The organism is Streptomyces sp. NBC_00464, assembly GCF_036013915.1.
GTDB lineage: Bacteria > Actinomycetota > Actinomycetes > Streptomycetales > Streptomycetaceae > Streptomyces.
The window spans coordinates 5,707,242-5,937,927 of the sequence record NZ_CP107899.1; the positions used below are offsets into that span (position 1 = coordinate 5,707,242).

Below are 230,686 nucleotides of genomic sequence, written 5' to 3' on the forward strand. Positions count from 1 at the left end.
GCTTGGTGAAGCGCGGCACCTTGCCGCCGGTCAGGCCGACCATGTCGGTGTAGACGAGCACCTGCGCGTCGGTGTCGGGACCGGCCCCGATGCCCACGGTCGGGATGTGCAGGGTGCGGGTGACCTCGGCGGCCAGTTCGGACGGTACGAGTTCGAGTACGACGGCGAACGCGCCCGCGTCCTGGACGGCCTTGGCGTCGCGCAGCATCTGCTGGGCTGCTTCCTCGCCGCGGCCCTGTACGCGGTAGCCCATCGCGTTGACGGACTGCGGGGTCAGGCCGATGTGGGCCATGACCGGGATGCCGGCGTCGACCAGGAGCTTGATCTGCTCGTGGCTGCGCTCGCCGCCCTCCAGCTTGACCGCGCCGACGCCGGACTCCTTGATCAGCCGGGTGGCGTTGCGCAGGGCCTGGACGGGGCTCTCCTGGTAGGACCCGAAGGGCAGGTCGGCGACGATCAGGGCGCGCTTGGTGCCCCGGACGACGGCGGCGGACAGGATCGCGATCTCATCCATCGTGACGGGCACGGTGGTCTCGTAGCCGAGGTGACAGTTGCCCATCGAGTCCCCGACGAGCATGACCGGGATGCCGGCCTCGTCGAAGACGGACGCGGTCATCGCGTCGTAGGCGGTGAGCATGGGCCACTTCTCGCCGCGCTCGGTGGCGGCGGCGATGTCGTGGACGGTGACCCGGCGGTTGCTCTTTCCTCCGTACAGCGCCTTGCTGCTGTCGGACGGGGCTCCCGCGGGGGGTGTGGCGGACTGGTTGTGCGCAGCCTGAAGCGACATTGCCAACGGCTCCTTCGTCATCTCGAGGCGCCCTGACGGCGTCCCCGGATCTCTTCCATGGTGGCATCCCGGAGCCGTTCACGGGAAGTGGGCCCGCGCACCGACCTGGCACCGGGTGCCGCGGGCGGCCCCGGTAAAGACTTTCCAATACGAGACGGTCTCGTATCGAAATGGCGTTAGGCTTCTCGCCATGTCCATACCGTCCGGCGCTCCCGCCGCCGTGTCCCAGGTCCCCGAGGCGGTCCACCGCCGCCGCTGGGCGATCCTCGCTGTTTTGATGTTCAGCCTGCTCATCGTGGTGCTGGACAACTCGATCCTGAACGTCGCGGTCAAGACGATCGCCTCGCCCTCGCCCACCGGTCTGGGAGCCACCCAGAGCGAGCTGGAGTGGGCCATCAACTCCTACACGCTCGTGTTCGCCGGACTCCTCTTCACTGCCGGCCTGCTCGGCGACCGCATCGGGCGCAAGAAGGTCCTGCTCTTCGGCATCGTCCTCTTCGGCCTCGGTTCCGCCTTCGCCGCCATGTCGGGATCGCCCGGCGAACTCATCACCTGGCGCGCCGTAATGGGCTTCGGCGCCGCGTTCGTCATGCCGGCCACGCTCGCCGTCCTGATGAACGTCTTCGAGCGCGACGAGCAGCCCAAGGCCATCGGCATCTGGGCCGGCAGTGTCGGCCTCGGCATCGCGATCGGCCCGATCACGGGCGGACTGCTCCTCGAACACTTCTGGTGGGGCTCGATCTTCCTGGTCAACGTGCCCGTCGTGGTCATCGCGGTGATCGCCATGGCCGTGCTCGTACCGGACTCCAGGGACCCGAAGCCGGGACGGCTGGACCCGCTCGGCGTGGCGCTCTCCGTCGTCGGCCTGGTGCTGCTGGTGTACGGCATCATCCGGGGCGGCGAACTCGCCGACTTCACCGACGTCTCCGTGCTCCTGCCGGTCATCGGCGGTCTGGCCGTCCTGGTCGTGTTCGTCCTCCACGAGAAGCGCAGCAGCAGCCCGGCCATCGACATCTCGTACTTCAGGAAGCCGGCCTTCTCCGCCGCCGTCGCCGCCATCGCGCTGGTCTTCTTCGCGCTGATGGGCGTGACGTTCTTCTCCGCCTTCTACATGCAGAGCGTGCGCGGCTGGAGCGCCCTGCAGTCCGGGCTGCTGATCCTGCCGCTGGCCGTCGCGCAGATGGTCTTCGCCCCGCGGGCCCGGCTCGTGGTCAACCGGTTCGGCGCCCGTGCCGTGTGCACCGTGGGCATGCTGCTGGTCGCCGTCGGGCTGGCGGCATTCGCCCTGTTCGACGCCACGACCCCGGTCTGGGTCATGTGTCTGGTCTTCTTCGTCCAGGGCACGGGCATGGCCCATGTGATGCCCCCGGTCACCGTCGCCGTGATGCAGGCGCTGCCCCGGGAGAAGGCCGGATCGGGATCGGCCGTCAACAACGTGTTCCGGCAGGTCGGCGGCGCCCTCGGGATCGCCGTCCTCGGCTCGGTGCTGTCCACGGTCTACCGCGGCGACATCGAGGACCACCTCGGCGCCGTACCGGCCGCGGCCAGGGACGTGGCGGGGGAGTCCATCGAGGCGACGCTCGGTGTCGCGGAGAGGATGGGCCCGGCGGGCGCCCCGCTGGTGAGCGCCGCGCACGACGCGTTCATGGGCGCCATGCACGTCACGGCCATCGGCTCGGCGTGCGTCGCCCTGCTCGGGACGATCGTCGTCGCCCTGTTCCTGCCGGGACGGCCGCGCCCCGAGCCGGCGGTCGCGCAGGACGAGCGGACGGTGCCCGCGGACGCCGGGCGGTGAGTCCGGCGGGCGGCGCGCGGCCCTGACGGGACCGGGCGCCGCCCGCGTCGGCGAGAATCGGGGGCGGTGAAAGGTGGTTCCACGTGCAGGCTCAGGCATCGGACCGGGACACCCGGGTCCCCGGGGAACAGGACCGGCAGGTCCACGACGACGACCGGGGCCGGGAGCCGCAGGTCCACGACGACGACCACGACCCGGACCCGCGGGCCCACGACGGCCAGGGCCGGGAGCCCCACCCCGCGGACGACTCCGAGCCCCGCCGCGGCCGCCCCCGCAGCGCCGCAGCGGAGCGGTCCATCCTGGACGCCGTCGTCGAGCTCCTGGAGGCCGGCGAGCCCCTTGCCGGCCTGTCCATCGAGCGGATCGCCCGCACGGCCGGGGTGGGCAAGGCCACCATCTACCGGCGCTGGGCCGGCAAGGAGGAACTCTTCGTCGACGTCCTCCGCGAGATCGAGCCGCCGGAACCCGATGTCTCCGGTACCGGAGGCCTCGACGACCTGCGCGTCCTGCTGGAGTCCATGCGCACCCGGGGACTCGCCCAGCGCTCCTCGGTGCTGCTGCACAACGTCTTCGCGCAGATGAAGAGCCATCCCAAGCTGTGGACCGAGTACCAGCGCACCGTGATCGCACCCCGCCGGGCCGCGATGCTCGCCGCCGTTGGCCGTGCCGTCGCCGCGGGGGAGCTGCGGGGCGACGCGGACGTCGAGCTGATGGACGACCTGTTCCTCGGCCCCATGCTCGTACGCACCATCCACCGGCCGGAAGCGCCGCTTCCCGAGGACCTCGCCGACCGCATCATCGGCCTGCTCGTCGAGGGCCTCGGGCCGAGGGCCGCCGCCGCCGGATCCGGCGAAGGCGCAGGCCACGGCTGATGCACGGCTGACTCGCCCGGACTCCGGGCGAGTGTGATCGTTCTGTCACAAGGCACCACGGACGCCCTGCGAACGGAACTGGCCGCACCGCCCGCGTCGTCCTCCTGGCAGTGCGGCCGTCGCCGACGGCCGTAAAGGCATCGCGCATCGCCTAGGGTCGTGGGGCGCGGCGATGTGTACGGCAAGGCAGTGAGGACAGCGCAATGGTTCAGGCGTACAGGGCGGACACCGGGAACGGCGGCGCGGGACCGCAGCGCACCGAATCCCGCTTCCGGGACCTGCGCGACAGACTGACCCGGGACCGCGGCATCTGGCGGCGGGGGATCGTCCTGGCCGGCTGCTCCGTCCTGCTGACCCTCGTGATGCTCCTGCACGCCCAGATCCCGAACACCATCGGCAACCTGGGCAGCCTCACCGAGACGTTCCTGCCGTGGTGCGCCGTCTTCGTCCCGCTGCTGCTGATCCTGGGCCTGGTGCGCCGCTCGGCGACCGCGCTGGTCGCCCTGCTGCTGCCGGTCGTGGTCTGGTTCAACCTCTTCGGGGGGCTCCTCACCGACAAGTCGGGCAGCGGCGGCGATCTCACCGTCGCCACCCACAACGTCAACGCGGACAACCCCGACCCCCGGGGCACCGCACAGCAGGTCGCCGGATCTGGCGCCGATGTCATCGCCCTGCAGGAGCTCCCCAGCGGCAAGGTCACGGCGTACGAATCGGCGCTCGCCGGCCGCTACCCGTACCACTCGGTGCAGGGGACCGTCGGCCTGTGGAGCAAGTACCCCCTGAGCGACACCCGTCCGGTGGACATCAAGATGGGCTGGGTCCGCGCCATGCGGACCACCGTCACCACCCCCGAGGGCGCGATCGCCTTCTACGTCGCGCACCTGCCCTCGGTGCGGGTCAAGCTGCACGCCGGATTCACCGCCAGCCAGCGGGACCAGAGCGCGGACGCCCTCGGTGAGGCCATCTCCCACGAACCGCTGGAACGGGTCGCCCTGCTCGGCGACCTCAACGGGACGATGAACGACCGCTCGCTCAACGCGGTCACCGCCCAGATGCGCTCCACCCAGGGCGCGGCCGGTGACGGCTTCGGCTTCAGCTGGCCCGCGTCGTTCCCGATGGCCCGGATCGACCAGATCATGGTGAAGGGCGTCGAGCCGATGTCGTCGTGGACGCTCCCCGCCACGGACAGCGACCATCTCCCGATCGCCGCCCGCGTCAAACTGTGACGCAACGGTCCGTTTACCTCCCGGCACCAAACGTCTGAGAGAATTTGTTCCGAACGGGAACAAGGCCGTCGGCAAGGAAGCCGGTCCGCCACCGTGCGATCCGGTCCTGCCGGAGGCCGCGTTCCCTCCTGCCTCTCCCGCTCCCCGCAGGCCCGTAGGGCCTGTGTGGAGTTGTCCCGCGGCGTCGCGGGGCTGGGCACGCGCGCTCGCGGCGTTGCCGAAACGTCCTGGTAGCTCCGCTACAAGGACGCTCCGGCGCCTTGCGATCACACGCACCCAGCCCCGCTCCTTCCTCCACGGGACAACTCCACACAGGCCCCAGGGCCGCGGCCGGAGCGCACGGGCCCACTTCGGAAAGGTCTCTCTTCATGCCACTGGCTCTGCTCGCACTCGCTGTGAGCGCCTTCGGCATCGGTACTACGGAATTCGTGATGATGGGCCTGCTGCCCAACGTCGCGGACGATCTGGGCACCTCGGTCCCCACCGCGGGCTATCTCGTGTCGGCGTACGCGATCGGCGTGGTGCTCGGCGCCCCGCTGCTCACCGCCGTCGGCTCCCGCATCCCGCGCAAACGGATGCTCCTGCTGCTGATGGCGCTGTTCACCGTCGGCAACCTCGCCTCCGCGCTCGCCCCCGACTTCGGCTGGCTCATCGCCGGACGGCTGCTGGCCGGGCTGCCGCACGGTGCGTTCTTCGGAGTCGGCGCCGTCGTCGCCACCCGGCTGGTCGCCGAGGGGCGCCAGGCACGGGCCGTGGCGACGATGTTCCTCGGCCTGACCGTCGCCAACATCGTCGGAGTCCCGGCCGCCACGCTGCTCGGCCAGCACCTCGGCTGGCGGGCCACCTTCCTCGTGGTCGCGCTCATCGGACTGTGTGCGATGGCCGCGCTCGCCCGCCTCGTCCCGCAGATCCCGGTCGAGGCACACCAGAACGTGCGCCATGAGCTGCGGGCCCTGGGCAACCGCCAGGTCCTGCTCGGACTCCTCACTGCCGTCTTCGGCTTCGCCGGGGTCTTCGCCGTGTACTCCTACCTCTCGGCGATGACGACCGAGGCGATGGGCTTCGGCGAGTCCTCCGTGACGCTGGTGCTGGCACTCTTCGGCATCGGCATGACCCTGGGCGCACTCGCCGCGGGACCGCTCACGGACCGGGCGCTGCGCCCGACGCTGTACGGGTCCCTGAGCGCGCTCGCCGTCGTGCTGGTCGTCTTCCCCTTCGCCGCCCATGTGCAGTGGGCCGCGCTGGTGATGGTCGTGCTGCTGGGCGGGGTCGGCTTCATGACGACCACGCCGCTGCAGATGCTCGTCATGAACAAGGCCAAGGACGCCCCGACCCTGGCATCAGCCTCCAACCACTCCGCGTTCAACCTGGCCAACGCGGGCGGCGCATGGCTGGGCGGCGTGGCCATCGCGGCAGGCTGGGGCTGGACCTCCCCGGCCCTGGTCGGCGCGGCACTGGCCGTGGCGGGCCTCGCGGTCGCGGTCACGGCGGGCGTACTGGACCGCGACCGCACCCCGTCGCGGGTGGTGGCCCGGGCGGCGGCATCCACTCCGCGGAAGTCCGAGGCAGACGTGCACTGATCCCCTCACCGATCAAGCCCGGCCCCCGCACATCAAGTCGGAGCCCGGCCGAATCAAGCCCGTCCGGCGATTGAGGACAAGACCTCGGCCGGGGGTCCCGCATCAAGCCCGACCCCGGCCAAAAACAAGCCCGTCCGGCGATTGAGGACAAAGCCCCGGCCGGACGGGCCCGCAGTCACACCCCACCCCCCGGCGTCAGCCGGACTCGCGCCACCGGTTCGTGATCGGCAACCGCCGGTCCTTGCCGAAGCCCTTGGGCGAGATCTTCGTGCCCGGCGGATACTGCCGCCGCTTGTACTCCGCCGTGTCCACCATCCGCAGCGTCTTCGCCACCAGCGCCGCATCGAACCCGGCCGCGACGATCGCGTCGAGACCCTGGTCCCGGTCCACGTACATCTCCAGGATCCGGTCCAGCACGTCGTAGTCGGGCAGCGAGTCCGTGTCGACCTGACCGGGACGCAGCTCAGCGCTGGGCGGCTTGGTGATGGACGCCTCCGGGATCGGCGGCGTCTGCCCGCGCTCCTCGGCGGCCCGGTTGCGCCACTTCGCCAGCCGGAAGATCGCCGTCTTGTAGACGTCCTTGATCGGCCCGTACGCACCGACGGAGTCGCCGTACAGCGTCGAGTAGCCGACCGCCAGCTCCGACTTGTTGCCCGGGGCCAGGACGATCTGGCCCTCCTGGTTGGAGACGGCCATCAGCATCGTGCCCCGCAGCCGCGACTGCAGGTTCTCCTCGGCGAGGCCGGTGAGCCCCAGCGAGCCCATGTACGCGTCGAACATCGGCTCGATCGGTACGGTCCGGAAGTTCAGCCCGGTACGCCGCGCCAGCTCGGCCGCGTCGCCCTTGGAGTGGTCCGAGGAGTACTTCGACGGCATCGAGATGCCGTACACGTGCTGCGCCCCCAGCGCGTCGCAGGCGATCGCCGCGACCAGCGCCGAGTCGATACCCCCGGAGAGGCCGATCAGCACACTGCTGAAGCCGTTCTTCGCCGCGTACGCCCGCAGGCCCACGACGAGCGCCGAGTACAGCTCCTCGTCGTCGTCGAGCCGGTCGGCATACCCTCCGGCCAGCTCCGCCTCGTACGCCGGCAGCGGCTCCTCGGAGAGGACCACGTGGTCGATCCGCAGCCCGTCGTTCACCACGCCCGACGGCGCCTCGGGGGAGGCGGCCGGCAGGTCGAGGTCCAGGATCACACTGCCCTCGGCGAACTGCGGGGCGCGGGCGATCACTTCGCCGTCCTTGTCGACGACGATCGAGTCGCCGTCGAAGACCAGCTCGTCCTGGCCGCCGATCATCGCGAGGTACGCGGTCGTGCAGCCGGCCTCCTGGGCCCGCTTGCGGACCAGTTCCAGCCGGGTGTCGTCCTTGTCCCGCTCGTACGGAGAGGCGTTGATCGACAGCAGCAGCCCGGCCCCTGCGGCGCGTGCGGCCGGCACCCGGCCGCCGTCCTGCCAGAGGTCCTCGCAGATCGCGAGCGCCACATCGATGCCGTGCACCCGCACCACGGGCATCGAGTCGCCCGGCACGAAGTACCGGAACTCGTCGAACACCCCGTAGTTGGGCAGGTGGTGCTTGGCGAAGTTCAGCGCGATCTGCCCGCGGTGCAGGACCGCGGCGGCGTTCCGCGGCGATCCGGCGGGCTGGCCGTAGCGGGGCGCGGCGGACTCGGAACGGTCGAGGTAGCCGACGACGACCGGGAGCTCCCCGAAGCCCTCCGCGTCCAGACGGGCGGCGAGCGCACGCAGCGCGTTCCGCGACGCCTCGACGAAGGACGACCGCAGGGCCAGGTCCTCGACGGGGTAACCGGTCAGCACCATCTCGGGGAACGCCACCAGGTGGGCGCCCTGTTCGGCGGAGTGCCGGGTCCAGTGGAGGATCGACTCGGTGTTGCCGGCGAGGTCGCCGACGGTCGAGTCGATCTGATTCAGTGCGAGGCGTAGTTGAGGCACGCCGCCCAGTGTAATCGTCTGACTGACGCAATGTCCTGGCGGGCCGCGAGAAAGACGGCATGGCCCGCCAGGAACCCGGTCAGCGCAGGTAGCCGAGGACCGTCATCATGCCCGCCTCGGCGTGGTACAGGTTGTGGCAGTGGAGCATCCACAGCCCCGGGTTGTCCGCGTCGAAGTCGACGGTCAGCGTCTGCCGGGGCAGCACGATCGCGGTGTCCTTGCGGGCCCCGGACGCACCGCCTGCCAGCGCGAAGGTGTGTCCGTGCAGATGGATCGGGTGCCACATCGCCGTCGGGTTGTGGAACTCCATCCGGACCCGCTCCCCGGCCTTCACCGGATGGCGCTGGTCGGCCGTGTACGGCTTTTTGTCGAAGGCCCAGTCGTACGCCTCCATGGAACCCGTCAGCCGCATCCGCACCGTCCGGTCGGGCTTGCGGGCGGACAGCGCCACGGATGCGTCCGGGGACAGCCGGTCGGCCGTCACCAGCTCGCCGTCCAGCTCCTTCGGCCGTACGGACGCGGCGGGCGCCGCGCCGCCGCCGGTCCGCAGCAGCGCCATCGCCGAGGCCTTCTTGCCCTCGGCCAGCGCGGTCAGCGGGAACACCCCGTCGCCGGCGGTGACCAGCACGTCGTACCGCTCGCCCATGCCGATCAGCAGGGCGTCCGTCGTGGTGTGCCGGACCGGGAAGCCGTCGGTGTGCGTCACCGTCATCCGGTGGCCGCCGAGCGCGAGGCGGAAGGCGGTGTCGCCGCCCGCGTTGATGATCCGCAGCCGGATCCGGTCCCCGGGCTTGGCGGTGAAGGCGGACGGGTCCTCGGGTACCCGGCCGTTGACCAGGTAGTACGGATAGTCCACGTCACCGGCGTCGCCGCCCAGCAGCTCACTGGTGGCGCCCATCAGCATCCGCGAGGGCCCGCCGCTCGCGGACGAGTCGGGCGCAGGCATCGCGTGCCCGCTGTGCCCGCTGCCCCCGGTGAGTTCCTGGAGCACCGCGTCGGGGGTGGAGCCGTCCACCCCGTCGACCCAGTCGTCCAGGACGACGACCCACTCCTTGTCGTACGACAGGGGCTCCTTCGGGTCCTCCACGATCAGCGGGGCGTACAGCCCGCGGTCCAGCTGGACGCCCGAGTGCGGGTGCAGCCAGTACGTGCCGGGGTCCGGCACCGCGAACCGGTACGTGAAGTCCGTCGCCGCCCCGACGGCCCGCTGGGTCAGCCCGGGTACCCCGTCCATGTCGTTGCGCAGGGCGAGTCCGTGCCAGTGGAGCGAGGTGGGCTGCGGCAGATGGTTGGCGAGGGTGAGGGCGAGCGTGTCGCCCGCGGTGACCCGGATCTCCTGTCCGGGGAGCCGGTCCCCGTACGCCCATGAGCTGACGGTGTGTCCGCCGCCCAGGTCGAGCCGGGACGGGGTCGCGGTCAGGGCGGCCTTGCGCTCGGGGCCGGCGCCCCGCCGCTTCTCGGCCGCGGCGACCTCCGGCCCGTCGGGGGAGACGTACCCCTCCGGGACGGCGGTGCCGGAGGGTGCCGGATGGTTCATGGCGGAGTGGTCGGCGGTGCCGCCGCTGTCGGCGCAGGCGGTGAGAACTCCCGTACCGGCAAGGGCGAGCGAAGCGCCGAGCACGGCGCGTCGGGTGTGCTGAGCGGGCATGACTGAGTGCACCTCAAGGATGTTGTCGGTGTGCGTGAGGACGGACGGGGGCGCGGGGCGCCTATATCCGAAGCACCGACAGTCCGGTGAGGACGGCCTTGCGCGGCCGGGGCGGGGGAGGTGGAGGCGGCCGGGACAGCAGCGGCGACCAGGGCGGAGCCGACCCCGGCCGAAGGCCGGCGTACCGTCGCACCACCAGCAACAGGGCGACCAGGGCGAGGCCCCAGGTCCCCAGCACGGCCAGGCAGACGGCCATCGGGTCCATGCCGGGCATCGGCGCCGGGGGATCGTGCCGGGCGGCCGCGGGCAGGGGCTGCGTGGCGGGGGCCTGGCGCCCGGCGGCATCGGCCATGACATGCGGGTGGGAGGCGTGCGTGGCGAGCCCCGGGCCGCCGTGCTCCGCCGGGTGTCCGACGGTGTGCATGGTGAAGATCCCGAAGAGCAGCGTGGCGAACAGCAGCAGCTGCCCGCACGTCGATCCCCTCGTTCCGGCCATGCCGGCCACCCTACCCCCACCGGGTATATGACGGCGTCGGCCCGGCGCCGCCCGCGCGGCGCGGGGGCGGCGCCGGGCCGACCGGCCGTACGGGGTTCAGTTGCGGGAGTAGACCTTCTCCGCCCAGCCGGCGATCTGGTCGTCGGAGAGGTGCTGGGCCAGATCGGCCTCGCTGATCATGCCGATCAGCTTCTTGTTCTACCCCGAGCGAACCCATCGTCATGGGCACGTCCGGGGCACGCGACCGCTATCACCCATTCGGGTGTAAGGCGCGGGGGCCCTTGCGGGACGGCGTCAGGACGCCTTCCCGGGCCGGGGCGCGGCTCCCCGTTCCGCCAGCATTCCGGCCATGGCCTCCAGCTCGGACTGCTGGCCCTCGACCATGCCCCGCGCCAGTCGCTTCTCCGCCTTCACGGTGCACAGGTCCGCACATCCGCGGGCCATGTCGATGCCGCCCTTGTGGTGGTCGGTCATCAGCTGGAGGTACAGGACCTCGGCCTGCCTGCCACTGGCCCTGCGGAGCTGCCCGAGCTCGGTACGGGTCGCCATGCCGGGCATCAGGGACCCGTCGTGGGCCTCGTAACCACCGTCCATGCCGGGCATCCCCGACATCCCGGCCATGTCGTGGCCCGCGTGTTGTCCGGCGGCCATCCAGGCCATCGGCTCCTGCCCGACGGCGGCCTTCGGCAGCTCCCACAGATCCAGCCAGCCGAGCAGCATGCCCCGCTGATTGGCCTGCGTGTTGGCGATGTCGTACGCGAAACGGCGCACGTCCTCGTCCTGGGTGCGGTCGCGCACGATGAAGGACATCTCCACCGCCTGCTGGTGGTGGACGGCCATGTCGCGGGCGAACCCGGCGTCCGCGGAATCGGCTGCCGGGGTCTGCGCGGCGGGAGTGGCCGCGTGGTGGTCCGCCCCGTCGTCCCGCGCGGAGGCGACCGTCGCCGCCCCCGCGAACAGCAGCGCGAGCGCGACGGCGGAACCCGCCGCCCACCGGATGCGCCGGGTGCGCTCCGTCACCGTCACGGAGCCGCCCGTCCGCCGGTGCACGCCGCGCCCGGCTCGGGCGTCTGCGGGCCCTGCACGTACTTGGCGAAGAACTGCGCCACCCGGCCGTCATCGGCACTGTCCACCGTGACCTGCTTGCCCCAGGCACTCAGCATGATGGCGCCGGCCTGGTCCTTGTACGGGCTCATCAGCGAGTACGGGGTCGTGGAGACCCGCTCGGCGAGCTTGTCCACGTCGGCGGCCGAGGCCTTGTCCGTGTACGTCACCCACACCGAACCGTGCTCCAGCGCGTGCACGGCGTTCATGTCGGGAATCGCCTTCTTGTATACGTCGCCGTCGCAGTTCATCCAGACGGGGCTGTGGTCACCGCCGACCGGCGGCTTCATCGGGTACGAGACGGTCTCGGTGACGTGGTTGCGGGTCAGCTTCTTCGCGTCCCACGTCTTCTCGTCCTTGATCGGCCCTTCGGCCAGTTTCTTCTTCTCCGCCTCGGACAGCTCGGCGCTCTTGGCGTCCGAGGCCTTCTGGTCGGCCGAGGCCTCGGACTTGTCGAGCAGGGTGTACGTACCGAAGGTGACGAGACCTGCGACAACGACGGCGCTGAGGCTTATGACCAGCACGCGGGTGCGGCGGTCTCGCGCGCGGTCGGCCTTGCGCATCTGCTCTATGCGGGTCCTGCGGTCGAAGCTCATGTCGTAGGTCCTTCTGCGAAGGGGCGATGAGATGACGGGAACGGGTCGGGAACCGGTGTGCGCAGGGCAGTTGCGAGGCCGCCGCACCCCATACACACCGTGGCCGACGATCGTAGTGGGTGGCCGCGTGCTCCATCTCACGTCGGGTGCGTAATCTGGGTGAAATCCGGGGTCGTGATACTGGACTTTCCCCCTTACCCCGGGCGGTGGTGCACGGACCGTCTGAACTGCAAGGATGTGGCTATGGACAAGCAGCAGGAATTCGTCCTCAGGACACTTGAGGAACGCGACATCCGGTTCGTACGGCTGTGGTTCACCGACGTGCTCGGTTACCTCAAGTCAGTGGCCGTGGCCCCTGCTGAGCTGGAGCAGGCGTTCGACGAGGGGATCGGCTTCGACGGCTCGGCCATCGAGGGCTTCGCCCGGGTGTACGAGTCGGACATGATCGCCAAGCCTGACCCGGGCACGTTCCAGATCCTGCCCTGGCGCGCGGAGGCTCCCGGTACGGCCCGGATGTTCTGCGACATCCTGATGCCGGACGGCTCGCCCTCCTTCGCCGACCCGCGCTACGTACTCAAGCGCATCCTGGCCAAGACCTCCGACCTGGGTTTCACCTTCTACACCCACCCGGAGATCGAGTTCTTCCTGCTGAAGAACAAGCCGGTCGACGGCACCCGCCCCACCCCGGCGGACAGCTCCGGCTACTTCGACCACACCCCGCAGAACGTCGGCATGGACTTCCGCCGCCAGGCGATCACCATGCTCGAATCGATGGGCATCTCGGTCGAGTTCAGCCACCACGAGGGCGCCCCCGGCCAGCAGGAGATCGACCTGCGGTACGCGGACGCGCTCTCCACCGCCGACAACATCATGACCTTCCGCCTGGTCATGAAGCAGGTCGCACTGGAGCAGGGCGTGCAGGCGACCTTCATGCCGAAGCCGTTCTCGGAGTACCCCGGCTCCGGCATGCACACCCACCTCTCCCTCTTCGAGGGCGACCGCAACGCGTTCTACGAGTCCGGCGCCGAGTACCAGCTCTCCAAGGTCGGCCGCTCCTTCATCGCGGGCCTGCTCAAGCACGCCGCGGAGATCTCCGCCGTCACCAACCAGTGGGTCAACTCCTACAAGCGCATCTGGGGCGGCTCCTCCCGCGCCGCCGGCGCCGGCGGCGAGGCCCCCTCGTACATCTGCTGGGGTCACAACAACCGCTCTGCGCTGATCCGCGTCCCGATGTACAAGCCCGGCAAGACCGGCTCGGCCCGCGTCGAGGTCCGCTCCATCGACTCCGGAGCCAACCCCTACCTGACGTACGCGGTGCTCCTGGCCGCGGGCCTCAAGGGCATCGAGGAGGGCTACGAACTCCCGGCCGGCGCCGACGACGACGTCTGGGCCCTGTCCGACGCCGAGCGCCGCGCGATGGGCATCGAGCCGCTGCCGCAGAACCTGGGCGAGGCGATCGCGCTGATGGAGAAGAGCGAGCTGGTCGCCGAGACGCTCGGCGAGCACGTCTTCGACTTCTTCCTGCGCAACAAGAAGCAGGAGTGGGAGGAGTACCGCAGCGAGGTCACGGCCTTCGAGCTGAAGGCGCTCCTGCCGGTGCTGTAGGCGCAGGCGGCGCCTGTGCGCCGGCGTGAACTACTTCGGGCCCGACGGCTTCGCACCGTCGGGCCCGAAGCCGTATCGAGCGGGCCGGTCCGGCCGAAGAGGATGACGGCCGGAAGGTGCTGCAGGCGGGTGCGATCCGCAGCTGCACCACTACTGACTATTCGTCAGATCTCTGCGATGCTCCGCGCCATGGCGGACGGACCGGGAACGGGCTCGACGGGACAGGCGCCCCAGGGCGCCCCGGATGTACTGGCACCGGCCCGGCTCGGGCCGCTCAGGCTGCGTAACCGGGTCATCAAGGCCGCGACCTTCGAGGGCGTCACCCCCGACGCGCTGGTCACCCAGGAGCTCATCGACTACCACCTGCGCCCCGCCGCCGGCGGGGTCGCCATGACCACCGTGGCCTACTGCGCGGTGGCGCCGGAGGGGCGCACCGAGCGGCGTCAGCTGTGGATGCGGCCCGAGGCGCTGCCGGGGCTGCGCAGGCTGACGGAGGCGGTGCACGATACCGGCGCCGCCGTCAGCGCACAGCTGGGCCACGCGGGCCCGGTGGCCGACGGCCGGTCCAACGGGCTGTCCTCCCTCGCCCCGATGGCGGGGTTCAACGCGCTGAGCATGCGCCGCAACAAGGCGGCCACGGCCGAGGACATCGACCGGGTCATCAAGGCCCACGCCGAGGCGGCCCTGCTGGCGGCCGAGGCGGGCTTCGACGCCGTGGAGATCCACCTCGGCCACAACTACCTGGCCAGCGCCTTCCTCAGCCCCCGGCTGAACCGCCGCACCGACGCCTTCGGCGGCTCGCTGCGCGCACGTGCCGCCGTGGCGCTGGGTGTCACGCGTGCGGTACGCGATGCGCTGGGTGACCGTATCGCCATCACCGCCAAGCTGAACATGAAGGACGGTGCGCCCGGCGGACTCACCGTGGACGACAGCCTTCAGGTCGCGCGCTGGCTGGAGGAGGACGGCAGTGTCGACGCGCTCGAACTGACGGCAGGCAGCTCGCTGTTGAACCCGATGTACCTGTTCCGCGGCGACGCCCCGGTCGCGGAGTTCGCGGCGAACTTCCCGCTCCCGCAGCGCCTCGGGATCCGGGCGACGGGCCGCGCCTTCTTCCGTACGTACCCGTACCGGCCGCTGTATCTGCTGGAGGCCGCCCGGCAGTTCCGCGACGCGCTCGAACTGCCGTTGATCCTGCTGGGCGGGGTCACCGACCGGCAGGGCATGGACCGTGCCATGGCGGAGGGCTTCGAGTTCGTCGCGATGGCCCGCGCCCTGCTGCGCGAACCCGACCTGCTGCACCGCATCGGGCGCGATGCCGGCACCCGCTCGGAGTGCATCCACTGCAACCGCTGCATGCCCACCATCTACACGGGGACACACTGCCCGCTGATCGGGGAACGGGTGCGCTGAGCGGCTCCAGCGGTGCGGTGTTCCGGACGCCGCCCGGCCGGGTGCGTGTCCCCGGGCCACTTCGGCTGTTAGCGTCCGCCCTCCACCGGATCGGAAGGCTGTGCCGGTGACGCCTCGGCGTCACGGAGAAGGAGTGGTGTCCCCATGCGTGTCCTCCTGGTCGGAGCGGGAGGTGTGGGCACGGCGATCACTCGGATCGCGGCCCGCCGGCCGTTCTTCGAGCACATGACGGTCGCCGACTACGACCTCGGACGGGCCGAGAGCGCCGTCGCGGCCCTGGGGGAGCGGGGGGACCGGTTCGGTGCCGTCCGGCTGGACGCCTCGGACCGGGCGGCGGTGCTGGAAGCGCTCGGTGCCCACCGCTGCGACGTCCTGCTCAACGCCACGGACCCCCGTTTCGTGCTGCCGCTGTTCGAGTCGGCCCTCGCCCATGGCGCGCACTACCTCGACATGGCCATGTCCCTGTCCCGGCCGCACCCGACCCGTCCGTACGAGGAGTGCGGGGTCAAGCTCGGGGACGCGCAGTTCGAACGGGCCGCGGAGTGGGAGGCCGCAGGACGTCTCGCCCTCGTGGGCATGGGCGTGGAGCCCGGCCTGTCCGATGTGTTCGCGCGGTACGCCTCCGACGAACTCTTCGACGAGATCGAGGAGATCGGGATCCGGGACGGGGCGAACCTGACGGTGGACGGCTATGACTTCGCGCCGTCGTTCAGCATCTGGACGACCATCGAGGAGTGCCTGAACCCGCCGGTCGTGTACGAGCAGGAGCGGGGCTGGTACACCACGGCCCCCTTCAGCGAGCCGGAGGTCTTCGACTTCCCCGAAGGCATCGGGCCCGTGGAGTGCGTCAACGTGGAGCACGAGGAGGTGCTGCTCGTCCCGCGGTGGCTGAAGGCCCGGAAGGTCACCTTCAAGTACGGGCTCGGCGACGAGTTCATCGGGGTGCTCAAGACCCTCCACATGCTCGGACTCGACCGGACCGAACCCGTGTCCGTGCGGAGCGGCTCGGGGCAGGCCGCGGTGTCGCCCCGTGACGTGGTCGCCGCCTGTCTGCCCGACCCCGCCGGACTCGGCGAGCGGATGCACGGCAAGACGTGCGCGGGGACCTGGGTGAAGGGCGTCAAGGACGGCCGGCCCCGGGAGGTCTACCTCTACCACGTCGTCGACAACCAGTGGTCGATGCGGGAGTACGGTTCCCAGGCCGTCGTCTGGCAGACCGCGATCAATCCCGTGGCCGCCCTCGAACTCCTCGCGGACGGCGTGTGGGGCGGCAGTGGGGTGCTGGGGCCCGAGGCCCTGCCGCCGCGGCCGTTCCTCGATCTGCTGACCGAGTACGGCGCACCGTGGGGCATGCGCGAGCAGTGACCCGTGGTGCGTACATCCGCTGGGCCGTGTGCGCGGCGGATGTGCGCACCCGGAACCGCCTCCCTAGCATGACAAAAGGCCCATTCCGCTTCCTCCCCGGGCCCGTGAGCGTAGCGAGGGCACATGGCAAAGGAACTTGCCGAACCAGCGCGGCCGGCGACTCTGAAGGCCAACGCGATCGGCTTCGTCGACGCGCTCGTCATCGGACTGAACGCCACCTCCCCGGCCTACTCCGTGGCGGCCGTCATCGGGCCGATCGTCGCGCTCGTCGGCATCTACGCACCCGGAGTGCTCTTCGCCTCCTTCGTGCCGATGCTCTTCATCGCCTCGGCGTTCTACTACCTGAACAAGGTCGACCAGGACTGCGGGACGACGTTCTCCTGGGTGACCCGCGCGATGGGACCGTGGACCGGGTGGCTGGGGGGATGGGCCATCACCATGACCGGTGTGCTTGTCGTGGGGTCCCTCGCGGACGTGGCCGTCAGCTTCGGCCTGCTGGCCGTCGGACTCGACAGCTGGGCCGACAACACCTTCGTGCGCCAGCTGCTCACCGTGATCCTGATCCTGGTGATGACGGGCCTGTGCGTCATCGGTACGGAGCTGTCGGCCAAGGTGCAGAACGTGCTGATCCTGGCGCAGGTGGCGTTCCTCATCGTCTTCGTGATCGTCGCGCTGTACCGCGTCTACGCGGGCACGACATCGTTCGACTCCATCCACCCCTCGGCCGAGTGGCTCAACCCCTTCGGGGCGGGCGGCGCGGCCCTCACCAGCGGCCTGCTGCTGGGCGTGTTCATCTACTGGGGCTGGGAATCCGCCGTCAACCTCACCGAGGAGGTCGAGGACTCCGCGACCGCCCCCGGCAAGGCGGGTGTGTGGTCGACCGTCATCCTGCTGGTGACGTACCTGTCGGTCGGCTTCGCGGTCGTCGCGTTCGCCGGAACGGCGTACCTGGCCGAGAACGCCGACGAGGAGGAGTTCATCTTCGCCCTGCTCGCCCGCGAGGTCATGGGCGGCTGGGACTGGGTCGTACTGCTGGCGGTCGCGACGTCCGCGCTCGCCTCGACCCAGACCACCATCATTCCCGCCTCCCGCACCGCGCTGTCGATGGCCCGCCGGCACGCGCTCCCGGCGCACTTCGCCCGTATCAACCCGCGGTTCAGGACCCCTGACGTGAGCACCTGGTGGGTGGCCGCCATCGCCATCGCCTGGTATCTCGTCGTCAACCGGATCAGCGAGAACGCCCTGTTCGACTCGCTGACGGCGCTGTCCCTGCTGATCGCCTTCTACTACGCGCTGACCGGTGTGGCCTGCGCGGTCTACTACCGGCACCATCTGACCGAGAGCGTACGGAGCTTCCTGCTCATCGGCCTCGCTCCGCTGATCGGATCCGGTCTGCTGACCTGGCTGCTCGTGCGGTCCGTCATCGACATGTCGGACCCGGCGAACTCCTACAGCGGCACATCGTGGTTCGGTCTCGGCCCGCCACTCGTCATCGGCATCTGCATCAGCCTGATCGGTGTGGTGCTCATGGTGGTGTGGCGGTTCCGGTCGCCCCTCTTCTGGGCCGAGCGCCGCGGTGTGGTCGACCCCGGCCTCGTGCACGGCAAGGAGTCCTGACATGTCCGTGGTCCTCGGCTACGACGAGTCACCCGGTGCCGCACGCGCCCTGCGTATCGCGATCGAGGTGGCCGCCGCGTACGGCGAACCGCTGGTCCTGGTCTACGGGGCGGCGCCGCCGGGCCCCGTGGGCGAGGAGTACCGGGCTCACTACGAAGCCGTCCGGCAGGCAGGCCGTTCCGGCCTTGAGCGTGCGGTCGCGGCGGCCGACGAGGCGGGCGTGCCGGCCACCGTCGAAGTGATCGACCGCAGTCCGGCACAGGCCCTGATCGAGGCCGCCGCACGTCACGAGGCCCGAGTCATCGTGGTGGGCAGCTGGGGCGAGAGCCCGATCCGCGGGGCGCTGCTCGGCTCCACCCCGCACAAGCTCCTCCACCTGTCGACCGTGCCGGTGCTCTGTGTGCCGACGGAGGCGGAGGGCTGAGGCGGACGGGCGTGCCCGTCCGACCGACCGCCTCAGCCGAAGCTCCGCCCCATCTCGTCCAGGATCTCGTCGATCACGTCGATGGGCTCCCGGGCCAGATCCTCCTCGATCCACATCCGCATCGCGATCCGCAGCGAGGAGAGGAACGCCGCCGCGAGGACCAAGGGGCGGACCGGGGTCCGGCGGGCGGCCACGGCCTCGGCCAAGTCCCGTTCCATCGCAGCATGGTTGGCGAGCTGGCGGGCCAGCAGAGAGGGGTGGCGCATGGCGAGACGGGTGCGGACGGCCCATTCGCGTTCCGGGGGTGCGACGCGCTCGGCGAACTGCGCCACGGCCGCGCGCAGCGCCGTCCACGCGCCCTCCTCGGCGGGCCGCTCGCGCACGGCCCGGACGAGCTCCCCGATCTGCTGCTCCTCGCCGTACAGAAGGGCATCCTCCTTGCCCGCGAAGTAGTTGGAGAACGTTCTGCGGGAGATCCCGGCCGCATCGGCCACCGCCTCCACCGTCAGCTGGTCGAAGCCGTGCTCGACGGTCAGCCGCAAGGCCGCTTCGTGCACGGCCTGCCGGGTGGCTTCCTTCTTGCGTTCCCGCAGTCCCACAGCGCGCTCCATGAGATCCATTATCCGGGGCCGGAACGTCCGGGCGGGGCCGACTCGGTCCGGGCGATTGCGGTGGACTCCTCCTGGCGGGTCACCGACAATGGCCGTACGGCTGCCGAGTCACCGTCGGCCGTGGACGGGGGATGAGCGATGACCGAAGTCCTTGTGCTGCTCGGACTGCTGTTCTTCACGATCGTTTCTCTGATCGTGAAGCTGACGCTCAAGGAGCGGCGACGCCGTACGGAGAACTTCGACGGCCAGCAGATCGAGCGCCACCACAGCGCGGAGATCCGCAACATCCGGGCGGCCAACACGTCGATCGCCGTCCACAACCGTTTCCTGGACGGCGGCAACGACCACCTGCCCCGGAAGCGCTGAGGCCGGGCGGGAGCGGAGCCGGGCTGAGGTAGTCTTTCGCATCCCCGCACGGGGACGTACCGAAGGAGGTGGGACCCATTACCGCTGTATCAGGCTGGGTGCTCGCCTCACATGATCGCGTGGTCGACCGGACGTAACCGGCCGCGGAGCACCCATCGGCGTTTTTCCGAAAGGCTCCGCTCCATGCCGGTCCCGCTGTCACCGCTTGCTCTCTCCTCCCTCGTCACCACCCTCCGCTCCGCCGGCTGCGTATTCGCCGAGGACGAGGCGGATCTGCTCGCCGCCACCGCGGCCGGGCCCGTCGAACTCGCCGCCATGGTGGAACGGCGCGTCACCGGCCATCCGCTGGAACACGTCCTCGGCTGGGCCGAGTTCAGCGGTCTGCGCATCGCCGTGGACCCCGGGGTCTTCGTGCCCCGCCGCCGCACCGAGTTCCTGATCCGCCACGCCGCGGAACTGGCGCCGAGCCCGGCCGTCGTGGTCGACCTCTGCTGCGGTTCGGGCGCCCTCGGTGCCGCACTCGCCGCCCTGCTGGACGGCGTCGAGCTCCACGCCGCCGACGTGGAACCCGCCGCGGTGCGCTGCGCCCGGCGCAATGTCGGCGGCCTGGGCCGGGTCTACGAGGGCGATCTCTTCGCCCCTCTGCCCGGCTCGCTGCGCGGACGCGTCGACGTGCTCCTCGCCAATGTGCCGTACGTACCGACGGACGATGTCGCCCTGCTGCCCGCCGAGGCGCGCGTCCACGAACCGCTCGTCGCCCTCGACGGAGGCGGCGACGGTCTCGACGTGATGCGCCGGGTGGCCGCCGAGGCGCCGCAGTGGCTGGCCCCCGGCGGCAGCCTGCTGGTCGAGACCAGCGAGCGGCAGGCGGCACGGGCCGAGGAGGCCGTGGGCAGCAGCGGGCTCGTCCCGCGGGTGGTCACCTCCGAGGAGTCCTACGCCACCGTCGTCATCGGGACGCGCCCCGGTCCGGGGCGGGGGGTTCCGTCCTCAATCGCCGGACGGGCTTGAGTGCGGGTCCCCCGCCGGGTGCGCCCCTTGCCCGGTGGGTGGGGGTGGGGGCCCTCCGGGGAGACTCCTCAAAAATGGCGTGTGCACCCGACGACGAACAGGGACCCGGGTCGTACGCCATTTTCTGCGGGGACTCCCCTGCACGCCCCCACCCTGCATCGTGTGCGTCTGCACACCGGCCCTGATGACTGCCGCAGACGCAGGGCGGCCGGGTCCGGGGCCGTGCAGGGGAGTCCCCGCAGGACGACGAACAGGTACCCGGGTCGTTCGCGTACCCGCGGAACGTTCGTCGTTTGAGGAGACGCCCCGGAGGGGCCCCGGACCCCCACCCACCGGGGCACAGCGCCCCGCGGGGCACCCGCACGACCAAGCCCGTCCGGCGATTGAGGACGGAACCCCGCACCAAGGACCGGGTCATGAAACGGGCCGGGCACTCCACGGGAACATCAGGGCCCGGCTAGGCTCGGAAGACTGGAAGGTGATCGGGCGGCGGGCAGGAGCGCGGAATGACGACGTTGCCGGGGCGCAGGAGCAGCACGTTCACCCGACTGCTGCGGCACGGTTTCACCGATCCGTCCTCAGCCGAGCGGCTGCTGGATCTGCCGGAACTGTCCTCCGTACGCACCGACCCCGTCCTCCTCGAAGCCCTCGGGGCCACCGCCGACCCCGATCTGGCGCTGCGCGGACTGGTCCGGCTCGTCGAGGCCGAGGAGGCCGACGAGCGGCAGATCCTGCTGGACACGCTCGTCACCGCCAAGCCCCTGCGGGACCGGCTCCTCGGCGTGCTCGGGGCGTCCGAGGCGCTCGGCGACCACCTGGCCCGGCACCCGCGCGACTGGCAGGCCCTCGTCACGTACGAAGCGGCCGATCTGCACCCCGGAGTGCCCGAGTTCGAGTACGAACTGGCCGGGGCCGACGATCCGGACTCGTTGCGCGTCGGCTACCGCAGGTGCCTGCTGTCGATAGCGGCACGCGACGTATGCGGTACGACGGACGTCGCCGAGACCGCCGCCGAGCTGGCCGACCTGGCCACCGCGACGCTCCGGGCCGCCCTCGCCATCGCGCGCACGGCCACGCCCGCCGACGCCGCGCAGTGCCGGCTCGCCGTCATCGCGATGGGCAAGTGCGGCGGCCACGAACTGAACTACGTCTCCGACGTCGACGTCATCTTCGTGGCGGAGCCCACCGACCAGACCGACGGCGCCGGGGAGAGCGAGGCCATGCGGGCCGCCACCCGGCTGGCCGCGCACATGATGCGGATCTGCTCCGACACGACCGCCGAGGGCACCATCTGGCCCGTCGACGCCAACCTCCGGCCGGAAGGCCGCAACGGGCCCCTCGTGCGCACGCTCAGCTCGCACCTCGCCTACTACCAGCGCTGGGCCAAGACCTGGGAGTTCCAGGCACTCCTCAAGGCCCGGCCGGTGGCCGGAGACCCCGAGCTGGGCGCCGAGTACGTCGAAGCCGTCTCGCCCCTGGTCTGGCAGGCCGCCGACCGCGAGAACTTCGTGCCCGACGTGCAGAAGATGCGCCGCCGCGTCGTCGACACCATCCCCGCCGACCGCGTCGACCGCGAGATCAAGCTGGGCCCCGGCGGACTGCGGGACGTCGAGTTCGCCGTCCAGCTGCTCCAGCTCGTCCACGGCCGCAACGACCCCACCCTGCGCAGCGGATCCACCCTGGAGGCGCTGGGCGCGCTCGCCCGGGGCGGATACGTGGGACGGGTGGACGCCGCCCAGCTGGACGACGCCTACCGCTTCCTGCGCACCATGGAGCACCGCATCCAGCTCTACCGGCTGCGCCGCACCCACCTGGTCCCGGTGGACGAGCCGGACCTGCGGCGGCTCGGGCGCTCCCTCGGCATGCGCACCGACCCCATCGCCGAGCTGAACCAGGCCTGGAAGCGGCATGCGTCCGTGGTGCGGCGGCTGCACGAGAAGCTGTTCTACCGGCCGCTGCTCGACGCCGTCGCCCAGCTCGCGCCCGGCGAGTCCCGGCTCAGCACGAAGGCCGCCGCGCACCGCCTCGAAGCCCTCGGGTACGAGGACCCGGCGGCCGCCCTGCGGCATCTGGAGGCGCTGTCCTCCGGGGTGTCGCGCAAGGCCGCCATCCAGCGCACGCTGCTGCCGGTGCTGCTCGGCTGGTTCGCGGACTCCGCCGACCCGGACGCCGGGCTCCTCGGCTTCCGCAAGGTGTCCGACGCGCTCGGCAAGACCCCGTGGTACCTGCGGCTCCTGCGGGACGAGGGCGCGGCGGCCGAGAACCTCGCCCGGGTCCTGTCCGCCGGCCGGCTCGCCCCCGACCTGCTGCTGCGCGCCCCCGAGGCCGTCGCGATCCTCGGCGACCCGCAGGGGCTGAAGCCACGCAGCCGGGAGGCTCTGGAACAGGAGGTGCTGGCCGCGGTGGGGCGGGCCGAGGACGCCGAATCGGCGGTCGCGGTGGTGCGCGGGGTGCGCCGGCGCGAACTGTTCCGTACGACGTCCGCCGACCTCATCGGCTCGTACGGCACCGAGGACAGCCCGGCCGAGCCCGATCCCGGGGCGCTCGTCGACCGCGTCGGCAGTGCCGTCACCGACCTGAATGCCGTCACGATCGCCGGCGCACTGCGCGCCGCCGTCCGCGCGGAGTGGGGCGACACCCTGCCCACCCGGTTCGCGGTGATCGGCATGGGCCGCTTCGGCGGACACGAGCTTTCGTACGGCTCCGACGCGGACGTCCTGTTCGTGCACGCGCCCCGCGAGGGCGTCGACGAACAGGAGGCGAGCCGGGCCGCGAACCGGGTGGTCGCCGAGATGCGCCGGCTCCTCCAGCTGCCCACCGCCGACCCGCCGCTGCTCATCGACGCGGATCTGCGCCCCGAGGGCAAGAGCGGACCGCTGGTGCGCACGCTGAAGTCGTACGAGGCGTACTACCGGCGCTGGTCGCTGGTCTGGGAGAGCCAGGCCCTGCTGCGGGCCCAGCCGATGGCGGGTGACGTGGACCTGGGCCGCGACTTCATCGAGCTCATCGACCCGCTGCGGTATCCGATGGAGGGACTCGGGGAGGACGCGGTCCGGGAGATCCGCCGGCTGAAGGCCCGGATGGAGTCCGAGCGGCTGCCTCGCGGCGCGGACGCGACCCTCCACACCAAGCTGGGCCGGGGCGGGCTGAGCGACGTGGAGTGGACGGTCCAGCTGATGCAGATGCAGCACGGCTGGGCGGAGCCGGGACTGCGCACCACCCGTACGAGGGAGGCGCTGGCGGCGGCGTGTGCGGCGGAGCTGATCTCCGGGGAGGACGCGCAGACGCTGGACGAGGCCTGGGTGCTGGCGACGCGGGTCCGCAACGCGGTGATGCTGGTGCGGGGGAGGCCCGCGGACACGTTTCCGTCCGGGCCGCGGGAGCTGACCGCGGTGGGGCGGTACCTGGGGTACGAGCCCGGGCACGTCGGGGACATGCTGGACGACTACCGGAGGATCACGCGGAGGGCTCGGGCGGTGGTGGAGGAGCGGTTCTACGGGGCGGCGTGAGGGGGCCCCTAGCGGGGCCGGCTGTGGGCGGTGCGGTTGCGTGGGCGTGTGCGGGTGCGCAGGGGTTTCGGGGCGCTGCCCCGGGCCCCGCTCCTCAATCGCCGGAGGGGCTTGATTCGGCCCACGCTCCTCAGTCGCCGGAGGGGCTCGATACGGCTGTCTTCCGGGCGCGCGGGCGCCTCGTCACCGCGGCCAGGCGGGGGCGGCGGGCGGGCTTCGGGGGGATCAGCTTCGGCAGGTGGTGCGGCAGCGCTCCGTACCAGGCGTACGACACCGCGTAACCGAAGGCCAGGCACGCCATGCCGCCCACCGCGTCCAGCCAGAAGTGGTTCGCGGTCGACACGATCACGATCAGGGTCACCGTCGGATAGAGCAGGCCCAGGATGCGCGCCCACGGGGCGGAGGCCAGCGCGAAGACGGTCAGGCCGCACCACAGCGACCAGCCGATGTGCATCGACGGCATCGCCGCGTACTGGTTCGACATCTGCTTGAAGTTGCCCGAGGCCATCGAACCCCAGGTCTGGTGGACCATGACCGTGTCGATGAAGTTGCCGCCGTTCATCAGCCGGGGCGGGGCCAACGGGTACAGGTAGTAGCCGAGCAGGGCCACCGCCGTGGTCGCGAACAACGCCAGGCGGGCCGGTGCGTAGCGGCCGGGGTGGCGGCGGAACAGCCATACGAGCACACCGATGGTGACGACGAAGTGCAGGGTCGCGTAGTAGTAGTTCATCGACACGATCAGCCATGTCACCGAGTTGACCGCGTGGTTGACCGACTGCTCCACGGCGATGCCCATGAACCGCTCGACCGACCAGAGCCAGTCGGCGTTGGACAGGGCCGCCGCCTTCTGTTCGGGGACGGCGTTGCGCACCAGCGAGTACAGCCAGTAACTGACCGCGATCAGCAGGATTTCGAACCAGAGGCGTGGCCGCCTGGGCGACCGTGGGGCGCGCAGTCCTGCCAGGCCCCGGTCGAGCAGTCTGCCGATCCGGTTCGCGTCGCCGTTCTGCTTCGTATTCGCCTCAGGAGCCGCCTCGTTCACGATGGGTGACGGGGTGGCCGCCTTACGGCCTTCCTGTGGTTTCACGCTCAATTCACCCATAGGCACAGAGTCTGCCAGATTTGCCCCCTCCGCCCGATGATCCTCCGGTGGGGAGCGGGTTGCACGTCCTGCGGGTTACGAACGCGCGTGGGATCCTGGAACAGCCGGGGCAGTGGAGGCCGCGCCGGGGCCGGGTCCTGCCGCTGTCGAGCCGCGTACGACCAGTTCCGGCATGAAGACGAACTCGCTGTGCGGGGCGGGTGTGCCGCCGATCTCCTCCAGGAGCGTGCGCACCGCGGCCTGACCCATCGCCGTCACCGGCTGACGGATCGTGGTCAGCGGCGGGTCGGTGAACGCTATGAGCGGGGAGTCGTCGTAGCCGACCACCGAAAGGTCGCGCGGTACGTCCCGGGAGAGCCGGCGGGCGGCGCGGATCGCACCGAGCGCCATCATGTCGCTCGCGCACACCACCGCCGTGCAGCCCCGCTCCATCAGCGCGGAGGCGGCGGCCTGGCCGCCCTCCAGCGTGTACAGGGAGTGCTGGATCAGCTCTTCCACCTGGTCCGCGGTGAGGTTCAACTGCTCCTGCATCGTGGCGTGGAAGCCCTCGATCTTGCGGAGCACGGGAACGAAGCGCTTCGGGCCGACCGCCAGGCCGATCCGGGTGTGGCCCAGCGACACCAGGTGCGTCACCGCGAGCCGCATCGCGGCCCGGTCGTCCGGTGAGATGAACGGCGCCTGCACCTTGGGGGAGAAGCCGTTGACCAGCACGAAGGGGACGCCCTGGGCGCGCAGTTGTTCGTAGCGCTGCATGTCGGCCGAGGTGTCGGCGTGCAGTCCGGAGACGAAGATGATGCCGGAGACGCCCCGGTCGACCAGCATCTCCGTGAGCTCGTCCTCGGTGGAACCGCCGGGCGTCTGGGTCGCCAGTACCGGGGTGTAGCCCTGTCGCGTCAGCGCCTGGCCGATGACCTGGGCGAGCGCCGGGAAGATGGGGTTCTCCAGCTCGGGCGTGATCAGGCCGACGAGTCCCGCGCTGCGCCTGCGCAGACGTACGGGCCGTTCGTAGCCGAGGACGTCGAGCGCGGCAAGGACGGATTCGCGGGTGGTCGCGGCAACACCGGGCTTGCCGTTCAGTACACGGCTGACCGTCGCTTCGCTGACCCCCGCCTGAGTTGCGATATCGGCAAGCCGTGCGGTCATGGGACTGGACTGTACCGGGCGTGCGTCGGATTGCCCACCATCGCCGGGAATCGGGCGACAGCGCCCGCGCGGGCCCTTGTGCGCACGGGTAGGAGCCGGCGGCCCCCTCGCCCGACAGCAACGTCTTGCAAGGTCTTGCGGGGCGGGATTGCGGGTTGCAGTCAGATCGTCGCACTGCGGAATCGGGCGTGGTCGCCCGCTACTGCCAGGGATCGGGTGCTCCCGTCAAGAGGCTTGACGGCAACCGTGAGGACACGCGAATGTAACGATCGCCGGAGCTTGCAGAAATCTTCCGCAAACTCTTTCGGCCTTCTTTCATCCTTGTTACGTTCACGTCGACCCGGCGCCGCGACGGAGCGGTACGGCAGTTGAAGGAGTTCAGATGCGACGTGGCATAACGGCCACCGCCCTGGTCGCGGCCCTGGCGCTCGCGGCGACCGCCTGCGGCAGCGATGACGACAGTTCCAACGGCACCTCCAAGAGCTCCGGCGAGCTCTCCGGCACCGTGACGTGGTGGGACACCTCCACCGCGGGCAGCGAGGACAAGGTCTTCAAGAAGATCGCCGAGGGCTTCGAGAAGGAGCACCCGAAGGTCGACGTCAAGTACGTCAACGTGCCTTTCGGTGACGCCCAGAACAAGTTCAAGAACGCGGCCCAGTCCGGCTCCGGCGCCCCCGACGTGATCCGCTCCGAGGTCGCCTGGACGCCCGAGTTCGCGGACCTGGGCTACCTCGCCCCGCTGGACGGCACCGCCGCCCTGGTGAAGCAGGACGACTTCCTGAAGCAGGCCGCCGCGTCCACCAAGTACAACGGCAAGACGTACGCGGTGCCGCAGGTCATCGACTCCATGGGCATCTTCTACAACAAGAAGATGTTCAAGGAGGCCGGCGTCGAGGTTCCGAAGTCGATCGACGAGCTGAAGACCGTCTCGAAGAAGATCAAGGCCAAGACCGGCAAGACCGGCTTCTACCTGCGCGGCGACGACGCGTACTGGTTCCTGTCCTTCCTGTACGGCGAGGGCGGCGACATGGTCAACGCCGCCGACAAGTCCGTCACCATCGACAACGCGGCCGGCGTCAAGGCCATGACGGTCGTCAAGGACCTCGTCGACTCCGGTGCCGCGAAGACCGACGCGACGGACGGCTGGGAGAACATGCAGTCGTCCTTCAAGGACGGCGACGTCGCGATGATGATCAACGGCCCGTGGGCCGTCGCCGACACGTACACCGGCAAGGAGTTCAAGGACAAGGCCAACCTGGGTGTCGCCCCGGTCCCGGCCGGCTCCGCCGCGCAGGGTGCCCCGCAGGGCGGTCACAACCTGGCCGTCTACGCCGGTTCCAAGAACCTCGACGCCTCCTACGCCTTCGTCGACTACATGACCTCCGTCAAGACGCAGGCCCAGGTCACCAAGGAGCTCAACCTCCTGCCGACCCGCACCTCGGCCTACGCCGAGGAGGCCGTCGTCGACAACGAGATCGTCGGCTTCTTCAAGCCGGTCGTCGAGAGCGCCGTCGAGCGCCCCTGGATCCCTGAGACCGGCAGCCTCTTCGCGCCGCTCGTCACCGAGTACACGAAGGTCCTCACCGGCCAGACCTCCCCGGAGAAGGCGGTCAAGACGACCGGCGACTCCTACCGCAAGCTCCTCAAGGGCTGGAAGTAACCCAGGAAGGCAGGCCGACTGATGGCTGTCCACACCAGCCAGTCGGTGGCGAAGGCCGCGGGCGACGACGTCGCCCGCGGCCGGAGCCGCGGTACTGGTAACCCCCCGCCCCCGAGCAGGCTCCGGCGGGCTCTGTCGACGCACTGGTACGCATGGACCATGGTCGCGCCCGTCGTGATCGTGATCGGCGTGATCATCGGCTATCCGCTGGTCCGCGGCATCTACCTGTCGCTGACCGACGCCAACGAGCGCAACGTCGCGCGGTCCATCGGTGTCAACCACATGCCCGCCACGTACGAGTTCGTGGGCCTGGACAACTACACCGACGCGCTCACCGGCGACCAGTTCCTCGGCACGCTCGGGTGGACCCTGGTGTGGACGGTCTCCTGCGTGGCCATCACCTTCGCCCTCGGCCTGGTGTTCGCCAACATCCTGAACCGTAAGATCGCCGGACGGTCCGTCTACCGGATGGCGCTCATCCTGCCCTGGGCCATCCCCGGTTTCGTCTCCGTCTTCGCCTGGCGCTTCCTCTACAACGAGGACCGCGGGCTGCTCAACAAGTTCCTCTCCGGCGGCGGCTTCGGCGGCATCGACTGGCTGGGCGATCCCACCTGGGCGAAGATCTCCGTCATCGTCGTCAACGTGTGGCTCGGTGTGCCGTTCATGATGGTCGCCCTCCTCGGCGGGCTCCAGTCCATCCCCAGCGAGCACTACGAGGCCGCGGAGATGGACGGCGCCACCGCCTGGCAGCGCTTCCGCCACATCACGCTGCCCGGACTGCGGCCCGTCTCCACGACGGTGATCCTGCTCTCCACCATCTGGACCTTCAACATGTTCCCGGTGATCTTCCTGCTGACCGGCGGCGGACCCGGCGACGCCACCCAGATCCTGGTGACCCAGGCGTACAAGTTCTCCTTCGAGATCAGCCCGCGCGACTTCGCGCAGTCCTCCACGTGGGGCGTGCTGATCCTCGTACTCCTGATGCTCTTCGCCGCCGTGTACCGGCGAGTCCTCCGCACCCAGGGAGACGACTGGTGACCACCACCGCACCCACCCCCACCGCGCGCCACTCCGCGCCCAAGGTCCGGCTGCGCGGCGAGCGTTCACCGCTGGCCTCCACCGCACTGCACCTGACGCTGATCGTCGCGTCCGTGATCGCGGTCTTCCCCGTGCTCTGGGTCCTGCTCACCTCGCTGAAGCCCGCCGAGCTCGCGACCACCACGGACTTCTTCAAAGAGACGACGTTCGAGAACTACACGAACCTGCTCCAGAACACGAAGTTCCTGACCTGGTTCGGCAACTCGGTCGTCGTCGCGGGGCTCACCACGCTCATCGGCGTGTTCGTCTCCGCCTCCACCGGCTACGCGGTCAGCCGCTTCCGCTTCCCCGGCAAGCGCGGACTGATGTGGACGCTGCTGATCACCCAGATGTTCCCGGTCGCCGTTCTCATCGTGCCGATCTACAACATCATGGCCGGGATGGGGCTGCTCAATAAGCCGGCCGGTCTCGTCATCACCTACCTCACCATCTCGGTGCCGTTCTGCGCCTGGATGATGAAGGGCTTCTTCGACACCATCCCGCGCGAGATCGACGAGTCGGGCCAGGTCGACGGCCTCACCCCGTTCGGCACGTTCTGGCGGCTCATCCTGCCGCTGGCCAAGCCGGGCCTCGCCGTCACCGCGTTCTACTCCTTCATCACCGCCTGGGGCGAGGTGGCGTACGCCTCCGCGTTCATGGTCGGCGAGGACAACCTCACGCTCGCGGGCGGACTGCAGCTGTTCGTCAACCGGTACGGGGCCCAGTGGGGTCCGATGACCGCCGCGTCCGTGCTCATCGCGATACCCGCGGCCCTGGTCTTCCTGTTCGCGCAGAAGCACCTGGTCACCGGCATGTCCGCCGGAGCCGTCAAGGGCTGATTGTCCGCTGCAGCACGGCCGTACGACCCTCACGCACCAGTCACGGTGGCGCCGGCATCCCGACCCGGTCCCGGCGCCACCCCCCACCCAGACACCCCAGGGACGACATGACCCAGCACCTCGCTGCCCCCTCCACCGGCACGTCCGACGACGCCCCGGGCCACCGCACCGGCTGGTGGCAGGACGCGGTGATCTACCAGGTCTATCCGCGCAGTTTCGCCGACGGCAACGGCGACGGCATGGGCGATCTCGCAGGCGTCACCGCCCGGCTCCCGTACCTCAGGGACCTCGGCGTCGACGCGGTGTGGCTCAGCCCCTTCTACGCCTCCCCGCAGGCCGACGCGGGCTACGACGTCGCCGACTACCGGGCCATCGACCCCATGTTCGGCACCCTGCTGGACGCCGACGCCCTGATCCGGGACGCCCATGACCTGGGCCTGCGGATCATCGTCGACCTGGTGCCCAACCACTCCTCCGACCAGCACGAGTGGTTCAAGCGCGCGCTCGCCGAGGGCCCCGGCTCCGCCCTGCGCGAGCGCTACCACTTCCGCCCCGGCAAGGGTGCGAACGGCGAACTCCCGCCCAACGACTGGGAGTCCATCTTCGGCGGCCCGGCCTGGACCCGGACCACCGACGCGGACGGCACGCCCGGCGAGTGGTACCTCCACCTCTTCGCGCCCGAGCAGCCCGACTTCAACTGGGAACACCCGGCCGTCGCCGACGAGTTCCGCTCGATCCTGCGCTTCTGGCTCGACATGGGCGTCGACGGCTTCCGGGTCGACGTCGCGCACGGGCTCGTCAAGGCCGAGGGACTGCCCGACCTGGGCGCGCACGACCAACTGAAGCTGCTCGGAAACGATGTCATGCCGTTCTTCGACCAGGACGGTGTGCACGAGATCTACCGCAGCTGGCGCACCATCCTCGACGAGTACCCCGGCGACCGGATCGCCGTGGCCGAGGCCTGGACCCCGACCGTCGAGCGCACCGCCAACTACGTGCGCCCCGACGAGATGCACCAGGCCTTCAACTTCCAGTACCTGGCCACCGCCTGGGACGCCGCCGAGCTGCGCGCCGTCATCGACACCTCGCTCAACGCCATGCGTCCGGTCGGCGCCCCCACCACCTGGGTGCTCTCCAACCACGACGTCACCCGGCACGCCACCCGCTTCGCCAACCCGGCCGGCCTCGGCACCCAGATCCGTACCGCCGGCGACCGCGAGCTGGGCCTGCGCCGGGCCCGTGCGGCCAGCCTGCTGATGCTGGCGCTGCCCGGCTCCGCGTACGTCTACCAGGGCGAGGAGCTCGGCCTGCCCGACGTCACCGACCTGCCCGACGAGGCCCGCCAGGACCCGTCGTTCTTCCGGGCCGAGGGCCAGGACGGCTTCCGCGACGGCTGCCGCGTGCCGATCCCGTGGACCCGCGAGGGCAGCTCGTACGGCTTCGGAGACGGCGGCAGCTGGCTGCCGCAGCCCGCCGGCTGGGGCGAGCTGAGCATCGAGGCCCAGGCCGGCGTGGCCGGCTCCACCCTGGAGCTGTACCGGGCCGCGATCGCCGCGCGCCGGGTGCACCCGGGACTCGGCGCCGGAACCGAGGTGGAGTGGCTGGACGGCCCCGAGGGCGTACTGGTCTTCGCCCGCCCAGGCTTCGTCTGCACCGTCAACACGACGGGCGCCCCGGTCCGCATCCCCGTGCGCGGCAGCGTCCTGCTGTCCAGCACCCCGGTCCAGGCCGACGGCGCCGAGATCGAGCTGCCGGCGGACACCACGGTGTGGTGGACGGTGTGAGTGTTCCCCTGCCGCGAGGCCCCGGCACGGGCGGCGCGCTGAGACTGTCGGACATCGCCGGCCAGGCGTCCGTCAGTGAGGCGACCGTCAGCCGGGTGCTCAACGGCAAGCCGGGCGTCGCGGACACCACGCGCCAGCGGGTGCTCGCGGCGCTCGACATCCTGGGCTACGAACGGCCGGTACGACTGCGGCAGCGCAGCGCCGGGCTGATCGGACTGGTGACGCCCGAGCTCACCAACCCGATCTTCCCGGCGTTCGCGCAGTCCGTCGAGCAGGTCCTGGCAGGGCACGGCTACACGCCGGTGCTCTGCACCCAGCTGCCCGGCGGCGCCACCGAGGACGAGCTCGTCGAGCAGCTCGTCGAACGCGGCGTCGGCGGCATCGTGTTCCTCTCCGGACTGCACGCCGACACCTCGGCCGACCCGGCGCGCTATGCCGCGCTGACCGACCGCGGTGTGCCGTTCGTCCTGATCAACGGCTACAACGAGCGGATCAGCGCCCCGTTCGTCTCACCCGATGACAACGCTGCCGTACGGATGGCCGTCGGCCATCTCGCCGAACTCGGCCACCGCCGGGTCGGCCTGGCCATCGGTCCGCAGCGCTATGTGCCCTCCCGCCGCAAGCGGGACGGGTTCGTGGACGCCGCGGTCTCCTTGCTGGGCCTGGACCGCTCCGACGCCGAAAACCTGGTCTGTTCCACGCTGTTCAGCGTCGAGGGCGGCCAGGTGGCGGCCGGTGCGCTGCTGGACCAGGGGTGCACGGGCATCGTCTGCGGCAGCGACCTGATGGCGCTGGGCGTGGTGCGCGCCGCCCGGGACCGCGGGCTCGACGTGCCGCGTGACGTGTCCGTGGTGGGCTTCGACGACTCGCAGCTCATCGCGTTCACCGACCCGCCGCTGACCACGGTGCGCCAGCCCGTGCAGGCGATGGCGGCGGCCGCGGTGGGCGCGCTGCTGGAGGAGATCGGCGGCAGCCCCGTACAGCGCACGGAGTACGTGTTCCAGCCGGAGCTGGTGGTACGGGGGTCGACTGCGGCGCTCCGCAGCGCCTGAGGAAGCGCGTGATCGGGGCCGGGTCCGGAGGGGGGACCCGGCCCCGACGCGTGCCCCGGCCCTCAGTCCTGCCCGTCGCCCTCCTTGAAGAGCCGCACCGTGCTGAGGATCTGGCGGATCGTGGTGTCGGACACCTCGTCGGGCACCCCGTGCGCCCCGATGTAGGTCCACGACACGAAGTCGCCCGCCGCGTTCTTGAAGGCGAAGGTCATCGCCTTGCCGTCGCTGTCGCACTTGTTCTTCTTCGGTGTCCCGGACGACGTGACGGTCACGAGGCTGCCCTCGACGCCCGACTTCGTACGGTACGACTCGGGTTCACCGATGCTGAGACGGGTCCTGTCGGGCTGGGTGTAGGCGCCGTAGACCCAGGTCTTCGCGGTGTCCTCGGCGGCCTCGGCGGCGCTCTTCGAACCCTTCTCGCCGGTGGTGCCCGTCGAGGCGAGCGAGGTGTCCTCCTTGTTGCCGTCCTTGTTGTCGTCGGACGTGCACCACTTCTCCTTGAGGACCGCCGGGGCCATCATCGCGACCAGCGGCTTCTCCTCGGGGTCGTCGTCCTCCGCGACGTAGCTCACCCAGCTCGCGGACTGCCGCGCCCAGGAGGCGGGCACGTCGAAGGTGATGCCGCGCTTGGCGTTGACCACGGTGTTCCAGCCGGGGACGAGCGGGCCCGAGCCGGCCTCGGCCGCGGACCGGTCGGAGCCGTCGGAGCTTGCCGGGCCCGTTGCCGCGGGCTTCGCTTCGGCCGGGTCGTTCCCCTTGCCGCCGTCGTTGTCGCGGAGTACGAGGAAGCCGGTCACCCCGCATGCCACGACGACGGCCGTGGCAGCGGCCACGACGGTGATCGTGGTGCGGTTCCCGGGGCGGCGGGGCGGCTCGGGGGTGCCCATGCCGAGTGTGGGTGCGGCGTGCCGGTCCGGGCCCGGCCGGCCGGGCTGCGCGGGAGTCGAACCGGGGTGTTCGTTTCGCGGGTTGGCCCGGTCGGGGGGCGACTGCTCTCCATGCCACATGGAAGATCAGTCTAGTTGGCCCCGGCAGGCCGGTTCGGCGATGCGATTCCTGTCGTGCGGCGGTCCGCCACGCACAGGAGAGGCCCCGAGACCGGCCCGGATGGGCCGGCGGGGAAGCGGCCTCGGGGCCTTTCCGGTGGTGTGACCGGTCCGGCCGGCCGGGCGCGTGGGGCCCGTGGGTGACGGGACCCCCGGCCGACCGGACCGGAGTCGGGAGAAACTTAACAGCGCTGCAATGTCTTGCGTAAGACCTTGCAGGAAGAAATCTCCAGCATTTCGCGGATGTGAGCAGCTCATGTCCAAAGGGTTGACCGGAACCTGACGGGCTCGTACGGTCTCCCCGCGGCAAGGTTTGCATTCTTGCAGCAAGAACATTCAGAAGCCTTGAGGGCAGGGCGCGTTGCCGTATGAGGCTGCACCGTCACCCGCATTTCCCCCACCGCAGGAGGAAACAATGGCCAGCAGACCCTTGTCTGCCGCGCTCGCGCTGATAGCCGGCGCCGCCGCCCTCGTGGTCCCCGCCACGAACGCACAGGCTTCCGCCCCCGGCACCAAGGACGTCACCGCCGTCCTCTTCGAGTGGAAGTTCGACTCCGTCGCCAAGGCGTGCACGGACTCCCTCGGTCCGGCCGGCTACGGCTTCGTACAGGTCTCCCCGCCCCAGGAGCACATCCAGGGCGGGCAGTGGTGGACCTCGTACCAGCCGGTCAGCTACAAGATCGCCGGACGGCTCGGCGACCGCACCTCCTTCGCCAACATGGTCAGCACCTGCCACAGCGCGGGCGTCAAGGTGGTGGCCGACTCGGTCATCAACCACATGTCGGCCGGTTCCGGCACGGGCACGGGCGGGTCCTCGTACAGCAAGTACGACTACCCCGGCCTCTACTCGGTCAACGACATGAACGACTGCCAGTCGAACATCAACAACTACGGCGACCGCGGCAACGTCCAGAACTGCGAACTCGTGGGCCTCGCCGACCTGGACACCGGTGAGGACTACGTCCGCGGCAAGATCGCCGGATACCTCAACGACCTGCTCTCGCTCGGCGTCGACGGCTTCCGCATCGACGCGGCCAAGCACATCCCCGCCGGTGACCTCGCGAACATCAAGTCCCGGCTGAGCAACTCCGGCGTCTACTGGAAGCAGGAGGCGATCTACGGAGCCGGTGAGGCCGTCTCGCCCGACGAGTACGCCGGCACCGGCGACGTCCAGGAGTTCCGCTACGCCCGCAGCCTCAAGCAGGTCTTCAACAACGAGAACCTCGCCAACCTGAAGAACTTCGGCGAGGGCTGGGGCTTCATGTCCTCGTCCAAGGCCGCGGTCTTCGTCGACAACCACGACACCGAGCGCAACGGCGAGACGCTGAACTACAAGGACGGCGCCAACTACACGCTCGCCAGCGTGTTCATGCTGGCCTGGCCCTACGGCTCGCCCGACGTCCACTCCGGCTACGAGTGGTCCGACAAGGACGCCGGCCCGCCGAGCGGCGGCACCGTGAACGCCTGCTTCAGCGACGGATGGAAGTGTCAGCACGCCTGGCGCGAGATCTCCTCCATGGTCGGCTTCCGCAACACCGCGCGCGGTGAGTCCGTCACCAACTGGTGGGACAACGGCGGCGACCAGATCGCCTTCGGCCGCGGCTCCAAGGCGTACGTCGCGATCAACCACGAGGGCTCCTCGCTGACCCGGACGTTCCAGACCGCGCTGCCCGCCGGCGACTACTGCGACATCCAGTCCGGCAACGGCGTCACGGTCAACGGCTCCGGCCAGTTCACCGCCACGCTCGGCGCCAACACCGCCCTCGCCCTCCAGACCGGCGCCCGCACCTGTGCCGGCGGCGGCACCGACCCGACGGACCCGACCGACCCGACCCACCCCGGCACGGGCACCTCCGGCGCCTCCTTCGGCGTCAACGCCACCACCCAGCTCGGCCAGAACATCTACGTCACCGGCAACCAGTCCGCCCTCGGCAGCTGGAACCCGGCGTCCGCGCTGAAGCTGGACCCGGCCACGTACCCCGTCTGGAAGCTCGATGTGAGCCTGCCCGCCGGTACGTCGTTCGAGTACAAGTACGTCCGCAAGGACGCGAGCGGCAACGTCACCTGGGAGAGCGGCGCCAACCGCACAGCCACGGTGCCGTCCTCCGGCAAGGTCACCCTGACCGCGGATGTCTGGCGGGGCTGAGGTCTCTCCGTGGGCCGCGCGGTCTCCGGCCGCGCCGTGTCCCCAATCGCCGGACGGGCTGAACATCGCCCGTCCGGCCCCGTACCCGTACCCCGTCGAGGAGAACCCGAGTGATACGTCCGTCCCCGCGCGTGCCCGCGAGAAGAACGGCCACCGCCGTCGTCGCGGCCGCCCTGTGCGCGGCCCTCGTGCCCGCGCTGCCCGCCGCCGCCGCGGCCAGGCCGCCCGCCGCGCCGTCGGACGCGAAGCTGGCAGCCACGCCCGACCGCCACGACCTGACCCGCGAGCAGTTCTACTTCGTCATGCCCGACCGGTTCGCCAACGGCGACACCGGCAACGACAAGGGCGGGCTGACCGGCTCGCGGCTGGAGACCGGGTACGACCCCACCGACAAGGGGTTCTACCAGGGCGGCGACCTCAAGGGGATGACCAGCCGCCTCGACTACATCAAGGGGCTCGGCACCACCGCCATCTGGCTCGCCCCGATCTTCAAGAACCGCCCCGTCCAGGGCACCGGCAAGGACGCGTCGGCCGGCTACCACGGCTACTGGATCACCGACTTCACCCAGGTCGACCCGCACTTCGGGACCAACGCCGACCTGACGAAGCTGATCGAACAGGCCCACCGCAAGGGCATGAAGGTCTTCTTCGACGTCATCACCAACCACACCGCCGACACCGTCGACTACGCCGAGAAGACCTACGGCTACAAGCCCAAGGGCGCCTACCCGTACCTCGACCGGAACGGCCGGCCCTTCGACGACGCCGCCGGTATGGCGAAGACGGACGCGGACTCGTTCCCGTACAAGCCGGTCACCACCGGCGGCAAGACGCCGTCCTGGCTCAACGACCCCACGATGTACCACAACCGCGGCGACTCGACCTATGCCGGCGAGTCCACCACGTACGGCGACTTCTCGGGGCTCGACGACCTGTGGACCGAGCGTCCCGAGGTCGTCTCCGGCATGGAGAAGATCTACGAGAAGTGGGTCCGCGACTTCGACATCGACGGCTTCCGGATCGACACCGTCAAACACGTCGACATGGACTTCTGGACCCAGTGGGCGACCGCGCTCGACGCCTACGCGGCCGAGCACGGCCGCAAGGACTTCTTCATGTTCGGCGAGGTCTACTCCGCCGACACCGCGATCACCTCGCCCTACGTCACCCAGGGGCGGCTCGACGCGACGCTCGACTTCCCCTTCCAGGAAGCGGCCCGCCAGTACGCCTCGCAGGGCGCCCCGGCCTCGAAGCTCGCCGCCGTCTTCGGCGACGACTACCGGTACACCACCGACAAGGCCAACGCCTACGAGCAGGTGAAGTTCCTCGGCAACCACGACATGGGCCGCATCGGGACCTTCCTCAAGCAGGACAACCCGAAGGCGGATGACGCGGAGCTGGTCAAGCGCGCCGAACTCGCCAACGAGCTGATGTTCCTCAGCCGCGGCAACCCCGTCGTCTACTACGGCGACGAGCAGGGCTTCACGGGTGCTGGCGGCGACAAGGACGCCCGGCAGACGATGTTCGCCTCGAAGACCGCGGACTACCTCGACGACGACGAGCTGGGCACCGCACGCACGCACGCCTCCGACGCGTACGACACAAGTCACCCGCTCTACCGGTCCATCGCCGCGCTCTCCGAGCTGACTGCGAAGAACCCGGCGCTGCGCGACGGCGTCCAGACCGAGCGCTACGCCGAGGGCTCCGTCTACGCCTTCTCCCGTACGGACCCCGAGCGCAGCAACGAGTACGTCGTCGCCACGAACAACGGCACCGAGGCGAAGACCGTCGAGCTGTCCACCGAGTCCGCCGGAATGGACTTCCGCACGCTGTACGGCAGTTCCGGCACCGTCCGCAGCGGCGCCGACAAGAAGATCACCGTCACCGTCCCGGCGCTGTCCAGCATCGTGCTGCGCGCCGCGAAGCAGCTGGGCGCTCCCGCGGCCAAGCCCTCCATCACGCTGAAGGCACCCGCCGCCGGCGCCACCGGCACCGTCGAGCTCAGCGCCGACGTCGACGGCGGCACCCTCGCCCGGGTCGTCTTCGCCGCCCAGACCGGCAACGGCAGGTGGACCACCCTCGGCACCGCCGACCACGCCCCGTACAAGGTCACCCAGACCATCGGCGACACCGTCGCCGCCGGAACACCGCTGCGCTACAAGGCGGTCGTGGTCGACCGCACCGGACGCACCGCGAGCGCGCTCGCCGCGTCGGCCGCCGGACAGGCGCCCGCCCCGGCGAAGCCCGTCGCGGTCGAACGCGACTACGCCGTCGTCCACTACAAGCGCGCCGACGGCGACTACGACGGATGGCAGGCCAGGTCCGGCGGCACCACCGCCGCCTTCACCGGGCGGGACGCCTACGGCGCCTTCGCCTGGATCAAGGTGCCGGAGGGCGCTTCCTCGGTTCCGTACACCGTCGAGAAGGCCGGTACGGCAGATGGAGCGGAGCGCACCGTCGACCTCGCGAAGACCGGACAGGTCTGGATCGAGCAGGGCAAGGACGGCCAGGCCGACACCGCCCCCGACGGCGCCTACCCCGCGCCGGACACCACCAAGGCGGTCCTGCACTACTACCGCGCCGACGGCGACTACGACGGCTGGGGCCTGCACACCTGGACCGGCGCCAAGGAGCCGACCGACTGGTCCAAGCCGCTCCAGCCGGTGAAGAAGGACGCCTCCGGCGTCACCTTCGAGGTCCCGCTCGCCGACGGGGCCACCTCGCTCAGCTACATCCTGCACCGCGGCGACGAGAAGGACCTGCCCAGCGACCAGTCACTCGACATCGCGAGCTACGGCCACGAGGTCTGGATGCTCGGCGGCACGGCCGGCTATCTGCTCCCGCAGACCGGCGGAGTCCCCACCCCCGACCTCACCAAGGCCGAGGCGCAGTGGATCGACTCCGACACCGTCGTCTGGAAGGTGAAGGCCACCGAGGCCACCAGCCAGCAGCTCGTCTACGCATCGAGCGGCGGCATCTCCGTCGTCGACGGCGCACTCTCCGACGAGGGCCGGTGGCTGCGGCTCAGCCCGTCCGCACTGACCGACGCGCAGAAGGCGAAGTACCCGCACCTCAAGGACTACCCGGCCTTCACCGTCGACGCCCGTGACCGGGACAGGGTCCGCGAGGCCCTGCGCGGCCAGCTGATCGCCACCCAGCGCGCCGCCAACGGCGCCCTGCTCGCCGCCACCGGCGTCCAGAGCGCCGGTGTGCTCGACGACCTCTACGGGACGAGGGCGAGCAGCGCCTCGCTCGGCCCGGTCTTCCGGCACGGCACGCCCACGCTGTCCGTCTGGGCGCCCACCGCCCGTACCGTCTCCCTCGAACTCGACGGGAAGACCGTCCCGATGCGGCGCGACGACCGCACCGGCGTCTGGTCCGTCACCGGGAAGCGGAGCTGGAACGGCAAGTCCTACCGGTACGTGGTGAACGTCTGGGCGCCCACCGTCCAGAAGCTCGTCACCAACAAGGTCACCGACCCCTACTCCACCGCGCTGACCACCGACTCCGCCCGGAGCCTCGTGGTCGACCTCGACGACGGCAGGCTCGCGCCCAAGGGCTGGAGCGGGCTGCGCAAGCCCGCCGCCGTGCCGCTGCGCGACGCCCAGATCCAGGAACTCCAGATCCGCGACTTCTCGATCGCGGACCCCACGTCCAAGCACCCCGGTGAGTACCTGGCCTTCACCGACACCCGCTCCGACGGGATGAAGCACCTCAAGGAGCTCGCCGACTCCGGCACCAACTACGTCCACCTGCTGCCCGCCTTCGACATCGGCACCATCCCCGAGAAGAAGAAGGACCAGCAGAAGCCCGCCTGTGACCTGTCCGTCTACGCCCCCGACTCCGAGGAGCAGCAGGCCTGCGTGGCGAAGGCCGCCGCGAAGGACGCCTTCAACTGGGGCTACGACCCGCTGCACTACACCGTCCCCGAGGGCTCCTACGCCTCCGACCCGGACGGTACGAAGCGCACCGTCGAGTTCCGGCAGATGGTGCAGGGCCTCAACGGCGCCGGTCTGCGGACCGTCATGGACGTCGTCTACAACCACACCGTCGCCTCCGGCCAGGACGACAAGTCCGTCCTCGACCGGATCGTGCCCGGCTACTACCAACGGCTTCTGGAGGACGGCACCGTCGCCACCTCCACCTGCTGCGCCAACACCGCGCCCGAGAACGCCATGATGGGCAAGCTCGTCGTCGACTCGGTCGTCACCTGGGCCAAGGAGTACAAGGTCGACGGCTTCCGCTTCGACCTGATGGGCCACCACCCCAAGGCCAACATCCTGGCCGTCCGCAAGGCGCTCGACGCACTGACCGTCGCCGGGGACGGCGTCGACGGGAAGAAGATCATCCTGTACGGGGAGGGCTGGAACTTCGGAGAGATCGCCGACGACGCCCGCTTCGTCCAGGCCACCCAGAAGAACATGGCCGGCACCGGCATCGCCACCTTCTCCGACCGGGCCCGCGACGCCGTGCGCGGCGGCTCCCCGTTCGACGAGGACCCCGGCGTGCAGGGCTTCGCCACGGGCCTCTACACCGACCCCAACACCTCCACCCACAACGGCACCGAGGCCGAGCAGAAGGCCCGGCTGCTCCACTACCAGGACCTGATCAAGGTCGGACTCACCGGCAACCTCGCCGACTACACCTTCACCGACACCACCGGCGCCACGGTCAAGGGCTCGGGCGTCGACTACAACGGAGCCCCGGCCGGATACGCCGCCGCCCCCGGCGACGCCCTCGCCTACTCCGACGCCCACGACAACGAGACGCTGTACGACACCCTCGCCTTCAAGCTCCCGGCGGGCACCTCGGCAGCCGACCGGGCCCGTATGCAGGTCCTCGCCATGGCGACGTCCACCCTCTCCCAGGGCCCCTCGCTCTCCCAGGCCGGCACCGACCTGCTGCGCTCCAAGTCGCTGGACCGCAACTCCTTCGACAGCGGCGACTGGTTCAACGCCCTGCACTGGGACTGCCGCGCGGGCAACGGCTTCGGCCGCGGGCTGCCGCCCGCCGCGGACAACCGGGCCAAGTGGTCCTACGCCAAGCCGCTGCTCGCCAACGCGGCGATCAGCCCCGGCTGCGCACAGGTCGACGGCGCCTCCTCCGCGTACCAGGACCTGCTCACCATCCGTGCCACGGAGAAGGACTTCGACCTCTCCACCGCCGGACAGGTGCAGTCCACGCTCTCCTTCCCGCTCTCGGGCAAGGACGAGACGCCCGGCGTGATCACCATGCGGCTCGGCAAGCTGGTCGTCGTCCTCAACGCGGCACCCGGCACCACCACCCAGAAGGTCACCCCCCTGGCCGGAAAGAACTACGCCCTGCACCCCGTCCAGGCGGCGGGCGCGGATCTTACCGTCAAGCGGTCGACGTACGAGCGGAGTTCGGGCACCTTCACCGTTCCGGGACGCACGGTGGCGGTGTTCTCGCTGCGCTGACCGCATCGGGACTACCGTGGGGGCAGCCGCCGGGGAGAGCCGCAGCACCACACTCCCGGGCGTGCCCCTCCACTCCACCCGGCCGGTCCCGGCCCCCTCCCGTACGCACCGGCGCAGATCGCCTGCCGGTGCCGTACGGGCACGGGGCCGGGACCGGCCGATCCACCTGGTCAGCGACGGTGACGATGGCGAGCAACATTCCCGAGGAGACCACGAGTTTCGTCGGACGCGAGGCGGAACTCGACCGGATCGGACTCTCTCTCGCCACCGGCCGGCTGACCACCCTCACCGGCACCGGCGGAGTCGGCAAGACCCGCTTGGCGGTCCGTGCTGCCGGGCGCGCGGAATCCGGCTACCGCGACGGCGTCCGGTGGGCCGACCTCTCCCCGCTCCACGACGACGAACTGCTCCTGGCCACCGTCTCCGACGCGGTCGGGCTGATCTACCACACCCTGCGGATGCCCACCGACGTGCTGTGCGAGTGGCTCGCCGACAAACAACTCCTGCTCGTCCTGGACTCCTGCGAACACCTGCGCCCCGCCTGCGCGCACCTCCTCGGCGAGATCCTCACCACCTCGCCCGGACTCACCGTCCTCGCCACCAGCAGACAGCCCCTGAACATGAAGGGCGAGCAGACCATCGACGTGGAGCCGCTGCCCGTCGACGGTGCGGCCGACGCCCTCACCCTGTTCCGGGAGCGCGCGGCGGCGGCCGCCCCCGGCAGCCCCCTCGACGAGCCCGCCACCGTCGCTGCCACCGCCGAGATCTGCCGGCGCCTCGACGGCATCCCCCTCGCCATCGAACTCGCCGCCGCGGGCATCGGACGCCAGAGCGCCCAGGAGATCGCCGACCGGCTCGCCTCCCGCCTCGACGTGTTCGCCGACGCCACGCTCAGACCGCCGCGCCACCGCACCCTGCGCACCACCATCGGCTGGTCCCACGAACTGTGCACCCCGCTGGAACGGCTGCTCTGGGCCCGCCTCGCCGTGCTGCGCGGCGACTTCGACGAGGACACGGCCGTCACCGTCTGCGCCGGGGGACCGCTCACCGCGGACGCTGTTCCGGCGGTCCTGCGCGCCCTCGTCGCCAAGTCCGTCGTCGCCCGCGACGGCCAACGCCACCGCATGCTGGACACCCTGCGCGAATACGGCCGGATGTGGCTCGCCGAGCTCGGCGAGGAACGCGCCGCCGCCGACCGGCACGCCGCCCGCTTCCTCCAGCTGGCCCGGGGCGCCCACGCCGGCTGGACCGGCGACGACCAGATCCTCTGGTACCACCGCATCGCCGAATCGCACGCCGACCTGTGCGCCGCCCTGGATCACCTGCTCGCCCACGACCCCGCCGCCGCCCAGGAGATGGCCGGCCGGATCGGCTTCTTCTGGTGCTGCTGCGGCCACCTCCCGCAGAACCGGGGCTACGCCCAGCGCGCCCTGGACGCCGGGCCGGACACCGGCCCCCATCGCACCCGGGTCCTGTGGGTGCTCGGCATCTGCGTCCTGCTCCAGGGCGACTACGCGGCCGCCGAGCGGATCGGCGAGGAGTGCGTACGGGCGGCGGCGGACGACGGCACCGACGAGGGGATCCTCGCAGCCGCCTATCTGCGCGGCCTCACCCATCTGATGACGGGCGAACCGGAGAAGGGGCTGCGCGAGGCCGACCGGGTCCTGCGCGCCACCGGGGCCGGCACTCCGCTGGAAACCGCCTACCGGCTGCGCTGCCACCTGATCACCGTCTTCGCCCTGACCGGCCTCGGCCGGCTGGACGAGGCGGCCGAGGCGGCCGTCGTCCTGCGCGCGGCCTGCGAGGCCAGGGACGAGTGCTGGACCCTGAGCTATGTCGACTACCAACTCGCCCTGATCGCACTGCTCCAGGGCCGCGCCGAAGCGGCAGCCGGGCACGCCCGGTCCATGCTCGCGGGCAAGCACCGGCTCCGCGACAGCTTCGGCATCGCGCTCGGCCTGGACCTCCTGGCCGCAGCGATGGCCGCCCAGGGCGAGGGCGCCCGCGCCGCCCGGGTGTACGGCACGGGACAGGTCTACTGGCGGATGGTCGGCCACCCCCAGCGCGGCACACCGGAGCTGGGCCCGCTGCGCGAGGCCTGCGAACGCCAGGCCCGCGCGGCCGTGGGTGACGCCGCCTATCTGCGCGCCTACGAACGGGGCCGCTCCGACAGCGCGGAGGCGGGGCTGGCCCAGGCGCTCCAAGGCGAGTTGCTCAGATAGTGAATCCGGCTTGTGCGCTCTCCCCGGGCCGGGGAAGGGTGGGGGCAGACCGCAGGGGGATCGTCGTCCGCATCCCCCGTCCCACGCCAGCCAGGAGACCGTCATGCCGCAGATCACCGTCGACTACTCCGCCGAACTCGACGACACCTTCGACCGCGCCGGCTTCGCGGGGGCACTGCACCCGCTGATCGCCGAGACGGTCAGCACGAAGATCGCCGCCTGCAAGACCCGCTTCCGCCGGGTCGACGAGACCGTGGTGGCCGACGCACCCAGCGGCGACGCGGTCGTGCACATCGCCATCACGCTGCTGAGCGGCCGCACCCCCGAGGTCAAGGCCCAGCTCACGGAGTCCGTACTGGAGCTGCTGGCCGGCCACATCCGGCCGGCCGAAGGGCTGACCCTGCACCTCTCGGCCGAGACGCACGACCTCGACCCGTCCTACCGTCGGATCTGACGCATGAGAATCACGTAGTGCTGCAACCTGCCGTTGGGACCAAGGCACTCACCGGGTGAGACCGTCTCCGGAAGGAAACCCTGTGCCGAAGTCCAGCCGTCGTCGTTCACTGCTCCGGGCCGCCGTGGCCACGGCTGCTCTGTCCGTCACTCTGCCCATCTCCTTGCCCGCGTCCGCGCTGGACGGGACCGCCGACCCCGCACGCACCTGGGCGAGCGAGGCGGTGCCGTTCAGCGGCGGCAATCTCGTAGACGTCGTGAACATGGGACGGGGGAAGACCTGGGCGGCCGGATTCACCCTGCACATGGAGGGCAAGGTGACCCGATTCCAGCCGGTGGTCGCCGAACGCTCCGGGCCCGGCGGCGCGTGGGCACCCGTGGCGTCGGCCACCGCGGCCGCGGGAGCGGTCAACAGCCGAATCAACGCCGTGGACGCGAACGGCCCCGGCGATGTGTGGCTCGTGGGCGACGACGCCTCCGCCCTCGACGGCCGGGTTTACACCCAGCACTTCGACGGCACGCGGTGGGAGGTCGTGCCGGCGGATCTGCCGGAGAAGGCGCAGGCGGCGTCCCTGCTGGACGTGGACACACGTCGGGGAGGTGCCTGGGCCGTCGGTTTCGCACAGATCGAGGTGTCGCGCACCTGGAACGAGGAGAAGGGGGGCTGGATCATCGAGTCCCGGCATGCCGGAATCGCCCGGCACTTCGACGGGACCGCGTGGCGCGACGTACCGCTCCCCGAACTGCCCAGCGACTACTGGTACCTGAACACCGTGCAGGCGGTCTCCTCCGATGACGTCTGGGCGGCCGGCTACGACGGCGCCAGTGGCAGCCCGCTGCTGATGCACTACGACGGGTCCTCCTGGGAGCAGGTCGGCGCTCCCGGAGTCACGGACCTGCCCGGTCAGGCGCAGAGCCTCGCCGTGACCGAGGAGGGCGAGGTGTGGCTGGTGGGTGAGGACTGGTCGCCCGAGGACGGATCCACCCGTGCCCTGGTCGCCCGCCGCGACGGCACGCGGTGGCACAAGGTCGCCGTACCGGACGTGCCCGCGCGGCTCTACGGCCTGACCGTGCGGTCGGGAGGCGGGATCGCCGTCGTGGGCCAGACGCTCGGCGCGCAGCGGGAGGCGCTGGCCTGGGCGTGGAGGCCGGACGCCACCGGTACGGCTCGGGGACGCTGGAAGGACCTGGGGCTTGTGCAGCCCACGCCGACGGATTCCTCGGTCCCCACGGAGAATTCGGCGAGCGGGGTCGTCGGCGGGCGGGGCGGACTGACGGTGGTCGGAACCTCGGCCGCCGAAGGCGCGTGGCCTCAGCCGTTCGTGGCCGTGCGCCCCGGCAACCACTGAGGCCCGCAGGGCCTTCGGCGGGGCCGGTCCCGCCCATCTCGGCCGCGTCCTACCGCAGGATCTGATCCCCACCGGGTCGGCTCAGCCGCTGCGAAGGCAGGGCCGGTACGGCGGGCGCCAGTGAGGAGAGCCGCACCAGCAGGTCTCCGAACGGCCCGTCGGCCGGCTCCTGCGCGAGGACGCGCAGCATGACGCCCGCCATCTCCTCGTTGTACGCGGCGCTCACGGCGGCCAGTGCGGCGAAGTCGTGCACCAGCTGCAACTCCAGCTCCGCACGAGGAATCTGCCGCCCGTCCAGCCAGATCAGGGCCGTCGACTCGGCGAGCGAGACCCAGGACCGGACGACCAACTCCAGCCGGGCCGGGGGTTCCTCGACGCCCAGATGGGCCAGGATCTGCTCGCAGGCCGCCTGACGCACCCCGTCGATCATCGCGTTCGCCGTCGAGGAACCCACCGCCGGGCCGCCCCGCATCAGCGCCGCGAACCCGGGGCCGTGGTCGTCGACGAAGTCGAAGAACCGCCCCATCACCCGCAACAGCCTGGCGCCCAGCGGGCCTTCGTGCGGTTCCAGGAACCGGGTCGCCAGCTCGTCGGCCGCCCGCCGCAGCGCCGCCTCGTACAGGCTCTGCTTGCCCGGGAAGTAGTGGTAGACCAGCGGCCGGGAGATCCCGGCGGCAGCGGCGATCTCGTCGATCGACACCTCGTCCGGGGACCGGTGACTGAACAACTCCAGCGCGACACCGATCAACTGCTGTCTGCGCTCCTCGACGCCCATCCTGCGTCGTACCCCGGTCGTCATGGGGAACAGCGTACCGACCGGCATGACCTAGAGATCCAGCACCAGCCGTTTGCCGCGGCACCGCGACACACAGATCAGCATCGAGTCGCTCCGCTCAGCGTCCGTCAGCAGGTCGTCACGGTGCTCGACCTCGCCCTCCAGGACGCGCTGTTGGCACGTACCGCAGAAGCCCTGCTCACAGGAGTACGAGACGTGCGGCAGCTCGGCCCGCACGGCGGCGAGCACCGACTGGCCGGCCGCGACCGGCACGGTGCGGCCCGAGCGGCGCAGCTCCACCTCGAACGGGGCCGACCCGGTGGCGTCCGTGCCCGGCGCGGAGAACCGCTCCAGATGCAGGGTGCGGCCGGCCGGGAGCGCCGCCGCGACCGCGTCCATCAGCGGCCCCGGGCCGCAGCAGTACACGGCGGTGCCCTCGGCCGCGTCCGCGAGAGCCGCGGCGACGTCCGGGTGGCCCGCCTCGTCCTGCGGGACGACGGTGACGCGGTCGCCGTCCGTGCCCAGCTTCTCGACCTCCGCCAGGAACGGCATCGTCGCCCGGCTGCGGCCCCCGTACAACAGCCGCCAGTCGGCACCGGAGGCCGCGAGCTCGCGCAGCATCGGCAGGACCGGCGTGATGCCGATGCCGCCGACGACGAAGAGGTACGAGGGGGCTGCTGCCAGCGGGAAGCGGTTGCGGGGGCCGCGGACCTCGACCTCCTGGCCCTCGTGGAGCAGGGCGTGCACCTCACGGGAACCGCCGCGGCCGTCCTCGGCCAGCCGGACCGCCACGGTGTACGTGCCGCGCTCGGCCGGGTCGCCGCACAGCGAGTACTGACGGACCTGGCCGGACGGCAGCACCAGGTCCAGATGTGCGCCGGGGTGCCAGGGTGGCAGGTCCGGGCCCTCCAGACGGATCTGCACGACACCGTCCGCAGGCATGGTCCGCTCGGTGATCAGCAGCCGCCGGCCGGTGGTGGAACGGCGCTGCGCACGGCCGGATACCGGCTCCTCCAGCGCGGGCAGCGGCCACAACGGGGACTTCTCGATGCGCCGGCGCATCGCCCGCTTGGCGAGCAGCGCTGCGCCCGCCACCACGGCGACGGTACGCAGACGGGGGAGAGGGAGGGGCATCGTCAGCCGGCTTCCGTCGTGCGGGCCTCGGCCGCGACCGCGGCGGGCGAGTGGGCGAGATAGTCGACGGCCTGTGCCGTGCTGCCCTCTTGGGAGGGGTGGTACGTACGGCTCAGATAGCGCGGGATGGACCGCAGCATCGCGGGGGTGCTGGGCAGAGTGCCGTGCCGGCCGCTGCGGTAGAACTGGCCGAACGACGCCTTGCCGTCCAGCAGGGTCGGGTCGTTCTCCATGAAGAACCGGGTGCCGCGCTGCCAGAGGAAGAGCAGAGCGGAGAACCCCGTCGCCCAGGTCCGCACCCGCCGCCGGTATCCGCCGTCGACATGCATGAACACATCGAAGGCGACCGAGCGGTGCTCGACCTCCTCCGCGCCGTGCCAGCGCAGCAGGTCCAGCATCGTGGGATCGGCGCCGCGCCGGTCCAGCTCGTCGGCGTTCAGGATCCAGTCGCCGAGGAACGCGGTGTAGTGCTCGATCGCCGCGATCGTCGCCACCCGCTCCATCAGCCACCACTTGCGGGCCCGGCCCGGCGGCAGCGTCCGGTCGCCGAGCATCTTCTCGAAGAGCCAGTCGACCTGGGCGGTGTACGGGGTCGGGTCGAGGCCGAGCTCCTTCAGATGCGGGAGCACGTCGTCATGGGCCTGGGAGTGCATCGACTCCTGGCCGATGAACCCGATGACGTCCTGGCGAAGCTGCTCGTCATGGATGTACGGGAGCACCTGGCGGTAGACGTGGATGAACCAGCGTTCCCCGGCCGGGAGCAGCAGATGGAGCACGTTGATGGTGTGCGTGGTGAACGGATCGCCCGGCAACCAGTGCAGGGGGGTCCTGTCCCAGGCGAAGGAGACCCGACGGGCCTTGAGCGGGGTTCGCTCCGACGCGACCGCCGCTGGCTGCGTGTGAGACATGTTGTCAATGTACTGAGGGGTAAGCCCGGGGAACAGAGGCATGCCACGAATTCCCGAGCCCACCTCCGGCCGCCGCCCCGGTGCGCTCAGCGCAGCGCCCCGACCTGCCTGCCGTCCACCAGCCGCCCGGTCAGCCGTGCCCGGTCGCCCGCTCCGGCCGGCATCGCGAGCAGCCGCCCCCGCGCCCGCCCGGCCACCCCGCCGGACGCGGTCAGCGACGTGAACTGCTCGCTGCCCGCCGCGAGTACGTACCACCGGCCGCCACGCGACTTCCACAGCACGCCCGCCAGCACCTGCGGGGAGCGCGCCCCGCACTCCGGCGAATCCTCGGCGCGCGCCGCGACCACCCCCGGCGGCCTGCTCCCCGGCGGCCGGCCGGACGGGGCCTGGAACTGGGCGAGGACCCTGCTCCCGGTGCCCCGCCAGGTCTCCGCCCGGGTGCACAGCCACTGGGCCGTGCCGTTCCCCTCGGGCAGCGACTGCGCCGCGTATCCCCAGGAGTTCACCGTGCGCACCCCGTGCGAGCGCACCGCCGACAGCAGACAGGCGGTCCGCGCCCAGCTCGCGTACTCCGCGCGCCCCGAGACATCGTGCGGCCGCGCCGGCGGGCCCGAGGTCAGCCGGGCCGGGGCGAGTTCACCGAGATCCGTCATCAGCCGGACCGCCGCGTCGTCGGCCAGCTCCACGGCGTACCAGGACCGGCAGCCGGGCCGGTCGAGGGGTGCGGTCGCCGGGGCAGCCGCGGTGCCGGGCGCTGGGCCGGCCACCGGGTCGGTCACCCCGTCGGCGGAGCGGTGCAGCGCGCGCGGCGCCCGGCCCGGCGCGAGCAGGTCCCGGACCCGTGCCTGCCGCACCCAGGGCGCCGTCAGATAGCGGACCGCGCCCTCCGCCGCCCGGTCCACGACCAGGGCGCCCGCCGACGTCACGTCCGCCCCGTCGACCCGGGCGAAGTCGAGCGCCGCACCCTTGGACGGATCGGCGTCACGGGGCTCCGCATACCGCACGACACGCAGCCCGTCGTAGAACAGCACCACCGCGGACGCCCCCACCTCGCCCGCGTACAGCAGCTGCGCCGCCCCCATCGGCGGGCCCTGCGGCGTCCGTGGCGTCGCCGACGTCCGCACACCGACGCCCGGCCGCGCCCACACCCGCAGCGCCCGCCGCAACAGCCGGGTGTCCTCGGTGCGGTCGCCGCGGGTGGGCCAGGCGGTGAAGTCGGTACGCGTCGAGCGCTGCCAGAACGTCGTGGGCACCCTCAGCAACGCCCCCGGATCCTGGGCCTCTTCGGCGGCCGGGTTGCGCGCGTACAGCGGCGCGGAAAGGCTGTCGCGGCCCCAGCCCTCGCCCGGCAGACCCAGCAGCGCCCCGCACACCAGCAGAGCGGCGACACCTGCCAGCGCCGCCCGGACATATCTGCGGCGACGCGGCAGATCCGGTGGCCGCGCCAGGAGCGAACAAGGGTCGAACTCGGGCGAAGCCAACAGCGCGTACGCGGCCGACACCCCGTCCGCCTCCATCAGCGCCGCATGCGGATCGGCCACCCCCGCATCGGACAGCACCCGCCGGACCTCGCAGTCCGCCAGCCCTTCAAGGCCGCGCAGCACGAACGCGGCACGCGCCGCGCCGCTGACCGCCGACAGCCGCTGCTCCAGGGCCAGTTCATCGGCTCCGCCGGAGTGCGGGAACAGCCGCAGCCCCCAGGTCAGCGGCAGAGCGGGCGGAAACTGGGCACGACACGGCCGGCGCCGCAGACGCCATGGCCTGCCCGCCGCCAGCGCACCCCGCAGCACCTGCCGTCGGACGTACGCGTATCCCGGATCGGCCTCCTCCGCGCGGCCGGGACGGCGCGCCAGCGGAACGGCACCGGTGCCCGCCGGCCCGGCTCTGCGCGCCGCCTGCAGGGACCGCTGGGCCAGCGCGTGTGCCGTGAGGACGCGTCGGTCGCGGCTGAGCGAGTGCGGCAGGACCAGATAGCCGAGCCGGGTCAGCCGCGGATAGTGCTCGACGAGCGCGGCCTCGGACTGCCCCGCATCGAACCGGGCGGCGGCTGACGGTACCTCTGGCGGTGGGCGCACGTTCAGCAGAACGAGCGAATCATGCGATGGTCACTCCGGGAGGAGCGGAGGCCCCCGCCCGGTCTCTTCCGTTCGCCTGCCAGGACCCGCCACGAGGCGGCACGATGGCCGGATGACGAAGCGGCGCGGGACGCCAGGGGTGCGGGATGCGCGGCGCCCGGCCGTCGTCGTGGCCGGCTCCGCGGCCCTGGCCCTGCTCGCGGCATGCGGCGGCGGCGACGGGACCGGAATCCCGCCGACCGCCACCGGCACACTGGAGGAACTCGCCGCCCAGGCGCACTGCGAGCCGAAGCTCCAGACCGACGCGCAGGAACTGCGGCAGGCCAACTGCGATACGGACGACGGGCGTTATGTACTGGCCACCTTCGCCACCGACCGCGGACAGCGGGAGTGGATCAACGAGGCCAACGACTACGGCGGCTCGTATCTGGTCGGCCGCGGATGGGTGGCCGTCTCGGACGCCACGGTCATCGCAGCACTGCGCGGCCGGCTCGGGGGGACGGTGGAGACCGCCTCTTCGCACCACTCGGGAAGTGGCGGGAGCGGGGCGGGGGACTCCGGTCACCGCGGGAGCTGACCGCGCAGGTGCGCGGGGCGGCGGGCCTCAGCGGCACCTGTGCCCCTCGTTGATGCAGCTCACCACCTTCCGCATCAGCCTGTCGTCGAAGACGTTGATGAAGTCACCGTGATCGGTGACGGGCTTGTGCAGCTGCTCCGGGAAGGAGTCGACGGCGAACCCGGGCCCCGGCGGCACGTCGTACACGATCCGCTGGACCAGCTGCGGAATGGCCCGGAAGCCGTCCGGACACCTCCCGTCGTCCTGCGTGAAGGCCACATGGGTGCGGTGGTTCGCGCTGTCGGTGTTCTGCCCGTCCCAGCAGCTCTGGAAGGCGAAGGAGCGGACGACCTGGCTGCCCTGCGGACAGATCGGGTACGCGTCCCCGAGCTGCCGGTCCTCGAATCCGGTGCAGCTCCAGGAGGCGTTGGCGTTGGCGTCGCCGTTGGTGAACGCCTTGGCGTCACCGGTGATGATGCGCAGGAAGCGAGGCATGGCCGTGACCTTCCCGGTGGGATTCCCGACGAACCTCAGCGTCACCTGGGACGGCGTCCGGATCTCCCCGGTGTTCCGGTCCTTGCCCCCGCCGTCGGCGTCGGCGTCGTTCTCGTCCGTGCCGTTCTGCAGGCGGAGCACCGGCCAGTAGTACGTGGACCGGTCGCCCTGGTTGCGGCAGGTGGTGTCGCCTGCCGCCAGGTCCTCGTCGCCGGAGAAGGCGTCCGTGGCCTGGTTGCCGACGTAGTCGTGCATGTGGTGGGCGCCGTTGCCGACACCGGGGGCGGCGATGACGTTGTCCGGGTTGAACTTCCCGTTCTGGTTGCGCCCGCACTCGGTGGTGAAGGTGCCGCGCGAGGCGCCGCGGAGCCGGGCCGGTTTCTCGACGTCCGGCCGGACGGACCGGATGTCGACGAAGTCGGAGTCCTCGGGGCCGTTGCCGTTCTGTTCCTGGCCGCCTCCGTTGGCTCCGTCGTCGCCGGGGGCGTCGTCCGTGGGCCCGTCCGTGGGCGTGCTCTCCTCGGCGCCCCCTTCGTCGTCCGCGCGCAGACTGCACGGGGCCAGCGAGCCGAGCCCCTCCGGACGCGGCGCCCGCCGCCCGATGGCGGTCGCGATGCGGTCGATGCTGGCGGTGCGCCGGGCCTTCAGCGGGCCGAGCACGGCGTTCTCGGCGAGGTCCGGATCCCGGGCCATGCTGTCCCGGCGGTCGGCGAACTCCCGGTAGGCATCGGTGATCTGGGTGTCCATGGCGGCGAGTTCGCGGTCGACCTCGGACCGGGCAGGACCGGGCACCTCGGGGATCTCGTCGACCACTTCGGGGCAGTCGATGGTGGAGGCCTGGCGGACCGGCTGCCAGTTCCGGCCGTGGGACGAGCCGGACGAGCCCTCGCCCGCCGAGGCGTGGACGTTGACCGCGGCCAGCCCACCCCCGCCCAGGATCAGTGCGGCCGAGGCGATGATCGCCCGGTTGGCCAACGTGGAGCGTTTCTTGCGCGATGTGCGTCCCATGGAACTCCTCGGACTCCTCAGGCTTCGCGGGGGAGAAGCGTGACGTTCCATACGGCGCCGGTGCGCGGCCCGTTCAACGGGCGGAGGGATTCCGGTGACCCAAGTGTCAGGCGAACTGGGCAAGTTGCGGATCGATCGGCGCCGCGGTCATCCGGTTGGCCAGGGTCGACATGGTGTAGGCGCCGATGCCCAGGACCACTTCCAGCGCGTTGCGGGAGGTGTATCCGTGCGCCAGGAACGACTGGAGCGTCTCGTCGTCGACGGCACCGCTCGTCTCGATGGCGGCCAGGGTGAACTGCCGTACCGCCTCCAGTCGTTCGTCCGGCAGAAGGCTGCCGTCCCGCAGCGCGGCAATGACGCCGGCGTCGGCCCCGAGGGCGGTGAGCCTCGCGGTGTGCATGGCCACGCAGATGTGGCAGCCGTTGCGGTCGGCCATGGTCATGATCACGGTCTCCCGCGACAGCGGGTCCAGGGTCGTCGTCTCGAAGAGCGCGCTCATCTTCAGGAAGCCGTTGAGCAGCTCCGGGGACAGGGCGAGCCGGGCGACGGCGGTCGGCAGGTAGCCCTGCTTCCTGGTCACGGCCTCCATGGTGGGGCGGGCCGCGGCGGGGGCGGATTCGAGGGTGTGGTCGGGGAACACGGACGCGGACATGGGTGACCTCTCGCGGTAAACTCGACAACGTGATTGACGAAAAGGTAAACCAGGTTGTCGAGTTTCGCAATGGCTGAGCGTGACGTGGAGGCCGGTGCGGGCTTCGAGCTGCCCGTGCTCCTGTTCGCCGGATTCCGGTCGATCATCGACGAGTTGCATCGCGAGCTGGCCGAGCACGGTCACCCCGAGATGCGTGCCGCGTACGGCTACGCGCTCCAGGCCGTGGGTCGTGACGGGGCGACGGCCAGCGAGATCGGCCGGCGGCTGGGAGTCTCCAAGCAGGCCGCCGGGAAGACCGTCGAGAAGCTCGAAAGCCTCGGATACGTCGAGCGCGCCGACGATCCGCGGGACGGCCGCCGCAAACTGGTCCGGCTGGCCCCGCGCGGGATCGACGTGCTCGTGCGGTCCGCCCAGGGCTTCGACCGGGTGCGGGCCGCATGGGTCCGGGCGCTGGGGGCCGAGCGGGTCCGGGCCATCGAGTCCGACCTGCGCGCCATGGCTCCCGCGGATGCCTTCCGGCTCGACATGGCGGCCTGGTTCAACGGCTGAGCGAGCGGGTGGCTTGGACTTTGCGCACGAGAGATAGGACGTATGTAGCGCGCACCCTTCCCGACTGCCACTTATTGCGGCAGCATGCACGCGTCGGCACCCGAGAGATCCGACCACTCGTGGTCGCGAATGGGAGGGAACCATGGCACGACGCACCCACGTGCTCAGCGCGCTCGCACTGGCGGCCGCCGCCGCGCTCGTCCCCGTACAGGCCACGGCGCAGCAGTCCGCACCCCAGCGGTCCGCCACACCCGCTGCCCCGTGCAGCGCGCCCGTGAGACCCGCGTCGCAGATGACGGTCGAGGCGTGCGACAGCCCCGAGCGGATCATCGAGAAGGCGGCGAACGTGGTCCCCACGACGGGACAGCTGGCCTGGCAGCAGCGGGAGGTCACCGCCTTCACGCACTTCGGGATGAACACCTTCACCGACCGTGAATGGGGTTCCGGCACCGAGGACGAGAAGCTCTTCGCGCCGAAGAGCATCGACGCCGACCAGTGGATGCGCGCCTACAAGGCGGCCGGCGTCGAGCAGGTCATGCTCACCGTCAAGCACCACGACGGCTTCGTCCTGTACCCGAGCCGCTACACCGACCACTCGGTCGCCCTCAGCCCCGGCAGCCCCGATGTCGTCGCCGCCTATGTGAAGGCAGCCCGCAAGGCCGGACTGAAGGTCGGCCTCTACCTCTCGCCCTCCGACGGCGCCGAACTCCCGCACGCCTGGCACGCCGAGTGGGTCGAGAAGATCCGTGCCAAGCAGGCCGAGGGCAAACCGCTGAGCCTGCCCGAGCGGATGGCGCTGGAGGACGGCGACCGCGCCCCGGCCGGCCAGGGCCGCTTCGGCAACGGCAGCGCCGTCACCGCGCGCACGATTCCCACCCTCGTCCCCGGCGACGACCGCGCCGCCCGTGTGAAGAGCGGCAAGCTGCCCACCTTCGAGGTGAAGGCCGACGACTACGACGCGTACTACCTCAACCAGCTGTACGAGATCTTCACCCAGTACGGTCCGGTCGAGGAGCTCTGGCTCGACGGCGCCAACCCGTGGTCGGGCTCCGGCATCACGCAGAAGTACGACGTCAAGCAGTGGTTCGACATGGTCAAGGCGCTCTCGCCGAACACCGTCGTCTTCCAGGGTCCGCAGGGCGTCCGCTGGGTCGGAAACGAGAACGGCACCGCCCGGGAGACCGAGTGGAGCGTCACCCCGCACACCGCCGACCCGTGGACGGGGCTCGGCAGCCTCCCCAACGACTCGACCGACGCCGACATCGGCTCCCGGGCCAAGCTCCTCGGCCCGGACGTCAACTACCTCCAGTGGTACCCGGCCGAGGCGGACGTCTCCAACCGGCCGGGCTGGTTCTACCACGAGGGCGAACAGCCCAAGAACGCCGCACAGTTGATGAACCTGTACGAGAAGAGCGTCGGCCGTAACGCCTCGCTCCTGCTCAACGTGCCGCCCGCACCCGACGGCCGGATCGCCGCGGGGGACGTCGCATCACTGACCGCCTTCGGCAACGACGTGCGCCGGATCTACGGTTCCGACGTACGCAAGCAGGGCCCCGGCCCGTACACCTTCGACCGGGTGGCCGTCCGCGAGGACGTCCGGCACGGCCAGCGGGTCGAGAGGTTCGCCGTGGAGGCCCGGATCGACGGGGCCTGGCAGCGGATCGCCGAGGGCACCACCATCGGCCACGAGCGCATCCTGCCCCTGCCGGAAGCCGTCACCGCCACCGCCGTCCGCGTCAAGGTGCTGGAATCCAGGGCGAAGCCGTACCTGGGCGCCACGACCCTGCACCTGGCCACCGCACCGGCCGGCTCCTGACCGCTCCCGATCCCGCGCATCCCGGCCGGCCCTGACCCGGCCGGGATGCGCGATCCCGCACTTCTCGCCTACCCCTGGTCCAGATACGCGAGCACCGCGAGAACGCGGCGGTTGTCGTCGTCGGAGGGCGGCAGGCCGAGCTTCCCGAAGATGTTCGAGGTGTGCTTGGCCACCGCCCGCTCCGTGATCACCATCTGCGAGGCGATCGCCCCGTTCGAACGGCCCTGGGCCATCAGCTCCATGACCTCCCGCTCCCTCGGCGTCAGCCCGCCCATCGGCTTGTCCTGCGCGCGCCGCGACAGCAACTGCGAGATCACCTGAGGGTCCATGGCCGTGCCGCCCGCCGCGACCCGGCGTACCGCGTCGATGAACTGGTCGGCGTCGAACACCCGGTCCTTGAGCAGATATCCGATCGCCCCGTTGCCGTCAGCCAGCAGCTCGCGCGCGTACAACTGCTCGACGTGCTGGGAGAGTACGAGCACCGGCAGCCCCGGCCTGGCCCGCCGTGCCGCCAGAGCGCACTGCAGCCCCTCGTCCGTGTGGGACGGCGGAAGCCGGACATCGACAACAGCGACATCCGGCTCCAACTCTGCAAGGGCCCGGGTGAGTTCGGGCCCCGTCTCGACGGCGGCCGCGATCTCGAAGTCGTACGCCTCCAGCATGCGCACCAGGCCGTCGCGCAACAGGAAGAGATCTTCGGCTAGGACAACTCGCAAGGGATCTCCATGGTCACCATGGTGGGACCGCCCGCGGGGCTGCTGACGGCCATGATGCCGTCGAATGTACCGAGTCGGCGTTCGATGCCGCTCAGGCCGGAGCCCCCTGCGGCCACCGCGCCGCCCTTCCCGTTGTCCGTGACCGAGATCCTCAGCATGCCGTCGACATGGTGCAGGTCCACCCAGATCCGGTCCGCACCCGAGTGCTTCGCCGCATTCGTCAGGGCCTCGCTGATCGCGAAGTAGGCCGCGGACTCGACCGGGGCCTCGGCCCTGCCGTTCAGCTCCACGTCCACCTCCGACGGGATCGGCAGCCGCAGCGCCAGTGCCCTGACCGCGTCCCCGAGCCCCCGCTCGGCGAGCACCGGCGGGTGGATGCCGCGCACCAGGTCGCGCAGCTCGGTGAGGGCCTCGGCCGACGACGCGCGGGCCGTCGCCAGTAGCTTCTTCGCCTGCGCCGGGTCCTTCTCGATCAAAGCCTCGATGGTGCCGAGGTTCATGCCCATGGCGACCAGCCGCGCCTGCGCCCCGTCGTGCAGGTCCCGCTCGATACGCCGCAGCTCCGACGCGGCGGTGTCGACCGCCTCGTGCCGGGTCTCGGTCAACCGGTCGATGCGCAGCGCCAGTTCCTGCTCATGGGTGGGCGCCAGCACGGAGCGGGCGATCACGAAGTGTGCCCGCAGGAGCCGCTCGCTCAACGCCACACCGACCGCGAAGAACGCCACGCCGACCGCGGCGGCGGCCAGCCCCGTCGCCTGGCTGTCGACGGGGACGAACGCGTACCAGTACCGGTCGTCCGTGAAGACCCGCCACAGACCCGCCGCCAGGACGAACCCCTCCACCGGGTAGATCATCAGCGCCGCCGCCAGGATCGCCACGACGTAGCCGGCCGTCATGTCGACCAGCATCCACTGGATGTCCCGCCAGGTCGCCGGGTCCTTCAGCATCAGCGTGGTCCGCTCCACCTGCCCGGTGAACCCGCTGCGCACATCCTTCGGCAGCGGCCGGTACGGGACCGGGATACGGACGTCCGACCAGGTGACCGCCAGCAGCCGGCGCTGATTGGCATGCTTGCGCACCGCCGTCAGCACGTACGGGGTGGTGACGAGGCCGATCCCCAGCGGGATGAAGGCGATGGAGAGCACCGTCAGCACGAACAGCGTGACCGACCCCACGATCGAGGCGAACGACAGCACCAGCCCGCGCCCCGCCGCCAGCAGTGCGGCCCCTATCCGTCCGGTCGGCCTGTTCATACGGTCCCTCTTCCCTTACCGGGTACTCCTGGCAGCCCCGGTTCCGCACCCAGTCTGACCCGTCCGGCAGCCGCGGTGTCAGCCGTTCCGCCACCCGGTGGGGGTGTACCTACCACCACCCCCGTGACCTCGCCCTACGTCACGGGAAGAGGGGGCCTCGGCGGCTGGGGCGGCAGGCCCGGAATTTCTAGATTCGGAGCTGTCCGGTCCGACGTCTACAACAGGGGGCGAACACGCCATGAGGCGTAATCTCGCGGCACGTATCGGTGTGTGGAGCGCACACCATCGCAAGACGGCCATTCTCGGCTGGCTGCTCTTCGTCGTACTTGCCGCGGGCATCGGCGGTGCGTCGGGCATGGTCGAGATGACGAACGCGGAGAACGGCGCAGGTGACTCGGCCCGCGCCGAGCAGATCCTCTCCGACGCCGGCCTCAGCCACCGGGCGGGCGAACTCGTCATGGTGTCGTCGAAGGAGCCCGACGGCTGGCGGACTGCGGCGAAGGAACTCTCCGCGGCCATCGGCCGGACCGGCGAGGTGACGGACCTCGCGGAGCCCGTCGCCTCCAAGGACGGCAAGGACGCACTGATCACGTTCGGGATGAAGGGCGACGCGGCCACCTCCGCCGACCGGGTGCAGCCCGTGCTGGACGCCGTGGCCGGGGTCCAGAAGGAACGGACGGACGTCACGGTCCACCAGTTCGGCGAGGCCAGCGCCGGGAAGTGGCTCGGCGACCTGCTCTCCGAGGACTTCAAGAAGGCCGAGTTCACCGCCGTACCCCTGGCCCTCGGCATCCTGCTGGTCGCCTTCGGGGCCGTCGTCGCTGCCCTGCTGCCCGTAGGACTCGCGCTGACCGCGTGCATGGCCGCCTTCGGTCTGCTCTCGCTCGCCAGCCACCAGCTGCACCTCTTCCAGACGACGTACTCCGTGATGTTCCTGATGGGCTTCGCCGTCGGCGTCGACTACTGCCTCTTCTACCTGCGGCGCGAACGCGACGAGCGGGCCGCGGGGCGCGACGCCGAGACGGCGCTGCGCATCGCCGCGGCGACCAGCGGCCGGTCAGTGCTCGTGTCGGGGCTGACCGTCATGGTCGCGATGGCCGGCATGTTCCTGTCCGGACTCCTGCTCTTCAAGGGCTTCGCCCTCGCCACGATCATCGTGGTCTTCATCGCCATGATGGGCTCCGTGACGGTCCTGCCCGCACTGCTCTCCTGGCTGGGCGACCGGATCGACGCCGGACGCGTGCCGCTGCTGAACCGCCGCAACAAGCGCGGCAAGAAGGAGAGCGGCAGGATCGCCGGCAAACTGCTGCGGCCCGTCCTGGCCAGGCCGAAGTTCTTCGCCGCCGCCTCGGTCGTCGTGCTGCTGGTGCTTGCCGCGCCCGCCCTCGGCATGAAGACCGAGTCGCTCGGGCTGGAGAAGCAGTTCGGATCGGACTCGCAGCTGTCGGTCGCCTACCGCCACATCAGCGAGACGTTCCCCGGCGGCCCCGCCCCCGCCCAAGTGGTCGTCGAGGCGGACAACATCGAGGCACCTGCCGTACGCAAGGCGCTCGCCGGCTTCGACAAGGTGACCGTCCACCGGGCGCAGAACGTCGCGGAGATCGAGGTACCGCTGCCCGGCGGCAAGGCCGGCCTGTCCGAACTGCGGGAGGACCGGCTGCCGGCCGCGTTCGACGGCACGGGCGCCCACGTCTACGTCACCGGTGAGGTGGCCGGGTCGGTGGACTTCAACGACCAGCTGAAGCGGGGTATCGCGCCCGTCTTCCTCTTCATCACCGCGGTGACCTTCCTGCTGATGCTGTTCTGCTTCCGCAGCTATGTCATCGCCGTGACGTCGATCCTGCTCAACCTGCTCTCGGTGGCCGCCGCCTACGGCGTGATGACCGCCGTGTTCCAGCACGGCTGGGGTGCCTCGCTGATCGGTTCGGAGGGGGTCGGCGCGATCGAGTCCTGGATGCCGCTGTTCGTCCTCGTCGTCCTGTTCGGGCTCTCGATGGACTACCACGTCTTCGTGGTCTCCCGGATCCGTGAGGCCCACAGCCGCGGTCTCTCCACCCCGGCCGCGATCGACGAGGGCATCCGGCGCACGGCCGGCGCGGTGACCGGCGCGGCCGTGATCATGGTGGCGGTGTTCTCGGTCTTCGGGACGCTGTCCATGCAGGACATGCAGCAGATGGGCGTCGGCCTGGCCGTCGCGGTGCTGCTGGACGCCACGATCGTACGGATGGTCCTGCTGCCCTCCGTGATGGCGCTGCTGGGCGAGCGGAACTGGCGCATCCCGCGCGGCCTGCGCCGCCTGCCGGAACCGGACCACGGCGAGCCGGAGCCGGAGCCCGCGCCCGCGGCGGCCCCGGTGATGCACGGCTGATCCCGGAGATACGAAGTGGGCCCCGGCTGCGGTACGTACCGCAGCCGGGGCCCCACTTCGTGTGCGATCAGGGAGCGTACTTGTAGCCGACGCGCCGCACCGTCTGGATCGACCGGCGGTGCTCGGCGCCCAACTTGCGGCGCAGCCGGGCGATGTGGACGTCGACGGTGCGGCCGTCGCCCACGTGCCCGTAACCCCAGACCGTGGTCACCAACTGGTCGCGGGTGTGCACCCGGTGGGGGTGCGCCACCAGATGGGCGAGGAGCTCGAACTCCAGGTAGGTGAGGTCGAGCGTGTTCCCGTTCACCGCGGCGGTGCGCTGGACGGAGTCGATCCGCACCGGCCCGGCTCCCTCGTGCGCCGGCACCTCGGGTACCACGTACTGGGCGGCCGCGGCCGCGATGGCCGGCTGCTGGTCGGCGGGGACGAGCACCAGATATCCGACCATGGGCGGCCGGCCCGGCAGCGCCGGCAGGGTGTGCTGGGGCGCGGGCAGCCAGGTCGCGCCCGGAGTCAGGAACGCGGAGACGTCGGTCTGCCGGACGACCTCGTCCGGAGCCACGGCTCGCAGCCGGTGCCGGTTGGGGGAGGGGGGACGGGCGGAAGCGGTCGCAGCGGTCGCCGACGGCGCTGCGGTGGCAGCGACTGCGGCGGAGAAGGTACGGGTGTTCGCCATGAGGGTCAGCTCTTTCGCGCGAGGGAGTCGTCTGTGGACGGACTTGCTTCGTGCGCGCGGACCGAAGACCGGGGTGAGCGGTGTTAGAGGGCCTGCGCGTTCAACGCGCGGCAACACACCCGGTCGAAGTCGTGATGCTGACGGGAAGGCCAGAACGGTTCGAGGTCGCTGCGACCTGTCGAGGTGTGCTGGATGCTGGCCATGACCCCATTGAACCAGAGAACAGGGCGCGGGAGCAGAGTTCTCTCACCCGTCGATACGGACCCTTTGCTATGGACCGCACCTCGGGCTCAGCCCACCAGCCGTTTCCGCCAGTCCAGGCCCGTCAGTTCGATCGCCCGGTCCGGCGAACCGTCCCACTCCACGGTCAGTCCGGCTTCCCCCAGCACGGCCGCCACCTCCCGGCCCACCGCCGCGGTCGTCTCCGCGGACTCGTCGAACCCGCCGTAGTACAGGGTCAGTCCGTGCCCGGCCGCGGCGCCCTCCGTGCCCTGCATGTGGAAGAAGACGAAGCCCCGGGCGTCGTCCCGCCCCTCCGTGCGGATCTCACCGACTCCGCACGACCGGCAGCACGTGAAGTGCTCCCGGGCGGTGATTCCCCGCCCGTCCAGCACGGCGAAGGCCTGCTCCAGCCGGTCCGGATCGGTCACGTCCGCCCACTGCCGCTGCTCCTCGACACGCTCCAGCCAGAGCCGCTCCACCAGCTGCCGCGCCTGCGCGAGGGTCACCGGATGCACGCCGTCCTTCACCAGGTAGTCCTCGGCCGACTCGGCGAGATCCGCCACGCTGCCGTACCCGCCGCGGAGCAACTCCCGTACGCGCTCCTCCAACTGCTCGCGGATGTCCGCCGCGATCCCGGGTACGGCCTCCGGTTCCGGCAGGCCGGCGCCCTCCCAGCCGATACCCGTGTCCCATCCGGGTTCCCGGCGGGCCCAGCGCGCCATCAACGCGGCGACCTGCTCGGGCGTCTCGACGAGGGCGCGGACATGGGTGGCGGCTCCGCCGGTGCGGTGCTCCACGTCGTACGCGCCGTCGACCTCGTGCCACACCTGGATGAACGTGCCCGGGATGTCCGGTATCCGCTGCACGACCAGGAAGCGGTCACCGGTCATGCCGATTCGGTGCACCAGGTCGCCGAGCTCCTGGTCCGAAACACGGGTGTGTGTCTGCTGGTTCTCGGTCGCGATCTTGATCTCGAGCATGCGACCAGCCTGGCACACCGCACTGACAGCGCCCCGGGCACGCGGAGGGGCGCCCACCGGACTGCCGGTGGGCGCCCCTCGTACGGACGGTTACTGCGGCGGGATCAGACCTGGTCGGCCTTCTCCAGCGCGGTGCAGCAGGTGTCGACGATCAGCCGCGTCACGACGTACGGGTCGACGTTGGCGTTCGGACGGCGGTCCTCGATGTAGCCCTTCTGGTCCTGCTCGACCTGCCACGGGATACGGACCGAGGCGCCGCGGTTGGAGACGCCGTAGCTGTACTCGTTCCACGGGGCGGTCTCGTGCAGACCGGTCAGCCGGTCGTCGATGCCCGCGCCGTAGTTCTTGACGTGGTCCATCGGCTTCGAGCCCTCACCGAGCGACTCGGCCGCGGTGATGATCGCCTCGTAGCCCTCGCGCATCGCCTTCGTGGAGAAGTTGGTGTGCGCGCCCGCGCCGTTCCAGTCGCCCTTGACCGGCTTCGGGTCCAGGGTCGCGGAGACGTTGAAGTCCTCGGCGGTGCGGTACAGCAGCCAGCGCGCGACCCACAGGTGGTCGGAGACCTCCAGCGGGGAGACCGGTCCGACCTGGAACTCCCACTGGCCGGGCATGACCTCGGCGTTGATGCCGGAGATGGCGAGGCCCGCCTTCAGGCAGTTGTCGAGGTGCTTCTCGACGATGTCACGGCCGAAGATCTCGTCCGCGCCGACACCGCAGTAGTACCCGCCCTGAGCGGCAGGGAAGCCGCCCTCGGGGAAGCCGAGCGGCCGGTGGCCGTCGAAGAACGTGTACTCCTGCTCGATGCCGAAGATCGGCTCCTGGCCGGCGAACTGCTCGGCGACCGGCCGCAGCTCGGCCCGCGTGTTGGACTCGTGCGGCGTCATGTCGATGTGGAAGACCTCGCACAGGACCAGGACGTCGTCACCGCCGCGGATCGGGTCCGGGCAGGTGAAGACCGGCTTCAGCACCCGGTCGGAGGCGTGGCCCTCGGCCTGGTTGGTGCTCGACCCGTCGAAGCCCCAGATGGGGAGCTCCGCCACGTCCGACGAGGGGGTACCGGGCATGATCTTGGTCTTGGAACGGAGCTTGGCGGTCGGCTCGGTGCCGTCGATCCAGATGTACTCAGCCTTGAACGTCACGGAAGCCATCCTTTGGGGGTGCTGCGGTCTATGCAGCGCAGCTTCGCAAGGCGCGATTTCCCGACCGTTGCCCTCGTGTGAACCCCGTGTTACCGAGGTTTCCTGCGTAAGACGGCGGCGCCGTGGGGTGCCGTCCACCGGCCGCGGTCCCGGTGCGGCGACCGGAAGCAGACGCCCCGGATTCCGGTCGCCGCAGTGCCCGGCGACAGCCGCCGGAGGCCGGAACCGCCCCCGTCGTATACAGGGCCCGGACGGCTCCTGCCCGTCCCGGAAGGGCCCGTTCTCCCGGGCGGCCGGGCGCACCGGCACACTGGTCGCATGACGACACCCGTGACCCCTGTACGCATCGGCCTGGTCGGCACGGGCCCTTGGGCCCGCAAAACCCAGGCCCCCGCCCTCGCCGCCCACCCGGGCGCCGTGCTGAGCGGGGTGTGGGGGCGGCGTGCCGAGGCCGCCGGGGAGCTGGCGGCCGCGCACGGCACCACGGCGTACACCGGCGACGCGGGACTCGACGAGCTCTTCGCCACGAGTGATGCCGTCGCCTTCGCCCTGCCGCCCGACATCCAGGCCCCGCTGGCGGCCCGCGCCGCGGCGGCCGGCTGCCATCTGCTGATGGACAAGCCGGTGGCCACGACCGTCGAGGGCGCCCGTGAGGTGGCCGAGGCCGTCGAGCAGGCCCGGGTCGCCTCGATCGTCTTCTGCACCCTGCGCTTCGCGCCGGAGACCGCGGCCTGGATCGCCGAACAGGGCGCGGCGGGCGGCTGGTTCACCGCTCACGCCGAGTGGATCGGCGCCCTGTGGGCGCCGGGTGCGGACAGCGAGTTCGCCGCGTCCCCCTGGCGCAAGGAGAAGGGCGGCCTGTGGGACGTCGGCCCGCACGCGCTCTCGGTCCTCATCCCGGTGCTCGGCGACGTCACCGCCCTGACCGCCGCCCGCGGCCCGGCCGGCACCCACCACCTCGTCCTGCGCCACGCCTCCGGCGCCTCCAGCACGGTGACGCTCACCCTGGCCGCGCCGGTGGCGGCGGCCGGGGTGGGGATCGAGCTCAGGGGCGAGCACGGCATCGTCGGACTGCCCCGGTGGGACGGCGCCGTCGGGGCGTTCACGGCGGCGGTGGACGCGCTGATCGAATCGGTGCGAACGGGGGAGCCGCACCCCTGCGACGTACGGTTCGGGCTCCGGCTGACGGAACTGCTCGCGGAAGCCGAGGCGCAGGCGGGCGGCTGAGCCGAAGGGACCCCCCGGGCCCCCGGGACCGGGCCGGCCGCGACACCGCCTCATGGGCGATCCGCGCCGTCGGCCGGGTCCGGCTCCGCCGACACCGCGGCGTGGAAACCGAGCAGAAACCGCCGTACGGCGGCGACCTCGGCCTCGTCGAACTCCCGCAGCAGCGCCTCGGCGCTCCCGATCATCGGTCCGAACGCCGCCCAGCCCAGCTCCACCGCCTGCGGGGTCACGGACAGCAGCACCCGCCGCCGGTCCCGGGCGTCGCGGGTGCGCGTCAGATGGCCGAGGCGCTCCAGCCGGTCGATGAGCGAGGTGGTGCCCGCCGAGTTGAGTCCGAGCTCAGTTGTGCGCGGGCTCGGCGTACCGGCCCTGGTCCTCCTCGCCGGACAGGGGCGGGCCCAGGACGCGACCCGGGTGGCCGCTGCCGTGAACCGGCTGCTGCCGCAGGCCGGGACCGCCGTTCTGCGCGGCGCCTCCCACCACGCACTGCCCTTGTACGGACCGGTGACGGCCGAACTCAACCGCAGAATCGAGGAGTTCCTCGACGCCGCTGCCGGTTAGTCCCGGCGCCCGCGCCCCGTCGCGCGCTCAGCGCCCCATCGCGTCCCGGACCGCCTCGTCCGTGCGCGCGACGACGGCGGTGCCGTCCTGCGCCGTGATGATCGGCCGCTGGATGAGTTTCGGGTGCTCGGCGAGGGCGGTGATCCAGCGCTCCCGCGCGTCCGCCTCGCGCGGCCACTCCTTGAGACCCAGCTCCTTCGCGTCCGCCTCCTGCGTCCGCGTGATGTCCCACGGCTCCAGCCCCAGCCGGTCGAGCACGGCCCGGATCTCGTCCGGCGACGGCACGTCCTCCAGGTACCGGCGGACCGTGTAGTCGGCACCCTCCGCGTCGAGCAGCGTCAGCGCACTGCGGCACTTGGAACAGGCGGGATTGATCCAGATCTCCATGGGGCCAAAGGTACGCGATGGACCCCCGAAAACCCCTCTGGCCAGGGGCGATTGTCAGTGGTGGGCAGTAAAATGGAGGTAGTTCGTGAGGGTTCCACCACCGCGCCAGGAGGTTGCCAATGGCCGTAGCCGCAGTCACGACCAAGCCGCTCCACACACCCCTGAAGAAGAAGCGCCTCCCCGCCGGCCGTCCCCGTGAGTGGTACGTCTCCCACAATCGCCGGCTGAAGGCGATGCGCCTGGCGATCGCGCTGCTCGACGCAGGCGTCTACCACCCGTCGAGCGCGAGCAACGCCCGGATACGCACGGCCGCCGAGCGCCTCGCCATCCACCCGCCGTCCGACACCACCTGCCGCATGGTCCGCGCGCTGATCCGCTACGGCCGCTGACCGCCTGACCGTCCGCCGAGGACCGCGCCCCCGGGAGACCGGGGGCGCGGTCGCGTCTCAGTACCCGTTGCACGCGGCGGTGGCGAAGGCTCCGGAGGCCCTGGCGGTGCGACGGGTGCCGTCGTCCACCGTCACCGAACAGGCCACGTCGCCACCCGACTTCCCGAGGCTGACGACGAACGAACCACCGCTCATGAATCCCTTGGTGTCCAGCTCACCGGTCCACGGCAGACTCCGCAGGGTCAGCCGCCCGGTCGACAGCTCCTCGCCCTTCCAGGTGCTGTAGGTGAGCGTCACGTCCTCGGCGGCGCCGGTGACGTCGTACCGGATGTGTACCGTGCGCGAACCCTCCGCCGAGACCTCACGGGCCAGTACCGCGGAGACCGCGCCGCCGCCGAGGGCGAGCAGCACGAGGATCATCAACAGCACCCACGGCCACAGCCGCCGCCGAGGCGGCGGGGCCGGTGCGCCGGGGCCGGTCTGCTCGCTCATCCCCCCAGCCTGGGCGGTCCGCGCAAGGACCGCGACCCCACCGCCCCCGGCCGCTCACCCGTCCGGCCTACACCGCATGCGCCACCACCTGCCGCCCCCTTGACTTGGGGGCGACGGACGAGTGCTGGGAGGCACGATGACGAGGCGAGGCGTACGGGGCGCGGGCGCGGTACTGGTGGCGATGATCGTGGCGACCACGGCAACGGCATGCTCGGACGACGGGGACAGCGCGTCGAGCACGGCGTCCAAGGCGGCATCGGCGGCTTCCTCGGTCGCCTCCAAGGGCGCCGATGTGGTCGCTTCCGCCACGGCTGCCGCCGGGGACAAGCTGAACGATTTCAAGGACGGTGTGAACGCGAGCGGCGACGTCAAGGCGGGCGCACCCGCCACCGACAAGGACGGCCGTGTCACCTCGAAGATCACGGTGAAGAACAGCACCGACTCCACGCAGTCCTACGGCGTGCAGGTCAACTTCGAGGACGGAGGCGGCAATCTGCTCGACACGGTCGTGGTGACGGTCGACGATGTGGCCTCCAAGGGGACCAAGGACGGCACGGCCCGCAGCAACCGCAAGCTCGACGGGGACGTCAAGGTCGAGGTGGGCAAGGCGCTGCGGCACTGAGCCGCGGCGCTACCGGGCACCCCGCACCGACTCACGGGAGAACACCTCATGAGGATCCATCTGACCAGCGTCTTCGTCGACGACCAGGACAGGGCCCTGCGCTTCTACACGGAGGTGCTGGGCTTCGTGAAGAAGGCCGAGGTCCCGGTGGGCCGGGACCGCTGGCTGACGGTGGTGTCGCCGGAGGACCCCGACGGGACCGAACTCCTGCTGGAGCCCGACGGCCATCCCGCGGTGAAGCCGTACAAGACGGCCCTGGTCAGGGACGGCATCCCGGCCGCCTCCTTCGCCGTGGACGACGTCCCCGCGGAGTTCGACCGGCTGCGCGGACTGGGGGTGCGCTTCACCCAGGAGCCGCTGAAGGCGGGGCCGGTGACCGTCGCGGTGCTGGACGACACCTGCGGCAACCTGATCCAGATCCTGCAGAACACGTGAGGACGGGCAGGAAGCAGTAGGCCCGGACAGGGCCCGGATACGCCGACGAGGGCTCCACCCCGCACCTGCGGGGTGGAGCCCTCGTCGTTCTGCCTGCGTCACATCAGGGCATCGGCCGGACGGCAAGCACCGCCCGGCCCTGCTGCCTAGAGGTCGAAGTAGAGCTCGAACTCGTGCGGGTGCGGGCGCAGCTGGATCGGGGCGATCTCGTTCGTCCGCTTGAAGTCGATCCACGTCTCGATCAGGTCGGACGTGAAGACGCCGCCCGCCAGCAGGTACTCGTGGTCCGCCTCAAGGGCGTCGAGCACGGCCGGGAGGGAGGTCGGGACCTGCTGGACGTTGGCGTGCTCCTCGGGAGCCAGCTCGTACAGGTCCTTGTCGATCGGCTCCGGCGGCTCGATCTTGTTCTTGACGCCGTCCAGGCCGGCCATCAGGAGGGCCGAGAAGGCGAGGTACGGGTTGGACGACGGGTCCGGGGCGCGGAACTCGACGCGCTTGGCCTTCGGGTTGGAGCCCGTGATCGGGATGCGCATCGCGGCGGAGCGGTTGCGCTGCGAGTACACCATGTTGACCGGGGCCTCGAAGCCGGGGACCAGGCGGTGGTAGGAGTTCACCGTCGGGTTGGTGAAGGCCAGCAGCGACGGGGCGTGCTTCAGGATGCCGCCGATGTAGTAGCGCGCCATGTCCGAGAGGCCCGCGTAGCCCTGCTCGTCGTAGAACAGCGGGTCGCCGCCGGCCCACAGGGACTGGTGGACGTGCATGCCCGAGCCGTTGTCACCGAAGATCGGCTTCGGCATGAAGGTCGCGGTCTTGCCGTTGCGCCAGGCGACGTTCTTCACGATGTACTTGAAGAGCATCAGGTCGTCGGCCGCGGCGAGCAGCGTGTTGAACTTGTAGTTGATCTCGGCCTGGCCGGCGGTGCCGACCTCGTGGTGCTGGCGCTCGACCTGGAGGCCGTTCTTGTCCAGCTCCATGGAGATCTCGGCACGCAGGTCGGCGAAGTGGTCCACCGGCGGGGTCGGGAAGTAGCCGCCCTTGTAGCGGACCTTGTAGCCGCGGTTGTTGTCCTCCGACCCGGTGTTCCAGGCGCCGGCCTCGGAGTCGATGTGGTAGAAGGACTCGTTCGCCGAGGTCTGGAAGCGGACGTTGTCGAACACGTAGAACTCGGCCTCGGGGCCGAAGAACGCGGTGTCGGCGATGCCGGTGGAGGCGAGGTACGCCTCGGCCTTCTTGGCCACGTTCCGCGGGTCACGGCTGTACTGCTCGCCCGTGATCGGGTCGTGGATGAAGAAGTTGATGTTGACGGTCTTGTCGCGGCGGAACGGGTCGACACGGGCGGTCGACAGGTCCGCACGGAGCGCCATGTCGGACTCGTGGATGGCCTGGAAGCCGCGGATCGAGGAGCCGTCGAAGGCGAGCTCCTCGTTCGGGTCGAAGACCGCTGCCGGGATGGTGAAGTGCTGCATCACACCGGGCAGGTCGCAGAACCGGACGTCGATGAACTTGACGTCTTCGTCGGCGATGTACTTCTTCACGTCGTCGGCGTTCTGGAACATCCAACTCCTCCTACTCCCGGCCCGGGAGGGACGGGGTTGCAGCTCGTTGTGTGGCCAGTGCGGTGGCACACGCTGGACCCGACCATAGGCAGACCGGATTTCTCAAGCATGACCCATTTGTTTCGCCGAAGTTAACCGGGCCGGGTGTGAGCGGCACCTCGTGTCCGGCGCGACGGCCGGTTCCCGGTGTGTTCCGGGCCGGTTTCGGCACGATGTCCCGGCCGCGGCGGCCCCCCGCCCGGCAGGGGCCGCGGGCGGGCGCAGTACCGTGGTCGGGTGGACAATAGGCAAGCAATCGGATCGTGGCTCTCCGGGCCGCGTGCGGCCGCCGAGGAGATGGGCGCCGACTTCGGGTACCGGGGCAAGCGGCTCGGGCTTCCCGAGCAGGGGCCGGGCGCCATGGCGCCGCTCGGCCGGCGCTTCGGCGCGGTCTTCGTCGACTGGGCCCTGTGCATGCTGATCGCATACGGGCTGTTCGCTCGCGGTGACCAGCAGGCGACCGGGAACTGGGCGCTCGGCATCTTCCTCGTACTGAGTGTGCTCACCGTCGGCACCATCGGCTGTACGCCCGGCAAGCGCCTGCTGGGCATCAAGGTCGTCGCCGAGGACGGCGGGCGCCTGGGGTTCGGGCGGGTGCTGGTGCGCAGCGTGCTGCTGTGCCTGGTGATCCCGGCCCTGGTCTGGGACCGTGACGGCCGCGGACTGCACGACCGGCTGGCCCGCGCCGTTCAGATCCGTATCTGAGGAACGGCTCAGGTCCCGCTCCGAGGGACAGTTCAGGCTCTGAGGGCAGCGCAAGTCCCTCTTCTCAGGAACAGCGCACCGACGAAAGAGGGCGGGGCGCGAACCCGGTGGTTCGCGCCCCGCCCTCTTCGTGCGTTCTCTCAGTCCGCTCAGCGCATCTTTCCGCCGCGCGGCATCCGCATGCCCTTGGGCATGGGGCCCTTCGGCAGCGGCATGTTGCTCATCAGGTCACCCATCGCGCGCAGTCGGTCGTTGGCGGCCGTCACCTGCGGGCCGGTCAGTACGCGCGGCAGCTTCAGCATCTTGGTGCGCACCTTCTTGAGCGGCACCTGACCCTCGTCGTTGCCGACGATGATGTCGTGAACGGGTACGTCGATCACGATGCGGGCCATCTTCTTCTTCTCGGCCGCGAGCAGGCTCTTCACCCGGTTCGGGTTGCCCTCGGCCACCAGCACGATGCCCGCCTTGCCCACGGCACGGTGGACGACGTCCTGGCTGCGGTTCATCGCGACCGCCGGCGTCGTGGTCCAGCCACGGCCCACGCGGTCCAGCACGGCCGCCGCTGCGCCGGGCTGTCCCTCCATCTGCCCGAAGGCAGCACGCTCGGCACGCCGCCCGAAGACGATCGCCATCGCGAGGAGGGCGAGCACGAAGCCCAGGATGCCCACGTAGATCGGGTGGTCGATCAAGAAACCGATCGCGAGGAGGACACCGAAGGTGACGATTCCCACACCCGCGACGACAAGACCGATCTTGGAGTCGGTCCGCCTGGTCATCTTGTAGGTCAGGGCGATCTGCTTGAGCCGCCCCGCGTTCTCGGCGCTGTCCGCGCCTTCAGTGGATTCTGCCTTCCTCGCCATGCAATGAAGTTTACGTGGCCTAGGAACGGTGGTCGGCCACGGCCTCCAGTACGTACTCGGACTCGACCCGGTCCTTGGCCCGGCGGCGGTCTTCGAGGACCGCTGTCCAGGCGTTTCGGCGGGCGGTGCGCTGGCCGCTGCTCAGCAGCAGCGACTCGACGGCGCGGAGGGCATCGGTGACGGACGGAAGGGCGGTGGCGCGTACCGGCACGGCCTGCATCGTGGAAGTCCCCTCGGAACGGATGCGCTCACCGGGCGGTGCCCGGCGGGCGGAGTGTGCTGCGCGGACTGGATACGGGACGCAGGGGCGGCAGCGGCTGCCGGTGCCTCTCCCGGAAGGCTCAGCCCCCGTCGGGGCGAATACTGCCGGTCACGGCGCCGGAACCACTGCGCTGCGTGTTATCCAGGGTCACTGCTTGGTGTTACCAGCGCATGACCGGTCGGTCAAACACCAATGAAACCTTGATATCGGCGCCGCGCACGCCGACGCGGCCCATACGCGCCTCCGACCTGCGAGGAGCGCATGGGCCGCGTCGAATCAGCCGTTACTGCTCAGTAGCTTCTTGTGCTCGGATTCACACGGGCTCTGTTACGCGGTCGGCGCCGGAGCCACCGCGCCACGCCGCTCCATCGCCTGCTGGAACAGCCGGCCCGCACGGTACGAGGAGCGGACCAGCGGCCCGGACATCACACCGGAGTAGCCGATCGCGTCGGCCTCCTCCTTGAGCTCCACGAACTCGTGCGGCTTCACCCAGCGCTCGACCGGGTGGTGGCGCGGGGTCGGCCGCAGGTACTGCGTGATCGTGATGAGCTCGCAACCCGCGTCGTGCAGGTCCCGGAGGGCCTGGCTGACTTCCTCGCGGGTCTCGCCCATGCCGAGGATCAGGTTGGACTTGGTCACCAGACCGGCCTCGCGGGCGCGGGTGATGACCTCCAGGGAACGCTCGTAACGGAAGCCGGGGCGGATCCGCTTGAAGATCCGCGGCACCGTCTCCACGTTGTGGCCCAGCACCTCGGGGCGCGAGGAGAAGACCTCGGCGAGCTGCGCGGGCTCCGCGTTGAAGTCGGGGATCAGCAGCTCGACCTTGGTGTAGCCGCCCTCCCGCTCCGCCGTCTGCGCGTGGATCTGGCGCACGGTCTCGGCGTAGAGCCAGGCGCCGCCGTCCTCCAGGTCGTCGCGCGCGACGCCCGTGATGGTGGCGTAGTTCAGGTCCATCGTGACGACCGACTCGCCGACGCGGCGGGGCTCGTCGCGGTCCAGCTCCTGCGGCTTGCCCGTGTCGATCTGACAGAAGTCACAGCGGCGGGTGCACTGGTCACCGCCGATGAGGAACGTGGCCTCGCGGTCCTCCCAGCACTCGAAGATGTTGGGGCAGCCGGCCTCCTGGCACACCGTGTGCAGACCCTCGCTCTTCACGAGCTTCTGCAGCTGGTTGTACTCGGGGCCCATCTTCGCCCGGGTTTTGATCCACTCGGGCTTGCGCTCGATGGGGGTCTGGCTGTTCCGGACCTCAAGGCGCAGCATCTTGCGCCCGTCGGGTGCGACAGCGGACACTCCGGCACTCCCCTTTGCTTTCGCTGCATTGGATTCTTCGGCGAACACCAGGGTACGCCCGTGGTTCATACGGCTTTACGTCTGCCCAACCTGTGGCCGGCAGGGCCTATTCCCGGAGGGGTGCTCCGAGGGTCAGGCCGTGGCCACGGCATCGTCTTTGCGCTCGACGGTACGCGGCGCGAGCTCGGCGTTCTCCAGGATGTCCCGGAGGTGCTTCTCGGCGACCGGGAGCACATCGGCGATCGTGATCTCGCGGCCGAGTTCGTAACTGAGCGAGGTGACGCCGGCGTCCCGGATGCCGCACGGCACGATCCGGTCGAACCAGGTGGTGTCCGGGTTCACGTTGAAGGAGAAGCCGTGCATGGTGACGCCCTTGGCGACCCGGATGCCGATCGCGGCCAGCTTGCGGTCCTCGCGGCGCTGGCCGGCGTTGGACGGGGCGTACTCGGGGCCGTTCAGCCGGGCGTCGAACTCCTCGTCCTGCAGACGGGGGTCGAAGTCGAGCGAAAGGCCGCCGATCGCCGGGCGCTGTTCGACCGGGTCGCCGAGCACCCAGACGCCGCTGCGGCCCTCGACCCGGCTGGTCTCCACGCCGAACTCGGCCGCCGTACGGATCAGCGCGTCCTCCAGGCGGCGGACATGCGCGACGACGTCCACCGGACGCGGCAGCTTCTGGATCGGATAGCCGACCAGCTGGCCCGGACCGTGCCAGGTGATCTTGCCGCCGCGGTCCACGTCGATGACCGGGGTGCCGTCCAGGGGACGCTCGCTGTCGGCGGTGCGCCGGCCCGCCGTGTAGACGGGCGGGTGCTCCAGCAGCAGGCAGGTGTCGGGGACGGTGTCCTCGAACCGTGCCGCGTGCACCTCGCGCTGCTTCTGCCAGGCCTCCTGGTAGTCGACGGCATCCTCGCCGAATCCCAGACGGACGAACCGAAGTCCAGTCACGAAAGCAGCCTCTCTACTTGCGGTGCCGGGCCCGGAGGATGTCCCCGTCGTCACGTCACCATGCACCGAATCGCGCCTCCGGCCACTGTACGACCGGCGTCGGAGCGGGGGCCCGGCAGGTGGTTCCCGTCAGCGCCGCCCTCAATCCTCACACGATCGGATGAATGTGAAGCGAAGGTGGCCGGGGTTGCCCCGGGGGCCGCTAAATTCGCGCCGTTCCCCGGGGCCTGCCCCGGGGGTGTCTGACAAATGAGTGCGGGAGAAGGAGCGGTGTCCGGTGCGTGCGACCGCAAGGCGCCGGAGCGTCCTCGTGGCGGAGCCACGTGGGCGTTTCGGCAACGCCGCGAGCGTGCGTGCCAGACGCCGCGACGCCGCAGGCATTTGTCAGACACCCCCTAGCGCCGTGACGCCGCGGGGAAACGCCAGAGCAGGCCTCAGGGACTGCTGCCCGCCCGGCCCCGAAGGCAGGAGACCGTACAGCTGATGTCGGAACGACCCCCGCAGCGCACTCCCAACCGCCGACTCGCCTCGCTCATCACCGAGGCCGGGTTCTCCAACGCCGGCCTCGCCCGCCGGGTGGACCAGCTCGGTCTCGAACACGGCCTCGACCTGCGGTACGACAAGACCTCCGTGACCCGTTGGCTGCGCGGGCAGCAGCCACGGGGCACCACACCCGCGCTGATCGCCGAGGTGTTCACCCGGCGGCTCGGCCGCCGGCTCTCCGCGCAGGACCTGGGCCTGGACGCCTGCGCGCCCGTCTACGCCGGTCTGGAGTTCGCGGCCACGCCCGCCGAGGCGGTCGACATCGTCAGCGGACTGTGGCGCAAGGACTCCGGCAGCCATGTGGAGCTGCGGAAGATCGCCTTCACCCCGGCGGGACTTGTCGTCCCCAGCCGGGACTGGCTGATCGGGCGGGCGGACGAGTGGGTGGGACGGGCGGGCGAGGCCGCCGCGGTGACGGGCGGGGCAGGCAGGGCGCACGGGGGCGCCCAGGCGCACGCCGGGCCGCGCAAGGCGCCCGGACCCCAGGCGATGTACGGCAGCGCGGCGAACGGGCAGCACGGCGGCGGGAGCGGCCTCACCGGACCCGGCGGCGGGTTCCTGCCCGGGGTGCCCGGACAGGGCGCAGCGCCCGCGCCCGGCGTCCGGCACGGCCTCCGCGGGCCCACCCCGTCCCGGCCCGCCGGACCGCACGCGCCCGGCGGCGCCCCGGCACCCCTGGCCGGCGGCTCCGGCGTGCCCCGGCAGCGGCAGACCGAGCGGGGTTCCGGGCAGAAGGTCGGCAGCGGTGACGTCGCCGCCCTGCGCTCGGTCGCCGAGCTCTTCCGCACCCTGGACAACGCCTACGGCGGCGGCCACGCCCGGCAGGCCCTCGTCCGGTACCTGGAGCACGAGACGGAGCCGATGCTGCGCGGCACGTACGGGGAGGCCACCGGGCGGCGGCTCTTCGCCGCCGCCGCCGACCTGACCCGGCTGGCCGGCTGGACCTCGTACGACATCGCGGCCCACGGGCTCGCCCAGCGCTACTTCGTCCAGGCGTTACGGCTGGCGCAGGCCGCCGGCGACCGGGCCTACGGCAGCTTCGTCCTGATCACCATGAGCCGGCAGGCCGTCTACCTCGGGCACGGCCGCGAGGCGGTGCAGTTGGCGCGGGTGGCCCAGCAGGGCGTCGGCTCCGCCGCACCGCACGCCGTGCTGGCCCTGCTGCACGCGGTCGAGGCGCGCGGTCACGGCGTTCTCGGCGAGGCCAAGGCGTGCGTGGCCTCGCTCGCGCGGGCGGAACGCGCGCTGGAGGCATCCCGCCCCGGCGACGAGGTGCCGCACTGGGCGCGCTACTTCGACGAGGCCCAGCTCGCCGACGAGTTCGGGCACTGCCACCGCGACCTCCAGCAGTACCGGGCCGCCGCCCAGCACGCGGAGCGCTCGCTCCAGCTGCGCGCTCCCGCGTACGCCCGCAGCCGGCTGTTCTGCCGGGTGGTACTGGCCTCCGCCCGGCTCGGGCTCGGCGAGCTCGACCAGGCCTGCCGGCTGGGCGCGGAAGCCGCGCAGCAGGCCGCGGAGATGCGGTCGGTGCGCGCCACGGAGTACGTACGGGACTTCGAGCGGCGCCTCGAACCCTTCCGTGACGCCGCCGCGGTCCGCGGCTATCGCGAGCGGGTGGCCGCGCTGGGTTGAGGCCGCGCCCGGGGCCGGCCCTCAGGCCGCCTCGGGGAGCGCCGCGGTGTCCCCGGAGGCCGGGCTCACCCCCAGGTCGCCGAGGATCGCCCCGGCGGCGCGACGGCCGGAGGACAGGGCCCCCTGGACCGTGCCGGTGTCGCGGTGGTCGCCGCACACGTACAGGCCCGCGAGCAGCCGGACCGGGCGCTGCGGGTCGTGCGGGGCCACCATCGCGGGCACCGCCTCCGGATCGTGGTGGGTGGCCAGCAGCTCCCAGTCGTCGGTGGGTGTCCCGTAGAGCGCCGCGAGGTGCGCGCGGACCTCGCGGTCCAGATCGGCCGGCGGGGTGCCGAGCACCGTCGAGCTGATCAGGACCCGGCCGTGCGGGGCGCGCGCCGGATCGACCGCGCTCATCACCGCGGTGTGCGTGACCGGTCCCGAGCGGTCGGCGTCCAGGAGCAGCGAGGCGCCGGTCGGCGGGGGAGCGGGGGCGGTGTGGTGGAGCACCGTCACCGGATGGAAGGGGGGCACGTGCAGGCCGGGGAGCAGCTCGGCCGCGGCGCTCGCACCGGTCGCCAGCAGCAGGGAGCGGCAGCCCAGTTCGCCGTGTTCCTTGGTGCGCACCGAGGTGATGTCCGCCGCCGTGACGTGCACACCGGTCCGTACGGTGCCGGGCGGCAGCGTGGCCGCGAGCAGTTCGGGCAGCGTGGCCGAACCTCCCGACGGTACGCAGAGCCTGCCGCTCGCATAGCCGCGGAGCGCGAGATCGGCGCACCGGCTCGACGTGATGAGCGCGGGGTCGCTGAGCAGCGCCGTGAGCAGGGGGCGCACGAAGCCGTTGAGCGTCCGGGAGGACAGGCCCCGGCCGGACAGGGCGTCGAGCGCGGCCCGTTCGGGCCGGGCCAGGATGCGGGACCTGGGTGTGGCCGCGAGCCGGGCCAGCGCCGCGCCGAGCCGGGCCTGGTCGATCGCCCCGCCCATGGCCCCGGTGAGGCTCCCGCCCAGGGGCGCCCGGGGGGCGCTTGCGAGGGCGCGAGCCGCCTTGAATGCGCCCCGCGCGCTGCGTGCGCCCCGGGGGCCGCGTATCTCCCCGGTCCGGTACCGGCGGCCCTCGCTGTGGACGAGTACGCCGGGATCGAAGTTCCGCAGGACGAGTCGGTCGAGTCCGGGCGTCGCGTACAGCTCCGGATACGAGGTGGTGAGAAGCGGGCCGATGTGGTCGAGCCGGAACCCGTCCACCTCGTCGGTCATCATCCGGCCGCCGACCCGGGGGCCGGCCTCCAGGACGCTGACGCTCACTCCCGCACTGGTCAGTCGGTGGGCCGCTGACAGGCCGGCGATCCCGGCCCCGATGATGACGACGTCCGCGTGGTGTGCCGTGCTGAGCACATGCCCCTCCCCGAGTCGGCGCAACTGGTGGGAGGCTCTTGCCCTCAACAGGCCACCGGAATGCGCGAGTTCGGCATGAGGCTAGGAGGGTGGCGGGATTACGCGCAGTCGCGCGCGGGCCGGGGCACCGGTGCACGGGGTCGCACGTCCGTCCGAACGGAGCGACGGAGGAGGGCTCCTGGGGTCCGGGGTCAGCGCAGAGCCGACCGGATGGCGGCGTCGATCCCGGGGAAGGCGAAGGCGAACCCCGAGTCCAGCAGCCGCCCCGGCAGCACCCGCTGACTGCCCAGCACGTCCTCGGCGAAGTCGCCCAGAGCGATCCGCAGCGCGGGCGCGGGAGCGGTGAACAGGGTGGGCCGGCGCAGCACCCGGCCCATCGCCGCCGTCACCTCGCCGTTGGTGACCGGGTCGGGCCCGGTCAGATTCACCGGTCCGGACAGCTCCGGGGTGTCCAGGACGTGCCGCAGCGCCGCGATGTGGTCGTGCAGCGCGATGAAGCTCCAGTACTGCCGCCCGTTGCCGAGCCGGCCGCCGAGCCCCGCGCGGAACAGCGGGAAGAGCCGCCCCCAGGCGCCGCCCTCCCGGGCGACGACCAGTCCGGTGCGGGCGTGCACGGTCCGCACCCCGGCCTCCTCCGCGGCGGCCGTGGCCTCCTCCCACTCCACGCACACCGACGGCAGGAAACCGTCGCCGGGCGGTGCGCCCTCGTCGACCGCACGGTCCCCGGTGTCGCCGTAGAAACCGATCGCGGACCCGGACAGCAGCACCTTCGGCGGTACGTCCAGCGAGGCGACGGCCTCGGCGATCGCGCCCGTGCCCAGCACCCGGCTGTCCCGGATCTCGCGCTTGTACGCCTCGGTCCAGCGGTGGTCGCCGACCCCGGCCCCGGCGAGATGGACGACGGCGTCGCAGCCCACCAGCCCGGCCACGTCCACGTAACCCCGCTCGGGGTCCCACTCCACCTCGTCGCCCGACCGCGCCGGGCGCCGGACCAGCCGGACCACCTCGTGCCCGTCGGCCCGCAGCGAGCGCACCAGCGCCGCTCCGATGAGTCCGGTCGATCCGGTGACAGCGATACGGGAGTGCGGCATGGAGCCCATCCTGCCCCATGGTTCACGAGATACGGGGCGTGGCACAGTGGCGCCCATGGCTGAGCCCTCCACCTTCACCACACTGCCCGTCCGCCCCGCCGTCCCCGACGACGGCCCCGCTCTCGGGGAGCTCGACCGGGGCACCTGGTCGACGCTGCACGAAGTGATGCCCCGTCCGCAGCCGCCGTACCAGCCGTTCTTCGACGACCGGCACCGGCCGCAGGACGTCCTGGTGGCCGAGGCGGTGAACCCGGAGGGCGAGACGGTCATCGCCGGCTACGTCCGCGTGGTGCCGCCCACCCCGCTGGCCTGCAACGCACACGTCCGGCAGATACAGGGCCTCGCCGTGGCCGGCTGGGCGCGGGGCCGCGGCATCGGCCGCGCGCTGATACGGGCCGCGTGCGGCCACGCACGAGCCGAGGGGGCGAACCGGATCACCCTGCGGGTGCTGGGGCACAACAGCCCTGCCCGCGCGCTGTACGCGTCCGAGGGCTTCGCTGTCGAGGGCGTGCTGCGCGGCGAGTTCTTCCTGACCGGCCGTTACGTCGACGACGTGCTGATGGGCCGCCCGCTCAGCCCGTGACCGGGCCGGAGCCTTCGCGTCTCACCCGGCGCCGAACCGCTGCCACAACGCGGGCAGCCGCGCCGCCAGGGCCGCGTCGTCCTCGAAGCCGAACGGGGTGCCCTCCGGCTCGGGGGCCTGGGGCGGCAGCCCGAGATCCGGTGCGACCACCCCGGTGAGCTGCTCGTACGCCTCGTCCGGGGCGTAACCCAGCTCCTCGGCATCCCCGTCCAGCTCCTCGTCGAAGTCGTCGAGGAGCTCGGCCAGGCTGTCCGGATCGTGCACCGCGCCCTCGAAGACCTCCCGGCCCTGGCCGATCAGCCAGCAGCGGAAGTAGTCGAAGGCGTCGTCGCTCGCCCCGCCGAGCAGCACACTGGCGGCGGCCCACAGGTCCCAGCGGTACGCGCGGTTGTAGCGGGCCTCGAAGTGCCGGGCGAAGTCCAGCACGGAATCGGGATCGAGCTGCACCAGCCGTTCGACGAGCAGGTCGGCGTGGTCCTCGGGGTCGCCGTCGGCGGCCTCGCGGGTGCTGTCGACAATCTCCCAGAATTCCGTCTCGTCCATCACGGGTCCAGCATCTGCCCCGGAGACGGCCGATGCACGCCCAGACGCCGAAATGAAGCCTTACGGCCTCACACACCGGCCGGGCTCGAAAGGATGACGAATCCTGCGCCGGGGCAGGGGGCGCGCATGCGGAAGGCGGCGACAGGTTGTCCTGCCGCCGCCTTCCGGGCCGTCAGAGCCCGTAACGCTCGCGGGCTTCCTTGACCGCCGACGCGGGCACTTCGCCGCGGCGGGCCAGCTGGGCCAGGGCCGCGACCGCGATCGACTGGGGGTCGACGCCGAAGTGGCGGCGGGCCGCGTCACGGGTGTCGGAGAGGCCGAAGCCGTCCGTGCCGAGCGAGGTCCAGTCCTGCTCCACCCACTGGCTGATCTGGTCCGGCACCTGGCGCATCCAGTCGCTGACCGCGAGGACCGGGCCCGGTGCGCCTTCCAGCGCCTGGGTCACGTACGGCACCCGCAGCTCACCGCGGAGCAGCGCCTCGTCGCACTCCAGCGCGTCGCGGCGCAGCTCGCCCCACGAGGTGGCGGACCAGACGTCGGCCGTGACACCCCAGTCCGCGGCCAGCAGCTCCTGGGCCTCCAGGGCCCAGTGGATCGCCGTACCGGAGGCCATCAGCTGTACGTGCGGCGCGTCCGCCTTCGCGGGCGTGCCCTCCTTGAACCGGTAGAGGCCCTTGAGGATGCCCTCCTCGACGCCTTCCGGCATCGCGGGCTGCGGCTTCGGCTCGTTGTAGACCGTCAGGTAGTAGAAGACGTTCTCGGCCTCGGGGCCGTACATCCGGCGCAGACCGTCCTGGACGATCACCGCGATCTCGTACGCGAACGCCGGGTCGTAGTTGAGCGACGCCGGGTTCGTGGACGCGATCAGGTGCGAGTGGCCGTCCGCGTGCTGGAGGCCCTCGCCGGTCAGCGTCGTACGGCCCGCCGTGGCGCCGACCACGAAGCCGCGGCCGAGCTGGTCGCCGAGCTGCCAGAACTGGTCACCCGTGCGCTGCCAGCCGAACATCGAGTAGAAGATGTAGAACGGGATCATCGGCTCGCCGTGCGTCGCGTACGACGTGGAGGCGGCGATGAAGTCGGCCATGGCGCCGGCCTCGGTGATGCCCTCGTTGAGGACCTGGCCGTCCTTGGCTTCCTTGTAGTACATCAGCTGGTCGCGGTCGACCGGGTCGTACGTCTGACCCAGCGGCGAGTAGATGCCGGCCGACGGGAACAGCGCCTCCATGCCGAAGGTGCGGGCCTCGTCGGGGACGATCGGAACCCAGCGCTTGCCGGTCTCCTTGTCCCGCATCAGGTCCTTGGCCAGGCGGACGAAGGCCATCGTGGTGGCCAGCTCCTGCTTGCCGGAGCCCTTCTTCAGCGCGGCGAACGCGCGCTCCTCGGGGGCGGGCAGCGCCACCGCGTGCACCCGGCGGGCCGGGGCGGGGCCGCCGAGGGCGGCACGGCGCTCCTGGAGGTAGCGGACCTCGGGGGAGTCGGCACCCGGGTGGCCGTACGGCACCAGGCCCTCGTCCAGTTTCGAGTCCGGGATCGGCAGCTCCAGCAGGTCGCGCATGGCGCGGAACTGCTTGCCGTCCAGCTTCTTCATCTGGTGGTTGGCGTTGCGCGACTCGAAGCCCGGGCCGAGCGTGTAGCCCTTCACCGTCTGCGCCAGGATCACCGTCGGCGCACCCTTGTGCGCCAGCGCCGCCCGGTAGGCCGCGTACACCTTGCGGGCCTCGTGGCCGCCGCGCGAGGTGTGGAAACACTCGGCGATCTTCGCGTCGGTCAGCAGCTTCGCCAGCTCGGCGAGCGCGGGCTCGGTGCCGAAGAAGTGCTGGCGGATGTAGGCGACGTCGCGGGTGGCGTACGTCTGGAACTGCGCGTCCGGGACCTCACGGAGCCGGCGCACCAGTGCACCCGTGGTGTCGAGCTGGAAGAGCTCGTCCCAGGCGGTGCCCCAGAGCGTCTTGACGACGTTCCAGCCGGCGCCGCGGAAGGCGCCCTCCAGCTCCTGGACGACACGGAAGTTGGCGCGGACCGGACCGTCGAGGCGCTGCAGGTTGCAGTTGATGACGAAGGTCAGGTTGTCGAGCTGCTCACGCGCCGCGAGGGCGAGGGCGGCGGTCGACTCGGGCTCGTCCATCTCGCCGTCGCCCAGGAAGGCCCAGACGTGCGAGTTCGACGTGTCCTTGATGTTGCGGTTGGCCAGGTAGCGGTTGAAGCGCGCCTGGTAGATCGCCGAGAGCGGGCCGAGGCCCATCGACACGGTGGGGAACTCCCACAGCCAGGGCAGTCGCCGCGGGTGCGGGTAGGACGGCAGACCGTCGCCGCCCGCCTCCTGGCGGAAGTTGTCGAGCTGCTGCTCGCTCAGCCGGCCGTCGAGGAAGGCGCGGGCGTAGATGCCGGGGGAGGCGTGGCCCTGGATGTAGAGCTGGTCGCCGGAGCCGTCCCCCTCCTTGCCGCGGAAGAAGTGGTTGAAGCCGGTCTCGTACAGCCAGGCCGCCGAGGCGAACGTGGCGATGTGGCCGCCGACGCCGAAGCGGGAGCCACGGGTCACCATCGCGGCCGCGTTCCAGCGGTTCCACGCGGTGATCTTCGATTCCATCTCCAGGTCACCGTCGAAGGCGGGCTCCGCGGCGGTGGGGATGGAGTTGACGTAATCGGTCTCCAGCAGCTTGGGCAGCGCGAGACCGGCGCCCTCGGCGTGCTGGAGCGAGCGGCGCATCAGATACGCGGCACGGTGCGGGCCCGCGGCCTTGGTGACGGCATCCAGGGAGGCCGCCCATTCAGCGGTCTCCTCCGGGTCGCGGTCCGGGAGCTGGTCGAGCTCGCTCGGAAGCTTTCCTACGGGGTCGGTCATGATCGCCGCCTTCCGGTGAGGAGGGGGGTGGAGAAGTCCCTGACTGGCAGGACAGGGCGATGGGGCCGGTGGGCCCGCGGAGTGAACTGTAAGGCTCCGATCGATGATCGATCAAAGGATGAAAGGCAAAACTTCTTGATATGAAGAAAGTGGCATGGGGTGCCGCGAAACGGGGCACGGAGTGACGGGATTTAACAGGCAAAAGGGGCGCTCGCCTGCACAGGCGAGCGCCCCTCGCGACAAATGCGCACCACGGTGCGCTCCGGCCTCAGGCGCGCGGCGCGCAGCCGAGCACATGGGCCTTGACCAGCACCCCGATGTCCGGGTCCTTGCGCAGGAACGCCTCGATCAGCGCCTCGTGCTCCTCGGCGTACGACTTCTGCACCGTGCCCAGCCAGCGGATCGAGAGCGCCGTGAACACCTCGATGCCCAGCCCCTCCCAGGTGTGCAGCAGGACCGCGTTGCCGGCCGCCCGGACCATCTCCCGGTGGAACCCGACGGTGTGGCGCACCTGTGCCTCGCCGTCGGCCAGCCGGTCCGCCTCGTACAGGGCCGTCACGTGCGGGGCGAGCAGCGAGCAGTCCTCGCCGAGCCCGGGGGCCGCCAGCTCGGCGGCGATCTGCTCCAGGCCGGCCCGGACCGGGTAGCTCTCCTCCAGATCGGCCGCGGTGAGGTTGCGGACCCGGACGCCCTTGTTGGGCGCCGACTCGATCAGCCGGAGCGTCTCCAGCTCCCGCAGCGCCTCGCGTACGGGCGTCTGGCTGACCTCCAGCTCGGTGGCGATGCGCCGCTCGACGATCCGCTCACCCGGCTTCCAGCGCCCGCTGACGATCCCGTCCACGATGTGCTCGCGGATCTGTTCGCGCAGCGAGTGGACGACGGGCGGGGTCATGAGGGGCTCCTTCGGGGCAAACCGGTGCTGCCTGCACCAACTCGGCGGCCGGAGCGACCGGTCGTGCCTAGACAATACGGCGGCGCCCCCGCCCGGGAGTGTTCCGGACGGGGGCGCCGCTGGTGAGGCTGGTTACAACTGCGGTGCTCAGAGGCCGAGCTCGACCTCGAACTCACCGGCCTCCAGGATCGCCTTGACCGCGGTCAGGTAGCGGGCGGCGTCCGCGCCGTCCACCAGACGGTGGTCGTAGGAGAGCGAGAGGTACGTCATGTCGCGGACACCGATGACGGTGCCCTCCTCGGTCTCGATGACCGCGGGACGCTTGACGGTGGCGCCGATGCCCAGGATGGCTGCCTGGTTCGGCGGCACGATGACGGTGTCGAACAGCGCACCGCGCGAGCCGGTGTTGCTGATGGTGAAGGTGGCACCGGACATGTCGTCCGGCGTCAGGCCGCCACCGCGGGCCTTGCCGGCCAGCTCGGCGGTCTTCTTCGAGATACCGGCGATGTTGAGGTCGCCCGCGCCCTTGATGACCGGGGTCATCAGGCCCTTCTCGGCGTCCACGGCGATGCCGATGTTCTCCGAGTCGAAGTACGTGATCGTGCCTTCGTCCTCGTTGATCCGGGCGTTGACGACCGGGTGGGCCTTCAGCGCCTGGGCGGCGGCCTTGACGTAGAACGGCATCGGGGAGAGCTTGACGCCCTCACGGGCCGCGAAGCCGTCCTTCGCCTTGTTGCGCAGCTTCATCAGCTTGGTGACGTCGACCTCGACGACCGAGGTCAGCTGGGCCTGCGAGTGCAGCGCCTTCATCATGTTGTCGCCGATGACCTTGCGCATGCGGGTCATCTTGACCGTCTGACCGCGCAGCGGGGACACCTCCAGCTTCGGCGCCTTGGAAGCGGTCGGAGCAGCGGCGGCAGCGGGGGCCGGGGCGGCAGCGGCGGCCTTGGCGGCCTCCGCGGCGGCGACGACATCCTGCTTGCGGATACGGCCACCGACGCCGGTGCCCTTGACCGCGCCCAGGTCGACGCCGTTCTCGGCGGCGAGCTTGCGGACCAGCGGCGTGACGTACGCGCCGTCGTCACCGGAGGTCGCAGCCGGAGCGGCCGGGGCCACCGGGGTGACCGGAGCCGGAGCAGCGGCGACGGGCGCCGGAGCGGCCGGGGCCGGAGCGGCGACGGGCGCGGCGGGAGCCACCGGAGCCGGGGCGGGAGCCGCCGGTGCGGGGGCGGCCGGGGCCGGAGCCGCGACGGGGGCCGGAGCAGCGGCCGGAGCAGCGGCCGGGGCGGCACCGGGAGCACCGATGACGGCGAGCTTGGCGCCGACCTCGGCGGTCTCGTCCTCGGCGACGACGATCTCCAGCAGCACGCCGGAGACCGGGGCCGGGATCTCGGTGTCGACCTTGTCCGTGGAGACCTCGAGGAGGGGCTCGTCCTCCGTGACCTCCTCGCCGACCTCCTTCAGCCAGCGGGTGACGGTGCCCTCGGTGACGCTCTCGCCGAGCGCCGGGAGGGTGACGTCGGTGCCGGAGGCACCGCCGGCCGGGGCGGCGGCAGGAGCCTCGGCCGCGGGGGCCGGAGCTGCGGGGGCCTCGGCGGCAGGCGCCGGGGCCGGGGCGGCCTCGGGCTCGGCGGCCGGAGCCGCGGCGGGTGCCGGGGCACCCGTGCCGTCGTCGATGATGGCCAGCTCGGCGCCGACCTCGACGGTCTCGTCCTCGGCGACCTTGATGGAGGCCAGGATGCCGGAGGCGGGGGCCGGGATCTCGGTGTCGACCTTGTCGGTCGACACCTCGAGCAGCGGCTCGTCGGCCTCGACGCGCTCGCCCTCGGCCTTCAGCCAGCGGGTGACAGTGCCCTCGGTGACGCTCTCGCCGAGCGCCGGAAGGGTTACGGAAACCGACATGGTTTCAGTTGCTCCTAACGAAAATGCGGAAGTGGTCGGTCGTCGCGCCCGGTCGACTGATCAGTCGTGGGAGTGCAGGGGCTTGCCGGCGAGGGCCAGGTGGGCCTCGCCCATCGCCTCGTTCTGCGTCGGGTGGGCGTGGATGAGCTGCGCGACCTCGGCCGGCAGCGCCTCCCAGTTGTAGATCAGCTGGGCTTCGCCGACCTGCTCGCCCATACGGTCACCCACCATGTGGACGCCGACCACGGCACCGTCCTTGACCTGGACGAGCTTGATCTCGCCCGCGGTCTTGAGGATCTTGCTCTTGCCGTTGCCCGCGAGGTTGTACTTCAGCGCGACGACCTTGTCCGCGCCGTAGAGCTCCTTGGCCTTGGCCTCGGTGATGCCCACGGAGGCGACCTCGGGGTGGCAGTACGTCACCTTCGGGACACCGTCGTAGTCGATCGGGACGGTCTTCATGCCGGCCAGACGCTCCGCCACGAGGATGCCCTCGGCGAAGCCGACGTGCGCCAGCTGAAGCGTCGGGGCCAGGTCGCCCACGGCCGAGATCGTCGGAACGTTCGTCTGCATGTACTCGTCGACGAGGACGTAGCCGCGGTCCATCGCGACGCCCGCCTCCTCGTAACCGAGGCCCTGCGAGACCGGGCCGCGGCCGATCGCGACGAGCAGCAGCTCCGCCTCGAAGGTCTTGCCGTCGGCGAGGGTCACCCGGACGCCGTCCTGGGTGTACTCGACACCCTGGAAGAACGTACCGAGGTTGAACTTGATGCCGCGCTTGCGGAACGCGCGCTCAAGAAGCTTCGAGCTGTTCTCGTCCTCGACCGGGACCAGGTGCTTCAGGCCCTCGACGATGGTGACGTCGGTGCCGAAGGACTTCCACGCCGAGGCGAACTCGACGCCGATGACGCCGCCGCCCAGCACGATCGCGGACTTCGGGACCCGGTCCAGCTTCAGTGCGTGGTCCGAGGAGATGACGCGGTTGCCGTCGATCTCCAGGCCCGGGAGCGACTTCGGCACGGAGCCGGTCGCCAGGAGCACGTGGCGGCCCTGGATGCGCTGGCCGTTCACATCCACCGAGGTGGGGGAGGAGAGCCGCCCCTCACCCTCGATGTAGTGCACCTTGCGGGAGGCGATGAGACCCTGCAGGCCCTTGTACAGGCCCGAGATCACGTCGTCCTTGTACTTGTGGACGGCCGCCATGTCGATGCCCTCGAAGGTGGCCTTGACACCGAACTGGTCGGCCTCGCGCGCCTGGTCCGCGATCTCGCCGGCGTGCAGCAGGGCCTTCGTGGGGATACAGCCGTTGTGCAGGCAGGTGCCGCCGACCTTGCCCTTCTCGATCAGAGCGACGTCCAGGCCCAGCTGCGCTCCGCGCAGGGCCGCGGCATAACCGCCGCTACCACCGCCGAGGATCACTAGGTCGAAAACGGTGCTGGCGTCGTTCGCCACGTCACGTCCTCCATGCATGTGCGCCGGATGCCGGGCCCCGTCATCGGGGTGTGACCGGCCGGTCGGCTGGTGTTCGGCCGCTTTTGTCATTCGGCCCTGTGGTGGGGGCCCTGTCCTGCCGAGAACCCATCTTCGCACTTGTTGACGGTGGGCGGGACGCGGGGCCCGTGTCTGAGACGGATGATCGTCCGTCTCAGCGGGTTACCGCTGCGTACGGGCGTCCGGATTTCGTCGAGAGCGAAACCCGTCCGGCCCCTGCCGCAGTGGCGTGGTTGCAACGCGTACGGCCCCGGACGTATGCCCGGGGCCGTACATCATTGGCAGGTCCAGAGGCAGCCGCTCAGCCGAGGTCTCCGGCCGCGGTGCGCTCCGCCAGCTTCACCAGGGTGCGGACCGCGGATCCGGTGCCGCCCTTCGGCGTGTAGCCGTACGGGGCGCCCTCGTGGAAGGCCGGGCCCGCGATGTCCAGGTGCGCCCAGGCGATGCCCTCGCCCACGAACTCCTGCAGGAACAGACCGGCCACCAGGCCGCCGCCCATCCGCTCGCCCATGTTGGCGATGTCGGCGGTCGGGGAGTCCATGCCCTTGCGCAGGTCGGCCGGGAGCGGCATCGGCCAGGAGGCCTCACCGACCTCTTCGGCGATCTCGTGGATCGAGGTACGGAAGGCGTCGTCGTTCGCCATGATGCCGAAGGTGCGGTTGCCCAGGGCCAGCACCATCGCGCCGGTCAGGGTGGCCACGTCGACGATCGCGTCCGGGTTCTCCTCGGAGGCGCGGGTCAGCGCGTCGGCGAGGACGAGCCGGCCCTCGGCGTCCGTGTTGAGGACCTCGACGGTCTTGCCGCTGTACATGTGAAGCACGTCACCGGGGCGGGTGGCGTTGCCCGACGGCATGTTCTCGGCGAGCGCCAGCCAGCCGGTGACGTTGACCCGCAGGCCCAGACGGGCGGCCGAGACGACAGCCGCGAACACGGCGGCCGCGCCGGCCATGTCGCACTTCATCGTCTCGTTGTGACCGGCCGGCTTCAGCGAGATGCCGCCCGAGTCGTAGGTGATGCCCTTGCCCACAAGGGCCAGGGTCTTCTCCGCCTTCGGGTGCGTGTAGGCGAGCTTCACCAGGCGCGGGCCGCGGGCCGCGCCCTGGCCGACGCCGAGCAGGCCGCCGTAGCCGCCCTTGACGAGCGCCTTCTCGTCGAGGACCTGCACCTTGATGCCGTGCTCCTTGCCGGCGGCGGTGGCCACGGCGGCGAAGGACTCGGGGTACAGGTCGTTCGGCGGGGTGTTGATCAGGTCGCGGGCGCGGTTGATCTCCTCGGCGACCGCGACGGCGCGCTCGGCGGCGGCCTTGAATGCCTTGTCACGCGGCTTGGCGCCCAGCAGGGCGACCTCGGCGAGCGGCAGCTTCGGGCCGTTGGCCTTGGCGTCCTTGGGCGCGAGCTTGTTCTCGCCGCCCTGGTAGGCGGTGAAGGCGTACGCGCCCAGCAGCGCGCCCTCCGCGATGGCCTCGGCGTCCTCGACGGAGCCGATGGGCAGCGCGAAGCCGGCCTTCTTCGAGCCGGTGAGCGAACGGGCGGCGGAGCCCGCGGCCCGGCGCAGCGCCTCGGCGTCGTACGAGCCGTCCTTCTCCGGGACCGGGCCGAGGCCGGCCGCGATGACGACCGGCACCTTCAGGCCGTCGGGCGCGGGGAGCTTGGTCAGTTCGCCCTCGGCACCGGAGGCGCCCAGGGTCGCCAGGACGGCGGCGAGCTTCCCGCCGAACGCCTTGTCGACGGCCTCGGCGCCCGGTGCGAGGACCAGGTCGCCGGACTTGGAGCCGGCGGCCTTGGCGACGCCGACGACGAGCGCGTCGGCGCGCAGCGTCGCCGCACCGGCAGTGCTGAGAGTGAGAGCAGTCACGGTGGTGAATTCTCGCTTCCGTTGAGTTCTTTGTCGGTCTGTGCCGGTCGAGGGGGTGGCCGACCGGGCCCGGCGCATCGTAGACGCCGCCGCGATGTGCCGGGAATGAGCCTACGCGCGCCTTTGCTGCCCGATTACGGCGGCGGGCCGTCAGTGCGCCGGGACGGCCGTACGGTTGTCACACCGGGATGATCTTCCCGGTGGAACGGACCGCGACCGCAACGGCGTTGGCGGACGTCCTGCGGATGGATCCAGGAGAGAACGATGGACGACCGGATGGCCGCCCGGGTGAGCGGCCGGCCGAAGGCGCTGCCCGCCACCGTACTGATTCTGTTGGCGATGCTGGCCGGCTGCACCTCGGCACCCGGGTCCGCCCCCTCGCCGGCTCCCTCCGGGCGGTCCGTCGCGGCCCGCTGGCAGCCGGAGCCGGGCACCGACTGGCAGTGGCAGCTCTCCGGCCGGCTGGACACGTCCGTGGACGCCCCGGTGTACGACATCGACGGCTTCGACCACGAAGCGGCACAGGTGGCCGAGCTGCACCGCAAAGGGCGCAAGGTCATCTGCTACCTGTCCACGGGCGCCTGGGAGGAGTTCCGCCCGGACGCGGCGAGGTTCCCCACGGCGGTCCTCGGCAAGGGCAACGGCTGGAAGGGGGAGCGCTGGCTCGACATCCGGCGCACCGACGTCCTGGAGCCGCTGATGGAGAGCAGGATCTCCATGTGCGCGAAGAAGGGCTTCGACGCGGTCGAGCCCGACAACATGGACGGCTACCGCAACCCGAGCGGCTTCCCGCTGACCGCCGCCGATCAGCTGCGCTACAACCGGCTCATCGCCCGGATCGCCCACCGTCACCACCTCGCCGTCGGCCTGAAGAACGACCTGCCCCAGATCCCGGAGCTGGTGGGCGACTTCGACTTCGCGGTCAACGAACAGTGCGCGCAGTACGAGGAGTGCGAGGAGCTCTCCCCGTTCGTGAAGGCGGGCAAGGCGGTCTTCCACGTGGAGTACGAGCTGCCCGTGGCCCGGTTCTGCGCACAGTCCCGGCGGCTGGGGCTGAGCTCGCTGCTGAAGAAGTACGAGCTCGGTGTCTGGCGTGAGCAGTGTCCGGCGGCGGCGGCCTGACGGAACACCCGAGGGGCTCAGCCGAGGGCCAGCCCCACGAGCGTCACCGTCGCCGCCGTCTCCGCCAACGCCCCGAACACATCGCCGGTCACGCCGCCGAAGCGCCGCACGCAGTGCCGCAGCAGCAGCTGGGCCACCGCGAGCGCGGCCAGGGCGGCGAGGGCGTACCGCAGCGCCCCGTATCCGCCGAGCAGCGCGCCCGCGCCCGCGCAGAGCGCCACGGCCAGGGCCGCGACCACCACCGCGCCGGCCCCCGGGACCGTGCCCGCGACCGCGGCGCCCAGCCCCTCCGGGCGGGCCGCCGGGACGCCGCGGCGGGAGGCCAGCGTGAGCGCGAGCCGGGCGACGGCGGCGGAAGCGACGGCCGCCACCGCACCCTGCACCCAGCCCTGCGCGTACAGCTGCTGAAGGACCGCCACCTGGGCGAGCAGCACGAACAGCAGGGTGATCACACCGAACGGCCCAATGTCCGACTGCTTCATGATGCGCAGCGCCTCGTCGGCCGGCTTGCCGCTGCCCAGGCCGTCGGCGGTGTCCGCGAGGCCGTCGAGGTGCAGCCCCCGGGTGAGGGCAGCCGGCACCGCGGCGGAGGCGACCGCGGCGAGCAGCGGCCCCGAGCCGAACAGCAGGAACAGGCTGCCGGGCACCGCCGCGAGCACGCCGACGACGAGGCCGGCCAGCGGGGCGCACAGCATTCCGGCCCGCGCGGTCTCGCGGTCCCAGCGGCTGACGCGGACGGGGAGCACGGTGAGGGTGCCGAAGGCGAAACGCAGGCCGTGGCTGTTCAGGGAGGTCACGGCGCGCAGGCTAATCGGTGGGCGCGGCCGCTAGATTGTCCAAAACGGCACAGAACGGTGCGTCGTCGACTTATCGGGAGTGGGTGGGATGGGTCACTGGTTCGACCGGAACATCGTCGAGCCGGGGAAGCTGCCCCTGCTCCTGGCGCTGACCGCCTTCGTGTTGACGTTCGCGATCACCCGGGTCATCACCCGGATGATCCGGGCCGGCAAGGGGCCCTTCGGCAACATCACGCCGGGCGGGGTCCATGTCCACCACGTGGTGCCGGGCGTGGTGCTCAGCGTGGTCGGCGGGTTCGGCGCGGTGGCCAGCGGGAAGCACGGCTTCGCGGCCGGTGCCTGCGCGGTCGTCTTCGGCATCGGCGCGGGGCTGGTGCTGGACGAGTTCGCCCTGATCCTGCACATGGACGACGTGTACTGGACCGAGCAGGGCCGTCAGAGCGTGGAGGTCGTGGTCCTCACCGCGGCCCTGGTGCTGCTGGTGCTGGGCGGGTTCTCCCCGCTCGGCGTGGACGACCTGAGCGACGATCAGCAGCAGGACAGGCTCGGTGTCGTCCTCACCCTCGTCGTCAACTTCTGCTTCGTGCTCATCGCGCTGTTCAAGGGCAAGGCGCGGATGGCGGTGCTCGGCACCCTGATTCCGTTCGTCGCCCTGGTCGGGGCGGTCCGGCTGGCCAGACCGACCTCGATGTGGGCCAAGCGGTTCTACCGCAACCGGCACCGGGCCCGCTCCCGTTCGGTGCTGCGCGCGTACCACCACGACGTCCGCTGGGCCGGGCCGCGGCGGAAGTTCCAGGACCTGATCGGCGGCGCACCCGACCGGGCCCCGGCGCCCTCACCCAAACCCTGACGGCGCCGCCCGCGCAGGGCCGGGACCGCGCACAGCACGAGCGCCACCGCGACGGCCGCAAGGTGCTCCTTGCCCGCCAGGTTGTCCTTCACCGCGATCTCCACCACCATCGCCACGATCACCAGCGCCCCGGTGAACCGGGCCCGGTGCGCCCAGCAGACGCAGACGGCCAGGGCGACCACCGCCGCCGAGGGGCCGGTGTCGACGACCTGGGCGTCGGAACCCGGCAGCCCCAGGAACCCGTACCCGTCGGGGCCGACGGCGACACCGATGCGCGCGTACAGCGTCCCGGCCAGCGTCGCGACGTACGCGATCAGCAGCGTCCGCCGCCGTCCCAGGCAGATCTCGGCGATCCCGAACACCAGCAGCACCTGAGCCAGCGCACCCCAGACCGGCAGGTCGAGCGCGGGGACGAACAGCGACAGCGGGGTACGCAGCAGAGCCGCCCACAGCGGATCCTCGGCCCGCACCGCCCCGAGCGCCTGCACCGGCCCGTAGCCCCAGGACCGGTTCTGCGCCACCTGGAGCAGCGCCGTCAGGCAGACCGCGGCCAGGGTCATCGGGACGGCCCGCAGCCGCTCGGTGACAAGTGCCGTGCGTACGGTCCTCCACAGCGGGCTCCACTCCCGGCGGGCCGCCCGGCCGAGCGCGCGCAGCGGGGCCATCGGGGTCATCCACGCGGTCCGAGCTTGGCGCGGTGCAGCCACTTGGGCAGTCCGGGCGCTTCCAGGAACCCCTCGGCACGGCCCGCGGCGATGGCGATGCGCGGCAGGTCCGCGCTCTTCTCGAAGAGCAGATAGCGCGGTTCCCAGATCGGCCGGTACTTGGCGTTGGCGCGGTAGAGCGACTCGATCTGCCACCACCGCGAGAAGAAGCTCAGCAGCGAACGCCACAGCCGGAGCACCGGTCCGGCGCCGAGCCGTGAGCCGCGCTCGAAGACGGAGCGGAACATCGCGAAGTTCAGCGACACCTGGGTGACGCCGATCTTCCCGGCCCGTTGCAGGAGTTCGATGACCATGAACTCCATCAGGCCGTTCTCGGAGCTCCGGTCACGGCGCATCAGATCCAGCGAGAGACCGTTCGGACCCCAGGGGACGAAGCTGAGTAGGGCGCGCAGCTCGCCGCTTCCGCCGTCCTCGGCGGTGTCCCGGCATTCGAGCATCACGCACTGCCCGTCGGCCGGGTCGCCGAGCCGGCCCAGCGCCATCGAGAAGCCGCGTTCGGTCGCGCCGTCGCGCCAGTCGTCGGCCCGGCGCACCAGTGCGGCCATCTCGGCCTCGGGGATGTCCGCGTGCCGGCGCACGGTCACCTCGTAACCGGCCCGCTTGACCCGGTTGTACGCCTGGCGGACGGTGCGCATCGCCCGCCCCTCCAGGGTGAATTCGGCGGTCTCCACGATCGCCTCGTCGCCCAGCTCCAGGGCGTCGAGGCCGTGCCGGGCGTAGATCGTGCCGCCCTCCTCGCTCACCCCCATCGCCGCCGGGATCCAGCCGTGCTCACGGGCCTCGGCCAGCCACGGGTCGATCGCCCCGGGCCAGGCCTCGGGGTCGCCGATCGGGTCGCCGGAGGCCAGGGAGACCCCGCCGACCACTCGGTAGGCGACGGCGGCCTTCCCGGTGGGCGACCAGGTGACGCTCTTCTCGCGGCGCAGCGCGAAGTAGCCGAGCGAATCCCGCTCCCCGTGCTTGTCGAGCAGCGCGCGCAGCGCCGCCTCGTCCTCGGGGGTGATCGGGTCGACCGCGCGGCGGGCGCGGAAGGCCGCGTACACGACGGCGATGAGCAGCAGCGTGGACAGGATGTTGATGGCGACGTTCACCCAGCCCGGAGTGGAGATGCCGGGGAACCGGGAGTCGTCGGCGGCGACGGAGACCAGCCGCAGCGCGCCGTAGCGCCAGCGGTCAAGGAACGTCGAACGGTAGTCGTCGTGCGCGGTGTTGGTGAGCGTGACCAGACCGGCGGCGATCAGCGAGGTGACCAGCAGACCGACGACGGCCACCAGCGCGGCCAGCTTCGGGTTGGACCGGTCGCCCTTCGCGTAGAACTCGCGCCGGCCGAGGGCGAGCGCGACGACGAAGGCGGCGGTCAGCGCCAGCGAGATCCAGTTCTGCGGGTACCGGCGGATCTCCGGGAAGCCGATCACCGCGGCGAAGAGCAGCAGTGTGAGCCCGCTCAGCACCATGTTGACGATCCACGCGGCCCGCTTGCGCCGCCGCATCGTGACCGCGAGGAACAGTGCGACGACCCCTGAGGAGAAGCCCGCGGTGAGCAAGTAGGGCGTGAAGTAGTTCTCGGTGTTGTGGCGTCGCAGATCCTGGCCGAAGGTGACCCAGACGGCGCTCAGGAAATTGATGAACGACACGACCCGCAGGTACCAGATGGCGAAGGCCGCGCCGCGTCGCGACCGGTCGGTGCTCTGCGGCCGGTCGGCGCTGTGCGGTCGTTCGGAGTTCTGCTGTCGTTCGGTGTTCTGTGGCCGGACGGCAGCCCGCCCGGATTCCTTGCTGGCCAATTGGACCTCTCCCATGAAAGGCGATCATATGGGGCATCGCACTTCATAAGGGGCTGCTCTGCGGCCGGTTTCCGGGCGGCCGCAGTCCGATGGCTCAGCTGCCGCTCGTCACTCCCCGGCCGGGTCTCCCGGGCCGGTCCCTCCGTCCGCGGAGGCCTCCTCGCCGTCGTCCTTCGCGTCGTCCTCCTCGGGCTCCGGTGCGCGTTCGGGCAGCTCCGCCGCCAGCGCGGCCGCGGCCTGAACGAACGGAAACGCGAGCAGCGCCCCGGTTCCCTCACCGACGATGACGCCGTGGTCCAGCAGCGGGTTGAGCGCCATCCGGTCCAGCGCCTTCGCCTGTGCCGGCTCACCGCTCAGCTGGCCCGCCAGCCACCAGTCCGGTGCCCGGAACGCGGCCCGCTGTCCGACCAGAGCCGCGGCCGAGCAGACCACGCCGTCCAGGATCACCGGCAGCCGGCGCACCGCGCACTGCAGCAGGAAGCCGGTCATCGCCGCCAGGTCCGCACCGCCCACCGTGGCCAGCAGCTCCAGCTGGTCACCCAGCACCGGCCGGGCGCGGCGCAGCGCGTCACGGACCGCCGCGCACTTGAGCATCCAGGCCAGGTCGTCGATCCCCGCACCGCCGCGCCCGGTGACCACCGAGGCATCGGTGCCGCAGAGCGCCGCGATCAGGGTGGCCGCAGCCGTCGTACCGCCGACGCTCAGATCGCCGAGCACCACCAGATCGGTGCCCGAGTCGGCCTCCTCGTCGGCGATCGCCATGCCGAGACGCACCGCCTGCTCGGCCTCCTCGACCGTCATGGCGTTCTCGACGTCGATCCGGCCGCTGCCGCGCCGCACCCGGGTCCGGACGACGGCTTCCGGCAACAGCTCCGGCTCGCAGTCCAGACCGGCGTCCACGATCCGTACCGGTACGGAGAACGTACGGGCCAGCACGGCGAGCGGCGTCGAGCCTTCCAGCGTGGCGCGCACCAGCTCGTGCGCGCTGCCGGCCGCACGGCCGGACACACCCAGCTCCGCCACCCCGTGATCACCGGCGAACAGCACCACACGGGCCTGCTCGATCGGCCGGACCGGCACGGCCTGCTGGGCGGCCGAGAGCCATTCACCCAGCTCGTCGAGGCGTCCGAGGGCGCCAGGCGGCACGATGAACCGCTCCCGGCGTTCCTCGGCATCTCGCCGTACACCCCCGTCGGGGCGTTCGATCAGGTCGGAGAAGTCGTCCAGATTCACGGGGGTCTGCCTCGCGGGTCGATACGTGGTGTGGGCCGGGGAGCCCGGCGGCGGGCCCCCTGCGGAACAGTACCTGCCGCGATTTCCGGACTCCCTCAGTGCGGCGTCCGGTCCCCGAACCGCAGTTGGGTGATCGCGGGGGTGAGGGTCCGCAGCCCGGGGAGCAGATTCTGGATACGGATCAGCTCACCCATCGCACCGCGCCCGCGCGGCAGGTGCAGCGCCCGCACCTCCGTGATCCCCGGATGCGCGCTGCGCAGCTTCCCGCGCTCGCCCGGGTCCATCGCCCAGCGCATCGGCGGGATCGTCATCTCACCGACCTTCGAGGTACCCGCCACCGTGCCCTTCGCGAGCCAGCGGGCCATCGAGTCCAGGACGAGGATTCCGCCCGGCAGCCGTTCGGCGCAGGCCGCCAGGATCGCGCGTACCTCGGCGGGCCGCAGATACATGAGCAGCCCCTGCGTCGTGATGACCACACCCCGGCCCTCCGGGTCCTCGATCTCGTCCAGCCAGGACAGATCGGTCGCCGATCCGGACAGCGTCCGCAGCCGGTCCGAGGGCGGCAGCAGGGTGCGGCGCAGCGTGGCGACCTCGGGCAGCTCCACACTGAGCCAGTTCAGCCGTCCGTTGTCGACCCGCCAGAAGCCGGTCTCCAGACCGTCGCCGAGCGCCACCACGGTGGCGTCCGGGCGGCCGTCGAGATACTCCTGCACCGCCAGGTCGAAGCAGCGCGAGCGCAGACCCTGCGCCTGCGAGTGGAACGGGTCGGGAATACCGAACCGCTCCTCGAACGGATAGTCCAGATCCGCCAGCAGCTGGAGCGCCATCGGGTCGTCCAGCACCGGATAGGGCCGGCCCGCCTCGTAGCCCCGGTTGTACAACGTCCACAACAGGGTCTCCGGCACCCCGTCCAGCATCGGCCGCACACGCGCCATGTCCGCTCCTCCGTCCTGTTCCCGGCCGGCCCGTCAGCCACGCAACGTCAGCGCCTGCCCGGCCACCACCAGCAGCACCTGCTCACACTCATCGGCGACCGCGGCGTTCAGCCGGCCCAGCTCGTCCCGGAACCGCCGCCCGGCGGCGGTCGCGGGCACCACGCCCGACCCGGTCTCATTGGTCACCGCGACGACGGTGCGCCGCGTCCCGCGGACCGCGGCCACGAGCGCGGCGGTCCGCTCCCGCAGTGCGCTCTCCCCACCTCCTGCCCACGCCGCGTCGTCCCAGGCGTCCACCCGGTCCATCGCGTCCGTCAGCCAGAGCGACAGGCAGTCGATCAGCAGCGGCGGCCCGTCCGAGGCCAGCAGCTCCACCAGCTCGCAGGTCTCCTCGGTGCGCCAGGCCGCCGGTCTGCGCTCCCGGTGCAGCCCGATCCGGGCCGCCCACTCCCCGTCCCCCTCCCGGCTGCCCCCGGTCGCCACGTACACGACCTCGGGATACGTCTCAAGACGCCGTTCGGCCTCGACCGACTTCCCGGACCGCGCGCCTCCGGTGACCAGGGTGCGCCGGGGGACGTCCGGTTCGGCGTGGTACGCCCCGACCGTCAGCGTCGTCCCGTCCGGCACGGACCGGGCCCCGGCCGCGGCGAGCCGGCGGTCGAGCTCGGGGCCGGGCGGTGCGTCGTGGTCCAGATGGACGGCGATCACCTCGGTGGCCGGCCCGATCGCCTCGACGGCCCGCAGCCGGGCCACCGCGTCGGGCCGTCCCACGACATCGCCGACGACCATGTCGTACGGCTCCGCCATGCGGTCGGCGAGACCGGCCGGTGCGGCGCCCGGCGGCAGATAGAGCAGCCGCTCGCCGTCCGGCGACGTGACCTCGTACCCGGTGCCGGGCGCGTCCATCGGCACGGCGCGCACCCGGTGCCCGCTGATCAGCGTCAGCACCCGCCCGTCCGGCACCCGGCCCGCCGGAGGCAGCCCGGCGGGCAGTTCGACGGCGGGGCCGTCGTGCGGATGGGTGAGCAGCACCTGCCGTACGCCGGTGAGCGAATGCCCCGCGCGGGCGGCGGCGAACACCGCCCCCGGGGTGAGATCGAGCAGCAGCGCGTCGTCGATCAGCAGAGCGGTCGCGGCCCGCGCCCGCTCCCCGCGGGCGGTGGCGCAGGCGGCGCAGGGGCAGTCGGGCCGCGGCAGCCCGTCGGGGGCTCCGGTGCCGAGCAGAGTCAGTTCCACCCTCCGATCCTCCCGCGTCCCCGCACCGGGTGCGCGACGTGGGGGTGGACGGGCGCAGGCGGACCTCTTCCGTCACTGGTCGTAAGCACTAGGCTGCGGACGGAACAAAGTGACCCAGGAGGCGGACATGGCGTGGACGTGGCGGTTCGAGAAGTCCGACGGTACGGAGACGGAGCCGGCCCTGCAGCCGGAGGAATTCACGACCCAGGGCGACGCGGAGTCCTGGATCGGTGAGTACTGGAAGGAACTCCTCGACGGCGGGGCGGACCAGGTGACGCTCTTCGACGACACGACGAAGATCTACGGCCCGATGAGCCTCCGGGCCGAGCAGAGCGAAACGGCCGCCGAGCAGAGCGAAGCGGCTGCCGGCGAGGCCTGAGCCGCAACGGCCGCCGGGCGGAGCGAAATGGCCCGAGCCGCAAAGACCGCCGGGCGGACCCGTGAGGGCCCGCCCGGCGGACTGTGCTGTGGTGGACGGAACCGCCCTGCGGCCCGTCGGCTCAGATCTCGCCGAGCGTGACCTCCGCCGTCTTCTCCGCACCGCTGCGCAGATAGGTGACGGTGACCTTCTCGCCCGGCTTGTCGGAGGCCAGCGCCTCCGACAGGGACGTGATCGTGGTGACGGACGCGTCGCCCACCTTGGTGATGATGTCGCCGGCCTGCAGCCCCGCCTTCTGGGCCGCGCCGCCCTTCGTCACGCTGACGATCGCCACCCCGGCAGGCTTGTAGCTGTCGTTGACGACCGTGCGGCCGGTGATGTTCAGGGCGGCCCGGCCGGAGTCGGTGACCTTGCCGTTCTTGATGATCTGGTCGGCGACCGTCTTCACCATCGAGACCGGGATCGCGAATCCGATCCCCGGCGCCGCGCTGTCACCCATCTGGGGGTCCGTCGCCGCGAGCGTCGGGATGCCGATGACCTCGCTGTTCAGGTTCACCAGCGCGCCGCCGCTGTTGCCCGGGTTGATCGCCGCCGAGGTCTGCACCATGTTCGCGATGGTCGCGCCCGTGCCGCCGCCCGCGCGGCTCTCGCTCACGGTCCGGCCGAGCGCCGAGACGATGCCCTGGGTGACGCTGCTGGACAGGCCGAGCGGCGAACCCATCGCCAGCACGATCTGGCCCACCGCGACCTTCTCCGAGTCGCCGAACTTCGCGGGCTTCAGCCCGTCCGGGACGTCGTCGAGCTTGATGACCGCCAGGTCCTGATCGGGATAGGCGGCGACCAGCGAGGCGCTCATCACCTTCTCGCCGTTGGCCACGGTGACCTTGAAGGTCTTCTCCTCACCGACGACGTGGGCGTTGGTGACGATGTGGCCCTTGGCGTCGTAGACGATGCCGGAGCCCAGGCTTTCGGACGCGTCGATCTGCACCACCGACGGAAGCACGTTGTTGATGACGGTCTGGTAGTCGTCCTGCAGATCGCCGGTGGCCTTCGAGGCCGATCCCTGCTGCGCCGATCCGGACTTCGTCGCGGCGGCGTTCGAGGTGTTGGAATCAGAGTCGGAGCAACCGCTCACCAACGCGATCGCACAGACCCCTGCGGACAGAGGCATCAGCAGCCGGCGCACACGGCTGCGGGGGTGAAAGGCATCCATGTCCGGATTATTGCCTTTAACCCCATTGGCGGCCTGTCGAGCGCGCCCGCCCGGGTCCCGCCGCCGGAAAGGCCCTAGCCCCGCACGCCGCACAGGTGCAGCAATGCGGCCACCCCGCGGTACGGATCCGTCCGTCCCGCCCGGTCCTCCGCCGCCAGCACCCGCTCCAGCTCCGCCGCGGACGGCAGCTCCACGTCGTTGCCCACGTTGTCCGTGAAGATCCGCACCCCGTACCAGGCGTGCAGCGGCGCCGCGATCCCCGCGAGTGTGGCGGTGAGGGCGTCGAGCCGGTCCGCGCGCACGGAGAGCCCGAGGCGGTTGGTGTACCGGTCCGTGTCGAACGCGGCCAGCGCCGCGTCCCAGTCCCCGGCGATCCCGGGCCGCATCGCCAGCGCGTCCGCGTTCCGTACGAGCAGCGACAGCAGGCCGCCCGGCGCCAGCATCCTGGCCAGACCGGCCACCATGGCGTCGGGTTCCTGGACATACATCAGCACGCCGTGGCAGAGCACCACGTCGAAGCTGCCCGGCAGGAAGTGGACGCCGGTGTCCTGGCCGTTGCCCTCGATGAGGCGGACCCGCTCCCGGATGCCCGCAGGCTCGCCGCCGAGCGCCTCGCGGGCGACCCGCAGCATCTCGGCGTCGGATTCGAGACCGGTGACGGTGTGACCGGCCCGGGCGAGACGCAGAGCCTGCGTCCCCTGGCCCATGCCGACATCGAGGATCCGCAGCCGCTGCCCGACGGGGAAACGGCCCGCGATCTGTTCGTCCAGCTGTCGGGCGACCAGCTCCTGACGCACGGTGTTGCGCAGTCCGCCGAGCCCCTTCAGCCATACCGACGAGGCCCCCGCGAAACCGGAGACCGCATCACCCGGCCGGCCTGCGGACACACCGCCGGCCGAACCGGGAAGATCCGTACTCAGGGCCGCTCTCCGCGCTTGACCTGCGGCTTCGGCAGCCTGAGCCGACGCATCTGGAGCGTACGCATCAGCCCGTAGGCCACCGCGCCGCGCTTGGGCGTATCGGGGAAGCGCTCGTTCAGCTGCTTGCGCAGACGGAACGTGAGCCCGATCGAGTCGACGACGATCAGTACGATCACGCCGAGCCAGAGCAGCAGCGAGATGTTCTGGATGCCCTGCACCTGGATCACGCTGAGAATCAGGATGACCACGGCGAGCGGCAGGAAGTACTCCGCGATGCAGAAGCGCGAGTCCACGAAGTCGCGGACGAAGCGCCGCACCGGACCCTTGTCGCGGGCAGGCAGATAGCGCTCGTCACCACTGGCGAGCGCCTCACGCTGCTTGGCCATGTCGACCCGGCGCGCTTCGCGCTGGCGCTTCATGGCCTCCTTGCGGTCGGTCGGCGCACCGCTGGAGGCGCGACGGCGCTGCGACTGGGCGTCGCTGCGCTTGGGGGTGGGGCGACCCTTGGGAGCCTGCGGGTCGCGGGACGTCTTGGAGAGGTCCGCCGTCACCTTGTCGGTGGGGGCCTTCTCTTCCTTGGAGCGGCTACGGAACACAAGGCCCAAGGGTACGGGGTCGATCGCCGCGACCCCAGGCCGGCCGGGAACGATCCGGCAACGGCCTGCGTCCTTGCTGGTGTCCGAGCGGGACGATACGGGCGTCACCTCCGGTTTCCCCGACCCTCACCTACTCCCTGGGCGGGAGCGGTCACCGGGTGCAGTCGTCCTTGGGGAGGACCCCATCACTGCTCGAACAGTGCGGTAATAGAGGCAGGGCCCGTACTGTGGGTTCTGTTGGAGTGCTGGTGACCGGCTAAGTCAGAAGGGGGCGCGCGAAGCCCATGAGCGGTGTCATGAAGCGTATGGGGATGATCTTCCGCGCGAAGGCAAACAAGGCCCTTGACCGGGCCGAGGATCCGCGCGAGACCCTCGATTACTCGTACCAGAAGCAGCTGGAGCTGCTTCAGAAGGTGCGCCGCGGTGTCGCCGATGTGGCGACCTCGCGCAAGCGCCTGGAGCTGCAGCTGAACCAGCTGCAGGGCCAGACGTCCAAGCTGGAGGACCAGGGCCGCAAGGCACTCGCGCTCGGTCGCGAGGATCTGGCCCGCGAGGCGCTGTCGCGCCGCGCGGCCCTCCAGCAGCAGGTCACCGACCTGGAGACGCAGCACACCACGCTGCAGGGTGAGGAGGAGAAGCTCACTCTGGCGGCCCAGCGGCTGCAGGCCAAGGTCGACGCCTTCCGCACGAAGAAGGAGACGATCAAGGCCACCTACACGGCGGCCCAGGCCCAGACCCGGATCGGTGAGGCCTTCTCGGGCATTTCCGAGGAGATGGGCGACGTCGGCCTGGCCATCCAGCGGGCCGAGGACAAGACCCAGCAGATGCAGGCACGCGCCGGCGCGATCGACGAGCTGCTGGCTTCCGGCGCCCTGGACGATCCGACCGGCACGGCGAAGGACGACCTCACCGCCGAGCTGGACCGGATCTCCGGTGGTAGTGATGTGGAGCTGGAGCTGCAGCGCATGAAGGCCGAGCTGGCCGGCGGCTCCACCTCGAAGCAGGCCATCGAGGGCGGCCCGCAGGATGCCGCGCAGCAGCAGCAGTCCCAGTCCCCGCACAAGTTCGACAAGAATTAAGGCAGCGTCATGATCGTACGGATCATGGGGGAGGGCCAGGCAGTCCTGGCCGACAGCCATCTCGCCGAGCTCAACAAGCTCGACGACGAACTGCTCGCCGAAATGGAGAGAGGCGACGGCCCGGGTTTCCGCGCCACTCTCCACGCGCTCCTCGCAAGGGTGCGCGAACTCGGCACACCCTTGCCGGACGACTCCCTGGAGCCGTCCGAGCTGATCCTGCCGTCGCCCGACGCGACCCTCGAAGAGGTCCGCGCCATGCTCAGCGACGACGGTCTGATCCCCGGCTGACAACCGGCAGCTCCAGCAGCCACGCCACTGTGCCCCGTGACCGGCCCCCGCCGGTCACGGGGCACAGTGGCGTGCGGGCCGCACCGGCTCTCGGGCCGCGCGGCCCGAATTCCTCGCGACACGCCGTAACGTAGCTTGACGTGACCACCCTCGGAACCGGGGTTCTGCGCATCCGGAACTGGCTGCGCGACCATCCCCTCGCGCTGGACGGCGCGCTCGCCCTGGCCGTGTTCGTGGCCATGTTCATCGGATCGTTCGCCGATCCGAACGCGCACAACGGGCCCACCTTCGGCACCCGCACGCCCGCCGCCGGCAGCGTGTTCCTGATGGCGCTGGGCGCCCTCACCCTGGTCTGGCGGCGCCGCAGGCCGATGGCCGTGCTCGCCGCCACCGGTGCGCTGGCCGTGATCGAGCTGTTGACCGCGGACCCGCCGGCCCCCGTGGTGATGAGCACCGTCATCGCGCTCTACACCGTCGCCGCCCGTACCGACCGGCCGACGACATGGCGGGTCGGGCTGCTCACCATGGCCGTGCTCACCGCGGCCGCGATGTTCTTCGGCTCGGCCCCCTGGTACAGCCAGGAGAATCTCGGGATCTTCGCCTGGACCGGGATGGCGGGCGCGGCGGGGGACGCGGTCCGCTCCCGGCGGGCGTTCGTCGACGCGATCAGGGAACGCGCCGAACGGGCCGAACGCACCCGCGAGGAGGAGGCCCGGCGCCGGGTGGCCGAGGAGCGGCTGCGGATCGCCCGCGACCTGCACGATGTCGTCGCCCACCACATCGCCCTGGTCAACGTCCAGGCCGGGGTCGCGGCCCACGTGATGGACAAGCGCCCCGACCAGGCCAAGGAGGCACTCGCCCACGTCCGGGAGGCGAGCCGCTCCGCGCTCAACGAACTGCGGGCCACCGTCGGACTGCTGCGCCAGTCCGGCGACCCGACGGCGCCGACCGAACCGGCCCCGGGCCTCGCCGTACTCGACCAGCTCGTCGCGACCGTGCGACAGGCCGGGCTGCCCGTCGAGGTGGCCTGCGCGGCGAAGGAGGACCCGCCGCTGCCCGCCGCCGTCGACCTGGCCGCGTACCGGGTGATCCAGGAGGCGCTGACCAATGTCCGCAAGCACGCGGGTCCCGGGGCGAAGGCCGAGGTCAGCGTCGTACGGGTCGGGGCCACGGCCGAGGTCATGGTGCTGGACAACGGGCGCGGAACGGCCGACCGCGGCGGCGGCGACGACGTCGTGGGCGGCGGCCACGGCCTCCTGGGCATGCGGGAACGGGTCACCGCCCTGGGCGGCACCCTCACCGCCGGACCCCGTTACGGCGGCGGATTCAGGGTTCATGCGATCCTGCCCGTCAACGCCCGTGCGCAGGAGCCGGACCATCCGGGTGCGGCGGGCCGGACGGGGGAGAACGTATGACAGCGGCCATCAAGGTCCTGCTCGTCGACGACCAGGCGCTGTTGCGCAGCGCGTTCCGCGTCCTGGTCGACTCGGAGCCCGACATGCAGGTGGTCGGCGAGGCCGCGGACGGGGCGCAGGCCGTGGAACTGGCCCGCTCGACCCGCGCCGACGTGGTGCTGATGGACATCCGGATGCCCGGTACGGACGGGCTCACCGCGACCCGGATGATCAGCGCCGATCCGGAACTCGCGGACGTACGCGTGGTCATGCTCACCACCTTCGAGGTGGATGAGTACGTGGTGCAGTCACTGCGGGCCGGCGCCTCGGGCTTCCTCGGAAAGGGGGCCGAACCGGAGGAACTCCTCAACGCCATCCGGATCGCCGCGGCCGGCGAGGCGTTGCTCTCACCGGTCGCGACCAAGGGCCTGATCGCCACGTTCCTCGCACAGGGCGGCAGTTCGGCCGACGGAGGGCCGGGAGCCGCCGAGTACTCCGCGCGCCTGGAGGCCCTGACCACTCGGGAGCGCGAGGTGCTGGTCCTGGTCGCGGGCGGGCTGTCCAACGACGAGATCGCCGAGCGCCTCGTGGTCAGCCCGCTCACCGTGAAGACCCATGTGAACCGGGCGATGGCGAAGCTGGGGGCCCGGGACCGGGCCCAACTGGTCGTCATTGCGTACGAATCGGGCCTGGTGCGTCCACGGGTGGAGTGAGGGTGCAGCCGCGGCGTACTCCACCTGCGGTATGCGCGGCATAAGAAAGCGACCTGGGACCGACGCTTTCGGCCCCAGGCATGGGCGATCGTTATAGGTGGGCCGGGTCTGTCCCCGAGTTACCCGCCCACCTGCCGCGTAAGCCACAGAAGAGAGACCCACCCATGTCCTGGCTGTCCAGATTCAGCCTCGCGCAAAGGGCCCTGATCGGGCTGATCTCGATCGTCGCGCTCGTATTCGGAGCGATCGCGATCCCGCAGCTCAAGCAGCAGTTGCTGCCCACCATCGAACTGCCGATGGTGTCGGTGCTCGCCCCTTACCAGGGTGCGTCCCCCGATGTGGTCGAGAAGCAGGTCGTCGAACCGCTCGAGAATTCGATCAAGGCCGTCGACGGCGTCACCGGAATGACTTCGACCGCCAGCGAGGGCAACGCCGTCATCATGGCGACGTTCGACTTCGGCGACGAGGGAACCAAGCAGCTCGTCGCGGACATCCAGCAGGCGGTGAACCGCGCCCGCATCCAGCTGCCCGACGATGTGGACCCGCAGGTCATCGCCGGATCGACCGACGACATCCCGACCGTCGTCCTCGCCGTGACCTCCGACAAGGACCAGCAAGCGCTCGCCGACCAGCTGGACCGTACCGTCGTCCCCGCACTGGAGGACATCGACGGCGTCGGCCAGGTCACCGTCGACGGTGTGCAGGACCTTCAGGTCTCCATCACCCCCGACGACAAGAAGCTCGCGGCGGCCGGACTGAACGCGACCTCGCTCGCCCAGGCGCTCCAGGCCGGTGGCGCGACCGTCCCCGCGGGATCCTTCTCCGAGGCGGGCAAGAGCCGCACCGTCCAGGTCGGCGGCACGTTCACCACCCTGCAGCAGTTCGAGGACCTGCGGGTCACCGGGCAGAACCCGGCGACGGGCAAGCCCGGCAAGCCGGTCCGGCTCGGTGACATCGCGACGGTGAAGCAGGAGCCGTCCACGGCGGTCTCCATCACCCGTACGGACGGTAAGCCGAGCCTCGCCGTCATGGCGACGATGGACAAGGACGGCAGCGCCGTCGCCATCTCGGACGCTGTGAAGGACAAGCTCCCGGACCTGCGCAAGGACCTCGGCTCCGGCGCCGAGCTGACCGTCGTCTCCGATCAGGGCCCGGCCGTCTCCAAGGCGATCTCGGGTCTGACGACCGAGGGCGCGCTCGGCCTGCTCTTCGCGGTCATCGTGATCCTGGTCTTCCTGGCCTCGCTGCGCTCGACCCTGGTCACCGCGGTCTCGATCCCGCTCTCCGTGGTCCTCGCGCTGATCGTGCTCTGGACCCGTGACCTGTCGCTCAACATGCTCACCCTGGGCGCGCTGACCATTGCGATCGGCCGGGTCGTCGACGACTCGATCGTCGTCCTGGAGAACATCAAGCGCCACCTCGGCTACGGCGAGGAGCGCCAGTCGGCGATCACCACCGCGGTGAAGGAAGTGGCCGGCGCGGTCACCGCCTCGACCCTCACGACGGTCGCCGTCTTCCTGCCGATCGGTCTCGTCGGCGGCATGGTCGGCCAGCTCTTCGGTTCGTTCTCGCTGACCGTCACCGCGGCCCTGCTGGCCTCCCTGCTGGTCTCGCTGACCGTCGTCCCCGTCCTGTCGTACTGGTTCCTGCGCGCACCCAAGGGCAGCGCCGAGGACCCGGACAAGGCCCGTCGCGAGGCCGAGGAGAAGGAAGCCCGCAGTCGGCTCCAGCGGATCTACGTGCCGGTGCTGCGCTTCGCCACCCGTCGCCGCATCACCAGCGTCGTCATCGCCGTCGCCGTGCTGTTCGGCACCTTCGGCATGGTCCCGCTGCTGAAGACCAACTTCTTCGACCAGGGCGAGCAGGAAGTCCTGTCCATCAAGCAGGAGCTCACCCCGGGCACCAGCCTGGCGGCCGCCGACGCGGCGGCCCAGAAGGTCGAGAAGGTCCTCACCGGTGACGAGGGCGTCAAGGACTACCAGGTCACCGTCGGATCGTCAGGCTTCATGGCGGCCTTCGGCGGCGGCACGGGAGCCAACCAGGCCTCCTACCAGGTCACCCTGAAGGACTCCGCCGACTACGACGCCACCCAGGACCGCATCGACGAGGCCCTGGGCAAGCTCGACGGCATCGGCGACACCACCATCGCCGCGGGCGACGGCTTCGGCAGCCAGGACCTGAGCGTCGTGGTCAAGGCCGCCGACGCGGACACCCTGAAGAAGGCCTCCGAAGAGGTACGGGCCGAGGTGGCCAAGCTCAAGGACGTCACCGACGTCCAGAGCGACCTGGCGCAGAGCATCCCGCGCATCTCGGTCAAGGCCAACGCCAAGGCCGCTGATGCCGGTTACAGCCAGGCCACGCTGGGCGCGGCCGTCGCCGGTGCGGTGCAGGGCACTCCGTCCGGCAAGGCGATCATGGACGACACCGAGCGCGACGTCGTCATCAAGTCGGCCCACCCGGCCACCACGATGGAAGAGCTGAAGAACCTTCCGCTGGGAGCCGTCAAGCTCGGATCGATCGCCGAAGTGAAGCTGGTCCCCGGACCGGTCTCCATGACGCGGATCGACGGCCAGCGGGCCGCCACGATCACGGCCAAGCCCACCGGTGACAACACCGGTGCGGTCAGCGCCTCGCTCCAGACGAAGATCAACGACCTGGACCTCCCGGACGGCGCCACCGCCACCATCGGCGGTGTCTCCCAGGACCAGGACGACGCGTTCATGAAGCTGGGCCTGGCCATGCTGGCGGCCATCGCGATCGTCTTCATGCTGCTGGTCGCCACCTTCCGGTCGCTCATCCAGCCGCTGATCCTGCTGGTCTCCATCCCGTTCGCGGCGACGGGCGCCATCGGCCTGCTGCTCATCACCGGCACCCCGATGGGTGTCCCGGCGATGATCGGCATGCTGATGCTGATCGGCATCGTGGTGACCAACGCGATCGTGCTGATCGACCTGATCAACCAGTACCGCGCCCAGGGCATGGGCGTCGTCGAGGCCATCGTCGAGGGCGGCCGTCACCGGCTCCGCCCGATCCTGATGACGGCCCTGGCGACGATCTTCGCCCTCCTCCCGATGGCGCTCGGCGTCACCGGCGAGGGCGGCTTCATCTCGCAGCCGCTGGCCGTCGTGGTCATCGGCGGTCTGGTCACCTCGACGCTGCTGACGCTGCTCCTGGTGCCGACGCTGTACGCGATGGTGGAGCTCTTCAAGGAGCGCCGCGCGAAGAAGAAGGCCGCGAAGCGGGCCGGTAAGGCCGGCATTCCGGCCCCGGCCGCCTCGGAGGAGACCTCGTCCTCCGAGGAGCCGGAGCCTGCGAAGGCCTGACCGGGCAGACGGAAGGCCCCGGCACCGGAATCCGGTGCCGGGGCCTTCCCCTGTGCCTACGGCAGCGCCAGCATCCGCTCCAGCGCCAGCTTGGCGTACTTCTCCGTCTCCGGGTCGACCTCGATCCGGTTGACCAGGTTCCCCTCGGCCAGCGACTCCAGCGTCCACACCAGGTGCGGCAGGTCGATCCGGTTCATCGTCGAGCAGAAGCAGACCGTCTTGTCGAGGAAGACGATCTCCTTGTCCTCCGCGGCGAAACGGTTGGCCAGGCGGCGCACCAGGTTGAGCTCGGTGCCGATCGCCCACTTCGAGCCGGCCGGGGCCGCCTCCAGCGCCTTGATGATGTACTCCGTCGAGCCGACGTAGTCCGCGGCTGCCACGACCTCGTGCTTGCACTCCGGGTGCACCAGCACGTTGACGCCGGGTATGCGGGCCCGCACGTCGTTGACGGACTCCACCGAGAAGCGCCCGTGCACCGAGCAGTGCCCGCGCCACAGGATCATCTTCGCGTTGCGCAGCTCCTCGGCGGTCAGGCCGCCGTTGGGCTTGTGCGGGTTGTAGAGGACGCAGTCCTCCAGGGTCATCCCCATGTCCCGTACGGCCGTGTTGCGGCCCAGGTGCTGGTCCGGGAGGAAGAGGACCTTCTCGCCCTGCTCGAAGGCCCACTCCAGGGCCCGCTTCGCGTTCGACGAGGTGCAGATCGTGCCGCCGTGGCGGCCGGTGAAGGCCTTGATGTCGGCGGAGGAGTTCATGTACGAGACCGGCACGACCTGCTCGGCGACGCCCGCCTCGGTCAGCACGTCCCAGCACTCGGCGACCTGCTCGGCGGTGGCCATGTCGGCCATCGAACAGCCCGCCGCCAGGTCGGGCAGCACGACCTTCTGGTCGTCGGTGGTCAGGATGTCCGCGGACTCCGCCATGAAGTGCACGCCGCAGAAGACGATGTACTCGGCCTCCGGACGCGCCGCCGCGTCACGGGCGAGCTTGAACGAGTCGCCGGTCACATCCGCGAACTGGATGACCTCGTCGCGCTGGTAGTGGTGCCCGAGGACGAAGACCTTCTCGCCCAGCTTCTCCTTGGCCGCGCGGGCGCGCTCCACCAGGTCCGGGTCGGACGGGGAGGGCAGGTCGCCGGGGCATTCGACGCCGCGCTCGCTCTTGGGGTCGGCGTCGCGGCCGAGCAGGAGCAGGGCGAGGGGCGTCGGCTGGACGTCGAGTTCCTGGACGGGGTGGGCCGTGGTCACGTCACGCACCCTTTCTTCTCTGCGAGGGAAGCCTTTTCGTCTAATTGACGCTATCTATCATATCCGCTTCACGTCACTTTGACGATGCCGATAGCGTCGATGTGACGCATCCGCCTGCGGGGCCGGTGTGCGAGCATGAATGGAACAGGCAAGCGCTCGGCCCGGAATGAATCCGCGGCCTCGACGGTTGCAACGTCGGCAAGCAGTCTCCGTACAACCCGGGAGAGAAGCAGATGTCCGTATCGGACGAGACCACCACCGTGAGCGACGGCATCCTCCTGTCCGACGCCGCCGCAGCCAAGGTCAAGGGCCTGCTGGAGCAGGAAGGCCGCGATGACCTGGCGCTGCGCGTCGCCGTCCAGCCCGGCGGCTGCTCGGGCCTGCGTTACCAGCTCTTCTTCGATGAGCGTTCGCTGGACGGCGATGTCGTGAAGGACTTCGATGGCGTCAAGGTCGTCACCGACCGGATGAGCGCTCCGTACCTGGGCGGCGCCTCCGTCGACTTCGTCGACACCATCGAGAAGCAGGGCTTCACCATCGACAACCCGAACGCCACGGGTTCCTGCGCCTGCGGTGACTCCTTCAGCTAAGCGCGAAGCGGTCAGCTTCGGCCAAGGCACGAAGCGGCCGGCCGAGAGGCGACGGCGGTGACAGTACGGCGGCGGCCCCGGGATTCCGATCCCGGGGCCGCCGCCGTACGCGTGCGTGCGTCAGCCGCGCGGCACCACCGTGCCCGACGCCGCGTCGACCACGTTCCGCTCACCCAGCGGCTGGTCCAGCGTGACCGTGCGGGTCAGCTCCTCGGCGACCATGATGCAGACCTTGCCCGCCTCCGGCTTCGTCTCCGTCACGGACACCCGCACCGTGGAGCCGTCCTCGCTCGCGCTCGCCGCGTACGTGCTGCAGACGCCGCCCCAGAACGTCACCGAGAGCGTCCGCCCGTCGGCGCTGTACGACAGGAGCTTGCCGCCGGACTCCTTCGTTCCGTCGCCGCCCGGGGACTTCTCCGCCGGACCGTCCTTCGTCAGGTACGCCGGATCCACCGCGACCTGGGTGACGGTGTCGCCGGTGCCGCCCGCGCCCGGCCGCACCGTGAAGATCCAGGACGGCACGAGCAGCTGCTTGCCGTCCACGTACCGGGCCGCCAGGCCGAAGGTCGCCTTGTCGACCGTGACCGTCGTCGTGGACGGCTCCGCCCCGGTCCGCTTGCCGCAACCCATGGCTGACGGCTTCTCGCCGTTCTCCAGCGGTGCGGGGGTGGCGCAGTCGCCGGTCTTCGGCCCGCTCGGCGGCTGCGCTGCGTTCAGCTGCTTCAGCGCATCGTCCGCGCCGAGCACCGGATAGTCGGCGCCCTTCTCCAGGCCCTTCAACTGCCCGCTGCCGCCCGTCACTTCGCCGTCGGGGCCGACCTGGATCCCGGTAGCCCAGCCGTACGTCGGAAGTCCGCCCACCACCGGGTCGGCGTTCACCACCCGGACCGAGCCCATCAACTGGCGGGCGTCGAGGGCGGCGTCGTCCTGGCCGACCGCCTTCAGCACCGGGACCGCTGCCGCCTTCGCGGCCTTCTCGCTCACCGGTGTCCCCGAGCCGCCCGGCGCCACACGCTTGCTCGAACAGACCGTCTCGCTCTCGCAGTTGTCCGTGCCGCCGGAACCGTACCGGGCGAACGTCCAGGTCCCGGGGGCCTGCTTGGTCACCCGCAGCACCGGCCCCGAGCCGTCCCCGTCGGAGCCCACCTTCCAGGACGTGCCCTCGGCCCGCGGGGTGCCCTGCACGCCCAGCGCCTCGGCCAGCCGGGCCACCTCGGACGCCGACACGGTCCCGGTGGCGCGCTGGACGGCGGCCTTGTCCGGACCTTCCGGCAGAGCGCCGGACGCGCGGTAGGCCACCCGGCCGCCGTGGGGATCGGGCTCACCCGGCGCGATGCCCTGGGGCGGAGCCGAGGGGCGGGGGGAGGGCGTGGCCGGTCCGCCGGCCCGCTCGTCCAGGGAGAGGAGCGGGGGAGCGGCGCCGGAACTGTCCGCGGCGCCGCCGTTGCCGCCACCGCCGTCCGCCGCCGTCGCGGCCCAGTACGCGCCGCCGCCACCGGCCAGGAGTACGGCCGCCGCCACCGAGGCCACGGCGAGCGGCGAGCGCCGCCGGGGGCCGGTCACGTCGTTGTCGGGTCGATCGGTGCTCACCGGTTCGCTCCTTCGCCTCGTGCGTCAGGGCCCGGTCAGGGGCCCGTCCCGCTGGTGCGGACACCGTTGGGACGGGGCGCGGGCGCGCACGGTTCCCTCCCGGGGTGGCCGTTGCGACGAGGAGCCCGGCTGTCTCAGTCGCCGTACTCCGCCATCGCGTCGATCAGCCGGGCCGAGGCGGGCGGCACGGTCACGCCGTGAATGAGGGACGGCCCCACAGGGGTGGGGGCGACCTTGGTGGGTACCACCCAGTGCGGAGCCATCAGTGCGCAGTCTCCGCGCAGCTCGGCCAGAGTGGTCTCGGACTCACGCGGGGCGATGTTGTTCGGCATATCGGCACCGTAGGCACGCTTGAGCCCAGGGGGAAAGCCCTACTATCGGGTAGTTTTCCCCTCTTCGCCTGGTTGCCGGAACCCGGTAGCGTTAACTGTCACGCCGACCCGGGAACGCAGACATCGTTTCCCTCGACCTCCGCAGGAGCAGTCTCCCCGTGCGTATCGCAGTCACCGGCTCCATCGCCACTGACCACCTCATGACCTTCCCCGGCCGATTCGCCGACCAGCTGGTCGCCGATCAGCTGCACACGGTCTCGCTCTCCTTCCTGGTCGACAACCTGGACGTGCGCCGGGGAGGTGTCGCCGCCAACATCTGCTTCGGCATGGGCCTGCTCGGCACACGTCCGCTCCTGGTAGGCGCCGCGGGCTCCGACTTCGACGAGTACCGGGCCTGGCTCGACCGCCACGGCGTCGACACCGGGTCGGTGCGGATCTCCGAGGTCCTGCACACCGCCCGCTTCGTCTGCACGACCGACGCCGACCACAACCAGATCGGCTCCTTCTATACGGGTGCCATGAGCGAGGCCCGGCTGATCGAGCTGAAGGCCGTCGCCGACCGCGTGGGCGGCCTCGACCTCGTCTCCATCGGCGCCGACGACCCCGAGGGGATGCTCCGCCACACCGAGGAGTGCCGCTCCCGCGGGATTCCGTTCGCCGCGGACTTCTCGCAGCAGATCGCGCGGATGGACGGCGACGAGATCCGCATCCTGCTCGACGGCGCCACGTACCTCTTCTCCAACGAGTACGAGAAGGGGCTCATCGAGTCCAAGACCGGCTGGACCGACGCCGAGATCCTCGCCAAGGTCGGCCACCGGGTCACCACCCTCGGCGCCCGGGGCGTGCGGATCGAGCGCGTCGGCGAGGAGCCGATCGAGGTCGGCTGCCCGGAGGAGAACGTCAAGGCCGACCCGACCGGCGTCGGCGACGCCTTCCGTGCCGGATTCCTCTCCGGTCTCGCCTGGGGTGTCAGCCTGGAGCGCGCCGCCCAGGTCGGCTGCATGCTCGCCACCCTGGTCATCGAGACGGTCGGCACCCAGGAGTACACCCTGCACCGCACCCACTTCATGGACCGCTTCACCAAGGCGTACGGACATGACGCCGCGGCCGAGGTGCGCACGCACCTCGTGTAAGAGGTCTTCAGGACAGCCGGCGGACCACATAGGCCGAGCCCCGGTCCGCCGGCTCCTCACCCACGTACTCCTGCTCACGCATCGCACACCAGGCCGGAATGTCGAGGCGCGCCGCCTCGTCGTCGGACAGGACCGTCACCGTCCCGCCCACCGGTACCTCTCCGATCACCTTTGCGAGCTCGATCACCGGAACCGGGCAGCGCCTCCCGAGCGCGTCGACGACCAGCGAGGGCACAGCGGCGGGGGAGGGGGCGATCGCGGCGGGGGCGCCCAGCTTCTCCCGTACCCCTGCCACCGCCGGGGGCAGCACCTCCAGGAAGCGGTCGACGTCCTCCTCGGACGTGCCCGCCGGCAGCGACACCCGGACATTGCCCTCCGAGAGCACCCCCATCGCCCTGAGCACATGGCTGGGCGTCAGGGTGCTGCTCGTGCAGGACGAACCGGACGATACGGAGAATCCGGACCGGTCCAGCTCATGGAGCAGGGTCTCTCCGTCGACATAGAGACAGGAGAAGGTGACCAGATGCGGCAGCCGCCGCACCGGATCGCCGACGACCTCCACATCGGGCACCAGCTCCGGCACCCGGGCCCGGATCCGGTCGACCATGGCCCGCAGCCGCGGCGCCTCGGCGGCCGCCTCGGCCCGCACCGCCCGCAGGGACGCCGCCGCGGCCACGATCGCCGGGATGTCCTCGAATCCGGCCGCCCGCCCCGACTCCCGTTCGTCCGTGGGGCCTTGGGCCGCGAACCGCACGCCCTTGCGCACCGCGAGGAGCCCGACCCCGGCCGGGCCGCCCCACTTGTGGGCGCTCGCCGTCAGCAGCGACCAGCCGGCCGGCACCGGACCCCACCCCAGTGACTGGGCGGCGTCCACCAGCAGCGGCACCCCCGCGGCCCGGCAGAGCTCGGCCACCTCGGCCACCGGCTGTTCGGTGCCCACCTCGTGGTTGGCGGACTGCAGACAGGCCAGCGCGGTGTCTTCGCGCAGCGCGTTCGCGTAGGCCTGCGCGCCGACCGCGCCCGTACCGTCCACCGGGACCTCGGTGAAGGTTCCGCCCCCGCTCTCGTGGGTGGCGGCCGAATGGAGCACCGACGAGTGTTCGACCGCCGACACCACCAGATGGCGGCCGACACGCCGACGCCCCGCAAGAGCTCCGGAAATTCCGGAATGGACCGCCCGCGTGCCCGACGAGGTGAAAGTCAGCTCGTCGGGACGGCAGCCGACGGCCTCCGCGGCGGCCTCCCGGGCCGCGTCCAGCAGCAGCCGGGCACGCCGTCCCTCCCGGTGGAGACGGGCCGGGTCGGCCCATCCCTCGTCCAGCGCGGCAAGCAGCGCCTGACGGGCGACGGGATGGAGGGGGGCGGCGGACGCGGCGTCGAAGTAGGGCACCCGGCCACGCTAGCCCGGCCCCGGCCACGGCCCGCGACCCGGCTGCCCGGACCGGAGGGAAAGGGGGCGTCAGATGGCGGCCGGAGCCCCGGATTCCACCCCTTCGGGGAGTCGGGCGGCGCGTTGGGCACCCTCCCCGCGCGACCCCAAATAGCGTCCAGTAGGGTTTGGTCCGCATAAACATCCAAACCCCTGCCCGCGTCAGGGCCGGCGACCGACCAGCGAGACGGGCGCGCCGACCGTGCGGGCGAGACTCTCGGGAAGGCGCTACGTGAGTCCCAACGGCTCCGACCGCTTGTCGCGGCGCCCGATGCGGCGGAAGCTGCCGCAGGTGCTGACTGCGGGCCTGGTCCTGGCGACGGCCTCCGGTTGTTCATACAACTGGCAGGATTTCCCCCGCCTCGGTATGCCCACCCCGGTAACGGAAGAGGCTCCTCGGATCCTTTCCCTCTGGCAGGGCTCGTGGGCGGCAGCGCTCGCCACGGGTGTCCTTGTCTGGGGACTGATCATCTGGAGCGTCATCTTCCACCGGCGCAGCCGCACCAAGGTGGAGGTACCTCCGCAGACCCGGTACAACATGCCCATCGAGGCGCTGTACACCGTGGTCCCTCTGATCATCGTCTCGGTGTTGTTCTACTTCACCGCGCGCGACGAGACGAAGCTCCTTTCGCTCTCCCCGAAGCCCGCCCACACCGTCAACGTGGTCGGCTTCCAGTGGAGCTGGGGCTTCAACTACATCGAGAACGTGGACGGCTCAGCCGCCACGGGCAACGAGGTCCCCAAGGAGCTCGACGCCATCCCGGACAGGTTCCGCAAGGACTTCCCCAAGGGTGCGGACGGCGTCTACGACGTCGGCGTCCCGGGGACCAGGAACCCGCAGACCGGCAACCCCGGCCCGACGCTGTGGCTGCCCAAGGGCGAGAAGGTCCGCTTCATCCTGACTTCGCGTGACGTCATCCACTCCTTCTGGGTGGTGCCGTTCCTCATGAAGCAGGACGTCATTCCGGGCCACACCAACGCCTTCGAGGTGACTCCCAACCAGGAGGGCACCTTCATGGGCAAGTGCGCCGAGCTCTGCGGCGCCGACCACTCCCGGATGCTCTTCAACGTCAAGGTCGTCTCCCCGGAGCGCTACCAGGCGCACCTCAAGGAGCTGGCGAAGAAGGGCCAGACGGGCTATGTGCCGGCCGGCATCGAGCAGACCGACCCGGCCAGGAATGCGGAGACGAACAAACTGTGAGCATCCTCAATGAACCTCAGGGTGCCGCGGCAGCAGACGACTCGTACGAGGACGAGCTGCCGGTCCGGCGCAAGCAGCCGGGAAACGTCGTCATCAAGTGGCTGACCACCACTGACCACAAGACGATCGGCACGATGTACCTGGTCACGTCGTTCGCGTTCTTCTGCATCGGCGGACTGATGGCGCTCTTCATGCGCGCCGAGCTGGCCCGTCCGGGCACGCAGATCATGTCGAACGAGCAGTTCAACCAGGCGTTCACGATGCACGGCACGATCATGCTGCTGATGTTCGCGACGCCGCTGTTCGCCGGATTCGCGAACTGGATCATGCCGCTGCAGATCGGCGCGCCCGATGTGGCGTTCCCGCGGCTGAACATGTTCGCGTACTGGCTGTACCTCTTCGGCTCGATCCTCGCGGTGGCCGGCTTCCTCACCCCGCAGGGCGCGGCCGACTTCGGCTGGTTCGCCTACTCCCCGCTGTCGGACGCGGTCCGCTCGCCGGGCGTCGGCGCCGACATGTGGATCATGGGTCTGGCCTTCTCCGGCTTCGGCACGATCCTCGGTTCGGTCAACTTCATCACCACGATCATCTGCATGCGCGCACCCGGCATGACGATGTTCCGTATGCCGATCTTCGTCTGGAACGTCCTGCTGACCGGTGTGCTGGTCCTGCTGGCCTTCCCGGTGCTGGCGGCGGCGCTCTTCGCGCTGGAGGCGGACCGAAAATTCGGTGCGCATATCTTCGACGCGTCCAACGGCGGCGCATTGCTCTGGCAACACCTCTTCTGGTTCTTCGGCCATCCAGAGGTGTACATCATCGCCTTGCCCTTCTTCGGGATCATTTCGGAAGTGATCCCGGTGTTCAGCCGCAAGCCGATGTTCGGATACATCGGCCTGGTGGCCGCGACGATTTCCATCGCCGGTCTCTCCGTGACCGTGTGGGCGCACCACATGTACGTCACCGGCGGCGTGCTCCTGCCGTTCTTCTCCTTCATGACGTTCCTCATCGCGGTGCCCACCGGGGTGAAGTTCTTCAACTGGATCGGCACGATGTGGAAGGGCTCGCTGTCCTTCGAGACACCGATGCTCTGGGCGATCGGCTTCCTGATCACCTTCACCTTCGGTGGTCTGACCGGTGTCATCCTGGCTTCGCCGCCGATGGACTTCCACGTCTCGGACTCGTACTTCGTGGTCGCGCACTTCCACTACGTCGTCTTCGGCACCGTGGTGTTCGCGATGTTCTCCGGATTCCACTTCTGGTGGCCGAAGTTCACCGGCAAGATGCTGGACGAGCGGCTCGGCAAGATCACCTTCTGGACGCTGTTCATCGGTTTCCACGGCACGTTCCTGGTGCAGCACTGGCTGGGCGCCGAGGGTATGCCGCGTCGTTACGCGGACTACCTGGCCGCGGACGGTTTCACCGCGCTGAACACGATCTCGACGATCTCCTCGTTCCTGCTCGGCCTGTCGATCCTGCCGTTCTTCTACAACGTGTGGAAGACCGCCAAGTACGGCAAGAAGGTCGAGGTCGACGACCCGTGGGGCTACGGCCGTTCGCTGGAGTGGGCGACCTCCTGCCCGCCGCCGCGGCACAACTTCCTCACGCTGCCGCGGATCCGTTCCGAATCCCCGGCGTTCGACCTGCACCACCCCGAGATCACTGCTCTCGAGCAGCTGGATCACCTCTCCGAGGGTGACAAGGCCCTCGCCGGTGGCAAGGAGGCGGGCAAGTGAAGGTCCAGGGCAAGATGTTCCTCGGTCTGGCGCTGTTCATCCTCGTCATGGCCATCACGTACGGCGTGTGGTCCAAGGAGCCGGTCGGCACCACCGCACTCGTCCTGGCCTTCGGGCTGAGCGTCATGATCGGCTTCTACCTGGCCTTCACGGCCCGGCGGGTCGACGCACTGGCGCAGGACAACAAGGAAGCCGATGTGGCGGACGAGGCCGGCGAGGTGGGGTTCTTCTCCCCGCACAGCTGGCAGCCGCTCTCACTGGCGGTCGGCGGCATTCTCGCCTTCATGGGAGTCGTCTTCGGCTGGTGGCTGCTCTACTTCTCGGCCCCGGTCATCCTGATCGGTCTGTTCGGCTGGGTCTTCGAGTACTACCGCGGTGAGAACCGCACCCAGTGACACCGCACCACCCGTGACACCGCTCCACCCGACGGGGGGCCCGCACTTCCACGAGAAGTGCGGGCCCCCCGTTTGCAGTCACCCGGCGCGCTGAAACGGATGAATCTTCTTAGCGTGGGTTCATGAACCACACGCCGCGTATCCGTCCCGTCATCAGCTGCGCTCTGCTGGCCGCGACCCTGGTCGCAGGGGCGGCAGCCTGTGGGGAGTCCGACGACCATCCGCTCTCGGCGCAGCCGTTCGACGCGGCGGACGAGATCTCGTCCAACACCCCCGACGGCGCCGAGAAGGTCGATCCGGACAAGCCCCTCGAAGTCAGCGTCGACGGTGACGACGGCCGCATCACCGATGTGACGGCCGTGGACACCGAAGGACGCCATCTGGCGGGCGAACTCGAAGCCGACGGCCACCGCTGGCACTCCACGGCCCCGCTCGCCGCAGGGACCCGCTACACCGTCAAGGTCGGCATGGAGGACGACGACGGCGCCCCAGGCAGCCGTACGCTCTCCTTCGAGACCGCAGCGGCAAAGAAGTTCCTGAAGGTCACCTTCGGCCCGCAGGCGGGCACCTACGGCGTCGGACAGCCCGTCACAGCGGTACTCAGCGCCCCGGTCGCCGACAAAGCCGCCCGCGCCACCGTGGAACGCGCCCTGAGGGTGCGCTCCACGCCCGCCGTGACCGGTTCCTGGTACTGGGTCGACGACAAGACGCTGCACTACCGGCCGCAGGACTACTGGCCGGCGAAGGCCACCATCGAGGTCAGCAGCAACCTGACGGGCATCAAGGTGACCAACGCGCTCTACGGCGCCCCGGCGAAAGCGTTGAAGATCACTACCGGAGACCGCATCGAGGCCATCACCGACGCCTCGGAGCACTCCATGACGGTCAAGCGCAACGGAGAAGTGATCAACACCATTCCGGTGACCACCGGCAAGCCGGGCTTCTCCACCCGCAACGGCGTCAAGGTCGTGCTGGGCAAGGAGTACTACGTACGTATGCGCGGGGAGTCCATCGGCATCGCCGAGGGCTCGGAGGACTCCTACGACCTGCCGGTGTACTACGCGACGCGGGTCACCTGGAGCGGCGAGTACGTGCACGCGGCCCCGTGGTCCACCGGGTCACAGGGGTCCGCGAACGTCAGTCACGGCTGCACCGGCATGAGCACCAGCGAGGCCGAGTGGTTCTTCAACACCGTCCGTGAGGGTGACATCGTCACGGTCGTCGGCAGTGAGGGCGAGACCATGACGCCCTTCGACAACGGCTACGGCGACTGGAACCTGTCCTGGGCCAAGTGGCAGAAGGGCAGCGCGCTGAACAACGACGCCACGCCGGACCGTGTCGACACGGTCCGGGCGGCGCGGCTGCGCCCCCAGGTCTGACGGCCGGGGGTGCACCGCGCCTCGGAAGGACGCAGGGACGGGGCCTCAGGCCCCTACGGAGAGCCTGCTGCGCAGCAGGGCGGCCAGGGCGTCCGCGAACTCGACCGGCTCGACCGGAAGGGTCACCGCGGCGTCCGCGCGGCTCCAGGTGGCCAGCCAGGCGTCCTGGGGGCGCCCGATCAGCAGCAGCACCGGCGGGCAGCGGAAGATCTCGTCCTTGATCTGCCGGCAGACGCCCATGCCGCCCGCCGGGGCCGTCTCGCCGTCCAACACGCAGACGTCGACGCCTCCGTGGTCCAGTGCGTCCAGGACGGCGGGCAGGGTGGCGCACTCCAGGAACTCGACCTGCGGTACGTCCGCAGCAGGCCTGCGCCCGGCTGCCAGCCTCACCTGCTCACGGGTGTGTGCGTTGTCGCTGTAGACCAGGACCGTGGCGGTCGGCTGCATGGTTCCTCCGTGACATCCGTGTCTTCGGGGCTGTCGGGGCCCCCGGTGCGTGAGGGCTGTCCGATGCGCGGATCGTACTCCGCCCGACTGCCTGTCAGCATCGCTTCGGACAGGGGTTCCATAGGCCGTTCGGGGAGGACACACCCCTCTGACACACCGAACGGCACCCCCCGGAGTGAGGGCGGGATAAGCGACCGACATAATGTCGGTCGTGGCGACAGCAACGACAGTAGAAACCGGGCACGCGCACCCGTCGGTCAATCGACCGAACCTCACCAGCGTCGGAACCATCATCTGGTTGAGTTCCGAGCTGATGTTCTTCGCGGCCCTCTTCGCGATGTACTTCACCCTGCGATCGGTGACCGGACCGGATCACTGGAAGGAAATGGCGTCAGCCCTGAACTTCCCGTTCTCGGCGACGAACACCACGATCCTGGTGCTCTCCTCACTCACCTGCCAGCTCGGCGTCTTCGCCGCGGAGCGGGGCGATGTGAAGAAGCTCCGTGCCTGGTTCGTGATCACTTTCGTGATGGGTTCGATCTTCATCGGAGGCCAGGTCTTCGAGTACACGGAGCTGGTGAAGAAGGACGGCCTCTCGCTGTCCTCGGATCCGTACGGCTCGGTGTTCTACCTGACCACCGGCTTCCACGGTCTGCACGTGACAGGCGGCCTCATCGCCTTCCTGCTCGTTCTGGGCAGGACATACGCAGCCAAGAGGTTCACCCATGAGCAGGCGACCGCAGCCATCGTCGTGTCCTATTACTGGCACTTCGTCGATGTCGTGTGGATCGGCCTGTTCGCCACGATCTACATGATCAAGTAACCGGGCTCGTACCCGAACCATCATCGACGCAGAAGATCCTGACACCGGGGTAATCCGTGAAAAAGCTCTCCGCACGACGACGCCATCCGTTGGCGGCGGTCGTCGTACTACTCCTCGCGCTTGCGGCTACTGGGGGGCTGTACGCCGCGTTTGCGCCCGCGAGTAAGGCGCAGGCCGACGACACCGCCCAGTCCCTCGCCATCGACGAGGGCAAGAAGCTGTACTCCGTCGGTTGCGCCAGCTGCCACGGAACCGGCGGTCAGGGCACCACCGACGGGCCCCAGCTTGTCGGCGTGGGCTCCGCCGCCGTTGACTTCCAGGTCGGTACGGGCCGTATGCCGGCACAGCAGCCGGGCGCCCAGGTACCGAAGAAGAAGGTCATCTACACCCAGGCCGAGATCGACCAGCTCGCGGCATACGTCGCGTCGCTCGGCGCCGGCCCGATCGTCCCGACCAAGAGCCAGGTCAGCCCTGAGGGTGCGGACGTCGCCAAGGGTGGCGACCTGTTCCGTACCAACTGCGCCCAGTGCCACAACTTCACCGGCGAGGGCGGTGCCCTGACGAAGGGCAAGTACGCCCCCAGCCTCGAAGGCGTGGACCCGAAGCACATCTACGAGGCCATGCAGACCGGCCCGCAGAGCATGCCTTCGTTCCCCGACTCGACGATGCCCGAGCAGCAGAAGAAGGACATCATCGCGTACGTCCAGACCGTGAACGGCTCCGAGTCGGAGAGCCCCGGCGGCCTCAGCCTGGGCGGACTCGGTCCGGTCAGCGAGGGTCTGTTCGGCTGGATCTTCGGTCTGGGCGCACTGATCGCAGTTGCCGTCTGGGTCGCGGCCCACACCGCTAAGGCCAAGAAGTCATGAGTAGCCAAGAGATTCCAGAAGAGAACCTGCCCGAAGAGCAGGACGCCGCGCACGGCGCGGTAGAGGGTGCGGGCGATCCGTTCGCCGACCCGGGGCTGCCGGCCCACAAGCCGCGCATCCAGGACATCGACGAACGGGCCGCCAACCGGTCCGAGCGCGCGGTCGCGTTCATGTTCACGCTGTCCATGCTGGCGACGGTCGGCTTCATCGCCTCCTACGTCATCTTCCCGGTCGACAAGATCGTCTACATCTTCCCGTTCGGTCATGTGAGTGCGCTCAACTTCTCCCTGGGTCTGACCCTGGGCGTGGCGCTCTTCGCGATCGGCGCGGGCGCCGTCCACTGGGCGCGCACCCTGATGTCGGACGTGGAGGTCGCGGACGACCGTCACGCGATCGCGGCCGAGCCCGAGGTCAAGGCGAAGGTTCTCGCCGACTTCGCGGCAGGTGCCGAGGAGTCCGCGTTCGGCCGGCGCAAGCTGATCCGTAACACCATGTTCGGTGCGCTGGCCCTGGTGCCGCTCGCCGGTGTGGTGCTGCTGCGCGACCTCGGTCCGCTGCCGGAGAAGAAGCTCCGCTCGACGCTGTGGGCCGAGGGCAAGCAGCTCATCAACATGAACACGATGGAGCCGCTGCGTCCCGAGGACGTCGTCGTCGGTTCGCTGACCTTCGCCATGCCCGAGGGCCTGGAGGAGGACGCGCACGACTTCCAGGTGCAGATCGCCAAGGCCGCGCTGATGATCATCCGCATCGAGCCGGACAACATCAAGGACAAGCGCGAGCGCGAGTGGGCCCACGAGGGAATCGTGGCCTTCTCGAAGATCTGCACCCACGTCGGCTGCCCGATCAGCCTGTACGAGCAGCAGACGCACCACGTGCTCTGCCCGTGCCACCAGTCCACCTTCGACCTCTCCGACGGCGCCCGCGTCATCTTCGGTCCGGCCGGTCACGCCCTTCCGCAGCTGCGGATCGGCGTGAACAAGGAGGGCAACCTCCAGGCGCTCGGTGACTTCGAAGAGCCCGTCGGTCCTGCATTCTGGGAGCGCGGATGAGCACTTCGACCGATACGAAGCGCAAGGCGCCCGCCGGCGAGAAGGTTGCCGACTGGGCGGACGGCCGGCTCGGGATCTACTCCCTGGCCAAGGCCAACATGCGCAAGATCTTCCCGGACCACTGGTCCTTCATGCTCGGTGAGATCTGCCTCTACAGCTTCATCATCATCATCCTCACGGGTGTGTATCTGACGCTGTTCTTCCACCCGAGCATGAACGAGGTCGTGTACCACGGCCCGTACGAGCCCATGCAGGGCATCCGGATGTCCGAGGCCTACGCCTCGACGCTGGACATCAGCTTCGACGTCCGCGGTGGTCTGCTCGTCCGGCAGATCCACCACTGGGCCGCGCTGATCTTCCTGGCCGGCATGTTCGTGCACATGATGCGCGTGTTCTTCACGGGTGCGTTCCGCAAGCCGCGTGAGATCAACTGGCTGTTCGGCTTCCTGCTGTTCGTGCTGGGTATGTTCACCGGCTTCACCGGCTACTCGCTCCCGGACGACCTGCTCTCCGGTACGGGTGTCCGCTTCACCCAGGGCGCCATCCTGGCGATGCCGGTCATCGGTACGTACATCTCGATGTTCCTGTTCGGCGGGGAGTTCCCCGGCGGCGACTTCGTCGCGCGGTTCTACTCGATCCACATCCTGCTGCTGCCGGGCATCATGCTCGGGCTGCTGGTGGGCCACCTGATCCTGGTCTTCTACCACAAGCACACGCAGTTCGCGGGTCCCGGCCGGACCAACAAGAACGTCGTGGGCATGCCGCTGCTGCCGGTGTACATGGCGAAGGCCGGAGGGTTCTTCTTCCTGGTCTTCGGTGTCATCGCCGTCATCGCGGGCATCGCCTCGATCAACCCGATCTGGGCCATCGGCCCGTACCGCCCGGACCAGGTGTCCACCGGCGCCCAGCCCGACTGGTACATGGGCTTCGCCGAGGGGCTGATCCGAGTGATGCCGGGCTGGGAGATCAACCTCTGGGGCCACACGCTGGTCCTGGGTGTGCTCATCCCGCTGACGCTCTTCGGTGTGATCCTGGGTGCCATCGCGGTCTACCCGTTCATCGAGTCCTGGGTCACCGGCGACAAGCGCGAGCACCACATCCTGGACCGCCCGCGCAACGCCCCGACCCGGACGGCCTTCGGTGTCGCCTGGATCACGGTGTACTTCATCGGGCTCGTGGGTGGTGGAAACGACCTCTGGGCCACGCACTTCCACCTGTCGCTGAACGCGATCTCGTGGTTCGTACGGATCTTCTTCTTCGTCGGACCGGTTCTCGCGTTCATCGCGACGAAGCGGATCTGCCTCGGCCTTCAGCGCCGGGACAAGGAGAAGGTGCTGCACGGGCGCGAGTCCGGTCTCATCAAGCGCCTGCCGCACGGTGAGTTCGTCGAGGTGCACGAGCCGCTCGCACCCGCCCAGTTGCACACGCTCACCGCGCACGAGCAGTACAAGCCGGTCGAGATCGGCCCGACGGTCGACGAGAACGGTGTCGAGCGTAAGGTGTCCTTGGTGACGAAGCTGCGGGCCAAGCTCAGCAAGGGCTTCTATGGCGAGAACAACCAGATCGCCAAGCCCACCGCCGAGGAGTACAAGGAGATCACCAGCGGCCACGGCCACCACTGATCACCTGAACTGATCGCCACAGCAGGAGCCCCGTCCATCGCGTGGACGGGGCTCTTCGCTGTCCCCGGGGCTCGATAGGGTGGTCTCATCCCTTTTATCGGCTGTGGACCCAGGAGTGGACCATGAACGTTGTGACCCCGGTCGGCGGCGACAGCGTGGCGGCCCGTTCCTGGCCCGGCGTGCTGACCCCCCTGCTGCGCGGCCAGGATCTGACCGCCGACGACACCGCCTGGGCGATGGACCGCATCATGAGCGGCGAGGCGACCGATGTGCAGATCGCCGGTTTCGCGGTGGCGCTGCGCGCCAAGGGCGAGACCGTCACGGAGGTCTCCGGCCTGGTCCGTGCGATGTACGAGCACGCGACGACCATCCATGTGCCCGGCCGTACGGTCGACATCGTGGGCACCGGCGGCGACATGGCCAAGACGGTCAACATCTCCACCATGTCGGCGATCGTCGTCGCCGGGACCGGCGCCAAGGTCGTCAAGCACGGCAACCGCGCCTCGTCGTCGGCCAGCGGTTCCTCCGACGTCCTGGGCAAGCTCGGCGTCAATCTGGAACTGCCCCCGCAGCGTGTGGTGGAGGTGGCCGAGGAAGCGGGCATCACGTTCTGCTTCGCCGTGAAGTTCCACCCCGCCCTGCGGTACGCGGCGAAGGCCCGCGCGGAGCTCGGCGCGCCGACCACCTTCAACATCCTCGGGCCGCTCACCAACCCGGCCAAGGTGCGCTCGCAGGCGATCGGCGTCGCCGACCTGCGGATGGCGCCCATCGTCGCGGGCGTCCTCGCCGAGCGCGGCAACTCCGCACTCGTCTTCCGCGGCGACGACGGCCTCGACGAGCTGACCACCACCGCGACCTCCCGCGTCTGGGTCGCCAGGAACGGCGTGGTGCGCGAGGAGGCATTCGACCCTCGCGACGTCGGCATCGACCTGGTGCCGGTGGAGGCGCTGCGGGGCGCCGACGCCTCGTACAACGCCGATGTGGCCCGCCGGCTGCTCGCCGGGGAGACGGGCCCGGTACGGGACGCCGTCCTGCTCAACTCGGCGGCGGCGCTCGTCGCGCTGGACCCGGGGGAGGGCACGCTCACCGAGCAGCTCACCGCGGGGATGGCGAAGGCCGCCGAGTCCATCGACTCGGGCGCGGCAGCCGGGGCGCTGGAGAGATGGGTCGTGGCCAGCAACGCCTGAGAGTGCGGCGTACGGAATGTGAGGCAGGGCGCAGTCCAGATCATGGACTGCGCCTTGCGCGTTCTCGTAGGTATGGCAAGATGCTGCGCAGGTCATGAGTGACAGCGACTACGGCCCCGGCCCGCTGTCCGGCAACCCTCCGTCCGTGGCGGGGTGCCCCGGGTGAAGACCAGGCCGCAGGCAGCGAGGTCTGCGGCAAGCGCGGACCCCTCGACATCGTGAGATGTCCACCCGTGGGGTCCTGGTCCTCAGGGAGCCTCTTGTGAGCACGCGAATGCGATAGGGCTTTTCGGCCCTACTCCGCACACCCTCTTTCTTCCTTCCGTGCTGCCGCGTATCCGCAGGCACACGGAATTCGCCTGCCTGTTACGGGAGTTCGTCATGTCTGTCTTCACCGCTGCCACCGACCGGTCCATTTGTGCGCCGCTGCCCGTTCTGGGCAAGGATGTGACGGTTCCGCTGGTCACCGGCGGTGAGGTCACCTACGCCGCGCTGGACTACGCCGCCAGCGCTCCGGCCCTGCAGCGGGTGTGGGACGACGTGGCCGCGTACGCGCCGTACTACGGCAGCGTCCACCGTGGCGCCGGCTACCTCTCGCAGCTCTCCACGGACCTCTTCGAGTCCAGCCGCGTCACGGTCGCGGAGTTCCTCGGCTGCCGCGCCGACGACCAGGTGATCTTCACCCGGTCCACCACCGACTCGCTCAACCTGCTCGCCGCCGCACTGCCCGCCGACTGCCAGGTGTTCGTCTTCGAGACCGAGCACCACGCCTCGCTGCTGCCCTGGCGCGATGCCCGGGTGACGTACCTGAACGCCCCGCGCACTCCGGACGAGGCCGTCGAGACGCTGGAGCGGGCCCTCGCGGGCCGTGACCCCTACGGCCCCGCGCTGGTCTGCGTCACCGGCGCCTCCAACGTCACCGGCGAGCTGTGGCCGGTCAAGGAGCTCGCCGCCGCCGCGCATGCCCACGGCGCCAGGATCGTGCTGGACGCCGCCCAGCTCGCCCCGCACCACCCCGTCGACATCGCGGAGCTGGACGTCGACTGGGTCGCCTTCTCCGGCCACAAGCTGTACGCGCCGTTCGGCTCGGGCGTCCTCGCCGGCCGTTCCGACTGGCTGCGCGACGCCGAGCCCTACCTGGCGGGCGGCGGCGCCTCCCGTACGGTCGCCCGGCGCACCGACGGCGGAGTGGATGTCGCATGGCACACCACCGCCGCCCGCCACGAGGCCGGCTCGCCCAATGTCATCGGCGTCTACTCCATCGCCTCGGCCTGCAAGGCGCTCACCGAGGCCGGGTTCGACAGCCTGGTCGCCCGGGAGCAGCAGCTCGTCAGCGCGGTCCGGGCCGGACTCGCCGAGGTCCCCGAGGTCAAGGTGCTCTCGCTGTTCGGTGACGACGCCCCGCGGGTCGGCGTCATCTCCTTCGTGGTGGAGGGCTGGAACAGCTCGCACTTCGCCGCGGCGCTCTCCGCCGAGTACGGCATCGGGGTGCGTGACGGACTGTTCTGCGCCCACCCCCTCGTGCGCACCCTGCTCGGCAGCGACCCGCAGGACATCGGGGAGTGCGGCGCGCCTGAGGCGGAGCCGGGCCAGAAGTCCCTCAACGCCATCCGGGTCAGCTTCGGCGCGGGTACGCCGGACGAGCACATCGAGCGCTTCCTGAAGGCGGTCAAGGAGCTCGTGAGCGAAGGCGCCCAGTGGAAGTACCGCACCGAGGACGGCCGTTGTGTCCCGGACCGGGGTACGGCCACTCAGGTCTGAGGCCCCTCAGCAGTGAGGCCGGGTACGGACAGCTGTCCGTACCCGGCCTCACTGCTGAGGTGTGGTTACGCGTCCAGCCCGATGGCGAAGGCCGCCTCCAGGTCGTGCTGGGAGTACGTACGGAACGCGACGTGCGTGTCGGTTCCCTCGACGCCGGGGATCTTGCTGATCCGGCCGGGGATGACATCGGCGAGGTCGTCGTGCTTGGACACCCGGACCATGGCGATCAGATCGTAGGTACCGGTGACCGAGAAGACCTCGCTGACGCTGTCGAGCGCGGCGATGGCCTCGGCGATCTCGGGAATCCGGTCCACGCTGGTTTTGATGAGCACGATCGCGGTGATCACGGCTGGCTTTCTCCCTCGGTGGCCCCTGCTGGAGACTTCACTCTAGGGCCTTGCGGTCGGATCATGCCGGGCTCGGGGGGTCCGGCACGCGCTCCCCCGAGGTCTCGGCTTCGTTCGACCAGGGGGGACCCCCTCCGGCGTTGTCGTCGGTCGCCCATGCTCCGCAGTGACTCCCTCCTCCGCCTTGCAGCTGCACGCACCGGACCCCGCTCCCTTATCCGGCCTGATCCGGCCGCAAGGCCCTGGCCTCACGGTGATACCGCCCCCAGGCATAGAGGAACCCGGTGGCGAAGCCGACCACATGGGCGAGATAGGCCACCCCGGGCCCGCTGCCCGCGCCCTCGGCCGCCAGCCACTGCAGGACGAACCAGAAGACCAGCACGATCCAGGCGGGGAAGCGCAGCGGCAGGAACAGCAGGAACGGGAACAGGCTGGTGACCCGGGCCCTGGGGAAGAGGTAGAGGAAGGCTCCCAGGACCGCGGAGATCGCCCCCGACGCGCCGACGAGCGTCTGGTCGGAAGTGGAGTGCGCGACCGCGTAGGCGAGCAGGGCGAGGTAGCCGCAGCCGAGGTAGAAGAACGCGAACTCGGTGTGGCCCATGCGCTCCTCGGTCATCGCCCCGAACACGTACAGGAACAGCATGTTGCCGAGCAGATGCAGCCAGCTGCCGTGGACGAACAGTGCGGTGAGCGGGGTGAGGGCGGCGTGCGCCGAGCCGTCCCACAGTTCGCTCGGGATCACGCCCCAGCGCTCGAAGTACCCGGCCTGGGCGGCGAGCAGGGTGTCCGCGGTGCCGTAGACCGGGTTGAATCCCGAGAGCGGACTGATCACGAACACCACGCAGCACAGGGCGATCAGGGCGTACGTCACCGGCGGCCCGCCCGAGGTGGCCGCCCGCAGGAGTCTGCCGGCCGCAGCCCGCCGATCGATCATGAACAGAGCATGACGCAAGTGGAGGGAACGGGACAGACCGCCTCGCCGTGTCGAGGGGAAGCGCCGAGGCCGTAGGGTTGCGGGAGGACATCCGCAGTTCGACGGCGCACCGCGAGATCCTTGTCCGGCAGCTCACGGCTCGACGAAAGAGGACGCAACGATGACGACGGTTCCCCAGCCGACCGACGGGACCCGCTGGCGCTGCACGCTCTGCGGAAACCTGACGAGGTTCGACGTGACGCGTTCGTCCAAGGTCGTCGAATACGTCCACCTCGACCTGGCCGGTGAGTCCAGCGTCGAAGAACGCGAGGTGGTCAGTGAGACCATCGAGTCGGTGCGCTGTCGTTGGTGCAACGCGGTGGACCAGATCGAACTAGTCGACAGGCCGGGTGCCGACTCCTGACGGGGCCGTGCGGACATAAAAAATGAGGTGACGGAAGGTGGAGCAGCCCGCTGGCGGCGCCACGCCGGCCGACGCGGCCGGCGACGCCGTGGAGGCGCTCGACCGCCCGCTGCCCGAAGGTGTGCGGCGTCGGGTCGTCGCGCTGGTCGCGGACGCGTTCGGCGGTCTCACGGTCACCGAACTCCCGGCCCAGCTCCGACAGTACGCACGCTTCACGCCGACGCGGCGTGCCAAGTTCGCGGGGAACGCGATGGCGGCCGCGCTGGAGAGCGACGCGCCCTTCCGCCGGCGCATCGGTGAACGGCTGAAGGAGTCCCAGCCGGAGCTGGCGGCCGCGCTGGTGGCGGGGTCTCCGCCCGCCGCCGCGGATCCCGTCGACGTGGCCGCCGCGGCCTATGTGCTGCGGCCGGCCGGCTGGGTCAAGCTGGTCGCCGCCGCCGGCGAGGAGGCCGAACGGGCCGACGCCGAGCGGGCCGACGAGGAGGTCCGGCTCGAACTGGACCGGATGCGTGAGGAACTCACCCGGGCCCGCGCCCAGACGAAGAGCGAGACCGAACGGCTCCGTGTCGAACTGGACGCCGCCCGCAAGGAGGCCGACGCGCTCCAGCGCAAGCTGCGCAGTGCGGTCAACGAGGTGAAGCGCGGCGAGGCGGCGCTGCGCCGCGGCAAGGCCGAGAGCGATGCTCTGCGGGCCGAGGCGGCCGCCCAGGTGTCCGCGGCCGAGAGCGAGACCCGGCGGCTGCGGACGCGGCTCAGCGAGGCGGAGGCGTCCGTCGAGGCGGGCCGCAGGGCCTCCAGGGAGGGACGCTCGGTCGAGGACATGCGGCTGCGGCTGCTGCTCGACACCGTGCTCGAAGCGGCCGGCGGGCTGCGGCGCGAACTGGCGCTGCCACCCTCCTCGATGCGCCCCGCGGACAGCGTGGACGCGGTCGAGCCGGGACGGATGTCGCCCAAGGACATTGCCGCCAGGGCGCTTTCGGAGACCGATCCGGCGCTGCTCGACCAACTGCTCGCGCTGCCGCAGGCCCATCTGATCGTGGACGGCTACAACGTCACCAAGACCGGCTATCCGCAGATGCCGCTGGAGAAGCAGCGGCTGCGGCTGCTGGGCGGCCTGTCGGTGCTCGCGGCCCAGACGGGCGCCGAGATGACCTGTGTCTTCGACGGCGCCGAGCTGGCCGCTCCGGTGCTGCTCGCGCCGCCGCGCGGGGTGCGGGTGCTGTTCAGCAAGCCGGGTGTCACGGCGGACGAGGTCATCCGTCAACTGGCGCGTGCCGAACCTCCCGGGCGGCCCGTCGTGGTGGTCTCCACCGACCGCGAAGTCGCCGACGGGGTGGCAAAGGCGGGGGCGAGGCCCGTTGCGTCCCTCTTGCTCCTGAAGCGGCTTTCGCGCGTCTAGCGTGTCTTGTTGCGACTTGCCGGAAATCAGGGAACGGACCGTCAAGTCGCCGCTACACCCTGTGTGATGTGAGTAAAGAAGTACCTCCTGTGACGAGATTTTTGCTGTGAGGATTTGAACTGATCACAAGATGGTCACTAAGGTCGGGCCTCGAACCTTCGCACGGTTGATCACCCATCCGGGGTGGCAGTGAAGGAACCGCCGAGGCCGTGACGTGCACGGAGCTGGGGGATCTCATCTCCCCCGGAACCCGGTAGGCGGCTCGAGGAAGAAGGAGATCGCCTTCGTGGGGTCCCACCGTCGTCCCAAGCAACCGAGCCGCACCCGCGTGACCGTGCTCGGCGTGACTGCCGCCGCGGCCGTTGCTCTGACCTCCCAGGCGGCTCACGCCGACCCGAAGCCGACCAAGAGCGAGGTCAAGGAGAAGGTCGACAAGCTCTACGAAGAGGCGGAGAAGGCCACCGAGCAGCACAGCCTGGCCAAGGAGAAGCAGGACAAGCTCCAGAAGCAGATCGACGCGATCCAGGACAAGGTCGCCCGCGGTCAGCAGGAGCTCAACAACCTCCGCTCCGGCCTCGGTTCCCTCGCCGCCGCGCAGTACCGCTCCGGAGGCATCGACCCCTCCGTCCAGCTCTTCCTCGCCTCGGACCCGGACAGCTTCCTGGACCAGGCCTCCGCGCTCGACCAGTTGACGGCCAAGCAGGCCGAGTCGCTGGCGAAGATCCAGGAGAAGCAGCGGTCCCTCGCGCAGGAGCGCAAGGAGGCCCAGGACAAGCTGAGCGACCTCGCGGACGTCCGCAAGACGCTCGGTGAGAAGAAGAAGAAGCAGCAGGCCAAGCTCGCCGAGGCGCGTCAGCTGCTCAACACGCTCACTCAGGCCGAGCGCGACAAGATGCGCGCGGACGACCAGCGCGCCAGCCGCGCCGCCAGTGACCGGATCGACCTCGGTAACGAGGCCCCCGCATCGGGCCTGGGCGGCCTCGCACTCCAGGCCGCCGCCACACAGATCAACAAACCGTATTCGCCCGGCCAGGCCGGCCCCAGCTCATACGACTGCTCGGGCCTGACCATGTGGGCCTACGCCCAGGCCGGTGCCAACATCACCCGCACCACGTACACCCAGATCAACCAGGGCACGCGGATCGGGATGAGTCAACTGAAGCCGGGCGACCTGGTCTTCTTCAACGGCAACCAGCACGTGGGTCTCTACGCGGGCAACGGAACCGTGCTGCACGCCCCGCGCTCGGGCACGTTCGTCCGCTACGAGTCGATGAACACGATCGGCAGTTTCTACGGCGCGGTGCGCATCTGACCACGCCCGAACGGGCGAATTACCGAGCCCCGTACTGACAGCCGCCCCGCCGGAGACCACAGGTCACCTGCGGGGCGTCACTGTGTGTGCCTCCCGTCCGACCGGCGCGGCCTTTGTCCGCTCCGTGATCACGCGACTACTGTCTGCCTGCTGTGCAGCTCCCGTGCGTCGGTCCGCCCGCCCCGGGTGGCAGGGGCTGCGCACGTCTGCGTACAGCGGAAGGGAGTGCGGCGTCCTGTGGTGTCCCATCGCCGTTCCACACAGCCCGGCATGAGCCGGAGCGTCCGGGTGACCGTGATGTCGGCTGCGGCGGCGACCGCCGCGGCGACGCTCGGCGCGGCCACCGCGAACGCCGAGCCGCAGGACACACCGCAGACCGCAGGGGCCCGCGTCGACCGCCTCTTCACCGAGGCCGAGCAGGCGACGGAGCACTACAACAGGGCCGGCGAGAACGTCGGAAGGCTGCGGGGCGAGGTGAGCCGGGCCCAGGACCGGGCGGCCCGGGGCCAGGAGCGCATCAACCGGATGCGTACGGAGATCGGTTCGGCCGCCCGCGAGCAGTACCGGGCCGGCGGTATCGATCCCTCGCTCGCGCTGCTGCTCTCCTCCGACCCCGACAGCTATCTCGACCGGGCCGCCACCCTGGACCGGGTGAACGACCGCCGAGCCACCGCCCTGGCCGGCCTCCGCAAGGCCCAGCAGGCGCTCGCCCAGACCCGTGCGGAGGCCGCTCGTTCGCTCGCCGGCCTGGAGCGCAACCGCGCGGCCGTCAGCCGCCACAAACGCACCGTCGAGCGCAAGCTCCACCAGGCCAGGGAGCTGCTGAAGGAGCTGCCCGGTACCGAGCGGGCCGCCTTCGAACGGGCCTCGCGCACCGGCCGCGACGCCGGGGCCGCCGGGCCGGTGGCCGGTCTGCCCGCGGGTTCGGCGCGGGCGGCAGCCGCCGTCATGGCCGTTCAGCGGGCGCTGGGTCTCCCGTACGTCTGGGGCGCGAACGGACCCTCCGGGTTCGACTGTTCCGGGCTGATGCAGTGGGCGTACGCCCAGGCCGGGGTGAGCCTGCCGCGGACCTCCCAGGCCCAGCGGTATGCCGGCCGCATGGTGCCGCTGTCCGAGGCCCGCCCCGGAGACCTGGTCACCTACCGCGCGGACGCCAGCCACATCGGGATGTACGTGGGCAATGGCCAGGTGATCCACGCCCCGTATCCGGGAGCCCCGGTCCGCTACGACCCCGTCGGCATGATGCCCGTCTCCTCGGTCACCCGGGTCTGACCTCCCCGACAGCCCTTACCCTCGGTCATGTGGCTGATCAAGGGCGTACCGCGACGCGGGCACGCGGCGGACGACGGCGCGCGGCGGGCGCCGTGCTTGCCGCGCTGCTGTGTGCGGCCGGCTGCGCGGCCCCGGCCGACAAGGCCCCCGACACCACCGCCCGCGACATCCGCGCCACGCTGGACCGCCGCGCCGCCGCAGTGCTGCACCACGACGAGGATGCCTACGTCGCCGTCGTGGACCCGGACGCCACCGCGCTGCGCGGCGCACAGCGCAAGGAGTTCGGCCACCTCGCCGACGTACCGCTCGCCACCTGGACCTACCGGGTGACGGACCTCGCCGCGCACGGGGCCGACCGGGCCACCGCCGATGTGCGGCTCGGATACCGGATCGAGGGCTACGACAGCGCGCCGGTCTCCGTCGACCGGGTGCTCGACCTGGAGCGGGACCCGGCCGACGGCCGCTGGTACCTCACCGCCGACCGGGCCGCCGACGGCGGGGGCGGACAGCTCTGGGAGCAGGGCCGGGTCGAGGTGGTGCGCGGCACCTACAGCCTGGTGCTGGGGGTCGGCCGGACCCGGGACGAGCTGAAGGAGATCGCCGCCACCGAGGACCGGGCGGTGCCCGACGTCTCCGCCGCCTGGCCGGAGCACTGGGCGGGGCGTGTGGTGGTGCTGGTGCCCGCCGCCGTGACGGACATGGCGGAGCTGCTCGGATCGCCCGCCGCGAACTACCGGGGCATAGCGGCCGTGACGACCGGCGAGACCGGCGGCTCGGGGAAGGCCCCCGCCGACCGGGTGATCGTCAACCCGGAGGCGTACGCCATGCTCGGGGCCTTCGGACAGCGCGTCGTCCTCACCCACGAGACCACCCATGTGGCCACCCGCGCCGACACCTCCGCCGCCACCCCCACCTGGCTCTCCGAGGGCTTCGCGGACTGGGCGGCCTACCGGGCGCAGGAGCGCACCGCCGCCGAGATCGCCCCCGAGCTCGCCGACGCCGTCCGTGGCGGTGACGGGCCCGCCGCGCTGCCCACGGACGAGGACTTCGGCTTCGCGGGCGACGCGGACCGGCTGGCGAGGGCGTACGAGGGCGGCTGGCTGGCCTGCGAGCTCATCGCCGACCACTGGGGCGAGGCGAAGCTGTTCGCCTTCTACCGGGCCGTCGGGGGCCACTCCGGGCGGGACGGAGCGGTGGAGCAGGCCCTGCACGAGGTGCTCGGCACGACTCCGCAGGACTTCACGGCGCGCTGGCGGGAGTATCTGGGGAGCCGGCTCGGCTGAGCGGGGGCGCGGCGGGTGCCGTGCCCGCGGCCGGAACAGCGCCGGCCGGGCCGCGCACCGTGTCCTGCCACAGCCGCGCGCACGCGAGCAGGGAAGCGGCGACCAGTAGCCCGTTGCGTACGAACATCAGCGTCACGCCGGTCGCGTCGCTGGTCACCACGTGGATGAAGCCGAGCGGGAACTCCAGCTGGGTGACGCCGGTCGCCACCAGCACCAGACCGGCCGGCCAGGCCATCCGGCTCTCCCGGAACACCAGGCACACCGCGGCCAGACCGACCAGCCACAGCATGTACTGGGGGCTGATCACCCGGCTCGTGGTGGTGAACAGCAGCACCGCGGTGAACGCCGCGTCCGCCGTCGTACTCACCCCGAACGTGCGCGCCCGCAGCCGCCACATCAGCAGCCAGCCGAACGCGACGACGCTCAGCCCCAGGGAGAGGGTGCTCACCAGCGGCACGTGCGGGCCCAGGAACTCCAGCGAGCCGTAGTGCAGCTCCACCCGGCCCTGCCAGCCGAACTGCCGCGCCACATGGAAGACCAGCGCCCCCAGCGACTCGACCTCGGTGCCCCGGTCCCGCTGGAACCCCAGGAACGCCAGCGCCCCGGGCGCCGCCGCGGTGCACAGCACCAGCAGCCCGACCGCCACGGCGGCCGCCGTCGTCCACGCCAGGCGCGTCCTTCGGCCACGGGCGGTACCGGCGAGCACCAGCGCCGGCCACACCTTCAGCAGCGCCCCGAACGCCGCCAGCGCCCCCAGCACCCGCGGATGCCGGATACCCGCCAGCAGAGCCGCCACCGCGACGGCCGTCACCATCACGTCGTACCGGGCGTACGCGGTCGTACCGAGCAGCGGCACCCCCGCCACCCACACCCACGCCCCGGCCGTTCGCCGGGCGGCGCCCCGGCCCGCGTACAGCAGCAGGCCCAGCACCAGCGCGTCGCACAGGAACGCCAGGACGAAGAAGGCCGAGGCGTAGTCCAGGAACGGCAGCAGCGCGGGGGAGAGGATGGCGAGGGCCGCGACCGGCGGGTACTGCCAGGTGACGTCGGACTGCGGATAGGTGCCCGACCTCAGTACGTCGTACCAGCCGTGGTAGATCACCGACACATCGCTCGTCACGTCCGGGCCCGGCAGCGTGATCACCTTCACGACGCAGAGCAGGAGCAGGGCCCTGGTCAGCGCCCACACCGCGAAGGCGGCCGGCCGTGTGTCGCTCGAACCCGTCATGACCCGCCCTCACCCGTTCCGTCCGTCGTACGAGGAGCCATGATGCCCGCCCGCGCTGTGCGGGAGCCATCAGGCCGGGCCGCCCGGTACCGCCGACGGCGGGGGAACGGGGCCGCCCGGTACTGTCGGCGGCGATGGACAAGACCTTGATCGTGACCAATGACTTCCCGCCCCGCCCCGGTGGCATCCAGGCGTTCCTGCACAACATGGCGCTCCGCCTGGACCCCGAACAGGTCGTCGTCTACGCCTCCACCTGGAAGCGCGGCGCGGAGGGTGCGGCGGCCACCGCCGCCTTCGACGCCGAGCAGCCCTTCACCGTGGTCCGCGACCGTACGACGATGCTGCTGCCGACCCCGCGGGTGACCCGGCGCGCCGCGCAGCTGCTGCGCAGCCACGGCTGTTCGTCCGTCTGGTTCGGCGCCGCCGCCCCCCTCGGGCTGATGGCACCGGCGCTGCGCCGGGCCGGCGCCCGCCGGCTGGTCGCCACCACCCACGGGCACGAGGCCGGCTGGGCCCAGCTGCCCGCCTCCCGGCAATTGCTGCGGCGGATCGGCGAGGGCACGGACACGATCACCTACCTCGGCGAGTACACCCGCTCCCGGATCGCCGCCGCGCTCACCCCGGCGGCCGCTGACCGCATGGTCCAGCTCCCGCCCGGCGTCGACGAGAAGACCTTCCACCCGGACTCCGGCGGCGACCGGGTCAGGGCCCGGCTCGGGCTCACCGACCGGCCGGTCGTCGTCTGTGTGTCCCGGCTGGTGCCCCGCAAGGGCCAGGACACCCTGATCCTCGCGATGCCCGCGATCCTGGCCGAGGTGCCCGACGCGGTCCTGCTGATCGTCGGCGGCGGGCCGTACGCCGCGGAACTGAAGAAGCTGGCCGCGCAGACCGGGGTGCAGGACTCGGTGCGGTTCACCGGCCCGGTGCCGTGGGAGGAGCTGCCCGCGCACTACGGGGCCGGCGACGTCTTCGCGATGCCGTGCCGCACCCGGCGCGGCGGCCTCGACGTGGAGGGCCTCGGCATCGTCTACCTGGAGGCGTCCGCGACCGGGCTGCCGGTCGTGGCGGGCGACTCGGGCGGCGCCCCGGACGCGGTGCTCGACGGCGAGACCGGGTGGGTGGTGCGCGGAGGCTCGGCCGAGGAGTCGGCGGAGCGGATCGTCGCGCTGCTCGGCGACGCGGAGCTGCGCCGGCGGATGGGGGAGCGGGGCAGGGCCTGGGTCGAGGAGAAGTGGCGCTGGGACCTGCTGGCGGAGCGGCTCAGAGAACTGCTCTGAGCGACCGGGTACGCGGAAGGGGCCCGCGGAACGGGCCCCTTCGTACGCGACACGGGCTCAGGCGCGGTAGATCGACTCCACCTCGTCGGCGAAGTCCTTCGCCACCACGTTCCGCTTCAGCTTCAGCGACGGCGTGATGTGGCCCGCCTCCTCGGTGAACTGGGCGGCCAGGATGCGGAACTTGCGTACGGACTCGGCCTTGGACACCGCGGCGTTGCCGTCGTCGATCGCGCGCTGCACCTCGGCCAGCAGCTCCGGGTCGTCGCGCAGTGACAGGGCGGTCGAGCCGACGGGCTTGCCGTGCTCCTCGGCCCAGCGGCCCAGGAACTCCTCGTCCAGCGTCACCAGCGCGCCCACGAACGGGCGGCCGTCGCCGACGACCATGCACTCCGCGACCAGGGCATGCCCGCGGATGCGGTCCTCGATGACGGCGGGAGCGACGTTCTTGCCGCCCGCCGTGACGATGATCTCCTTCTTGCGGCCGGTGATCGCGAGGTAGCCGTCCTCGTCGAGGGTGCCGATGTCACCGGTGTGGAACCAGCCGTCGGCCAGCGCCTCGACCGTGGCCGTCTCGTTGTTCCAGTAGCCGGAGAACAGGTGCTCGCCGTGCAGCAGCACCTCGCCGTCGTCGGCGATCCGCACGACGGAGCCGGGCAGCGGCTGGCCGACCGTACCGATCTTCTGCCGGTCCCACGGGTTGAAGGCGGTGGCCGCGCACGACTCCGTCAGTCCGTAGCCCTCCAGGACGGTGAAGCCGATGCCGCGGTAGAAGTGGCCGAGCCGCTCGCCCAGCGGCGCGCCGCCGGAGATCGCGTACTCGCCGCGTCCGCCGAGCACGGCCCGCAGCTTGCTGTAGACCAGCCGGTCGAAGACCTTGTGCTTGAACTTCAGGCCCACGGACGGACCCTGCGGCGTGCCCAGCGCGCGGCTGTAGGCGATCGCCGTGCTCGCGGCCTTGTCGAAGATCTTGCCCTTGCCGTCGGCCTGCGCCTTGGCACGGGCCGAGTTGTAGACCTTCTCGAAGACCCGCGGCACCCCGAGGATCAGGGTCGGCCGGAAAGCGGCCAGCTCATCGGTGAGGTTCTTGATGTCCGGTACGCAGCCGAGCTTGATCGGCGCCATCACGGAGGCGACCTCGACCAGCCGGCCGAAGACGTGCGCGGCGGGCAGGAAGAGCAGTACGGAGCACTCACCGGTACGGAAGAGAGGGTTGAGCCGCTCCACCACGTTGCCGCACTCCGCGAAGAAGCTGCGGTGCGTCAGCACACAGCCCTTGGGGCGGCCGGTGGTGCCCGAGGTGTAGACGATGGTGGCCGGATCGTCGGCCTTGGCGCTCGCGCTGCGCAGGTCCACGGTCTCCTCGGAGACCTCCGCACCCGACGCCGTCAGCGCGTCGACCGCGCCCTCGTCGATCTGCCACACATGGCGCAGTTCCGGCAGCCGGTCGCGCACCGAGGCCACGGCCTCCGCGTGCGCGTCGCTCTCGACCAGGACCGCGACCGCGCCCGAGTCGCCGAGGATCCACTGGACCTGCTCGGGGGAGCTGGTCTCGTACACCGGCACGGTGACGGCGCCCGCGCTCCAGATCGCGAAGTCGAGCAGCACCCACTCGTAACGGGTGCGGGACATCAGGGCGACCCGGGCGCCGGGCTCGACACCGGCGGCGATCAGTCCCTTGGCGACGGCTCTGACCTCGGCCAGGAACCGGGCGGCGGTGACGTCCGTCCAGACGCCCGCGACTTTGCGGCTCATCACCGCGACATCGGCATGCTGAGCGGCATTGCGGCGGATGAGATCCGTCAGGTTGCCGTCCGAGGGGACCTCGTACAGGGCCGGAAGGCTGAACTCGCGCAAGACTGCTGCTCCTCATCGGGCTCCGGTGCCACGGCTCTGTGTGACGCACCGGCTGCGGTCCAAGATCGGGGGTGCTCAGTGGGGTGAGCACGACTGGACTGCCCGGACGTTACCCACCGGTACTCGGTTCCGGATAGGGGGTTCAGGCCAGATGTCTTATGCGTCACACATATCGGTGGTCCTCATCCGCACAGTAGTGCACCTCGTTCAACACCCGGAGGTAACCGCAGGTCCGGCCGCCTCTACCCACGTGGGCGCCGGAGTCCTAGGGTGATCGTCATGCGAGCAGTACCGAACACCCGGGACGCCTCCGCCGGACGGCGCACCCGTGTCCACGTGGTCAGTGACGTGCACGGGAACACCGAGGCGCTGGCCCGCGCCGGGGACGACGCCGACGCCCTCATCTGCCTGGGTGACCTGGTGCTCTTCCTCGACTACGCGGATCACTCGCGCGGTATCTTCCCCGACCTCTTCGGCGTCGAGAACGCCGACCGGATCGTCGCCCTGCGCACCGAGCGCCGGTTCGACGAGGCCCGGGACTTCGGCCGGGAGCTGTGGGCGGGGGTGGACCGCAACGCCGCGATCCTGTCCGCCGTCCGCAAGCAGTACGCCGAGATGTTCGCCGCGCTGCCCACCCCGACGTACGCCACCTACGGCAACGTCGACATCCCCGGACTGTGGCCCGAGTACGCGGGCCCCGGCACCACCGTCCTGGACGGCGACCGCGTCGAGATCGGCGGCCGCGTCTTCGGCTTCGTCGGCGGCGGCCTGCGGACCCCGATGCGCACCCCGTACGAGATCGGCGACGAGGAGTACGCGGCCAAGATCGAGGCGATCGGCGAGGTCGACGTGCTCTGCACGCACATCCCGCCCGAGGTCCCGGAGCTGACGTACGACACCGTGGCCCGCCGCTTCGAGCGCGGCAGCCGGGCCCTGCTCGACGCCATCCGCCGCACCCGCCCCCGCTACTCCCTGTTCGGCCACGTCCACCAGCCGCTGGCCCGCCGGATGCGGATCGGCACCACCGAGTGCGTGAACGTCGGCCACTTCGCCTCGACCGGCCGGCCCTGGGCACTGGAGTGGTGACCACGCCCCCGCTCGACCGGGCCCTGGGCCGAGGCGCCGCGCTCACGCGATAGCCTTCTGGCGGCAGGCCTCTGCCGACCGACCGGTACACCGCACTGGAGGGCCACAGCGATGGCTGAACACACCAGCTCGAGCATCACGATCGAGGCGGCACCGGCCGACGTCATGGGTGTGATCGCCGACTTCGACCGCTATCCGGAATGGACCGGCGAGGTCAAGGAGGCCGAGGTGCTCGGCACCGACGACCGCGGCCGCGCCGAGAAGGTCCGCCTCGTCCTGGACGCCGGCGCGATCAAGGACGACCACACCCTCGCGTACACCTGGATCGGCGACTACGAGGTCAGCTGGACCCTGGTCAAGTCCCAGATGCTGCGCGCCATCGACGGCTCGTACGCCCTCGCACCGCTCGGTGACGGCGACCGCACCGAGGTCACCTACCGGCTGACCGTCGACGTCAAGATCCCGATGCTCGGCATGATCAAGCGCAAGGCCGAGAAGGTCATCATCGACCGCGCCCTGGCCGGTCTCAAGAAGCGCGTCGAGTCCGTTCCGAAGGCCTGATCCGGTGCGTACGGTCCTGGTCACCGGCCTCGGCGGCGCGGGCCGTACCACCGTCGCGGCGGCCACCGCACTGGCCGGCGCCCGCGGCGGCCGACGCACGCTGCTGATCTCCGCCGACGCCATACCCGGCTTCCCGACGGACACCGAACCCACGCAGGTGACCGATGCGCTGTGGTCCGTCCGGATCGACTCCGGAGCGCACTTCCGCAGCGAACTCCTCACCCTTCAGGATCAGTTGTCCGGTGTGCTCGACCTGCTCGGCGGCAACCGCATGGACGGCGAGGAACTCACCGAACTGCCCGGCAGCGCCGAACTCGCCCTGCTGCACTCCCTGCGCCGCGCCGCACACGGTGACTGGTCCCGCGCCGGCTTCGACCTCCTCGTCGTCGACCTGCCGCCACTGCGCGAAGCCCTCGCCGTGCTGGCCCTGCCCGGACAGCTGCGCCGCTACCTGCGCCGGCTGCTGCCCCAGGAACGCCAGGCCGCCCGCGCCCTGCGCCCGATGCTCGCGCAGCTCGCCGGTGTGCCCATGCCCGCCCAGTGGCTGTACGAGGCCGCCGCCCGGCGCGACGCCGAACTGGCCGAAGTCCAGGCGCTGGTCGAGGACCGCGCGACCACGCTCCGGCTGGTCGCCGAACCGGGCCCGGCCGCCGAGGACGCCCTGCGCACGGCCCGCACCGGGCTCGCCCTGTACGGGCTGCGGGTCGACGCGCTGGTGGCCAACAAGGTGCTGCCCCCGCACTCGTCCGACCCCTGGTTCGCCGGGCTCGCCGCGCAGCAGGAGAAGTGCCTCGACCACTGGCGCGAGGAACGGTCCGCCGAGGCCCCGCCGCTTCAGGTGCCCCACCTCGGCCGCGACCCGCAGGGCCCCCACGACCTCACCGGCCTCGCGGACGACGCACCGGCCCTGACCCCGGACAGCCGGGACGGCGGCCGCGCCGAGGACCCCTGGTGGATCGAGGAGGCCGGAGCCCCCGAAGGACAGGACGGCGCCGACGGCATACTCGTCTGGTGCCTGCGCCTTCCCGGCGCCGTCAAGAGGGACCTCCACCTGGTCCGGCGCGGCAGCGAACTCCTTCTGACCGTCGGCCCCTTCCACCGCATCGTGCCCCTGGAGTCCGCGCTGCGCCGCTGCACGGTCTCCGGTGCGGCCCTCACCGACGGGGTGCTGCGGGTCCGCTTCACGCCGGACCCCGCACTGTGGCCGAGGACGAGCTGAACGGCGTACCACCGTTCGGGTACCGTCGTTGGTAGGGGTCCCGGATGCCGGGCCGCCCGCCAACCACGTCGCAGGAGTCCGCCATGAGCGAAGCCACCGATCGTCCCGCCGACGACGACGCGTGGGCGCGGGCCTGCGCCGAGGACCTCGCCGCCGAGAAGGCCCGCCGCCGCGCCGAGTACGGCCCGCCGCCCGGCTCGGCCGCCGAGGAGCTGCGCAAGCTGGTCGACGCCGTGGCCGACAAGCTCGGATCCCTCCAGTCGCCGCTGTTCGGCGTGGCGGCGCAGGGTGCCGTGCAGCAGGTCATCAAGCAGGCGAAGTCCGCCGTCGAGCCCGTCATCGAGCGTAATCCGGACGTTTTCGATCACATCGCGGCAGCCGGCAGCGAACTGCTCGCCGCGTACCGCTCTGCGGTCGAGGGCCAGGAACGCCGCTGGACCCAGGGCGCGGGGGACCCCACAGGCACGGAAAAGAAGGCGGAAGACCCCACCGACCCCCGTGATGAGGGGCCCGGAGCCGGCGAACACATCGACCTGGACTGACCGGCACCGACAGGACGGGGTTCTGCCTCGGGTACGGTTGCCTCAGCGGGGCTCGACCGAAACTGAGGGATTCATGGGACTCACCATCGGCGTCGATATCGGCGGCACGAAGATCGCAGCTGGAGTGGTCGACGAAGAGGGCCACATCCTCTCGACCTTCAAGGTGCCGACCCCGCCGACGGCCGAAGCCATCGTGGACGCCATCGCGGCGGCGGTGTCCGGCGCGAGCGAGGGGCACCCGGTCGAGGCCGTCGGCATCGGCGCGGCCGGATACGTCGACGACAAGCGGGCCACGGTGCTGTTCGCGCCGAACATCAACTGGCGGCACGAGCCGCTGAAGGACAAGGTCGAGCAGCGCGTCGGCCTTCCGGTGGTCGTCGAGAACGACGCCAACGCGGCGGCCTGGGGCGAATACCGCTTCGGTGCCGGCCAGGGCCACGAGGACGTCATCTGCATCACGCTCGGCACCGGGCTGGGCGGCGGCATCATCATCGGCAACAAGCTGCGCCGCGGACGCTTCGGCGTGGCCGCCGAGTTCGGCCACATCCGGGTCGTCCCGGACGGGCTGCTCTGCGGCTGCGGCAGCCAGGGCTGCTGGGAGCAGTACGCCTCGGGCCGCGCGCTCGTGCGGTACGCGAAGCAGCGTGCCAACGCCACACCCGAGAACGCCACGATCCTGCTGGCGCTCGGTGACGGCACGGTCGAGGGCATCGAGGGCAAGCACATCAGCGAGGCCGCCCGGCAGGGCTGCCCGGTGGCCGTCGACTCGTTCCGCGAGCTGGCCCGCTGGGCCGGCGCCGGACTGGCCGACCTCGCCTCGCTCTTCGACCCGTCCGCCTTCATCGTCGGCGGCGGCGTCTCGGACGAGGGCGAACTGGTCCTCGACCCGATCCGCAAGTCGTTCCGGCGCTGGCTGATCGGCGGGGAGTGGCGTCCGCACGCCCAGGTGCTCGCGGCCCAACTGGGCGGCAAGGCCGGTCTTGTGGGCGCGGCGGACCTGGCCCGGCAGGGCTGATCCGGCCCGGCACCACGGACATGACGGACGCCCGTCGCTTCCCTCTCGGGGAGCGGCGGGCGTCCGTCGTATCGTGACCGGCATGGCCATGATGTCGCTGCCAGAATCCCGTACCGAGCAGGACGGCTCGGCCGTCGTCAGAGTGCTCAGCTACAACATCCGCTCGATGCACGACGACTTCGCCGCGCTGGCCCGCGTCATCCGCGCCTGCGCACCCGACCTGGTCCTCCTCCAGGAGGCGCCGCGCTTCTTCCGGTGGCGCAAGCGGGCCGCCCGGCTCGCCGCCGCCACCGATCTGGTGATCCTGGGCGGCGGAGCCACCGCGGCCGGCCCCCTGCTGCTCTGCTCGCTGCGCGCCACGGTGGAACGCACCGAGGACATCCTGCTGCCGCTCACCCCGGGGCTGCACCGCAGAGGCTTCGCCACCGCCGTGGTCCGGATCGCGGGCACCCGGATCGGCGTGCTGAGCTGCCATCTGAGCCTGGAGCGGCGGGAACGCCGAGCCCAGGCGGAGCGGCTGCTGGAGACAGTGGACGCGATGGGCGTGGACCACGTGGTCGTGGCCGGCGACCTCAACGACGTACCGAGCGGGCGGGCCTTCCGGCTGCTCGCCGGGCGGCTCCAGGACTGCTGGGCGGTACGGCCCCGGGGCGGCGAGCACACCTTCCCGCCGCACGACCCGCACAAGCGGCTCGACGCCGTCTTCGCGACCGGTGGCATCGAGGTGCTCGGCTGCGGGGTCCCGACCGGACTGCCCGGGATCTTCGAGGCCGACCTGCTGGCGGCGACCGACCACCTGCCGGTGCTGGCCGCGCTGCGGGTGCCCGCAGCACGCCCTCAGTGAGCGGGGTCAGACCACCGCGCCGCGGCCGGGGTCGTCACCGTCCTCGTCGTCGTGCTCCATACGCGCCACCAGTGTCGCGAAACCGCCCAGGAAACCGCCGATACCCACCGTCGTCAGCCACCAGGTCATCTCCCACTGGAGCAGCACCGCCAGCAGCAGAAGGACGGGGCCGCCGACCACCGCGAGCCAGGCGAACTTCGCCGTGACGTCGGCCTCCGGCAGCGGCGGCGGCTCCGGCGGCACGAAGTGCCCCTCGGCACTGTCGTCGTCGGTGTCGCCCTCGACGGGCTCCGCCGGCTCGTAGTCACGCGGGCCGCCGACACCCGGGGCGAAGACCACCGAGCTGCCGAGCGGCTTCTCCGGCGGCTTGGGCCGGCTCTTCCCGAGGCCCTTGTCCGGGTCCGGAGCGACGGAGTCCTCCTCCGGAAGCGCGAGGTCCTCGACGGACCGGAAGGGCCTGGCACCCGGCGGGTCCGGCGGCTCCTCCCCGTACCCCTCGACGATGGCCTTCCAGACGGCGTCCTCGTCGACCGGGCGTTCGCCGTCCGCCCCCGTGGGCGCGGGCGGGACCTCCGGCGCCGGGGCACCGCCGTCCTCGTCGGGCACGGCCGTCCCCCCGGCGGGAAGCGGCTCGCGCTCCTCCTCGCTGCCTGTGCGCTCCGCGTCCTGCTCAGCCACCGGACCTGCTCCCCTTCTTCCCGACGCTCGGAGCGAGGCGGCCGATGAACGAGTAGCTCTCGTCGAAGATCCGCTCCGCATCGTGGTCCAACGTCGCGACGTGGTAGCTCTGTTCCAGCAGGATCTCCTCGACGTCCGTCGAGGACACCCGGCTCAGGATCCGGGCGGTGTCGGCGGGCGGCACCACATGGTCCTGCGGGCTGTGCAGCAGCAGGATCGGCTGGGTCACCTGGGGAAGCTCGGCGTCGACCAGCCGGAAGAACTTCCGCACCGAGTGCGCCGCGTGCAGCGGCACCCGGTCGTAGCCCACCTCGTGGGAGCCCTCCAGCGCGATGTCGCTCGCCAGCCCCTTCGTCGTCCGCACCAGATGACGGGCGACCGGCAGCGCGTGCGCCGCCAGGCCGTGCACCTTGTTGGCCGGGTTGACCAGCACCAGACCCCGGACGGCGTCGCCGTGCTTCGCCGCGAGCCGCAGGGAGAGTGCGCCGCCCATGGAGAGACCGAACACGAAGACCTGCTCGCACCGCTCCAGCAGCTCACGCAGTGCCCGGTCCACCTCCGCGTACCAGTCCTGCCAGCCGGTCACCTGCATGTCTTCCCAGCGGGTGCCGTGTCCGGGCAGCAGCGGCAGCGAGACCGTGAGCCCGCGCTCCGCCAGATAGTCGGCCCAGGGGCGCAGTGACTGCGGGGATCCGGTGAATCCGTGACAGAGGAGGACGCCGACCTCTCCGCCCTCGTGGCGGAACGGCTCGGCTCCAGGAAGGACCGGCACCGGGGTCTCCTGTTCGTGAGGCTCGAATGGGGAGCGAAAGGGGGGGAGTGCAGAAGGATTACTTCACCGTACGCGACCGGACCGACACCGACCAGGGCCGTCACGGGCCGGGGCTGCGGACACCCTGCCCGCGCCGGGCGGAAGCACGGGGCGCGGCACGGGTTAAGGTCTGTCGGACAGCACACAGGAGGCACCCGAGTTGATCTACGGCGCTATGAAGTTCTCCATCGGCGGGTCTCTGAAGCTCGCCTTCAGGCCGTGGGTGGAGGGCCTGGAGAACATCCCCGCGCACGGACCCGCGATCCTCGCCAGCAACCATCTGTCGTTCTCCGACTCCTTCTTCCTGCCCGCCGTCCTGGACCGCAAGGTCACCTTCATCGCCAAGTCCGAGTACTTCACCGCGCCCGGCGTCAAGGGCAAGCTCACCGCCGCCTTCTTCAAGGGCGTCGGACAGCTCCCGGTCGACCGCTCGGGCGCCCGCGGGGCCGGTGAGGCGGCGATCAAGGCCGGCATCGAGGTCATCGAGAGCGGCGGCCTGTTCGGCATCTACCCGGAGGGCACCCGGTCGCCGGACGGCCGCCTCTACCGCGGCAAGCCCGGCGGCCTCGCCAGGGTGGCGCTCGCCACCGGTGCGCCCGTCATCCCGGTCGCGATGATCGACACGGAGAAGATCCAGCCGCCCGGCCAGGTGATGCCCAAGCTGATGCGCCCGGGGATCAGGATCGGCAAGCCGCTCGACTTCAGCCGCTACCACGGCATGGAGGGTGACCGTTTCATCCTGCGCTCGGTCACCGACGAGGTCATGTACGAGATCATGAAGCTCTCCGGCCAGGAGTACGTCGACATCTACGCGACCGCCGCCAAGCGGCAGATCGCCGACGAGGCGAAGCACCGGGCGGAGGCCGTCAGGAAGGCCGCGTCCGGCGGCCGGGACGAGCGGGAAACGGACCGCGGCAGCGCCTGAGAGCGAGTGCGCGACGGGGTCCGTCCGGGGGTGGGGGAGAACAAGATGGTCAAACGTGTGCGGGTCGTGAGGATGTCGGTCGAGCAGCCGCTGTGGCGTGCCCTGACCGCGTACCGGCTCCTGACGATGCTCTACGCGATCCTGCTCGCCGTCTACGGACGCGAGAAGTACGACCGGCCGTGGGTGGCCGTCGCCTTCCTGGCGGCCATGACCGTCTGGACGCTCGCCACCCTGCCGAAGGTCGCCGGCGCCGCGGCCTGCACCAAGCGCTTCCTGGGCGCGGACCTCACGCTCGCGCTCATCGGCATCCTCGTCACCCCGCTCGCCGACTTCCAGGCCCAGCACGTCGACGGCCCGACCCTGCCGTCCATCTGGACCGCCGGTTCCGTCCTGGCCTTCGCGATCAAGGGCGGCTGGCGGTGGGCGGCCTTCGCCTCCACCTTCGTCGCCGTCGCCAACCTGATCGAGCGCGGCGAACCCAGCCGCGACACCCTGCACAACGTCCTGCTGGTCTGGGTCGCCTCCATCGCCATCGGGTACGTCGTCGAGGTCGCCCGCGCCAGTGAGCGCACCCTCGCCCGCGCCCTGGAGATCGAGGCCGCCACCCGGGAGCGGGAACGCCTGGCCCGCGACATCCACGACAGCGTGCTCCAGGTCCTCGCCATGGTGCAGCGCCGGGGCACGGCGCTCGGCGGCGAGGCCGCCGAACTGGGCCGGATGGCCGGCGAACAGGAGGTCGCCCTGCGCTCCCTGGTCTCCAGCGGACTGGTGCCTCCCACCCGGGTGTCCGAGGACGCGGCAGAGGGCGCCGTGGTGCGCACGGTCGAGGTGGACGACGACGAGCCGGACGCGCCCGGCGACACCGATCTGCGGGCCCTGCTCACCCCGCACGCCGGATCCCGGGTGACCTTCGCGGAGCCCGGAGCGCCGGTGCTGCTCCCGCCCGCGGCGGCCGGGGAACTGGCGGCGGCCGTCGGTGCGGCCCTGGACAATGTCCGGGTGCACGCGGGGGAGAGCGCCCGGGCGTGGATCCTGGTCGAGGACTGGCCGGACGAGGTGATCGTCACGGTCCGGGACGACGGACCCGGCATCCCGGAGGGGCGGCTCGCCCAGGCCGAGGGTGAGGGCCGCCTCGGCGTAGCCCTCTCCATCCGCGGGCGGCTGCGCGACCTGGGCGGTACGGCAGAGTTGATCTCGGTGCCCGGTCAGGGCACCGAGGTCGAGTTGAAGGTTCCGAAGATGGCACGGGGGAAGGCGGGTTCAGTCCGATGAGCGCAGCAACCGAAACGGGCGAGGGGCAGCAGCGGCCCATCAGGGTGATGGTGGTCGACGACCACCCGATGTGGCGCGACGCCGTCGCCCGCGACCTCGCCGAGGCCGGCTTCGACGTGGTGGCGACCGCGGGCGACGGCCCGCAGGCGGTCCGCCGGGCCGGGGCCGTCACCCCCGACGTCCTGGTCCTCGACCTCAACCTGCCCGGGATGCCGGGCGTCCAGGTCTGCAAGGAGCTGGTCGGCTCGCAGCCCGGACTGCGGGTCCTGGTGCTCTCCGCGAGCGGCGAGCACGCCGACGTACTGGAGGCGGTCAAGTCCGGTGCCACCGGCTATCTGCTGAAGTCGGCGAGCACCCAGGAGCTGACCGATGCGGTCCGCAGCACCGCGGTCGGCGACCCGGTCTTCACCCCCGGCCTCGCCGGACTCGTCCTCGGCGAGTACCGCAGGCTGGCCTCCGAACCCGCACCCGTCGCGTCGAACGAGCCGAAGGCCCCGGAGCTCACCGACCGGGAGACCGAAGTCCTGCGGCTGGTGGCCAAGGGACTCTCGTACAAGCAGATCGCCGAACGGCTGGTCATCTCGCACCGCACCGTCCAGAACCACGTCCAGAACACCCTGGGCAAGCTCCAGTTGCACAACAGGGTGGAGCTGGTGAGGTACGCCATCGAGCGCGGCCTCGACGACGCCTGAGATCAACACCCGCACATTGCAGGGGAATTGACCGTCCCGCCCATCCCGAAGTGACCTGGATCACCCTTAGCGTGGAGCTGAGTGAGCTCACTTCGGCGAAGGGATGCTTTCATGCGGGTCGGAGTACTGACCGGGGGCGGCGACTGCCCCGGGCTCAACGCGGTCATCCGCGCCGTCGTCCGCAAGGGCGTGCAGGAGTACGACTACGACTTCATCGGATTCCGGGACGGCTGGCGCGGAGCGCTGGAGGGCGTGACGGTTCCGCTCTCCATTCCGGCCGTGCGCGGCATCCTGCCGCGCGGTGGCACCATCCTCGGGTCATCGCGCACCAATCCGCTCAATGCCGAGCACGGCGTCCGCCGGATCAGGGACAACCTCGCCAAGCACGAGGTCGACGCCCTCGTCACGATCGGCGGCGAGGACACCCTCGGGGTGGCGGCCACCCTGTCCGACTCGTACGGCATCCCCTGCGTCGGCGTCCCGAAGACCATCGACAACGACCTGTCCGCCACCGACTACACCTTCGGCTTCGACACCGCCGTCAACATCGCGACCGAGGCCATCGACCGGCTGCACACCACGGCCGAATCCCATATGCGGGTCCTCGTCGTCGAGGTGATGGGCCGCCACGCCGGCTGGATCGCGCTCCACTCGGGGCTGGCCGGCGGCGCCAACGTCATCCTCATCCCGGAACAGCGCTTCGACATCGACCAGGTCTGTGCCTGGGTGACCTCCCGGTTCCGGGCAAGTTACGCACCGATCGTGGTGGTCGCCGAAGGGGCCATGCCCGCGCAGGGCGAAATGGTCCTCAAGGACGGGTCGCACGACTCCTTCGGTCACGTCCGCCTCTCCGGCGTCGGCGAATGGCTGGCCAAGGAGATCGAGAGCCGCACCGGCAAGGAGGCCAGGACCACCGTGCTCGGTCATGTCCAGCGCGGCGGCACCCCCAGCGCCTTCGACCGCTGGCTGGCCACCCGCTTCGGGCTGCACGCCATCGAGGCCGTACGCGACGGCGACTTCGGGAAGATGGTGGCGCTACAGGGTACGGACATCGTGCGGGTGCCGATCGCGGAGGCGACCGCCCGGCTCAAGACGGTCGATCCGGCGCTCTACGCGGAGGTGGGGGTCTTCTTCGGCTGAGCGGCTGTGGGGCGGAGCGGCGTGCCGAACGCGCGCCCGACCCCACGGACATATATTTGCGATGACCGGCCGTGCGGGGCCCGCTCCCGGAGCGGTTCCCGCACCTGGCCCGCATCAGTCACGGGAGACGTCTTGGAAATCCTGGCATTCGGAGTGCAGTCCGACGAGAAGCCCCTGATCGAGAAGGCGTTCGCCGGGAAGCACGAGGTCCGGTGCCTGGACGTCTTTCTGACCCCGGACACCGCACCCATCGCGGCGGGCTACGAGATCGTCTCCACCAGCGTCAACGCCGATCTGGGCAGCCGCGTCCTGCAGACCCTCGCGGCCGGCGGCACCCAGATGATCGCCCAGCGTTCCACCGGCTTCAACAACATCGATCTGGACGTGGCCGAGCGCCTCGCCCTGCGGGTCGCACGGGTCTCCTGGTACTCGCCCTACTCGGTCGCCGAATTCGCCTGGGCCCTTGCCATGGCGGTCAACCGCCGCATCGTCCGCGCCACGACCCGCACCCGGGACTTCGACTTCCGCCTCGACGGCCTTCTCGGCCGGGACATGCACGGCCGCACGGCCGGCATCATCGGCACGGGCAAGATCGGCGAGGCCTTCACCCGGATCGCCCATGGCTTCGGCATGAATCTGCTCGGCTGGGACGTCGCCGAGAACCCCGCCTGCGTCGAGCTGGGCATGCGGTACGTCGACAAGGAGGAGCTCCTTGCCGAGTCCGACCTGATCAGTCTGCACGTCCCGCTGCTGCCCTCGACCCACCACATCATCGGCAAGGACGCCCTGGCCCGGATGAAGGACGACGCGATCCTGATCAACTCCAGCCGTGGCGGGCTCGTCGACACCTCCGCCCTGGTCGGGGAGTTGCGGGCGGGCCGGTTCCTGGGGGTCGGACTCGACGTGTACGAGGCGGAGGCCGGGCTCTTCTTCCTCGACAAGTCCCTGGAGGGCGTCGACGACGACACCCTGGCCCGCCTCGTCACCTTCCCGAACGTCCTCGTCACCTCGCACCAGGCGTACTACACCGAGGACGCCCTGGGCCAGATCATCGGCGCCACCGTCCAGAACGTCGACGACTACCTGGCCGGCCGCCGCAGCGACAACGTGCTGGTCCCGCCGCCCAGGCCCTGACAGCAGGGCCCGGGCGGCCGGATCTCAGCCGCGTACCGGAAGCCCGGCCAGGAGCTCGCCCACGATCGTCGCCCCGCGCAGCGTCAGCACCGACTCCGGATGGAACTGCACCGAGGCGAAGCCGTCCCCGCGCAGTGCGTGCAGCTCCCCGGTCGCCGGGTCCAGGCTCGCCTCGATGCCGTGCGCCGCCAGCTCGGTGGCCGCCGCGTCGTCGCAGCGCGCGGTGAAGCTGTTGTAGAAGCCGACGATCTCCGGGCGGCCGAACAGATCGATCCGGGTCTGCGCACCCTGGTACGGGACGTTCTTGCGGACGATGTCGAGACCCAGCTCGGCCGCGATCAGCTCATGACCCAGGCACACCCCGAGCAGCCCGTGCCGGTGATCCCGTACGAGCTCCGCGGCGAGGGACCGCAGCAGCCGCATCTTCGGGTCGGCCGCGTCACCCGGATCCCCCGGACCGGGGCCCAGCACGACGGGACCCTCATGCGCCCGTACGAGCTCGCGCAGCCCCGGCTCGTCGTAGCGGTGCACCGACACATCGAGGCCCGATGCGCGCAGCAGATGCCCCAGCATCGAGGTGAACGTGTCCTCGCCGTCGACCACCAGCGCATGGCCGGACAGCGCGTCGGTGCGCTCCTGCATCCGCAGCCAGAACGGCGCCAGCCCGTCCCGCCGGGCATCCAGTGCCGCCCGCACCCGGGGATCGTCGGCCAGTCGCGGCCTCGCGTCCTCGGCCTGCGGCCGCCCAGGCCGCACCCCCAGCGCGGTCAGTACGCCGGCCGCCTTCGCATGGGTCTCGGCGACTTCGCTCTCCGGGTCGGAGTGGCGTACCAGCGTCGCCCCGACCGGCACCCGCAGCTCGCCCCGGGCCGAGATGTCGGCGGTCCGGATCAGGATCGGCGAGTCCAGCGTCTGCGCCCCGTCGGGCCCCTGCCGCAACAGGGCCAGCGCGCCCGCGTAGTAGCCGCGCCCGCCGGACTCGTACCGCTCGATCACGCGGCAGGCGTTCTGTACGGGGGAGCCGGTGACCGTCGCCGCGAACATGGTCTCCTTCAGGACCTCGCGCACATCCAGCGAGGAGCGGCCGCGCAACTCGTACTCCGTGTGCGCGAGATGGGCCATCTCCTTGAGCCGAGGACCGATCACCACCCCGCCCATGTCGCCGACCGTGCACATCATCTTGAGTTCCTCGTCGACCACCATGGAGAGCTCCTCGGTCTCCTTGCGGTCGCCGAGGAAGGCCAGCAGGCTCTCGGCGGTCGGGCCCTCGGCGGGGTAGCGGTAGGTGCCGCTGATGGGATTCATCACGACGGTCCCGCCGGACATCCGCACATGCACCTCGGGGCTGGCACCGACGAGCGTCCTGTCCCCGGTGTGGACGACGAACGTCCAGTACGCACCCCGCTCACCGGCCAGCAGCCGCCGGAACAGGGCCAGCGCGTCCGCCCGGCCGAAGCCCGGGATCTCGCCCCGGAAGGTCCGCCGGATGACGAAGTTCGCGCCCTCGCCCCGGCCGATCTCGTCCTCGATGACCCGCCGCACCGTCCCCGCGTACTCCTCGTCGGACACGTCGAACGCACCGTCCTCGACCCGCACCGCGTGGGCGGGAAGCACGTCCAGCGTCTCGGCCAGGGGAAGTTCGTACGTCTCGTCCGCGACCAGCACGGTCAGCGGCGTGCCGTCGTCACGGACGTCGAAGCCACGCTCGGCGATCTGCCGGAACGGCACCAGAGCAAGGGTGGGCTGTTCGCCGATGGGGATGTCGGCGAGCCTGTCGGCCTCCCGCACCCGGCCGATCAGCACCTCGACGGTGTCGTGATCGTGGCCCGGGGTGCGCCTGCGCAGCAGGGCGAAGGGCGGGCAGTCGTCGCCAAGAAGTCTGCGGACGATCGTGTGCGGTGCGGTGTGCGGTGCCATCTGGGGTGTTCCTTCCACTGGGATCAGCTGGGAGGAACGGCCCCTGGACATGGGAAAGGCCGCCCCTCGGGCGGCCTCTGCGTCGGTGTGTACGCGCGATCAGTGGGCCGCTGGATGAGCGGTCCACCACCAGTTACGGGTTGAGTGCGCGAACATGCCAGAACCCTAACCCATGACCAGGACATGCAGGGGTCCCTTCCGTGGTCTCTTCCGCGCGGCTGGGGGAATGTATGTCGTCTCATTCGTTGAGCACCCGGATAACCAGTGGACGCGACCCCGTAATGTGGGGGCCGTGACCGTGAACGCCAATACCTCCGTCGCCGGTGGCAACACCTGGCGAGACCTTCCCGCGGCGCAGCAGCCCGAGTACCCCGACTCCGAGGCCCTGCGCGATGTACTCGCGGACCTCGCGTCGTATCCGCCGCTCGTCTTCGCCGGCGAGTGCGACCAGCTGCGCGCCCGTATGGGAGCCGTCGCCAAGGGCGAGGCGTTCCTGCTGCAGGGCGGCGACTGTGCCGAGGCCTTCGACGCCGTGTCCGCCGAGCACATCCGCGCCAAGCTGAAGACGCTGCTCCAGATGAGCGCCGTCCTCACCTACGCGGCCTCCGTGCCCGTCGTCAAGGTGGGCCGGATCGCCGGTCAGTACTCCAAGCCGCGCTCCAAGCCGACCGAGACCCGCGACGGCGTGACCCTGCCGACCTACCGCGGCGACTCCGTCAACGGCTTCGCCTTCACCGAGGCCGAGCGCATCCCGGACCCGGACCGGTTGAAGCAGATGTACCACGCATCCGCCTCCACGCTGAACCTCGTCCGCGCCTTCACCACCGGCGGTTACGCCGACCTGCGCCAGGTGCACGCCTGGAACCAGGACTTCGTGAAGTCGTCCCCGTCCGGCCAGCGCTACGAGGCCCTGGCCCGCGAGATCGACAACGCGCTGAACTTCATGAAGGCGTGCGGCACGGACCCGGCGGAGTTCAAGGCCGTCGAGTTCTACGCCTCGCACGAGGCCCTGCTGCTGGACTACGAGTCGTCGCTGACCCGCGTCGACTCGCGGACCGGCCAGCTGTACGACACCTCGGCGCACATGGTGTGGATCGGTGAGCGCACCCGCCAGATGGACGGCGCGCACATCGAGTTCGCCTCAAAGATCCGCAACCCCATCGGAATCAAGCTCGGCCCGACGTCCACCGTCGACGAGGCTCTCGGCTACATCGAGCGCCTCGACCCCGAGCGCGAGCCCGGCCGACTGACCTTCGTCGTCCGGATGGGCGCCGACAAGGTCCGCGACAAGCTCCCCGAGCTGGTCGAGAAGGTCACCGCCTCCGGCGCGACCGTGGCCTGGGTGACCGACCCGATGCACGGCAACACCTTCGAGGCCGCGTCCGGCCACAAGACCCGCCGCTTCGACGACGTCCTGGACGAGGTCAAGGGCTTCTTCGAGGTGCACAAGGGCCTCGGCACGCACCCGGGCGGCATCCACGTCGAGCTCACCGGTGACGATGTCACCGAGTGCGTCGGCGGTGGCCACGAGATCTTCGTGGACGACCTCCACCAGCGTTACGAGACCGCCTGCGACCCGCGGCTCAACCGCAGCCAGTCGCTGGACCTCGCGTTCCTGGTCGCCGAGATGTACCGGGACCAGTAAGGCATCACCGCGCGCAGCGCACGCGTGACTGTGGGGCACGGATCGATGTGATCCGTGCCCCACAGGGCGTTCCGGGGCTTTTACGGGCCTTGAGCGGCGGGTAAGGTTAGGTTAGCCTCACCGATTATCGGGGCGGCAGCCACGATCCATCCCGCCGGGAGGTGAACCGCATGTACGTCTGCTCGTGCTTCGGCGTTACGGAGCAGCAGGTCAAGAAACATGCGGAAGCAGGCGCCTGCACGCCCCGCCAGATAGCCTCGGCCTGCAAGGCGGGGACCGACTGCGGCGGCTGTGTCCGTACCATCCAGGCGATGCTCGGCCGCGGCGCCTGTCCGCGTCGTGAGCTGCTGGACCAGAAGCGGACGCCGGGCACCGCGGACCGTCTCACGGCCGGCGCCGCTCCCGATGCCGATCAGGGCATCGGCTCCGGCACCGGCCCCCTTCCTGCGCCGGTGCCGCTTCCCGACGCCGCCTGACGCCTGGCGGCCCGGCCGTCCGTACCCCCGGCCGTACTCCGGGCCGTGGGCCGGTCAGCTCTCCGGCTGCTCGATCAGCTGCGCGATGTAGAGCGGCTCGCCGAGCTTCTCGACCAGTTCCAGCTGGGTGTCGAGATAGTCGATGTGGTGCTCCTCGTCGGCCAGGATCGACTCAAAGATATTTGCGGACGTGATGTCGCCCTTGGTGCGCATCAGCTCGATACCGCGCTTGAGGCGGTCGATCGCCTCCACCTCGACCTGGCGGTCGGCCTGGAACATCTCGGTGACCGTCTGGCCCACCCGTACATGGAAAAGCCGCTGGTAGTTCGGCAGCCCATCGAGGAAGAGGATGCGGTCGGTCAGGATCTCGGCGTGCTTCATCTCGTCGAAGGACTCGGAGCGCGTGTATTTCGCGAGCTTCGTCCAGCCGAAATTGTCCTGCATCTTTGCATGCAGGAAGTACTGGTTGATAGCAGTCAATTCGGCGGTCAGCTGTTCGTTCAGGAACTCGAGGACCTCGGGGTCGCCCTGCATCGCAGAGGCTCCTTCCAACCGGTGAACTGGGCAAGTTGGCCGCATCCTCGCATCGCACCCGGTGGGCGTCCAGTAAGTGCATGCTTAGTACGAGTTGCCCGAAACGGCTCTGCCCTGGTCATGACCACCCCTGCCTGTCTGTCACCATGGAGGCATGGGTCAGCCGGAAAGCCGGGAACACCGCGCATCAGAGCAGTCCGAGCTTCCGCCGGGACAGCGTCTGCAGCGTGGCTGGCCGGTTACCCACTACGGGCCGGTGCCCAAGTTCAAGCCCGACCGCTGGGAGTTCCGGGTCTTCGGAGCCACGGCCGACGGCGAGAAGCACTGCTGGAACCATCAGGAGTTCTCCGCGCTGCCGTTCTCCTCGGTCGTCGCCGATCTGCACTGCGTGACCAAGTTCAGCATGCTGGGCGCCGAGTGGGGTGGAGTGCTCGCCCGTGACGTCGTGGCGCTCGCGCCGCCCGCGCCGCAGGTCACCCATGTGATGGTCTGGGCCGAGTACGGCTTCAGTTCGAACCTCCGGCTCGACGACTTCACCTCCGAGCGCGCGCTGTTCGCCACCCACAAGGGCGGCGAACTGCTCACCGCCGAACACGGCTTCCCGCTCCGGCTCGTCGTACCGCATCTGTACGCCTGGAAGGGCCCCAAGTGGGTCCGGGGCATCGAGTACATGAGCGCCGACCGTCGCGGCTTCTGGGAGGAGCGCGGCTACCACAACGTCGGCGATCCCTGGAAGGAGCAGCGCTACTCCTACCAGGAAGAGCCCGGGGAAGGCCCCGAGCTCTGACCCGGCCGCGCCTCCTGCGCCGCCTCAGTGGTGGTACTGGTGCACCACCGCGTGCCCCTTGCCGCGCCCGATCATCCACTTGTTCACCGGTGTGGTGACGACGAAGGCGACGGCGAGCGAGATCGTGAGTGCTGCCCAGAACAGGGCGTCCGAGAGCATCGCGTCCATGGCGCCCGGCCACAGGGCGATCACTCCGTTGTCGATCAGTTCCATCACCGCGATCGAGAGCGTGTCGGCCGCGAGGGCGACCCGGAACGCCGTCCTGAAGTCGACGCCCGCCTTCAGGACGGACCGCAGCGTCAGCGTGTAGCCGAAGAAGAACGCCAGGACGATCGCGAGGACCATCGTCGGCACGTTGCCCCAGCCGAACGCGGTGCCGATCACCATGCCGAGGATCTCGCCGATGGCGCATCCGGTGAGGCAGTGGAGGGTCGCCCGTGCTGCCATCGCCCAGCTGACGCCGCCGGAACCGTGGCCGGAGTGGTGGTCGGCGTGGGCGCTGTGGTCGGGGTGACCTGCGTGCTGTGTGTGCTGCGCGTGGTCCTGCATCGTGTTCCCCCAATGCTGAGGAGCGGTTCCTGCCGACAGTAAGAACCGTATACCCCCCAGGGGTATTCCTCAAGGGGTGTCCGCCCGGTCAGCCCCGTCCGCGCAGCTCCTTCAGCCGGGCCACGTCCGCCGCATGCCCTGCCGTCCCGCCCGGGGTCTCGATGACCAGCGGCACACCCTCGGTCGCCGGATGCGAGAACAGCTCCCGGAACGGCTCCTCGCCGATGTGGCCCGCTCCGATGTTCTCGTGCCGGTCCTTGTGCGCTCCGGCCACGTCCTTGGAGTCATTGGCGTGGATCAGCTTCAGCCGGCCCTCGCCGACCGTCTCCACCAGCAGGTCCAGCGTCTCCTTCATGCCCGCCGGACCGGCAAGGTCGTGACCCGCCGCGAAGATGTGGCAGGTGTCGAGGCAGATACCGAGCTTCGGATGGGCGTCGAGCGCGTCGAAGTACGGGCCGAAGTCCCAGGTCCGTGAGCAGAGCGAGTACCCCTGGCCCGCGGTCGACTCCAGCAGCAGGAACGGGTCGTCGTCGTGGGTCAGCTCGTCCAGCAGCGGCAGCATGTGGGTACGCACCTGCGCCAGCGCCTCCTCGCGCGGCCGGCCGTTGGTCGCCGAACCGGTGTGCACCACGACGCCCAGGGCGCCGATCCGGCGGGCCCGGCGCAGCGAGTGGCGCAGGGACTCCACGGACTTCTCGACGGTCGCCGGGGTGTGCGAGCCGAAGTTGATCAGATACGGGGCATGGACGTACGCCGGTATGGACTCGGCGGCGCACTCGGTGCGGAACAGCTCGTCCTGCGCCGGATTCCCGGCCGGTGTCGCCCAGCCGCGCGGATTGGCGACGAAGACCTGGACGGCCTCCGCGCCCATCTCGCGGGCGTAGGGGAGGCCGACCTTGGCGAGGCCGCCGGCCACCGGTACATGGCCGCCGACAGGGTTGCGCATACGGATCTACAGTCCCTTGGTCTTGATGGTGATGGTGCTGCCCTCGGGGGCCTGGTCGCCGCCGTCGACGGACTGGCTCTCGATGGTGTCGCTGAAGGAGAGGAACGGGCGGTCGACCTTGACCTCGAAGCCCGCGTCCTCCAGCTCGCTGCGGGCGTCGTCGACGTCCTTGCCGGTGACGTCCGGGACGTCGATCATCTGCGGGCCCTTGGAGACCGTCAGCGTGATGGTGTCTCCCTCGGCGGCCTCCTCGCCCTCGCCGGGTGACTGCTCGGCGATGTCGCCCGCGTCCTCGGGGGAGTTCACCCGGTCCGGCAGCACCTTCGCCTTCAGTCCCTCGTCGTCCAGCGCGGCGGTGGCGTCCTCGACGGAGAGGCCGGTGACATCGGGGACGTCGACCGGGCTGCCCTTGGAGACGATGATCGCGACCGCGGAGTCGGGGTGGCGCTCGGTGCCCGCCTCGGGTTCCGTACGCACCACCTCGCCGGCGGCCACGTCGTCGCTGAACTCCTTGGTGGTCATGCCGGGCACGAGGCCCTTCTTCTCCAGCTGACGTCTGGCCTCGGAGAGCGCGATGCCCTGGACATCGGGCACCGTCACGATCTCGGGACCGCGCGAGACGACCAGTGCCACCGAGTCGTTGCCCCGGATGCGGGCACCCGACTTCGGGGCGCTGCTGATCACCTTGCCGCGGTCGACGGTGTCGCTGTAGGCGCGACGTACGCCCTTGAGTTCGAGACCGGCGTTCGAGAGCCGTTCCTTGGCCGCCTTCTCGCTCTGGCCCAGCAGTGACGGGACCCGGGTGAACTGTCCGACGTTGATGTACCAGACGCCACCCCCGACCCCCAGGACCAGCAGCACGGCGAGGACCGCCGCGATGATGCCGCGACGCGGCGTCCCGCGGAGCCCCGCGCGACGGCCCGGCGGCTGCGGGGGCAGTTGCGGGGGCATCTCCAGTCGGCTGGTGTGGTGGGCGGTGCCCTGGCCCGGCGGCAGCACCCGCGGGATCACGCTGGTGCGGTCCTCGGCGTCGTCGTGGACCTCGGCCAGGGCCTGCGGCGGCACGGCGTCCAGCTGTGCGTCGGTGAGGCCGGACCGGGCCCGGCGGGACTCGGCGAGCAGCGCCACCGCGTCGAACGGCCGGACCTCGGGATTACGGGCGGTGGCGCTCGCCACCAGCGTGTCGAGCTCGGCCGCGAGACCCGGGACGACGGCCGAGGGGGCCGGGACGTCCTCGTTGAGGTGCTGGTAGATGACCTGGGCGGGGGACTCGCCGGTGTGCGGCTTGATGCCCGTGAGCATCTCGTACAGCACGACGCCGCACGCGTACACATCGGCGCGGGTGTCCGCGGTGCCGTGCTCGATCTGCTCGGGGGCGAGATAGGAGACGGTGCCCAGGATGGACCCGGTGGTGTTCGTGACCGAGCCCACGGCCCGGACCAGGCCGAAGTCGGCGACCTTGACCCGGCCGTCGTCACCTATCAGCACGTTCTCCGGCTTCATGTCCCGGTGGACGAAGCCCGCCCGGTGCGCGGCCCCCAGAGCGGCGAGCACCGGCTCCAGGATGTCCAGCGCGGCCCGCGGCTGCAGGGCGCCCCGCTCGCGCAGCACATCGCGCAGCGTGCACCCCGCGACGTACTCCATCGCGAGGTAGACGTACTGCCCCTGGGCGCCCTGGTCGAAGACCGCGACCACATTGGGGTGCGCGAGCCGGGCCACCGACTTGGCCTCGCGGATGAAGCGCTCGACGAACGAGGCGTCGGTCGCGAGCGCCGGATGCATCACCTTGAGGGCGAGCACCCGGTCGAGCCGGGTGTCCATGGCCCGGTAGACCGTGGCCATGCCGCCCACGGCGATGCGGGCATCGACGCGGTAGCGGCCGTCGAGCAGCTGCCCGACGAGAGGGTCCTGGAGGGTCGTATCCACGCAGCCGAGTCTACGAGTCACCGCGGACACGGCCGACTGGCGGAGCGATCCCGGCTCCGTACTGCAGCCGAGCCGTGACAGGGACATGCGATTTTCTGCCACGGAACGGGCGGAGCGCAGGGATCGGGACGTACCGCGTCAGGGGCATGAGATCCCCCACACGGACCGTTCCGGGCCCCGGGCTCAGAACGCCGGGCGCTCCGGATCCAGCACCGCCCGCCCCGCCGTCGGTGACGACGCCTCGGCGAAGTGACGGCGAGGGATCCGCCCCGCGCGGTACGCCAGCCGCCCGCCCGCCACCGCATGGCGCATCGCGCCGGCCATCAGCTCGGGTTCCTGGGCCCGGGTCACGGCCGACGCCAGCATCACGGCCGCACATCCCAGCTCCATGGCGAGCGCCGCGTCCGATGCCGTGCCCGCGCCCGCGTCCAGGATCACGGGTACCCGCGCCTGCTCGACGATCAGCTGGAAGTTGTGCGGATTGCGGATGCCCAGACCCGAACCGATGGGGGAGCCGAGCGGCATGATCGCCGCACACCCCACGTCCTCCAGCTTGCGGGCCAGCACCGGGTCGTCGTTCGTGTACGGCAACACCGTGAAACCGTCGTCCACCAGCGTCTCCGCGGCGTCCAGCAGTTCGATGGGGTCCGGCAGCAGGGTGCGCTCGTCCGCCACCACCTCCAGCTTGACCCAGTCGGTGCCGAGGGCCTCGCGGGCGAGCCGGGCGGTGAGCACGGCCTCGCCCGCAGTGAAGCAGCCGGCCGTGTTCGGCAGCACGCGGATGGAGAGCCGCTCCAGCACGGAGAGCACGGAGCCCTGCACGGTCGGGTCGAGGCGGCGCATCGCCACGGTCGTCAGCTCGGTGCCGGAGGCGGTCAGGGAGCGTTCCAGTACGTCCAGGCTGGGCGCCCCGCCCGTCCCCATGATCAACCGGGAGCCGAGGACGGTGCCGCCGAGCGAGAAGGGATCGTCGGACATGGTCAGCCTCCCTGGACCGCGGTGAGGACCTCGACCCGGTCGCCGTCCGTGAGTGCGGCGGCGGGCCACTGGCCGCGCGGTACGACGGTCTCGTTCAGGGCGGCCGCGACGCCCGAGGCTGCACTGGTCAGCGAGGCGACCAGGACGTCCAGGGTGGTGCCCGGCGCGACGGCGAGGACCTCACCGTTCACGGAGACGGAGACGGCAGGGACGGAAAGGGGGACGGGCTCGGTCATGCGGGCTGCTCCTGGGGTACGGGGGCGGCGGCGGGCGAGAAGCGGCCGGGGGAGAAGGGGCGGGCCACCTCGGGCAGTTCGCCTTCTGCCAGCAGCTGCGCCATGGCGTCTCCGGTGACGGGGGTGAGCAGCACCCCGTTGCGGTGGTGGCCGGTGGCGAGGTGGAGGCCGCGCAGCGCGGTGCGGCCGAGCAGCGGGGCGTTGTCGGGGGAGGCGGGACGCAGACCGGCGCGCGTCTCGGTGAGCGGCAGCTCGGTGATGCCCGGCACCAGTTCGTGCGCGTCGCGCAGCAGCTCGTACACCCCGCCCGCCGTGACGGTGGTGTCCCAGCCCATCTCCTCGCTGGTGGCGCCGATGACCAGCTCGCCGTTCTCACGCGGTACGAGATAGACGTGGCTGCCCCGGACCACCGCCCGCACGGTGCGGGAGAGGAAGGGGGCGTACGCGGTGGGCACGGTCAGCCGCAGCACCTGGCCCTTCACCGGGCGGACCGGGGGCAGGACGTGCTCCGGCACCCCCGGGAGCCGGCCGCTGAGGCTGCCCGCGGCGAGCACGACCTGATCGGCCGTCGCCTCCGTACCGTCGGCCAGTATGGCTCCGGTGGCCCGGTCCCCCGTGACCGAGAGCCGCTCGGCCCTTTGGCGGTGGAGGACGACCCCGGCCCGTTCGCACGCCGTCAGCAGCGCGGCGGCCAGCCGTCGCGGGTCGACCTGGTGGTCGCCGTCGACCCGCAGCCCGCCGCGTACACCCGGTGCGAGCATCGGCTCCAGGCGACGGCACTCCCGGCCCGTGAGCCACTCCGACTCCAGGCCCGAGCGGCGTTGCAGGGCGTGGAGTTCCCGCAGATGGGCGCGGTCGTCGGCATCGAGTGCGACGGCCAGGGTGCCGCAGGCGCGAAAGCCGATGTCCTGGCCGCTCGCCGCCTCCAGCTCGGCCGCGAACGCCGGATAGCGTGCGGCGGAGGCGACGTTGAGACCGAGCAGCATCTCCTCGCCGTAGTGGAGTTCGGTGACGGCGGCCAGCATCCCGGCCGCGACCTGGGCTGCGCCGCCGCCCGGTTCGGGATCGACCACCGCGGTGGCCAGGCCGCGCTGCGCGGCCCGCCAGGCGATCACCAGGCCGATGATGCCGCCCCCGATGACGAGGACGTCGGACCCGTTCGTACGGTGCGTGCGCATGGGCGTCCAGCCCCTCCCTTCGCCGGCATGACCCGGATCAGGTTCGTACGGTCGGAGGCCGCCCAGCCTCCCTCTCAGCCCGGTGCGCCCGGGCTCCCGCGAGTGATGTGCACGGCCACCCTAAACCCCTGGCCCGCGCTGCCTGCAAGGGAGCGGACGGGGGCACGGGAAAGGCGATCCGGCGGGCGCTTCCCGGGAACCGACTACCTGACGGACCGTCAGGTGTTTAAGGTGGACGGGTGGACGAGCAGACCGGACAGCAGCAGACAGAGCCGCGGCAGCGCCGCCGCGTCGTGATCGCCGGAGCGGGCATGGCGGGTGTGCAGACCGCCGTGGCCCTGCGCGAACAGGGCTTCACCGGCCCTGTCACGCTGATCGGCGCCGAACCGCACCAGCCGTACGACCGGCCCCCGCTGTCGAAGGCGGTCCTGCTCGGCAAGGCCGAGGACTCGGCCTTCGACATCGACTTCGAGGCGCTGGACATCACCCTGCGGCTCGGCCTCGACGTGACCGCGCTGCGCGCCGCCGACCACGAACTGGACACCCCGGCCGGGCCCGTCCCCTACGACGTCCTGGTCGTCGCCACCGGCGCCGAACCCCTGGTGCTGCCCGGCACCGAGGGCATCCCGGGCGTCCACCTCCTGCGCACGCTGGACGACGCCGCCCGGCTGCGGCCGGTCCTCGAACGGCAGCACGCCGTCGTGGTCGTCGGCGCGGGCTGGATCGGCGCCGAGTTCGCCACCGCGGCCCGCGCGGCCGGCTGTGCGGTCACCGTCGTCGAGGCGGCCGAACGCCCGCTCGCCGGCGCCCTGCCCGCCGAGGTCGCGGCCCCCATGGCCGCCTGGTACGCCGAGAGCGGCGCCGGACTCCTCACCGGGGCCCGGGTCGACCGCATCGAAGCCGGCCGGGTGGTCCTGGCGGACGGGCGTGCGATCCCGGCGGACGCGGTCGTCGTCGGCATCGGTGCCCGGCCCGCGACCGGCTGGCTGGCCGGATCGGGGATCGAGCTCGGCCCGGACGGATCGGTGACCGCCGACGCCTCGCTGCGCACCTCGCTCCCCGATGTGTACGCGGTCGGGGACTGCGCCTCGTTCCCCTCGGCCCGGTACGGCGAGCGGCTGCTCGTCCACCACTGGGACAACGCCCTCCAGGGGCCCCGGACCGTCGCCGCCGCCGTCACCGCCGCCGCTCCGGAGGGCGACGGGCAGCCGCCGGTCTACGACCCCGTGCCCTACTTCTGGTCCGAGCAGTTCGGCCGCTTCGTCCAGTACGCGGGCCATCACACGGGGGCCGACACCCTGGTGTGGCGCGGCGATCCGGCCGGACCGGCGTGGACGGTGTGCTGGCTGCGCGCCGGAGCGCTCGTCGCCGTACTGGCGGTCGGCCGTCCGCGCGATCTCGCGCAGGGGCGCAAACTCGTCGAATCGGGCGCGGAGCTCGCCCCCGAGCGGGTCGCCGACCCCTCCGTGCCCCTGAAATCAGCCACGCTCTGATGGCGTATCCGGCCCCCGTACGGTCGGCCCGGGTACCGGCTGTCGGTCCGGGATGGCACGCTTGTCCCCGTGACCGAGATTGACGCAAAGATCGATGCTCTCGTCCCCGCCTGGCTCCACCTTCCCGACATCGCCGAAATGTTCGATGTCGAGGTGACGCGCGTGCGCCAGCTGGTCAAGGACGGCCAGCTCATTGCCGTACGACGTGGTGAGAACCGGGCGCTCCAGGTGCCTGCCGCCTTCATCGACGGCGACAAGGTGGTCAAGGGCCTTTCGGGGACCCTGACGCTCCTGAGGGACGACGGCTACTCCGACACGGAGATGCTGGAATGGCTCTTCACGCCCGACCCGAGCCTGCCGGGCACGCCCGCGCAGGCGCTGAGTGAGAATCGCGGCACGGAGGTGAAGCGCCGAGCCCAGGCGCTCGCCGTCTAACCGACAGCCGCACAGGGGATGCGGGCCGCATGTCGCGGCCCGCATTCCGCGCGGCATCACCGAACCACCGCCATCGTCTTCCCCGGGGGGAACCGCACCATGTCCACGCCTCGCGCGCTGCTGTCCGACGCCCGGCTCTACCTGTGCACGGACGCCCGTCGGCGCCAGGGTGACCTTCCCGCGTTCCTCGACGCGGTCCTCTCCAGCGGCGTGGACATCATTCAGCTGCGCGACAAGGGCATGGAGGCGGCCGAGGAGCTCGAACACCTCGCGCTCTTCGCCGACGCCTGCAAACGCCACGGCAAGCTCCTCGCGGTCAACGACCGGGCCGATGTCGCCCACGCCATCGGTTCCGACGTGCTGCACCTGGGCCAGGGCGACCTGCCGGTCCCGGCGGCCCGCGCGATCATCGGCCGTGACGTGGTCATCGGCCGCTCCACGCATGCCGAGTCCGAGGTCGACGCCGCCGTCGCCGAGCCCGGCGTGGACTACTTCTGCACCGGCCCCTGCTGGCCCACCCCGACCAAGCCGGGCCGGCACGCCCCCGGCCTGGACCTCGTCCGCTACGCCGCCTCGCTCGCCCCCGCCCGTCCGTGGTTCGCCATCGGAGGCATCGACGCCGGCAACCTCGACGAGGTGCTGGACGCCGGAGCGCGCCGGGTCGTCGTCGTGCGGGCCGTCACCGAGGCGTCCGATCCGGCTGCCGCTGCCGCCGGGCTGGCGCGAAGGATCCGGGACCGCGCCGCGGTGTGACCCCGACGCCGAGAGGCCCGCTTGGGACAGGAGTGTCCGAAGCGTGGACAAAGAATCGGGCAATCAAGGCAAATACCCCCAGTTCGGTTGGGTGTCCGCCCCGCCCTGGTTAACCTGCCGGTATGGCCCTTGGCACACCCTCCACCAGGACAGATCACGCGCGCACGGTGCGTGAGATGCTCGAGACCGGCAAGACCTCGTACTCGTTCGAGTTCTGGGCGCCCAAGACCGAGAAGGGCGAGCGGAACCTCTGGAACGCGCTGCGCCGGGTCGAGGCGGTGGGACCGAGCTTCGTCTCCGTGACGTACGGAGCCGGGGGATCCACCCGGGCCGGGACGGTGAAGGCGACTCAGGACATCGCCGCCGAGTCCACGCTCACCCCGGTCGCGCACCTCACGGCGGTCAACCACTCCATCGCCGAACTGCGCAACATGGTCGGCCAGTACGCGGACGCCGGGATCCGGAACATCCTCGCCGTGCGCGGAGACCCGCCGGGCGACCCGATGGGCCCGTGGGTCGAGCACCCGCAGGGTGTGCGGTATGCCGCGGACCTCGTCCGGCTGATCAAGGAATCCGGCGATTTCTGTGTCGGCGTCGCGGCATTCCCGGAGATGCATCCGCGCTCTGCCGACTGGGACACCGACATTCAGCATTTCGTGGACAAGTGCCGCGCCGGTGCGGACTATGCGATCACGCAGATGTTCTTCGATCCCGAGGATTATCTGCGTATGCGTGACCGGGTGGTCGCTGCGGGTTGTGATACCCCGATCATTCCTGAGGTGATGCCCCTCACGAGCGTCCGGCAATTGGAGAGATTCGCGCAGCTCAGCAACGCGAAGCTGCCCGCGGACCTGAAAGAACGCATCCTCGCCGCCAAGGACGATCCCGCCGCTGTACGCTCCATTGGCATCGACTTCGCAACGCGGTTCTGCGCGAAGCTGCTATCCGAAGGTGTGCCCGGACTGCACTTCATCACGTTGAACAACTCGACGGCGACGCTCGAAATCTACGAAAATCTCGGACTGCACAAGCAGTCGTGACCGGCCGTACCCGCCACGATCCGGGGCGGTGGCCGTAGAAGGGGCGGGCATGGGCTGGACGGTCCTCTACATCGCGTTCGGCATCGTTGCGCTGTGGCTGCTCGGCGAGGTGCTGCTGCAGTACAAGGCACGTCTGCGCTGGCGGCTGCTCGCCTTCACCGGCTTCGTCGGTGTCGTCATCGGTGTCCTGATGCCGTCCGTGTTCGTCATCGCCATCGGCGCTGTCGCCTTCGCGACGGGCCAGACGTACGTCACGCTCTCCTTCCGCCGCGGCTTCTCGACCGGCTGGGCCATAGGGGGCAGCCCCGGGGAGAGCCGCCGCCGCCGCGGCGGTGCCGACCGCGAGCCCACACTCCAGGTCTCGGACCTGGAGATGGAGTACGACCCCGAGACGCCTGCCCGGCCGGAGGCCGCACCGCAAGTTGGGGCCGCCGAGGTCTACGCGCCGGAGCCGCTGCCCGACGACACCGGTCAGTACGGCATCTACACCGATCACCGCCCGCAGCAGGAGCACCAGCAGGATCAGCAGCCGCAGTACGCCGCGTACGCCGACTACACGGACTACTCCGCGTACCCGGCGCAGGGCCAGGAACCTCCCTACGCGGGAGCCGGCCAGGACACCTATGCGGGAGCCGGGCAGTACGACTACGGCACGGACCAGCAGCAGTACGCCGCGTACTCCGACCCGTACATCGGCACCACCGCGAGCACCCCGCAGTACGGCGCTTACGGGAACGACGGGAGCTACGACAGCTACGGCGGCGGCCAGCAGTACGCCGACCCGTACGCCTCGTCCCAGCAGTACGCCCCCGAGACCCCGCCGGGTGGTGTCTGGGTGCCGCAGCAGCGCGAGGGCGAGCAGTACCCGCCGATGCCCCCGGAGCAGCCCGCCCAGCCGGCGCCGTATCCGAACGGCTACGACACGGGCTACAACGAGCAGTACCGCTACTGATTCCAGGGCATGGCGAGCCGCCCGTACGAAGGGCAGGCGGAGCTGTCGGGCGACCGGGGCCGAAGCGACGCCCCGGTCCCGCCCGCGACCTCACTGCGAGCCGCGGAACCCGTCCCCCTCGACGATGATCCCCGCGACCAGGGCCCCTGACATGCCCGCGTGCGCCGGACCGCCGCCCGGGTGCGACCAGCCGCCCGCCAGGAACAGTCCCGGCAGCCGGGTGCGATTGGCCGCGTGGAGACAGCCGCCCGCGGCGCCCGCCAGCGCGGGTGCGGGAACCGCCCCGCCCTCCGCACCGGTCTCGGCCTCGGTGTCCGCGGGCGTCCGCACCTCCATGCGGAGCACCCGGTCCCGCAGGCCCGGCACGGCCGCGCTCGCGGTGCCGATCAGGGTGTCCGCGTACCGCGCCCGCAGCGACTCGTCCGTCCAGTCCACCGGGCCGTGCGGGGCGACCGTCGCCGTCAGCGTCACGGCCTCGTGGGCCTCGTCGGGGCGGGTGGCGGGATCGTCGGGGCGCAGCACCGTCACCGTGGGGTGCGCGGCGAGCCGGCCGCCGAACACCGCCTCGCGCTCGGCCGCCCCGTCCGCCGGATGCACCAGGGTCCGGTGCGCGGTATCCGCGGGCCGGGCGCCGCGCAACGACAGCAGTACGAGGAACCGGCCCGTCGGACCGGAGCCCTCCGGCCGGGGCTGTACCGTCACGTCGCCGTCCTGCCAGAGTTCCTGAGCGGGCATCAGGCCCGGGTGCGGCCGGGCCCCCAGCACCACGTGGGCCGCCTCCGCGACCGTGCCGTCCGCCAGCTCCACGCCCGCCGCCCGGCCGTCCTTCTCCAGGACCCGGGCCACCTCGGCGCCGAAGACGAACTCCACCTTCCGGGCCAGGCACCGCTCGTACACCGCCTGAGCCAGCGCCCGCATGCCGCCCGAGACGTACCAACTGCCGAACGTCTCCTCCATGTACGGCAACAGGGCCGCGCTCGCCGGGGCGTGCAGCGGATCGAGGCCGTACGACAGCGCGTACCCGTCCAGCAGGGCGGCCAGCCGGGGATCCGCAAGCTCCCAGGCGCCGATCTCCGTCACCGTGCCGGCCTGACGGGCGGGGCGCAGCAGCCGCCGCCGGACGGTCGCCGGATACGGATCGCGGGTCAGCACCTGCCAGTCGGGGCGCAGGGGCTCCTCCAGCAGGGGCCGCCGGGACCGGTCCCACGCGTCTCCGGCCCGGTCGAGGAACGCACCCCAGCTCCCGCCCGCGCCGCCGCCGAGCGCGGCGTCCAGGGCCGCGACGACGCCGGCCCGCGAGGCGTTCGGCAGGGACACGTCGGTGCCGTCCGCGAAGACATGGCGGCTCGCCGGATCGACCTGGGTCAGGGTGACGCACCGCTCCAGCGGCTCCTTGCCGGTCTTCACGAACAGGTCGCGGTAGACGGCGGGCAGATGGAGCAGGCCGGGACCCGTGTCGAACGTGAAGCCGTCCAGGGCATGGCGGCCGAGCGAGCCGCCGAACGTCTCGGAACGCTCGTACACCGTCACCCGGTGGCCTGCCACGGCCAGCCGGGCCGCCGCCGACATCGCGCCCAACCCGGCGCCGATCACCGCAATACGTGCCATGCCAGCGACTTTAACGGCCGCTGCTGACAGCCCAGCCGTCAGGCCGGTGGTAAACGGCCGCTGGTGACAGCTCAGCCGTCAGGCCAGTGTGCAGCGGAGCCGGCCAGCCCCTTCTCCTCGCGTCGCTGCGCTCTGCGGCGCAGGAACCGGCGGATCCGGGAGGCCAGGAAGATCAGTATCACCAGGCCGAGCACCAGCAGCGTCGCGGCGACGGAGGCCGCGATCCACGGATGGAATATGGCGAAGGTGACGACCCCGGCGACGCCCAGGTCCTCGGCCGTGCTCACGGCGTTGTTGCTGAACGGCTCGGGGGAGGTGTTCACCGCCATCCTGGTGCCCGCCTTCACCAGATGGCTCATCAGTGCGGTGGATCCACCGATGACCCCCGCGGCGACCTCCGGCAGCGAGCCGCTGTCGCCCGCCAGCAGCGCTGCCACGACCGCCCCGGCGACCGGCCTGATGACGGTGTGCGCCGTGTCCCAGACCGAGTCCACGTACGGGATCTTGTCCGCCACCACCTCACACAGGAAGAGCACACCGGCCACGATCAGGACATCGGTGCGCTGCAGTGAGGCGGGCACCTCGTCGGTCACTCCGGTCGCGCCGAAGATGCCGAGCAGGAGGACCACCGCATAGGCGTTGATCCCGCTCGCCCAGCCACTTGTGAACACCAGAGGGAGTACGGACACGGGGGCGATCGTAACCAGGTGGCGTACCGGAGCGGGAGGGGGCGGGTGCGCAGGTCTGAGTACCCGTACCTAGGGGGTGAGATGAGTAGGGACGCGGATGGGCTGCGACCTGCGGGAACGGCAGAGTGGGGACCACGGAAGGGGCGCTGCGCCGGTACCGCCGGCACGGGGCGGCGGAGCGGGCGCAGCACTCTCTTCCCAACGGGGGTGCACGGCGGAGGACTCGGGACCACGGGGGAACACGGGGGTCACGGGGGAAGGTCCTCCGGCAGCACACAAGCGCCGGTCGGGCGAGGCTCGGGGGGATCGAGCCCGTCGGGCCGGCGCTCTCATGTGTTCCGGGGTGCCGGGGGAGCGGGAATCAGCGCCCGCTGACCCGTCCGCGCAGCAGCAGGGACAGCGCCGAGTGCACGTCGTCGATCGACCGCTCCGGCTGGAAGGCCTGCCAGTCCAGCGCCGCCACCAGCACCATGCCGACCAGCGCGGCAGCCGTCAGCGGGATGTCGATCTCCTCGCTGAGCTCGCCGCCCGCGACGCCCTCCCTGAGCACACCCTCGACCACGGCGACGGCCTCCTGACGGACCACCAGCAGGGTTCCCTGCCAGGCACGGTTGGTGCGCCACAGCTCGGCCACGTACAGCTGGGTGAAGGCCGGGTAGCGGTCGATGAAGACCAGACCGGCCCGGATCATGGCGTCCAGCGCCTCGACCCGGCTGCCACCGCGCTCGTCGGTCTCCTCCGCCGCCGTACGCAGCGAGGCGGTGAGCAGCCCGACACCGTGGCGCAACAGCTCCTCGAAGAGCTCGGTCTTGCTCTTGAAGTTGTAGTACACCGTGCCCTTGGCGACCCCGGCGCGCTCGGCGATCTCGTCCACCGTGGTGGCCGAGAAGCCCTTCTCGGCGATGAGGGTCACGGCCGCTTCGTAGAGCTTCTGCCGGGTGGCCTGGCGGCGTGTGGCGCTACTGCTTTCCATGCTCCTGATTCTCACAGGTCCCGGAGCGCTCACAGACTCAGCTCCGGATGCAGCCGGTCCAGCGTCCACACCTGCTTGCGGCGCGCGGAGACGGCGGTCAGCGCGAGCGCCCCGGCGGTGAAGGCGAGCAGTACCGCACAGCCCTGCCAGACCGGCCCGAGCCCACCGCCGGTGATCAGCCTGCGCAGGCCCTCGACGATGTAGCTCATCGGCAGGTACGGATGGATCGCGTTGAAGAAGCCCGGACTCGTCTGTACGGGGTACGTGCCGCCGGCCGAGGTCAGCTGGAGCATCAGCACCGCGAGGACGAGGATGCGGCCCGCCGCCCCGAAGCGGGCGTTCAGCCATTGCACGATCGCGCCGAAGCAGCAGGTGACCAGGGCCAGGAAGCCGATGGTGCCGGCGGCGTGGGCCATCTGCAGACCGAGCCCCCAGTGCAGTACGGACATCAACGCGGCCACCTGGGCCAGACCGATCGCGGCCACCGGGAGCCAGCCCGCGAGGGCGATCCGCCAGGCCGGTGCCCCGGCGGCCAGGGCGCGCCGGTTGAGCGGCTGGATCAGCATGTACGCCACCATCGCGCCGACCCAGAGGGAGAGCGGGATGAAGTAGGGGGCGAAGCCGGTGCCGTAGTTCGGGGCCGCGTGCAGCGACTGGGAGGCCAGCTGTACGGGGTCGGCCATGACCCCCGTGCGGGCGTCGCGGTCCTTCTTGTCGTAGTCGGGGATCTTGTCCACGCCGTCGGTGAGTCCCTGGGCGAGCGTCGCCGAACCGTCGCCGAGCCGGATCATGCCGCTGTCCAGGCTCGTCGCGCCCTTCTTGAGGTCGCCGACCCCGGTGTTCAGCTCGGCGGAGCCCGACTTGGCCGTGGCCAGGCCGGTGTGCAACTGGTCCGCACCCTTGGCGACCTTGTGGGCGCCGGTGTTGAGCGCGTTGACCTTCTTGACGGCGCTCTCCAGGTCCTCGTCCAGGTGCGGTGAGCGCTCGGCGAGGTCGTTCGCCTGCTTCTGCAGGGTGGCCAGTTGGGTACGCAGCTTCTTGAGGTCCCCGTTCTGGTTCTTGACCAGGACGTTCACGTCGTCGGCCACGGTCGCCACGTCGGCCGCCGCCGTCACGGCCCGCTTCAGCGGCGCGCAGACGGTGGGGTCGGGGAGCGGCTGCTCCACGCACCGGGTGCGGTGGACGTCGGCGAGGTCGTCGGAGGCCGTGTGGGCGGCGGTGGCGGCGGTGGGCGCCGCCTTCACGAGCAGGTCGAGGTTGTCCCGTACGGTCTGCGAGGAGTCGGCGACGAGCCGGGCCGTGTCGCCGATCGCCTTGCCGTTGTCCTTGAGGAACGGGCGGACGTCCGCGGCAACCCCGTTGACCTTGTCGGCGAGCAGCTGGGTGCCGTCCGCGACCTGGCGCGAGCCGGTCTCCAGATCGCCCGCGCCCTTGTTCAGCTGCACGATGCCGGTGGCCAGCCGGCTGCTGCCGGCCTTCGCGTCCTTCAGCCCGTCCGCGAGGTCCTTCGAGCCCTTCTTGGCCTTGCCGATGCCGCCCTTGAGGTCGGCGGCGCCCTTGGCGGCCTTCGCCGTCGCGTCGTGGAGATCGGAGAAGTTGATGAAGATCCGGTCGAGGAAGCTCCGTGAGGCGTTGGCCGAAGCGGCGGTGCGGACCTCGGAGAACACCGTCCGGGAGATCTGGCCGACGATGTAGTTGTTCGCGTCGTTGGTGCGCACCTGGAGCGCGCCCGTCTCGGGGGAGTCGCCGGCGCTGGAGGCGATGCGTTTGCTGAAGTCCGAGGGCATGGTCAGCGAGAGGTAGTACGTACCGTCCTCGACGCCCTTGTGTGCCTCGGCGGCGCTCACCTCGTGCCACTCGAAGACCTTGGAGTCGAGCAGCTTGCCGGTGATCTCGTCCCCGGCCGCGAGGTGCTTGCCCTCGGCGGTGGCGCCCTTGTCGTCGTTGACCAGCGCTACGGGGATGCGGTCGAGGCGCCCGTACGGGTCCCAGAAGGACCACAGGTACAGGGCGCCGTAGAGCAGCGGCAGCAGCAGGAGGGCGGCCAGCGCGGCGCGCGGCAGCTTCCCCCGGCCGAAGCGCCGGAGCTCAAGCGTGGCCAGTCTCGGCGAACGCATCGGCCGTCCCTTCGTCGGGTGCGGGGGCGGCCGGCGACGCGGGCTCCCCGGTGATGTCTGTGGGATCCGCCGCTCCGGCGGCGCCGGTACGCACGATGACGGCGTCCTCGGGAGCCTGGCTGCACACGGCCAACACGGTCGTGCCGTCGGCGGCGAGCGAGCGCAGCAGCTCCCAGGCCTCGGCGCGCTCCGAGTCGGAGAGCTTGAGGTCGGTGTCGTCCACCGCGAGGAGCCGCGGCCGGCCGATCAGCGCGAGTGCGACGGAGAGCCGCAGCGCCTCCAGCCGCTCCAGATCCCGTACGGAGGTCCGCTCGGCCTTGGGCAGGGCGGCGGGATCGAGCCCGGCCGCCTTCAGGGCGGCGTCGATCCGGGCCCGTGCCGTGGCGACACGCTCGCGGCGCGGCCGCAGCAGGGCGCGCGGCGAGCCGTCGAAGCGACGCTGCAACAGTGCGCGTTCACGCAGGTGCTCGGCGACGGTGAACGACGGGTCGAGTTCGCTGACGCCGGGCACCGGGCCCAGCGCCGCGACACGGCGTACGGCGGCGGCCCGGCGCGGCAGGCGCAGGCCCCCGGTCGTGGCCTCGCCCTCGGTGGGACGCATCCGGCCGGTGAGGGCGAGCAGCAGGCAGGTGCGGCCCGAACCGGACGGGCCCTCGACCGCGATCAGGGACCCGGGGGCGGCGCTGAACGTCACGTCCCGGAATGCCCATCCGCGCGGCCCCTTGAGGCCGAGACCCTCGGCTGTGACAGCTGCCCCGTGCGGGCTGTCCAGGCTGTCCACTGACCCTCCCCGTCGTCTTCCGTCGTCTTCTGTATCGAATCTTTTGCACTGACCAGTCAGTGCAAAAAGGTAGCCCGAACTTGCGATCGAGGCAAAAGCCCAGGTCAGAGACGGATTCGGGTCGATTGTCAGTGGGGGCCGTCACGATGGATACAGACGGCCACGAAGCCGTTACGAGACAGGAGGTTCTGTCATGGCCCACTCGTCCGCAGCAGCCGCTCCGCGACGCCGCGCAGACGGCCCTGCCCCCTCACCGACCGGTCCGGCGCACGACGTCCACCCCGTACTCCGGCGCGCCACGGCGCCGCCCGCCGCTCTCGATCTCCTCGCCCAGGCCCGCGCCGGCCTCGAAGAGGCAGCTGTTCTCGACGTACCGAACGAGCGCTATGCCACCGCCCACCTCGCCGCGCTGCGCACCGCCGCCGCGGTGCTCGCCGTCCGGGGGCGCCCCGAGACCTCCCGGCGGCGCCGGGAGAGGATCCGCAGTGCCTGGGAGGTCCTGCCGGAAATCGCCCCCGAGCTCACCGAGTGGAGCGCCCTGTTCGCCTCCGGCGCCCGTCGCCGGGCGCGGGCGGAAGCGGGCATACCCGGCGCCGCCGGCCGGCGGGACGCGGACGATCTGCTGCGTGATGCCGCGATGTTCCTTCGCCTGGTGGAGCGGCTGCTGGTGCTCCAGCCGGTCCTTCCGCAACCCCGGGGGGAGCGGTCCGATACGGGATGACGGCGACGGCGGTGCGAGGCCATAGGCTGGACGCGACCTATCGCCCGCCCGCCGTTCACGCTCCGCCGTCAGCGGCGGCACCGTGCCGAGGAGACAACTGCCGTGTCGGACCAGCTGCGCCCCCGTGCCTCCCTTCGTACCGCCGTGGTCTGGGAGGTCCTCAAGGACGCTCTCGACCGGCAGGTCAAGGCGACCGGCAGGGACGCCCTGGACGTACTGGACACCGGTGGCGGTACGGGCAACTTCGCCGTGCCCGTCGCCCGTCTGGGCCACCGGGTCACCGTCGTCGACCCCAGTCCCAACGCGTTGTTCGCGCTGGAGCGCCGCGCCGCCGAGGCCGGGGTCGCCGACCGGGTCCGCGGGGTCCAGGGCGACATCCTCGGCCTGTTCGACGTGGTGGGGCGCGGTGACTACGACGCGGTGCTCTGCCATGGAGTCCTGGAGTACGTGGACGACCCCGCCGAGGGGGTGCGTCACGCGGTCGAGGCGCTCCGTCCGTCCGGCGCGCTCAGCCTGCTCGCCGCCGGGCTGGGCGGCGCGGTCCTGGCCCGGGCCCTTGCCGGTCACTTCACGGAGGCCCGGCACGCGCTCAGCGACCCGGCCGGCCGCTGGGGCGAGGGCGACCCGGTGCCGCGGCGGTACACGGCGGAGCAGCTCACCGAGCTCGTCGAGGGCGCGGACGCCGAGGTCGGCGCCGTCCACGGTGTACGCGTCTTCGCCGACCTGGTGCCGGGTGTCCTGGTGGACACCGAGCCCGGCGCGATGGAGGCCCTGCTCAAGCTGGAGACGGCGGCCGCCGAGCTGCCGGCGTTCCACTCGGTGGCGACCCAGCTGCACGTCCTGGGCACCAGGCGGGCCTGAGAGGCTGCCGGATCGCGACTGCAGCGCGGCTGATCAGCGACGCAGCTGCAGACGGAGTACGCCCCAGCAGCCCCGATCAGGGCCTTGGCCCCGTATGATCGGGGGACACCATCCGGCATGACGGATCGGAGGTTGGGGAATCAACGCCTCAGCAGCTGAGCCGCCGTGGCGGCCCGGACTGGCTGATTGGCAATGAGGGCGGGTTTCACGGGGACGATTCCCTGCCTATCCTGGAAGGGCCGCATACCGGCCGCCCCCCGCGGCCGACGACGAGGAGGACTCCGTGCCGCTCTCGGAGCACGAGCAGCGAATGCTCGAGCAAATGGAGCGAGCGCTGTACGCCGAAGATCCCAAGTTCGCGACAGCGCTCGAGGGAAGTGGGCTGCGTACATATACCCGGCGACGGGTCTACCAGGCAGTTGCTGGCTTCCTGGTGGGAATCGCGCTCCTCATGGCCGGAATGGTCGCCCAGCAGATCTGGATCAGCGTGGTGGGATTCCTCGTCATGCTGGGCTGCGCGGTGCTCGCGGTCACCGGTTGGCGCAAGGCGCCGAAGCCGGGCGAGCAACAGGCAGTCCGCGCGGGTGGTGCGGGCGAACAGCGACAGCCCAAACAGCGCCGGTCCGTGATGAACCGGATCGAACAACGGTGGCAGCGCCGCCGCGATGAGCAGGGCCAGTAAGCGCTCAGAAACACTGATGGGTGAGGGGCGGTCGCATTTCTGCGACCGCCCCTCACGCGTGCGCCTGGAACGCCGGGCGCCTGCCCGGCCCGTCGTGCCGGTGAGGCGCGCCCCCGGCTGCCGGGCCCGTGGGCTGTGCCGCCGGCCGGCTCGGGCCGCTTGGGCAGGTGCCGCCCGGCCGCCCGTGCCCGTCGGCCGGGTGGGGGCATGTGACCGGCGGGTCGGCCGTTGGCCGGGGGTAGAGCATGGCCCGGGCGCTCGGGCGTTGCCGAGGGCGACGTGCGGCGCCCCGGGCAGACCCGAGGACGGGCCGGCCCCGGGGCGATCCGTCAGCCCTGCTGGCGGGACGGGCGCCGCAGCCACGCCGGCCGCTGCGGTGCCCGCCACCGGCCGGTCAGCGCTGCCCGGCGCTCCGACACCGCCCACATCACCCGTACGGTCGATCGCGGTGCCACGACCGCACGGAGCCGGGCGAACCGGTCGGCGGAGCCCCGGAGACCCGCCCGTACCGCCTCCGCATCCTCCGCGAGCCCCGACACCGGCTGCGGCTTCGGCGCATAGAGCACCTGCTCCACCGCGCCCGCCACCCGGTGCACCGCCTCGGCCGCCTCCGTGTCCAGCCGGCCCATCCGTACCACCCGGTCCGCGGCCTTGCGCGGGGTCAGGGACTCGTCCGGTTCGATTCCGTGGTCCCACGCGGTGTCGGTGATCTCCTGCCAGGCCGCCAGCGTTCGCGCGGTCGCGTCCGCCGGGGTGCGCCCGGTGGAGGAGCCGAGCCGCCGGGCCCGTACCCGGGTCCGCCAGAACATGGGCAGCAACGGGAGCAGCAGGACGAGCACGGCCGCCAGGACGATTCCGAGCACGGTGCCCGCGGGCGTCCCCGTGTCCGTGGGCGTCACTGCCCCCGGGAGCGCCGAGCTGCCGCACTCACCCTGCCGGCGCATCTGCGCCGGGCAGCTGTCGGAGGCGGACGGCGTGACCGGCGCCGCTGCCGAGGCGTCCGTCTCGGGCCGGGCCGGATCGGCGGAGTCATCGGAGGGCGCGTCCGGCAGGGTGTACGACGGCGTGGAGCCGCGCGTCGGCGTGGGCTCGAAACGGGTCCATCCGACGCCCTCGAAATACAGCTCCGGCCAGGCGTGCGCATCGCGCAGACCGACCGACATCGAACCGTCCGACTGCGCGGTGCCGGGCGTGAAGCCCACGGCGACCCGGGCCGGGATCCCCAGCGTCCGTGCCATCGCGGCCATGGTGAACGAGAAGTGGACGCAGAAGCCCCTCCTGTCTCTCAGGAAGCGGCCGATCGCTGCGCTGCCGGTACCCGAGTTCACCGAGGTGTCGTACGTGAAGCCGCCCTCCGAGGCGAAGTAGTTCTGCAGCTTCACCGCCTGCTCGTAGGCGTTGGCGGAGCCCTTCGTCACCTCGTCGGCCGTCTTCCTGACCACCTCGGGCAGGGAGTCGGGCACCTGGGTGTACTCGCGGCGCAGGGCTGCCGGGACGGTGCCCGCGCCCGCGAGCTGTCCGGCGGTCGGCTGCACGACCAGGCTGGAGACCGAGTACTGCGCACCGCCGGTGGTCTCCCCGTCGTCGCCGACGAGCGTGCGTCCCTCGGGCTCGAACCGCCAGCGTCCGCCCACCCTCACCTCGGTCGCCGGGTAGGGGAGCGGCAGGTAGGTCTGCTGGTACGAACCGGACGCGGAGATGTTCGTGCTGATCTCCGTCACCGCGACTTCCGGCGAGAGACCCGCCGGGTCCGGGAGCCGCTTCGGCACGTCCTTCAGGCCGCGGGTGGAGGCCCGCCACTCGTTTCCGTTGAACTGGTCCAGGGCCAGGATGCGGAGGTAGAAGTCCTGCACACCGGTCGCGTTGGTGCGGTACGACATCACCTCCCGGTTCTCCGGCTGGTTGAGGTTGTTCTGCAGTGAGACCAGCGGGTTCACCGCGGAGATGGTGCCGCCGCCACTTCCCTTGCCGTTGCCGCCCGCCGTGCCGGCCAGCAGCCCGCCGTCGAGCGCGGGCAGGGCAGCGGGCACGACCAGCGCGATTCCCAGTGCGAGCGCGCCGATGCGCCGCCCGGTGCGCACCGGGGCCAGGGCCCCGCGGCCCGAGGCACCGATGCCGGAGCCGCCCCGGGGCCTGGCCGCTCCGGCGAAGACCCGCCCCCACTGGGAGAGCCGGTCACGCCCCTCGGCCAGCAGGAGGAGCAGATAGCCGCAGGCGGCCAACAGGAACCAGAGCCAGTCCGCGTCGCCGTTGGAGAGACCTGCGGCGACGGAGTAGAGAGCCAGCAGGGGCAGCCCGGCCGGAGCGGCGCCGCGGAACGTGACCGCCAGCGCGTCCACCGTGAGCCCGATCAGCAGCACCCCGCCCACCAGCATCAGCCGGATGCCCGGCGTATCCGGTGCCGGGATCGCGTACCGCCCGACGTCGTCCGCGCCCACCGTCAGCAGATCCACGAGCCGCTGCACGGACTGCGGGCCGGGCAGGAATCCCGCCAGCGCCTCCTCCCGGGCGAACGCCACGGTCAGCAGCACCACCAGGACGATCGCCTGCACGCCGACGGTCAGCAGCCGCGGCAGCGGCACTCGCCGGCCGAGCGCTCCCACGCCGCACTGGATGGCCAGCAGGAACGCGGCCTGCAGGAACCAGGTGACCGGGTCGACCAGCGGCAGCATCGAACAAGCCGCCATCAGCGTCGCCGCAAAGGCGCACAGCGCCAGCCGACCACGACCGCTCATGACCGTCCCCTCATGACCAACCACCGGAGAAACCTGTCGTACCGCCCGTTGTGCCGCCCACCGCGGCGGACTGGCTCAGCGAACCGTGATGGCTCGCCTGCAGCCACAGCCGGGCGAGATCCATGCCGGGCCGGACCGGCACCGCCGTCCACCCCGACTCGCGCAGCAGCCGGAGCCGTTGTTCACAGGCCGCGTCGGAGGCGGATGATTCGCCGTGCACCCAGGCGGCGCTGTCCAGGACGAACGCGACGGCCCCGCCGCTGCGCTGCCGCATCCGTGCCGCCACGGCGGCCTGCTCCTCGTCCAGCTCGCCGAGAAAGGCGATCAGCAGGCCCTCGTTGCCACCGCGCAGTACGTCGTACGCGCGCGAGAGGCCGCCCCCGTCGGAGTGGTCGACCACGGCGAGGGCGTCCATCATCAGTCCGGCCGATTCCGCCGAGTCCTGGGCGAAGCCGCTCTCGCCCTCGCCCGGCACCGCCGTGCCGTCATCCGTCAGCAGCCGGACCGCGAAGCCCCGCTCCAGCATGTGCACCAGGGCGGACGCGGCTCCGGAGACGGCCCACTCGAACGCCGAGTCGGGCCCCGTCCCCTGGTAGGCGGTCCCGCGCGTATCCAGCAGCACCGTGCACCTGGCGCGCTGCGGCTGCTCCTCGCGGCGCACCATCAGTTCGCCGTAGCGTGCGGTGGAGCGCCAGTGGACACGGCGCAGATCGTCGCCGTGGCGGTATCCGCGCGGAATGACGTCGTCCTCGCCCGCCAACGCGAGCGAACGCTGCCGCCCCTCGCCGTAACCGGTTGCCTCGCCCGCCAGTCGCACGGGAGGCAGTGGCTCGGTCCGGGGGATGACGACGAGCGTGTCGTACGCGTCGAACGAACGGGTCAGCTCGCACATCCCGAACGGATCACTCAGCCTCAACTGCAGGGGGCCGAGCGGGTAGCACCCCCGCAGATCCGACCGCACGCGGTAGGAAACCTCGCGCCGGCCGCCCGCCTCCACCCGGTCCAGGACGAACCGGGGCCGGGGCCCGAGCACGTACGGCACCCGGTCCTGGAGCATGAGCAGACCGGTGGGCAGCCGCGAGACGTTGTCCATCCGCAGATGGACCCGCGCCTCGGCGCCCGCGGGTACCCGGGACGGCGAGAGCCGCCGGGTACCGGCGACCCGGTAGCGGGTCCGGAAGAGCACCGTCACACAGACCAGCGGCAGCACGGCGAGCAGCAGGCCGACCCGCAGCAGGTCCCCCTGGCCCAGCACGTAGGCGCAGACCGCGGCGGCGACACCGGCCGCCAGGAAGGACCGTCCGCGCGTGGTCAGACCACCCAGGGCGGCCCGCAGACCGCCCTTGTCGTCGCTGTCGTCCATCGCGGCCGGCCCCCCGCCGGCCATCAGAGCCGCCGCGCGCCGGGCTGCTGCCGGCCGCCGTACACCGAGCCCGGCTGCTGCTGGGGCGCCGGGGCGGCCGCGCCGCCCGATGCCGTCGGCACGGGGGTCTGCTGAAGGATCTCCAGCACCACCTGTTCGGCGGTGCGGCGGTTCAGCTGGGCCTGTGCCGTGGGCAGCAGCCGGTGGGCGAGCACGGCGGCTGCCAGGGCCTGTACATCGTCCGGCAGGCAGTAGTCGCGGCCGCTCAGCGCGGCGGAGGCCTTGGCGGCACGCAACAGGTGCAGGGTGGCACGCGGCGAGGCGCCGAGCCTGAGATCGGGGTGGCTGCGGGTGGCCCCGACGAGCTGCACCGCGTACCGCCGGACAGCCTCGGCGACGTGGACCGTGCGCACCGCCTCGATCAGCTTGACGATGTCGTGGGCGTGCGCCACCGGCTGGAGGTCGTCGAGCGGTGAGACGCCGCCGTGCACGTCGAGCATCTGCAGTTCGGCCTCGGCGCTGGGATAGCCGATCGACACCCTGGCCATGAACCGGTCGCGCTGGGCCTCGGGCAGCGGATACGTGCCCTCCATCTCCACCGGGTTCTGCGTGGCCACGACCATGAACGGGTCGGGCAGCTCGTAGGTGTGGCCGTCGATGGTGACCTGACGCTCCTCCATCGACTCCAGGAGCGCGGACTGGGTCTTGGGCGAGGCGCGGTTGATCTCGTCGCCGATCACGATCTGGGCGAAGATCGCGCCCGGTTTGAACTCGAAGTCGCGGCGCTGCTGATCGAAGATGGACACACCGGTGATGTCCGACGGCAGCAGATCCGGTGTGAACTGGATGCGCCGCACCGAGCAGTCGATGGACCGGGCCAGCGCCTTGGCCAGCATGGTCTTGCCCACCCCGGGCACGTCCTCGATCAGCAGATGGCCCTCCGCGAGCAGCACGGTCAGCGAGAGTCGTACGACCTCGGGCTTGCCCTCGATCACACTCTCCACCGACCTGCGCACCCGCTCCACTGTGGTGGTCAGATCTGTGAGGCTCGCTCGATCGTCATAGGTCGTCACCCGGCCCTCCTCGGCCCTGCCCCACGCTCACCAGGAGCAGCGGGATTCCCCAGTCACGGACCGGCGCCCTTGTGCGGCCCGGCCCACCCCGAAACACGGACACCGCGTCGGACAGGGTCCGACGGGGTGTCACACCCGCATTCTTGTTGCCGTTACCGCTTCGTGTCACTCGCCTGTGGATAACGGGGGTTGATATGTCGGGTTCGTTGGGATTTTCGCTGCCGGAATGTGCTCGTCCGGCACCCTCGTGCGAGGAAACCGGAAGCGCGTGCGAGGAGGTCGGAAGGATCTCGGCCCCGGGTGTCAGGAAGCCGGAAGGATCTCGCGCAGCAGACCGGTGGTCACGTCGAAGACGAAACCGCGTACGTCGTCGGTGTGCAGGAGGAACGGCGAGGTGCGGACCCGCTGCATCGACTGGCGCACGTCCTGGTCCGCGTCGCTGTAGGCCTCCACCGCCCAGGCCGGCCGCTGGCCGACCTCCATCTCCAGTTCCTGACGGAACTCCTCGGTGATCGACTCCATGCCGCAGTTCGTGTGGTGGATCAGTATCACGCTGCGGGTGCCGAGGGCCCGCTGGCTGATCGACAGCGAGCGGATCACGTCGTCGGTGACCACGCCGCCCGCGTTGCGGATGGTGTGGCAGTCGCCGAGCGCCAGGCCGAGCGCCTTGTGGAGGTCGAGGCGGGCGTCCATACAGGCGACGACGGCGACGCGGAGCACCGGCTTCGCGTCCATTCCGGGATCGCTGAACTCGGACGCGTACTGACCGTTCGCCTCGACCAGGCGGTCGGTCACGGTGCCACCGGTGCGGTCCTGGCCTGCGGCGGGAGCGGAGGGCTCGGTGGAGGAGTGCGCGGAAGTCGACATGAAGAAGACGTTAGCCCGCACCGGCCGTACCGGCGTGGTGTGGAAGCGGACAAAGAACGTCAACGACGCTTGTTGTGAGGTAACCCACAAGCCTCACACTCGGTCACCCGCTCGGGTGAACAAAGCGAGGGCCGACGCGCTGTCGGGTTGATTGATCGGGAATCGATCGAATGGCAGGGTGGACTAAAGTGACGGGAAGTTACCGACACCCTGCACATTCCGATGTATTCCCCGTGTGCGCGGCGTACGTACGGCCCGGCCCTCTCCCGCTCGCCGGTCGGCTGACGCCCCTTCCCCGGCGCCGGCGGACCTCCCCTTCGCGAGCGGGCGGGGACCAGGCCGTACGTCCGCGCCCCGGGACCTGAGCCTGAGAGGGCGCATGAGCCAGACCCGACACGTCCCGGTGATGCTCCAGCGGTGCCTGGACCTGTTGGCCCCGGCTCTGGAGGCACCGAGCCCCCAGCCGCCCGTGGTCGTCGACTGCACCCTGGGCCTCGGCGGACACAGCGAGGCGCTGCTCGCCGCCTTCCCCACCGCGAGGCTGATCGCGCTCGACCGGGACAAGGAGGCGCTGCGGCTATCCGGCGAGCGGCTCGCCCCCTACGGCGACCGCGCCACGCTGGTGCACGCCGTCTACGACGAACTGCCCGAGGTGCTCGCCCGGCTCGGCATTCCCAAGGTCCAGGGCGTTCTGTTCGACCTGGGCGTCTCCTCCATGCAACTGGACGAGGCCGACCGCGGATTCGCGTACGCCCAGGACGCCCCGCTCGACATGCGCATGGACCAGACGACAGGCATCGGCGCGGCCGAGGTGCTCAACACCTACGCGCCGGGTGAGCTGGTCCGGATCCTGCGCGCGTACGGCGAGGAGAAGCAGGCCAAGCGGATCGTCTCCGCCGTCGTGCGCGAACGCGAGAAGGAACCCTTCACCAACAGCGCCCGGCTCGTCGAGCTGATCCGTGACTCGCTGCCGCAGGCCGCCAAGCGCACCGGCGGCAACCCGGCCAAGCGAACCTTCCAGGCGCTGCGCATCGAGGTCAACGGCGAGCTCACCGTGCTGGAGCGGGCGATCCCGGCCGCGGTCGGGAGCCTCGCCGTCGGCGGGCGCATCGCCGTCCTGTCGTACCACTCGCTGGAGGACCGCCTGGTCAAGCAGGTGTTCGCGGCGGGCGCCGCCAACACCGCACCGCCCGGTCTGCCGGTCGTCCCCGAGCGCTACCAGCCCCGGCTCAAGCTGCTGACCCGCGGCGCCGAACTGCCCACCGAGGAGGAGGTCGCCGAGAACCGGCGCGCCGCCCCCGCCCGGCTGCGCGGAGCCCAGCGGATCCGCGAGGAGGAGCGATGAGCAGGGGGCGCCCGGAGACTTCGCGGCCCCGGCCCGGGGACGGAGCGGCGCGGTGAGCAAACCGGCCGGCCAGCTGAAAGGGCGCGCCGCACGGCTCAGCCGGCTGATGCCGTCCGGGCCGAGCAACGCCGCCCGGACCCCCTTCGTCCTGCTGGTCGTCCTGCTCCTGGGCGGCGGTCTGATCACCCTGCTGCTGCTGAACTCCGCGCTCAACGAAGGATCGTTCCGGCTGAGCGAGCTGAAGAAGCGCACCACCGGCCTCACCGACGATCAGCAGGCGCTCCAGCGCGACGTCGACAACGCCTCCGAACCCGACGCCCTGGCGCGGCGTGCACGGGAGCTGGGCATGGTCCCCGGCGGCAGCCCCGCCTTCCTCGACCCGAACGGCAAGGTCCGCGGCGTACCTTCCGCCGCCCGCGCCGCGCCGACCACCGCGGCGCCGAAGCCCGACATTCCCGAGTCGCCCCCCGCGGCCACCTCGTCGGCCTCGTCCTCGCCCCGCTCCACCCCCTCGCCCACCGCGTCGGGAACGCCCGCAGCGAAGCCCGGCGCAGCGAAGCCCGGCGCAGAGAAGCCCGGCGCGGCCAAGCCCGGCGCGTCCGCGACCGGCACCGCCCCGGCGAAGGCGAGCGCCTCCGCGAACGCGCGAACCCCGGCAGCACAGACCTCCACGAGCCCCGGCAGGTGACGTAGTGCCCTCCCAGGAACCACCGCGCCGCCGGGTACCCGGTCCCGCGCGCCCGCGTAACGCTGCGGGCCGCTCCGGCCGCCCCCGGCCCGCCGCCCGCCCCGAGCCGAGGCGACGGCCCTCGTCCGCACCGCCGCGCGGACGGACCCCGCGCAGCCGCTCCGGCCGTCCGCTGCGCCTCGGCAGCCCACGGCCGCGGCTGCGGCTGGTCAGCCTGGCCCTGGCCCTCGTCATGATCGCGTTCGTCGTACGGCTCCTCCAGGTCCAGGCCGTCGACGCCAACGCGTACGCGGCCAAGGCCGAGAAGAACCGCTACCTCAGCTACACCGTCGCCGCCGAGCGCGGCGAGATCACCGACCGCGGCGGCATCGCGCTGGCCACCAGTGTCGACGCGTACGACATCACCGCCGACCCCAAGATGTTCACGCCTGCCGACAGCAAGGCGCCCGACGCCCCCCAGCAGGCCGCCGCGCTCCTCGCGCCCATCCTCGGCGTCGAGGCGGCCGAACTGACGAAGAAGCTGTCGAAACCCAAGAGCCGCTACACCGTCCTGGCCCGTAGGCAGACCCCGCAGGTCTGGACGCAGATCAAGGACCTCAAGTCCGTATTCGCCGAGAAGGCCGCGAAGGACAAGGCGGCCGGCGGCAGCGGGGCCAATGTGCTGGCAGGTGTCTTCCAGGAGTCGACCACCAAACGCGTCTACCCCAACGGCGGTCTCGCCGCCGGGATACTGGGTTACGTCAATGCCGAGGGCAAGGGCGCGGGCGGCCTCGAATCGCAGCTGGACAAGGAGCTCGCGGGCGAGGACGGCACGATCAAGTACGCCCAGTCCGGCGGTCGCCGGGTGCCCACAGCGGGCACCAAGGAGGTGCCTGCCGTCGCCGGCTCCGACATCGAGCTGACCATCGACCGCGACATCCAGTGGGCGGCCCAGAAGGCCATCTCCGACCAGGTGGCGAAGTCCAAGGCCGACCGCGGCTACGTCGTCGTGCAGAACACCCGCACCGGCGAGGTCCTCGCCATGGCGAACTCCCCGGGCTTCGACCCGAACGACCTCTCGCAGGCCGACGCCGCCTCACTGGGCAACGCGGCGCTCCAGGACGTGTACGAGCCCGGCTCGACCAGCAAGGTCATGTCCATGGCCGCCGTACTGGAGGAGGGTGTCGCCACTCCCGGAACCCACGTCACCGTTCCCAACCGTCTGCACCGTGGCGACCGGCTCTTCAAGGACGACATCGACCACCCCACCTGGTACCTCACGCTCAACGGCGTACTCGCCAAGTCCAGCAACATCGGCACCATCCTGGCCACCGGACAGCTGGGGAAGACCCAGGCCGAGTCCAACAAGGTCCTCTACTCCTACCTGCGCAAGTTCGGCATCGGCTCACCGACCGGACTCGGCTACCCGGGTGAGACCGCGGGCATCCTCGCCAAGCCCCAGGACTGGTCGACCTCGCAGCAGTACACGATCCCGTTCGGCCAGGGCCTCTCGCTCAACGCCATGCAGGCCGCCTCGATCTACTCGACGATCGCCAACGACGGGGTCCGGATCGAACCGACCCTCGTCCGCGGCACCAAGGGCGCCGACGGCCGCTTCACCGCCGCGGAGGCTCCCGAGCAGACCCGGGTGGTCAGCAAGAAGACCGCCAAGACCCTCGCGAGCATGCTGGAGTCGGTCGTCGGCGACGAGGAGGGCACCGGAACGAAGGCCAAGATCCCCGGCTACCGCGTCGCGGGCAAGACCGGTACGGCCAACCGAGTCGATCCGGTACGCGGCGGCTACCACGGCTACACCGCCTCGTTCGCCGGATTCGCCCCCGCCGACAACCCTCAGATCACCGTCTACTGCGCCATCCAGAACCCCACCAAGGGCAGCTACTTCGGCGGCCAGATCTGCGGCCCCATCTACAAGCAGGTCATGGAATTCGCGCTGAAGACGCTGCAGACCGCACCCTCCGGCAGCGAGCCGGCCCGGCTGCCGGTGTCCTTCAAACCCGGCGAGTGAACTCGGGGAGACCCTCAGTGACAACCATCACCCCCGATCCAGGGAACCGGAACGGGAACCACCGCACCCCCGCCCCCTCACTTCGCGAGAGGCCCGGTACGCCCGGTACGCTCACCGCCGTGCCCCACGCTGAACAGTCCCGAACCACCCAGAAGGACGCCCCTGTGAACTACCCGGGAGCGCCCCGCCCGGATCGGCTGCGGCCGACCTCCCTGGTGACGCTGGCAGCCCGGCTGGGAGTCCAACCGCCGGGCAACGGAGAAGTCACCGGCATCACCCATGACTCCCGGGCCGTACGCCCCGGGGACGTGTACGCGGCGCTGCCGGGTGCCCGTCTGCACGGTGCCGACTTCACCGCCCAGGCCGCCGGTCTCGGCGCCGCAGCGATCCTCACCGATCCGGCGGGCGCCGAACGCGCCGCGGCCACCGGACTCCCGGTCCTGGTCACCGAGGACCCGCGCGGCCGGATGGGCGAACTCGCCGCCGAGATCTACGGACACCCCGGCGCCGACCTGCTCCAGATCGGCATCACCGGAACATCCGGCAAGACCACGACCGCCTACCTCATCGAGGGCGGCTTCCGCGGCGCCGGACGCGACACCGGTCTGATCGGCACCGTGGAGATGCGGATCGGCGACGAACGCATCAAGTCCGAGCGCACCACCCCCGAAGCCACCGATCTGCAGGCCCTGTTCGCCGTCATGCGCGAACGCGGCGTGGACGCGGTGACGATGGAGGTCTCCAGCCACGCCCTGGTGCTCGGCCGGGTCGACGGCTGCGTCTTCGACGTCGCGGTCTTCAACAACCTCAGCCCGGAGCACATGGAGTTCCACTCCGGCATGGAGGACTACTTCCAGGCGAAGGCGCGGCTGTTCACCCCGCAGCGCAGCAGGCAGGGCGTCGTCAACTACGACGACGAGTACGGCCGCCGGCTGATCACCGAGGCGTCCGTCCCCATCACCACGTTCTCCGCCGAGGGCCACCCGGACGCCGACTGGCGCGCCGAGGACGTCGAGGTGGGCCAGCTCGGCTCCACCTTCACCGTCGTCGGGCCCAAGGGCGAACGGGCCGCAGCCAAGGCTCCGCTGCCCGGCCCGTTCAACGTGGCCAACACCCTGGCCGCGATCGTCACCCTCGCCGTCGCGGGCATCGACCCGCAGGCCGCGGCCGACGGCGTCGCCGTGGTGCCCGGAGTGCCCGGCCGGCTGGAGCGGGTCGATGCCGGACAGCCGTACCTCGCACTCGTCGACTACGCGCACAAGACCGACGCCGTCGAGTCGGTACTGCGCTCCCTGCAGAAGGTCACCGAGGGCAAACTGCACATCGTCCTCGGCTGCGGCGGCGACCGCGACACCACCAAACGCGGCCCGATGGGCGCGGCAGCGGCCCGGCTCGCCGACACCGCCGTGCTGACCTCCGACAACCCCCGCTCCGAGGACCCCCTCGGCATCCTCGCCGCCATGCTCGCGGGCGCAGCCGAGGTACCCGTCCACGAACGCGGCGACGTCCTGGTCGATGCCGACCGGGCCGCCGCCATCGCGGCCGTCGTCGGCCGCGCCGCACCCGGCGACACCGTGCTGATCGCTGGCAAGGGCCACGAGCAGGGCCAGGACGTCCACGGCGTGGTGCGCCCCTTCGACGACCGGGTGGTCCTGCGTGCGGCCATCGAGCGGTCCCTGGGACACGAGAGCACCACCCACCGTGCCCCCACCCACGAGAACAACAGTCAGGGATGACCAAGTGATCGCCCTTTCCCTCGCCGAGATCACCGAAATCGTCGGCGGGCAGTCGTACGACATGCCGGATCCGGCAGTAACCGTCAGCGGGCCCGTCGTCATCGACTCCCGGGAGGTGAAGCAAGGCAGCCTCTTCGTCGCGTTCAACGGCGAACGCGTCGACGGCCACGACTACGCGCAGCGCGCCGTCGAGGCGGGTGCGGCCGTCGTCCTGGCCGCCCGTCCCGTCGGCGTTCCCGCGATCGTCGTCGACGACGTGGTGGCGGCGCTCGGCGCGCTCGCCCGCACCGTCGTCGGACGCCTCGGCACCACCGTCGTCGCCCTCACCGGATCCGCCGGCAAGACCTCCACCAAGGACCTGATCGCCCAGCTCCTGGAGCGCAAGGGCCCCACCGTCTACCCGGCGGGCAACCTCAACAACGAGATCGGTCTGCCGCTCACCGCCCTGCGTGCCACCGAGGAGACCCAGCACCTGGTCCTCGAAATGGGTGCCCGCTACATCGGCGACATCTGCTATCTCACCGGGCTCGTCCCGCCGCGGATCGGCCTCGTCCTCAACGTCGGCACCGCGCACATCGGCGAGTTCGGCGGCCGGGAACAGATCGCCAAGGCCAAGGGTGAGATGGTCGAGTCGCTCCCCGAGGACGGTGTAGCCGTACTCAACGCCGACGACCCGCTCGTCCGTGCCATGTCCTCCCGGACCAAGGCCCGGGTGCTGCTCTTCGGCGAAGCCGCGGATGCGGACGTACGGGGCGAGAACGTCCGGCTCACCGAGGACGGCCGCCCCGCGTTCAGGCTCCACACACCCACCGGGTGCAGCGATGTGACCATGCGCCTGTACGGTGAGCATCACGTGTCGAACGCGCTCGCCGCGGCCGCCGTCGCCCATGAGCTGGGCCTGTCCGCAGACGAGATCGCCGTGGCGCTCTCCGAGGCGGGCACCCTCTCCCGCTGGCGCATGGAGGTCACCGAGCGTCCGGACGGCGTGACGTTCGTCAATGACGCCTACAACGCCAACCCCGAATCCATGAAGGCCGCGCTGCGCGCGCTGGCCGCCATGGGGAGGGGGCGTCGTACGTGGGCGGTGCTCGGCCAGATGGCCGAGCTCGGCGACGCCTCGCTCACCGAGCACGACGCGGTCGGACGGCTTGCCGTCCGGCTCAACGTCAGCAAGCTCGTCGCGGTCGGGGGCAGAGAAGCCTCCTGGCTGCAACTGGGCGCATACAACGAGGGTTCGTGGGGTGAGGAGTCGGTGCATGTGTCCGACGCGCAGGCTGCCGTCGACCTGTTGCGCAGTGAACTGCGCCCGGGAGACGTCGTGCTGGTGAAGGCGTCCCGGTCGGTCGGCCTGGAGCAGGTCGCCATGGCACTGCTGGACAACGCGACCGAGGGCGAGGTCGCCGGCCGATGAGGCAGATCCTCTTCGCGGGGGCCATAGGGCTCTTCCTGACCCTGGTCGGTACCCCGCTCCTGATCAAGCTGCTGGCCCGCAAGGGATACGGGCAGTTCATCCGGGACGACGGGCCGCGCAGCCACGGATCGAAGAAGGGCACGCCCACCATGGGCGGCATCGCCTTCATCCTGGCGACGATCATCGCGTACGTCCTGGCCAAGGTGATCACCGGCGAGGACATGCGCTTCTCCGGCGTACTGGTCCTCTTCCTGATGGCCGGTATGGGAGTCGTCGGTTTCCTCGACGACTACATCAAGATCGTCAAGCAGCGTTCGCTGGGACTGCGGGCCAAGGCCAAGATGGCCGGCCAGCTGATCGTCGGCATCGCCTTCGCGGTGCTCTCGCTCCAGTTCGCCGACGCCCGCGGCAACACCCCCGCCTCCGACAAGCTCTCGTTCGTCGAGGACTTCGGCTGGTCGATCGGCCCGGTGCTCTTCGTGCTCTGGGCGCTCTTCATGATTCTCGCCATGTCCAACGGCGTGAACCTGACGGACGGTCTGGACGGCCTGGCCACCGGCGCGTCGGTGATGGTCTTCGGCGCGTACACCTTCATCGGGCTCTGGCAGTTCCAGGAGTCCTGCGCCAACGCGGCAACGCTCACCAACCCGAGCGCATGCTTCGAGGTGCGCGATCCACTCGACCTCGCAGTCGTGGCCTCGGCGCTGATGGGCTCCTGCTTCGGCTTCCTGTGGTGGAACACCTCACCCGCCAAGATCTTCATGGGTGACACCGGCTCCCTCGCCCTCGGCGGGGCGCTCGCCGGTCTGGCGATCTGCTCCCGCACCGAGTTCCTGATGGCGGTGCTCGGCGGCCTCTTCGTGATGATCACGATGTCCGTCGTCATCCAGGTCGGCTCGTTCAAGATGACCGGCAAGCGCGTCTTCCGGATGGCACCGCTCCAGCACCACTTCGAATTGAAGGGGTGGTCCGAAGTCCTTGTCGTGGTCCGCTTCTGGATCATCCAGGGCATGTGCGTGATCGTCGGCCTCGGCCTCTTCTACGCAGGATGGGCAGCCAAGAAGTGAGCAACGTGGACTGGCAGGGCAAGCACGTCACGGTCGCCGGACTCGGGGTCTCCGGGATCCCGGCGGCCCGGGTGCTGCACGGCCTCGGCGCCGTCGTCACCGTGGTCAACGACGGTGACGACGAGCGCTCCCGCGGCCAGGCCGCGGAGCTGGAGGCGCAGGGCATCACCGTGCGCCTCGGCGACGGGGCCACCCTGCCGAAGTCCACCGAGCTCATCGTCACCACCCCGGGCTGGCAGCCCGACAAGCCGCTCTTCGCCGCGGCCGCCGAGGCGGGCGTCCCCGTCTGGGGCGACGTCGAACTCGCCTGGCGGCTGCGCGGCCCCGGTGCCGCACCCTGGCTCGCGGTCACCGGTACCAACGGCAAGACCACGACCGTACGGATGCTCGCCTCGATCCTGGAGGCCGCCGGGCTGCGCACCGCCGCCGTCGGCAACATCGGGGTCTCGCTCCTGGACGCGGTCCTCGGCGAGGAGACGTACGACGTACTCGCCGTCGAGCTCTCCAGCTACCAGCTGCACTGGTCCCCCTCGCTGCGCGCCCACTCCGCCGCCGTACTCAACCTGGCCCCCGACCACCTCGACTGGCACGGCTCCATGGCGGCGTACGTCGCCGACAAGGGCCGGATCTACGAGGGCAACACCGTCGCCTGCGTCTACAACGTGGCGGACCCCGCCACCGAGGACCTGGTGCGTGAGGCGGACGTCGAGGAGGGCTGCCGGGCGATCGGCTTCACCCTCGGCACTCCCGGGCCCTCCCAGCTCGGGGTCGTCGACGGCATCCTCGTCGACCGTGCCTTCGTGACGAACCGGCAGAAGCAGGCCCAGGAGCTGGCCGAGGTCGCGGACGTCAACCCGCCCGCCCCGCACAACATCGCCAACGCGCTGGCCGCCGCGGCGCTGGCCCGGGCCTTCGGCGTGGAGCCCGCCGCCGTGCGCGACGGGCTGCGGGCCTTCCGCCCCGACCCGCACCGGATCGAGCACGTCGCGGACGTCGCCGGGGTCACGTACATCGACGACTCCAAGGCCACCAACACCCACGCCGCCGAGGCCTCCCTGGCGGCCTACGACCCGATCGTCTGGATCGCCGGAGGCCTGGCCAAGGGCGCCACCTTCGACGAGCTCGTGACGGGGTGTGCGAAGCGTCTGCGGGGCGTCGTGCTGATGGGCAAGGACCGGGCCGTGATCCGCGAAGCCCTCGCGCGACACGCGCCCGAGGTCCCGGTGACCGACCTCGACCGGACCGACACTGGGGCGATGTCCGAGGCGGTCCGCGAGGCGGCACGGCTCGCCCGGCCGGGAGACACCGTACTGATGGCCCCGGCCTGCGCCTCGATGGACATGTTCGTCAATTACAACAAGCGGGGCGAGGCCTTCGCGGACGCCGTCCGCGCACTCGCCGCCGAGAACGCCTGACGGGCCCGGCCTCCGCGCCGTACGGTCCCGGAGCACCCGGGTACGTACAGCTGTGCCGGGGCCGGGGCCCTCGGCGCCGAAGCCCCGGGCACGAGCAGTGGAGGGGACAGGGACCATGCCGGCCGAAGAGAGCTCTGCCGCACGCGGCGGGGACCGCTCACGGGCGATCCCGGCGATCAGCCGGGCGCTCCATCCGCCCCTCCTCGCGGCCGGGGGCGCACCGCTCCCCGCCGGCTTCGCCCTGCGTGTCCGGCCCGCCGCCGGCACCCGGCGGCCCCCGGCGGCCCGCTCCAGGACCTCCGGCAGCCCCCGTTCCCCCCGGGGCGGGGGAGCGCGGCGGCTGTACGAGCAGGCGCGCCGGGCCTGGGACCGCCCACTGACCGCCTACTACCTGATCCTGGGTGCGGGACTGCTCATCACCGTGCTCGGTCTGGTGATGGTCTACTCCGCCTCGATGATCAAGGCGCTGGAGCTCGGCAAGCCGGGCACGTACTTCTTCCGCAAGCAGTTCCTCGCCGCCGTCATCGGGGCCGGGCTGATGGCGGCCGCCGCCCGGATGCCCGTGAAGCTCCACCGGGCCCTGTCCTACCCGCTGCTGATGGGCGCCGTCTTCCTGATGGTGCTGGTCCAGGTGCCCGGGATAGGGATGTCGGTCAACGGCAACCGGAACTGGCTCTACCTGGGCGGCCCCTTCCAGCTCCAGCCCAGCGAGTTCGGCAAGCTGGCCCTCGTCCTGTGGGGTGCCGATCTGCTCGCCCGCAAGCAGGACAAACGGCTGCTGAACCAGTGGAAGCACATGCTCGTGCCGCTGGTCCCGGTCGCCTTCATGCTCCTCGGGCTGATCATGCTCGGCGGTGACATGGGCACTGCGATCATTCTCACGGCCATCCTGTTCGGCCTGCTCTGGCTGGCCGGGGCGCCCACCCGGCTGTTCGCCGGAGTGCTCGCCTCCGCCGGCCTGATCGCCTTCCTGCTGATCAAGACCAGTCCGAACCGGATGTCCCGGCTCGACTGCATGGGGGCCAGCGAACCCGGCCCCGGCGGCTCGTGCTGGCAGGCGGTGCACGGCATCTACGCTCTGGCGTCCGGCGGATGGTTCGGATCCGGGCTGGGTGCAAGTGTGGAAAAATGGGGCCAACTACCCGAACCGCACACCGACTTCATCTTCGCCATCACCGGGGAGGAACTGGGGTTGGCGGGGACGCTGTCGGTACTCGCCCTCTTCGCGGCTCTAGGCTATGCGGGTATCCGCGTGGCCGGACGCACGGAGGACCCCTTCGTGAGGTACGCAGCGGGAGGTGTGACCACCTGGATCACGGCTCAGGCCGTGATCAACATCGGTGCGGTGCTCGGCCTGCTGCCGATCGCCGGTGTCCCGCTCCCGCTGTTCTCCTACGGGGGGTCGGCCCTGCTGCCGACCATGTTCGCTGTCGGGTTGCTGATCGCGTTCGCGCGAGCGGATCCCGCAGCGAAGGCTGCCCTGGCCATGCGGAGGCCCGGGGTCAGATGGAAGACGATGAGACGGCGCGTCAAGAAGCGTCCGTCCGGAGAGCGGTGAATTTCGGTGCATGTCGTACTCGCCGGTGGGGGGACCGCCGGCCACATCGAGCCCGCGCTTGCCCTCGCCGACGCACTGCGGAGGCAGGACCCGAGCGTGGGAATCACCGCTCTCGGCACGGAGCGCGGACTCGAGACCAGGCTCGTACCCGAGCGGGGGTACGAACTCGCCCTGATCCCGGCCGTACCGCTGCCGCGCAAGCCCACCCCTGAACTCATCACTGTCCCGGGCCGGCTGCGCGGCACCATCAAGGCCGCCGAGCAGATCCTGGAGCGCACCAAGGCGGACTGCGTGGTCGGCTTCGGCGGCTATGTGGCGCTGCCCGGCTACCTCGCCGCCAAGCGTGCCGGGGTGCCGATCGTGGTGCACGAGGCCAACGCCCGGCCGGGCCTGGCCAACAAGATCGGTTCGCGGTACGCGCACGGGGTCGCCGTCTCCACCCCCGACAGCAAGCTGCGCGGTGCCCGCTACATCGGCATCCCGCTGCGCCGCACCATCGCCACTCTGGACCGGGCCCGGGTCCGCCCGGAGGCGCGTGCCGCCTTCGGTCTCGACCCCAACCTGCCGACGCTGCTGGTCTCCGGCGGCTCGCAGGGAGCCCGCCACCTCAACGAGGTGGTCCAGCGGGTGGCGCCGCTGCTTCAGCGCTCCGGGATCCAGATCCTGCACGTGGTCGGCCCGAAGAACGAAATGCCGCGCGTCGACAACATGCCCGGGATGCCGCCCTACATCCCGGTACCGTACGTGGACCGGATGGATCTCGCGTACGCCGCGGCGGACATGATGCTCTGCCGCGCGGGCGCGATGACCGTCGCCGAACTCTCCGCCGTCGGGCTCCCCGCCGCCTACGTCCCGTTGCCGATCGGCAACGGCGAACAGCGGCTGAACGCCCAGCCGGTGGTCAACGCCGGCGGCGGCCTGCTGGTGGACGACGCGGCGCTGACCCCCGAGTGGGTGCAGGGCAACGTCCTGCCGGTGCTGTCGGATCCGCACCGGCTGTACGAAATGTCCCGCGCCGCCGCCGAGTTCGGCCGCCGGGACGCCGACGATCTGCTGGTCGGCATGGTGTACGAGGCGATCGCCGCACGCCGAGGCGCGTGAGGCGGACGGGTCCGGGGGCGGCGCCCCCGGACCCGGCATAAGGAGCGAGCGTGGCCGGACCGACGACCGCCCAGCGCGGTGCAGGGCAGCAGAAGGACACTCGGGACCGCCCGCCGCGCGTGCCCGTGGAGGGGCGCCGGATGTCCCGGCGCACGCTGGTGATCGTGATCGCCGCAGCCGTGCTGCTGCTCGGCTCCGGCGCGGTCTGGGCGCTCTACGGTTCCTCCTGGCTCCGCGCCGAACAGGTCCGGATCACCGGTGTCGACGTGCTGACACCGGCCGAGGTGGAGACCGCGGCGGCGGTGCCCATGGGTGCCCCGCTGATCTCCGTCGACACGGACGCCGTGGCCGAGAGGTTGCGCCAGAAGTTGCCTCGTATCGACACAGTGGATGTCGTACGGTCATGGCCGCACGGCATCGGACTTAAAGTGACCGAACGACAGCCGGTCCTGTTGGTGAAAAAGGGTGCGAAGTTCATCGAAGTGGACGCCGAAGGCGTGCGTTTCGCCACGGTGGACAAGGCTCCCGGGCGCGTGCCTCTGCTGGAACTGACCCCTGGTCAGTCCGCGAGCCTGCGCCGATTCGGCAGCGACCGGCTGGTGCGGGAAGCAGTCCGGGTCGCGGGCGATCTTCCGGACGAAGTCGTCAAGGAGACAAAGGTCGTGCGGGTCATCTCGTACGATTCGGTCTCCCTGGGGCTCACCGGGGACCGCACGGTGATCTGGGGGAGCAGTGAAGAAGGTGCGGTGAAGGCGAAAGTCCTCACCGCTCTCATGAAAGCTGCCCCCAAAGCGGGACACTTCGACGTGAGTGCACCCACCGCTCCGGCGGTGTCGGGTAGTTGACGCACATTTAGCCTGGCCAGCACCCTGGTTGGTCAGCGCTACGGGTGATCACATAGGGTGAAAAGAAAAACGGGAGGTTCGGCGTGTTCGTTGAACGTGCGCCACTTGTCGACTTAGTGTCCTGTTCGGAAGAGTCCATGAAGCAGACACACTGGTAACCCTAAACTTCAACGTTAGGGTTTGGGTCGGCGTTCGGACCGTCCCAATCGGCATCCGTCGTCGCGGCGGGACTACCGCCACGCGACGACACGTAACTCGAGGCGAGAGGCCTTCGACGTGGCAGCACCGCAGAACTACCTCGCAGTCATCAAGGTCATCGGTGTCGGCGGCGGTGGTGTCAATGCCATCAACCGAATGATCGAGGTCGGTCTCAAGGGCGTCGAGTTCATCGCGATCAACACGGATGCGCAAGCCCTGTTGATGAGCGACGCCGACGTCAAGCTCGACGTCGGCCGTGAACTCACCCGTGGCCTCGGCGCCGGGGCGAACCCGGCCGTCGGTCGCAAGGCGGCAGAGGACCACCGTGAGGAGATCGAGGAGGTCCTCAAGGGGGCCGACATGGTCTTCGTCACCGCAGGAGAAGGCGGCGGCACCGGCACCGGTGGCGCACCCGTCGTCGCCAATATCGCGCGCTCGCTCGGCGCCCTGACGATCGGCGTGGTCACCCGCCCGTTCACCTTCGAGGGCCGGCGTCGCGCGAACCAGGCGGAGGACGGCATCGCCGAACTCCGCGAAGAGGTCGACACCCTCATCGTCATTCCCAACGACCGACTGCTGTCCATCTCGGACCGCCAGGTCAGCGTGCTCGACGCGTTCAAGTCGGCCGACCAGGTGCTGCTCTCGGGCGTCCAGGGCATCACCGACCTCATCACCACCCCGGGTCTGATCAACCTCGACTTCGCCGACGTCAAGTCGGTCATGTCCGAGGCCGGATCGGCGCTCATGGGCATCGGATCGGCCCGCGGCGACGACCGCGCGGTGGCCGCCGCGGAGATGGCGATCTCCTCGCCGCTCCTGGAGGCGTCCATCGACGGCGCCCGCGGTGTCCTGCTCTCCATCTCCGGCGGCAGCGACCTCGGTCTCTTCGAGATCAACGAGGCCGCCCAGCTGGTGAGCGAGGCGGCGCACCCCGAGGCGAACATCATCTTCGGTGCGGTCATCGACGACGCACTGGGCGACGAGGTCCGGGTCACCGTGATCGCGGCGGGCTTCGACGGCGGACAGCCGCCGGCCCGGCGGGAGAACGTCCTGGGTGCGAGCTCCACCAAGCGTGAGGAGCAGGCTGCGCCGGTCCGGGCCGCCGAGCCCGTGCGCCAGACGAGCGGACTGGGTTCCGTGCCCCCGCGCGAGGAGTCCCCGGTCCAGGCCGAGCCGGTTCCGGTGGCCCATGAGAGCCACCTGCCGCCGGTCGCCCCGCCGCACGTCCCGCCGGCCCGTCCCTACCAGGACTCCCAGGCCGAAGAGCTGGACGTTCCGGACTTCTTGAAGTGATAGGTCCGCATCACTCGGTGAACCACAAGGATTCTGTTTCTTCGGACGGCGGCGCTCACTTCTCCTTCACCGACAGGTGGGGCGGGGTGAGCGCCGCTCCGTACGCGGAGCTCAACCTCGGCGGCGCGGTCGGTGACGACCCCGCCGCCGTTCTCGCCAACCGGGAGCGCGCGGCGCGGGCCCGCGGACTCGATCCGGGGCAGGTCGTCTGGATGAACCAGGTGCACGGCCGGGAGGTCGCCGTGGTCGACGGACCCTGGGGCGAGGCCCGCGGGATTCCCGCCGTGGACGCGGTGGTGACCGCGCGGCGCGGACTCGCCCTCGCCGTACTCACCGCCGACTGCACCCCCGTACTGCTCGCCGACCCGGTCGCCGGAGTCGTCGCAGCAGCACACGCGGGCCGTCCCGGGCTGGTCGCCGGAGTCGTACCCGCCGCCGTCGGGGTCATGGTCGAACTCGGCGCGGATCCCTCCCGGATCACCGCCCGCACCGGGCCGGCCGTCTGCGGCCGGTGCTACGAGGTGCCGGCCGGAATGCGGGACGAGGTGGCGGCGGTCGTTCCCGCCTCGTGGTCCGAGACCAGCTGGGGCACCCCGGCGGTGGATGTCACCGCCGGAGTCCACGCGCAGCTGGCCGACCTCGGGGTCACCGACCGGCACATGTCGCCCTTCTGCACTCTCGAATCGGGCGACCACTTCTCGTACCGAGGCGACCGCACCACCGGGCGGCTCGCCGGATATGTCTGGTTGGACTGATAGGGCATGACGGACCGTAAGAGACAACTCACCGCGAATCTGGCACAGGTGGAGGAACGCATTGCTTCCGCCTGCGCCGCCGCCGGTCGCAAAAGGGAAGAGGTGACCCTCATCGTGGTCACCAAGACCTACCCCGCGAGCGATGTGCGGATCCTGCATGAACTCGGTGTGCGTCATGTCGCGGAGAATCGTGACCAGGATGCGGCTCCGAAATCCACCGAATGCGCGGATCTGTCCCTCACGTGGCACTTTGTCGGTCAATTGCAGACGAACAAGGTCCGATCCGTGGCGAGTTATGCCGATGTCGTGCAGTCGGTGGACCGGACGAAGCTGGTGACCGCGCTCTCCACCGCGGCCGGCCGCGGTGGCCGCGAACTCGGGTGTCTCATCCAGGTCGCGCTCGACGCGGAGAGCGGCGAGCGCGGTGAGCGCGGCGGCGTCGCACCCGACGGGATCGAGGAGTTGGCCGACGCGGTCGCATCGGCGCAAGGGCTGCGGCTGGACGGTCTGATGACCGTCGCGCCGCTCGCCGGGCCGTTCGCCGGAAGGCAACGTGCGGCGTTCGACCGGCTGATGGAATTCTCATCCCGGCTGCGCGGGAACCATCCGGCTGCGAACATGGTCTCTGCAGGGATGAGTGCGGACCTTGAGGACGCGGTTGCGGCCGGAGCGACACATGTGCGCGTCGGTACTGCGGTACTCGGAGTCCGACCCGGGCTCGGGTAACGTCGCCAAGCAAGTCGGACCACAGCAGAAAATATGGTCATTACCGCCTATGGCGGGCAGGCCACAGTGGATCGCGGGCACTTGGTGACAGATGCCGATCCACCACAGAGCGGAGGACTCAGAGCATGGCCGGCGCGATGCGCAAGATGGCGGTCTACCTCGGCCTCGTGGAGGACGATGGGTACGACGGTCCGGGGTTCGACCCCGACGACGAATTCGAACCCGAGCCGGAGCCCGAGCGCGACCGGCGCCGGCACCAGCCCGCGCATCAGGTGGAGCGGGAGCGGGACGAACCGGTACGAGTGGTGCAGCCTCCGGCGCAGCGGGAGCCGGTTCAGATTCCGGCGGAGAGAGAGCGACCCGCCCGAATCGCCCCCGTGGCATCCATCACACCTGAACGCCCGAACATGGAGAAGAACGCACCGGTGATCATGCCCAAGGTCGTGTCCGAGCGGGAGCCGTACCGCATCACCACGCTGCACCCCAGGACCTACAACGAGGCCCGTACCATCGGGGAACACTTCCGCGAGGGCACTCCGGTGATCATGAATCTCACGGAGATGGACGATACGGACGCGAAGCGACTTGTCGACTTTGCCGCGGGACTCGTCTTCGGTCTCCATGGCAGCATTGAACGCGTGACGCAGAAGGTGTTCCTGTTGTCGCCTGCTAACGTCGATGTCACGGCGGAGGACAAGGCCCGCATCGCAGAGGGCGGATTCTTCAACCAGAGCTGAGAACACGACACCGGGAACAACCCGGCCGCGAGGCCGGAGCTACGAGAGCCAGGGGAGAGGGAAGCGCGAGGATGGGCGTCGCACAAAGTGTTGTCTACATCGCGTTGATGTGTTTCCTCATCGTGCTGATCTTCCGGCTGGTCATGGACTACGTCTTCCAGTTCGCACGTTCATGGCAGCCGGGCAAGCCGATGGTGGTCGTCCTTGAGGCCACCTACACGGTCACCGATCCACCGCTGAAGCTCCTGCGGCGGTTCATTCCGCCGCTGCGCCTCGGGGGCGTGGCACTCGACCTGTCCTTCTTCGTTCTGATGATCATCGTTTCCATCTTGATCACCCTCGTGACCAAGCTGTGAGCGATACGGTCCTGCCGACTGCCGACGACTACGTAGAGGTGAAGAAGAGATGCCGCTGACCCCCGAGGACGTGCGGAACAAGCAGTTCACGACGGTCCGCCTTCGAGAAGGCTATGACGAGGACGAGGTCGATGCCTTCCTCGACGAGGTCGAGTCCGAGCTGACCCGCCTGCTCCGTGAGAACGAGGACCTGCGCGCCAAGCTGGCCGCCGCCACGCGTGCCGCCGCGCAGAACCAGCAGCAGCAAGGTATGCGCAAGCCGGAGCCGCAGGACCGTCCCGGTGCACCTGTGCCCGCCGCCATATCTGGTCCGCCGGTCCAGCAGCAGCAGCCCCCGCAGATGGGTCCGCCCCAGCTGCCCGGTGGTGCTCCTCAGCTGCCGGCCGGTCCCAGCGGCCACGGCCCCCAGGGGCCGCACGGCCCCGGTCCGCAGGGCCCGCACGGCCCCGGCCCGATGCAGGGCGGTCCCATGGGTGGACCGATGGGTGGTCCCATGGGTGGCCACAACCCGCAGCAGCAGCAGATGCAGCAGATGCAGCAGCAGCAGCCGCCGCAGATGCAGCAGCAGGGCCCCGGTGGCGACAGTGCCGCCCGTGTCCTCTCCCTGGCGCAGCAGACCGCCGACCAGGCGATCGCGGAGGCCCGTTCCGAGGCCAACAAGATCGTCGGCGAGGCGCGCAGCCGTGCCGAGGGCCTGGAGCGCGACGCACGTGCCAAGGCGGACGCCCTGGAGCGGGACGCGCAGGAGAAGCACCGCGTGGCGATGGGCTCGCTGGAGTCGGCCCGCGCGACGCTTGAGCGCAAGGTCGAGGACCTGCGTGGCTTCGAGCGCGAGTACCGGACCCGTCTGAAGTCCTACCTGGAGAGCCAGCTGCGTCAGCTGGAGACCCAGGCCGACGACTCGCTGGCTCCGCCGCGGACGCCGGCGGCCGCTTCGCTGCCGCCGTCGCCCTCGCTGGCTCCGGCCGGTGCGGGTGCCATGGGTCACACCATGGGCGGTAACCACGGCGGTCACGGCAACCAGCAGATGGGCGGCAACCCGTCCATGGGCGGTGGCCCCTCGTACGGCGGCCAGCAGCAGATGTCGCCGGCGATGACCCAGCCGATGGCACCGGTGCGGCCGCAGGCGCCGCAGCCGATGCAGCAGGCGCCTTCGCCGATGCGCGGGTTCCTGATCGACGAGGACGACAACTGAGCGGGTCGCGCTCGCTGAGCGCGTAGCCGTCGGCAGGCGAAGGGCCGGGCCCCGGGGTTTCCCCGGGGCCCGGCCCTTTGCCGTGGGCGGGTGCGGGTGCGGTGGGGCTGTGGGTGGCCGCTGCGCGGGGCTTGTCCCCTGCCCGCCCCTTCCCGTACCCGGGGGCTCCGCCCCCGGACCCCCGCGCCTCAAACGCCGGCGGGGCTGGATTGAGCGGCCGAGACGCAGAGGGCCCGGCCGGAACGTGTCCGGCCGGGCCCTTTGCGCGCTGCGTGGCTACCGCTCCGTCTTGCGGAGGCGGAACGTCAGGGCCAGGCCCTCGTCCTCGAAGGGCTCGCCGTATGCCGTGTCCGCCTCGCCCTCGGCGTAGTCCAGGGCAAGGACCTCGTCAGCGATCAGGTTCGCGTGCTCGGTCAGGGCCTCGGCCGTCGCGGGCGACGTGGACGTCCAGCGGACGGCGATGCGGTCCGCCACGTCCAGGCCGCTGTTCTTGCGGGCCTCCTGGATCAGCCGGATCGCGTCACGGGCCAGGCCCGCACGCCGCAGCTCCGGGGTGATCTCCAGGTCCAGGGCGACCGTGGCGCCGGAGTCGGACGCGACCGACCAGCCCTCGCGCGGGGTCTCCGTGATGATGACCTCGTCGGGGGCCAGGGTGACCTGCTCCCCGTCGACCTCGACCGACGCCGTGCCCTCGCGCAGGGCCAGCGAGAGCGCCGCCGCGTCCGCGTCGGCGACGGCCTTCGCCACCGCCTGGACGCCCTTGCCGAACCGCTTGCCCAGGGCCCGGAAGTTCGCCTTCGCCGTCGTGTCGACCAGCGAGCCGCCCACCTCGGACAGGGAGGCCAGCGAGGAGACGTTCAGCTCCTCCGTGATCTGCCCGTGCAGTTCGGGGGAGAGGGCCTCGAAGCCCGAGGCCGCGACCAGGGCGCGCGACAGCGGCTGGCGGGTCTTGACGCCCGACTCGGCACGCGTGGCGCGTCCCAGCTCGACCAGGCGGCGGACCAGGGCCATCTGCGTGGAGAGGCTCGGGTCGATCGCCGACAGGTCCGCCTTCGGCCACGTGGAGAGGTGCACCGAGGCGGGGGCGTCCGGCGTGACCGGCGCGACGAGGTCCTGCCACACCCGCTCGGTGATGAACGGGGTCAGCGGGGCCATCAGCCGGGTGACCGTCTCGATGACGTCGTGCAGGGTGCGCAGCGCCGCCTTGTCGCCCTGCCAGAAGCGGCGGCGGGAGCGGCGTACGTACCAGTTGGACAGGTCGTCGACGAACGCGGACAGCAGCTTGCCGGCACGCTGGGTGTCGTAACCCTCCAGCGCCTGGGTGACCTGGTCGACCAGGGCGCCCAGCTCGCTCAGCAGCCAGCGGTCCAGGACCGTGCGGTCGGCCGGTGCCGGGTCGGCGGCCGAGGGCGCCCAGTCCGACGTACGGGCGTACAGGGCCTGGAAGGCGACCGTGTTCCAGTAGGTGAGGAGCGTCTTGCGGACGACCTCCTGGATCGTGCCGTGGCCGACGCGCCGCGCCGCCCACGGGGAGCCGCCCGCCGCCATGAACCAGCGGACCGCGTCGGCGCCGTGCTGGTCCATCAACGGGACCGGCTCCAGGGTGTTGCCCAGGTGCTTGGACATCTTCCGGCCGTCCTCGGCGAGGATGTGGCCCAGGCACACCACGTTCTCGTAGGACGACTTGTCGAAGACCAGCGTGCCGACCGCCATCAGCGTGTAGAACCACCCGCGCGTCTGGTCGATGGCCTCCGAGATGAACTGCGCCGGGTAGCGGCTCTCGAAGATCTCCTTGTTCTTGTGCGGGTAGCCCCACTGCGCGAACGGCATCGAGCCCGAGTCGTACCAGGCGTCGATGACCTCGGGGACGCGGTACGCCTCCAGCTGGCAGCTCTCGTGGGAGCAGGTGAAGGTGATCTCGTCGATGAACGGCCGGTGCGGGTCCAGGCCGGAGAGATCGGTGCCGGTCAGCTCGCTCAGTTCGGCACGCGAGCCGATGCAGGTGAGGTGGTTGTCCTCGCAGCGCCAGATCGGCAGCGGCGTGCCCCAGTAGCGGTTGCGGGACAGGGCCCAGTCGACGTTGTTGTTCAGCCAGTCACCGAAGCGGCCGTTCTTGACCGAGTCCGGGAACCAGTTGGTCTTCTCGTTCTCTTCGAGGAGCCGGTCCTTGACCGCGGTCGTGCGGATGTACCAGGACGGCTGCGCGTAGTAGAGCAGCGCGGTGTGGCAGCGCCAGCAGTGCGGGTAGCTGTGCTCGTACGGGACGTGGCGGAAGAGCTTGCCGCGCGCGGCCAGATCCTCGGTGAGCGTCTCGTCGGCCTTCTTGAAGAAGACGCCGCCGACCAGCGGCACGTCCTCCTCGAAGGTGCCGTCGGGGCGGATCGGGTTGACCACCGGAAGGCCGTACGCCTTGCAGACCAGGAGGTCGTCGGCGCCGAAGGCGGGGGACTGGTGGACCAGACCCGTGCCGTCCTCGGTCGTCACGTACTCGGCGTTGACGACGTAGTGGGCCTCGGCCGGGAAGTCGATCAGGGCGAAGGGGCGCTCGTAGGTCCAGCGCTCCATCTCGCGGCCCGTGAAGGACTCACCGGTGAGCTCCCAGCCCTCGCCCAGCGCCTTCTCGACGAGCGGCCGGGCGACGACCAGCTTCTCCTCGCCGTTCGTCGCGACGACGTACTCGACCTCGGGGTGCGCGGCGACGGCCGTGTTGGAGACCAGGGTCCAGGGGGTCGTCGTCCAGACCAGGAGGGCCGCCTCGCCGGCCAGCGGGCCGGAGGTCAGCGGGAAGCGTACGAAGACCGAGGGGTCGACGACGGTCTCGTACCCCTGGGCCAGCTCGTGGTCGGAGAGGCCGGTGCCGCAGCGGGGGCACCAGGGGGCGACGCGGTGGTCCTGGGTGAGCAGGCCCTTGTTGAAGATCTCCTTCAGGGACCACCACACGGACTCGACGTACTCGGGGTCCATCGTGCGGTACGCGTCGTCGAGGTCGACCCAGTAGCCCATCCGGGTGGTGAGCTCGGTGAAGGCGTCGGTGTGCCGGGTCACGGACTCGCGGCACTTGGCGTTGAACTCGGCGATGCCGTACGCCTCGATGTCCTTCTTGCCGTTGAAGCCCAGCTCCTTCTCGACCGCGAGCTCGACCGGCAGACCGTGGCAGTCCCAGCCGGCCTTCCGGCCGACGTGGTAGCCCTGCATGGTGCGGAAGCGCGGGAAGACGTCCTTGAAGACGCGGGCCTCGATGTGGTGGGCGCCCGGCATGCCGTTGGCGGTCGGCGGGCCCTCGTAGAAGACCCACTCGGGGCGGCCCTCGGACTGTTCGAGGCTCTGGTCGAAGACCTTGTTCTCGCGCCAGAAGTCGAGCACGGCGTGCTCCAGCGCGGGCAGGTCGACCTGGGCGGGTACCTGGCGGTACTGCGGCGATGTCATGTGCGGGCTTCCTCCGGCGGACGTATTCCACTTCCGTCGGAGGGACGAGAACCGTTGCCGGATCCCGCGGTACCACCCTCCTTGGCCCCGGGCGTGCCGCCCGTGGCCCCCTCATTGGGGTGCGATGCCGGTTCTACTGGCCCTGGGCCGGTGGGGCGGAGCCCACTGTCCCGAGCTTTCTTCCGGCGGCTCCGGGGTGATCTTCACGACGCGCTCGCCCCCGGGCTCCCACCGTCCCCGGGTCGCTCTGGGCTGCGTACGACGCTACTCGTCCCATCCATGCCTCTCGCTGAGGCCAGTGTACGGGCCCCGGGATGCGGCGGCCGACCGGTTTTCCGGCGGCCCCGGCGTGACCCGAATGGCCAGACGGGCGTAACGGCTCCCGGCACCGCCCGGCGGGCGGCCGGAAGGCGGATTACCGGGCGGGGAGCTGGGCACAACGGATTCAGGCGTGTGGTGATCCGGACACGGGGAGAGGCGATGCGGCGGCGTGCCCCGTTGCCGCGGGGCTGGGGTCGACTTATCGTCCCAGCACGACTCGCGAGCAAGATCACAATGCGTGAAGGGGCCGCGGCCATGGTGGCGAAGAAGACGTCCGACGCGAACGCGGGGACCGGGCCGGAGGACGCGGCGGCGAGGACCACCGGGGCCGCGAAGGCCGCGAAGAAGACCACGAAGAAGGCGGCCAAGAAGGCGGTCAAGAAGGCGGCGGCCAAGAAGACCGCCGCCGGGAAGACCACGGCCGCGAAGGCTTCGAAGAAGGCCGCGTCGGCGGCCACGGGGGCGGCCGAGGCCGCCGAGCAGACAGGAGCCCACACGGTGGTAGCCAAGAAGAGCGCGGCCAGGACCAGGCCGGCCGGCCGGAGCGCGGCACCCGTGCCCCCGGCGCGGGCCGCGGCGACGGCCCCGGGGGAGCTGGCCGTGCGGCCGGGAGAGGACCCCTGGACGCCGGAGGAGGTCTCGGCCGCCCGCACCGAGCTGACCGGCGAGATCACGCGGCTGCGCAATGAGCTGGAGGCCTCGGGACTGGCGCTGGCCGGGCTGATGCGGGACTCCGGCGACGGGGCGGGTGACGACGAGGCGGACACCGGCACCAAGAACATCACCCGCGAGCACGAGATGTCGCTCGCCGCCAACGCCCAGGAGATGCTGGAGCAGACCGAACGGGCCCTGGCCCGGCTCGACGCGGGCACGTACGGACTCTGCGAGATCTGCGGCAATCCGATCGGCAAGGCGCGGATGCAGGCGTTCCCCCGGGCCACCCTCTGTGTCGAGGACAAGCAGAAGCAGGAGCGACGCGGCTGATCCCCACGGGTGTGTCGTACCCTCGTCCTCAGTCGGGAACTAGGTTGAGGGACTCACGTGGCAGAGGCGGAGCGCATCATCGGTACGCCGGACATCCCCGAGGCTGAGGGACACGAAGGAGCCGAGCCGGAGAAGGCGGCGGCGGGCGGGTCCCCGGAGGCCGTCGAGCCGGACGGGCAGGACGCCGGTGCGGCGGAGGACGGGGACGGGTCGACCGCGGTCGACCGTTCGCCGGCCACGCGTCGGCGCCGGATCATCCTGCTCTTCTGCGTCGCCGTGCTCGCCTACCTGCTGGACCTGGGCAGCAAGATGCTCGTGGTGGCGAAGCTGGAGCACCAGGAGCCGATCGAGATCTTCGGCGACTGGCTCAGGCTCGACGCGATCCGCAACGCGGGCGCCGCGTTCGGCCTCGGCGAGGCCTTCACGATCATCTTCACCATCATCGCGGCGACCGTCATCGTGGTGATCGCGCGGCTCGCGCGCAAGCTCTACAGCCTGCCGTGGGCCATCGCGCTCGGTCTCCTGCTCGGCGGGGCGCTCGGCAACCTCACCGACCGCATCTTCCGCGCGCCCGGCGTGTTCGAGGGCGCGGTGGTGGACTTCATCGCTCCCGCCCACTTCGCAGTCTTCAATCTGGCGGACTCCGCGATCGTCTGCGGAGGCATCCTGATCGTGCTGCTGTCCTTCAAGGGCCTGGACCCCGACGGCACCGTGCACAAGGACTAGGACGCGCAAGGCATACTCGACAGGTGAGTACGCATCCCGAGACCCGAACCCTGCCCGTACCCGATGGCCTGGAAGGCGAGCGTGTCGACGCCGCCATTTCCCGCATGTTCGGTTTCTCCCGCACCAAGGCCGCAGAGCTGGCCGCCGCCGGGAAGGTACAGGTGGACGGTTCGGTGGTCGGGAAGTCCGAGCGGGTGCACGGCGGTGCCTGGCTGGAAGTGGAGATGCCGCAGGCACCCGCTCCGGTGCAGATCGTCGCCGAGCCCGTCGAGGGCATGGAGATCGTCCACGACGACGACGACATCGTCGTGATCATGAAGCCGGTCGGCGTCGCCGCGCACCCGAGCCCCGGCTGGACCGGCACCACCGTCATCGGCGGTCTCGCCGCAGCCGGGTACCGGATCTCGACGTCGGGCGCCGCCGAGCGCCAGGGCATCGTGCACCGGCTCGACGTCGGCACCTCCGGGCTGATGGTCGTCGCCAAGTCCGAGCGTGCCTACACCCTGCTGAAGGCCCAGTTCCGCGACCGGGTCGTCGACAAGAAGTACCACGCGCTGGTCCAGGGCCACCCGGACCCGATGAGCGGCACCATCGACGCCCCCATCGGCCGCCACCCCACCCACGACTACAAGTGGGCCGTCGTCGCCGAGGGCAAGCCGTCGGTGACGCACTACGACCTGATCGAGGCGTACCGCGCCGCCAGCCTCCTGGACATCAAGCTGGAGACGGGCCGTACGCACCAGATCCGGGTGCACATGTCCGCTCACCGCCACCCCTGCGTCGGCGACCTGACCTACGGCGCCGACCCGACCATGGCCAAGCGCCTCGGCCTGACCCGGCAGTGGCTGCACGCGGTGCGGCTCGGCTTCGAGCACCCCGCGGACGGCAGCTGGGTGGAGTTCGCCAGCACCTACCCGGACGACCTCCAGCAGGCCCTCGACCGGATCGCGGCAGAGAGCGAATGACCGCCTACACCACCCGCACGGTCACCGGTGAGCAGGACCGTGCCGCCTGCTTCCGGATCCGCAAGGACGTCTTCGTCGGCGAGCAGAACGTGCCCGAGGAGATCGAGTACGACGCCTACGACGCGGTCGCGGTGCACGTCATCGCCGTCGCCGCGGACGGCACGGCACTCGGCACCGGACGGTTGCTGCACGGCCCCGGCACGGAAGGGAAGACCGGCGGCGACCTCACCGTCGGCTCGCTCGGCCGGCTCGCGGTGACCAGTGGGGCGCGCGGCCTCGGGGTCGGCGCGGCGCTGGTGCGGGCCATCGAGGACGCCGCCCGCGAACTCGGCCTGGCCGCCGTCGACCTGCATGCCCAGACGCATGCGCTCGGCTTCTACGAACGGCTCGGATACGTGGCGTACGGCCCCGAGTTCCCGGACGCGGGCATCGCGCACCGGGCGATGCGCCGGACGGTCTGACACTCCGGCTCACCCCCCTGGCCTCGGCGTACGCGGGGCACATGGCAGGCTGAGGGTCTTGGCCGTGCCGAGACCGGGCCCGGCCGGAGCGCTCCGGAAGGCACCTCGTGGATCAAATGGCCCTGCTGCTCCTGTTGTTGCTCGGAGCAGTGGTCACGGTGCCACTGGGGGACCGGCTCGGGCTTCCGGCCCCGGTGCTGATGACGCTGGCGGGCGTCGGGATGGCCTTCCTCAGCTTCGTACCGAACGTGGACATCCCGCCCGAGATCATTCTTCCCGCGCTGCTGCCTCCGCTGCTCTACGCCTCCGTGCAGCGCACCTCCTGGCGGCAGTTCGCCGCAAACAAAAGGCCGATCTTCCTGCTGGCCGTGGCACTCGTCTTCCTGACGACGGCAGCCGTCGCCGCGGTGGCCAACGCGATCGTTCCCGGGCTGCCCCTCGCCGGCGCCGTCGCACTCGGCGCGCTCGTCGCCCCGCCCGACCCGGTCGCGGCCACTGCTGTCGCGGGATCGGTCGGGCTGCCCCGCAGGCTCGTCTCCATCCTGGAGGGCGAGGGCCTGTTCAACGACGTCACCGCGATCGTGCTCTACCACGTGGCCATCGCCGCGGCGGTGAGCGGCACCTTCTCGCTGCCCGAGGCGTTCGGGCTGCTGATCCTGTCCGCGGTCGTCGCCGTGGCGGTGGGCGTCGCGCTCGGCTGGCTCACCATCAAACTCATGGGCCTGCTCGGCGATGCGACCCTCCAGGTCGGGCTGACGCTGCTGGTGCCGTTCGTCAGCTACGTGCTCGCCGAGGAGCTGATGGGCTCCGGCGTGCTCGCCGTTCTGACCACCGCGCTCTTCCTCGCCGAGTACACCGCCGACGCCGACGACGTGCTCGGCCGGCTCACCGGCCGCACGTTCTGGGAGATCGTCGACACCCTTGTCACCGGTGTCGCCTTCGGACTGATCGGCCTCGAACTGCACAACGTCTTCGGGACGGCCGACGGCCGCAGACTGGAGATGACCGGCTGGGGCCTGGCCGTCGTCGCCGTCGTCGTCGGCGTCCGGCTGCTCTATCTGCTCCCCGCGACCTGGCTGGCCAAACGGCTGCACACCCGCCGCGACGTCAGCGAGGACATCCCCACCGGCTGGCGGGAGACCGTCGTCATGTGGTGGGCGGGGATGCGCGGGGTGGCCTCGGTCGCGCTGGCGCTCGCGATCCCGCTGGAGACGGACGACGGGAAACCGTTCCCCGGCCGCGACGAGATCGTCTTCATCGCCTTCTCCGTGATCATGGTCACGCTGGTCTTCCAGGGCCTGACGCTGCCGTGGCTCGTGCGCAAGCTGCGGGTCAAGGCGGACCTCGACGCCGAGGAGGCGCTGGAACGGGAGCTCGCGATCCGCGCGGCCAAGGCGGCCAAGCAGCGGTTCAAGGAGATCCAGGAGGTCGAGGAGTTCCCCGAGGACGTCGTGGAACGCCTCCAGCGGCTGGCCTACGACGTCGGGGCGCGGATCAGTCCCGACATGGTCGACGACGAGCGCCGCGAGGCGTACGCCCAGCGCGCCGAGCGGTTCAAGGCGATCAGCCGCGTCCAGCGCGAGATGCTGTCGGCCGCCCGCCACGCGGTGCTCTCCGCGCGCAGCGAGGCCGGCGCGGACCCCGAGGTGGTCGACCGGGTCCTGCGGCAGCTGGACGTACGCAGCCTGCGCTGACTCCCACCGGGGACCTTCAGCCGCGCCCGGTGCGCGGCGCCCTGCCCCAGCCCGCAGGCTTCTCGTCCGCGCCGTTCACCGTCGGCCACGCGTCGCCGGGCGGCAGTGCCGCGGGGGCCGTGGCGATCCGCGGCAGCGCGTACGGATGGTGGTCGCGCAGCCAGCCGATCAGCTGCTCCCTGACCGCGCAGCGCACCGTCCAGATGTCGTCCGCGTCCTTCGCCGTGACCACCGCGCGCACCTGGATCGTGGAGGGCGTGGTGTCGGTGACCGCCAGCGACCAGTCCCGGCCGTCCCATGCGGCGCACTCGCCCAGGATGTCCCGCAGCTGCTCGCGCATCGCGGCGACCGGCGCCGCGTGGTCGAGATGGAAGAAGACCGAACCGGTCATCTGGACCCCGCCGCGCGACCAGTTCTCGAAGGGCTTGCTCGTGAAGTACGAGACCGGCATCGTGATTCGCCGCTCGTCCCAGGTCCGGACCGCGAGGAAGGTCAGGGTGATCTCCTCGATCGTGCCCCACTCGCCGTCCACCACCACCGTGTCGCCGATGCGCACCATGTCGCCGAAGGCGATCTGCAGGCCCGCGAAGAGATTGCCGAGCGTGGACTGGGCGGCGACACCCGCGACGATGCCGAGTACACCGGCCGAGGCCAGCATCGAGGTGCCGACCGTCTGCATGGCGGGGAACGTCAGGAGCATCGCGGCGACGGCGACGGTCGTCACGATCGCGATGACCACCCGCTGGATCAGCGTCACCTGGGTCCGGACCCGCCGCACCCGCGCCGGGTCCCGGGTGTTCGCCGCGTAGCGCGCGTACACCGAGTCCACCACCGCGACGGCGATCCGCACCACCAGCCAGGCCGACGCCCCGATCAGCACCAGCGTCAGCACCTGGCCGATGCCCGTCCGGTGGTCCCGGACCACGTCGAGCCGGGTGTGAGGGTACGTGGCCCGCAGCAGCGCCGTGCCCAGCGTCAGCTGGAACGGGATCCGGCAGCGGCGCAGCAGCCCCCACAGTGGTGTCTCGTGGTGCCGGCCGTCGGCCCGCCTGAGCAACAGGTCGAGCAGCCAGCCCGCCACCAGCGTGATCAGGGCCGTACCGCCGAGGACGATCACCGGCCGCAGTACGTTCTCCATGCTGTCGTTCTCCATGCCGTCGCTCTCCAAGCTCTCGACCGTAACTGGCACCATGGACCTCATGAACATCATGCTTTTCCACTCGACGTACGGCCTGCGCCCCGCGGTGCACGCGGCCGCCGACCGGCTGCGCGCCGCCGGGCATGAGGTGCACGTGCCCGATCTCTTTGGGGGACACACCTTCGAATCCGTCGAGGAAGGGCTGGCCTTCAAGGAGGAGACGGGCAAGGAGGAGCTGCTCAAGCGGGCCGTGCTCGCCGCGGCGCCCTACTCCGACCGCGGGCTGGTCTACGTGGGCTTCTCGCTCGGCGCGTCCGTTGCCCAGACGCTGGCCCTCGGGGACGCGAAGGCGCGGGGGTTGCTGCTGTTCCACGGGACTTCGGACATCGCGGAGAACGCCACCGTGGACGAGCTGCCCGTACAGCTCCACGTCGCCGACCCGGATCCGTTCGAGACGCACGACTGGCTGAACTCCTGGTATCTGCAGATGCAGCGGACCGGCGCCGATGTAGAGGTCTACCGGTACCCCGGCGCGGGGCATCTGTTCACCGACGCGGAACTCCCGGACTTCGACCAGGCGTCGGCCGAGCTGGCCTGGAAGGTCGCGATCGGCTTCCTCGCCACGCTGTGAGCACACGAGGGGCCCCGCGCACGGAACGGTGCGCGGGGTCCCTCGGGCAACACGGAACGGGATCAGCCGCGGTACGCGGTCCAGCTGTCGCTCATCCGCTGCACCTGGCCGGCGGTGAACTGGTACATGCAGGAGTCGTACGTGTAGTCCATGAAGTTGTGGATCGGGTCCACGCCGGTCTTGTTGGTGCAGGTGTCGCGCCCGGTCGGGCACTCGAAGGCGGCGGACTTCTCCGCGGGGGTGTCGGAGACGTAGTCGCCGTTGCCGTTACAGCCGCCCTGGAACGTGTGGTAGAGCCCCATCCAGTGGCCGACCTCGTGCGTCGCGGTGTCGCCCTCGTCGTAGTTGGTGGCGGAGCCGCCCGGCAGCGAGGTGTCCAGGATCACCACGCCGTCCATGGACGGGCTGGAGTTGTAGGAGCTCGGGAACGTCGCCCAGCCGAGCAGTCCGCCGCCGAGGTTGGCGGTGTAGACGTTGAGCGCGTTCTTGCCGCCCTTGCGCAGAGCCGTCTTCATGGCCTTCTCGGCCGACGAGCCCGAGGAGACGTTGTACCAGGAGGCGTTGTCCGTGTAGTCGGTGCCCGCAAGCGAGAACTGGAAGCCGGTCGGGGTGTTTCCGGTGCCCTGGCCGCTGTACGCGGCGTTCAGCACGCTCATCTGGCTGCTGATGTCGCCCGCGGTGAGCTTGCCCGTGGTGCCGGAGTGGATGACGTGGAAGTAGACCGGGACGGTCGCGCCGGCGGCGAGGGCGGAGCCGCTGACCCGGCGCTCGGCGACTCTCTGCTTCAGCTGCTTGTCGATGGCCGCGGCCTGGGTGGTGGTGAGCTCGTTGGGATCCGCGGCGTGCTGCGGGCCCGTGGGGCGGGACTGGCGGGCGGTGGCGTCTGCCGGGGCGTCGGCGCAGGCCTCGGCCGATGTGGCCGCTGCGGCCTTGCCCGAAGCGACGGTGGCGCCGGAGGAGACGGAGAGCGGTGCCAGGGCCAGGGTTCCGGCCAGGACGGCGGTGCCGATCGCACGGTGACGCATACGCGGTGATATACGAGCAAGAGTGCGCACAGGGACTCCTCGCGGATGTGTGGGGGAAGGGATTTCCTCACCCGCCGCCGGGGAGATTACGTGGGCATGTCATCCGTGGGGGAGGATCGATCCGGCCCAATCATTCATGGTGCAAATCGGTGGAACGGGAAGAAAATCTTCTGCCTGCTCCGGAGTTTGAGACACGAACGTCATCTACCGGGGCGGACTCATGGCCGGTGTGTCCGCATTGGATCCATGGAGGATGCGGCCCGGCACGGCGTCGTCATCTGCCGTCAACACGGGCCGCAGTGGCCGGATCCCGACGGTCCGCGCGCACGGCGGACGCGAACGGGCAGGTGAACCCGGCGGGTTCACCTGCCCGTTCGTCCGGGGCGGGGCGGATCAGCCCTTCAGTGCGGCGGTGATCGCGGTGTTGAAGTCCGGCACCGTCATCGGGGCGTTCTTGTTGTCCGAGCCGGTCAGCGTCTTGCCGTCCATCTTCAGCGTCGGGGTGCCCTCGACGCCGCTCTTGTCGAAGGCGGCGGACATCTTCATCGCCCAGGCGTCGTACGTGCCGTCCTTGACGTTCTTCTGGAAGGCGTCATTGCCCTTCAGTGCGTCCACCGTGTCGGCGACCTTGATCAGGTACGAGTCGTCCTTGAACTTGTCGTCCGTCTCCTCCGGGTGGTACTTCGCGGAGTAGAGCGCGTACTTGTAGTCGAGGAAGGCCTCGGGGCTCACGTTCAGCGCGGCGCCCAGGGCGCTCAGCGCGTTCTTCGAGCCCTCGCCGCCGTTGCTGTCCAGGAACGTGGCACCGACGTACTTGACCTTGTACTTGCCCGCGTCGACGTCCTTGTGGACGGTCTCGCCGACGGTCTGCTCGAAGGAGGCGCAGATCGGGCAGCGGGAGTCCTCGTACAGCTCCAGGGTCTTCTTGGCGGTCGACTTGCCGATGACCACGGTCGTGCCGTCCGCGCCCGAGGTGTTCTTCGGCGCGGAGACGTTCTTCGCGTCCTTCGCGGCGTCCCAGTGGTCCGGCTTGTTCAGCTGCATCACGCCGTAGGCGCCGCCGCCGATGACCGCGAGGGCGGCGACGACCGAGACGCCGACGACGAGCTGCCGGCGGGTCCTGTCCTTCTTGGCCTGGCGCTCGCGCTCCTCGCGCAGCCGCTCGCGGGCGGCGGACTTGTTGGCCTGGCTGTTGCGCTTGCTCATGGTTCGGTTCTCCGTGGGGTGCGTGGTCTACGTCATCAGGGACTTGCGTGCTCAGGCGGTGGCGCAGGCCGAGCGCGGTGGTCCCCTCCGTCCCACGGAGTGCACCAGGAAGCGGGCGTGGACGAGCAGGTGCCGGCCGGGGCCGACGGTACGGACCTTGAGGCGTACGGAGCGGCGGACCGCGCCCGCCACGGCCACCGCGATCAGCAGCGGCCGGAACGCCAGCAGGGCGAACGCGCCCAGCAGCCCGGCGAGCGCCAGCTCACCGCGGTGCAGCCAGGCGGCGGCGAGCAGCCCGACCGTCACATGCGCGGCCAGCAGCAGCCACGGCACCAGGGGACCGGGCGAGGCCAGCAGTGCGGCCGCGCCGTGACCACCCGCGGTCACCGAGACCAGCGGTGTGCCCACCGCGCCGACGCCACCGAGCCCCGCCGCACCCGTCCCGACGTCACCACCGCCGCACAGCGCGTCGATGCCGACCGACCGCAGCGGCCCTGCGATCGGGCCGCCAGCCGCGCCGTAACAGAGGTGCTGGCCGGTGGTGAAGACGGTGTCCGCGGCCAGCTCCAGCGGCACCAGCAGCCCGGCGATGGCCCCGTAGCCGCGCTCCCGGCCCGCCAGCGCGTAGGCCACGGCGAAGACGGCGCCGGCCAGCACGGCGACGAGGGTCAACGGCAGCGGTACCCGGGAGAGCAGCACATGGGAGGCAGCGGAGAGCGTCACGACGAGCGCTGTGAAAAGCGCCGCGCGTACGACCCTGAGCTGCGTCCCGGAGATGTCCATCGTCAGGGAGTGTCGCATGCGAACCTGTAAGCGATCCCTAAGGGTCCTGGGCACTGTGGGAAGGCTTACAGCTCCTTGCGAGCTTCTTACAGCCCCGGGATACGGCCGTTGCGGAAGAGGTCCACGAAGATCTGGTGGTCCGCGCGCGCCCGGGCGCCGTAGCTGTGGGCGAAGTCCACCAGCAGGTCCCCGAACCCCTCCTCGTCCGCCGCGATCGCCGCGTCGATCGCCCGCTCGGTGGAGAACGGCACCAGCGAGTGACCGCTCTCGTCGTCCGCCGCGGAGTGCATTGTCGCCGTCGCCCGGCCGAGGTCGGCGACGACCGCCGCGATCTCCTCGGGCTCGTCGATGTCGGACCAGTCCAGGTCGACCGCGTACGGAGACACCTCGGCGACCAGCTGACCGGCCCCGTCCAGCTCGGTCCAGCCCAGCCACGGGTCGGCGTGCGCCTGCAGGGCGCGCTGCGAGATCACCGTGCGGTGCCCCTCGTGCTGGAAGTAGCTCCGCACCGCCGCGTCCGTGATGTGCCGGGAGACGGCGGGGGTCTGTGCCTGCTTGAGGTAGATCACGACATCGTTCTCCAGGGCGTCGCTGTTGCCCTCCAGAAGGATGTTGTACGAGGGCAGCCCGGCCGATCCGATGCCGATCCCGCGACGGCCGACCACGTCCTTGACCCGGTAGGAGTCCGGGCGGGTCAGGCTCGACTCCGGCAGCGTCTCCAGATAGCCGTCGAACGCCGCGAGGACCTTGTAGCGCGTCGCCGCGTCCAGATCGATCGAGCCGCCGCCCTCCGCGAACCGGCGCTCGAAGTCACGGATCTCGGTCATCGAGTCCAGCAACGAGAACCGGGTCAGTGAGCGGGCGACGCGCAGGGCGCCCAGGAGCGGGCCGTCGGCGGTGTCGAGCGTGAACGGCGGTACCTCGTCGTTCTTCGCGCCCGTCGCCAGCGCGTGGATCCGCTCGCGGTAGGCCGCCGCGTAGACCTGGACGAGCTCGGTGATCTGGTCGTCGCCCAGCGCCTTCGCGTAACCGATCAGGGCGACGGAGGCGGCGAAGCGCTTGAGGTCCCAGGTGAAGGGGGCTACATAGGCTTCATCGAAGTCGTTGACGTTGAAAACCAGTCGGCCGTTGGCGTCCATGTACGTGCCGAAGTTCTCCGCGTGCAGATCGCCGTGGATCCACACCCGGCCGGTGCGCTCGTCGAGATAGGGGCCGCCGTGCCGCTCCCGCTCCAGGTCGTTGTAGAAGAGACACGCCGTGCCCCGGTAGAAGGCGAACGCGGAGCCCGCCATCTTGCGGAACTTCACCCGGAAGGCAGCCGGATCGGCGGCCAGCAGCTCACCGAAAGCTGTGTCGAAGACCTCAAGGATCTGCTCCCCGCGCTGCGCTGCGCCGGTCTGCGTTTCCGACATCTCTGGGTGCCTCCTGGTACCTGGCCTGCATGACGACGTACATGACAAAACGGACGAGCGTCCTCGCCCCTCCAACGCGCGACCGTATCGCGGAGTGCCCGTCGACTGTCACCTCGGAGACGTAGACTTCCACGCTGTCCCCCCTGCCCCGCCACCCTCACTTCCCCCGGAGGCACAGCGCCGTGACCAAGCCGCCTTTCACGCACCTTCACGTCCACACCCAGTACTCGCTGCTGGACGGTGCCGCGCGGCTCAAGGACATGTTCGAGGCCTGCAACGAGATGGGCATGTCCCATATCGCGATGACGGACCACGGCAACCTGCACGGGGCGTACGACTTCTTCCATTCGGCGGCGAAGGCGAATGTGACGCCGATCATCGGGATCGAGGCGTACGTCGCTCCGGAGTCGCGCAAGCACAAGCGGAAGATCCAGTGGGGTCAGCCGCACCAGAAGCGCGACGACGTCTCCGGTTCGGGTGGTTACACCCACAAGACGATCTGGGCGTCGAACGCTAAGGGGCTGCACAACCTCTTCAAGCTGTCCTCGGACGCCTATGCCGAGGGCTGGCTGCAGAAGTGGCCGCGCATGGACAAGGAGACCATCTCCCAGTGGTCCGAGGGCCTGATCGCGTCCACCGGCTGCCCTTCCGGGGAGGTGCAGACCCGGCTGCGGCTCGGACAGTTCGACGAGGCCGTCCAGGCGGCCTCCGACTACAAGGACATCTTCGGCGAGGGCAAGTACTTCCTGGAGCTGATGGACCACGGCATCGAGATCGAGCGCCGGGTCCGTGACGGGCTCCTCGAAATCGGCAAGAAGCTGAACATCCCGCCGCTCGTGACGAACGACTCGCACTACACCTACGCCAGCGAGGCGACCGCGCACGACGCGCTGCTCTGCATCCAGACCGGCAAGAACCTCTCCGACCCGGACCGCTTCCGCTTCGACGGCACCGGCTACTACCTCAAGACGACGGACGAGATGTACGCCGTCGACTCCTCGGACGCCTGGCAGGAGGGCTGCGCCAACACCCTGCTGGTCGCGCAGCAGATCGACACCACCGGGATGTTCGAGAAGCGCGACCTGATGCCGAAGTTCGACATCCCGGACGGCTTCACGGAGATCACCTGGTTCCAGGAGGAGGTCCGCGTAGGGATGAACCGCCGCTTCCCCGGCGGGGTCCCCGAGGACCGGCAGAAGCAGGTCGAGTACGAGATGGACATCATCATCCAGATGGGGTTCCCCGGGTACTTCCTGGTCGTCGCCGACTTCATCATGTGGGCCAAGAACAACGGCATCGCGGTCGGCCCCGGCCGAGGCTCCGCCGCCGGCTCGATCGTGTCGTACGCCATGGGCATCACCGACCTCGACCCGATCGAGCACGGGCTGATCTTCGAGCGGTTCCTCAACCCCGAGCGCGTCTCCATGCCCGACGTCGACATCGACTTCGACGAGCGCAGGCGCGTCGAGGTGATCCGGTACGTGACCGAGAAGTACGGCGCCGACAAGGTCGCCATGATCGGCACCTACGGCAAGATCAAGGCCAAGAACGCGATCAAGGACTCCGCCCGCGTCCTCGGCTACCCGTACGCGATGGGCGACCGGCTCACCAAGGCCATGCCCGCCGACGTCCTCGGCAAGGGCATCGACCTCAACGGCATCACCGACCCCAAGCACCCGCGCTACAGCGAGGCCGGCGAGATCCGGGGGATGTACGAGAACGAGCCGGACGTCCAGAAGGTCATCGACACCGCGAAGGGCGTCGAGGGCCTGGTCCGGCAGATGGGCGTGCACGCCGCCGGCGTCATCATGTCCAGCGAACCGATCGTCGACCACGCCCCGGTATGGGTGCGGCACTCCGACGGCGTCACCATCACGCAGTGGGACTACCCGCAGTGCGAGTCGCTCGGCCTGCTGAAGATGGACTTCCTGGGGCTGCGCAACCTGACGATCATGGACGACGCCATCAAGATGGTGAAGTCCAACAAGGGCGTCGACCTGGAGATGCTGGCGCTGCCGCTGGACGACCCCAAGACGTACGAGCTGCTGTGCCGCGGCGACACGCTCGGGGTGTTCCAGTTCGACGGCGGGCCGATGCGCTCCCTGCTGCGCCAGATGCAGCCCGACAACTTCGAGGACATCTCCGCCGTCTCGGCCCTGTACCGGCCGGGCCCGATGGGCATGAACTCGCACACGAACTACGCCGAGCGCAAGAACGCCCGCCAGGAGATCACTCCGATCCACCCGGAGCTGGAGGAGCCGCTCAAGGAGGTCCTCGGCCTCACCTACGGCCTGATCGTGTACCAGGAGCAGGTGCAGAAGGCCGCCCAGATCGTCGCCGGGTACTCGCTCGGCGAGGCCGACATCCTGCGCCGCGTGATGGGCAAGAAGAAGGCCGACGAGCTGGCGAAGAACTTCGTCCTGTTCGAGGCCGGTGCCAAGAAGAACGGCTTCTCCGACGCCGCGATCAAGGCGCTGTGGGACGTGCTGGTCCCGTTCGCCGGATACGCCTTCAACAAGGCGCACTCCTCCGCGTACGGCCTGGTCACCTACTGGACCGGATACCTCAAGGCCAACTACCCCGCCGAGTACATGGCGGCGCTGCTCACCTCGGTCAAGGACGACAAGGACAAGTCGGCGGTCTACCTCAACGAGTGCCGTCGCATGGGCATCAAGGTGCTCCCGCCGAACGTCAACGAGTCCGAGTCGAACTTCGCCGCACAGGGTGACGACGTCATCCTCTTCGGGTTGACGGCCATCCGTAACGTCGGTCAGAACGTCGTCGACTCGATCATCCGGTGCCGCAAGGCGAAGGGGAAGTACAGCAGCTTCCCCGACTTCCTCGACAAGGTCGAGGCGGTCGTCTGCAACAAGCGGACCGTTGAGTCGCTCATCAAGGCCGGCGCCTTCGACGAGATGGGCCACACCCGCAAGGGCCTCGTCGCCCACCACGAGCCCATGATCGACAACGTGGTGCAGGTCAAGCGCAAGGAGGCCGAGGGGCAGTTCGACCTCTTCGGCGGCGGCGAGGAGGACAGCGACGAGCCGGGCTTCGGGCTCGACGTGGAGTTCTCCGACATCGAGTGGGAGAAGTCCTACCTGCTGGCCCAGGAGCGCGAGATGCTCGGGCTCTACGTCTCCGACCACCCGCTCTTCGGTATCGAGCACGTGCTGAGCGACAAGTCCGACGCCGCGATCTCGCAGCTCACCGGCGGCGAGCACAGCGACGGCGCGATCGTCACCATCGGCGGCATCATCTCCGGCCTCCAGCGCAAGATGACCAAGCAGGGCAACGCCTGGGCCATCGCCACCGTCGAGGACCTGGCCGGCTCCATCGAGTGCATGTTCTTCCCGGCCACCTACCAACTGGTCTCCACCCAGCTCGTCGAGGACACCGTCGTCTTCGTGAAGGGACGCCTCGACAAGCGCGAGGACGTGCCCCGGCTGGTCGCGATGGAGATGCAGGTCCCCGACATCTCGAACGCGGGCACCAACGCCCCCGTGGTGCTGACCATCCCCACGGTCAAGATCACCCCGCCCATGGTCAGCCGGCTCGGCGAGGTGCTCAACAGCCACCGCGGCGACACCGAGGTACGGATCAGGCTCCAGGGCCCCCGCAAGACCACGGTGCTCCGGCTCGACCGGCACCGGGTGAAGCCCGATCCGGCGCTCTTCGGCGACCTGAAGGTGCTCCTCGGCCCGTCCTGCCTGGCCGGCTGAGACCCCCGGACCGACCCGCACGCACGAGAGGGGCGCCCCGCGAAAGCGGGTGCGCCCCTCTCGGCTACCGGCCTGTGGCCGTACCGGAGAAGTCCGGTCAGTTGTGGCCGAAGCGCCGCTGATGCTTACGCGCAACATCGGCAGGGCTGCCCTGGGACTGCGCCTGGGGCTGGTTCTGCGACTCGAAAGCCGTGGACCGTGCCTCCTGCGCACCGCGCTCCGACTCGGACGCGCGCTCCTGCTGGCTGCCCTGCTTGCGGTTCTTGTTCTTGGCCATGGTGTTCCTCCTATGGGGACTCTCGGGGCCAGGACCGCTGTCAGATTCACATAATCGGATAAACCCCGCATGTTGGATCATTACCGTGCGTAGTGAGGAGGTAAGATGCGCCGTTTTCCGGATCCGCCACGCCGATGATCGAGTTCCGGCCGTTAACCCCTGTGCGGTCGGGCAGACTCGAAGGAAACCCTGAGTAAGCGGATCCGATCCTTTCCCGAAGACCGGACCCGTTGGAGTCGTTCCCGAATTCCTGGAAGAGGGTGGAACGCGTGGACCGTTGCGTCGTCCTGGTGGATGCCGGTTACCTGCTGGGCGCAGCCGCGAGCCTGCTGGCCGGGGAGCCCGCCCGTTCCCGCATCACCGTCGACCACGCGGCCCTGATCCAGGGCCTGCGGGAGCGGGCGGAGGCCGATACCGAACAGCCGTTGCTGCGGATCTACTGGTTCGACGGCGCCCCCGACCGCGTACCGCAGCCCGAACACCGCAGGCTGCGCGTCATGCCGCGGGTGACGGTACGGCTCGGCGCCCTGACCCGCAGCGACGGGCGCTGGGCGCAGAAGGGCGTCGACGCGGCGATGCACGCCGAGCTCACCGAACTCGCCAGGAACCGGGCCTGCTCGGACGTCGTCCTGGTGACCGGCGACGGCGATCTGCTGCCCGGCCTGATGTCCGCCAAGGAGCACGGCGTCGCCGTCCACCTCTGGGCCGTCCAGGCCGCCGACGGTGACTACAACCAGTCGGAGGACCTGGTCGCGGAGGCCGACGAGCGGAGCGTGCTGGACCGGGCCTGGATCACCCAGGCCGTACGGGCCAAGGAGACCGGCGGCGCCTGCGCCCCGCCCCCCGTACCGCGCCCCGAGATCGCCGCGATCCTCTCCGCGCCCCTGCCCGAGGCGGCCCTCGCGGCCTCCGCCGAGCGGGCCTCGGAGGCCCAGGCCGAAGCCGCCCGCAACGGCACGTCCACGCCACCCGACGAGAACACCGGCCACACCGCGCACGGCCACGGCGGCAGGGGCGTCCCCACCCCGAAGGACCTCGCGGGCAGCCTGCGCGGCCCCGCGGCGCAGGCGGACCGGCAGCAGCCCGCCCCGCCGCCCGCCAACGCGACCCTGCGCTGGTCCTCCGACCGGGGATGGGTGGAGCGCGGCGGCCCCCTCGGCGAACCCCCCGAGACCGCCTCCCTGCCGACGCTCGCCCAGGTCACCAGCGCCGAGCAGCGCTGGGCGGACCGGGAGGAGGACATCACCACGGTCGGCGGTGACCCCTTCGAGGTGGGGCAGGTCTTCGCCCGGCGCTGGATGGAACGCCTGCCGGAGACCGTCCACCTGCAGAAGCTGTCCACCATGTATCCCCGCATCCCGCACCGCATCGACGGCGAACTTCTGCGGTACGCCGCCCGCTTCGGGCTGCTCGCCCACAAGGACGACCAGATCGACGAGCACGACCGGTACGCGATCCGGGCGGGATTCTGGCGCGAGATCGACGTACGGGCGGCGGCGGAGCACACCCCGGCGGGCGAGAAGCCCACCCCGGCGGCCGACCGGCACGCGCCTGCCGCCGGGAAACCCACGAGCGCGGCGGCGGCCGGGGACTGAGCTCGCATCGGTACCGGCGGCGCTCAACCCCGCCGGTGTTTGCTGCGTTGATGTCCGATCGGTGCGGCCCCGGGCGTAATGCGGGTCCCCGGACCCCGTACCCTCGTACCTCGTGAGTACGGGCACAGCACAGGCGCAGACGGCGAACGGCACTGTGTGCGCGGTGCGTGACCTGGTCAAGATCTATCCCGCGGCCCGGGGCCGGCGCGGCACGCCCGCCACCCCCGAGGTACGCGCCACCGACGGCATCAGCCTGGACATCCGGCGCGGTGAGATCTTCGGGCTGCTCGGCCCCAACGGTGCCGGCAAGTCCACCCTCGTGCGACAGCTCACCGGGCTCATGCGGCCCGACTCGGGCAGCGTCGACCTGCTGGGCCACGACCTCGTGCGCCACCCCGAACGGGCCTCCCGGCTGATCGGCTACCTCGGGCAGGAATCGACCGCGCTCGACGAGCTGACCGTCGGGCTCGCCGCCGAGACCACCGGACGGCTGCGTGGTCTTCCGGTACGCGAGGCCCGCGCCGAACGCGACGCGGTGCTGGATGAACTCGGTCTCGGCGAGCTGGCCGGCCGTCCTTTGAAGAAGCTCTCCGGCGGACAGCGGCGGCTGGCCTGTGTCGCGGCCGCGCTGGTCGGGGAGCGGCCGGTGCTCATCCTCGACGAGCCGACGACCGGAATGGACCCCGTGGCCCGGCGCGCCGTCTGGGCCGCCGTCGACCGGCGGCGTGCCGAGCGCGGTGCGACGGTGCTGCTGGTCACCCACAACGTCATCGAGGCCGAGACCGTCCTCGACCGGGTCGCCGTCATCGAACGCGGCAAGGTGATCGCCTGCGACACCCCGGCCGGGCTCAAGGAGCGGGTCGCGGGCGAGGTCCGGGTGGAACTGGTGTGGCGCGAGCGGGCGCCGCTGGACGTGCCCGAGGTCGCCGCCCTGCGGGCGTCCGCGCAGGAGTCCGGGCGCCGCTGGGTGCTGCGGCTCGGGCCCGACGAGGCGCGGGCGGCGGTCGCCGCCGTGACCGGTGGCGCGGCCTTCGCCGCACTCGACGACTTCACCCTGGCGACACCCAGCCTGGAGGACGTCTACCTGGCGCTCGGCGGGGACGCCACCAAAGGGCTGGTGAAGTCATGAGCCTCATGAGCGGGATCAGTGCGGTGGTCGAGGCGGCCGGAGCGGACCGGTGCGGGTGTGCGGCCGGGCAGGTATCGAACAGGAGCAGCGCCAGGTGACGAGCATCGTTCCTGCGGAAGCGGTGTCCGGGCAGCCGGGCCGGACGGGGCAGGCCGAGCGTCATGGCCGGACCGGGCAGGCCGGGCGCGACGACGGCGCACCGGGCCCGGCGCCCGCGTCGCTCGCGCCGCGCGCCCGGCTGTTCCCCTCGCTCGCCGCGGTCTACCGGGCCCAGCTGTCCCGGGCCCGCGTCGCCCGCATCCCGCTGCTCTTCGTGGCGACCTTCCAGTCCATCGGGATCATGGTCCTGATGCGCGGGGTCGTGGACGGGGGCTCGGAGGCCCGCGCCGTCGTGGCCGGGTCCAGCGTGCTGGTCGTCGCCTTCGTCGCCCTGAACATGCTGGCCCAGTACTTCGGGCAGCTGCGGGCCGGCGGAGGGCTCGACCACTACGCGACCCTGCCGGTGCCGCCCGCCGCGGTGGTGCTCGGAGCTGCCGGGGCGTACGCCTCCTTCACCGTGCCCGGCACGATCGTGACGGCGGTGACGGGCAGCGTGCTGTTCGGGCTGCCGATGACTCATCTGTGGGTGCTCGTCGCGGTCATCCCGCTCTCCGGCGCGGCTCTCTCCGGCCTGGGCGCCGCCTTCGGGCTGCTCGCGCCCCGGCAGGAGCTGGCCACGCTGCTGGGCCAGCTGGGCATGTCCGCCGCGCTGCTGCTGGGCGTGCTCCCGGCGGACCGGCTGCCCGGGCCGATCGGCTGGGCGCGCGACCTGCTGCCCTCCACGTACGGAGTCGAGGCGCTCGCCCGTTCCTTCGACGCCCACCCCGACTGGGCCGTCATCCTCCTCGACCTCGCCGTCTGCGCCGTCGTGGGCGTCCTCTCGCTCGCCGTGGCGACCTGGGCGTACCGCAGGGCAGCGGTCCGGTGAGGCGCGCCACAGGGACGCCTGGCACGATGGCACGGTGACAGCACCTCTGACGCCGCCGCACCAGCCCTCGCCCCACGACCCTTGGCAGACGCCGCCGGACGGCGGCAGCCCCACGGGTTCGCACCTCGGAACCTTGCTGCAGTCACCGGAGGAGCGGGAATTCCGCGCGGACCTGCGCAGGGCGGCGCTGGTCGCTCTCGCCGTGACGGTCGCCGGTGTGGCGCTCGGACTGCTCTGGCTCTGGCTGGCACCGCGGGTGCCGCTGGTCTCCGACGACACGGCCGTCTTCCTCAGCAACAGCGAGGGCGAGGAGGCGATCGGTGCCGACGGCACGTTCGCGCTTCTCGCGCTGGCTTTCGGTGCGGTTTCGGCGGGGCTGGCCTTCTGGTTCCACCGCAAGGGCGGGATCGCCCTCGTGGTGGGGCTCGCGGTGGGCGGACTGCTCGGCTCGCTCCTGGCGTGGCGGCTCGGTATCTGGCTGGGACCGACCGACGACGTGGTCGCCCATGCGCGCGAGGTCGGCAAGGGCGTGATCTTCGATGCGCCGCTGGAGCTGCATGCGAAGGGGGCGTTGCTGGCGTGGTCGTTGGCGGCGATGGCCGTGCATCTGGGGTTGACGGCGCTGTTCGGGCCGCGGGATCCGGAGCCGGAGTGGGGGGTGTACCACCCGGTGCCGTCGGGGGGTGCGCCCGCGCCGTCGGGGTCCGCGCCCGCGCCGTCGGGTCCGGCGCCGTCGTCCTCGCCCGAGCCGCCTGTGCCGCCGGTGCCGCCTGCGCCGCCGGCAGGGGCGTGAGCGGGGCCGCTGCGCGGGGCCTTTCCCCTACCCGCCCCTTCCCGTAACCGGGGCTCCGCCCCGGACCCCGGTCCTCAAACGCCGGACGGGCTGGAATTGGCCCGGTCCTGGAAGTGGCCCGGTCCTGGAAGTGGCCGGGTCTCAAACGCCGGATGGGCTGACTATGGCCGGTGCCGGGCGCAGTCAGCCCGTCCGGCGTTTGAGGACGGAACCGGGGTGATGGGGGCCGGTGCCCCGCGTCGTCCTACGCCCGGCCGATCGGCGCGAAGAGCGCCCCCGTCAGGGCCGCCAGGTCCGTGGGCGACAGTTCGACCTCCAGGCCGCGGCGGCCCGCCGATACGCAGATCGTCGCGTGGGACCGTGCCGACGCGTCCAGCACCGTGGGCAGCCGTTTGCGCTGGCCCAGGGGGGAGATGCCGCCGAGGACGTAGCCCGTGCTGCGCTCCGCCGCCGCCGGGTCCGCCATGGTGGCGCGCTTGCCGCCGGCCGCCGAGGCCAGGGCCTTCAGGTCCAGGGAGCCCGCCACGGGGACGACCGCGACCGTCAGACGGCCGTCCACGTCGGCGACCAGGGTCTTGAACACCCGGTCGGGGGAGACACCGAGGGCCTCGGCCGCCTCCTCGCCGTAGGAGGCCGATGCGGGGTCGTGCTCGTACGCGTGCACCGTGAACTCCGTGCCGGCCGCGGTCAGCGCGACCGTCGCGGGGGTGCCGCCGGACTGGGGCTGCTTCTTCGGCTTCTTCGCCACGGGGGAGTGGCCCTCCGGTCGCTCAGTTGGGGTGGGTCGGGGCGCGGGTGAGTTCCACGGCGGGCAGCGACGGGAGGTGGCGGATGACGGCGGTCTCGGAGCGCAGGATCGTCAGCTCCTCGCGCAGCCGGGTCGCCGTGTCCGGGGCCTGGAGCAGCCGCTGTTTGGCGGGGATGTCCAGGACCGCTGCCGCGGCGACCAGATAGGAGACGACCGATGGCTCGTGGGGCAGGTCCGCGCCCGTGGTCAGGGAGCGCTCGCTCGCGCCCGCAAGTCGCTTCTGGTACGCGCGGAAGGCCCGCAGGACGCCCTCGGTGAGCGCCTCCGCCTCCTCGCCCGGTTCCTCGTCGAGCTCTTCGAGCTCGGCGGTGAGATACGGGCCGCTCGCGTCCACGGACAGGAGCTTCACCCTGCTGGTGCCGGTGGCCAGGACCTCGAAGCTGCCGTCCGAACGCTCCCTGATCTTCGCCGCGTCGGCGATACAGCCGACCCGGTGGAACGTCTGGACGGGGTCCGGGCCGAAGCCGTCCGCCGGGCCGCGTTCGACGGGGACGGTCATCGCGTCCGGCATGCCCGCGGCTGTCGGGGCGGTCTCGCGGCCGTCGCGGATGGCGACCACGGCGAAGCGGCGCGGTTCGTCCTCGTCGGTCTTCAGCAGCTCGCGCATCATGGCGCGATAACGCTCCTCGAAGACGTTCAGCGGCAGCACAAGGCCGGGAAACAGCACCGCGTTCAGCGGGAACAGAGGCAGGCGAGCGGTGGTCACAACGGTCAAGCGTAATGGCCGCGCGCCCTGCCCCGGTCGGCCCGGTGGCCGGGCAGCGTTCCGGAGGCCACCCGGAGCCGTGCTCCGTCCCGTACGTCGAGGAATCTGCCGAGCGGATCGTCGGACACACAGGCCCAGGGGAACGACGTCGCGTGGGGTCCGATCTGCCGGAACTGTTCCAGCGCCTCGTCCCATCGGCCCCGTACCACCAGCACGTACGCGAGCAGATTGCGCACCTCGGCCGGCCATGCGTCGCCCGGCGCGAAGGCGGCGGACAGCGAGATCGCCAGGTCCGCCGCGGCGTCGATCCGTTCCTCCTGCACCGAGGTGAGCCCGGCCCCCGGCCCCTCGGTCAGCACCGCGAAGGCGGCCCGCAGCGGCAGCGCCTGCACCAGGGAGCTGGGCAGCGAGTCCTCCGCGGCCCGCTCGGCGAAGTCGAAGCACTCGCGGTGCGAGCCGTACCAGGCGGCGGAGAGGTACTGGAGAGCGGCGACATGGCAGCCGTAATGGTGTGTGGAGCGCTGTATGGCCTGTTCCCACAGCGCCTCGAACGTGGTGTGCGTGGCATGGGTGCCGCGGGCGTGGTCCAGCGCCAGGCGCCAGGGCACCGGATCGCGCGGATCGCCTTCGGCCGCCGCCGTGATCATCGGCCCGACCGCGCGCAGCTGCTCGGCGCGGGCCGGTGACTCCCAGGCCCGCTCGACCGCGAGCTGTGCCTTGACGAGGAGCGCGTCGCAGTCGTGCGGGGCTGCGGCCAGCCAGTCACGGAGCCAGCCGTCCCGGTTGCGGGCGAAGGCCACCAGCCGGTTCAGGCAGCGGTCCCGGCTCTCCCACTCGGCGGCCTCCCGGGTCGTCTCCAGCAGCTTCGCCGCCGGTTCGTACTCCCCGAGGGCGGCCGCCACCAGCGCGGGCGAGAGCCGCTCGTCAGGGGCGTCGAGCATCACCGCATGGTCCGCGGGCAACCCGGCGGACAACTCCGGGGCGTGCCGGATCATGCGCGCGGTACGGAGTAGAGCGCGGAGGAAAGGCATGGTGCAGACCATTGAAAAGCGCTGGTCGGGGCGGCGCCAGGGGGGCGCTGTGAAGCTTTGGTGCCGAGTGGATGGGTTGTGCCGACCGAGGCCAAGAAAGGGTAAAGGAAATCGCGGAATCTGGCCTGTTCCGGGCGTTCCGGTGGTCGGGATCCGGTGGTGCGCCCGATGCCAGGACGCCTGCGTCCGGCCACCTTCGGGCCTGCCGGGACAAGGGGCCGGGCCGGGGCGCCCTCCCGGCAGGCCGCCCGCAGGGTCAGCTGCGGCGCAGCAGCCGGGAGGCGCCGGCCGCGACGGTGGTGGCCAGTATCCAACCCAGCAGGACCAGGGCCGCCGCGATCCACTGCCAGCCGCCCTCCAGCCGCCAGTACCCGTCCTGGCCGAGGTTGATCACCGGCACCAGCAGATCCAGCGCGTACAGCGCGGGATTCCACTCGGGATGCTCGCTGCCCTTGATCGACGCCGGTTCGTACCGTGAGAACGCCACCGTTCCCGCCGCCCACAGCACCGCCATCCACACCGTGGCCCGCCCCGGCCGGTAGCCGTACGCCACCGTCCAGTCCTGGACGAAGCCCCAGAGCTTCGCGGCGGGCGGCAGTGTCTCGCGGCGCCGCCGCTGCTTGGCGAGCAGCACCTCGCGGGCGTCCGCGTCCTCCCCGCTGCTGCGCAGGACGGCGGCCAGCCGCTCGTACGGCTCCGGTACGTACTCCGGGGTCGCCGCCGACACCCACTCCAGGCGCCGGGAGAGCGGGAAGTGCCCGTAGGGGACGAGGTTCTCGTACACGAAACCGCCCATCGCCAGGCCGCCCGGGCCCGGCCAGCTGGTCGACACGTCGATCAGCGTGACGACCTTCGCGCCGTTGAGCACCACCCTGCCCTGCGCCGGGCGCGCCGGGTTGAACCGCAGTTCCGGGACGACGATCCGGCGCAGCGACAGCTCCTCGTGGCCGGCCAGCACGAAGACGGCCTTGTGCAGATCGACGGCGTCGCCGAACCGCCCGTCGTCCAGCCGCACCCCGCCCCGGCACCGGAAGACCTGCGGGCGGGTGCCGCGGGCCGGTGTCGGGAAGTTGGTGACGCCGTACGGGGGAGTGTTGCCCTGGTTCCCCGTGTCCACGCTGACCCAGGCCTCGCTCATGTACAGCGTCCGCTCCACACTCAGCTGCGGGGCGTTGAGCGCGCGGCGCCCCTGTGTCGCCCGCAGCCGGCTGCCGCGCAGGCTCAGCGAACCGCCCACCTTCGCCCCGCGCAGGCTCAGCTCGCCGTGCGTCTCGATCATCTCGGCCTGCAGGTCCTGGGCGACCGTGAGCCCGTCACCGACGAGCGCCCGGCCCTGCCGGTCGGGGCCGATATCGATCTGGCTGATCAGCAGATCCGTACCGATCTGGGCGTCCGTGAGCCGGATCCCGCGCTCGATCCGGCACCGCGGAAGATGGAGATCGCCCTCGGTGCGCAGCCGTGCCGCCTCCAGCCGCGGCATCGCGCACCCCACCATCCGCAGCGTCGTGAAGTGGCACTCGGGCAGCACCACCTCCTCCTCGAAGCGGCAGCCCGTCAGCTCCACATACGGATCGACGCGCCCGCCCGCGAGGTCGAGCCTTCCCGTGATCCGCAGCCCCCGGAGCTTCAGCGCCGCCACCCGGCCCGGCCGGGGCCGTGGACCGCTCAGCAGCAGCCGGGCGACGACCCGGGCCTCCACGCTGCGCTCGGGGCCCCAGACATGCGGGGCGAAGGGGTCGTCGCGCACCCTGTCGCGGGTGCGCAGGTCGTAGGTCGTCCCGGTCCGGAAGGCCTGCCACATGCCCAGCTCTGCCGGGCTGAGGCCCTCCGGGAATTCCCCGTCATGCGGTTCGGTCACCGACGCTCCTTCCGCTCGGAGCCGTAAGACCTGGTGCGTAATCCCCTTATTCCCTCTGGGTGACCAGGTGAACGCTCATAGTCAGCCGTCACACCGGGGGCATGTATCAGCCAGTGATACGGGCGTCCGGGCGTCTGAGGCGGTCTGCGAGAATTGCGGTGTGATCTCTCGAATCGATCTGCGCGGCAATGCCCTCCCCGAGGGCGGCGCCCTGCGCGACCTGCTGCCCCGTGCCGAGTTCGACGTGGAAGCCGCCCTGGAGACGGTGCGGCCCATCTGCGAGGACGTACGCCATCGTGGTTCGGCGGCAGTGATCGACTGGGGGGAGAAACTCGACGGGGTGCGGCTCGGCTCGATCCGCGTCCCGGCCGACGCGATCACCGGCGCACTGGAAACGCTCGACCCCGCCGTCCGCGCCGCGCTGGAGGAGTCGATCCGCCGCGCCCGGCTCGTCCACCGCGAGCAGCGCCGCACCACGCACACCACCCAGGTCGTCCCGGGCGGCACCGTCACCGAGAAGTGGGTGCCGGTCGAGCGCGTCGGGCTGTATGTGCCGGGCGGCCGCTCGGTCTACCCGTCCTCCGTCGTGATGAACGTGGTCCCGGCCCAGGAGGCGGGCGTCGAGGGCATCGCCGTCGCGTCCCCGCCGCAGAGGGAGTTCGGCGGACTGCCGCACCCCACGATCCTGGCCGCCTGTGCCCTGCTCGGGGTGGACGAGGTCTACGCCGCCGGCGGCTCCCAGGCCATCGCGATGTTCGCGTACGGCACCGAGGACTGCCTGCCCGTGAACCTCGTCACCGGCCCCGGCAACATCTACGTCGCCGCCGCCAAGCGCCTCCTCAAGGGCCGTATCGGCATCGACGCCGAGGCCGGCCCCACCGAGATCGCGATCCTCGCCGACGCCACCGCCGACCCGGTCCACGTCGCCGCAGACCTCATCAGCCAGGCCGAGCACGACCCGATGGCCGCCGCGGTCCTGGTCACCGACTCCGAGGAGCTCGCGGCCGCCACCGAGGTCGAGCTGACGCCGCAGGTCGCCGCGACCAAGCACGTCACCGACCGGATCGAACCCGCGCTGGCCGGCCGCCAGTCCGCGATCGTCCTGGTCAACGACCTGGAGGACGGCCTCAAGGTCGTCGACGCGTACGCCGCCGAGCACCTGGAGATCCAGACCGCCGACGCAGCGGCCGTCGCCGCCCGTGTCCGCAACGCCGGCGCGATCTTCGTCGGTCCCTGGTCGCCGGTCTCGCTCGGCGACTACTGCGCCGGCTCCAACCACGTCCTGCCCACCGGTGGCTGCGCCTGCCACTCCTCGGGCCTGTCCGTGCAGTCCTTCCTGCGCGGCATCCACATCGTCGACTACACGCGCGACGCGCTCGCCGAGGTCACCCACCACGTGGTGACCCTCGCCGAGGCGGAGGACCTCCCCGCCCACGGCGCCGCGCTCAAGGCCAGGTTCGGGTGGAAGGTTCCGCAGCAGTGACGAACAGCGACACCCCTCGCGGGACCACCCGCATCGACGACCTCCCCATCCGCGACGAACTGCGCGGCCAGTCCCCGTACGGCGCCCCCCAGCTCGACGTACCGGTCCGGCTGAACACCAACGAGAACCCGTACCCGCTCCCCGACGCCCTCGTCGACCGGATCGCCGAACGGGTCCGCGAGGCCGCCCGCGACCTCAACCGCTACCCCGACCGCGACGCCGTCGAGCTCCGCACCGAGCTGGCCCGCTACCTCACCCGCACCGCAGGGCACGAGGTCGGACCCGCCAACGTGTGGGCGGCCAACGGCTCCAACGAGGTGCTCCAGCAGCTGCTGCAGACCTTCGGCGGCCCCGGCCGTACCGCGATCGGCTTCGAGCCCTCGTACTCGATGCACGCCCTCATCGCCCGCGGCACCGGCACCGGCTGGATCTCCGGACCGCGCAACGAGGACTTCACCATCGACGTCGACGCCGCCCGCGCGGTCATCGCGCAGGAGCGCCCCGACGTCGTCTTCATCACCTCGCCCAACAACCCCACCGGCACCGCCGTCGACGCCGAGACCGTCCTCGCGCTGTACGACGCCGCGCAGGCGGCGGGGCCGTCGATGGTCGTGGTCGACGAGGCGTACGGCGAATTCAGCCACCACGCCTCGCTGCTCCCGCTGATCGAGGGCCGCCCCCACCTGGTGCTCTCCCGCACCATGTCGAAGGCGTTCGGCGCCGCCGGACTGCGGCTCGGCTACCTCGCCGCGGACCCGGCCGTCGTCGACGCGGTCCAGCTGGTGCGGCTTCCGTACCACCTGTCGTCCGTCACCCAGGCCACCGCGCTCGCCGCCCTGGAGCACACCGATACGCTCCTCGGGTACGTCGCGCAGCTCAAGAGCGAGCGCGACCGGATCGTCACCGAGCTGCGCGCTCTCGGCTTCGACGTCACCGACTCGGACGCCAACTTCGTCCAGTTCGGCCGCTTCGCCGACAGCCACACCGCCTGGCAGCACATCCTCGACCGGGGCGTCCTGGTCCGGGACAACGGCGTACCGGGATGGCTGCGGGTCTCCGCAGGGACCCCGGCAGAGAACGACGCGTTCCTCGATGCGGTACGCGAACTGAAGAAGGAGCACGACGCATGACTCGCGAGGCCCGCGTAGGAAGAGTGGAGCGGACCACCAAGGAAACCTCCGTGGTCGTCGAGATCAACCTCGACGGCAGCGGCAAGGTCGATGTCGCGACCGGGGTCGGCTTCTACGACCACATGCTCGACCAGCTCGGCCGCCACGGACTGTTCGACCTCACGGTCAAGACCGACGGCGACCTGCACATCGACTCGCACCACACCATCGAGGACACCGCCCTCGCCCTCGGCGCCGCCTTCAAGCAGGCCCTCGGCGACAAGGTCGGCATCTACCGCTTCGGCAACTGCACCGTCCCGCTGGACGAGTCGCTCGCCCAGGTCACCGTCGACCTCTCCGGCCGCCCCTACCTGGTGCACACCGAGCCCGAGAACATGGCGCCGATGATCGGCGAGTACGACACGACGATGACCCGGCACATCCTGGAGTCCTTCGTCGCCCAGGCGCAGATCGCCCTGCACGTCCACGTCCCGTACGGGCGCAACGCCCACCACATCGTGGAGTGCCAGTTCAAGGCGCTCGCCCGCGCCCTGCGCTACGCCAGCGAGCACGACCCGCGCGCAGCCGGCATCCTCCCCTCCACGAAGGGCGCCCTGTGACCGGCCTCAACACCGTCCTGATCCTGGTCGGCCTCTTCCTGGCCGGCGGGGTCTACTCCTTCTCGAAGCAGGGCATGCCCAAGGGCGTCATCGTGCTGCTCTCGATCGCCTCCGTGATGTGCCTGGTAGCGGGCGTCATGCGGATCCAGGGTCTCTGGGACTGAGGAGCGAAACGTGGATACGAAGAAGAAGGTCGTCGTCTTCGACTACGGCTTCGGCAACGTCCGGTCCGCCGAGCGCGCCCTCGCCCATGTCGGAGCCGACGTCGAGATCACCCGCGACTTCGACAGGGCGATGAACGCCGACGGGCTGCTGGTGCCCGGCGTCGGCGCGTTCTCCGCCTGCATGGAGGGCCTGAAGAAGGCCCGCGGCGAATGGATCATCGGACGCAGGCTCTCCGGCGGGCGCCCCGTCATGGGCATCTGCGTCGGCATGCAGATCCTCTTCGAGCGCGGCATCGAGCACGGAGTCGAGACCGAGGGCCTCGACGAGTGGCCCGGCACCATCGGCCCGCTCAAGGCCGACGTCGTCCCGCACATGGGATGGAACACCGTCGAATCCCCCGAGGACTCCCGGCTGTTCGCCGGACTCGACGCCGAGGCCCGCTACTACTTCGTGCACTCGTACGCGGCGCACGACTGGTCCCTCGAAGTCACCAACGCCAAGATCCGTGCCCCCAAGGTCACCTGGGCCACGCACGGCGAACGGTTCGTGGCGGCCGTGGAGAACGGCGCGCTGTGGGCCACCCAGTTCCACCCCGAGAAGTCCGGCGATGCCGGCGCCCAGCTGCTGACCAACTGGATCGAGACGCTGTAATGCCGAAGCTTGAACTGCTCCCCGCCGTAGACGTCCGCGACGGCCAGGCGGTCCGCCTGGTGCACGGCGAGTCCGGCTCCGAGACCTCCTACGGTTCCCCGCTGGAGGCGGCGCTGGCCTGGCAGCGCTCCGGCGCCGAGTGGCTGCACCTCGTCGACCTGGACGCCGCCTTCGGCACCGGCGACAACCGCGCCCTCATCGCCGAGGTGGCCGGCGCCATGGACATCAAGGTCGAGCTCTCCGGCGGCATCCGCGACGACGCCTCGCTCGCCGCCGCCCTCGCCACCGGCTGCCGCCGCGTCAACCTCGGCACCGCCGCCCTGGAGACCCCGGAATGGGTCGCCAAGGTCATCGCCGAGCACGGCGACCAGATCGCGGTCGGCCTCGACGTCCGCGGCACCACGCTGCGCGGCCGCGGCTGGACCCGCGACGGCGGCGACCTCTACGAGACGCTCGCCCGCCTCGACTCCGAGGGCTGCGCCCGCTACGTCGTCACCGACATCGCCAAGGACGGCACGCTCCAGGGCCCCAACCTGGAGCTCCTGAAGAACGTCTGCGCCGCCACCGACAAGCCCGTCGTCGCCTCCGGCGGCGTCTCCTCGCTCGACGACCTGCGCGCCATCTCCTCGCTGGTCCCGGCGGGCGTCGAGGGCGCGATCGTCGGCAAGGCGCTGTACGCGAAGGCGTTCACCCTCGAAGAGGCGCTGGAGGCGGTCTCCGTATGACCGACTCCGTCAAGCGCATCTCCTCCGGCGCCCCCTGGGAGGAGAAGTTCGGCTACTCCCGCGCGGTCGAGCTGCCGAACGGGCTGGTGCTGGTGGCCGGGTGCACCTCCGTGGTCGGCGGGGAGATCTCCGCAGGCAGCCCCTACGAGCAGGCCGTCGCCTCCTTCGAGGTCGCCTTCGAGGCGCTGAAGCAGGTGGGCCTGGGCCGCGAGGACGTCGTCCGTACCCGGATGTACGTCACGCACGCCCGCGACACGGACGAGGTCGGCCGCGCCCACAAGGAGCTGTTCGACGACGTCCGCCCCGCCGCCACCATGATCATCGTGTCCGGCTTCGTCGACCCGAGCCTGGTCGTCGAGGTCGAGGTCGAGGCCTACCGGGCAGGTGCGCGATGACGCTCGCCGTACGGGTCATCCCCTGCCTCGACGTGGACAACGGCCGGGTCGTCAAGGGCGTCAACTTCCAGAACCTGCGCGACGCCGGCGACCCCGTCGAAATGGCGAAGCTGTACGACGCCGAGGGCGCCGACGAGCTGACCTTCCTGGACATCACCGCCTCCAGCGGCAACCGGGAGACGACCTACGACGTGGTGCGCCGCACCGCCGAGCAGGTCTTCATCCCGCTCACGGTCGGCGGCGGCGTCCGCACCCCGGACGACGTCGACCAGTTGCTGCGGGCCGGCGCCGACAAGGTCGGGGTCAACACCGCGGCCATCGCCCGGCCGGAGCTGATCCGGGAGATCGCCGAGCGCTTCGGCCGCCAGGTCCTGGTGCTCTCCGTGGACGCCCGGCGTACCCCCGCCGGCACCTTCGAGGTCACCACGCACGGCGGCCGCAAGGGCACCGGCATCGACGCCGTCGAATGGGCGCACCGGGCCGCCGAGCTCGGCGCGGGCGAGATCCTGCTCAACTCGATGGACGCCGACGGCACCAAGGACGGCTACGACACCGAGATGATCGCAGCCGTACGCACGCACGTGACCGTTCCCGTCATCGCCTCCGGCGGCGCGGGCCGGCTCGCGGACTTCGCACCCGCCATCGACGCGGGAGCCGACGCGGTCCTCGCCGCGTCCGTCTTCCACTTCGGCGATCTGCGGATCTCCGAGGTCAAGGGCGCTCTGCGGGAGGCCGGGCACCCGGTCCGCTGAGGACCGGCAGGGGAGCACCGGCCGCGAGGACCGGTGAAGTTGCCGATGTGTGCCACCGGGGTGCACCGCGAGAGTGGCGACCGCCAGAGAAATACGGCGGTTCCACGCGGTGCACCCCGAAGGCCCCCGGTGACGACGGGCCCAGGGCCCCTGCCCGGCGTGGCTCCCGCCACGACCGAGAGGCCCCCCTCGTGCAGCACCTCCCCTCCGGCACCTCCCCGCGTCACCGGATGTCGAAGAGCCGTTCCCGCCTCGTCAAGGGCCTGATGGCCGCCACCGTCGCCACCGCGGGTCTGTGCACCGCGCTGATGCCGGGCGCCCAGGCCGCCGACAACCCCTATGAGCGCGGCCCGGCCCCCAGCAATTCGAGCATCGAGGCGAGCCGCGGCTCGTACGCGGTCTCGCAGACCAGCGTCTCCTCACTGAGTGTCAGCGGCTTCGGCGGCGGCACGATCTACTACCCGACGTCCACCTCGGACGGGACGTTCGGCGCCGTCGCCATCTCGCCCGGTTTCACCGCCTACCAGTCCAGCATCGCCTGGCTCGGCCCGCGGCTCGCCTCGCAGGGCTTCGTCGTCTTCACGATCGACACCAACACCACGGTGGACCAGCCCGACAGCCGCGGCCGGCAGCTCCTGGCCGCGCTCGACTACCTGACGAAGACCAGCT

203 protein-coding genes, 2 pseudogenes and 2 riboswitches (2 of these 207 only partly in view) are annotated in these 230,686 nt (G+C 70.8%); of the genes and pseudogenes, 118 read left to right on the forward strand and 87 right to left on the reverse strand.

Annotation, left to right across the window (positions count from 1 at the left end; genetic code table 11):
* Window positions 1-787, reverse strand: partial view of a 3-methyl-2-oxobutanoate hydroxymethyltransferase gene (gene panB / locus OG912_RS25695; protein WP_326735850.1) — the 5' portion only. Its footprint begins 101 nt before the window's first position; the window shows 787 of its 888 coding nt (coding positions 1-787); its start codon is at window positions 785-787; the stop codon falls past the left edge of the window.
* A gap of 190 nt (window positions 788-977) precedes the next feature.
* Between panB and OG912_RS25700 the strand changes: the two genes are divergently transcribed.
* The 4 genes from OG912_RS25700 (at window position 978) to OG912_RS25715 (ending at window position 6,260) form a co-directional block, all read left to right on the forward strand.
* Window positions 978-2,582, forward strand: a complete 1,605-nt coding sequence (locus OG912_RS25700; RefSeq protein ID WP_327711443.1) for an MFS transporter — start codon at window positions 978-980, stop codon at window positions 2,580-2,582.
* Between the two features lie 83 nt (window positions 2,583-2,665).
* Window positions 2,666-3,454, forward strand: a complete 789-nt coding sequence (locus OG912_RS25705; RefSeq protein ID WP_327711444.1) for a TetR/AcrR family transcriptional regulator — start codon at window positions 2,666-2,668, stop codon at window positions 3,452-3,454.
* 203 nt (window positions 3,455-3,657) lie between these two features.
* Window positions 3,658-4,680: an endonuclease/exonuclease/phosphatase family protein gene (locus tag OG912_RS25710; protein WP_327711445.1), complete on the forward strand. Its 1,023-nt coding sequence runs from the start codon at window positions 3,658-3,660 to the stop codon at window positions 4,678-4,680.
* Between the two features lie 368 nt (window positions 4,681-5,048).
* The gene (locus tag OG912_RS25715) at window positions 5,049-6,260 is read left to right on the forward strand and encodes an MFS transporter (RefSeq protein WP_327711446.1); all 1,212 of its coding nucleotides are present in this window, start codon (window positions 5,049-5,051) and stop codon (window positions 6,258-6,260) included.
* Window positions 6,261-6,455: 195 nt separating this feature from the next.
* Here OG912_RS25715 and OG912_RS25720 read toward each other — a convergent pair whose 3' ends face one another.
* The 6 genes and pseudogenes from OG912_RS25720 to OG912_RS25745 form a co-directional block, all read right to left on the reverse strand.
* The gene (locus tag OG912_RS25720; protein WP_327711447.1) at window positions 6,456-8,210 is read right to left on the reverse strand and encodes an NAD+ synthase; all 1,755 of its coding nucleotides are present in this window, start codon (window positions 8,208-8,210) and stop codon (window positions 6,456-6,458) included.
* Window positions 8,211-8,289: 79 nt separating this feature from the next.
* Window positions 8,290-9,858: a multicopper oxidase family protein gene (locus tag OG912_RS25725; RefSeq protein WP_327711448.1), complete on the reverse strand. Its 1,569-nt coding sequence runs from the start codon at window positions 9,856-9,858 to the stop codon at window positions 8,290-8,292.
* 61 nt (window positions 9,859-9,919) lie between these two features.
* A complete protein-coding gene (locus tag OG912_RS25730) occupies window positions 9,920-10,354 on the reverse strand; it encodes a hypothetical protein (RefSeq protein WP_327711449.1) in 435 nt (144 codons plus the stop codon).
* 96 nt (window positions 10,355-10,450) lie between these two features.
* A pseudogene (locus OG912_RS25735) lies at window positions 10,451-10,552 on the reverse strand (CBS domain-containing protein); the annotation flags it as partial.
* Between the two features lie 96 nt (window positions 10,553-10,648).
* The gene (locus tag OG912_RS25740) at window positions 10,649-11,374 is read right to left on the reverse strand and encodes a DUF305 domain-containing protein (RefSeq protein WP_327713543.1); all 726 of its coding nucleotides are present in this window, start codon (window positions 11,372-11,374) and stop codon (window positions 10,649-10,651) included.
* Between the two features lie 2 nt (window positions 11,375-11,376).
* Window positions 11,377-12,054 carry a DUF3105 domain-containing protein gene (locus OG912_RS25745; RefSeq protein ID WP_327711450.1) on the reverse strand — a complete coding sequence of 226 codons (678 nt, stop codon included), beginning with the start codon at window positions 12,052-12,054 and terminating at the stop codon, window positions 11,377-11,379.
* Between the two features lie 243 nt (window positions 12,055-12,297).
* On the opposite strand from OG912_RS25745, the gene glnA (OG912_RS25750) reads away from it, so the two are divergent.
* From glnA (OG912_RS25750) to OG912_RS25770, 5 genes are all read left to right on the forward strand, one after another.
* Window positions 12,298-13,659 carry a type I glutamate--ammonia ligase gene (glnA, locus tag OG912_RS25750; RefSeq protein WP_136324925.1) on the forward strand — a complete coding sequence of 454 codons (1,362 nt, stop codon included), beginning with the start codon at window positions 12,298-12,300 and terminating at the stop codon, window positions 13,657-13,659.
* Window positions 13,660-13,848: 189 nt separating this feature from the next.
* Complete coding sequence (locus tag OG912_RS25755) at window positions 13,849-15,069, forward strand: NADH:flavin oxidoreductase (protein WP_327711451.1); 1,221 nt, start codon at window positions 13,849-13,851, stop codon at window positions 15,067-15,069.
* 144 nt (window positions 15,070-15,213) lie between these two features.
* The gene (locus OG912_RS25760; protein ID WP_327711452.1) at window positions 15,214-16,434 is read left to right on the forward strand and encodes a saccharopine dehydrogenase family protein; all 1,221 of its coding nucleotides are present in this window, start codon (window positions 15,214-15,216) and stop codon (window positions 16,432-16,434) included.
* A gap of 123 nt (window positions 16,435-16,557) precedes the next feature.
* The gene (locus OG912_RS25765) at window positions 16,558-18,051 is read left to right on the forward strand and encodes an APC family permease (RefSeq protein ID WP_327711453.1); all 1,494 of its coding nucleotides are present in this window, start codon (window positions 16,558-16,560) and stop codon (window positions 18,049-18,051) included.
* Window position 18,052: 1 nt separating this feature from the next.
* Window positions 18,053-18,475, forward strand: coding sequence for a universal stress protein (locus OG912_RS25770; RefSeq protein ID WP_327711454.1), 423 nt, complete (start codon window positions 18,053-18,055; stop codon window positions 18,473-18,475).
* Between the two features lie 32 nt (window positions 18,476-18,507).
* Here the strand turns inward: OG912_RS25770 and OG912_RS25775 are convergent, their stop codons facing one another.
* Window positions 18,508-19,086: an acyl-CoA-like ligand-binding transcription factor gene (locus OG912_RS25775; RefSeq protein ID WP_327711455.1), complete on the reverse strand. Its 579-nt coding sequence runs from the start codon at window positions 19,084-19,086 to the stop codon at window positions 18,508-18,510.
* Between the two features lie 138 nt (window positions 19,087-19,224).
* On the opposite strand from OG912_RS25775, the gene OG912_RS25780 reads away from it, so the two are divergent.
* From OG912_RS25780 to OG912_RS25790, 3 genes are all read left to right on the forward strand, one after another.
* A complete protein-coding gene (locus OG912_RS25780; protein WP_327711456.1) occupies window positions 19,225-19,452 on the forward strand; it encodes a hypothetical protein in 228 nt (75 codons plus the stop codon).
* A gap of 183 nt (window positions 19,453-19,635) precedes the next feature.
* The gene (locus OG912_RS25785) at window positions 19,636-20,463 is read left to right on the forward strand and encodes a putative protein N(5)-glutamine methyltransferase (protein WP_327711457.1); all 828 of its coding nucleotides are present in this window, start codon (window positions 19,636-19,638) and stop codon (window positions 20,461-20,463) included.
* Window positions 20,464-20,969: 506 nt separating this feature from the next.
* The gene (locus OG912_RS25790) at window positions 20,970-23,972 is read left to right on the forward strand and encodes a bifunctional [glutamine synthetase] adenylyltransferase/[glutamine synthetase]-adenylyl-L-tyrosine phosphorylase (RefSeq protein ID WP_327711458.1); all 3,003 of its coding nucleotides are present in this window, start codon (window positions 20,970-20,972) and stop codon (window positions 23,970-23,972) included.
* A gap of 130 nt (window positions 23,973-24,102) precedes the next feature.
* Here the strand turns inward: OG912_RS25790 and OG912_RS25795 are convergent, their stop codons facing one another.
* Both OG912_RS25795 and OG912_RS25800 read right to left on the reverse strand, forming a co-directional pair.
* On the reverse strand, window positions 24,103-25,014 hold the full coding sequence (locus OG912_RS25795; RefSeq protein WP_443061105.1) for a phosphatase PAP2 family protein: 912 nt from the start codon (window positions 25,012-25,014) through the stop codon (window positions 24,103-24,105).
* Between the two features lie 135 nt (window positions 25,015-25,149).
* Window positions 25,150-26,217: a LacI family DNA-binding transcriptional regulator gene (locus OG912_RS25800; protein ID WP_327711460.1), complete on the reverse strand. Its 1,068-nt coding sequence runs from the start codon at window positions 26,215-26,217 to the stop codon at window positions 25,150-25,152.
* A gap of 382 nt (window positions 26,218-26,599) precedes the next feature.
* Here OG912_RS25800 and OG912_RS25805 point away from each other — a divergent pair, with 382 nt between their 5' ends.
* The 5 genes from OG912_RS25805 (at window position 26,600) to OG912_RS25825 (ending at window position 32,629) form a co-directional block, all read left to right on the forward strand.
* Complete coding sequence (locus OG912_RS25805; RefSeq protein WP_326735830.1) at window positions 26,600-27,877, forward strand: extracellular solute-binding protein; 1,278 nt, start codon at window positions 26,600-26,602, stop codon at window positions 27,875-27,877.
* Window positions 27,878-27,898: 21 nt separating this feature from the next.
* On the forward strand, window positions 27,899-28,915 hold the full coding sequence (locus tag OG912_RS25810; RefSeq protein ID WP_327711461.1) for a carbohydrate ABC transporter permease: 1,017 nt from the start codon (window positions 27,899-27,901) through the stop codon (window positions 28,913-28,915).
* Window positions 28,912-29,793: a sugar ABC transporter permease gene (locus OG912_RS25815; protein ID WP_326735828.1), complete on the forward strand. Its 882-nt coding sequence runs from the start codon at window positions 28,912-28,914 to the stop codon at window positions 29,791-29,793. Before OG912_RS25810 ends, OG912_RS25815 begins: the two co-directional genes overlap by 4 nt.
* 107 nt (window positions 29,794-29,900) lie before the next feature.
* Complete coding sequence (locus OG912_RS25820; RefSeq protein WP_326735827.1) at window positions 29,901-31,577, forward strand: glycoside hydrolase family 13 protein; 1,677 nt, start codon at window positions 29,901-29,903, stop codon at window positions 31,575-31,577.
* A complete protein-coding gene (locus OG912_RS25825) occupies window positions 31,562-32,629 on the forward strand; it encodes a LacI family DNA-binding transcriptional regulator (protein WP_326735826.1) in 1,068 nt (355 codons plus the stop codon). The genes OG912_RS25820 and OG912_RS25825 overlap by 16 nt, the downstream gene beginning before the upstream one ends.
* Before the next feature lie 62 nt (window positions 32,630-32,691).
* Here the strand turns inward: OG912_RS25825 and OG912_RS25830 are convergent, their stop codons facing one another.
* Complete coding sequence (locus OG912_RS25830) at window positions 32,692-33,516, reverse strand: hypothetical protein (RefSeq protein ID WP_327713544.1); 825 nt, start codon at window positions 33,514-33,516, stop codon at window positions 32,692-32,694.
* A 574-nt stretch (window positions 33,517-34,090) separates the two neighbouring features.
* Between OG912_RS25830 and OG912_RS25835 the strand changes: the two genes are divergently transcribed.
* The 5 genes from OG912_RS25835 (at window position 34,091) to OG912_RS25855 (ending at window position 45,283) form a co-directional block, all read left to right on the forward strand.
* Entirely contained in the window at window positions 34,091-35,821 is a 1,731-nt protein-coding gene (locus tag OG912_RS25835) for a carbohydrate-binding module family 20 domain-containing protein (RefSeq protein WP_327711462.1), read from the forward strand.
* Between the two features lie 110 nt (window positions 35,822-35,931).
* Entirely contained in the window at window positions 35,932-41,259 is a 5,328-nt protein-coding gene (gene pulA / locus OG912_RS25840; RefSeq protein WP_327711463.1) for a pullulanase-type alpha-1,6-glucosidase, read from the forward strand.
* Between the two features lie 185 nt (window positions 41,260-41,444).
* The gene (locus OG912_RS25845; RefSeq protein ID WP_327711464.1) at window positions 41,445-43,481 is read left to right on the forward strand and encodes an ATP-binding protein; all 2,037 of its coding nucleotides are present in this window, start codon (window positions 41,445-41,447) and stop codon (window positions 43,479-43,481) included.
* A 103-nt stretch (window positions 43,482-43,584) separates the two neighbouring features.
* A complete protein-coding gene (locus OG912_RS25850) occupies window positions 43,585-43,935 on the forward strand; it encodes a 5-carboxymethyl-2-hydroxymuconate Delta-isomerase (RefSeq protein WP_327711465.1) in 351 nt (116 codons plus the stop codon).
* An 82-nt stretch (window positions 43,936-44,017) separates the two neighbouring features.
* Entirely contained in the window at window positions 44,018-45,283 is a 1,266-nt protein-coding gene (locus OG912_RS25855) for a hypothetical protein (RefSeq protein WP_327711466.1), read from the forward strand.
* Window positions 45,284-45,332: 49 nt separating this feature from the next.
* Here the strand turns inward: OG912_RS25855 and OG912_RS25860 are convergent, their stop codons facing one another.
* From OG912_RS25860 to OG912_RS25875, 4 genes are all read right to left on the reverse strand, one after another.
* Window positions 45,333-46,082 carry a TetR/AcrR family transcriptional regulator gene (locus tag OG912_RS25860; RefSeq protein ID WP_327711467.1) on the reverse strand — a complete coding sequence of 250 codons (750 nt, stop codon included), beginning with the start codon at window positions 46,080-46,082 and terminating at the stop codon, window positions 45,333-45,335.
* 27 nt (window positions 46,083-46,109) lie between these two features.
* Window positions 46,110-47,192: a PDR/VanB family oxidoreductase gene (locus OG912_RS25865; protein WP_327711468.1), complete on the reverse strand. Its 1,083-nt coding sequence runs from the start codon at window positions 47,190-47,192 to the stop codon at window positions 46,110-46,112.
* Between the two features lie 2 nt (window positions 47,193-47,194).
* Window positions 47,195-48,100 (reverse strand): metal-dependent hydrolase, encoded by a 906-nt coding sequence (locus tag OG912_RS25870; protein WP_327711469.1) that lies wholly within the window; start codon window positions 48,098-48,100, stop codon window positions 47,195-47,197.
* An 86-nt stretch (window positions 48,101-48,186) separates the two neighbouring features.
* Window positions 48,187-50,175, reverse strand: a complete 1,989-nt coding sequence (locus OG912_RS25875) for a hypothetical protein (RefSeq protein ID WP_327711470.1) — start codon at window positions 50,173-50,175, stop codon at window positions 48,187-48,189.
* Between the two features lie 112 nt (window positions 50,176-50,287).
* Here OG912_RS25875 and OG912_RS25880 point away from each other — a divergent pair, with 112 nt between their 5' ends.
* Window positions 50,288-50,752: a hypothetical protein gene (locus OG912_RS25880; RefSeq protein ID WP_327711471.1), complete on the forward strand. Its 465-nt coding sequence runs from the start codon at window positions 50,288-50,290 to the stop codon at window positions 50,750-50,752.
* Window positions 50,753-50,779: 27 nt separating this feature from the next.
* Here OG912_RS25880 and OG912_RS25885 read toward each other — a convergent pair whose 3' ends face one another.
* Together OG912_RS25885 and OG912_RS25890 are read right to left on the reverse strand one after the other, a co-directional pair.
* Complete coding sequence (locus OG912_RS25885; protein WP_327711472.1) at window positions 50,780-52,234, reverse strand: DUF1996 domain-containing protein; 1,455 nt, start codon at window positions 52,232-52,234, stop codon at window positions 50,780-50,782.
* A gap of 106 nt (window positions 52,235-52,340) precedes the next feature.
* Window positions 52,341-52,886: a carboxymuconolactone decarboxylase family protein gene (locus OG912_RS25890; protein ID WP_327711473.1), complete on the reverse strand. Its 546-nt coding sequence runs from the start codon at window positions 52,884-52,886 to the stop codon at window positions 52,341-52,343.
* 69 nt (window positions 52,887-52,955) lie between these two features.
* Between OG912_RS25890 and OG912_RS25895 the strand changes: the two genes are divergently transcribed.
* Both OG912_RS25895 and OG912_RS25900 read left to right on the forward strand, forming a co-directional pair.
* A complete protein-coding gene (locus tag OG912_RS25895; protein WP_443061021.1) occupies window positions 52,956-53,435 on the forward strand; it encodes a MarR family winged helix-turn-helix transcriptional regulator in 480 nt (159 codons plus the stop codon).
* 142 nt (window positions 53,436-53,577) lie between these two features.
* Window positions 53,578-55,251 carry an alpha-L-fucosidase gene (locus OG912_RS25900; protein WP_327711474.1) on the forward strand — a complete coding sequence of 558 codons (1,674 nt, stop codon included), beginning with the start codon at window positions 53,578-53,580 and terminating at the stop codon, window positions 55,249-55,251.
* Window positions 55,252-55,319: 68 nt separating this feature from the next.
* Here the strand turns inward: OG912_RS25900 and OG912_RS25905 are convergent, their stop codons facing one another.
* On the reverse strand, window positions 55,320-55,967 hold the full coding sequence (locus tag OG912_RS25905) for a response regulator transcription factor (protein WP_327711475.1): 648 nt from the start codon (window positions 55,965-55,967) through the stop codon (window positions 55,320-55,322).
* On the reverse strand, window positions 55,952-57,220 hold the full coding sequence (locus tag OG912_RS25910) for a sensor histidine kinase (RefSeq protein ID WP_327711476.1): 1,269 nt from the start codon (window positions 57,218-57,220) through the stop codon (window positions 55,952-55,954). Before OG912_RS25910 ends, OG912_RS25905 begins: the two co-directional genes overlap by 16 nt.
* Before the next feature lie 238 nt (window positions 57,221-57,458).
* Here OG912_RS25910 and OG912_RS25915 point away from each other — a divergent pair, with 238 nt between their 5' ends.
* On the forward strand, window positions 57,459-59,588 hold the full coding sequence (locus OG912_RS25915) for an MMPL family transporter (RefSeq protein ID WP_327711477.1): 2,130 nt from the start codon (window positions 57,459-57,461) through the stop codon (window positions 59,586-59,588).
* A gap of 67 nt (window positions 59,589-59,655) precedes the next feature.
* Here the strand turns inward: OG912_RS25915 and OG912_RS25920 are convergent, their stop codons facing one another.
* The 3 genes from OG912_RS25920 to glnII all read right to left on the reverse strand — a co-directional run bounded on the left by OG912_RS25920 (window position 59,656) and on the right by glnII (window position 62,605).
* The gene (locus OG912_RS25920) at window positions 59,656-60,264 is read right to left on the reverse strand and encodes a winged helix-turn-helix domain-containing protein (protein ID WP_327711478.1); all 609 of its coding nucleotides are present in this window, start codon (window positions 60,262-60,264) and stop codon (window positions 59,656-59,658) included.
* 290 nt (window positions 60,265-60,554) lie between these two features.
* The gene (locus OG912_RS25925) at window positions 60,555-61,466 is read right to left on the reverse strand and encodes a DUF6891 domain-containing protein (RefSeq protein ID WP_327711479.1); all 912 of its coding nucleotides are present in this window, start codon (window positions 61,464-61,466) and stop codon (window positions 60,555-60,557) included.
* Window positions 61,467-61,570: 104 nt separating this feature from the next.
* Window positions 61,571-62,605, reverse strand: a complete 1,035-nt coding sequence (glnII, locus tag OG912_RS25930; RefSeq protein WP_326735808.1) for a glutamine synthetase — start codon at window positions 62,603-62,605, stop codon at window positions 61,571-61,573.
* A gap of 318 nt (window positions 62,606-62,923) precedes the next feature.
* On the opposite strand from glnII, the gene OG912_RS25935 reads away from it, so the two are divergent.
* Window positions 62,924-63,832, forward strand: a complete 909-nt coding sequence (locus OG912_RS25935) for a Gfo/Idh/MocA family protein (RefSeq protein WP_327711480.1) — start codon at window positions 62,924-62,926, stop codon at window positions 63,830-63,832.
* Between the two features lie 50 nt (window positions 63,833-63,882).
* On the opposite strand, the gene OG912_RS25940 is transcribed toward OG912_RS25935, so the two are convergent.
* Window positions 63,883-64,074: a hypothetical protein gene (locus OG912_RS25940; RefSeq protein WP_443061022.1), complete on the reverse strand. Its 192-nt coding sequence runs from the start codon at window positions 64,072-64,074 to the stop codon at window positions 63,883-63,885.
* 61 nt (window positions 64,075-64,135) lie between these two features.
* Between OG912_RS25940 and OG912_RS25945 the strand changes: the two genes are divergently transcribed.
* The gene (locus tag OG912_RS25945) at window positions 64,136-64,393 is read left to right on the forward strand and encodes a hypothetical protein (RefSeq protein WP_327713660.1); all 258 of its coding nucleotides are present in this window, start codon (window positions 64,136-64,138) and stop codon (window positions 64,391-64,393) included.
* A 27-nt stretch (window positions 64,394-64,420) separates the two neighbouring features.
* On the opposite strand, the gene OG912_RS25950 is transcribed toward OG912_RS25945, so the two are convergent.
* The gene (locus OG912_RS25950; protein ID WP_327711481.1) at window positions 64,421-64,780 is read right to left on the reverse strand and encodes an arsenate reductase family protein; all 360 of its coding nucleotides are present in this window, start codon (window positions 64,778-64,780) and stop codon (window positions 64,421-64,423) included.
* A gap of 119 nt (window positions 64,781-64,899) precedes the next feature.
* Here OG912_RS25950 and OG912_RS25955 point away from each other — a divergent pair, with 119 nt between their 5' ends.
* Window positions 64,900-65,169: a hypothetical protein gene (locus OG912_RS25955; RefSeq protein WP_326735803.1), complete on the forward strand. Its 270-nt coding sequence runs from the start codon at window positions 64,900-64,902 to the stop codon at window positions 65,167-65,169.
* A gap of 57 nt (window positions 65,170-65,226) precedes the next feature.
* Here OG912_RS25955 and OG912_RS25960 read toward each other — a convergent pair whose 3' ends face one another.
* Complete coding sequence (locus tag OG912_RS25960) at window positions 65,227-65,661, reverse strand: hypothetical protein (protein ID WP_327711482.1); 435 nt, start codon at window positions 65,659-65,661, stop codon at window positions 65,227-65,229.
* A gap of 136 nt (window positions 65,662-65,797) precedes the next feature.
* On the opposite strand from OG912_RS25960, the gene OG912_RS25965 reads away from it, so the two are divergent.
* Window positions 65,798-66,283: a hypothetical protein gene (locus OG912_RS25965; RefSeq protein WP_326735801.1), complete on the forward strand. Its 486-nt coding sequence runs from the start codon at window positions 65,798-65,800 to the stop codon at window positions 66,281-66,283.
* A gap of 48 nt (window positions 66,284-66,331) precedes the next feature.
* Complete coding sequence (locus tag OG912_RS25970; RefSeq protein ID WP_327711483.1) at window positions 66,332-66,718, forward strand: VOC family protein; 387 nt, start codon at window positions 66,332-66,334, stop codon at window positions 66,716-66,718.
* A 146-nt stretch (window positions 66,719-66,864) separates the two neighbouring features.
* On the opposite strand, the gene glnA (OG912_RS25975) is transcribed toward OG912_RS25970, so the two are convergent.
* Window positions 66,865-68,274 (reverse strand): type I glutamate--ammonia ligase, encoded by a 1,410-nt coding sequence (gene glnA / locus OG912_RS25975; protein WP_326735800.1) that lies wholly within the window; start codon window positions 68,272-68,274, stop codon window positions 66,865-66,867.
* 276 nt (window positions 68,275-68,550) lie between these two features.
* Between glnA (OG912_RS25975) and OG912_RS25980 the strand changes: the two genes are divergently transcribed.
* On the forward strand, window positions 68,551-69,018 hold the full coding sequence (locus OG912_RS25980) for an RDD family protein (RefSeq protein WP_327711484.1): 468 nt from the start codon (window positions 68,551-68,553) through the stop codon (window positions 69,016-69,018).
* A 149-nt stretch (window positions 69,019-69,167) separates the two neighbouring features.
* On the opposite strand, the gene OG912_RS25985 is transcribed toward OG912_RS25980, so the two are convergent.
* The 4 genes from OG912_RS25985 to lipB all read right to left on the reverse strand — a co-directional run bounded on the left by OG912_RS25985 (window position 69,168) and on the right by lipB (window position 72,378).
* Complete coding sequence (locus OG912_RS25985; protein WP_326735798.1) at window positions 69,168-69,878, reverse strand: DUF4191 domain-containing protein; 711 nt, start codon at window positions 69,876-69,878, stop codon at window positions 69,168-69,170.
* 19 nt (window positions 69,879-69,897) lie between these two features.
* Window positions 69,898-70,098, reverse strand: coding sequence for an SCO2195 family GlnR-regulated protein (locus tag OG912_RS25990; protein ID WP_136330099.1), 201 nt, complete (start codon window positions 70,096-70,098; stop codon window positions 69,898-69,900).
* Window positions 70,099-70,467: 369 nt separating this feature from the next.
* Window positions 70,468-71,433, reverse strand: coding sequence for a lipoyl synthase (lipA, locus tag OG912_RS25995; protein ID WP_327711485.1), 966 nt, complete (start codon window positions 71,431-71,433; stop codon window positions 70,468-70,470).
* A gap of 132 nt (window positions 71,434-71,565) precedes the next feature.
* On the reverse strand, window positions 71,566-72,378 hold the full coding sequence (lipB, locus tag OG912_RS26000) for a lipoyl(octanoyl) transferase LipB (protein ID WP_326735796.1): 813 nt from the start codon (window positions 72,376-72,378) through the stop codon (window positions 71,566-71,568).
* Window positions 72,379-72,861: 483 nt separating this feature from the next.
* Between lipB and OG912_RS26005 the strand changes: the two genes are divergently transcribed.
* The gene (locus OG912_RS26005) at window positions 72,862-74,553 is read left to right on the forward strand and encodes a regulator (protein ID WP_327711486.1); all 1,692 of its coding nucleotides are present in this window, start codon (window positions 72,862-72,864) and stop codon (window positions 74,551-74,553) included.
* 21 nt (window positions 74,554-74,574) lie between these two features.
* On the opposite strand, the gene OG912_RS26010 is transcribed toward OG912_RS26005, so the two are convergent.
* Both OG912_RS26010 and OG912_RS26015 read right to left on the reverse strand, forming a co-directional pair.
* A complete protein-coding gene (locus OG912_RS26010) occupies window positions 74,575-75,924 on the reverse strand; it encodes an NAD(P)/FAD-dependent oxidoreductase (RefSeq protein ID WP_327711487.1) in 1,350 nt (449 codons plus the stop codon).
* A gap of 191 nt (window positions 75,925-76,115) precedes the next feature.
* A complete protein-coding gene (locus OG912_RS26015; protein ID WP_326735793.1) occupies window positions 76,116-77,015 on the reverse strand; it encodes a TIGR01777 family oxidoreductase in 900 nt (299 codons plus the stop codon).
* A 55-nt stretch (window positions 77,016-77,070) separates the two neighbouring features.
* On the opposite strand from OG912_RS26015, the gene OG912_RS26020 reads away from it, so the two are divergent.
* On the forward strand, window positions 77,071-77,598 hold the full coding sequence (locus tag OG912_RS26020; protein ID WP_327711488.1) for a GNAT family N-acetyltransferase: 528 nt from the start codon (window positions 77,071-77,073) through the stop codon (window positions 77,596-77,598).
* Between the two features lie 21 nt (window positions 77,599-77,619).
* Here OG912_RS26020 and OG912_RS26025 read toward each other — a convergent pair whose 3' ends face one another.
* The 6 genes from OG912_RS26025 to OG912_RS26050 form a co-directional block, all read right to left on the reverse strand.
* On the reverse strand, window positions 77,620-78,141 hold the full coding sequence (locus OG912_RS26025) for a DUF4240 domain-containing protein (RefSeq protein WP_327713545.1): 522 nt from the start codon (window positions 78,139-78,141) through the stop codon (window positions 77,620-77,622).
* 172 nt (window positions 78,142-78,313) lie between these two features.
* Window positions 78,314-80,983, reverse strand: coding sequence for a pyruvate dehydrogenase (acetyl-transferring), homodimeric type (gene aceE, locus OG912_RS26030; protein WP_326735791.1), 2,670 nt, complete (start codon window positions 80,981-80,983; stop codon window positions 78,314-78,316).
* A 268-nt stretch (window positions 80,984-81,251) separates the two neighbouring features.
* The gene (locus OG912_RS26035; RefSeq protein WP_148017657.1) at window positions 81,252-81,875 is read right to left on the reverse strand and encodes a GntR family transcriptional regulator; all 624 of its coding nucleotides are present in this window, start codon (window positions 81,873-81,875) and stop codon (window positions 81,252-81,254) included.
* Window positions 81,876-82,022: 147 nt separating this feature from the next.
* Window positions 82,023-83,777, reverse strand: coding sequence for a 2-oxoglutarate dehydrogenase, E2 component, dihydrolipoamide succinyltransferase (gene sucB, locus OG912_RS26040; protein WP_327711489.1), 1,755 nt, complete (start codon window positions 83,775-83,777; stop codon window positions 82,023-82,025).
* 60 nt (window positions 83,778-83,837) lie between these two features.
* A complete protein-coding gene (gene lpdA, locus OG912_RS26045) occupies window positions 83,838-85,226 on the reverse strand; it encodes a dihydrolipoyl dehydrogenase (RefSeq protein WP_326735789.1) in 1,389 nt (462 codons plus the stop codon).
* A 340-nt stretch (window positions 85,227-85,566) separates the two neighbouring features.
* Window positions 85,567-87,120, reverse strand: coding sequence for a leucyl aminopeptidase (locus OG912_RS26050; protein WP_327711490.1), 1,554 nt, complete (start codon window positions 87,118-87,120; stop codon window positions 85,567-85,569).
* Window positions 87,121-87,384: 264 nt separating this feature from the next.
* Between OG912_RS26050 and OG912_RS26055 the strand changes: the two genes are divergently transcribed.
* Window positions 87,385-88,242 (forward strand): endo alpha-1,4 polygalactosaminidase, encoded by an 858-nt coding sequence (locus tag OG912_RS26055; protein ID WP_327711491.1) that lies wholly within the window; start codon window positions 87,385-87,387, stop codon window positions 88,240-88,242.
* A gap of 17 nt (window positions 88,243-88,259) precedes the next feature.
* Here OG912_RS26055 and cobS read toward each other — a convergent pair whose 3' ends face one another.
* The gene (cobS, locus tag OG912_RS26060) at window positions 88,260-89,039 is read right to left on the reverse strand and encodes an adenosylcobinamide-GDP ribazoletransferase (protein ID WP_327711492.1); all 780 of its coding nucleotides are present in this window, start codon (window positions 89,037-89,039) and stop codon (window positions 88,260-88,262) included.
* Between the two features lie 88 nt (window positions 89,040-89,127).
* Here cobS and OG912_RS26065 point away from each other — a divergent pair, with 88 nt between their 5' ends.
* Complete coding sequence (locus OG912_RS26065; RefSeq protein WP_327711493.1) at window positions 89,128-89,889, forward strand: hypothetical protein; 762 nt, start codon at window positions 89,128-89,130, stop codon at window positions 89,887-89,889.
* Here the strand turns inward: OG912_RS26065 and OG912_RS26070 are convergent.
* The 5 genes and pseudogenes from OG912_RS26070 to OG912_RS26090 all read right to left on the reverse strand — a co-directional run.
* Window positions 89,835-90,554, reverse strand: a pseudogene (locus OG912_RS26070) (hypothetical protein); the annotation flags it as partial. The gene OG912_RS26065 and the pseudogene OG912_RS26070 overlap by 55 nt on opposite strands.
* 5 nt (window positions 90,555-90,559) lie before the next feature.
* Window positions 90,560-92,413: a phosphatidylglycerol lysyltransferase domain-containing protein gene (locus tag OG912_RS26075; RefSeq protein WP_327711494.1), complete on the reverse strand. Its 1,854-nt coding sequence runs from the start codon at window positions 92,411-92,413 to the stop codon at window positions 90,560-90,562.
* A 93-nt stretch (window positions 92,414-92,506) separates the two neighbouring features.
* On the reverse strand, window positions 92,507-93,631 hold the full coding sequence (gene cobT / locus OG912_RS26080; protein WP_327711495.1) for a nicotinate-nucleotide--dimethylbenzimidazole phosphoribosyltransferase: 1,125 nt from the start codon (window positions 93,629-93,631) through the stop codon (window positions 92,507-92,509).
* A gap of 95 nt (window positions 93,632-93,726) precedes the next feature.
* Entirely contained in the window at window positions 93,727-94,566 is an 840-nt protein-coding gene (locus OG912_RS26085) for a class I SAM-dependent methyltransferase (RefSeq protein ID WP_327711496.1), read from the reverse strand.
* A gap of 33 nt (window positions 94,567-94,599) precedes the next feature.
* Complete coding sequence (locus OG912_RS26090; RefSeq protein ID WP_327711497.1) at window positions 94,600-95,802, reverse strand: bifunctional adenosylcobinamide kinase/adenosylcobinamide-phosphate guanylyltransferase; 1,203 nt, start codon at window positions 95,800-95,802, stop codon at window positions 94,600-94,602.
* A gap of 127 nt (window positions 95,803-95,929) precedes the next feature.
* On the opposite strand from OG912_RS26090, the gene OG912_RS26095 reads away from it, so the two are divergent.
* A complete protein-coding gene (locus tag OG912_RS26095; protein ID WP_326735780.1) occupies window positions 95,930-96,181 on the forward strand; it encodes a hypothetical protein in 252 nt (83 codons plus the stop codon).
* A 121-nt stretch (window positions 96,182-96,302) separates the two neighbouring features.
* Here the strand turns inward: OG912_RS26095 and OG912_RS26100 are convergent, their stop codons facing one another.
* From OG912_RS26100 to OG912_RS26110, 3 genes are all read right to left on the reverse strand, one after another.
* Window positions 96,303-97,394: a S1C family serine protease gene (locus OG912_RS26100; protein WP_327711498.1), complete on the reverse strand. Its 1,092-nt coding sequence runs from the start codon at window positions 97,392-97,394 to the stop codon at window positions 96,303-96,305.
* A 74-nt stretch (window positions 97,395-97,468) separates the two neighbouring features.
* A complete protein-coding gene (locus tag OG912_RS26105) occupies window positions 97,469-98,221 on the reverse strand; it encodes a class I SAM-dependent methyltransferase (protein WP_327713546.1) in 753 nt (250 codons plus the stop codon).
* A gap of 89 nt (window positions 98,222-98,310) precedes the next feature.
* A complete protein-coding gene (locus tag OG912_RS26110) occupies window positions 98,311-98,910 on the reverse strand; it encodes a DUF3043 domain-containing protein (protein ID WP_326735778.1) in 600 nt (199 codons plus the stop codon).
* A gap of 296 nt (window positions 98,911-99,206) precedes the next feature.
* Here OG912_RS26110 and OG912_RS26115 point away from each other — a divergent pair, with 296 nt between their 5' ends.
* From OG912_RS26115 to OG912_RS26135, 5 genes are all read left to right on the forward strand, one after another.
* The gene (locus OG912_RS26115; protein WP_327711499.1) at window positions 99,207-99,989 is read left to right on the forward strand and encodes a PspA/IM30 family protein; all 783 of its coding nucleotides are present in this window, start codon (window positions 99,207-99,209) and stop codon (window positions 99,987-99,989) included.
* Between the two features lie 9 nt (window positions 99,990-99,998).
* Entirely contained in the window at window positions 99,999-100,277 is a 279-nt protein-coding gene (gene pspAA / locus OG912_RS26120) for a PspA-associated protein PspAA (RefSeq protein WP_326735776.1), read from the forward strand.
* Between the two features lie 140 nt (window positions 100,278-100,417).
* Window positions 100,418-101,692: a sensor histidine kinase gene (locus tag OG912_RS26125; protein WP_327711500.1), complete on the forward strand. Its 1,275-nt coding sequence runs from the start codon at window positions 100,418-100,420 to the stop codon at window positions 101,690-101,692.
* Window positions 101,689-102,384, forward strand: a complete 696-nt coding sequence (locus OG912_RS26130) for a response regulator transcription factor (protein ID WP_326735774.1) — start codon at window positions 101,689-101,691, stop codon at window positions 102,382-102,384. Before OG912_RS26125 ends, OG912_RS26130 begins: the two co-directional genes overlap by 4 nt.
* 164 nt (window positions 102,385-102,548) lie before the next feature.
* A complete protein-coding gene (locus tag OG912_RS26135; RefSeq protein WP_327711501.1) occupies window positions 102,549-105,707 on the forward strand; it encodes an efflux RND transporter permease subunit in 3,159 nt (1,052 codons plus the stop codon).
* A 56-nt stretch (window positions 105,708-105,763) separates the two neighbouring features.
* On the opposite strand, the gene nadA is transcribed toward OG912_RS26135, so the two are convergent.
* Complete coding sequence (gene nadA, locus OG912_RS26140) at window positions 105,764-106,960, reverse strand: quinolinate synthase NadA (protein WP_327711502.1); 1,197 nt, start codon at window positions 106,958-106,960, stop codon at window positions 105,764-105,766.
* A gap of 224 nt (window positions 106,961-107,184) precedes the next feature.
* On the opposite strand from nadA, the gene OG912_RS26145 reads away from it, so the two are divergent.
* The gene (locus tag OG912_RS26145) at window positions 107,185-107,541 is read left to right on the forward strand and encodes a HesB/IscA family protein (RefSeq protein ID WP_030970782.1); all 357 of its coding nucleotides are present in this window, start codon (window positions 107,185-107,187) and stop codon (window positions 107,539-107,541) included.
* 120 nt (window positions 107,542-107,661) lie between these two features.
* On the opposite strand, the gene OG912_RS26150 is transcribed toward OG912_RS26145, so the two are convergent.
* Both OG912_RS26150 and OG912_RS26155 read right to left on the reverse strand, forming a co-directional pair.
* Window positions 107,662-109,131: a hypothetical protein gene (locus OG912_RS26150; RefSeq protein WP_327711503.1), complete on the reverse strand. Its 1,470-nt coding sequence runs from the start codon at window positions 109,129-109,131 to the stop codon at window positions 107,662-107,664.
* A gap of 134 nt (window positions 109,132-109,265) precedes the next feature.
* Window positions 109,266-109,463, reverse strand: coding sequence for a hypothetical protein (locus tag OG912_RS26155; protein ID WP_327711504.1), 198 nt, complete (start codon window positions 109,461-109,463; stop codon window positions 109,266-109,268).
* A gap of 158 nt (window positions 109,464-109,621) precedes the next feature.
* Here OG912_RS26155 and OG912_RS26160 point away from each other — a divergent pair, with 158 nt between their 5' ends.
* Window positions 109,622-110,596 carry a carbohydrate kinase family protein gene (locus OG912_RS26160; protein WP_327711505.1) on the forward strand — a complete coding sequence of 325 codons (975 nt, stop codon included), beginning with the start codon at window positions 109,622-109,624 and terminating at the stop codon, window positions 110,594-110,596.
* 7 nt (window positions 110,597-110,603) lie between these two features.
* On the opposite strand, the gene OG912_RS26165 is transcribed toward OG912_RS26160, so the two are convergent.
* The gene (locus OG912_RS26165; RefSeq protein WP_327711506.1) at window positions 110,604-111,986 is read right to left on the reverse strand and encodes a cysteine desulfurase/sulfurtransferase TusA family protein; all 1,383 of its coding nucleotides are present in this window, start codon (window positions 111,984-111,986) and stop codon (window positions 110,604-110,606) included.
* A gap of 271 nt (window positions 111,987-112,257) precedes the next feature.
* Between OG912_RS26165 and ctaC the strand changes: the two genes are divergently transcribed.
* The 4 genes from ctaC to OG912_RS26185 all read left to right on the forward strand — a co-directional run bounded on the left by ctaC (window position 112,258) and on the right by OG912_RS26185 (window position 116,733).
* Complete coding sequence (gene ctaC, locus OG912_RS26170; RefSeq protein ID WP_327711507.1) at window positions 112,258-113,226, forward strand: aa3-type cytochrome oxidase subunit II; 969 nt, start codon at window positions 112,258-112,260, stop codon at window positions 113,224-113,226.
* Entirely contained in the window at window positions 113,223-114,959 is a 1,737-nt protein-coding gene (ctaD, locus tag OG912_RS26175) for an aa3-type cytochrome oxidase subunit I (protein ID WP_327711508.1), read from the forward strand. The genes ctaC and ctaD overlap by 4 nt, the downstream gene beginning before the upstream one ends.
* Window positions 114,956-115,354: a cytochrome c oxidase subunit 4 gene (locus OG912_RS26180; protein WP_326735765.1), complete on the forward strand. Its 399-nt coding sequence runs from the start codon at window positions 114,956-114,958 to the stop codon at window positions 115,352-115,354. Before ctaD ends, OG912_RS26180 begins: the two co-directional genes overlap by 4 nt.
* Window positions 115,355-115,476: 122 nt before the next feature.
* The gene (locus OG912_RS26185) at window positions 115,477-116,733 is read left to right on the forward strand and encodes a L,D-transpeptidase (protein WP_327711509.1); all 1,257 of its coding nucleotides are present in this window, start codon (window positions 115,477-115,479) and stop codon (window positions 116,731-116,733) included.
* Between the two features lie 45 nt (window positions 116,734-116,778).
* Here OG912_RS26185 and OG912_RS26190 read toward each other — a convergent pair whose 3' ends face one another.
* On the reverse strand, window positions 116,779-117,180 hold the full coding sequence (locus OG912_RS26190) for a hypothetical protein (RefSeq protein ID WP_326735763.1): 402 nt from the start codon (window positions 117,178-117,180) through the stop codon (window positions 116,779-116,781).
* 202 nt (window positions 117,181-117,382) lie between these two features.
* Here OG912_RS26190 and ctaE point away from each other — a divergent pair, with 202 nt between their 5' ends.
* The 6 genes from ctaE to OG912_RS26220 all read left to right on the forward strand — a co-directional run bounded on the left by ctaE (window position 117,383) and on the right by OG912_RS26220 (window position 124,488).
* Window positions 117,383-118,003 (forward strand): aa3-type cytochrome oxidase subunit III, encoded by a 621-nt coding sequence (ctaE, locus tag OG912_RS26195; protein WP_164399455.1) that lies wholly within the window; start codon window positions 117,383-117,385, stop codon window positions 118,001-118,003.
* Window positions 118,004-118,059: 56 nt separating this feature from the next.
* On the forward strand, window positions 118,060-118,869 hold the full coding sequence (gene qcrC / locus OG912_RS26200; RefSeq protein WP_326735762.1) for a cytochrome bc1 complex diheme cytochrome c subunit: 810 nt from the start codon (window positions 118,060-118,062) through the stop codon (window positions 118,867-118,869).
* Window positions 118,866-119,918, forward strand: coding sequence for a cytochrome bc1 complex Rieske iron-sulfur subunit (gene qcrA / locus OG912_RS26205; RefSeq protein WP_327711510.1), 1,053 nt, complete (start codon window positions 118,866-118,868; stop codon window positions 119,916-119,918). Before qcrC ends, qcrA begins: the two co-directional genes overlap by 4 nt.
* Window positions 119,915-121,540 carry a cytochrome bc1 complex cytochrome b subunit gene (gene qcrB, locus OG912_RS26210; RefSeq protein ID WP_327711511.1) on the forward strand — a complete coding sequence of 542 codons (1,626 nt, stop codon included), beginning with the start codon at window positions 119,915-119,917 and terminating at the stop codon, window positions 121,538-121,540. Before qcrA ends, qcrB begins: the two co-directional genes overlap by 4 nt.
* 122 nt (window positions 121,541-121,662) lie before the next feature.
* Complete coding sequence (gene trpD / locus OG912_RS26215) at window positions 121,663-122,727, forward strand: anthranilate phosphoribosyltransferase (protein ID WP_327711512.1); 1,065 nt, start codon at window positions 121,663-121,665, stop codon at window positions 122,725-122,727.
* 90 nt (window positions 122,728-122,817) lie between these two features.
* Window positions 122,818-122,935, forward strand: a riboswitch (SAM riboswitch).
* A 173-nt stretch (window positions 122,936-123,108) separates the two neighbouring features.
* Window positions 123,109-124,488 carry an aminotransferase class V-fold PLP-dependent enzyme gene (locus tag OG912_RS26220; RefSeq protein WP_327711513.1) on the forward strand — a complete coding sequence of 460 codons (1,380 nt, stop codon included), beginning with the start codon at window positions 123,109-123,111 and terminating at the stop codon, window positions 124,486-124,488.
* 65 nt (window positions 124,489-124,553) lie between these two features.
* Here OG912_RS26220 and OG912_RS26225 read toward each other — a convergent pair whose 3' ends face one another.
* On the reverse strand, window positions 124,554-124,835 hold the full coding sequence (locus OG912_RS26225) for an Lrp/AsnC family transcriptional regulator (protein WP_136328375.1): 282 nt from the start codon (window positions 124,833-124,835) through the stop codon (window positions 124,554-124,556).
* A gap of 214 nt (window positions 124,836-125,049) precedes the next feature.
* Window positions 125,050-125,769 (reverse strand): rhomboid family intramembrane serine protease, encoded by a 720-nt coding sequence (locus OG912_RS26230; RefSeq protein ID WP_327711514.1) that lies wholly within the window; start codon window positions 125,767-125,769, stop codon window positions 125,050-125,052.
* Between the two features lie 160 nt (window positions 125,770-125,929).
* On the opposite strand from OG912_RS26230, the gene OG912_RS26235 reads away from it, so the two are divergent.
* The 5 genes from OG912_RS26235 to OG912_RS26255 all read left to right on the forward strand — a co-directional run bounded on the left by OG912_RS26235 (window position 125,930) and on the right by OG912_RS26255 (window position 131,438).
* Window positions 125,930-126,172, forward strand: coding sequence for a hypothetical protein (locus tag OG912_RS26235; protein WP_014156692.1), 243 nt, complete (start codon window positions 125,930-125,932; stop codon window positions 126,170-126,172).
* Between the two features lie 37 nt (window positions 126,173-126,209).
* The gene (locus OG912_RS26240) at window positions 126,210-127,571 is read left to right on the forward strand and encodes an NYN domain-containing protein (protein WP_327711515.1); all 1,362 of its coding nucleotides are present in this window, start codon (window positions 126,210-126,212) and stop codon (window positions 127,569-127,571) included.
* Between the two features lie 286 nt (window positions 127,572-127,857).
* Window positions 127,858-128,883, forward strand: a complete 1,026-nt coding sequence (locus OG912_RS26245) for a C40 family peptidase (protein WP_327711516.1) — start codon at window positions 127,858-127,860, stop codon at window positions 128,881-128,883.
* A gap of 237 nt (window positions 128,884-129,120) precedes the next feature.
* A complete protein-coding gene (locus tag OG912_RS26250) occupies window positions 129,121-130,155 on the forward strand; it encodes a C40 family peptidase (protein WP_327711517.1) in 1,035 nt (344 codons plus the stop codon).
* Between the two features lie 29 nt (window positions 130,156-130,184).
* Entirely contained in the window at window positions 130,185-131,438 is a 1,254-nt protein-coding gene (locus tag OG912_RS26255; protein ID WP_327711518.1) for a hypothetical protein, read from the forward strand.
* Here the strand turns inward: OG912_RS26255 and OG912_RS26260 are convergent.
* Window positions 131,395-132,666: a glycosyltransferase family 87 protein gene (locus tag OG912_RS26260; RefSeq protein ID WP_327711519.1), complete on the reverse strand. Its 1,272-nt coding sequence runs from the start codon at window positions 132,664-132,666 to the stop codon at window positions 131,395-131,397. The genes OG912_RS26255 and OG912_RS26260 overlap by 44 nt on opposite strands.
* A 134-nt stretch (window positions 132,667-132,800) precedes the next feature.
* On the opposite strand from OG912_RS26260, the gene OG912_RS26265 reads away from it, so the two are divergent.
* Window positions 132,801-133,943, forward strand: coding sequence for a glycosyltransferase family 4 protein (locus tag OG912_RS26265; protein ID WP_327711520.1), 1,143 nt, complete (start codon window positions 132,801-132,803; stop codon window positions 133,941-133,943).
* Between the two features lie 57 nt (window positions 133,944-134,000).
* Here OG912_RS26265 and OG912_RS26270 read toward each other — a convergent pair whose 3' ends face one another.
* A complete protein-coding gene (locus tag OG912_RS26270; protein WP_327711521.1) occupies window positions 134,001-135,797 on the reverse strand; it encodes an AMP-dependent synthetase/ligase in 1,797 nt (598 codons plus the stop codon).
* A 279-nt stretch (window positions 135,798-136,076) separates the two neighbouring features.
* Between OG912_RS26270 and OG912_RS26275 the strand changes: the two genes are divergently transcribed.
* The 6 genes from OG912_RS26275 (at window position 136,077) to OG912_RS26300 (ending at window position 141,064) form a co-directional block, all read left to right on the forward strand.
* Complete coding sequence (locus tag OG912_RS26275; RefSeq protein WP_327711522.1) at window positions 136,077-136,883, forward strand: metallophosphoesterase family protein; 807 nt, start codon at window positions 136,077-136,079, stop codon at window positions 136,881-136,883.
* 111 nt (window positions 136,884-136,994) lie between these two features.
* Complete coding sequence (locus OG912_RS26280; RefSeq protein ID WP_148017697.1) at window positions 136,995-137,444, forward strand: SRPBCC family protein; 450 nt, start codon at window positions 136,995-136,997, stop codon at window positions 137,442-137,444.
* A gap of 4 nt (window positions 137,445-137,448) precedes the next feature.
* Window positions 137,449-138,663, forward strand: a complete 1,215-nt coding sequence (locus OG912_RS26285; protein WP_327711523.1) for an ArsA family ATPase — start codon at window positions 137,449-137,451, stop codon at window positions 138,661-138,663.
* Window positions 138,664-138,746: 83 nt separating this feature from the next.
* Window positions 138,747-139,205, forward strand: a complete 459-nt coding sequence (locus OG912_RS26290) for a DUF5304 domain-containing protein (RefSeq protein ID WP_327711524.1) — start codon at window positions 138,747-138,749, stop codon at window positions 139,203-139,205.
* A gap of 73 nt (window positions 139,206-139,278) precedes the next feature.
* The gene (locus OG912_RS26295) at window positions 139,279-140,220 is read left to right on the forward strand and encodes an ROK family glucokinase (protein ID WP_326735747.1); all 942 of its coding nucleotides are present in this window, start codon (window positions 139,279-139,281) and stop codon (window positions 140,218-140,220) included.
* 82 nt (window positions 140,221-140,302) lie between these two features.
* Window positions 140,303-141,064, forward strand: coding sequence for an endonuclease/exonuclease/phosphatase family protein (locus tag OG912_RS26300; protein ID WP_327711525.1), 762 nt, complete (start codon window positions 140,303-140,305; stop codon window positions 141,062-141,064).
* 6 nt (window positions 141,065-141,070) lie between these two features.
* Here the strand turns inward: OG912_RS26300 and OG912_RS26305 are convergent, their stop codons facing one another.
* Entirely contained in the window at window positions 141,071-141,742 is a 672-nt protein-coding gene (locus OG912_RS26305; protein WP_327711526.1) for a hypothetical protein, read from the reverse strand.
* Entirely contained in the window at window positions 141,735-142,514 is a 780-nt protein-coding gene (locus tag OG912_RS26310; protein WP_326735744.1) for an alpha/beta hydrolase, read from the reverse strand. The genes OG912_RS26305 and OG912_RS26310 overlap by 8 nt, the downstream gene beginning before the upstream one ends.
* A gap of 199 nt (window positions 142,515-142,713) precedes the next feature.
* Here OG912_RS26310 and OG912_RS26315 point away from each other — a divergent pair, with 199 nt between their 5' ends.
* From OG912_RS26315 to OG912_RS26335, 5 genes are all read left to right on the forward strand, one after another.
* Window positions 142,714-143,478 (forward strand): lysophospholipid acyltransferase family protein, encoded by a 765-nt coding sequence (locus OG912_RS26315; protein ID WP_327711527.1) that lies wholly within the window; start codon window positions 142,714-142,716, stop codon window positions 143,476-143,478.
* A 45-nt stretch (window positions 143,479-143,523) separates the two neighbouring features.
* The gene (gene macS / locus OG912_RS26320) at window positions 143,524-144,750 is read left to right on the forward strand and encodes a MacS family sensor histidine kinase (protein ID WP_327711528.1); all 1,227 of its coding nucleotides are present in this window, start codon (window positions 143,524-143,526) and stop codon (window positions 144,748-144,750) included.
* A complete protein-coding gene (locus OG912_RS26325; RefSeq protein WP_326735741.1) occupies window positions 144,747-145,442 on the forward strand; it encodes a response regulator transcription factor in 696 nt (231 codons plus the stop codon). The genes macS and OG912_RS26325 overlap by 4 nt, the downstream gene beginning before the upstream one ends.
* A gap of 111 nt (window positions 145,443-145,553) precedes the next feature.
* Window positions 145,554-146,582 (forward strand): 6-phosphofructokinase, encoded by a 1,029-nt coding sequence (locus tag OG912_RS26330; protein ID WP_327711529.1) that lies wholly within the window; start codon window positions 145,554-145,556, stop codon window positions 146,580-146,582.
* A 132-nt stretch (window positions 146,583-146,714) separates the two neighbouring features.
* A complete protein-coding gene (locus OG912_RS26335; protein WP_326735739.1) occupies window positions 146,715-147,716 on the forward strand; it encodes a 2-hydroxyacid dehydrogenase in 1,002 nt (333 codons plus the stop codon).
* A 24-nt stretch (window positions 147,717-147,740) separates the two neighbouring features.
* On the opposite strand, the gene OG912_RS26340 is transcribed toward OG912_RS26335, so the two are convergent.
* Both OG912_RS26340 and OG912_RS40105 read right to left on the reverse strand, forming a co-directional pair.
* Complete coding sequence (locus OG912_RS26340; protein WP_327711530.1) at window positions 147,741-149,633, reverse strand: anthranilate synthase family protein; 1,893 nt, start codon at window positions 149,631-149,633, stop codon at window positions 147,741-147,743.
* A gap of 99 nt (window positions 149,634-149,732) precedes the next feature.
* Window positions 149,733-149,789, reverse strand: a complete 57-nt coding sequence (locus tag OG912_RS40105; protein ID WP_073735655.1) for a trp operon leader peptide — start codon at window positions 149,787-149,789, stop codon at window positions 149,733-149,735.
* A 142-nt stretch (window positions 149,790-149,931) separates the two neighbouring features.
* Here OG912_RS40105 and OG912_RS26345 point away from each other — a divergent pair, with 142 nt between their 5' ends.
* Both OG912_RS26345 and OG912_RS26350 read left to right on the forward strand, forming a co-directional pair.
* Window positions 149,932-151,278: a class II 3-deoxy-7-phosphoheptulonate synthase gene (locus OG912_RS26345; protein ID WP_326740575.1), complete on the forward strand. Its 1,347-nt coding sequence runs from the start codon at window positions 149,932-149,934 to the stop codon at window positions 151,276-151,278.
* 170 nt (window positions 151,279-151,448) lie between these two features.
* Window positions 151,449-151,754, forward strand: coding sequence for a (2Fe-2S)-binding protein (locus tag OG912_RS26350; protein ID WP_327711531.1), 306 nt, complete (start codon window positions 151,449-151,451; stop codon window positions 151,752-151,754).
* A 54-nt stretch (window positions 151,755-151,808) separates the two neighbouring features.
* Here OG912_RS26350 and bfr read toward each other — a convergent pair whose 3' ends face one another.
* A complete protein-coding gene (gene bfr, locus OG912_RS26355; protein WP_327711532.1) occupies window positions 151,809-152,288 on the reverse strand; it encodes a bacterioferritin in 480 nt (159 codons plus the stop codon).
* A 154-nt stretch (window positions 152,289-152,442) separates the two neighbouring features.
* Here bfr and OG912_RS26360 point away from each other — a divergent pair, with 154 nt between their 5' ends.
* Window positions 152,443-153,075, forward strand: coding sequence for a sulfite oxidase-like oxidoreductase (locus OG912_RS26360; RefSeq protein ID WP_326735736.1), 633 nt, complete (start codon window positions 152,443-152,445; stop codon window positions 153,073-153,075).
* 24 nt (window positions 153,076-153,099) lie between these two features.
* Here OG912_RS26360 and OG912_RS26365 read toward each other — a convergent pair whose 3' ends face one another.
* From OG912_RS26365 to thiO, 6 genes are all read right to left on the reverse strand, one after another.
* Complete coding sequence (locus OG912_RS26365; RefSeq protein ID WP_443061023.1) at window positions 153,100-153,624, reverse strand: DUF4396 domain-containing protein; 525 nt, start codon at window positions 153,622-153,624, stop codon at window positions 153,100-153,102.
* Window positions 153,625-153,712: 88 nt separating this feature from the next.
* Window positions 153,713-154,570 (reverse strand): deoxyribonuclease IV, encoded by an 858-nt coding sequence (locus OG912_RS26370; protein ID WP_326735735.1) that lies wholly within the window; start codon window positions 154,568-154,570, stop codon window positions 153,713-153,715.
* 6 nt (window positions 154,571-154,576) lie between these two features.
* Window positions 154,577-156,496, reverse strand: a complete 1,920-nt coding sequence (gene pknB, locus OG912_RS26375; RefSeq protein WP_327711533.1) for a Stk1 family PASTA domain-containing Ser/Thr kinase — start codon at window positions 156,494-156,496, stop codon at window positions 154,577-154,579.
* Window positions 156,497-156,679: 183 nt separating this feature from the next.
* A complete protein-coding gene (locus OG912_RS26380; RefSeq protein WP_326735733.1) occupies window positions 156,680-157,474 on the reverse strand; it encodes a thiazole synthase in 795 nt (264 codons plus the stop codon).
* A 2-nt stretch (window positions 157,475-157,476) separates the two neighbouring features.
* Window positions 157,477-157,710, reverse strand: a complete 234-nt coding sequence (thiS, locus tag OG912_RS26385) for a sulfur carrier protein ThiS (protein ID WP_327711534.1) — start codon at window positions 157,708-157,710, stop codon at window positions 157,477-157,479.
* Window positions 157,707-158,888 (reverse strand): glycine oxidase ThiO, encoded by a 1,182-nt coding sequence (gene thiO / locus OG912_RS26390; RefSeq protein WP_327711535.1) that lies wholly within the window; start codon window positions 158,886-158,888, stop codon window positions 157,707-157,709. Before thiO ends, thiS begins: the two co-directional genes overlap by 4 nt.
* Window positions 158,886-158,998: riboswitch (TPP riboswitch) on the reverse strand. (Overlaps the previous gene by 3 nt.)
* A gap of 201 nt (window positions 158,999-159,199) precedes the next feature.
* Here thiO and OG912_RS26395 point away from each other — a divergent pair.
* From OG912_RS26395 to OG912_RS26415, 5 genes are all read left to right on the forward strand, one after another.
* Window positions 159,200-160,381, forward strand: a complete 1,182-nt coding sequence (locus tag OG912_RS26395; protein WP_327713548.1) for an NAD(P)/FAD-dependent oxidoreductase — start codon at window positions 159,200-159,202, stop codon at window positions 160,379-160,381.
* 69 nt (window positions 160,382-160,450) lie between these two features.
* Window positions 160,451-160,816, forward strand: a complete 366-nt coding sequence (locus OG912_RS26400; RefSeq protein ID WP_327711536.1) for an Rv2175c family DNA-binding protein — start codon at window positions 160,451-160,453, stop codon at window positions 160,814-160,816.
* A 99-nt stretch (window positions 160,817-160,915) separates the two neighbouring features.
* A complete protein-coding gene (thiE, locus tag OG912_RS26405; protein WP_326735729.1) occupies window positions 160,916-161,569 on the forward strand; it encodes a thiamine phosphate synthase in 654 nt (217 codons plus the stop codon).
* A gap of 122 nt (window positions 161,570-161,691) precedes the next feature.
* Window positions 161,692-162,609 carry a methylenetetrahydrofolate reductase [NAD(P)H] gene (gene metF, locus OG912_RS26410; RefSeq protein ID WP_327711537.1) on the forward strand — a complete coding sequence of 306 codons (918 nt, stop codon included), beginning with the start codon at window positions 161,692-161,694 and terminating at the stop codon, window positions 162,607-162,609.
* A 49-nt stretch (window positions 162,610-162,658) separates the two neighbouring features.
* A complete protein-coding gene (locus tag OG912_RS26415) occupies window positions 162,659-163,561 on the forward strand; it encodes a hypothetical protein (protein WP_327713549.1) in 903 nt (300 codons plus the stop codon).
* A 90-nt stretch (window positions 163,562-163,651) separates the two neighbouring features.
* Here the strand turns inward: OG912_RS26415 and OG912_RS26420 are convergent, their stop codons facing one another.
* The 5 genes from OG912_RS26420 to OG912_RS26440 form a co-directional block, all read right to left on the reverse strand.
* A complete protein-coding gene (locus OG912_RS26420; RefSeq protein WP_327711538.1) occupies window positions 163,652-165,169 on the reverse strand; it encodes a phytoene desaturase family protein in 1,518 nt (505 codons plus the stop codon).
* Window positions 165,170-165,240: 71 nt separating this feature from the next.
* Window positions 165,241-165,858, reverse strand: a complete 618-nt coding sequence (locus OG912_RS26425; protein WP_327711539.1) for a DUF4126 domain-containing protein — start codon at window positions 165,856-165,858, stop codon at window positions 165,241-165,243.
* 361 nt (window positions 165,859-166,219) lie between these two features.
* Window positions 166,220-166,831: a TetR/AcrR family transcriptional regulator gene (locus tag OG912_RS26430; protein ID WP_327711540.1), complete on the reverse strand. Its 612-nt coding sequence runs from the start codon at window positions 166,829-166,831 to the stop codon at window positions 166,220-166,222.
* Window positions 166,832-166,860: 29 nt separating this feature from the next.
* Window positions 166,861-168,948: a YhgE/Pip domain-containing protein gene (locus OG912_RS26435; RefSeq protein ID WP_327711541.1), complete on the reverse strand. Its 2,088-nt coding sequence runs from the start codon at window positions 168,946-168,948 to the stop codon at window positions 166,861-166,863.
* Window positions 168,920-169,720: an ATP-binding cassette domain-containing protein gene (locus OG912_RS26440; RefSeq protein WP_327713550.1), complete on the reverse strand. Its 801-nt coding sequence runs from the start codon at window positions 169,718-169,720 to the stop codon at window positions 168,920-168,922. Before OG912_RS26440 ends, OG912_RS26435 begins: the two co-directional genes overlap by 29 nt.
* Before the next feature lie 202 nt (window positions 169,721-169,922).
* Here OG912_RS26440 and OG912_RS26445 point away from each other — a divergent pair, with 202 nt between their 5' ends.
* The 3 genes from OG912_RS26445 (at window position 169,923) to OG912_RS26455 (ending at window position 171,993) form a co-directional block, all read left to right on the forward strand.
* The gene (locus OG912_RS26445; RefSeq protein ID WP_327711542.1) at window positions 169,923-170,450 is read left to right on the forward strand and encodes an SAV_6107 family HEPN domain-containing protein; all 528 of its coding nucleotides are present in this window, start codon (window positions 169,923-169,925) and stop codon (window positions 170,448-170,450) included.
* Between the two features lie 102 nt (window positions 170,451-170,552).
* Window positions 170,553-171,311, forward strand: a complete 759-nt coding sequence (locus OG912_RS26450; RefSeq protein WP_326735722.1) for a class I SAM-dependent methyltransferase — start codon at window positions 170,553-170,555, stop codon at window positions 171,309-171,311.
* Window positions 171,312-171,594: 283 nt separating this feature from the next.
* Window positions 171,595-171,993: a DUF3040 domain-containing protein gene (locus OG912_RS26455; protein WP_326735721.1), complete on the forward strand. Its 399-nt coding sequence runs from the start codon at window positions 171,595-171,597 to the stop codon at window positions 171,991-171,993.
* Window positions 171,994-172,322: 329 nt separating this feature from the next.
* On the opposite strand, the gene OG912_RS26460 is transcribed toward OG912_RS26455, so the two are convergent.
* From OG912_RS26460 to OG912_RS26475, 4 genes are all read right to left on the reverse strand, one after another.
* Window positions 172,323-174,728, reverse strand: a complete 2,406-nt coding sequence (locus tag OG912_RS26460; RefSeq protein ID WP_327711543.1) for a transglutaminase TgpA family protein — start codon at window positions 174,726-174,728, stop codon at window positions 172,323-172,325.
* A gap of 10 nt (window positions 174,729-174,738) precedes the next feature.
* The gene (locus OG912_RS26465; RefSeq protein WP_327711544.1) at window positions 174,739-176,115 is read right to left on the reverse strand and encodes a DUF58 domain-containing protein; all 1,377 of its coding nucleotides are present in this window, start codon (window positions 176,113-176,115) and stop codon (window positions 174,739-174,741) included.
* Window positions 176,115-177,164: an AAA family ATPase gene (locus tag OG912_RS26470; RefSeq protein WP_327711545.1), complete on the reverse strand. Its 1,050-nt coding sequence runs from the start codon at window positions 177,162-177,164 to the stop codon at window positions 176,115-176,117. Before OG912_RS26470 ends, OG912_RS26465 begins: the two co-directional genes overlap by 1 nt.
* 303 nt (window positions 177,165-177,467) lie before the next feature.
* Entirely contained in the window at window positions 177,468-178,031 is a 564-nt protein-coding gene (locus OG912_RS26475) for a beta-class carbonic anhydrase (RefSeq protein WP_327711546.1), read from the reverse strand.
* Between the two features lie 379 nt (window positions 178,032-178,410).
* Here OG912_RS26475 and rsmH point away from each other — a divergent pair, with 379 nt between their 5' ends.
* The 16 genes from rsmH to OG912_RS26555 all read left to right on the forward strand — a co-directional run bounded on the left by rsmH (window position 178,411) and on the right by OG912_RS26555 (window position 196,462).
* A complete protein-coding gene (gene rsmH, locus OG912_RS26480; protein ID WP_327711547.1) occupies window positions 178,411-179,376 on the forward strand; it encodes a 16S rRNA (cytosine(1402)-N(4))-methyltransferase RsmH in 966 nt (321 codons plus the stop codon).
* A 52-nt stretch (window positions 179,377-179,428) separates the two neighbouring features.
* Window positions 179,429-180,064, forward strand: a complete 636-nt coding sequence (locus OG912_RS26485) for a septum formation initiator (RefSeq protein WP_327711548.1) — start codon at window positions 179,429-179,431, stop codon at window positions 180,062-180,064.
* Between the two features lie 4 nt (window positions 180,065-180,068).
* On the forward strand, window positions 180,069-182,069 hold the full coding sequence (locus OG912_RS26490) for a peptidoglycan D,D-transpeptidase FtsI family protein (RefSeq protein WP_327711549.1): 2,001 nt from the start codon (window positions 180,069-180,071) through the stop codon (window positions 182,067-182,069).
* Between the two features lie 17 nt (window positions 182,070-182,086).
* On the forward strand, window positions 182,087-183,805 hold the full coding sequence (locus OG912_RS26495) for a UDP-N-acetylmuramoyl-L-alanyl-D-glutamate--2,6-diaminopimelate ligase (RefSeq protein ID WP_327711550.1): 1,719 nt from the start codon (window positions 182,087-182,089) through the stop codon (window positions 183,803-183,805).
* A 4-nt stretch (window positions 183,806-183,809) separates the two neighbouring features.
* On the forward strand, window positions 183,810-185,216 hold the full coding sequence (locus OG912_RS26500; protein WP_327711551.1) for a UDP-N-acetylmuramoyl-tripeptide--D-alanyl-D-alanine ligase: 1,407 nt from the start codon (window positions 183,810-183,812) through the stop codon (window positions 185,214-185,216).
* Window positions 185,213-186,283: a phospho-N-acetylmuramoyl-pentapeptide-transferase gene (gene mraY / locus OG912_RS26505; RefSeq protein WP_326735711.1), complete on the forward strand. Its 1,071-nt coding sequence runs from the start codon at window positions 185,213-185,215 to the stop codon at window positions 186,281-186,283. Before OG912_RS26500 ends, mraY begins: the two co-directional genes overlap by 4 nt.
* Complete coding sequence (murD, locus tag OG912_RS26510; protein ID WP_327711552.1) at window positions 186,265-187,698, forward strand: UDP-N-acetylmuramoyl-L-alanine--D-glutamate ligase; 1,434 nt, start codon at window positions 186,265-186,267, stop codon at window positions 187,696-187,698. The genes mraY and murD overlap by 19 nt, the downstream gene beginning before the upstream one ends.
* A gap of 115 nt (window positions 187,699-187,813) precedes the next feature.
* A complete protein-coding gene (gene ftsW / locus OG912_RS26515; protein WP_327711553.1) occupies window positions 187,814-189,256 on the forward strand; it encodes a putative lipid II flippase FtsW in 1,443 nt (480 codons plus the stop codon).
* 6 nt (window positions 189,257-189,262) lie between these two features.
* Window positions 189,263-190,357: an undecaprenyldiphospho-muramoylpentapeptide beta-N-acetylglucosaminyltransferase gene (gene murG / locus OG912_RS26520; protein ID WP_148017738.1), complete on the forward strand. Its 1,095-nt coding sequence runs from the start codon at window positions 189,263-189,265 to the stop codon at window positions 190,355-190,357.
* 50 nt (window positions 190,358-190,407) lie between these two features.
* Window positions 190,408-191,202: a cell division protein FtsQ/DivIB gene (locus tag OG912_RS26525; RefSeq protein ID WP_327711554.1), complete on the forward strand. Its 795-nt coding sequence runs from the start codon at window positions 190,408-190,410 to the stop codon at window positions 191,200-191,202.
* A gap of 276 nt (window positions 191,203-191,478) precedes the next feature.
* The gene (ftsZ, locus tag OG912_RS26530; RefSeq protein WP_326735707.1) at window positions 191,479-192,693 is read left to right on the forward strand and encodes a cell division protein FtsZ; all 1,215 of its coding nucleotides are present in this window, start codon (window positions 191,479-191,481) and stop codon (window positions 192,691-192,693) included.
* Window positions 192,694-192,710: 17 nt separating this feature from the next.
* Complete coding sequence (gene pgeF, locus OG912_RS26535; RefSeq protein WP_443061024.1) at window positions 192,711-193,448, forward strand: peptidoglycan editing factor PgeF; 738 nt, start codon at window positions 192,711-192,713, stop codon at window positions 193,446-193,448.
* Between the two features lie 6 nt (window positions 193,449-193,454).
* Window positions 193,455-194,174, forward strand: a complete 720-nt coding sequence (locus OG912_RS26540) for a YggS family pyridoxal phosphate-dependent enzyme (protein ID WP_327711556.1) — start codon at window positions 193,455-193,457, stop codon at window positions 194,172-194,174.
* Window positions 194,175-194,299: 125 nt separating this feature from the next.
* Window positions 194,300-194,911 carry a cell division protein SepF gene (locus OG912_RS26545; RefSeq protein WP_136328319.1) on the forward strand — a complete coding sequence of 204 codons (612 nt, stop codon included), beginning with the start codon at window positions 194,300-194,302 and terminating at the stop codon, window positions 194,909-194,911.
* 71 nt (window positions 194,912-194,982) lie between these two features.
* On the forward strand, window positions 194,983-195,267 hold the full coding sequence (locus OG912_RS26550) for a YggT family protein (protein WP_326735704.1): 285 nt from the start codon (window positions 194,983-194,985) through the stop codon (window positions 195,265-195,267).
* A 49-nt stretch (window positions 195,268-195,316) separates the two neighbouring features.
* A complete protein-coding gene (locus OG912_RS26555; protein ID WP_148017746.1) occupies window positions 195,317-196,462 on the forward strand; it encodes a DivIVA domain-containing protein in 1,146 nt (381 codons plus the stop codon).
* A 276-nt stretch (window positions 196,463-196,738) separates the two neighbouring features.
* Here OG912_RS26555 and ileS read toward each other — a convergent pair whose 3' ends face one another.
* Window positions 196,739-199,888, reverse strand: coding sequence for an isoleucine--tRNA ligase (gene ileS, locus OG912_RS26560; RefSeq protein ID WP_327711557.1), 3,150 nt, complete (start codon window positions 199,886-199,888; stop codon window positions 196,739-196,741).
* 555 nt (window positions 199,889-200,443) lie between these two features.
* Here ileS and OG912_RS26565 point away from each other — a divergent pair.
* The 5 genes from OG912_RS26565 (at window position 200,444) to OG912_RS26585 (ending at window position 205,039) form a co-directional block, all read left to right on the forward strand.
* Window positions 200,444-201,193 carry a TraR/DksA family transcriptional regulator gene (locus tag OG912_RS26565; RefSeq protein WP_327711558.1) on the forward strand — a complete coding sequence of 250 codons (750 nt, stop codon included), beginning with the start codon at window positions 200,444-200,446 and terminating at the stop codon, window positions 201,191-201,193.
* Between the two features lie 57 nt (window positions 201,194-201,250).
* Complete coding sequence (gene lspA / locus OG912_RS26570) at window positions 201,251-201,919, forward strand: signal peptidase II (protein WP_327711559.1); 669 nt, start codon at window positions 201,251-201,253, stop codon at window positions 201,917-201,919.
* 23 nt (window positions 201,920-201,942) lie between these two features.
* Complete coding sequence (locus tag OG912_RS26575; protein WP_327711560.1) at window positions 201,943-202,884, forward strand: RluA family pseudouridine synthase; 942 nt, start codon at window positions 201,943-201,945, stop codon at window positions 202,882-202,884.
* Window positions 202,881-203,345: a GNAT family N-acetyltransferase gene (locus OG912_RS26580; RefSeq protein WP_327711561.1), complete on the forward strand. Its 465-nt coding sequence runs from the start codon at window positions 202,881-202,883 to the stop codon at window positions 203,343-203,345. Before OG912_RS26575 ends, OG912_RS26580 begins: the two co-directional genes overlap by 4 nt.
* 107 nt (window positions 203,346-203,452) lie before the next feature.
* The gene (locus OG912_RS26585) at window positions 203,453-205,039 is read left to right on the forward strand and encodes a Na+/H+ antiporter (protein WP_327711562.1); all 1,587 of its coding nucleotides are present in this window, start codon (window positions 203,453-203,455) and stop codon (window positions 205,037-205,039) included.
* Window positions 205,040-205,055: 16 nt separating this feature from the next.
* On the opposite strand, the gene OG912_RS26590 is transcribed toward OG912_RS26585, so the two are convergent.
* The gene (locus OG912_RS26590) at window positions 205,056-206,177 is read right to left on the reverse strand and encodes a mechanosensitive ion channel family protein (RefSeq protein WP_327713551.1); all 1,122 of its coding nucleotides are present in this window, start codon (window positions 206,175-206,177) and stop codon (window positions 205,056-205,058) included.
* A 52-nt stretch (window positions 206,178-206,229) separates the two neighbouring features.
* Here OG912_RS26590 and OG912_RS26595 point away from each other — a divergent pair, with 52 nt between their 5' ends.
* Entirely contained in the window at window positions 206,230-206,808 is a 579-nt protein-coding gene (locus tag OG912_RS26595; RefSeq protein WP_326740568.1) for a dienelactone hydrolase family protein, read from the forward strand.
* A 62-nt stretch (window positions 206,809-206,870) separates the two neighbouring features.
* On the opposite strand, the gene OG912_RS26600 is transcribed toward OG912_RS26595, so the two are convergent.
* From OG912_RS26600 to OG912_RS26615, 4 genes are all read right to left on the reverse strand, one after another.
* Entirely contained in the window at window positions 206,871-207,833 is a 963-nt protein-coding gene (locus tag OG912_RS26600) for a zinc metalloprotease (protein ID WP_327711563.1), read from the reverse strand.
* A 393-nt stretch (window positions 207,834-208,226) separates the two neighbouring features.
* Window positions 208,227-209,039 (reverse strand): DsbA family protein, encoded by an 813-nt coding sequence (locus OG912_RS26605; protein ID WP_327711564.1) that lies wholly within the window; start codon window positions 209,037-209,039, stop codon window positions 208,227-208,229.
* Window positions 209,040-209,090: 51 nt separating this feature from the next.
* Window positions 209,091-209,822: a hypothetical protein gene (locus OG912_RS26610; RefSeq protein WP_327713552.1), complete on the reverse strand. Its 732-nt coding sequence runs from the start codon at window positions 209,820-209,822 to the stop codon at window positions 209,091-209,093.
* Between the two features lie 86 nt (window positions 209,823-209,908).
* The gene (locus OG912_RS26615) at window positions 209,909-211,234 is read right to left on the reverse strand and encodes a DUF2252 domain-containing protein (protein WP_327711565.1); all 1,326 of its coding nucleotides are present in this window, start codon (window positions 211,232-211,234) and stop codon (window positions 209,909-209,911) included.
* Between the two features lie 182 nt (window positions 211,235-211,416).
* On the opposite strand from OG912_RS26615, the gene dnaE reads away from it, so the two are divergent.
* Window positions 211,417-214,953 (forward strand): DNA polymerase III subunit alpha, encoded by a 3,537-nt coding sequence (gene dnaE, locus OG912_RS26620; RefSeq protein WP_326735694.1) that lies wholly within the window; start codon window positions 211,417-211,419, stop codon window positions 214,951-214,953.
* Window positions 214,954-215,050: 97 nt separating this feature from the next.
* Here dnaE and OG912_RS26625 read toward each other — a convergent pair whose 3' ends face one another.
* A complete protein-coding gene (locus OG912_RS26625; protein WP_326735693.1) occupies window positions 215,051-215,230 on the reverse strand; it encodes a hypothetical protein in 180 nt (59 codons plus the stop codon).
* Between the two features lie 260 nt (window positions 215,231-215,490).
* Here OG912_RS26625 and OG912_RS26630 point away from each other — a divergent pair, with 260 nt between their 5' ends.
* The 4 genes from OG912_RS26630 (at window position 215,491) to OG912_RS26645 (ending at window position 219,714) form a co-directional block, all read left to right on the forward strand.
* Window positions 215,491-216,825, forward strand: coding sequence for an NYN domain-containing protein (locus OG912_RS26630; protein WP_327711566.1), 1,335 nt, complete (start codon window positions 215,491-215,493; stop codon window positions 216,823-216,825).
* A gap of 154 nt (window positions 216,826-216,979) precedes the next feature.
* Window positions 216,980-217,954 (forward strand): ABC transporter ATP-binding protein, encoded by a 975-nt coding sequence (locus OG912_RS26635; RefSeq protein WP_326740566.1) that lies wholly within the window; start codon window positions 216,980-216,982, stop codon window positions 217,952-217,954.
* A gap of 238 nt (window positions 217,955-218,192) precedes the next feature.
* A complete protein-coding gene (locus tag OG912_RS26640; RefSeq protein WP_326740565.1) occupies window positions 218,193-218,921 on the forward strand; it encodes an ABC transporter permease in 729 nt (242 codons plus the stop codon).
* Between the two features lie 34 nt (window positions 218,922-218,955).
* Complete coding sequence (locus tag OG912_RS26645) at window positions 218,956-219,714, forward strand: ABC transporter permease (protein WP_327711567.1); 759 nt, start codon at window positions 218,956-218,958, stop codon at window positions 219,712-219,714.
* Window positions 219,715-219,958: 244 nt separating this feature from the next.
* Here the strand turns inward: OG912_RS26645 and ybaK are convergent, their stop codons facing one another.
* The 4 genes from ybaK to OG912_RS26665 form a co-directional block, all read right to left on the reverse strand.
* A complete protein-coding gene (ybaK, locus tag OG912_RS26650; protein ID WP_327711568.1) occupies window positions 219,959-220,462 on the reverse strand; it encodes a Cys-tRNA(Pro) deacylase in 504 nt (167 codons plus the stop codon).
* Between the two features lie 22 nt (window positions 220,463-220,484).
* A complete protein-coding gene (locus tag OG912_RS26655; protein ID WP_326735689.1) occupies window positions 220,485-221,228 on the reverse strand; it encodes an LON peptidase substrate-binding domain-containing protein in 744 nt (247 codons plus the stop codon).
* A 5-nt stretch (window positions 221,229-221,233) separates the two neighbouring features.
* On the reverse strand, window positions 221,234-222,271 hold the full coding sequence (locus OG912_RS26660; protein ID WP_327711569.1) for a hypothetical protein: 1,038 nt from the start codon (window positions 222,269-222,271) through the stop codon (window positions 221,234-221,236).
* Between the two features lie 244 nt (window positions 222,272-222,515).
* Entirely contained in the window at window positions 222,516-224,117 is a 1,602-nt protein-coding gene (locus OG912_RS26665) for an oxidoreductase (protein ID WP_327711570.1), read from the reverse strand.
* Between the two features lie 160 nt (window positions 224,118-224,277).
* Between OG912_RS26665 and hisD the strand changes: the two genes are divergently transcribed.
* From hisD to bdeA, 9 genes are all read left to right on the forward strand, one after another.
* Entirely contained in the window at window positions 224,278-225,600 is a 1,323-nt protein-coding gene (gene hisD, locus OG912_RS26670) for a histidinol dehydrogenase (protein ID WP_327711571.1), read from the forward strand.
* Window positions 225,597-226,730 (forward strand): histidinol-phosphate transaminase, encoded by a 1,134-nt coding sequence (locus OG912_RS26675; protein WP_327711572.1) that lies wholly within the window; start codon window positions 225,597-225,599, stop codon window positions 226,728-226,730. The genes hisD and OG912_RS26675 overlap by 4 nt, the downstream gene beginning before the upstream one ends.
* Window positions 226,727-227,329, forward strand: coding sequence for an imidazoleglycerol-phosphate dehydratase HisB (gene hisB, locus OG912_RS26680; protein ID WP_327711573.1), 603 nt, complete (start codon window positions 226,727-226,729; stop codon window positions 227,327-227,329). The genes OG912_RS26675 and hisB overlap by 4 nt, the downstream gene beginning before the upstream one ends.
* Window positions 227,326-227,493 carry a hypothetical protein gene (locus tag OG912_RS26685; protein ID WP_266777672.1) on the forward strand — a complete coding sequence of 56 codons (168 nt, stop codon included), beginning with the start codon at window positions 227,326-227,328 and terminating at the stop codon, window positions 227,491-227,493. The genes hisB and OG912_RS26685 overlap by 4 nt, the downstream gene beginning before the upstream one ends.
* Before the next feature lie 10 nt (window positions 227,494-227,503).
* Window positions 227,504-228,145, forward strand: a complete 642-nt coding sequence (gene hisH, locus OG912_RS26690) for an imidazole glycerol phosphate synthase subunit HisH (RefSeq protein ID WP_326735684.1) — start codon at window positions 227,504-227,506, stop codon at window positions 228,143-228,145.
* The gene (priA, locus tag OG912_RS26695) at window positions 228,145-228,870 is read left to right on the forward strand and encodes a bifunctional 1-(5-phosphoribosyl)-5-((5-phosphoribosylamino)methylideneamino)imidazole-4-carboxamide isomerase/phosphoribosylanthranilate isomerase PriA (RefSeq protein ID WP_326735683.1); all 726 of its coding nucleotides are present in this window, start codon (window positions 228,145-228,147) and stop codon (window positions 228,868-228,870) included. Before hisH ends, priA begins: the two co-directional genes overlap by 1 nt.
* Window positions 228,867-229,265, forward strand: a complete 399-nt coding sequence (locus OG912_RS26700; RefSeq protein WP_326735682.1) for a RidA family protein — start codon at window positions 228,867-228,869, stop codon at window positions 229,263-229,265. The genes priA and OG912_RS26700 overlap by 4 nt, the downstream gene beginning before the upstream one ends.
* Window positions 229,262-230,017 (forward strand): imidazole glycerol phosphate synthase subunit HisF, encoded by a 756-nt coding sequence (hisF, locus tag OG912_RS26705; RefSeq protein WP_327711574.1) that lies wholly within the window; start codon window positions 229,262-229,264, stop codon window positions 230,015-230,017. The genes OG912_RS26700 and hisF overlap by 4 nt, the downstream gene beginning before the upstream one ends.
* A 191-nt stretch (window positions 230,018-230,208) precedes the next feature.
* On the forward strand, window positions 230,209-230,686 hold the 5' portion of the coding sequence (gene bdeA, locus OG912_RS26710) for a bis(hydroxyethyl) terephthalate hydrolase (RefSeq protein WP_443061025.1). The gene runs 446 nt beyond the window's last position; only the first 478 of its 924 coding nucleotides appear in the window; it begins with the start codon at window positions 230,209-230,211; its stop codon lies off the right edge, out of view.

Coding starts and splice junctions, on each gene's coding strand:
- OG912_RS25700 (WP_327711443.1), top strand. CDS start 978: ATGTCCATACCGTCCGGCGCTCCCGCCGCCGTGTCCCAGGTCCCCGAG.
- OG912_RS25710 (WP_327711445.1), top strand. CDS start 3,658: ATGGTTCAGGCGTACAGGGCGGACACCGGGAACGGCGGCGCGGGACCG.
- OG912_RS25715 (WP_327711446.1), top strand. CDS start 5,049: ATGCCACTGGCTCTGCTCGCACTCGCTGTGAGCGCCTTCGGCATCGGT.
- OG912_RS25725 (WP_327711448.1), bottom strand. CDS start 9,858: ATGCCCGCTCAGCACACCCGACGCGCCGTGCTCGGCGCTTCGCTCGCC.
- OG912_RS25730 (WP_327711449.1), bottom strand. CDS start 10,354: ATGGCCGGAACGAGGGGATCGACGTGCGGGCAGCTGCTGCTGTTCGCC.
- OG912_RS25745 (WP_327711450.1), bottom strand. CDS start 12,054: ATGAGCTTCGACCGCAGGACCCGCATAGAGCAGATGCGCAAGGCCGAC.
- glnA (WP_136324925.1), top strand. CDS start 12,298: ATGGACAAGCAGCAGGAATTCGTCCTCAGGACACTTGAGGAACGCGAC.
- OG912_RS25755 (WP_327711451.1), top strand. CDS start 13,849: ATGGCGGACGGACCGGGAACGGGCTCGACGGGACAGGCGCCCCAGGGC.
- OG912_RS25760 (WP_327711452.1), top strand. CDS start 15,214: ATGCGTGTCCTCCTGGTCGGAGCGGGAGGTGTGGGCACGGCGATCACT.
- OG912_RS25765 (WP_327711453.1), top strand. CDS start 16,558: ATGGCAAAGGAACTTGCCGAACCAGCGCGGCCGGCGACTCTGAAGGCC.
- OG912_RS25770 (WP_327711454.1), top strand. CDS start 18,053: ATGTCCGTGGTCCTCGGCTACGACGAGTCACCCGGTGCCGCACGCGCC.
- OG912_RS25775 (WP_327711455.1), bottom strand. CDS start 19,086: ATGGAGCGCGCTGTGGGACTGCGGGAACGCAAGAAGGAAGCCACCCGG.
- OG912_RS25780 (WP_327711456.1), top strand. CDS start 19,225: ATGACCGAAGTCCTTGTGCTGCTCGGACTGCTGTTCTTCACGATCGTT.
- OG912_RS25785 (WP_327711457.1), top strand. CDS start 19,636: ATGCCGGTCCCGCTGTCACCGCTTGCTCTCTCCTCCCTCGTCACCACC.
- OG912_RS25790 (WP_327711458.1), top strand. CDS start 20,970: ATGACGACGTTGCCGGGGCGCAGGAGCAGCACGTTCACCCGACTGCTG.
- OG912_RS25800 (WP_327711460.1), bottom strand. CDS start 26,217: ATGACCGCACGGCTTGCCGATATCGCAACTCAGGCGGGGGTCAGCGAA.
- OG912_RS25805 (WP_326735830.1), top strand. CDS start 26,600: ATGCGACGTGGCATAACGGCCACCGCCCTGGTCGCGGCCCTGGCGCTC.
- OG912_RS25810 (WP_327711461.1), top strand. CDS start 27,899: ATGGCTGTCCACACCAGCCAGTCGGTGGCGAAGGCCGCGGGCGACGAC.
- OG912_RS25820 (WP_326735827.1), top strand. CDS start 29,901: ATGACCCAGCACCTCGCTGCCCCCTCCACCGGCACGTCCGACGACGCC.
- OG912_RS25830 (WP_327713544.1), bottom strand. CDS start 33,516: ATGGGCACCCCCGAGCCGCCCCGCCGCCCCGGGAACCGCACCACGATC.
- OG912_RS25835 (WP_327711462.1), top strand. CDS start 34,091: ATGGCCAGCAGACCCTTGTCTGCCGCGCTCGCGCTGATAGCCGGCGCC.
- OG912_RS25845 (WP_327711464.1), top strand. CDS start 41,445: ATGGCGAGCAACATTCCCGAGGAGACCACGAGTTTCGTCGGACGCGAG.
- OG912_RS25850 (WP_327711465.1), top strand. CDS start 43,585: ATGCCGCAGATCACCGTCGACTACTCCGCCGAACTCGACGACACCTTC.
- OG912_RS25860 (WP_327711467.1), bottom strand. CDS start 46,082: ATGACGACCGGGGTACGACGCAGGATGGGCGTCGAGGAGCGCAGACAG.
- OG912_RS25865 (WP_327711468.1), bottom strand. CDS start 47,192: ATGCCCCTCCCTCTCCCCCGTCTGCGTACCGTCGCCGTGGTGGCGGGC.
- OG912_RS25870 (WP_327711469.1), bottom strand. CDS start 48,100: ATGTCTCACACGCAGCCAGCGGCGGTCGCGTCGGAGCGAACCCCGCTC.
- OG912_RS25880 (WP_327711471.1), top strand. CDS start 50,288: ATGACGAAGCGGCGCGGGACGCCAGGGGTGCGGGATGCGCGGCGCCCG.
- OG912_RS25885 (WP_327711472.1), bottom strand. CDS start 52,234: ATGGGACGCACATCGCGCAAGAAACGCTCCACGTTGGCCAACCGGGCG.
- OG912_RS25890 (WP_327711473.1), bottom strand. CDS start 52,886: ATGTCCGCGTCCGTGTTCCCCGACCACACCCTCGAATCCGCCCCCGCC.
- OG912_RS25895 (WP_443061021.1), top strand. CDS start 52,956: ATGGCTGAGCGTGACGTGGAGGCCGGTGCGGGCTTCGAGCTGCCCGTG.
- OG912_RS25900 (WP_327711474.1), top strand. CDS start 53,578: ATGGCACGACGCACCCACGTGCTCAGCGCGCTCGCACTGGCGGCCGCC.
- OG912_RS25910 (WP_327711476.1), bottom strand. CDS start 57,220: ATGAACAGGCCGACCGGACGGATAGGGGCCGCACTGCTGGCGGCGGGG.
- OG912_RS25915 (WP_327711477.1), top strand. CDS start 57,459: ATGAGGCGTAATCTCGCGGCACGTATCGGTGTGTGGAGCGCACACCAT.
- OG912_RS25920 (WP_327711478.1), bottom strand. CDS start 60,264: ATGGCGAACACCCGTACCTTCTCCGCCGCAGTCGCTGCCACCGCAGCG.
- OG912_RS25925 (WP_327711479.1), bottom strand. CDS start 61,466: ATGCTCGAGATCAAGATCGCGACCGAGAACCAGCAGACACACACCCGT.
- OG912_RS25935 (WP_327711480.1), top strand. CDS start 62,924: ATGACGACACCCGTGACCCCTGTACGCATCGGCCTGGTCGGCACGGGC.
- OG912_RS25945 (WP_327713660.1), top strand. CDS start 64,136: ATGAGCGAGGTGGTGCCCGCCGAGTTGAGTCCGAGCTCAGTTGTGCGC.
- OG912_RS25950 (WP_327711481.1), bottom strand. CDS start 64,780: ATGGAGATCTGGATCAATCCCGCCTGTTCCAAGTGCCGCAGTGCGCTG.
- OG912_RS25955 (WP_326735803.1), top strand. CDS start 64,900: ATGGCCGTAGCCGCAGTCACGACCAAGCCGCTCCACACACCCCTGAAG.
- OG912_RS25960 (WP_327711482.1), bottom strand. CDS start 65,661: ATGAGCGAGCAGACCGGCCCCGGCGCACCGGCCCCGCCGCCTCGGCGG.
- OG912_RS25965 (WP_326735801.1), top strand. CDS start 65,798: ATGACGAGGCGAGGCGTACGGGGCGCGGGCGCGGTACTGGTGGCGATG.
- OG912_RS25970 (WP_327711483.1), top strand. CDS start 66,332: ATGAGGATCCATCTGACCAGCGTCTTCGTCGACGACCAGGACAGGGCC.
- glnA (WP_326735800.1), bottom strand. CDS start 68,274: ATGTTCCAGAACGCCGACGACGTGAAGAAGTACATCGCCGACGAAGAC.
- OG912_RS25985 (WP_326735798.1), bottom strand. CDS start 69,878: ATGGCGAGGAAGGCAGAATCCACTGAAGGCGCGGACAGCGCCGAGAAC.
- OG912_RS25990 (WP_136330099.1), bottom strand. CDS start 70,098: ATGCAGGCCGTGCCGGTACGCGCCACCGCCCTTCCGTCCGTCACCGAT.
- OG912_RS26005 (WP_327711486.1), top strand. CDS start 72,862: ATGTCGGAACGACCCCCGCAGCGCACTCCCAACCGCCGACTCGCCTCG.
- OG912_RS26015 (WP_326735793.1), bottom strand. CDS start 77,015: ATGCCGCACTCCCGTATCGCTGTCACCGGATCGACCGGACTCATCGGA.
- OG912_RS26020 (WP_327711488.1), top strand. CDS start 77,071: ATGGCTGAGCCCTCCACCTTCACCACACTGCCCGTCCGCCCCGCCGTC.
- OG912_RS26025 (WP_327713545.1), bottom strand. CDS start 78,141: ATGGACGAGACGGAATTCTGGGAGATTGTCGACAGCACCCGCGAGGCC.
- aceE (WP_326735791.1), bottom strand. CDS start 80,983: ATGACCGACCCCGTAGGAAAGCTTCCGAGCGAGCTCGACCAGCTCCCG.
- OG912_RS26035 (WP_148017657.1), bottom strand. CDS start 81,875: ATGACCCCGCCCGTCGTCCACTCGCTGCGCGAACAGATCCGCGAGCAC.
- sucB (WP_327711489.1), bottom strand. CDS start 83,777: ATGTCGGTTTCCGTAACCCTTCCGGCGCTCGGCGAGAGCGTCACCGAG.
- OG912_RS26055 (WP_327711491.1), top strand. CDS start 87,385: ATGGACGACCGGATGGCCGCCCGGGTGAGCGGCCGGCCGAAGGCGCTG.
- OG912_RS26065 (WP_327711493.1), top strand. CDS start 89,128: ATGGGTCACTGGTTCGACCGGAACATCGTCGAGCCGGGGAAGCTGCCC.
- OG912_RS26075 (WP_327711494.1), bottom strand. CDS start 92,413: ATGGGAGAGGTCCAATTGGCCAGCAAGGAATCCGGGCGGGCTGCCGTC.
- OG912_RS26085 (WP_327711496.1), bottom strand. CDS start 94,566: ATGGCGCGTGTGCGGCCGATGCTGGACGGGGTGCCGGAGACCCTGTTG.
- OG912_RS26095 (WP_326735780.1), top strand. CDS start 95,930: ATGGCGTGGACGTGGCGGTTCGAGAAGTCCGACGGTACGGAGACGGAG.
- OG912_RS26100 (WP_327711498.1), bottom strand. CDS start 97,394: ATGGATGCCTTTCACCCCCGCAGCCGTGTGCGCCGGCTGCTGATGCCT.
- OG912_RS26115 (WP_327711499.1), top strand. CDS start 99,207: ATGAAGCGTATGGGGATGATCTTCCGCGCGAAGGCAAACAAGGCCCTT.
- pspAA (WP_326735776.1), top strand. CDS start 99,999: ATGATCGTACGGATCATGGGGGAGGGCCAGGCAGTCCTGGCCGACAGC.
- OG912_RS26130 (WP_326735774.1), top strand. CDS start 101,689: ATGACAGCGGCCATCAAGGTCCTGCTCGTCGACGACCAGGCGCTGTTG.
- OG912_RS26135 (WP_327711501.1), top strand. CDS start 102,549: ATGTCCTGGCTGTCCAGATTCAGCCTCGCGCAAAGGGCCCTGATCGGG.
- OG912_RS26145 (WP_030970782.1), top strand. CDS start 107,185: ATGTCCGTATCGGACGAGACCACCACCGTGAGCGACGGCATCCTCCTG.
- OG912_RS26155 (WP_327711504.1), bottom strand. CDS start 109,463: ATGCCGAACAACATCGCCCCGCGTGAGTCCGAGACCACTCTGGCCGAG.
- OG912_RS26185 (WP_327711509.1), top strand. CDS start 115,477: ATGAACCACACGCCGCGTATCCGTCCCGTCATCAGCTGCGCTCTGCTG.
- OG912_RS26190 (WP_326735763.1), bottom strand. CDS start 117,180: ATGCAGCCGACCGCCACGGTCCTGGTCTACAGCGACAACGCACACACC.
- ctaE (WP_164399455.1), top strand. CDS start 117,383: ATGTCGGTCGTGGCGACAGCAACGACAGTAGAAACCGGGCACGCGCAC.
- qcrA (WP_327711510.1), top strand. CDS start 118,866: ATGAGTAGCCAAGAGATTCCAGAAGAGAACCTGCCCGAAGAGCAGGAC.
- qcrB (WP_327711511.1), top strand. CDS start 119,915: ATGAGCACTTCGACCGATACGAAGCGCAAGGCGCCCGCCGGCGAGAAG.
- trpD (WP_327711512.1), top strand. CDS start 121,663: ATGAACGTTGTGACCCCGGTCGGCGGCGACAGCGTGGCGGCCCGTTCC.
- OG912_RS26220 (WP_327711513.1), top strand. CDS start 123,109: ATGTCTGTCTTCACCGCTGCCACCGACCGGTCCATTTGTGCGCCGCTG.
- OG912_RS26230 (WP_327711514.1), bottom strand. CDS start 125,769: ATGATCGATCGGCGGGCTGCGGCCGGCAGACTCCTGCGGGCGGCCACC.
- OG912_RS26235 (WP_014156692.1), top strand. CDS start 125,930: ATGACGACGGTTCCCCAGCCGACCGACGGGACCCGCTGGCGCTGCACG.
- OG912_RS26260 (WP_327711519.1), bottom strand. CDS start 132,666: ATGACGGGTTCGAGCGACACACGGCCGGCCGCCTTCGCGGTGTGGGCG.
- OG912_RS26265 (WP_327711520.1), top strand. CDS start 132,801: ATGGACAAGACCTTGATCGTGACCAATGACTTCCCGCCCCGCCCCGGT.
- OG912_RS26275 (WP_327711522.1), top strand. CDS start 136,077: ATGCGAGCAGTACCGAACACCCGGGACGCCTCCGCCGGACGGCGCACC.
- OG912_RS26280 (WP_148017697.1), top strand. CDS start 136,995: ATGGCTGAACACACCAGCTCGAGCATCACGATCGAGGCGGCACCGGCC.
- OG912_RS26290 (WP_327711524.1), top strand. CDS start 138,747: ATGAGCGAAGCCACCGATCGTCCCGCCGACGACGACGCGTGGGCGCGG.
- OG912_RS26295 (WP_326735747.1), top strand. CDS start 139,279: ATGGGACTCACCATCGGCGTCGATATCGGCGGCACGAAGATCGCAGCT.
- OG912_RS26300 (WP_327711525.1), top strand. CDS start 140,303: ATGGCCATGATGTCGCTGCCAGAATCCCGTACCGAGCAGGACGGCTCG.
- macS (WP_327711528.1), top strand. CDS start 143,524: ATGGTCAAACGTGTGCGGGTCGTGAGGATGTCGGTCGAGCAGCCGCTG.
- OG912_RS26325 (WP_326735741.1), top strand. CDS start 144,747: ATGAGCGCAGCAACCGAAACGGGCGAGGGGCAGCAGCGGCCCATCAGG.
- OG912_RS26330 (WP_327711529.1), top strand. CDS start 145,554: ATGCGGGTCGGAGTACTGACCGGGGGCGGCGACTGCCCCGGGCTCAAC.
- OG912_RS26340 (WP_327711530.1), bottom strand. CDS start 149,633: ATGGCACCGCACACCGCACCGCACACGATCGTCCGCAGACTTCTTGGC.
- OG912_RS26350 (WP_327711531.1), top strand. CDS start 151,449: ATGTACGTCTGCTCGTGCTTCGGCGTTACGGAGCAGCAGGTCAAGAAA.
- bfr (WP_327711532.1), bottom strand. CDS start 152,288: ATGCAGGGCGACCCCGAGGTCCTCGAGTTCCTGAACGAACAGCTGACC.
- OG912_RS26360 (WP_326735736.1), top strand. CDS start 152,443: ATGGGTCAGCCGGAAAGCCGGGAACACCGCGCATCAGAGCAGTCCGAG.
- OG912_RS26365 (WP_443061023.1), bottom strand. CDS start 153,624: ATGCAGGACCACGCGCAGCACACACAGCACGCAGGTCACCCCGACCAC.
- OG912_RS26370 (WP_326735735.1), bottom strand. CDS start 154,570: ATGCGCAACCCTGTCGGCGGCCATGTACCGGTGGCCGGCGGCCTCGCC.
- OG912_RS26380 (WP_326735733.1), bottom strand. CDS start 157,474: ATGTCCGACGATCCCTTCTCGCTCGGCGGCACCGTCCTCGGCTCCCGG.
- thiS (WP_327711534.1), bottom strand. CDS start 157,710: ATGACCGAGCCCGTCCCCCTTTCCGTCCCTGCCGTCTCCGTCTCCGTG.
- thiO (WP_327711535.1), bottom strand. CDS start 158,888: ATGCGCACGCACCGTACGAACGGGTCCGACGTCCTCGTCATCGGGGGC.
- OG912_RS26395 (WP_327713548.1), top strand. CDS start 159,200: ATGGCGGGTGTGCAGACCGCCGTGGCCCTGCGCGAACAGGGCTTCACC.
- thiE (WP_326735729.1), top strand. CDS start 160,916: ATGTCCACGCCTCGCGCGCTGCTGTCCGACGCCCGGCTCTACCTGTGC.
- metF (WP_327711537.1), top strand. CDS start 161,692: ATGGCCCTTGGCACACCCTCCACCAGGACAGATCACGCGCGCACGGTG.
- OG912_RS26415 (WP_327713549.1), top strand. CDS start 162,659: ATGGGCTGGACGGTCCTCTACATCGCGTTCGGCATCGTTGCGCTGTGG.
- OG912_RS26420 (WP_327711538.1), bottom strand. CDS start 165,169: ATGGCACGTATTGCGGTGATCGGCGCCGGGTTGGGCGCGATGTCGGCG.
- OG912_RS26430 (WP_327711540.1), bottom strand. CDS start 166,831: ATGGAAAGCAGTAGCGCCACACGCCGCCAGGCCACCCGGCAGAAGCTC.
- OG912_RS26435 (WP_327711541.1), bottom strand. CDS start 168,948: ATGCGTTCGCCGAGACTGGCCACGCTTGAGCTCCGGCGCTTCGGCCGG.
- OG912_RS26445 (WP_327711542.1), top strand. CDS start 169,923: ATGGCCCACTCGTCCGCAGCAGCCGCTCCGCGACGCCGCGCAGACGGC.
- OG912_RS26460 (WP_327711543.1), bottom strand. CDS start 174,728: ATGAGCGGTCGTGGTCGGCTGGCGCTGTGCGCCTTTGCGGCGACGCTG.
- OG912_RS26465 (WP_327711544.1), bottom strand. CDS start 176,115: ATGGCCGGCGGGGGGCCGGCCGCGATGGACGACAGCGACGACAAGGGC.
- OG912_RS26475 (WP_327711546.1), bottom strand. CDS start 178,031: ATGTCGACTTCCGCGCACTCCTCCACCGAGCCCTCCGCTCCCGCCGCA.
- rsmH (WP_327711547.1), top strand. CDS start 178,411: ATGAGCCAGACCCGACACGTCCCGGTGATGCTCCAGCGGTGCCTGGAC.
- mraY (WP_326735711.1), top strand. CDS start 185,213: ATGAGGCAGATCCTCTTCGCGGGGGCCATAGGGCTCTTCCTGACCCTG.
- murD (WP_327711552.1), top strand. CDS start 186,265: ATGGGCAGCCAAGAAGTGAGCAACGTGGACTGGCAGGGCAAGCACGTC.
- ftsW (WP_327711553.1), top strand. CDS start 187,814: ATGCCGGCCGAAGAGAGCTCTGCCGCACGCGGCGGGGACCGCTCACGG.
- OG912_RS26540 (WP_327711556.1), top strand. CDS start 193,455: ATGACGGACCGTAAGAGACAACTCACCGCGAATCTGGCACAGGTGGAG.
- OG912_RS26545 (WP_136328319.1), top strand. CDS start 194,300: ATGGCCGGCGCGATGCGCAAGATGGCGGTCTACCTCGGCCTCGTGGAG.
- OG912_RS26550 (WP_326735704.1), top strand. CDS start 194,983: ATGGGCGTCGCACAAAGTGTTGTCTACATCGCGTTGATGTGTTTCCTC.
- OG912_RS26555 (WP_148017746.1), top strand. CDS start 195,317: ATGCCGCTGACCCCCGAGGACGTGCGGAACAAGCAGTTCACGACGGTC.
- ileS (WP_327711557.1), bottom strand. CDS start 199,888: ATGACATCGCCGCAGTACCGCCAGGTACCCGCCCAGGTCGACCTGCCC.
- OG912_RS26565 (WP_327711558.1), top strand. CDS start 200,444: ATGCGTGAAGGGGCCGCGGCCATGGTGGCGAAGAAGACGTCCGACGCG.
- OG912_RS26580 (WP_327711561.1), top strand. CDS start 202,881: ATGACCGCCTACACCACCCGCACGGTCACCGGTGAGCAGGACCGTGCC.
- OG912_RS26590 (WP_327713551.1), bottom strand. CDS start 206,177: ATGGAGAACGTACTGCGGCCGGTGATCGTCCTCGGCGGTACGGCCCTG.
- OG912_RS26595 (WP_326740568.1), top strand. CDS start 206,230: ATGGACCTCATGAACATCATGCTTTTCCACTCGACGTACGGCCTGCGC.
- OG912_RS26600 (WP_327711563.1), bottom strand. CDS start 207,833: ATGCGTCACCGTGCGATCGGCACCGCCGTCCTGGCCGGAACCCTGGCC.
- OG912_RS26605 (WP_327711564.1), bottom strand. CDS start 209,039: ATGAGCAAGCGCAACAGCCAGGCCAACAAGTCCGCCGCCCGCGAGCGG.
- OG912_RS26610 (WP_327713552.1), bottom strand. CDS start 209,822: ATGGACATCTCCGGGACGCAGCTCAGGGTCGTACGCGCGGCGCTTTTC.
- OG912_RS26615 (WP_327711565.1), bottom strand. CDS start 211,234: ATGTCGGAAACGCAGACCGGCGCAGCGCAGCGCGGGGAGCAGATCCTT.
- OG912_RS26625 (WP_326735693.1), bottom strand. CDS start 215,230: ATGGCCAAGAACAAGAACCGCAAGCAGGGCAGCCAGCAGGAGCGCGCG.
- OG912_RS26660 (WP_327711569.1), bottom strand. CDS start 222,271: ATGGTCTGCACCATGCCTTTCCTCCGCGCTCTACTCCGTACCGCGCGC.
- hisB (WP_327711573.1), top strand. CDS start 226,727: ATGACTCGCGAGGCCCGCGTAGGAAGAGTGGAGCGGACCACCAAGGAA.
- priA (WP_326735683.1), top strand. CDS start 228,145: ATGCCGAAGCTTGAACTGCTCCCCGCCGTAGACGTCCGCGACGGCCAG.
- OG912_RS26700 (WP_326735682.1), top strand. CDS start 228,867: ATGACCGACTCCGTCAAGCGCATCTCCTCCGGCGCCCCCTGGGAGGAG.
- hisF (WP_327711574.1), top strand. CDS start 229,262: ATGACGCTCGCCGTACGGGTCATCCCCTGCCTCGACGTGGACAACGGC.